The organism is Acinetobacter geminorum, from assembly GCF_013009345.1.
Taxonomy (GTDB): domain Bacteria; phylum Pseudomonadota; class Gammaproteobacteria; order Pseudomonadales; family Moraxellaceae; genus Acinetobacter; species Acinetobacter geminorum.
The window spans coordinates 1-230686 of record NZ_JABELE010000004.1 but is presented as its reverse complement, the minus strand read 5'-3'; the positions used below and the strand labels follow the sequence as shown (position 1 = coordinate 230686).

General features: G+C 37.6%; 209 protein-coding genes, 1 other RNA gene, 6 pseudogenes and 1 riboswitch (1 of these 217 cut by a window edge). Of the genes and pseudogenes, 83 read left to right on the top strand and 133 right to left on the bottom strand.

Annotation, left to right across the window (positions count from 1 at the left end; translation table 11 throughout):
* Both HJG58_RS05750 and HJG58_RS05745 read left to right on the top strand, forming a co-directional pair.
* Window positions 1–813, top strand: partial view of a sensor domain-containing protein gene (locus HJG58_RS05750; RefSeq protein ID WP_170248222.1) — the 3' portion only. Its footprint begins 1278 nt before the window's first position; 813 of the gene's 2091 nt are visible here — the last part of the coding sequence; its start codon lies off the left edge, out of view; its stop codon occupies window positions 811–813.
* Window positions 814–959: 146 nt separating this feature from the next.
* The gene (locus tag HJG58_RS05745) at window positions 960–1403 is read left to right on the top strand and encodes a universal stress protein (protein WP_170248221.1); all 444 of its coding nucleotides are present in this window, start codon (window positions 960–962) and stop codon (window positions 1401–1403) included.
* Window positions 1404–1458: 55 nt separating this feature from the next.
* On the opposite strand, the gene HJG58_RS05740 is transcribed toward HJG58_RS05745, so the two are convergent.
* Window positions 1459–2898 carry a glucose/sorbosone family PQQ-dependent dehydrogenase gene (locus tag HJG58_RS05740; RefSeq protein WP_170248220.1) on the bottom strand — a complete coding sequence of 480 codons (1440 nt, stop codon included), beginning with the start codon at window positions 2896–2898 and terminating at the stop codon, window positions 1459–1461.
* A 409-nt stretch (window positions 2899–3307) separates the two neighbouring features.
* Between HJG58_RS05740 and HJG58_RS05735 the strand changes: the two genes are divergently transcribed.
* A complete protein-coding gene (locus HJG58_RS05735; protein ID WP_170248219.1) occupies window positions 3308–4762 on the top strand; it encodes a SulP family inorganic anion transporter in 1455 nt (484 codons plus the stop codon).
* Window positions 4763–4803: 41 nt separating this feature from the next.
* On the opposite strand, the pseudogene HJG58_RS05730 reads toward HJG58_RS05735, so the two are convergent.
* The 5 genes and pseudogenes from HJG58_RS05730 to kynU form a co-directional block, all read right to left on the bottom strand.
* Window positions 4804–5262, bottom strand: a pseudogene (locus HJG58_RS05730) (S8 family serine peptidase); the annotation flags it as partial.
* A 229-nt stretch (window positions 5263–5491) separates the two neighbouring features.
* Window positions 5492–5773 (bottom strand): ubiquitination-like system serine protease family protein, encoded by a 282-nt coding sequence (locus tag HJG58_RS05725; RefSeq protein WP_170248218.1) that lies wholly within the window; start codon window positions 5771–5773, stop codon window positions 5492–5494.
* Between the two features lie 601 nt (window positions 5774–6374).
* Entirely contained in the window at window positions 6375–7121 is a 747-nt protein-coding gene (locus HJG58_RS05720) for an alpha/beta hydrolase (RefSeq protein ID WP_170248217.1), read from the bottom strand.
* Window positions 7122–7128: 7 nt separating this feature from the next.
* A complete protein-coding gene (locus HJG58_RS05715) occupies window positions 7129–8535 on the bottom strand; it encodes an amino acid permease (protein ID WP_170248216.1) in 1407 nt (468 codons plus the stop codon).
* Between the two features lie 39 nt (window positions 8536–8574).
* Entirely contained in the window at window positions 8575–9825 is a 1251-nt protein-coding gene (gene kynU, locus HJG58_RS05710) for a kynureninase (RefSeq protein WP_170248215.1), read from the bottom strand.
* Window positions 9826–9972: 147 nt separating this feature from the next.
* Here kynU and gigD point away from each other — a divergent pair, with 147 nt between their 5' ends.
* Window positions 9973–10422 (top strand): Lrp/AsnC family transcriptional regulator GigD, encoded by a 450-nt coding sequence (gene gigD / locus HJG58_RS05705; RefSeq protein WP_004791887.1) that lies wholly within the window; start codon window positions 9973–9975, stop codon window positions 10420–10422.
* A 29-nt stretch (window positions 10423–10451) separates the two neighbouring features.
* Window positions 10452–11006 carry a GNAT family N-acetyltransferase gene (locus HJG58_RS05700; protein ID WP_170248214.1) on the top strand — a complete coding sequence of 185 codons (555 nt, stop codon included), beginning with the start codon at window positions 10452–10454 and terminating at the stop codon, window positions 11004–11006.
* 19 nt (window positions 11007–11025) lie between these two features.
* On the opposite strand, the gene HJG58_RS05695 is transcribed toward HJG58_RS05700, so the two are convergent.
* Entirely contained in the window at window positions 11026–11319 is a 294-nt protein-coding gene (locus HJG58_RS05695; RefSeq protein WP_023187860.1) for a hypothetical protein, read from the bottom strand.
* Between the two features lie 423 nt (window positions 11320–11742).
* On the opposite strand from HJG58_RS05695, the gene HJG58_RS05690 reads away from it, so the two are divergent.
* From HJG58_RS05690 to HJG58_RS05675, 4 genes are all read left to right on the top strand, one after another.
* Entirely contained in the window at window positions 11743–12429 is a 687-nt protein-coding gene (locus HJG58_RS05690) for an HAD-IA family hydrolase (RefSeq protein WP_216076520.1), read from the top strand.
* Window positions 12413–12841, top strand: coding sequence for an RNA-binding S4 domain-containing protein (locus HJG58_RS05685; protein WP_005068915.1), 429 nt, complete (start codon window positions 12413–12415; stop codon window positions 12839–12841). The genes HJG58_RS05690 and HJG58_RS05685 overlap by 17 nt, the downstream gene beginning before the upstream one ends.
* A gap of 145 nt (window positions 12842–12986) precedes the next feature.
* The gene (gene recA / locus HJG58_RS05680) at window positions 12987–14033 is read left to right on the top strand and encodes a recombinase RecA (RefSeq protein ID WP_002115680.1); all 1047 of its coding nucleotides are present in this window, start codon (window positions 12987–12989) and stop codon (window positions 14031–14033) included.
* A 59-nt stretch (window positions 14034–14092) separates the two neighbouring features.
* Window positions 14093–14575, top strand: a complete 483-nt coding sequence (locus HJG58_RS05675; RefSeq protein ID WP_170248213.1) for a regulatory protein RecX — start codon at window positions 14093–14095, stop codon at window positions 14573–14575.
* A 13-nt stretch (window positions 14576–14588) separates the two neighbouring features.
* Here the strand turns inward: HJG58_RS05675 and ffs are convergent.
* Window positions 14589–14685, bottom strand: an RNA gene (gene ffs / locus HJG58_RS05670) — signal recognition particle sRNA small type.
* A gap of 314 nt (window positions 14686–14999) precedes the next feature.
* Between ffs and HJG58_RS05665 the strand changes: the two genes are divergently transcribed.
* Window positions 15000–15872: a YbgF trimerization domain-containing protein gene (locus HJG58_RS05665; protein ID WP_170248212.1), complete on the top strand. Its 873-nt coding sequence runs from the start codon at window positions 15000–15002 to the stop codon at window positions 15870–15872.
* A 58-nt stretch (window positions 15873–15930) separates the two neighbouring features.
* On the opposite strand, the gene lpxA is transcribed toward HJG58_RS05665, so the two are convergent.
* The 12 genes from lpxA to rimO all read right to left on the bottom strand — a co-directional run bounded on the left by lpxA (window position 15931) and on the right by rimO (window position 28286).
* Complete coding sequence (gene lpxA, locus HJG58_RS05660; protein ID WP_170248211.1) at window positions 15931–16719, bottom strand: acyl-ACP--UDP-N-acetylglucosamine O-acyltransferase; 789 nt, start codon at window positions 16717–16719, stop codon at window positions 15931–15933.
* Window positions 16716–17201, bottom strand: coding sequence for a 3-hydroxyacyl-ACP dehydratase FabZ (fabZ, locus tag HJG58_RS05655; protein ID WP_002115603.1), 486 nt, complete (start codon window positions 17199–17201; stop codon window positions 16716–16718). Before fabZ ends, lpxA begins: the two co-directional genes overlap by 4 nt.
* A gap of 6 nt (window positions 17202–17207) precedes the next feature.
* Complete coding sequence (lpxD, locus tag HJG58_RS05650; protein ID WP_170248210.1) at window positions 17208–18278, bottom strand: UDP-3-O-(3-hydroxymyristoyl)glucosamine N-acyltransferase; 1071 nt, start codon at window positions 18276–18278, stop codon at window positions 17208–17210.
* A gap of 4 nt (window positions 18279–18282) precedes the next feature.
* Complete coding sequence (locus HJG58_RS05645) at window positions 18283–18783, bottom strand: OmpH/Skp family outer membrane protein (RefSeq protein WP_014206985.1); 501 nt, start codon at window positions 18781–18783, stop codon at window positions 18283–18285.
* A gap of 41 nt (window positions 18784–18824) precedes the next feature.
* Complete coding sequence (gene bamA / locus HJG58_RS05640) at window positions 18825–21350, bottom strand: outer membrane protein assembly factor BamA (RefSeq protein ID WP_216076519.1); 2526 nt, start codon at window positions 21348–21350, stop codon at window positions 18825–18827.
* A gap of 36 nt (window positions 21351–21386) precedes the next feature.
* Window positions 21387–22742, bottom strand: coding sequence for an RIP metalloprotease RseP (rseP, locus tag HJG58_RS05635; protein ID WP_170248209.1), 1356 nt, complete (start codon window positions 22740–22742; stop codon window positions 21387–21389).
* 2 nt (window positions 22743–22744) lie between these two features.
* Complete coding sequence (gene ispC, locus HJG58_RS05630; protein ID WP_170248208.1) at window positions 22745–23941, bottom strand: 1-deoxy-D-xylulose-5-phosphate reductoisomerase; 1197 nt, start codon at window positions 23939–23941, stop codon at window positions 22745–22747.
* Window positions 23942–24766 carry a phosphatidate cytidylyltransferase gene (locus HJG58_RS05625; RefSeq protein ID WP_017385994.1) on the bottom strand — a complete coding sequence of 275 codons (825 nt, stop codon included), beginning with the start codon at window positions 24764–24766 and terminating at the stop codon, window positions 23942–23944.
* Entirely contained in the window at window positions 24766–25518 is a 753-nt protein-coding gene (gene uppS / locus HJG58_RS05620) for a polyprenyl diphosphate synthase (protein WP_068563093.1), read from the bottom strand. Before uppS ends, HJG58_RS05625 begins: the two co-directional genes overlap by 1 nt.
* Before the next feature lie 5 nt (window positions 25519–25523).
* Window positions 25524–26078, bottom strand: coding sequence for a ribosome recycling factor (frr, locus tag HJG58_RS05615; RefSeq protein WP_002115638.1), 555 nt, complete (start codon window positions 26076–26078; stop codon window positions 25524–25526).
* A gap of 84 nt (window positions 26079–26162) precedes the next feature.
* Complete coding sequence (gene pyrH / locus HJG58_RS05610; protein WP_000852257.1) at window positions 26163–26891, bottom strand: UMP kinase; 729 nt, start codon at window positions 26889–26891, stop codon at window positions 26163–26165.
* A 51-nt stretch (window positions 26892–26942) separates the two neighbouring features.
* Window positions 26943–28286, bottom strand: coding sequence for a 30S ribosomal protein S12 methylthiotransferase RimO (gene rimO, locus HJG58_RS05605; RefSeq protein WP_032003820.1), 1344 nt, complete (start codon window positions 28284–28286; stop codon window positions 26943–26945).
* 342 nt (window positions 28287–28628) lie between these two features.
* Between rimO and glnL the strand changes: the two genes are divergently transcribed.
* The 5 genes from glnL (at window position 28629) to HJG58_RS05575 (ending at window position 33883) form a co-directional block, all read left to right on the top strand.
* Entirely contained in the window at window positions 28629–29738 is a 1110-nt protein-coding gene (glnL, locus tag HJG58_RS05595) for a nitrogen regulation protein NR(II) (protein ID WP_170248207.1), read from the top strand.
* Entirely contained in the window at window positions 29725–31218 is a 1494-nt protein-coding gene (glnG, locus tag HJG58_RS05590; protein ID WP_033847310.1) for a nitrogen regulation protein NR(I), read from the top strand. Before glnL ends, glnG begins: the two co-directional genes overlap by 14 nt.
* A 264-nt stretch (window positions 31219–31482) precedes the next feature.
* The gene (gene adeN / locus HJG58_RS05585) at window positions 31483–32163 is read left to right on the top strand and encodes a multidrug efflux transcriptional repressor AdeN (protein ID WP_170248206.1); all 681 of its coding nucleotides are present in this window, start codon (window positions 31483–31485) and stop codon (window positions 32161–32163) included.
* An 85-nt stretch (window positions 32164–32248) separates the two neighbouring features.
* Entirely contained in the window at window positions 32249–33166 is a 918-nt protein-coding gene (argF, locus tag HJG58_RS05580; protein ID WP_033847312.1) for an ornithine carbamoyltransferase, read from the top strand.
* A gap of 192 nt (window positions 33167–33358) precedes the next feature.
* A complete protein-coding gene (locus HJG58_RS05575) occupies window positions 33359–33883 on the top strand; it encodes a protein tyrosine phosphatase family protein (RefSeq protein ID WP_086265613.1) in 525 nt (174 codons plus the stop codon).
* Here the strand turns inward: HJG58_RS05575 and ispF are convergent.
* The gene (gene ispF, locus HJG58_RS05570) at window positions 33871–34362 is read right to left on the bottom strand and encodes a 2-C-methyl-D-erythritol 2,4-cyclodiphosphate synthase (RefSeq protein ID WP_068530955.1); all 492 of its coding nucleotides are present in this window, start codon (window positions 34360–34362) and stop codon (window positions 33871–33873) included. The two genes, HJG58_RS05575 and ispF, sit on opposite strands and share 13 nt — an antisense overlap.
* Window positions 34363–34462: 100 nt before the next feature.
* On the opposite strand from ispF, the gene HJG58_RS05565 reads away from it, so the two are divergent.
* Window positions 34463–35107: an A1S_1983 family putative colistin resistance protein gene (locus HJG58_RS05565; protein ID WP_216076518.1), complete on the top strand. Its 645-nt coding sequence runs from the start codon at window positions 34463–34465 to the stop codon at window positions 35105–35107.
* Between the two features lie 44 nt (window positions 35108–35151).
* On the opposite strand, the gene HJG58_RS05560 is transcribed toward HJG58_RS05565, so the two are convergent.
* From HJG58_RS05560 to HJG58_RS05550, 3 genes are all read right to left on the bottom strand, one after another.
* On the bottom strand, window positions 35152–36396 hold the full coding sequence (locus HJG58_RS05560) for a D-amino acid dehydrogenase (RefSeq protein WP_170248205.1): 1245 nt from the start codon (window positions 36394–36396) through the stop codon (window positions 35152–35154).
* Between the two features lie 175 nt (window positions 36397–36571).
* Window positions 36572–36660, bottom strand: a riboswitch (glycine riboswitch).
* A 149-nt stretch (window positions 36661–36809) separates the two neighbouring features.
* A complete protein-coding gene (locus tag HJG58_RS05555; protein WP_170248204.1) occupies window positions 36810–37301 on the bottom strand; it encodes a hypothetical protein in 492 nt (163 codons plus the stop codon).
* A gap of 242 nt (window positions 37302–37543) precedes the next feature.
* A complete protein-coding gene (locus tag HJG58_RS05550) occupies window positions 37544–37987 on the bottom strand; it encodes a BLUF domain-containing protein (RefSeq protein ID WP_005073889.1) in 444 nt (147 codons plus the stop codon).
* A gap of 228 nt (window positions 37988–38215) precedes the next feature.
* On the opposite strand from HJG58_RS05550, the gene HJG58_RS05545 reads away from it, so the two are divergent.
* Window positions 38216–38479: a hypothetical protein gene (locus HJG58_RS05545; RefSeq protein ID WP_002115584.1), complete on the top strand. Its 264-nt coding sequence runs from the start codon at window positions 38216–38218 to the stop codon at window positions 38477–38479.
* On the opposite strand, the pseudogene HJG58_RS05540 reads toward HJG58_RS05545, so the two are convergent.
* Window positions 38474–39175: pseudogene (locus tag HJG58_RS05540) on the bottom strand (alpha/beta fold hydrolase). The gene HJG58_RS05545 and the pseudogene HJG58_RS05540 sit on opposite strands and share 6 nt — an antisense overlap.
* A gap of 173 nt (window positions 39176–39348) precedes the next feature.
* Between HJG58_RS05540 and HJG58_RS05535 the strand changes: the two are divergent.
* A complete protein-coding gene (locus HJG58_RS05535; protein ID WP_086265618.1) occupies window positions 39349–39642 on the top strand; it encodes a hypothetical protein in 294 nt (97 codons plus the stop codon).
* 97 nt (window positions 39643–39739) lie between these two features.
* Here the strand turns inward: HJG58_RS05535 and fumC are convergent, their stop codons facing one another.
* Window positions 39740–41134, bottom strand: coding sequence for a class II fumarate hydratase (fumC, locus tag HJG58_RS05530; RefSeq protein WP_170248203.1), 1395 nt, complete (start codon window positions 41132–41134; stop codon window positions 39740–39742).
* A 116-nt stretch (window positions 41135–41250) separates the two neighbouring features.
* Window positions 41251–42258, bottom strand: coding sequence for an NAD-dependent epimerase/dehydratase family protein (locus HJG58_RS05525; protein ID WP_063099004.1), 1008 nt, complete (start codon window positions 42256–42258; stop codon window positions 41251–41253).
* Between the two features lie 65 nt (window positions 42259–42323).
* Here HJG58_RS05525 and tusD point away from each other — a divergent pair, with 65 nt between their 5' ends.
* Genes tusD through HJG58_RS05505 form a run of 4 tightly spaced genes read left to right on the top strand, consistent with a single transcriptional unit; the run spans window position 42324 to window position 43718 of the window.
* Window positions 42324–42692, top strand: a complete 369-nt coding sequence (tusD, locus tag HJG58_RS05520; RefSeq protein ID WP_002115623.1) for a sulfurtransferase complex subunit TusD — start codon at window positions 42324–42326, stop codon at window positions 42690–42692.
* Between the two features lie 44 nt (window positions 42693–42736).
* Window positions 42737–43087, top strand: coding sequence for a hypothetical protein (locus HJG58_RS05515; protein ID WP_046812288.1), 351 nt, complete (start codon window positions 42737–42739; stop codon window positions 43085–43087).
* Window positions 43088–43104: 17 nt separating this feature from the next.
* Entirely contained in the window at window positions 43105–43389 is a 285-nt protein-coding gene (locus HJG58_RS05510; protein ID WP_170248202.1) for a DsrH like protein, read from the top strand.
* Between the two features lie 17 nt (window positions 43390–43406).
* Window positions 43407–43718: a TusE/DsrC/DsvC family sulfur relay protein gene (locus tag HJG58_RS05505; protein WP_170248201.1), complete on the top strand. Its 312-nt coding sequence runs from the start codon at window positions 43407–43409 to the stop codon at window positions 43716–43718.
* 2 nt (window positions 43719–43720) lie between these two features.
* Here HJG58_RS05505 and HJG58_RS05500 read toward each other — a convergent pair whose 3' ends face one another.
* Window positions 43721–44584 (bottom strand): DMT family transporter, encoded by an 864-nt coding sequence (locus tag HJG58_RS05500; RefSeq protein ID WP_216076517.1) that lies wholly within the window; start codon window positions 44582–44584, stop codon window positions 43721–43723.
* 123 nt (window positions 44585–44707) lie between these two features.
* Here HJG58_RS05500 and HJG58_RS05495 point away from each other — a divergent pair, with 123 nt between their 5' ends.
* The gene (locus tag HJG58_RS05495; RefSeq protein WP_170248200.1) at window positions 44708–46099 is read left to right on the top strand and encodes an aminotransferase-like domain-containing protein; all 1392 of its coding nucleotides are present in this window, start codon (window positions 44708–44710) and stop codon (window positions 46097–46099) included.
* Window positions 46100–46115: 16 nt separating this feature from the next.
* Here HJG58_RS05495 and HJG58_RS05490 read toward each other — a convergent pair whose 3' ends face one another.
* The 16 genes from HJG58_RS05490 to HJG58_RS05415 form a co-directional block, all read right to left on the bottom strand.
* Window positions 46116–46598, bottom strand: a complete 483-nt coding sequence (locus HJG58_RS05490) for a winged helix-turn-helix transcriptional regulator (RefSeq protein WP_032053986.1) — start codon at window positions 46596–46598, stop codon at window positions 46116–46118.
* Between the two features lie 218 nt (window positions 46599–46816).
* The gene (locus HJG58_RS05485) at window positions 46817–48052 is read right to left on the bottom strand and encodes a molybdopterin molybdotransferase MoeA (protein ID WP_170248199.1); all 1236 of its coding nucleotides are present in this window, start codon (window positions 48050–48052) and stop codon (window positions 46817–46819) included.
* On the bottom strand, window positions 48052–48975 hold the full coding sequence (gene moaCB, locus HJG58_RS05480; protein WP_000799987.1) for a bifunctional molybdenum cofactor biosynthesis protein MoaC/MoaB: 924 nt from the start codon (window positions 48973–48975) through the stop codon (window positions 48052–48054). The genes HJG58_RS05485 and moaCB overlap by 1 nt, the downstream gene beginning before the upstream one ends.
* 23 nt (window positions 48976–48998) lie before the next feature.
* Window positions 48999–49484, bottom strand: a complete 486-nt coding sequence (locus HJG58_RS05475; protein WP_170248198.1) for a molybdenum cofactor biosynthesis protein MoaE — start codon at window positions 49482–49484, stop codon at window positions 48999–49001.
* A gap of 3 nt (window positions 49485–49487) precedes the next feature.
* Window positions 49488–49742 (bottom strand): MoaD/ThiS family protein, encoded by a 255-nt coding sequence (locus tag HJG58_RS05470; RefSeq protein ID WP_170248197.1) that lies wholly within the window; start codon window positions 49740–49742, stop codon window positions 49488–49490.
* A complete protein-coding gene (gene moaA, locus HJG58_RS05465; RefSeq protein ID WP_170248196.1) occupies window positions 49743–50783 on the bottom strand; it encodes a GTP 3',8-cyclase MoaA in 1041 nt (346 codons plus the stop codon). It abuts the gene before it with no gap.
* 226 nt (window positions 50784–51009) lie between these two features.
* Complete coding sequence (locus HJG58_RS05460; RefSeq protein ID WP_170248195.1) at window positions 51010–53283, bottom strand: molybdopterin-dependent oxidoreductase; 2274 nt, start codon at window positions 53281–53283, stop codon at window positions 51010–51012.
* Between the two features lie 383 nt (window positions 53284–53666).
* A complete protein-coding gene (locus tag HJG58_RS05455; RefSeq protein WP_170248194.1) occupies window positions 53667–54455 on the bottom strand; it encodes a hypothetical protein in 789 nt (262 codons plus the stop codon).
* Between the two features lie 242 nt (window positions 54456–54697).
* Window positions 54698–55081, bottom strand: coding sequence for a hypothetical protein (locus tag HJG58_RS05450; protein WP_170248193.1), 384 nt, complete (start codon window positions 55079–55081; stop codon window positions 54698–54700).
* 379 nt (window positions 55082–55460) lie between these two features.
* Window positions 55461–56246 carry a hypothetical protein gene (locus HJG58_RS18990; protein WP_235944466.1) on the bottom strand — a complete coding sequence of 262 codons (786 nt, stop codon included), beginning with the start codon at window positions 56244–56246 and terminating at the stop codon, window positions 55461–55463.
* Window positions 56247–56292: 46 nt separating this feature from the next.
* Window positions 56293–57069, bottom strand: a complete 777-nt coding sequence (locus HJG58_RS18985; RefSeq protein ID WP_309171089.1) for a hypothetical protein — start codon at window positions 57067–57069, stop codon at window positions 56293–56295.
* A gap of 119 nt (window positions 57070–57188) precedes the next feature.
* Window positions 57189–57818 carry a molybdenum cofactor guanylyltransferase gene (mobA, locus tag HJG58_RS05435; protein ID WP_057086238.1) on the bottom strand — a complete coding sequence of 210 codons (630 nt, stop codon included), beginning with the start codon at window positions 57816–57818 and terminating at the stop codon, window positions 57189–57191.
* Window positions 57815–60595 carry a nitrate reductase gene (locus tag HJG58_RS05430; RefSeq protein ID WP_170248192.1) on the bottom strand — a complete coding sequence of 927 codons (2781 nt, stop codon included), beginning with the start codon at window positions 60593–60595 and terminating at the stop codon, window positions 57815–57817. Before HJG58_RS05430 ends, mobA begins: the two co-directional genes overlap by 4 nt.
* Before the next feature lie 18 nt (window positions 60596–60613).
* Window positions 60614–62236, bottom strand: a complete 1623-nt coding sequence (gene nirD / locus HJG58_RS05425; RefSeq protein ID WP_170248191.1) for a nitrite reductase small subunit NirD — start codon at window positions 62234–62236, stop codon at window positions 60614–60616.
* 12 nt (window positions 62237–62248) lie between these two features.
* Window positions 62249–64795 carry a nitrite reductase large subunit NirB gene (gene nirB / locus HJG58_RS05420; protein WP_216076516.1) on the bottom strand — a complete coding sequence of 849 codons (2547 nt, stop codon included), beginning with the start codon at window positions 64793–64795 and terminating at the stop codon, window positions 62249–62251.
* Window positions 64796–64806: 11 nt separating this feature from the next.
* Window positions 64807–65148, bottom strand: a complete 342-nt coding sequence (locus HJG58_RS05415) for a hypothetical protein (RefSeq protein WP_170248190.1) — start codon at window positions 65146–65148, stop codon at window positions 64807–64809.
* 383 nt (window positions 65149–65531) lie between these two features.
* On the opposite strand from HJG58_RS05415, the gene HJG58_RS05410 reads away from it, so the two are divergent.
* From HJG58_RS05410 to accC, 13 genes are all read left to right on the top strand, one after another.
* Window positions 65532–66122 carry an ANTAR domain-containing response regulator gene (locus HJG58_RS05410; protein ID WP_001125253.1) on the top strand — a complete coding sequence of 197 codons (591 nt, stop codon included), beginning with the start codon at window positions 65532–65534 and terminating at the stop codon, window positions 66120–66122.
* Window positions 66123–67133 carry an ABC transporter substrate-binding protein gene (locus tag HJG58_RS05405; RefSeq protein WP_170248189.1) on the top strand — a complete coding sequence of 337 codons (1011 nt, stop codon included), beginning with the start codon at window positions 66123–66125 and terminating at the stop codon, window positions 67131–67133.
* Window positions 67134–67758: 625 nt separating this feature from the next.
* Window positions 67759–68763, top strand: a complete 1005-nt coding sequence (sbnA, locus tag HJG58_RS05400; protein WP_170248188.1) for a 2,3-diaminopropionate biosynthesis protein SbnA — start codon at window positions 67759–67761, stop codon at window positions 68761–68763.
* 21 nt (window positions 68764–68784) lie between these two features.
* Window positions 68785–69798 (top strand): 2,3-diaminopropionate biosynthesis protein SbnB, encoded by a 1014-nt coding sequence (gene sbnB, locus HJG58_RS05395; RefSeq protein WP_170248187.1) that lies wholly within the window; start codon window positions 68785–68787, stop codon window positions 69796–69798.
* Window positions 69799–69869: 71 nt separating this feature from the next.
* Window positions 69870–71510: an IucA/IucC family protein gene (locus HJG58_RS05390; RefSeq protein WP_170248232.1), complete on the top strand. Its 1641-nt coding sequence runs from the start codon at window positions 69870–69872 to the stop codon at window positions 71508–71510.
* 3 nt (window positions 71511–71513) lie between these two features.
* Entirely contained in the window at window positions 71514–72719 is a 1206-nt protein-coding gene (locus tag HJG58_RS05385) for an MFS transporter (protein ID WP_170248186.1), read from the top strand.
* The gene (locus tag HJG58_RS05380; protein WP_170248185.1) at window positions 72716–76243 is read left to right on the top strand and encodes an IucA/IucC family protein; all 3528 of its coding nucleotides are present in this window, start codon (window positions 72716–72718) and stop codon (window positions 76241–76243) included. Before HJG58_RS05385 ends, HJG58_RS05380 begins: the two co-directional genes overlap by 4 nt.
* Window positions 76236–77006, top strand: a complete 771-nt coding sequence (locus tag HJG58_RS05375; protein WP_170248184.1) for an HpcH/HpaI aldolase family protein — start codon at window positions 76236–76238, stop codon at window positions 77004–77006. Before HJG58_RS05380 ends, HJG58_RS05375 begins: the two co-directional genes overlap by 8 nt.
* A 158-nt stretch (window positions 77007–77164) precedes the next feature.
* On the top strand, window positions 77165–79399 hold the full coding sequence (locus tag HJG58_RS05370) for a TonB-dependent receptor (protein WP_170248183.1): 2235 nt from the start codon (window positions 77165–77167) through the stop codon (window positions 79397–79399).
* A 270-nt stretch (window positions 79400–79669) separates the two neighbouring features.
* The gene (locus tag HJG58_RS05365; protein ID WP_170248182.1) at window positions 79670–80995 is read left to right on the top strand and encodes a Y-family DNA polymerase; all 1326 of its coding nucleotides are present in this window, start codon (window positions 79670–79672) and stop codon (window positions 80993–80995) included.
* Window positions 80996–81230: 235 nt separating this feature from the next.
* The gene (gene aroQ / locus HJG58_RS05360) at window positions 81231–81686 is read left to right on the top strand and encodes a type II 3-dehydroquinate dehydratase (RefSeq protein WP_005068810.1); all 456 of its coding nucleotides are present in this window, start codon (window positions 81231–81233) and stop codon (window positions 81684–81686) included.
* A 17-nt stretch (window positions 81687–81703) separates the two neighbouring features.
* Window positions 81704–82123, top strand: a complete 420-nt coding sequence (gene accB, locus HJG58_RS05355) for an acetyl-CoA carboxylase biotin carboxyl carrier protein (protein WP_000354611.1) — start codon at window positions 81704–81706, stop codon at window positions 82121–82123.
* Between the two features lie 17 nt (window positions 82124–82140).
* Window positions 82141–83508 carry an acetyl-CoA carboxylase biotin carboxylase subunit gene (gene accC, locus HJG58_RS05350; protein WP_002115704.1) on the top strand — a complete coding sequence of 456 codons (1368 nt, stop codon included), beginning with the start codon at window positions 82141–82143 and terminating at the stop codon, window positions 83506–83508.
* Between the two features lie 45 nt (window positions 83509–83553).
* Here the strand turns inward: accC and HJG58_RS05345 are convergent, their stop codons facing one another.
* The 6 genes from HJG58_RS05345 to HJG58_RS05320 all read right to left on the bottom strand — a co-directional run bounded on the left by HJG58_RS05345 (window position 83554) and on the right by HJG58_RS05320 (window position 90740).
* Window positions 83554–84057: a hypothetical protein gene (locus HJG58_RS05345; protein ID WP_170248181.1), complete on the bottom strand. Its 504-nt coding sequence runs from the start codon at window positions 84055–84057 to the stop codon at window positions 83554–83556.
* Window positions 84058–84212: 155 nt separating this feature from the next.
* Window positions 84213–85379, bottom strand: a complete 1167-nt coding sequence (locus HJG58_RS05340) for an MFS transporter (protein ID WP_171545230.1) — start codon at window positions 85377–85379, stop codon at window positions 84213–84215.
* A 571-nt stretch (window positions 85380–85950) separates the two neighbouring features.
* A complete protein-coding gene (locus HJG58_RS05335) occupies window positions 85951–86979 on the bottom strand; it encodes a Csu type fimbrial protein (RefSeq protein WP_170248180.1) in 1029 nt (342 codons plus the stop codon).
* The gene (locus tag HJG58_RS05330; protein WP_170248179.1) at window positions 86970–89408 is read right to left on the bottom strand and encodes a fimbria/pilus outer membrane usher protein; all 2439 of its coding nucleotides are present in this window, start codon (window positions 89406–89408) and stop codon (window positions 86970–86972) included. The genes HJG58_RS05335 and HJG58_RS05330 overlap by 10 nt, the downstream gene beginning before the upstream one ends.
* Window positions 89409–89418: 10 nt before the next feature.
* A complete protein-coding gene (locus HJG58_RS05325) occupies window positions 89419–90126 on the bottom strand; it encodes a fimbrial biogenesis chaperone (RefSeq protein WP_170248178.1) in 708 nt (235 codons plus the stop codon).
* Between the two features lie 83 nt (window positions 90127–90209).
* A complete protein-coding gene (locus tag HJG58_RS05320) occupies window positions 90210–90740 on the bottom strand; it encodes a Csu type fimbrial protein (RefSeq protein ID WP_216076515.1) in 531 nt (176 codons plus the stop codon).
* 683 nt (window positions 90741–91423) lie between these two features.
* Between HJG58_RS05320 and HJG58_RS05315 the strand changes: the two genes are divergently transcribed.
* The 3 genes from HJG58_RS05315 to HJG58_RS05305 all read left to right on the top strand — a co-directional run bounded on the left by HJG58_RS05315 (window position 91424) and on the right by HJG58_RS05305 (window position 94928).
* Entirely contained in the window at window positions 91424–93097 is a 1674-nt protein-coding gene (locus HJG58_RS05315; RefSeq protein WP_216076514.1) for an FMN-binding glutamate synthase family protein, read from the top strand.
* A 210-nt stretch (window positions 93098–93307) separates the two neighbouring features.
* Window positions 93308–94363: a linear amide C-N hydrolase gene (locus tag HJG58_RS05310; RefSeq protein WP_170248177.1), complete on the top strand. Its 1056-nt coding sequence runs from the start codon at window positions 93308–93310 to the stop codon at window positions 94361–94363.
* A 61-nt stretch (window positions 94364–94424) separates the two neighbouring features.
* Entirely contained in the window at window positions 94425–94928 is a 504-nt protein-coding gene (locus HJG58_RS05305; RefSeq protein ID WP_170248176.1) for a hypothetical protein, read from the top strand.
* Between the two features lie 56 nt (window positions 94929–94984).
* On the opposite strand, the gene HJG58_RS05300 is transcribed toward HJG58_RS05305, so the two are convergent.
* The 5 genes from HJG58_RS05300 to HJG58_RS05280 form a co-directional block, all read right to left on the bottom strand.
* Window positions 94985–96013 (bottom strand): alpha/beta hydrolase, encoded by a 1029-nt coding sequence (locus tag HJG58_RS05300; protein ID WP_005039886.1) that lies wholly within the window; start codon window positions 96011–96013, stop codon window positions 94985–94987.
* Window positions 96013–97137 (bottom strand): YdcF family protein, encoded by a 1125-nt coding sequence (locus HJG58_RS05295; RefSeq protein WP_170248175.1) that lies wholly within the window; start codon window positions 97135–97137, stop codon window positions 96013–96015. Before HJG58_RS05295 ends, HJG58_RS05300 begins: the two co-directional genes overlap by 1 nt.
* 4 nt (window positions 97138–97141) lie before the next feature.
* Complete coding sequence (gene murB, locus HJG58_RS05290) at window positions 97142–98176, bottom strand: UDP-N-acetylmuramate dehydrogenase (protein ID WP_170248174.1); 1035 nt, start codon at window positions 98174–98176, stop codon at window positions 97142–97144.
* A gap of 19 nt (window positions 98177–98195) precedes the next feature.
* Window positions 98196–98699 (bottom strand): low molecular weight protein-tyrosine-phosphatase, encoded by a 504-nt coding sequence (locus tag HJG58_RS05285; RefSeq protein WP_170248173.1) that lies wholly within the window; start codon window positions 98697–98699, stop codon window positions 98196–98198.
* 332 nt (window positions 98700–99031) lie between these two features.
* Entirely contained in the window at window positions 99032–99259 is a 228-nt protein-coding gene (locus HJG58_RS05280) for a tautomerase family protein (protein WP_170248172.1), read from the bottom strand.
* 62 nt (window positions 99260–99321) lie between these two features.
* Here HJG58_RS05280 and HJG58_RS05275 point away from each other — a divergent pair, with 62 nt between their 5' ends.
* Complete coding sequence (locus tag HJG58_RS05275) at window positions 99322–99789, top strand: winged helix-turn-helix transcriptional regulator (RefSeq protein WP_170248171.1); 468 nt, start codon at window positions 99322–99324, stop codon at window positions 99787–99789.
* Window positions 99790–99970: 181 nt separating this feature from the next.
* Here HJG58_RS05275 and HJG58_RS18865 read toward each other — a convergent pair whose 3' ends face one another.
* Together HJG58_RS18865 and HJG58_RS05265 are read right to left on the bottom strand one after the other, a co-directional pair.
* Window positions 99971–100201: a hypothetical protein gene (locus HJG58_RS18865; RefSeq protein WP_005068773.1), complete on the bottom strand. Its 231-nt coding sequence runs from the start codon at window positions 100199–100201 to the stop codon at window positions 99971–99973.
* A gap of 288 nt (window positions 100202–100489) precedes the next feature.
* Window positions 100490–100819, bottom strand: coding sequence for a YcgJ family protein (locus tag HJG58_RS05265; RefSeq protein WP_029767006.1), 330 nt, complete (start codon window positions 100817–100819; stop codon window positions 100490–100492).
* Window positions 100820–101160: 341 nt separating this feature from the next.
* On the opposite strand from HJG58_RS05265, the gene HJG58_RS05260 reads away from it, so the two are divergent.
* Both HJG58_RS05260 and HJG58_RS05255 read left to right on the top strand, forming a co-directional pair.
* A complete protein-coding gene (locus tag HJG58_RS05260) occupies window positions 101161–102318 on the top strand; it encodes an iron-containing alcohol dehydrogenase (protein ID WP_170248170.1) in 1158 nt (385 codons plus the stop codon).
* Window positions 102318–102752, top strand: coding sequence for an acyl-CoA thioesterase (locus tag HJG58_RS05255; protein WP_170248169.1), 435 nt, complete (start codon window positions 102318–102320; stop codon window positions 102750–102752). Before HJG58_RS05260 ends, HJG58_RS05255 begins: the two co-directional genes overlap by 1 nt.
* 48 nt (window positions 102753–102800) lie before the next feature.
* Here HJG58_RS05255 and HJG58_RS05250 read toward each other — a convergent pair whose 3' ends face one another.
* From HJG58_RS05250 to amvA, 5 genes are all read right to left on the bottom strand, one after another.
* Window positions 102801–105029 (bottom strand): phosphocholine-specific phospholipase C, encoded by a 2229-nt coding sequence (locus HJG58_RS05250; RefSeq protein ID WP_170248168.1) that lies wholly within the window; start codon window positions 105027–105029, stop codon window positions 102801–102803.
* 323 nt (window positions 105030–105352) lie between these two features.
* Window positions 105353–107452, bottom strand: a complete 2100-nt coding sequence (locus tag HJG58_RS05245) for a DNA polymerase III subunit gamma/tau (protein WP_170248167.1) — start codon at window positions 107450–107452, stop codon at window positions 105353–105355.
* A 123-nt stretch (window positions 107453–107575) separates the two neighbouring features.
* Entirely contained in the window at window positions 107576–108208 is a 633-nt protein-coding gene (gene cpaB / locus HJG58_RS05240; RefSeq protein ID WP_086266342.1) for a metalloprotease secretion chaperone CpaB, read from the bottom strand.
* Window positions 108209–108230: 22 nt separating this feature from the next.
* A complete protein-coding gene (cpaA, locus tag HJG58_RS05235; protein WP_170248166.1) occupies window positions 108231–110012 on the bottom strand; it encodes a metalloendopeptidase CpaA in 1782 nt (593 codons plus the stop codon).
* A gap of 258 nt (window positions 110013–110270) precedes the next feature.
* Window positions 110271–111749, bottom strand: a complete 1479-nt coding sequence (gene amvA / locus HJG58_RS05230; RefSeq protein ID WP_170248165.1) for a multidrug efflux MFS transporter AmvA — start codon at window positions 111747–111749, stop codon at window positions 110271–110273.
* Between the two features lie 124 nt (window positions 111750–111873).
* On the opposite strand from amvA, the gene HJG58_RS05225 reads away from it, so the two are divergent.
* Window positions 111874–112452 carry a TetR family transcriptional regulator gene (locus HJG58_RS05225; protein ID WP_170248164.1) on the top strand — a complete coding sequence of 193 codons (579 nt, stop codon included), beginning with the start codon at window positions 111874–111876 and terminating at the stop codon, window positions 112450–112452.
* A 47-nt stretch (window positions 112453–112499) separates the two neighbouring features.
* On the opposite strand, the gene HJG58_RS05220 is transcribed toward HJG58_RS05225, so the two are convergent.
* From HJG58_RS05220 to HJG58_RS05210, 3 genes are all read right to left on the bottom strand, one after another.
* Complete coding sequence (locus HJG58_RS05220) at window positions 112500–113759, bottom strand: serine hydrolase domain-containing protein (protein WP_170248163.1); 1260 nt, start codon at window positions 113757–113759, stop codon at window positions 112500–112502.
* A 71-nt stretch (window positions 113760–113830) separates the two neighbouring features.
* The gene (locus HJG58_RS05215; protein ID WP_170248162.1) at window positions 113831–114685 is read right to left on the bottom strand and encodes a MaoC family dehydratase; all 855 of its coding nucleotides are present in this window, start codon (window positions 114683–114685) and stop codon (window positions 113831–113833) included.
* Between the two features lie 74 nt (window positions 114686–114759).
* Window positions 114760–116151, bottom strand: coding sequence for a 3-oxoacyl-ACP reductase (locus HJG58_RS05210; RefSeq protein WP_170248161.1), 1392 nt, complete (start codon window positions 116149–116151; stop codon window positions 114760–114762).
* A 235-nt stretch (window positions 116152–116386) separates the two neighbouring features.
* Between HJG58_RS05210 and HJG58_RS05205 the strand changes: the two genes are divergently transcribed.
* Window positions 116387–117955, top strand: coding sequence for an acetyl-CoA C-acetyltransferase (locus HJG58_RS05205; protein WP_170248160.1), 1569 nt, complete (start codon window positions 116387–116389; stop codon window positions 117953–117955).
* A gap of 64 nt (window positions 117956–118019) precedes the next feature.
* Here HJG58_RS05205 and aceI read toward each other — a convergent pair whose 3' ends face one another.
* Window positions 118020–118454, bottom strand: a complete 435-nt coding sequence (gene aceI / locus HJG58_RS05200; RefSeq protein ID WP_170248159.1) for a chlorhexidine efflux PACE transporter AceI — start codon at window positions 118452–118454, stop codon at window positions 118020–118022.
* 90 nt (window positions 118455–118544) lie between these two features.
* Between aceI and aceR the strand changes: the two genes are divergently transcribed.
* The 3 genes from aceR to leuE all read left to right on the top strand — a co-directional run bounded on the left by aceR (window position 118545) and on the right by leuE (window position 121283).
* Window positions 118545–119438: an HTH-type transcriptional regulator AceR gene (aceR, locus tag HJG58_RS05195; RefSeq protein WP_170248158.1), complete on the top strand. Its 894-nt coding sequence runs from the start codon at window positions 118545–118547 to the stop codon at window positions 119436–119438.
* Between the two features lie 131 nt (window positions 119439–119569).
* Complete coding sequence (tal, locus tag HJG58_RS05190; RefSeq protein ID WP_170248157.1) at window positions 119570–120559, top strand: transaldolase; 990 nt, start codon at window positions 119570–119572, stop codon at window positions 120557–120559.
* Window positions 120560–120632: 73 nt separating this feature from the next.
* Window positions 120633–121283: a leucine efflux protein LeuE gene (gene leuE / locus HJG58_RS05185; protein ID WP_170248156.1), complete on the top strand. Its 651-nt coding sequence runs from the start codon at window positions 120633–120635 to the stop codon at window positions 121281–121283.
* A 53-nt stretch (window positions 121284–121336) separates the two neighbouring features.
* On the opposite strand, the gene HJG58_RS05180 is transcribed toward leuE, so the two are convergent.
* A complete protein-coding gene (locus HJG58_RS05180; RefSeq protein ID WP_046813037.1) occupies window positions 121337–121810 on the bottom strand; it encodes an Lrp/AsnC family transcriptional regulator in 474 nt (157 codons plus the stop codon).
* 186 nt (window positions 121811–121996) lie between these two features.
* Between HJG58_RS05180 and HJG58_RS05175 the strand changes: the two genes are divergently transcribed.
* Window positions 121997–123175, top strand: coding sequence for a benzoate/H(+) symporter BenE family transporter (locus HJG58_RS05175; RefSeq protein ID WP_170248155.1), 1179 nt, complete (start codon window positions 121997–121999; stop codon window positions 123173–123175).
* Window positions 123176–123229: 54 nt separating this feature from the next.
* On the opposite strand, the gene HJG58_RS05170 is transcribed toward HJG58_RS05175, so the two are convergent.
* From HJG58_RS05170 to HJG58_RS05160, 3 genes are all read right to left on the bottom strand, one after another.
* On the bottom strand, window positions 123230–123673 hold the full coding sequence (locus tag HJG58_RS05170; RefSeq protein WP_005073782.1) for an RDD family protein: 444 nt from the start codon (window positions 123671–123673) through the stop codon (window positions 123230–123232).
* 266 nt (window positions 123674–123939) lie between these two features.
* Window positions 123940–124113, bottom strand: a complete 174-nt coding sequence (locus HJG58_RS05165; protein ID WP_075384142.1) for a hypothetical protein — start codon at window positions 124111–124113, stop codon at window positions 123940–123942.
* Between the two features lie 175 nt (window positions 124114–124288).
* Window positions 124289–124516, bottom strand: a complete 228-nt coding sequence (locus tag HJG58_RS05160; RefSeq protein WP_017480910.1) for a hypothetical protein — start codon at window positions 124514–124516, stop codon at window positions 124289–124291.
* Between the two features lie 289 nt (window positions 124517–124805).
* Between HJG58_RS05160 and HJG58_RS05155 the strand changes: the two genes are divergently transcribed.
* Together HJG58_RS05155 and HJG58_RS05150 are read left to right on the top strand one after the other, a co-directional pair.
* Complete coding sequence (locus HJG58_RS05155; RefSeq protein ID WP_002115225.1) at window positions 124806–125249, top strand: universal stress protein; 444 nt, start codon at window positions 124806–124808, stop codon at window positions 125247–125249.
* A gap of 259 nt (window positions 125250–125508) precedes the next feature.
* Entirely contained in the window at window positions 125509–127095 is a 1587-nt protein-coding gene (locus tag HJG58_RS05150; protein ID WP_216076513.1) for an ATP-binding cassette domain-containing protein, read from the top strand.
* A 65-nt stretch (window positions 127096–127160) separates the two neighbouring features.
* Here HJG58_RS05150 and HJG58_RS05145 read toward each other — a convergent pair whose 3' ends face one another.
* Window positions 127161–127589: a DNA breaking-rejoining protein gene (locus HJG58_RS05145; RefSeq protein ID WP_170248154.1), complete on the bottom strand. Its 429-nt coding sequence runs from the start codon at window positions 127587–127589 to the stop codon at window positions 127161–127163.
* A 36-nt stretch (window positions 127590–127625) separates the two neighbouring features.
* A pseudogene (locus HJG58_RS05140) lies at window positions 127626–127746 on the bottom strand (hypothetical protein).
* A 54-nt stretch (window positions 127747–127800) separates the two neighbouring features.
* On the opposite strand from HJG58_RS05140, the gene HJG58_RS05135 reads away from it, so the two are divergent.
* On the top strand, window positions 127801–128307 hold the full coding sequence (locus tag HJG58_RS05135) for a GNAT family N-acetyltransferase (RefSeq protein WP_170248153.1): 507 nt from the start codon (window positions 127801–127803) through the stop codon (window positions 128305–128307).
* A gap of 91 nt (window positions 128308–128398) precedes the next feature.
* Here the strand turns inward: HJG58_RS05135 and HJG58_RS05130 are convergent, their stop codons facing one another.
* The 4 genes from HJG58_RS05130 to HJG58_RS05115 form a co-directional block, all read right to left on the bottom strand.
* Complete coding sequence (locus tag HJG58_RS05130; protein WP_170248152.1) at window positions 128399–128761, bottom strand: NirD/YgiW/YdeI family stress tolerance protein; 363 nt, start codon at window positions 128759–128761, stop codon at window positions 128399–128401.
* A 248-nt stretch (window positions 128762–129009) separates the two neighbouring features.
* Complete coding sequence (locus tag HJG58_RS05125; protein WP_086266356.1) at window positions 129010–129297, bottom strand: hypothetical protein; 288 nt, start codon at window positions 129295–129297, stop codon at window positions 129010–129012.
* Between the two features lie 274 nt (window positions 129298–129571).
* Window positions 129572–129703: a hypothetical protein gene (locus HJG58_RS05120; RefSeq protein ID WP_170248151.1), complete on the bottom strand. Its 132-nt coding sequence runs from the start codon at window positions 129701–129703 to the stop codon at window positions 129572–129574.
* Window positions 129704–129886: 183 nt separating this feature from the next.
* Window positions 129887–130756, bottom strand: a complete 870-nt coding sequence (locus HJG58_RS05115) for a LysR family transcriptional regulator (protein WP_170248150.1) — start codon at window positions 130754–130756, stop codon at window positions 129887–129889.
* A 225-nt stretch (window positions 130757–130981) separates the two neighbouring features.
* Between HJG58_RS05115 and HJG58_RS05110 the strand changes: the two genes are divergently transcribed.
* A complete protein-coding gene (locus HJG58_RS05110) occupies window positions 130982–131836 on the top strand; it encodes a DMT family transporter (protein WP_170248149.1) in 855 nt (284 codons plus the stop codon).
* Window positions 131837–131889: 53 nt separating this feature from the next.
* On the opposite strand, the gene HJG58_RS05105 is transcribed toward HJG58_RS05110, so the two are convergent.
* From HJG58_RS05105 to HJG58_RS18860, 8 genes are all read right to left on the bottom strand, one after another.
* Window positions 131890–132153: a hypothetical protein gene (locus HJG58_RS05105; RefSeq protein ID WP_170248148.1), complete on the bottom strand. Its 264-nt coding sequence runs from the start codon at window positions 132151–132153 to the stop codon at window positions 131890–131892.
* 178 nt (window positions 132154–132331) lie between these two features.
* The gene (locus tag HJG58_RS05100; protein ID WP_170248147.1) at window positions 132332–132574 is read right to left on the bottom strand and encodes a hypothetical protein; all 243 of its coding nucleotides are present in this window, start codon (window positions 132572–132574) and stop codon (window positions 132332–132334) included.
* 577 nt (window positions 132575–133151) lie between these two features.
* Window positions 133152–133724 carry a lysozyme gene (locus tag HJG58_RS05095; protein ID WP_170248146.1) on the bottom strand — a complete coding sequence of 191 codons (573 nt, stop codon included), beginning with the start codon at window positions 133722–133724 and terminating at the stop codon, window positions 133152–133154.
* Window positions 133725–133888: 164 nt separating this feature from the next.
* Entirely contained in the window at window positions 133889–134089 is a 201-nt protein-coding gene (locus tag HJG58_RS05090) for a hypothetical protein (RefSeq protein ID WP_170248145.1), read from the bottom strand.
* Window positions 134090–134286: 197 nt separating this feature from the next.
* A complete protein-coding gene (locus HJG58_RS05085; protein ID WP_170248144.1) occupies window positions 134287–134745 on the bottom strand; it encodes a hypothetical protein in 459 nt (152 codons plus the stop codon).
* Between the two features lie 287 nt (window positions 134746–135032).
* Window positions 135033–135302, bottom strand: a complete 270-nt coding sequence (locus HJG58_RS05080) for a hypothetical protein (protein WP_170248143.1) — start codon at window positions 135300–135302, stop codon at window positions 135033–135035.
* Window positions 135303–135604: 302 nt separating this feature from the next.
* Window positions 135605–135979 (bottom strand): TonB C-terminal domain-containing protein, encoded by a 375-nt coding sequence (locus HJG58_RS05075; protein ID WP_170248142.1) that lies wholly within the window; start codon window positions 135977–135979, stop codon window positions 135605–135607.
* Between the two features lie 148 nt (window positions 135980–136127).
* Window positions 136128–136358: a hypothetical protein gene (locus HJG58_RS18860; protein ID WP_216076512.1), complete on the bottom strand. Its 231-nt coding sequence runs from the start codon at window positions 136356–136358 to the stop codon at window positions 136128–136130.
* 86 nt (window positions 136359–136444) lie between these two features.
* Here HJG58_RS18860 and HJG58_RS05070 point away from each other — a divergent pair.
* The 3 genes and pseudogenes from HJG58_RS05070 to HJG58_RS05060 all read left to right on the top strand — a co-directional run.
* Window positions 136445–136588 (top strand): annotated as a pseudogene (locus HJG58_RS05070) (glutamine amidotransferase); the annotation flags it as partial.
* A 121-nt stretch (window positions 136589–136709) separates the two neighbouring features.
* Window positions 136710–137218: pseudogene (locus tag HJG58_RS05065) on the top strand (hypothetical protein); the annotation flags it as partial.
* Window positions 137219–137370: 152 nt separating this feature from the next.
* Window positions 137371–139584, top strand: coding sequence for a TonB-dependent receptor family protein (locus tag HJG58_RS05060; protein WP_170248140.1), 2214 nt, complete (start codon window positions 137371–137373; stop codon window positions 139582–139584).
* 73 nt (window positions 139585–139657) lie between these two features.
* On the opposite strand, the gene HJG58_RS05055 is transcribed toward HJG58_RS05060, so the two are convergent.
* From HJG58_RS05055 to pepN, 10 genes are all read right to left on the bottom strand, one after another.
* On the bottom strand, window positions 139658–140209 hold the full coding sequence (locus HJG58_RS05055; RefSeq protein WP_170248139.1) for a TetR/AcrR family transcriptional regulator: 552 nt from the start codon (window positions 140207–140209) through the stop codon (window positions 139658–139660).
* 573 nt (window positions 140210–140782) lie between these two features.
* Complete coding sequence (locus HJG58_RS05050; RefSeq protein WP_171545229.1) at window positions 140783–141340, bottom strand: chorismate mutase; 558 nt, start codon at window positions 141338–141340, stop codon at window positions 140783–140785.
* A gap of 77 nt (window positions 141341–141417) precedes the next feature.
* Window positions 141418–142101, bottom strand: coding sequence for an SDR family NAD(P)-dependent oxidoreductase (locus HJG58_RS05045; RefSeq protein ID WP_170248138.1), 684 nt, complete (start codon window positions 142099–142101; stop codon window positions 141418–141420).
* Window positions 142102–142110: 9 nt separating this feature from the next.
* Window positions 142111–142872: an SDR family NAD(P)-dependent oxidoreductase gene (locus tag HJG58_RS05040; protein ID WP_170248137.1), complete on the bottom strand. Its 762-nt coding sequence runs from the start codon at window positions 142870–142872 to the stop codon at window positions 142111–142113.
* A gap of 7 nt (window positions 142873–142879) precedes the next feature.
* A complete protein-coding gene (locus HJG58_RS05035; protein ID WP_170248136.1) occupies window positions 142880–143566 on the bottom strand; it encodes a glutathione S-transferase family protein in 687 nt (228 codons plus the stop codon).
* 229 nt (window positions 143567–143795) lie between these two features.
* Complete coding sequence (locus HJG58_RS05030; RefSeq protein ID WP_170248135.1) at window positions 143796–144815, bottom strand: Csu type fimbrial protein; 1020 nt, start codon at window positions 144813–144815, stop codon at window positions 143796–143798.
* Window positions 144806–147265, bottom strand: coding sequence for a fimbria/pilus outer membrane usher protein (locus tag HJG58_RS05025; protein WP_170248134.1), 2460 nt, complete (start codon window positions 147263–147265; stop codon window positions 144806–144808). The genes HJG58_RS05030 and HJG58_RS05025 overlap by 10 nt, the downstream gene beginning before the upstream one ends.
* Window positions 147266–147274: 9 nt before the next feature.
* A complete protein-coding gene (locus HJG58_RS05020; RefSeq protein ID WP_170248133.1) occupies window positions 147275–147970 on the bottom strand; it encodes a fimbrial biogenesis chaperone in 696 nt (231 codons plus the stop codon).
* 72 nt (window positions 147971–148042) lie between these two features.
* Window positions 148043–148573 carry a Csu type fimbrial protein gene (locus HJG58_RS05015; protein WP_170248132.1) on the bottom strand — a complete coding sequence of 177 codons (531 nt, stop codon included), beginning with the start codon at window positions 148571–148573 and terminating at the stop codon, window positions 148043–148045.
* A 583-nt stretch (window positions 148574–149156) separates the two neighbouring features.
* On the bottom strand, window positions 149157–151763 hold the full coding sequence (gene pepN, locus HJG58_RS05010) for an aminopeptidase N (RefSeq protein ID WP_170248131.1): 2607 nt from the start codon (window positions 151761–151763) through the stop codon (window positions 149157–149159).
* A gap of 318 nt (window positions 151764–152081) precedes the next feature.
* Here pepN and HJG58_RS05005 point away from each other — a divergent pair, with 318 nt between their 5' ends.
* From HJG58_RS05005 to thiM, 3 genes are all read left to right on the top strand, one after another.
* Window positions 152082–152339, top strand: a complete 258-nt coding sequence (locus tag HJG58_RS05005; RefSeq protein ID WP_005068647.1) for a hypothetical protein — start codon at window positions 152082–152084, stop codon at window positions 152337–152339.
* Window positions 152340–152490: 151 nt separating this feature from the next.
* On the top strand, window positions 152491–153648 hold the full coding sequence (locus HJG58_RS05000; protein WP_068562747.1) for a hypothetical protein: 1158 nt from the start codon (window positions 152491–152493) through the stop codon (window positions 153646–153648).
* A 35-nt stretch (window positions 153649–153683) separates the two neighbouring features.
* Window positions 153684–154511, top strand: a complete 828-nt coding sequence (gene thiM / locus HJG58_RS04995) for a hydroxyethylthiazole kinase (protein WP_170248130.1) — start codon at window positions 153684–153686, stop codon at window positions 154509–154511.
* A gap of 122 nt (window positions 154512–154633) precedes the next feature.
* On the opposite strand, the gene HJG58_RS04990 is transcribed toward thiM, so the two are convergent.
* Both HJG58_RS04990 and HJG58_RS04985 read right to left on the bottom strand, forming a co-directional pair.
* Entirely contained in the window at window positions 154634–154993 is a 360-nt protein-coding gene (locus tag HJG58_RS04990) for a 5-carboxymethyl-2-hydroxymuconate Delta-isomerase (protein WP_171545228.1), read from the bottom strand.
* A gap of 43 nt (window positions 154994–155036) precedes the next feature.
* The gene (locus HJG58_RS04985; protein ID WP_086265958.1) at window positions 155037–156749 is read right to left on the bottom strand and encodes an AAA family ATPase; all 1713 of its coding nucleotides are present in this window, start codon (window positions 156747–156749) and stop codon (window positions 155037–155039) included.
* 230 nt (window positions 156750–156979) lie between these two features.
* Between HJG58_RS04985 and mdh the strand changes: the two genes are divergently transcribed.
* Both mdh and HJG58_RS04975 read left to right on the top strand, forming a co-directional pair.
* A complete protein-coding gene (gene mdh, locus HJG58_RS04980) occupies window positions 156980–158152 on the top strand; it encodes an iron-dependent methanol dehydrogenase (protein ID WP_017398424.1) in 1173 nt (390 codons plus the stop codon).
* A gap of 194 nt (window positions 158153–158346) precedes the next feature.
* Window positions 158347–159315, top strand: coding sequence for an alpha/beta hydrolase (locus HJG58_RS04975; protein ID WP_170248128.1), 969 nt, complete (start codon window positions 158347–158349; stop codon window positions 159313–159315).
* Here HJG58_RS04975 and HJG58_RS04970 read toward each other — a convergent pair.
* The gene (locus HJG58_RS04970) at window positions 159312–160502 is read right to left on the bottom strand and encodes a helix-turn-helix domain-containing protein (RefSeq protein ID WP_170248127.1); all 1191 of its coding nucleotides are present in this window, start codon (window positions 160500–160502) and stop codon (window positions 159312–159314) included. The two genes, HJG58_RS04975 and HJG58_RS04970, sit on opposite strands and share 4 nt — an antisense overlap.
* 142 nt (window positions 160503–160644) lie before the next feature.
* On the opposite strand from HJG58_RS04970, the gene exaC reads away from it, so the two are divergent.
* From exaC to HJG58_RS04945, 5 genes are all read left to right on the top strand, one after another.
* A complete protein-coding gene (exaC, locus tag HJG58_RS04965) occupies window positions 160645–162156 on the top strand; it encodes an acetaldehyde dehydrogenase ExaC (protein WP_002119354.1) in 1512 nt (503 codons plus the stop codon).
* Between the two features lie 220 nt (window positions 162157–162376).
* A complete protein-coding gene (eat, locus tag HJG58_RS04960; protein ID WP_170248126.1) occupies window positions 162377–163813 on the top strand; it encodes an ethanolamine permease in 1437 nt (478 codons plus the stop codon).
* Window positions 163814–163826: 13 nt separating this feature from the next.
* On the top strand, window positions 163827–165212 hold the full coding sequence (locus tag HJG58_RS04955; protein ID WP_170248125.1) for an ethanolamine ammonia-lyase subunit EutB: 1386 nt from the start codon (window positions 163827–163829) through the stop codon (window positions 165210–165212).
* A gap of 10 nt (window positions 165213–165222) precedes the next feature.
* Entirely contained in the window at window positions 165223–166038 is an 816-nt protein-coding gene (gene eutC / locus HJG58_RS04950; protein WP_170248124.1) for an ethanolamine ammonia-lyase subunit EutC, read from the top strand.
* Between the two features lie 166 nt (window positions 166039–166204).
* Window positions 166205–166927 carry a glutamine amidotransferase gene (locus tag HJG58_RS04945; RefSeq protein WP_170248123.1) on the top strand — a complete coding sequence of 241 codons (723 nt, stop codon included), beginning with the start codon at window positions 166205–166207 and terminating at the stop codon, window positions 166925–166927.
* A gap of 394 nt (window positions 166928–167321) precedes the next feature.
* Here HJG58_RS04945 and HJG58_RS04940 read toward each other — a convergent pair whose 3' ends face one another.
* The gene (locus HJG58_RS04940; RefSeq protein WP_170248122.1) at window positions 167322–169049 is read right to left on the bottom strand and encodes a glutamine--tRNA ligase/YqeY domain fusion protein; all 1728 of its coding nucleotides are present in this window, start codon (window positions 169047–169049) and stop codon (window positions 167322–167324) included.
* 167 nt (window positions 169050–169216) lie between these two features.
* Here HJG58_RS04940 and HJG58_RS04935 point away from each other — a divergent pair, with 167 nt between their 5' ends.
* The 3 genes from HJG58_RS04935 (at window position 169217) to nfsB (ending at window position 171269) form a co-directional block, all read left to right on the top strand.
* Window positions 169217–169726 carry a peptidylprolyl isomerase gene (locus tag HJG58_RS04935; protein ID WP_002122280.1) on the top strand — a complete coding sequence of 170 codons (510 nt, stop codon included), beginning with the start codon at window positions 169217–169219 and terminating at the stop codon, window positions 169724–169726.
* Between the two features lie 15 nt (window positions 169727–169741).
* A complete protein-coding gene (locus HJG58_RS04930) occupies window positions 169742–170461 on the top strand; it encodes a UDP-2,3-diacylglucosamine diphosphatase (RefSeq protein ID WP_170248121.1) in 720 nt (239 codons plus the stop codon).
* A 154-nt stretch (window positions 170462–170615) separates the two neighbouring features.
* Entirely contained in the window at window positions 170616–171269 is a 654-nt protein-coding gene (nfsB, locus tag HJG58_RS04925; protein WP_170248120.1) for an oxygen-insensitive NAD(P)H nitroreductase, read from the top strand.
* Window positions 171270–171310: 41 nt separating this feature from the next.
* Here the strand turns inward: nfsB and HJG58_RS04920 are convergent, their stop codons facing one another.
* The 5 genes from HJG58_RS04920 to tsaE form a co-directional block, all read right to left on the bottom strand.
* Window positions 171311–172168, bottom strand: a complete 858-nt coding sequence (locus HJG58_RS04920; RefSeq protein ID WP_170248119.1) for a DMT family transporter — start codon at window positions 172166–172168, stop codon at window positions 171311–171313.
* 141 nt (window positions 172169–172309) lie between these two features.
* Window positions 172310–172822 (bottom strand): RNA chaperone Hfq, encoded by a 513-nt coding sequence (gene hfq, locus HJG58_RS04915; protein WP_068557462.1) that lies wholly within the window; start codon window positions 172820–172822, stop codon window positions 172310–172312.
* Between the two features lie 93 nt (window positions 172823–172915).
* Complete coding sequence (miaA, locus tag HJG58_RS04910) at window positions 172916–173860, bottom strand: tRNA (adenosine(37)-N6)-dimethylallyltransferase MiaA (RefSeq protein ID WP_170248118.1); 945 nt, start codon at window positions 173858–173860, stop codon at window positions 172916–172918.
* A gap of 6 nt (window positions 173861–173866) precedes the next feature.
* On the bottom strand, window positions 173867–175816 hold the full coding sequence (gene mutL, locus HJG58_RS04905; RefSeq protein ID WP_170248117.1) for a DNA mismatch repair endonuclease MutL: 1950 nt from the start codon (window positions 175814–175816) through the stop codon (window positions 173867–173869).
* The gene (tsaE, locus tag HJG58_RS04900; RefSeq protein WP_130172423.1) at window positions 175809–176282 is read right to left on the bottom strand and encodes a tRNA (adenosine(37)-N6)-threonylcarbamoyltransferase complex ATPase subunit type 1 TsaE; all 474 of its coding nucleotides are present in this window, start codon (window positions 176280–176282) and stop codon (window positions 175809–175811) included. The genes mutL and tsaE overlap by 8 nt, the downstream gene beginning before the upstream one ends.
* 120 nt (window positions 176283–176402) lie before the next feature.
* Here tsaE and HJG58_RS04895 point away from each other — a divergent pair, with 120 nt between their 5' ends.
* The 3 genes from HJG58_RS04895 (at window position 176403) to HJG58_RS04885 (ending at window position 178273) form a co-directional block, all read left to right on the top strand.
* Window positions 176403–177311, top strand: a complete 909-nt coding sequence (locus HJG58_RS04895; protein WP_216076510.1) for a pseudouridine synthase — start codon at window positions 176403–176405, stop codon at window positions 177309–177311.
* Between the two features lie 111 nt (window positions 177312–177422).
* Window positions 177423–177731, top strand: a complete 309-nt coding sequence (locus HJG58_RS04890; RefSeq protein ID WP_002122138.1) for a type II toxin-antitoxin system RelB/DinJ family antitoxin — start codon at window positions 177423–177425, stop codon at window positions 177729–177731.
* Window positions 177732–177829: 98 nt separating this feature from the next.
* A complete protein-coding gene (locus HJG58_RS04885; RefSeq protein ID WP_086265941.1) occupies window positions 177830–178273 on the top strand; it encodes a GNAT family N-acetyltransferase in 444 nt (147 codons plus the stop codon).
* Here HJG58_RS04885 and HJG58_RS04880 read toward each other — a convergent pair.
* Both HJG58_RS04880 and HJG58_RS04875 read right to left on the bottom strand, forming a co-directional pair.
* On the bottom strand, window positions 178266–178970 hold the full coding sequence (locus HJG58_RS04880) for a pseudouridine synthase (protein WP_170248116.1): 705 nt from the start codon (window positions 178968–178970) through the stop codon (window positions 178266–178268). The genes HJG58_RS04885 and HJG58_RS04880 overlap by 8 nt on opposite strands.
* 102 nt (window positions 178971–179072) lie before the next feature.
* Complete coding sequence (locus tag HJG58_RS04875; protein WP_002122273.1) at window positions 179073–179291, bottom strand: hypothetical protein; 219 nt, start codon at window positions 179289–179291, stop codon at window positions 179073–179075.
* Between the two features lie 248 nt (window positions 179292–179539).
* On the opposite strand from HJG58_RS04875, the gene HJG58_RS04870 reads away from it, so the two are divergent.
* Window positions 179540–179992 (top strand): DUF441 domain-containing protein, encoded by a 453-nt coding sequence (locus HJG58_RS04870; RefSeq protein WP_002122149.1) that lies wholly within the window; start codon window positions 179540–179542, stop codon window positions 179990–179992.
* Between the two features lie 60 nt (window positions 179993–180052).
* Here HJG58_RS04870 and HJG58_RS04865 read toward each other — a convergent pair whose 3' ends face one another.
* Window positions 180053–180973, bottom strand: coding sequence for a LysR family transcriptional regulator (locus HJG58_RS04865; RefSeq protein WP_002122195.1), 921 nt, complete (start codon window positions 180971–180973; stop codon window positions 180053–180055).
* Window positions 180974–181244: 271 nt separating this feature from the next.
* Complete coding sequence (locus HJG58_RS04860; RefSeq protein ID WP_216076509.1) at window positions 181245–182039, bottom strand: DUF4198 domain-containing protein; 795 nt, start codon at window positions 182037–182039, stop codon at window positions 181245–181247.
* 213 nt (window positions 182040–182252) lie between these two features.
* Here HJG58_RS04860 and HJG58_RS04855 point away from each other — a divergent pair, with 213 nt between their 5' ends.
* The gene (locus HJG58_RS04855; protein WP_170248115.1) at window positions 182253–183452 is read left to right on the top strand and encodes an MFS transporter; all 1200 of its coding nucleotides are present in this window, start codon (window positions 182253–182255) and stop codon (window positions 183450–183452) included.
* A 25-nt stretch (window positions 183453–183477) separates the two neighbouring features.
* Here HJG58_RS04855 and HJG58_RS04850 read toward each other — a convergent pair whose 3' ends face one another.
* From HJG58_RS04850 to HJG58_RS04820, 7 genes and pseudogenes are all read right to left on the bottom strand, one after another.
* Complete coding sequence (locus HJG58_RS04850; protein ID WP_170248114.1) at window positions 183478–184461, bottom strand: ion transporter; 984 nt, start codon at window positions 184459–184461, stop codon at window positions 183478–183480.
* Between the two features lie 122 nt (window positions 184462–184583).
* Window positions 184584–185012 (bottom strand): hypothetical protein, encoded by a 429-nt coding sequence (locus HJG58_RS04845; RefSeq protein WP_170248113.1) that lies wholly within the window; start codon window positions 185010–185012, stop codon window positions 184584–184586.
* 229 nt (window positions 185013–185241) lie between these two features.
* A complete protein-coding gene (locus HJG58_RS04840; protein WP_033848021.1) occupies window positions 185242–187881 on the bottom strand; it encodes a bifunctional aconitate hydratase 2/2-methylisocitrate dehydratase in 2640 nt (879 codons plus the stop codon).
* A 253-nt stretch (window positions 187882–188134) separates the two neighbouring features.
* Window positions 188135–188497, bottom strand: coding sequence for a hypothetical protein (locus HJG58_RS04835; RefSeq protein WP_081309626.1), 363 nt, complete (start codon window positions 188495–188497; stop codon window positions 188135–188137).
* Between the two features lie 134 nt (window positions 188498–188631).
* Window positions 188632–189867: a lactonase family protein gene (locus tag HJG58_RS04830; RefSeq protein WP_086265935.1), complete on the bottom strand. Its 1236-nt coding sequence runs from the start codon at window positions 189865–189867 to the stop codon at window positions 188632–188634.
* 270 nt (window positions 189868–190137) lie between these two features.
* Complete coding sequence (locus HJG58_RS04825; protein WP_170248112.1) at window positions 190138–194646, bottom strand: translocation/assembly module TamB domain-containing protein; 4509 nt, start codon at window positions 194644–194646, stop codon at window positions 190138–190140.
* A gap of 26 nt (window positions 194647–194672) precedes the next feature.
* Window positions 194673–197177: pseudogene (locus HJG58_RS04820) on the bottom strand (autotransporter assembly complex protein TamA); the annotation flags it as partial.
* A 397-nt stretch (window positions 197178–197574) separates the two neighbouring features.
* Between HJG58_RS04820 and HJG58_RS04815 the strand changes: the two are divergent.
* Window positions 197575–198897 carry an MFS transporter gene (locus HJG58_RS04815; protein WP_170248111.1) on the top strand — a complete coding sequence of 441 codons (1323 nt, stop codon included), beginning with the start codon at window positions 197575–197577 and terminating at the stop codon, window positions 198895–198897.
* Window positions 198898–198900: 3 nt separating this feature from the next.
* A complete protein-coding gene (coq7, locus tag HJG58_RS04810; protein ID WP_170248110.1) occupies window positions 198901–199536 on the top strand; it encodes a 2-polyprenyl-3-methyl-6-methoxy-1,4-benzoquinone monooxygenase in 636 nt (211 codons plus the stop codon).
* Between the two features lie 45 nt (window positions 199537–199581).
* On the opposite strand, the gene HJG58_RS04805 is transcribed toward coq7, so the two are convergent.
* The gene (locus tag HJG58_RS04805) at window positions 199582–200130 is read right to left on the bottom strand and encodes a DUF2799 domain-containing protein (RefSeq protein ID WP_170248109.1); all 549 of its coding nucleotides are present in this window, start codon (window positions 200128–200130) and stop codon (window positions 199582–199584) included.
* Between the two features lie 407 nt (window positions 200131–200537).
* On the opposite strand from HJG58_RS04805, the gene HJG58_RS04800 reads away from it, so the two are divergent.
* Entirely contained in the window at window positions 200538–201962 is a 1425-nt protein-coding gene (locus tag HJG58_RS04800) for a glutamine synthetase family protein (protein WP_170248108.1), read from the top strand.
* 77 nt (window positions 201963–202039) lie between these two features.
* Here HJG58_RS04800 and HJG58_RS04795 read toward each other — a convergent pair whose 3' ends face one another.
* From HJG58_RS04795 to HJG58_RS04755, 9 genes are all read right to left on the bottom strand, one after another.
* Window positions 202040–202756 (bottom strand): response regulator, encoded by a 717-nt coding sequence (locus HJG58_RS04795; RefSeq protein WP_000625746.1) that lies wholly within the window; start codon window positions 202754–202756, stop codon window positions 202040–202042.
* 11 nt (window positions 202757–202767) lie between these two features.
* Window positions 202768–205422, bottom strand: coding sequence for a sensor histidine kinase (locus HJG58_RS04790; protein ID WP_170248107.1), 2655 nt, complete (start codon window positions 205420–205422; stop codon window positions 202768–202770).
* A 38-nt stretch (window positions 205423–205460) separates the two neighbouring features.
* Window positions 205461–206063, bottom strand: a complete 603-nt coding sequence (kdpC, locus tag HJG58_RS04785; protein WP_170248106.1) for a potassium-transporting ATPase subunit KdpC — start codon at window positions 206061–206063, stop codon at window positions 205461–205463.
* Between the two features lie 13 nt (window positions 206064–206076).
* Window positions 206077–208116, bottom strand: a complete 2040-nt coding sequence (gene kdpB, locus HJG58_RS04780) for a potassium-transporting ATPase subunit KdpB (RefSeq protein ID WP_170248105.1) — start codon at window positions 208114–208116, stop codon at window positions 206077–206079.
* 8 nt (window positions 208117–208124) lie between these two features.
* Window positions 208125–209834, bottom strand: a complete 1710-nt coding sequence (gene kdpA / locus HJG58_RS04775; RefSeq protein WP_170248104.1) for a potassium-transporting ATPase subunit KdpA — start codon at window positions 209832–209834, stop codon at window positions 208125–208127.
* Window positions 209835–210092: 258 nt separating this feature from the next.
* Entirely contained in the window at window positions 210093–210530 is a 438-nt protein-coding gene (locus HJG58_RS04770) for a 2-amino-4-hydroxy-6-hydroxymethyldihydropteridine diphosphokinase (protein ID WP_170248103.1), read from the bottom strand.
* Window positions 210487–210867 (bottom strand): dihydroneopterin aldolase, encoded by a 381-nt coding sequence (gene folB, locus HJG58_RS04765; protein WP_170248102.1) that lies wholly within the window; start codon window positions 210865–210867, stop codon window positions 210487–210489. The genes HJG58_RS04770 and folB overlap by 44 nt, the downstream gene beginning before the upstream one ends.
* 15 nt (window positions 210868–210882) lie before the next feature.
* Entirely contained in the window at window positions 210883–212181 is a 1299-nt protein-coding gene (locus HJG58_RS04760; protein ID WP_002119658.1) for an ABC1 kinase family protein, read from the bottom strand.
* 58 nt (window positions 212182–212239) lie between these two features.
* On the bottom strand, window positions 212240–213016 hold the full coding sequence (locus HJG58_RS04755) for a HesA/MoeB/ThiF family protein (protein ID WP_170248101.1): 777 nt from the start codon (window positions 213014–213016) through the stop codon (window positions 212240–212242).
* Between the two features lie 170 nt (window positions 213017–213186).
* On the opposite strand from HJG58_RS04755, the gene HJG58_RS04750 reads away from it, so the two are divergent.
* The gene (locus HJG58_RS04750) at window positions 213187–213765 is read left to right on the top strand and encodes a flavin reductase family protein (RefSeq protein WP_170248100.1); all 579 of its coding nucleotides are present in this window, start codon (window positions 213187–213189) and stop codon (window positions 213763–213765) included.
* Window positions 213766–213855: 90 nt separating this feature from the next.
* On the opposite strand, the gene HJG58_RS04745 is transcribed toward HJG58_RS04750, so the two are convergent.
* Window positions 213856–214992 carry an acyl-CoA dehydrogenase family protein gene (locus tag HJG58_RS04745; RefSeq protein ID WP_170248099.1) on the bottom strand — a complete coding sequence of 379 codons (1137 nt, stop codon included), beginning with the start codon at window positions 214990–214992 and terminating at the stop codon, window positions 213856–213858.
* A gap of 19 nt (window positions 214993–215011) precedes the next feature.
* A complete protein-coding gene (locus HJG58_RS04740) occupies window positions 215012–215782 on the bottom strand; it encodes a 3-hydroxyacyl-CoA dehydrogenase (protein ID WP_170248098.1) in 771 nt (256 codons plus the stop codon).
* Window positions 215783–215951: 169 nt separating this feature from the next.
* Between HJG58_RS04740 and HJG58_RS04735 the strand changes: the two genes are divergently transcribed.
* Entirely contained in the window at window positions 215952–216980 is a 1029-nt protein-coding gene (locus tag HJG58_RS04735) for an AraC family transcriptional regulator (protein ID WP_170248097.1), read from the top strand.
* Window positions 216981–216987: 7 nt separating this feature from the next.
* Here HJG58_RS04735 and prmC read toward each other — a convergent pair whose 3' ends face one another.
* The 3 genes from prmC to HJG58_RS04720 form a co-directional block, all read right to left on the bottom strand.
* Window positions 216988–217809 carry a peptide chain release factor N(5)-glutamine methyltransferase gene (gene prmC / locus HJG58_RS04730; RefSeq protein ID WP_170248096.1) on the bottom strand — a complete coding sequence of 274 codons (822 nt, stop codon included), beginning with the start codon at window positions 217807–217809 and terminating at the stop codon, window positions 216988–216990.
* Complete coding sequence (prfA, locus tag HJG58_RS04725; RefSeq protein ID WP_170248095.1) at window positions 217809–218897, bottom strand: peptide chain release factor 1; 1089 nt, start codon at window positions 218895–218897, stop codon at window positions 217809–217811. Before prfA ends, prmC begins: the two co-directional genes overlap by 1 nt.
* Window positions 218898–219188: 291 nt before the next feature.
* The gene (locus HJG58_RS04720; RefSeq protein ID WP_216076507.1) at window positions 219189–220028 is read right to left on the bottom strand and encodes a type 1 glutamine amidotransferase domain-containing protein; all 840 of its coding nucleotides are present in this window, start codon (window positions 220026–220028) and stop codon (window positions 219189–219191) included.
* 119 nt (window positions 220029–220147) lie between these two features.
* Between HJG58_RS04720 and HJG58_RS04715 the strand changes: the two genes are divergently transcribed.
* The 5 genes from HJG58_RS04715 (at window position 220148) to HJG58_RS04695 (ending at window position 224259) form a co-directional block, all read left to right on the top strand.
* Window positions 220148–221053, top strand: a complete 906-nt coding sequence (locus HJG58_RS04715) for a LysR family transcriptional regulator (protein ID WP_170248094.1) — start codon at window positions 220148–220150, stop codon at window positions 221051–221053.
* Between the two features lie 194 nt (window positions 221054–221247).
* Window positions 221248–221667, top strand: a complete 420-nt coding sequence (locus HJG58_RS04710) for a glycine zipper domain-containing protein (protein ID WP_017398518.1) — start codon at window positions 221248–221250, stop codon at window positions 221665–221667.
* 235 nt (window positions 221668–221902) lie between these two features.
* Window positions 221903–222409, top strand: a complete 507-nt coding sequence (locus HJG58_RS04705) for a hypothetical protein (RefSeq protein ID WP_170248093.1) — start codon at window positions 221903–221905, stop codon at window positions 222407–222409.
* Between the two features lie 133 nt (window positions 222410–222542).
* Window positions 222543–223547: an LLM class flavin-dependent oxidoreductase gene (locus HJG58_RS04700; protein ID WP_170248092.1), complete on the top strand. Its 1005-nt coding sequence runs from the start codon at window positions 222543–222545 to the stop codon at window positions 223545–223547.
* 148 nt (window positions 223548–223695) lie between these two features.
* Window positions 223696–224259 carry an NAD(P)/FAD-dependent oxidoreductase gene (locus HJG58_RS04695; RefSeq protein ID WP_170248091.1) on the top strand — a complete coding sequence of 188 codons (564 nt, stop codon included), beginning with the start codon at window positions 223696–223698 and terminating at the stop codon, window positions 224257–224259.
* A gap of 38 nt (window positions 224260–224297) precedes the next feature.
* Here HJG58_RS04695 and pgaD read toward each other — a convergent pair whose 3' ends face one another.
* Genes pgaD through pgaA form a run of 4 tightly spaced genes read right to left on the bottom strand, consistent with a single transcriptional unit; the run spans window position 224298 to window position 230264 of the window.
* Window positions 224298–224756 (bottom strand): poly-beta-1,6-N-acetyl-D-glucosamine biosynthesis protein PgaD, encoded by a 459-nt coding sequence (pgaD, locus tag HJG58_RS04690; RefSeq protein ID WP_170248090.1) that lies wholly within the window; start codon window positions 224754–224756, stop codon window positions 224298–224300.
* Window positions 224753–226000 carry a poly-beta-1,6-N-acetyl-D-glucosamine synthase gene (pgaC, locus tag HJG58_RS04685; RefSeq protein ID WP_170248089.1) on the bottom strand — a complete coding sequence of 416 codons (1248 nt, stop codon included), beginning with the start codon at window positions 225998–226000 and terminating at the stop codon, window positions 224753–224755. The genes pgaD and pgaC overlap by 4 nt, the downstream gene beginning before the upstream one ends.
* Complete coding sequence (gene pgaB, locus HJG58_RS04680; protein WP_170248088.1) at window positions 226000–227826, bottom strand: poly-beta-1,6-N-acetyl-D-glucosamine N-deacetylase PgaB; 1827 nt, start codon at window positions 227824–227826, stop codon at window positions 226000–226002. Before pgaB ends, pgaC begins: the two co-directional genes overlap by 1 nt.
* Window positions 227826–230264 carry a poly-beta-1,6 N-acetyl-D-glucosamine export porin PgaA gene (gene pgaA / locus HJG58_RS04675; protein ID WP_170248087.1) on the bottom strand — a complete coding sequence of 813 codons (2439 nt, stop codon included), beginning with the start codon at window positions 230262–230264 and terminating at the stop codon, window positions 227826–227828. The genes pgaB and pgaA overlap by 1 nt, the downstream gene beginning before the upstream one ends.
* Window positions 230265–230686: the final 422 nt, after the last annotated feature.

The following is a 230686-nucleotide window of genomic DNA, read 5'->3' as shown; positions in this document are numbered from 1 at the left end:
CAAATGACTGAAACTGTCGCTTCTCAGCTTAATTTAGCTCGCCAGTTGATTCGTCATCATACAATCCAGCCATACTATCAACCTAAAGTAGACCTAAATACCCATCGTGTAGTGGGGTTTGAAGCTTTATTGCGCTGGCATACAACCTCAGCACAAAGAGGTTATCCCGCACAAATTGCTGAAGCTTTTAAAGATTATAATTTAGCGAGTAAAATTGGTGAAACAATGCAACACCAAGTTTTACGTGACATAGCCAAATGGATAAATCTTGGTATTAAGCCGCTCCCTGTTTCATTAAATGCGGCTCCAGTTGAATTCTTGAGAGACACCTATGCTGAAAGGCTTTTGAAAAAGATTAATCAATTTCAAATACCGACTCATTATATTGAAGTTGAGGTCACCGAACACATGCTAGGTGATCGTGGTTCAGAATATGTAATCCGTGCACTTAATAAATTAAAGCAACATGGTGTACGTATTGCACTCGACGACTTTGGTACTGGTTTTTCATCATTAACACATATTCGCGACTACCCAATTGACAGTTTAAAAGTAGATTGTAGTTTTATACAAAAGATGCAACACGACCCATCAATTTACGCGATTGTTCAGGCAATTGGTTTACTCGCTCCAAATTTATCACTTGGACTCATCGCAGAAGGAATTGAAACTCCAGAACAAGAAGAGTTACTTCGTCAATTTGGATATAGCATTGGTCAAGGCTTCTTATTTGAATCGGCTATAGATGCCAATCAAGTCATTTCAATACTTAAACAGAATCAACCTTACTTAGTAAGCCATTACAATCCCTGAAGATAAAACATTTAATAAACTTTCTGGCTTTTATTCATACTAAAAATAAACAATATTACTTTTAAAATTGTTCATAATATAAGCACAAAGATAATAATTCGGTGTTTCCACACCATACATTGTCAAAGGACAATAAGGAGCAATATATGAGTTATCACCATATCTTGGTTCCAGTCGATGGCTCTCCTACTTCACTCATTGCTGTTAATCACGCAACAGCAATTGCTAAAGCCTTTGGTAGTAAAGTGACTCTAGTATATGCGCTGACCATAGATCCTTTCATTTCTGTAGAATTTATTGATAGTACAGAATTAGCACAGGATTATTTTAATAAAGCTAAAGCATCTATTCAGAGTATTCTAGACGAGGCTAAAGAACAATTTAGCAAACATGGAATTTCTGTTGATACAAAAATTGTTGAAGGTCAAACAATTCATACAGAAATTATTAAAGCAGCTACTGAGTTAAAAGCAGACTTGTTAGTCATTGGTTCTCATGGTCGAAAAGGCTTTAAAAAATTCTTCTTAGGAAGTGTCACTCAAGCCCTTTTAGGAGAAATTCATTTACCAGTATTAGTCGTAACAGAATAGTTTTACTGAAGCTAAAAAAACCGATCTTTATAGATCGGTTTTTTAATGGACTGTATTACTTAGCCTTATATGTAAACTTAATGAGAGATCCTGGATTCTCTAATGTATTTGTTACGGAGCCATCATCTTTTTGAACATTCCCAGCTGTATCCGTCAACACGTATAAAACATTCCCGTCTGGACTCGCAATCACATCACGATAGCGGTTATTGCTTTTAAACATCGGCACCGCATCATCATAAGTAGTACTGTAAGTTGGATCTAGCTTAATACGGAAAATAACACCGCGTTTTAGAGATGGAACCAATAATGTATTTTCCCAACCAGAAATTGCTTTTTTGCCGCCTTTATAGACATAGGCAGATGACGGCGCAACTGTTGGCCAACAAATATAGGTCATCTCTCCACAAGTTGGATCGTTATAGTTGTAGGTGTCTTGAACGGTATATAAAGTTTTTAATGGTGGGACAAAGTTTTTACCAGTCCATTCAGATTCTTTCGTCACAGGAACCCCTGCGGCTACTTTTACTCCGTTCTGAGCTAAATCCTTAATTGACTTATTGGCTGCTGTTGAATAATTTGCATAAGCATAGCCGCTATCGTCTTTATAACCAGCTACGTTCGGCCAACCATAGTTGCCACCTTTGACAATGAGATTAATTTCATCGTCAGAGTTTGGACCTTGTTCAGACTGCAACAATTTACCATTTGGAGTGAATGCTAAGCCCTGCGGATTACGATGCCCGAGTGTATAGATATGGCTAACCACTCCATTAAAACTTGGATTATCTTTTGGAATACTTCCATCAAGATTTAAGCGTAGTACTTTACCCATGTAGGTGTGATAGTCCTTGCCATTCAGCTCTTGTTGAGTCGGCGTATGTTGTGCTTGATTTGGCAAGAACAAATAAGCAAGCTGGTTACGCCCTTGGTCACCAATCGTATAATAAATCTTTTGATCTGGACCAATGACAAGACGACCAGACTGATGGTCTTTCGATGATGGTAATCCTGCCAATAAATCTACTGGCTTCTCAAGCGTATCTGTTGACTTATTATAGGTATATCGACGAATAATAGTTTGATTCGGTAGCTCTTTATCTGTAGATTTCGGATTTTTAAATGTACCTGAAATGTAGATATAAGGATTATTTTTAAAATCCGGATGGAAAGCAAAGCCTAATAAACCATTTTGTCCATCAGCATCATTGACAATCTCTGGCACCTGAAAAACTGTCTTTACACTGCCCGACTCAGGATTAACTCTTAAAATCTTGCCTGTTGCCCGCTCAGTTAACCAAATTTGATTATCAGGCCCCCATAACAAAGCATGTGGCTTATTTAAATTAGATAGAATAACTTTCTTGTCAAAGTTTTCTGTTTTCGCCTTAGCGAATTGAGATGGAGTAAGAGGAACATCAGCAAATGCTGAATTGAGAGTAACTAACTGAGCGGCGCTTAATAAAGCAATTTTTGCCAGTAAATGTTTATTCATGAGTCCACCTTATAAAATTGTCAAAATTTTCCGAGAATTTTTAAACCTTTACGGATTGGTTTATACAAGTTCTCTATATGATTTGTATTATGATGAATAGCAGAACTATTAAAATCCAAATTTATGAAAGGCTCTGTTGCATAAAAGTAGCTATGCAATTTGTGTAACTAGCATTTTTAAATATCTTTAAGCTTAGTAGAATTAGGTTAGTCAACCTTAAAAACTTATGTTATTCTTCGGGCACTTTTAAATGCCTCAAATCTCTATACCTATGACACTTACGCCACCTTAAGTTTATTTACTCGTCTCATCCGTAAATAACTCATCACTGTTTAGTGATGTGGTGTAGTCGCTTGTGTTGGTATATCACATCACTAGCCTTTTAAATTTAGAACTTAGGCTATTTCTCATGTTATCCAATGTCCGAGAACAATGGTTCTCTAATGTCCGTTCAGATATTCTTTCTGGTCTTGTTGTTGGTCTTGCTTTAATTCCAGAAGCAATTGCATTTTCAATTATTGCGGGTGTAGATCCAAAAGTCGGTTTATATGCCTCTTTTTGTATTGCCGTTATTATCTCTTTCGTAGGCGGTCGTCCGGCTATGATTTCGGCAGCTACGGGTGCCATGGCGTTGGTTATGACAACGCTCGTAAAGGACCACGGGCTTCAATACTTATTTGCAGCGACAGTATTAACTGGCGTCATACAGATTTTGGCCGGATATTTCAAACTTGCCAAACTCATGCGCTTTGTTTCCAAATCAGTGGTCATTGGATTTGTTAATGCACTCGCTATTCTCATTTTTATGGCCCAATTACCGGAATTAATAAGCGTTACATGGCATGTCTACTTACTAGTAGCAATTGGTTTAGGAATTATTTATCTTTTCCCCTATATTCCAAAAATTGGAAAGTTCTTTCCCTCACCCCTTATTTGTATTGTAGTAGTCACATTACTCGCTATTTTTTTAGGGTTTGATGTTCGAACGGTTGGTGATATGGGTTCATTACCAGACACTTTGCCAATATTTCTGATTCCTAATATTCCTTTTAATTTAGAAACTCTTATTATTATTCTTCCATATTCTTTAGCGCTGGCTGCAGTTGGCCTACTTGAATCCATGATGACTGCAACAATTGTTGATGAAATGACAGATACTTCTAGCGATAAATTTCAAGAATGTAAAGGTCAAGGTATTGCTAATATCGCTTCAGGTTTCATGGGGGGTATGGCTGGTTGTGCCATGATTGGTCAATCAATGATTAATGTAAAATCTGGTGGCCGTACACGTTTATCCACTTTTTGCGCAGGAATATTCTTACTTATTCTAGTTGTGTTTTTAAGTGACTGGTTAAAGGTTATTCCTATGGCTGCTTTGGTTGCGGTCATGATTATGGTATCGATCAGTACTTTTGAGTGGAGCTCTCTAGCACAATTTAAAAATAATCCTAAAAGTAGTAATGTCGTTATGATCACTACCGTTATTGTAGTGGTTGCGACCCACAACTTAGCGTTAGGCGTATTAACTGGCGTATTACTTTCAGCACTTTTCTTAGCAAATAAACTGGAAAATGATATTCGTATAGAAACTTCATTTGAAGATCAAGCTCGTCTATACGAATTAAGAGGCCAAATATTTTTTAGTTCTTCTGAAAAATTTATGCAAAGTTTTAACTTTAACGAAGATGCTAAAGAAGTCATTATTGATCTTACCCACTCACATATTTGGGATGTGACTTCAGTTGCGATGCTAGATTCAGTAGTGAATAAATTTCAAAAAAACGGTATTAAGGTAACGGTTCGCGGTTTAAATGAAGCCAGCTCAATCATGATTGATAAATACGGTACTCATGCAAAAATCTAAAAAAGGTCCTTCGGGACCTTTTCTAATTTAAATAACTGCTTTTACTGAGGAGATTTATATAACAACCGATTTGGGCTACCAGAAGGATTTTTTACAACATTACTACTTGCTTGATTTAAAAGATTGGTCGAGATTGTCTGAGGCGTTGCAGTGGGCGTACTTTGCAACATTTCAGCTACGACACCGACAACATGTGGAGCTGCCATTGAAGTTCCATTCAAAACTTTAGTTGCTGTATTACTCCCAATCCAAGAAGAGTTAATCTGGCTTCCAGGCGAAAAAATATCAACACAACTTCCATAATTAGAATAACTAGCTCGAGTATCTGTACTATCTGTAGCAGCAACAGTAATTGCCTTACTTACTCTGGCTGGTGAAGTACTACAAGCATCTGTATTCGAGTTTCCTGCAGCCACAACCATTACGTAACCATTATTAAATAAATTTTCTACTGCACTATCTAAAGATGTGTTTGCTTCACCACCTAAAGACATATTCACTTGTATTAAAGCTTCTTAAAAACTTCAAGATATCCATAAATAAAATATAAACAGTGAATTATAAAAATTCTTGCAAATTTCAATACTAGCTTCAACTAAAATAAATTTACCATTTCTTTAACTATATGTATTCAGTATCAAATATGTAAAGATATATTGCAAAAATATGTGATAATCAAGGAAATGTACAGTCTTTTAAATAGCCATAATTAATAAATACCAAAATCAATTATATTCTATATTTTTTTAATTTTAGTTCTGGCAGCTCAACCTTACACCCAGCTAAATGATGCCTACAATTAATGCTATATTCGATAAAGCCATCTTTAATAAAGTAATTACAACATTCATTTATACTTATGATGGGATCAAATGTCGGTTTTTCCAAGTGACCATTAAAAAACCATTGGTTGCCGTTAGAGAAAGGATAATGTACAGGAATATAATGAAGATATCCGCAAACAGGACACATATGTTTATACATGCCTCCTTCGAAATACTGTACTTTCATCAACACTCCTTTAAAAATAAAAAAGACAACTCACAAGAGCCGACTAAACCAATTATTTGCAGATGATATATATTATTAAACTATACGCCATAGCCTTCTCTTTTTATTTTTCTGTGTTTAATTTATCTAACCTATATGACAAATTCATGAAGTTCTGAGCGTAATCTCACACTCTGTCAGTTTGGTAAAATATATTTTATATAATCCATTAATTAAATGATAATTCCAGTTAAATAATGAAAAGTAAATACTATTTTTTTATTTAACAGAGGGCTATGTGATTAATTTATTTGAATAATTAAATAGATATTACCGCCATATCCAAGAATAAAATTCGCTTTATATTATTGTTTTTAAAAGTCAAATAAAAAAGTCCGTATCTTGGGAAGCTACGGACTTGAAACTCAACTAAACAACAGCTAAACATTTTGCCGCTTAGTGAGAAAGCACTATCTTTTCAATCTAATTAAGTTCTATAGTCAGGTCAATAAGAACACTTAATTTTTATAAAAATCAGGTTGAGTTGTGATTGATCTCACATTTTATCTTCTAATAAGTTTAATCTGTTTTTCTTTACTCAATTACATTCTATTTCAAACAATTAAATTAAAATATTATTAAAGTAATGATTTAAAATAGAATAATGGTTAACTCCAGAAATAAGCTTGAAAGAAACAAAATCCTGATCTTGCCTTTTCTTCATTTCAAAATAATTTTGGCTTTGCCATTTCAACTCATCAAGTTCGAGTTCACCACAGAAAATTGAACATGGAGTAGTAACTCGTTTTGACTGGTGAACAGGGCTATATTTTAAGATATCTTCGCTTGAAAGCGTGAGAGCATGATTTAAATGGGTACTTTGTATAGGTTCCAGATCATAAATTCCACTTAACAAAACCATCTCAGATATCAGTGGATGACCTAAGAACAAGGCTGCTAGATGTGCTCCTGCCGAATGCCCAACTAAAACTACCTCATCAGTTTTCCAGTCTTGCTCTCGAATAAAATCGAGAGCTTGATTAACTTGAGAAGCAATATCTGAAATTTTACTTTGTGGTGCCAAATCATATTCTAAAAGAACACACTGGGCTCCTTTTGCTAGAACATACAGTACGATGAATCCAAAATCTGATTTATCACACCATTGCCAATATCCACCATGAATAAAAATAACAGTCTTTTTGGCTTGTTCTAATGGGAATAAATCTAAAGTTGACCTTGGGTGCGTCCCATATTGAATATCTGCGATATGGGTAAATTTTTGATAGCTCAACAAGCTTGTTCTTTTAAATTCTGCCAATATTTCATGTTCATTCGCTACGGTTCTAGAATTATCATATGGTCGCATAGGTCTCTCACTTCAAAGATTCTTCATGACTATTTAAAGCAAGCTTGGCTGATGAACGTTTGAAATAATAGAAAAATGTAAGAACAACAACTAATGGGACTCCAAACTGTAAAGTTGACTTAAATTCATTGGTAAACCACGTTGTGATAGTAATACTCAAAATTGCGATTAATCCCAACAGTGAAATTAACTGGCTCGCTGGAACCTTAAATTTTAACTGTTCTCCTTTTCGTGCCATATTCCTTCTAAAAAACATATGGGTAACAAAAATACTGCCCCATGTGAACAACGCACCAAACATAGATAAAGCAATCATGATCGGGAAAGCAGAAGCTGGGTTAATCGTATAAACAATACTCGCGACTCCAATACCTACTGCTGACAATAACAATGCATTAATTGGTACACCATTATGACTAATACGGCCAAATAGTTTTGGTGCATCACCAGCTCGTGACAAGCTAAATAGCATACGTGTTGAGATATACAACATACTATTCATGGCTGATAAGGCCGCGACAATTACAATAAAATTTAAAATACTGTCCGCATATGGAATGCCTACAATTTTCATCACCATCACAAAAGGGCTGGTCGCGTCGGCTCCAATTAAAGTTGACCAAGGAACAAGTGCCACAATAAGAAATAAAGACAGTAAATAAAATAGAATTAAGCGAATCGCAGTACTTTTAAAAGCTTTCTTAACAGCTCTTTCCGGATCTTTAGCCTCACCTGCCGCAACAGCGATCATTTCAATACTTAAATAACTAAATATTGAAATGATTACCCCAATCCAGACTCCACTAAAACCATGAGGGAAAAATCCTCCATGCTCGGTTAAATTAGAAAGAACCTGATCTGTGCCCCCATGACTTTGGGTCAAAATACCAATTGCTAAAAGAATAAATACAATAATTGCAAAGACTTTTATGGTCGAAAACCAATATTCAACTAATCCAAAAGCTTTAACACTATAGGCATTAACAACGAGTAAAGTTAGCGAGAAAAAGGCAATCCAGACCCAAGAACCTACATGTGGAAACCATAATTTCATATAGTCAGCAACTGCTGTAATTTCTGTACCGACCGCTAATACAATACACGCCCAATAACAATAACGGACTAAAAAACCCGCAAGAGGACTTACATAATGCTCAGCATATGCTCCAAATGAGCCTGATGTAGGATGCTGAACCGTCATCTCAGCCAAACAAGCCATAATAGCAAATGCGATTAAGCCTCCAATGGCATAACTCACAATGACGGCTGGGCCAGCAAAGCTAATTGCAAACTTGCTTCCCATGAACAGCCCTGTACCAATCGCTCCACCAATTGCAATCATTCCCATCTGTTTTGCGGATAATTTTTTATGTAAACCCGCTTCTCGATTTTGTATTTCATCAAAACTGCTCATAGGCCCTCCTAGCCATTTTCTAATGTTGATCTTTAACGATCAGGTCACTTCACTACGCACCAGATAACGCTCATTTTTCCATTCACTATTCAGCATGATTTGCTTAAGTTGTTGTACGGCATTCCAAATATCTTCAAACCCTAAATATAAAGGTGTAATTCCAAAACGTAATACCTCCGGCTCTCGATAATCCCCAATCACACCACGAGCAATCAGCGCTTGAATAATTTCATAACCGAACTCATGTCTATAACTGACATGACTACCACGATATTTATGATTTAAAGGTGTAATCAGTTCAAAACCAAACTGGGCACACTCTTGTTGAACAAGTTGAATAAACAAATCAGTTAATTTGAGCGATTTCTCGCGTATTTGTTGCATATCAGCTTGTAAGAAAATATCGACACCACATTCGATTAGACTCATAGAAATAATGGGTTGAGTTCCGCACAAGTAACGGCGAATACTGTTAGCTGGTTCATAATGCTGAGCCATATCAAATGGTTTTTTGTGGCTCCACCAGCCTGAGAGAGGTTGCCAGAACTGATCACGATGCTTTCGATTTACCCATAACAACGCTGGAGAACCTGGGCCACCATTTAAATATTTATAAGTACAACCGATGGCAAAATCACTATTGCTCTGATTAAGATCCATAGACACCGCACCAACTGAGTGACATAAATCCCAAATAATCAAAGCATCTTTAACGTGAATTTGTTGATTCATAGATTCCATATCATAGAAATATCCAGTCCGATAATTCACATGAGAAAGAACAACTACTGCTACATCTTTTTCTAAAACACGAGATAAATCATCTGCACCATCAATTAACTCAACTTGATAGCCCTGATGAATCAAATCTATAAAACCTTCAATAATATAAATATCGGTTGGGAAAGCATCTTTTTCTGCAACAATAATTTTACGGTCTGGAAATTTTTCAGCTTGAATTTTTACCGCTGCTGATAAAACTTTGAATAAATTTAATGTTGTGGAATCTGAAATAACGACTTCCCCTTTTTCAGCACCGATAAGCTGCGCGACTTTATCTCCGAGTCTAGTCGGTAAGCCCCACCAATCTGCTTTATTCCAACTATTAATAAGATCCTCACCCCACTCTTTGGCAATAATATGCTGAGCAACCTCTAATGATTTTTTTGGTCTTGCACCCAAAGAATTACCATCTAAATAAATGACATTTTCTGGTAGTGCAAATTCATCTTTAAACTTTTTGAGTTCATCTTCCTGATCCCAATAGAGGCATTGTTCATGAGTAATCATTTGTTATTTCACCTATTTTCAACATTTCCTTTGTATTTGAATTTTATCATGCCAATTCTTTCGATTTATTCGATAATATTTGATTAAAATTTGCTATTTTCGTATAAAATTCGAATTAAAATTAAAAAACATGGATGAAATTCGAAAATGAATGTAGATGCAATTGATCTTAAAATTTTGAAGTACTTACAAGATAATGCTCGGTTAAGTAACCAAGAACTGGCCGATCTCGTTAACCTTTCGGCTTCAGCTTGTCATCGGCGAGTTAAAATTTTAGAAAGCAATGGTGTAATTGAAAAATATCAAGCGAAAGTTAACTATGAAAAACTAGGTATAAAAATTGAGGCAATAGTCGAAATAAAGCTTGCCCAACTCACAGAAAATGATCACAACTTCTTTTTAAGCCAGATCAAAAATTTTGATGAAGTCATTAATGCATATATTATTACTGGTGAATCTAATTATGTTTTACACGTTGCGACCAAAGATTTGAGTTCTTTTTCTCATTTCGTCATTAATACCTTAAATAAAATAAAAGGTGTAGTGAGTATCAATTCCAAGATCATTTTACAAAAGATTGTGCAAAAACCACTTTGATCCCTTATTTTTAATTAAAGAGACATCTCATGATCGAAACAAAGCGTTTAATTTTAAGACAGTGGAAAGAAAGTGATGTTGAGCCTTTTATAACAATGGGCTTAGATCAAGATGTTATGCAATTTTTCCCAAATCTATTAACACCCCAAGAAAGCCATAATTTAATTCAAAAAATTTCATCTCTCATTAATGAAAATGGTTGGGGTTTCTGGGCAGTAGAATTAAAAGAAACTCATCAATTTATCGGGTTTATTGGCTTACATAGTCAACCTGAACAATTTGACTTCTCTCCATGTGTGGAAATTGGGTGGCGACTTGCAAAAGAATTCTGGAAACAAGGTTATGCAACTGAAGGAGCAAAAGCAGTTTTAGACTATGGTTTTAATGTACTGAAGTTAGATAAGATCGTTTCATTTACCGCTAATATAAATACACCCTCTCAAGCTGTCATGGAAAGACTTGGAATGCACAAAGTTAAAAACTTTGATCATCCCAAGGTTCCTTTCCATCACCACCTAAAAGCACATGTGTTATATGAAATTACGAGCTCTTCATTTAATTTTTGCTTAAAGTTAAAATTTTAAATTATTAATAAAAATTTTCTTAATCATCGAAATCATAGCCAACAGATGTAGAGCACTCCCAATACTCATGGATTTTACTCGCGATATCATCTTTTCCCATTGTAGTGAGTACATAAAAGAGTTTAGCCTCTTTATTTTTTCTTAGTATTAAGAGGTTGTAGTAATCATACTCAGGCCCATTAAGACCTAATGTTGGCTGTGCTTCACAGTGCTTTTCTGCTTTGTAATGCCATTCAAGCTTATAAGTATCAAGACCATCAGCAGCATTGATTACAATACCGTCATTGGCTCCGCCAATAAATCCAATTTTCATTGCTTTCTCTAAATTCTTATTAAGGTTAATTTTAAATATAACTTTAAACAAGTATCCTTCAATTTATAAAATGTATGTCAATACATATCCTATGTAAGCAAAATTAACCATAAATATAGATGACTTTTAAGATTTCTTAATTGCAAAACTTTGGCTGCCTATTTTTACTTTAAACACAGGAAAAGTTTTCTATTAAAAAGCATTTATTATTGTTTTTTGTTTGCAAAATTACACGCTATAATTTTCAAATCATTTATCCTCCCTACCCATCACATTAATCAAAACACCTTTTGAAAGAATTAATGGGTGGAGTTTTAAATTAATTTTATATCTCGAAGTTTCTTTAATTAATGATTTTAAAAAGGATATATGGTAGATGTGTCTTAAAAAATTTGCTTTAAATGATTTTGGAGATATTTAGATATGTCTAAAATCGTAATGTTTGACATGGATGGTACGCTATTAGATCTCGCTTTTGATGATTTCATTTGGAATGAATGTCTTCCCAAGCGACATGCAGAGATACATCAACTTCCACTCGACCATAGCCAAAAAACACTATATCAGTTTTATCAATCACATAGACATACGCTTGTTTGGTATTCATCAGCTTATTGGACCAAAACTGTAGGCGTTGATGTACTCAAATTACAGCAAGAATTTCAGACAAAAATTCAAGCTCGCTCAGGTTGTATTCAGCTTCTGCAGGAACTGAAAGAACAAGGATATAGTTGTTGGTTAGTTACAAATGCTGACCGTGCAAGCTTGCGCCTAAAGCTCGATAATATTGCAATTGAACACTTCTTTGACGTAATTGTATCGAGTGAACAAATTGGTTATGCAAAAGAAGATATTCATTTTTGGCAAGATCTCCAAAAATTACAACCTTTCGATCCAGACGCAACCATTTTTATTGACGATACAACTCCTGTACTCAAAACAGCAGAAAAATTTGGTATCAAACACTTGTTTACTATCTTGCAGCCCTCAAGTCTAAAGAATGCAAGAAAGCATGAAGATTTAGAATATAAAGCACTAGATCGACTTACAGAATTGCTGTCTATTTTGAATCAAATTGATAGAAAGGATAATGATGTCAAAATCGCTTGAAAACGATGCTGTAGAGACCATGCGTATCGACAAATGGTTATGGGCTGCTCGTTTTTTTAAAACTCGTTCAATTGCTAAAGCAGCAATCGAAGGAGGTAAAGTACATCACAATAATGAGCGTGTAAAAGTTTCCAAAGAAATTCGTGTTGGAATGGAACTGATTATTCAACAAGGTTTTGATAAAAAAACCGTTGTCGTAAAAGCGCTTTCGAACACACGTGGTCCAGCACCAGTTGCCCAGCAACTTTATGAAGAAACAGAAGTAAGCATTGCTAGACGGGAGTTGATTGCATCCCAACGAAAATTGCATAATCTTGCTCGACCTGATCATAGACCGAGTAAAAAGGATCGTAGACAGATTAATCGGTTTAAACAGGACAATGATCAGCACTGGTCGTATGGTGATGAATAAAAACGTCGAGTTGTGTCGCACACACACAGACAACACATAGAAGCTATAGAAAAAATCTGTCACTATTAGCCCTGTGAAACAAGTTGAGATTCAATGCATCCACTTGGGTTAAACGTGATGAACTTAGAGTATTGAGGTTTTTGAGATGGATGAGAATAAAAGCAAAGCATTACAAGCCGCGCTAAGTCAAATTGAGAAACAATTTGGCAAAAATACGGTGATGCGTCTCGGTGACAACACTGTTCAAGCAGTTGAAGCTGTATCTACAGGTTCTTTGACTTTAGATATTGCATTGGGGATTGGCGGTTTACCGAAAGGTCGTATCGTTGAGATTTATGGTCCAGAATCTTCTGGTAAAACCACAATGACTCTCCAAGCGATTGCACAATGTCAAAAAGCTGGTGGTACTTGTGCATTTATCGATGCAGAACATGCATTAGATCCACAATATGCACGTAAGCTGGGCGTGGACATTGATAATCTACTTGTATCGCAACCTGATAACGGTGAACAGGCTCTCGAGATTGCAGACATGCTAGTTCGCTCTGGTGCAATTGATTTAATCGTTGTCGACTCAGTTGCTGCTCTTACTCCTAAAGCAGAAATTGAAGGCGAAATGGGTGACTCTCACATGGGCTTACAAGCTCGCCTAATGAGTCAGGCACTACGTAAAATTACGGGTAACGCTAAACGCTCGAACTGTATGGTTATTTTCATTAACCAGATCCGTATGAAAATTGGTGTAATGTTTGGTAGCCCTGAGACTACGACTGGTGGTAACGCATTGAAGTTCTATGCTTCTGTACGTTTAGATATCCGCCGTATTGGTCAAGTCAAAGAAGGTGATGAAATCATCGGCTCTGAAACTCGAGTTAAAGTTGTTAAAAATAAAATGGCTCCTCCATTTAAAGAAGCTATTTTTCAAATCTTGTACGGTAAAGGTACAAACCAGCTTGGCGAACTTGTAGATTTAGCTGTACAACAAGATATCGTGCAAAAAGCAGGTGCTTGGTATTCGTATCAAGGCAATAAAATTGGTCAGGGTAAAAACAACGTTATTCGCCACTTTGAAGAAAATCCTCAAATGGCTGGAGAAATTGAAAAAATTATCCGTGAACAACTGCTAACTACGGGTACTAATGGTGCTGTACAGGTGGAAGATGAAGAAGAAGATCTTCTATTAGAGTCTTAATTATCGCTTATAAGTCTTAAAACGCCCTTCGGGGCGTTTTTTACAAGGAAATATTAAATATGTTCAAAAGAACAGAAGAACAGTCCCAACAACGCGCTTTGCTTACAGGTCAACGTTTGCGCTCATATGCTTTTGCTTTATTGACTCGTCGAGACTATTCGAAAGCAGAACTTATCGAGAAATTGAATCGTTATGCACAAAACCCTGAAGAGGTTAAGCAACTTGTTGAAGAGTTATCTGAGCAAAACTATCAAAGTGACCAACGCGTTGCAGAACTAACATTGGCTAGCCAAATTCGCAAAGGTAAAGGCCCAAAACATATTAAACAAGCTTTAAAAACAAAACAAATCGAAAATGATTTAATTGCAGATGAAATTCATAACATTGATTGGGTAGAACAGGCTTATCAGCTTAAAGTTAAAAAATTTGGTGAAGAAGTAGAAAAAGATCCTAAACTTAAAGCAAAACAGATGAGATTTTTACAGTATAGAGGATTTGATTTAGATGTAATTATGAAGGCAATCCAACGAAGATCGGATTAGAAGATGGTGGCAACCCCACTAGCAAAACTTCGGCACATCATAGATCTGCTACCGTTGCTACCTTCCGGTCCTGGCGGGGTTCACAGAGTACAATTGCGAAGCCACCAGCGGGGCTACCATTGCAAAACAGAGTATAGAGATTTTTAAAAGAGTTGCAAGCCTTCTTCTCAATTTTAAGCAAGTTTATGTTTCAATTGATTAATTCATCGTCAAAAACATATAAATTCCTAGAATCTCTTATCTTATATTCTTTCTTGATACTTATTTTGAATAAAATATGCTTGAAGATTGTAAACTATTCTTGCATTTATATTGTTAGCTGTTTTAATTGCAGTGATCAATTAAAACCTTAGATAGCTAATGTGAATAGTTTACATATTCCCTTGTCAAGTTAGCTTTTACATAAAATTATGGACCTATACTCATGCGATTGATGAAGCATTCTTTATTATTTATTGCCTTAATGAGCACTACTTCTCTCTATGCCAATATTCCAATTGAATCGCGCGGTTTAAGTCAAAGTGGTGGTAGCTCAACTAACACTTCATCGAATAACGCTTCAGTCCCTAGTAATCTAAATTGGGAATTGATGCAAAAAAACCAACAATTAGAAAATGATATACGCACCTTGCGCGGTCAGTTAGAAGAACAATCGAATGATATTGAACAATTGAAAAAAGAGTTATCTAATCGCTATACTGATTTAGACCAGCGTTTGGAATTACTTAATCAAAAAGTAGATCCTGAAAGTGCAACACCAGACAATACAAATAATAGTGATGCTACAGCTACTGGAAGCTCAGAAGCTCCACCTACCGACAATAAAGCAACAAGTACTACAACTTCTGCAAGTCAAGTTACTTCCCCCTCACAAACGCAAGTAACACAACCAGCTTCACCGCCTGCTACACAAAATCAATCGAACCCTGTAGAACTTGAAAAAGCAGCTTATACTGTTGCTTTAGATGCCTATAAACAAGGTGGAGCAAAAAAAGCGATTGCTCCAATGCAAAACTTTATCAAAAATCATCCTAATAGCGTTTATACAGGGAATGCCTATTTTTGGTTAGCCGAGTTTAATTTAGCAACTGATCCTGTAAATTATAATGAAGCTAAAAAGAACTATAATGTAGTCGCTACGCAATATCCAAATTCTAGTAAAGCTCCCCGTGCGCTTTATCAACTCTACAGTATTGCCAATGATGTCGATAAAAACACTGTATCAGCAAACCAATATAAAGCTAAAATCTTAAGTCAGTATCCAAAATCGGAAGAAGCCAAATTTTTTAATAAATAAAAGTTTTTAAGAAAAAAAGACACCGCAGATTGCGGTGTCTTTTTTTGAATATCTAGGCTTAACGCACAATACCACGTTCTGATTGCTCAACAGAGTCAATTAATAATTGAGCTTCTGGAACATTCGGCAGAATATCATTTTTAATCTGCTCAACAGCTTGAACAGAAGTCAGGCCTGATTTAAAAATCAATTTATAAGCTTCTCTAAGACCTTGAATTGTATCCTTAGACCAACCCTTTCGGCGCATACCTTCAATATTGATACCAAACGCATGTGCTGGATTACCAGATGCCATAACATAAGCTGGCACATCTTTTAAAATTAAAGATGCTCCACCAACCATACTGTAAGAATCGATTTTACAGAATTGATGAATTCCTGAATTACCACCAATAATGACATGATCACCAATATGGACGTGTCCAGCAACACCTACATTATTTGCGAAAATATTATGATCACCAACAATACAGTCATGCGCAATATGCGTATTAACCATCAATAAGTTATGACTACCTATTTTAGTTAAAGCATGATCTTGTACAGTTCCTCTATGTAAACTGCAATGCTCACGAATTAAATTATGATCTCCAATCTCTAACCAAGTTTCTTCACCTTGATATTTCAAGTCTTGGCAAACCTCACCAACACTTGCAAACTGGAAAATCTCATTATTTTGACCAATTTTGGTAAAACCACCAATTACAACATGTGAATGTAATTTAGTACCAGCTCCAATCGTCACATTTGGACCAATAATACAATAAGGTCCTATCTGGACATCCGGGGCAATCACTGCAGATGGATCAATAATGGCCGTAGAATGAATTAAATCGTGATTGCTCATGCCTGCTCTGTTTTTTGGTGTGAAATCATAATTTCAGCGGTTGTTGCTACAATACCGTCAACGGTAGCCGTACAGTTATATTTGTAGATACCGCGTTTTTGCATTACTAATTCAGATTTTAATACAAGTTGGTCGCCAGCAACTACTTGTTTTTTAAATCTAACCTTTTCTGCACCAGCAAAGAGGAATAAAGAACCCGGTTTTGGTGTCTCGTTATTCATAATAAAACCCAGAACGCCTGAAACTTGAGCCAATGCTTCTACAATTAAGACACCTGGCATAATTGGGTATTCTGGGAAATGCCCTTGCAAGAACTCCTCATTAATGGAAACATTTTTATAACCAACAATACTATTGTCAGTAACTTCAGTCACACGATCAACCAATAAGAATGGATAACGATGCGGCAAATATTGACGAATCGTTTGAATCTGCATTGGTAATTCAGGGATGGCAAATTTAGGTGTAGTTGACTCGGTCATAATATTCTATTTACGCAAATTAAAAGTTGATTCAAGAGACTCTATTTGAGCTTGTATATGATCAAGTCGTTTAGTGATTTGGGTCAATGGCACATCTGCTAATTGTCGCAAGCGTACAATCGTCTTTTTCCAATGACTATTTTCAAACAATCCAATTCCTGAAGAATAAGTACCAGCTTCAGAAATATTTTTTGTGACCATTGACATTCCAGTTAAAGTCACATTATCAGCGATTGAAAGGTGACCAGACACACCGCAGGCTCCTGCAAGAATACAGTTTTTGCCAATTTTAGTGCTTCCAGCAATTCCACATTTAGCAGCAATAGCTGTATTGGAACCAATATGAACGTTATGTGCGATTTGCACAAGATTATCAATAATTACCCCATCTTCCAAAATCGTATTATCTAGTGCCCCTCGATCAATACTACAATTTGATCCGATGCGGACATCATTACCAATGATCACTGAACCTAATTGTGCGATACGATGCCATTTCCCTTGATATGGTGCAAATCCAAAGCCTTCACTACCAATTACAGTACTTGCATGAACTCGAACACGATCAAGTAATTTAGCTCCACCCGTAATAGTGACATGAGAATCGATAAAACAATCCTTGCCAATTTCTACATTATCATCCAGACGAGTATGAGACTGAATAATCGTGTTCTCACCTACTACACAATTCTCACCAATTACAACGTAATGGCCAATATATGCTTTTTCAGAAATAATTGCAGAAGTATGAATTTGAGCAGTACTTTCAATACCTATTGATGTGATCTTTTTATCAAAAGCATGGGTAAGGATGGCAAAAGCCAAATATGGATTATCAACAATAATAAAATTTTGTTTATCAGTAAGCTGTTCTTTAATAGAGCTTGTAACAATGTACGCACCCGCACGGCTAGTCTTTGCTTGATCGATATACTTTTCGCCATTTACGAAAGTAATATGAGAAGGTTCAGCATTTTCTAAACTTGCTAAGTTTATAAATTGAAGACTACCCGCACCGACTAACTCACCATTCACTAGGTGAGCTAGTTCATCTAAACGATAATGTTGCACTTTCATTAATTTATTTCATTGAATTAACCTTTTGTATCATTTTATCAGTTAAATCATATTTAGCGTCATAGGCAACAGTCGAATTTTTATTCAAAATAAAGTCAAGATTATTTTCTTTTCGTAATTGTTCAGCTGCTTGCTTCACACGACTCTCGAAAGTTGAGTTCATTCCTTGCAAGCTAGTTTGAACTTTAGACTGCAAACCTTGTTGAGTTGAGTTAAATTCATTTAATTTCGACTGATATTGAGTCTGAAGCTTTTTAATATCATCTTCTTTCATTTTTTGCCCTTGGGTTTGGGCTTGACGTTGAAGACCTTCTAACTCTTTACCCAACTGCTCAAGACGAGTTGTTGTTGGTTTAACAGATTGATTTAAACTTGCATTTTGTTGTTTTAAATAAGTACTACTTTCAACAACTTTAGCAAGATCAATAACGCCATAACCAGCTGCATTAGTCATAGCAGAAACTGTAAGGCCTAATCCCAACATTAATATATTTAATTTTTTCATCTTAATTTGTTTCCTTATTTCATTGCTTAGTCAAGTCGTACTTAGAAAGTACGACCGATTTCAAACTGAATCTCTTTAGTTTCATCACCAGGCTTATCATTTAATGGGAAGGCATAGCTAAGAGATAATGGCCCAATCATGGTAATCCATGTAAATCCTACACCTACGCTATAACGCATATTGCCTAAATCAAAACCGTAATTGTCTTCACAGTATTTTTTAGCATCTGCGATTTGCTGACCATTCATAATCATAGAATAAGAACCAACGTCACATTTAGTATCAAATACTTGACCACCTTCAGCAAATAACACTGGACGTACTTGGCGAGTCCAATCTCCTTTAAAAGGTAATGGTAAAGCTAATTCAGTACCAAATTGTACAAGAGCGTTACCACCTACTTCTTCTGGAGAACCGTCATTTTGCTTGGTTTCTTGTAAATTTACACTTGCATACTTAGGACCCAAGGTACTGTTATCATAACCGCGTACAGAACCATAACCACCTGCATAGAAGTTTTTATAGAATGGTAAATCATTACCATAACCAAGTTTACCGTAACCACGCAGCACGAAACCTGTGTCTTTAATTGGCCAGAATGCCTGTGCATCATAAGTTGCTTTTTGATAATCAACATCACTACCTGGCAAACCAATTTCCAGACCTACACGATGTGACATACCTGAAGTAGGGAAAATTGGTCTATTTAAGGTGTTATATGACCAACCTAAATTTAAGTTATATGTAAAGAACTCACCTTCAAATGCATTATTATATGGAATTGGTGTAACAAGGCATTTACCAGTATATGTAACCGCTCCTGTAACTGGATCTGTAGTTGTTTCCAACTGATCTGATGGGCAGTAAGTATCTTGACCTGTCGCCTTACCCCCATTCGCTAATAAATAATCACGAACATAGGTAGACACATAAGGACCCGTCGTTACTTTAGTATTATCAATACCAACCGAAGCACTCAGGCTTTGGTTTTCATCAATAGGATAACCAAAACTTAAACTACCACCAAAACTATCGGTAACATAGTTATTAACGTTATAGTCATCATTTAGCTTTGTTTTACGATAGTAAACGTTATAACCGCGGCTTACCCCATCAATCGTGAAGTAAGGGTCAGTAACACTTAAGTTATAGTAGTCTTGAGTTTCAGAACGAGATAAATCGATCGAAACACGATTACCCGTTCCCATAAAGTTAGTTTGACTCAAACCTGCTTGGAAGGTGATACCACCACTTTGCGAGTAACCTACCGCTAATGTCGTAGTTCCCGAATGCTGTTCTTCAACATTTACGTTTAAATCCACCTGATCTGGTGAGTTTGGAATACGAGCTGGTTTAATATCAACTGTTTTGAAGAATCCTGTACGCTCTAGACGAACCTTAGACAAATCAATTTTTTCATTACTTGCTAAAGCGCCTTCCATTTGACGCATTTCACGACGTAGTACTTCATCAGCAGTTTTACTATTACCTGTAAAGTTAATACGACGTACGGTTACTTGCTGGCCTGGGTTTACATAATAGTTTAAGTCAACAACACCCGTTTCATTATTAATCTGCGGAACAACGTTCACATCTGCAAAGTAATAACCAGCATTACCATATTTACGCAATAACAACTGCTTAACAGCATTTACTTTTTCTTGAGAATAAGTATCGCCATCTTTATAGATTTTTAAAGCTTGCAGTTCTTCAGGTTTATAAAGTGCATCACCTAAAAACTTGGTTTGACCAAATTTGAACTGACTACCTTCCTCTACAGCAACTTCAATAAAGATGTTCTTTTTATCTTCACTAATATTAAGCTGTGAGTTATTGATATGAAAATTGATATAACCTTTATTCAGATACATCGCACGCAAAGCTTCAAGGCTCGCTGCCATTTTCTCTCTAGCATAACGGTCATTACGGGTTACAACTGAAGCCCAACCGCTTTCTTTAACTGCGAAAGCTTGCTTAATTTCACTGTCTTTAAAAACTGTATTACCAATAATATTGATATTAAAAACTTTAGCCGCCGTACCTTCATTAAAATTTAATTTAAGTTCAACACGGTTATTTGGACGAGCTATCGTATCAACAGTTACATCAGCATCATAACGGCCTTGCTGAGTATATTGCTGCTCTAATTCGGTTTCAATTGTTTGTAAAGCTGACTTCTTAAAAACTTCGCCTTCAGCAATACCCATTTTTTTGAGGCCTTGCTCTAACGCCTCTTTAGGAATAAGTTTGTTACCCTTAAATTCAAGTTTTGAAATAATTGGGCGCTCTACAACATTAAAAACTAAAGTATCGTTATCTCTTGATGCTTTAATATCGTCAAAAAGTCCAGTGGCATACAATGTTCGAATTGCTTCTGCGATCATCGGTTCATTAACGCGATCGCCACTGTTGATTGGCAACATGGTAGAAACATTTGCAGGAGTTAGACGGACCAAACCATCTATACGAATATCTCGAACAACGAAATCATCAGCTGCATATGCTTGTTGTACCGCTGCCATAGCGCTAACAAGTGCCAAAGGCATTAAAAAATGTGTGTGCCGCATGCCAGTTTTTCCAGTAAGTTATAAATCCATATACGTTTACAAACGCATAAAATCGTTAAATAAAGCTAAAAGCATCATACTACCGAGCAGTACCATACCAATTTTTAGACCAAACATTTGTATTTGTTCAGAAACAGGCTTCCCACGAATAGCTTCAATAATGTAATAAACGAGATGTCCACCATCTAGCATTGGAATTGGCAATAAATTTAAAATTCCAAGACTTACACTCATTAAAGCCATAAATGAGATAAAAGTCTGCCATCCCATTTCTGCACTTTGTCCCGCTACTTTCGCGATTGTAATTGGGCCAGAAAGATTCTCTAGACCAATCAATCCCTTAACCATTTTTACTATTGAACTCAATATCATGCTAGAGATTTGGCTAGTCTTATCTAACGACATCTGGAAAGCTTGTATTGGAGTATATTGAATTGTTTGCTTATATTCGTCAGGAATTGTAATTTTTCCTGCATCGCTTTTTACGCCTAAAACCCCACTCACTTGCCCCATGTTGTCACGCTTTCCTTGAGGCATGACTTGCAAATGAACGAGTTGACCATTACGCAACACATCAATATTAAGTAACTTTTCTGGTGAATGTTGTACGACTTCCACAACATCAAACCAATCCTTCATTACTTGACCATTAATTGAAACAATACGATCACCAACCTTCATTCCTTGACGAATTGCTGCCCCATCTGCAGTCAACTCAGTTACAACAGCAGGAATAACTGGACGATAGGGTGAAAAACCCAATACATCTAAAGCTGATTCATTTTGGTTTTTTAAAAAATCTTTAATCGGTAAAACAATATTTTTCTCAGTGCCTGCACGATCTACATCGATATTCAAGCTACCAGTTTCACCTACACGATCAATCAAAGCAAAGTTAAGTTTTTCCCAAGTTTGCGTTTCTTTTCCGTCAACAGCAATAATCTTATCACCTACTTGTAGTTGAGCAGTTGCTGCTGGCGAGTTAGGTATAACTTTACCCACTCTAGTGTTTAGTTGTTCTTGCGCTGGTAAAAATAAAATCCAGAAAAGTAAAACAGCAAAAATCAAGTTAATTAAAGGTCCAGCCGCAACAATTGCTATACGCTTCCATGGTTTTTGACGGTTAAATGCATAAGGTAAATCTTGCTCTGCAACATTACCTTCGCGCTCATCGAGCATTTTTACATACCCGCCTAAAGGCAAAGCTGAAAGTTGGTACTTAATTCCAGATTTTTTTGATGTCCATTTAAGTAATGTTGGACCGAAACCGATGGAATAGACTAAAACCTTAACACCGAGTTTTCGCGCTACCCAATAGTGACCAAACTCATGAATTGCAATTAATGGACCGAGCAAGAGAGCTGCTGCTGCAATCATAAATAATGCGCTCATTTTCAGCCTCCTATACTTGATATATACTGCTGTGCTACATGTCGTGCTACTTCATCTTTATTTAAAATAGACTCGATATTATCAGCAACTGAGTTTTCCAATTTTTGCAAAGTATGCTCTACCACTTGTGGGATATCTGTAAATCCAATCTGTTCCTTTAAAAATGCAGCAACAGCAACCTCATTTGCAGCATTTAAAATAGTAGGTGCTAGCCCTCCTGCACGCATTGCCTGACGAGCTAAATCCAGTGCTGGAAATTTCTGGATATCCGGTGCTTGAAAATTAAGCTGAGAATACTCAAATAAATCTAAAGCAGGAACACTAGTCTGTAAACGTTCTGGCCATGCTAATGCATGAGCAATCGGTGTACACATGTCTGGATTACCCATTTGAGCCAATGTTGAACCGTCAACATATTGCACCATAGAATGAATAATACTTTGTGGATGAACAACAACTGTAACAAAATGTTCAGATATTGAAAACAAATGGCATGCCTCAATTAACTCCAACCCTTTATTCATAAGAGTAGCTGAGTCAACTGAGATTTTCTGCCCCATAGACCAGTTGGGATGCTTACAAGCCTGTGCGGGAGTAACTTTTTCTAATTGTTCTAACGAATGGTTTAAAAATGGTCCACCTGAAGCGGTCAATAAGATTCTTGATACACCCTGTTGCGGTTGTCCATTTCTTTCAGCTTCTAAATAGTTATGAGGTAATGATTGAAAAATAGCGTTGTGTTCTGAATCTACCGGTAATAATAATGCCTGATGATCACGTGCTGCTTGCATCATGATTTCACCAGACATGACCAAAGCTTCTTTGTTAGCTAGCAAAACGCGTTTACCAGCTTTTACAGCCGCCAATGTTGGCAATAAACCTGCAGCTCCAACAATTGCAGCCATAACTACATCAACATCTGGATGAGATGCGATACTTACCAGCCCTTCCTGATCAGTCAAAATTGCAATATTTTGTAATTCTTTTTTTGCAAATAAAGCTACTAATTCGTCAACTTTTTGCTTTGGAACAACTACGACTTTTGGTTGGAATTGTTTACAGATATCAACCAATTCAGGAATTCGACTATGAGCTGAAACTGCAAATACTGAATACTTATCAGGATGTTGATTTAAAATTTTTAAGGTACTTTGCCCTATGGAACCGGTTACGCCCAATATGCAAACAGATTGTGTCATTTATAAATCTACACCAATAAGTTTTAATATATACATTCCCGTTGCAAAGATCGGGGCTGCAGCAAGTAAAGAGTCAATACGATCTAAAACACCACCATGGCCAGGTAGCACACGTCCAGAATCTTTAATACCAGCACGACGCTTAATCATTGACTCAAACAAATCACCTAGAACTGAACCAAATACTGTAATCAGTGACAAGATAAGAAACAGGATTTGCTGTATTAAAGTTAAATTTAGATATTGGTATTGCACAACCAACATTACCAGTATGGTCGTGATAATACCACCATACAAACCTTCTACTGATTTGTTTGGACTTACAGTTGGTGCTAATTTTCTTTTACCAAATTTACGACCAACAAAGTAAGCACCACTATCTGCACCCCACACGAGTAAGAACAGATACATTAACCACCATGGCGAACTTTGCCAGACAACAAAAATTGAAGTTACCGCCGCACAAACTAAAATAATGCCAATTACATATAGAGTAGCGTTATACCACCCATCAAATTCAGGAAAAGATTTGACCCAATAAACGCTTACAAGCCAAGTCAAAATTGAAGCTGACCACAACAGTAATGCAATATCATGGAAAAATAGAGCAACGCCTGAAACGAATGCAACAAGCAGACCGTAGCACCAAGCTTTTGGCTTTACAGCATTTACAGTTTCATGGGGCATTAATTTATACCATTCATACCCCGCAACCCCTGCTGCTACAATCATAAGAACCAACATTGGATAATGTGATTGCGTAGCAAACATACAGCCTAAAACAACTGCGACAAGTACCAATGCGGTAACAATCCGCTCTAACATTATAAGTTCTCTATTTTCTCTTGCTGAATTTGTTCAGATGTTTTGCCAAAACGACGTTCACGCCCTGAAAAAACATTCAATGCATGATCGAATTCTTGTACTGTAAATTCTGGCCATAAAGTATCAGTAAAATACAGCTCAGCATATGCTGCTTGCCATAACAAGAAATTAGATATGCGATAATCTCCACCTGTACGGATTAATAAGTCCACAGCTGGCAGATCGTTTAGACTGACATATTTTTCGAACAAATCAACATTTATTTGATCAGCACCAAATTCACCACGGGAAACCGCTTCAGCAACTTGTTTTGCTGCATTTGCAATATCCCACATCCCACCATAGCTCACAGCAATAGTTAAGGTCATTGTGTTATGGTGTGCTGTCTGTTGCTCTGCATCTTCCATTAAGGCAACTAGGTGTGACGGTAATCTGGAACGATCGCCTATGAAACGCAAAGCAATATTAAATTTCTTCATGCGAGGTATTTGCTCATGAATAGTTTCTTCAAGAAGCTTCATAAGCAGATCGACTTCAAATTGTGGTCGATTCCAGTTTTCACTTGAAAATGCAAAAACCGTTAAAGCATGAATACCTGTTTTTTTACAATGTTCAACGATAGGATCAAGAACATTTTTACCCTCTCGATGTCCATCACCTTTTTGCATTTGATTTTTTTTTGCAAAGCGGTTGTTGCCATCCATGATGATGGCAACATGCTTAGGAAGATGATACTCTTCTGAATCGGTCATAAAATTTAGACCTTCATCAATTCTGCTTCTTTCGCTGCAAGACGCTTGTCTACTTCTGCAACATATTTGTCAGTGATTTTCTGGATATCATCACCTGCACGGCGCTCATCATCTTCAGAGATTTCTTTCTCTTTTAATAATGCTTTGATATCACCTAACACATCACGACGAATATTACGAATTGCAACTTTTGCATTTTCAGCTTCGCTACGCGCAATTTTTTGCATATCACGGCGTGTTTCTTCAGTTAATGCAGGTAAAGGTACACGAATTGCATCCGCTGTAATCGGGTTTAAACCAAGATCACTCTCACGAATTGCCTTATCAATAGCTGAAACCATGGTACGTTCAAATGGCTGAACAAGAAGTGTACGAGAATCTTCAACACCAACGTTTGCCACTTGATTTAAAGGCACATCAGAACCGTAGTAAGGAACCATTACCCCATTTAAGATTGATGGGTGTGCACGGCCGGTACGAACTTTAGCAAACCCTAGTTCCAAAGACTCAAGAGTTTTTAACATACGCTGTTCGCTGTCTTTTTTCAGATCGTTAATCATATGATCTACCTTACTTATTTATTCAAGGATGTTTTAACAAATTTAATTTAGCGCTAGTATAAAGAGCTTTCGTCAACACGTACATTATTTAGTAACGCGCGTACCTTCTTTTTCGCCCATGACTACTGACAATAGCGCGCCTGATTTATTCATATCAAAAACTTGTAATGGCACATTATGGTCACGACATAAACAAATAGCGGTCAAATCCATAACACCAAGTTTTTCGTCCAATACCTGATCAAAGGTTAAATGATCATATTTAACTGCATCCTCGTATTTACTTGGATCTTTATTATATACGCCATCAACTTTGGTCGCTTTTAGAATTAAATTTGCTTCAATTTCAATTCCACGTAAGCAAGCTGCTGTATCAGTTGTAAAGAATGGATTTCCTGTACCAGCAACAAAAACACAAACTTCACCCTGACTCAAGTGACGAATAGCATCACGACTTGAATAAGACTCAACTACTGTACCAATTGGTAATGCAGACATAAGGCGAGTTCTGATATTACGGCGAACCAATGCATCACGCATAGCCAAGCCATTCATTACAGTTGCAAGCATACCCATTTGATCGCCTGTTACACGACCAACCAAGCCATCTTTTTGCAACTGACTACCACGATACAAGTTACCGCCACCAACAACGATACCCACTTGCACACCTAAGCCAACTAAGTGAGCAATTGAAAGGGACATTTGATCAAGAACTTGGGCATCAATACCCATATCTTTGTTACCTGATAATGCTTCACCAGATAGTTTTAATAAAATGCGTGAATAACGGGGGCTAATTGTTTCCGCCATGAGTTTGCTCCAAAACCTCTTAAACTGAATGCTTTTTTGAATCGTTATCGATTAAACCGACTTAATTTTAATTAACTTTGCAAATAAGTCGTATTCATCCGCATCGGTGATTTCGACTTCCAACATATCGCCTGGTTGAATAGTGCTCTTATCGATATCTTCTACAAAGACATTACCGTCAATTTCCGGAGCATCGGCATAAGAACGTGCAACAGCAACAGGATATTCATCTTCCAAACTATCGACTAATACAGTCATCGTTTGACCAATACGTTTTTGCAACTTAGCAGCAGAAATTTGTTGCTGCACTTGCATAAAGCGCTCGTAACGCTCTTGCTTAATTTCTTCAGGCACATGATCGGGTAAATCATTTGCCGTAGCGCCTTCTACTGGTGAGTAGGTAAAGCAGCCAACACGATCAAGTTCAGCTTCAACTAACCAATCGAGCAATATTTGAAAATCTTCTTCAGTTTCGCCTGGGAAACCCACAACAAATGTAGAACGAATTACAAGTTCCGGGCATTTTTCACGCCACAATTTAATTTTTTCGAGTGTATTTTCACTGTGAGCCGGACGCTTCATTAACTTAAGAATACGCGGGCTTGCATGTTGGAATGGAATATCAAGATATGGCAGAATTTTACCTTGTGCCATTAAGTCAATAACCGCATCAACATGTGGGTATGGATAAACATAATGTAAGCGCACCCAGATACCAAGTTGGCCTAGTGCTTCACACATATCAAAGAATTTTGTTTTAACAGGCTGGCCATTCCAGAAATCAAGTTTGTACTTGGTATCTACACCATAAGCTGATGTATCTTGCGAAATAACCAAAATTTCTTTAACACCTGCTCTTTTAAGCGCAGCAGCTTCTTCCAGTACACTTCCAACTGGACGCGATACTAGATCGCCACGCATACTTGGGATAATACAGAAGGTACAACGATGGTTACATCCTTCAGATATTTTTAAATAGGCATAATGTTTTGGTGTTAAGCGAATTCCTTGTTCAGGAACCAAATCAACAAACGGGTTGTGTTTAGGAGGTGCCGGTACATATTCATGCACAGCTTCCATTACATCTTGATAAGCTGCTGCACCAGTAACCTTTAAAACGTTTGGATGCATTTGACGAATTTTGTCTTCGTCTTTACCTAAGCATCCAGTAACGATTACTCGACCATTTTCACTCATGGCCTCGCCAATTGCATCTAGCGACTCTTGTACCGCAGATTCGATAAAACCACAGGTATTAACAACAACTAAATCAGCACCATCATAATCTGATGCAACTTGATAACCTTCAGTCTTTAACTGAGTTAAAATTCGTTCAGAATCTACCAATGCCTTAGGACAACCTAAAGAAACAAAACCGACTTTGGGGGTCTTCATGAATCTGCGCTCCACTTGAATGCGCGTATTGTATGTCTTTTCTTGTCTCAAGCATAGGTGGAAAGCCTACTCTTTGTGTAATGCACCAAAATACGACCAACATTTGCACCAAAACTCACCTTTGCACCAAGTTGGATCATGTTATTATCTATATTCAAGCCATCAGTTTTGATCAACCGATATAAAGACCGATTTCAGCGCGTTTTTAAATACTTTAAAACTTTAAAATAACCCATAAACAAAGTTGGCGTATATTTTGCATCGTTCATGTTCTATAACGGTGAAAATCCGATAACCAATGAAGATGCCATTGCGCTATTTTAAGACAGGAACGATTCGCTAATGGATCAACACAACCCTATCGACTATCGCCTATTGGTAGACAATTTAACTACTGCGATTTTATTGATCGATGGTAACTTGAATATTTTTTACTTAAATTCTGCCTGCGAAGCACTATTTGACATTAGTTTGCTTCGAGCTTCAGGACAGCCGGTTTTGAACTTACTTCATGCACCAGATGATACTTTTAATACACATGAAGCTTTATTAAACACCATAAAAACGGGTCAACCTTATACTCGTCGAGAAGCGGTTATTAATGTCAACTTTAAAGACCTTCATGTTGATTACACAGTGTCTCAATTAAATGCAGGTAAAAGTTATCACCCATTACTCTTGCTTGAGCTCAACCCGATTGATCGCATGTTAAAGATTTCTAAAGAAGAAAATCTGGTACAACAACATCAGGTGGCTAGGCAGCTTGTACGTGGCGTGGCTCACGAAATTAAGAACCCACTGGCAGGTATTCGTGGTGCAACTCAATTACTCGCTCGCAGTTTAAACGATAAGAGTTATGCTGAATTTACAGATGTCATTATTAATGAAGTAGATCGTTTAACTAACTTGGCAGATACTATGTTGGGTTCTAGACAACTCCCAAGTTATGAAAATGTTAACGTACACGAGCCTTTGGAGCGAGTGCGTTCACTTATCGCCAACCAGACAAAGAAGAAAATTAAAATTATACGGGATTATGATTTGTCTTTACCCGATGTTAATGCCGATCGTGATCAATTAATACAAGTCATGCTCAACATTAGTGTAAATGCAATTCAAGCCATAACAGAAAACAAAGCATTTTTTATAGATCACGAACCGGAGTTAATTCTACGTACACGCATACAACGTCTTGTCACGATTAACGGTGTACTAAATCGATCTACAGTGCGAGTCGATATAGAGGACAATGGACCAGGCATTCCTGAAAGTATTTTGGAGTCAGTATTCTATCCATTGGTTACTGGACGAGCAAAAGGTACTGGGCTTGGCCTGAGTATTGCACAGAATATTATGCATCAACATAACGGAATGATTGAATGCCAATCTGTTCCTGGAAAAACAATTTTTAGCTTATATTTACCTTGGGAGTCAGACCGTGTCGCGAAATAAAATATGGGTTATTGATGATGATCGCGCCATGCGATGGGTATTGGAAAAGACCTTTAAAGAGGAAGGTTTTGATGTTACCAATTTTGAAGAAGCTCAAACTGCGCTGGAACGTTTGCACCATGATGCTCCCGATGTCATCTTAACTGACATCCGCATGCCTGGAATTGATGGTTTAACTTTTTTGTCTAAAGTCAAAAACACCCATCCAGATTTACCTGTCATTATTATGACAGCACATTCTGACTTAGAGTCTGCTGTATCAAGCTATCAAACGGGTGCATTTGAGTATTTACCAAAACCTTTTGATATTGATGAAGCTTTAGCTTTAGTCAATCGCGCGATCCTGCACATTAATAAACTACAACAGCAAGAAGCTACAAAAACAGCCTCACCTCTTCAATCAACAGAAATTATTGGTGAATCTCCGGCAATGCAGGAGGTTTTCCGCGCCATCGGTCGTTTATCTCAATCTCATATTACTGTTTTAATTAATGGTGAATCAGGTACAGGTAAAGAACTAGTTGCGCATGCTTTACACAAGCACTCCCCACGCCGTGCTAAGCCTTTTATTGCTTTAAATATGGCTGCAATTCCAAAAGACTTGATTGAAACCGAGTTATTTGGTCATGAAAAAGGCGCTTTTACAGGAGCAAACACTCAGCATCAGGGCCGCTTTGAACAGGCAAATGGTGGAACATTGTTCCTTGATGAAATTGGTGATATGCCATTTGAAACTCAGACTCGATTGCTTCGCGTACTCGCTGACGGGGAGTTCTATCGTGTAGGTGGACATATTCCCGTTAAAGTAGATGTTCGAATTGTAGCGGCTACACATCAGGATTTAGAAAAGCTGGTAAATGAAGGTCGCTTCCGTGAAGACCTATATCACCGCTTAAATGTTATTCGTATTCACATTCCTAAACTTGCTCACCGTAGCGAAGATATCCCGATGCTTGCGCAGCATTTTCTTGCTCGTGCAGGCAAAGAGCTTGGTGTAAGTCCAAAAATCTTACGCACTGAAACAACGGACTACATGCAACAGTTACCATGGCCCGGTAATGTTCGCCAACTAGAAAACACATGCCGCTGGTTAACTGTAATGATCACTGGTCGTGAAGTTTATCCAGAAGATTTACCATCAGAGCTTAAACAAGTTCCATTGCAAAAGAATAGTGATTCTGGACAACCTGCACCTTCATTTGAGCGTATCTCCTTACACCATTGGGATGAGCTACTAAATCAATGGGCCATTCAAAAGCTTAAGAATGGTGAAATGAAGATTTTGGATATTGCCACACCGATGTTTGAACGCACATTGATTAACGCAGCTCTACAACAAACACGTGGACGCAAACGTCACGCAGCGGAATTATTAGGTTGGGGTCGCAATACCTTAACACGCAAATTAAAAGAACTTGGAATGGATTCTGCAGATGATGATGAAGAAGATGAGCACAAGGTTACTCAAACTGAGGCCTAAAACACTTATGCGTTAACTTCAGAGCGGTTAAGTCATTCTTAGCCGCTTTTTTTAAGATCGGATTTCCATTAAATTTTAAAATAAACACGAGGTTACATCATTTAATCATTTCAAAAACAAACTAACCCCATATTTTTTATTATTTTATTTGCTTTAATTAGTTAATTACTGTTCAGCATATGATCTAAAAAAATAGCAATCAGCATCCTTAAAGATAGTTTTGCTATACTAAATAAGCAAAGTTAGTCGTAATTATTAAATTTTATGCATGATTCAGTCATGGATTCACATCATCTTGTATGTGAAAAACCTCAAACACGCCGCGGTATTGAACGTCGTTTAGCCCTATTGTTAAGCGCGACCGAGCTGTTTCTAGAGAAAGGATATGATGCAGTATCTCTTGATGATATTGTCAATCATGCAGGCGGTTCTAAGGCGTCAATTTATAAGTATTTTGGCAATAAAGATGGTTTATTTACAGCAATTTGCGATTACCGCCGCGAAATGTTCTTTAAAGATATTTGTGTACCATTTCAGCCTTCACAAAGCTCTCTACGCGATTATTTAGTTCAAACTCTGATCCGCTTTTATACTCATATTATTCAACCTGAACACATCGCTTTTTTACGTCTAGTTATAGAGCAAACACAATGCAATGCAACTTTGAGTCAATATCTATATGAAAAGTGCGCTCTAGACGTACAAAACACAATTGCTCAAGCACTTCTCTTCTCTCACCAAGCAGAAGAAATTTTTTGCGCATCTCCAGATTATTCCTCTTTAATGTATTTTGGAATTTTACGTGATATCGAATGGCGTATGATTATGGGAATGCCACTTCCACCTAATGAGAAAGAAGCTATTGATTATATTAATTATTGCGTAGATATTTTCTTAAAAGGCCATCATAAAGTCTATTTCTTTTGCATTTTAAAATGCTTATAGTATAGTAGACTTCTTTTTTCCCACATCCACCCAGCCAACAACAGATAATTGTTATATTTCAAAACAATTATTATGGAGTAGCTACATGGCTCTAAGACATTTCCTGACTTTACGTGATCTATCCACTCTAGAACTTAATCGCATTTTGGAACGCGCAAGCGAGCTTAAAAAAATGCAACATGACAATAAGGTCTACCAACCTTTTGTCGGTAAAGTATTGGGAATGATTTTTGAGAAATCAAGCACACGTACACGTATCTCTTTTGAAGCAGGTATTAACCAATTTGGCGGTAGTGCGATTTTTTTATCGCCTCGTGACACACAATTAGGCCGTGGCGAACCAATCGAAGATTCAGCACGTGTAATTTCAAGTATGCTTGATATTGTGATGATTCGTACCTTTGGTCATGACATTGTTGAACGTTTTGCTTCTTATTCAAAAGTGCCTGTAATTAACGGCTTAACTGATGACCACCACCCTTGCCAGTTATTAGCAGATTTACAAACATATATTGAACATCGCGGCAGCATCGAAGGCAAAACCGTTGCTTGGATTGGCGATGGTAATAATATGTGTAATTCATACATTGAAGCTGCACACATGATGGGTTTCAAACTCAAGATTGCATCGCCAAAAGGATATGAACCTAAACCTGAATTTTTAGCGGAGTTTGGTCATTGCGTTGAGCTTTATGATAATGCGGAAGATGCAGCAGTAAATGCCGATCTCATTGTGACTGATGTATGGGCAAGTATGGGCCAAGAAGAAGAACAAAAACTTCGTGAAAAAGCCTTTGCTGATTTTCAGGTTAACGAAAAATTAATGGGTCTTGCTCACCCAGACTGTTTATTTATGCACTGCTTACCTGCTCATCGTGGCGAAGAGATTTCGGAAACCATGCTCGATCATAAAAATGCAGTGGTATGGGATGAGGCAGAAAACCGTCTTCATGCTCAAAAAGCTTTAGTCGAATTTTTATTGAATGAAAATCTAAAAGCTTAAGTATTTAGAAAAAAACAGCATCTTTATGATGCTGTTTTTTTATTTTTATAAGACTTGTAGTTCTCTAGTTAATTATTTTTAAAATTTTGATAACGTTGTCGAATATATAAACACTCTATATTTCAACTCTGATCTAGAATCGTGTATAACATTCTACACAATAAGCTAAGCCTACTCTTGTAGAGTGCGATCATGACAACCGTTGAACAATCATTATCCCAAATTCCCACATTTTCAATTATTCATGAACATTTATTTAGTTCAGCCCAACCTTCTGTCGAACAACTAAAATTGATTAAAGAGTATGGGTGTAGTACAGTCATTAACCTTGCTTTAACTAATGCTTCAAATCATCTTGAAAATGAAGATCGTATTTGTTTAGACCTTGGTTTAAATTACATTCATATTCCAATTGATTGGGAGATTCCTTCTGCTGAGCAGTGCTTATTAGTTTTAGATTTGATTGATCATTTAGTGCAAAATGAAATTGTTTGGATACATTGTGCCAAAAATAAACGTGTAAGTTGCCTTATGTATGTCTATAGACAGTTTTATATGAATATGGATATGCCTACGTCTCAAGATTTATTGCACGAAATTTGGGAACCAAACGAAACTTGGACTGGACTCATTCATAGTATTACCTTACAGCTACAAGGCCGTAAGGCAACTCTAGAACTTCAGCAATCTTTGCAACAGGCCGATCATTTAGTGTGATGAGAGACTAAAACAGTCGCTGTTGCCAAAATGCCTTCTTGACGACCGGTAAACCCTAGTTTTTCGGTTGTCGTTGCTTTAATGCTAATTTGATTAATATCTACATTTAGAACGTCAGCAATGCTTTGGCGCATTTCTAAATTATGCTTAGCTAGTTTTGGACGCTCACAAGCCACCGTAATATCGGCATTATTTAACTGATATCCGCGGTCTAAAATTAATTGATAAACATGCTTTAACAATACTCGACTATCTGCGCCTTTGTATTCTGGATCAGTATCAGGAAAATGCTGTCCAATATCTCCAAGCGCTAAAGCGCCTAATAAAGCATCACATAGCGCATGAAGTACGACGTCACCATCCGAGTGTGCTTTCAAACCATGTGTATGTGGAATTTGAATACCCGCCAATGTAACGAAGTTCCCCTCTTCAAAGGCATGTACATCTATTCCTTGTCCAATACGAATCTGAGCAACCATATAAATTATTACCTTCCATAAAAACTTAAGAAATCTTGTATTCAGCCTTTCTGTTTCGCTATAGTACACCTAGCAAAGTAGACTGAAAGTATAAGCGATCATGCTGTCTAATACTGATATGAATCAATTGAAAAGATTAAGTTTTGTCGTGACACTGAGTTGTTTATGTTCACCTCTTGTCTTTGCAGAATCAATAGACTGTTCCAATACTGGAACTAAGCTTAAAATCTGCTCAAAAACATTTAGTGAATCAAGAAAGCAACTCAATAATAAATATCTTTCTGCATATTTAGTTACTGATGCCCCCTTACAGCTTTTACAGGATACACAAAAGTTATGGTCTAAACATACTCAGCAATGCAAGAGCAATACATGTATTCAACAACAGTTTGATTTACGTACTGATGACTTAAATTTTTATGCGTCGCTTAAGCAAACGCTTACCCAACATTATCTTAAGTTTGAGAATGGACATATAGCAAATCAGCCTGTACACATTCAAGTCCATCAACTTGCGAAAGACAAAATCAAGATTGAAGGGATAGCATACCGCAGCCCAAATAATCGCAAAGAAACTCAAACGATTTCATTGATGGCGTATAGTTCGCCTGAGCAAAAAAGTGAAATTTTAGACAATGAGCACAACTGTAAATATCAGTTTAATTTTCAAAAAGCTTTACTGAAGGTAAAAACTCAGCAAAAAGGCTGTGAACGTTTCAGTGGAATCTACCGCTTATATGATTAACGCTTAAAATAAAAGCCAGTGCTTAAACACTGGCTTTTTAGTTCCTACACTGGATATTTTTGTGCAATATCCTGACCCACTAGAACTGCGGTCGCCGCAGACAAAGTCCAACCTAAGTGCCCATGCCCTGTATTATAAAAGACACGAGGTTGTTTAGATTGTTTTACTACTGGCAGCATATTTGGCATCATAGGCCTTAACCCAGCCCAAGGCACCACATGCTCTGTGGAAATATCAAAATTACGGTTTACCCAATTCACTAATGGTTGAATACGATCAGCCCGTATGTCGCGGTTATAGCCATTAAACTCAGCAGTCCCTGCCACACGCAGTCGATCTTTACCTAAACGAGAGGTCACAATTTTTGCACTTTCATCTAACAAGCTCACCCAAGGAGCATTCTTCACACTGTGCTCATCTTTTAATTGCACTGTAATTGAATAACCTTTTACTGGATACACATTTACTCGCTCACCAATCATGTCGGCAAGTTGATAACTCCCTACACCACCACAAACCACAAGTACATCACCTTCTAGCTGAATGTTGTCGGACTCAACCAGATAGGGATGCTCAGCACTTGGCTGACAAGTTACGACTACTTTGTCTGCGCTGCACTTAATATCCATAACTTCTAGGCCGAACTTATATTCAACGCCATATTGTTTAGTCTTCTCGGCCAAAGAGGTTGAATATTTATGAATATCACCCGTCGCATCACTTGGTGTGTAATAACCACCGAAATAGTCACCCGTCAAAGATGGTTCTATTATTTTCATTTCATCAGGTGAAACCGAATAGCGCTCCAATGTACCTTTGTTCAATACATTATTAACTTGTTTAGCAATCTCGTAGTCAGCCTTACTGTGATACATATGGAGAATTCCACGTTTCTCTAAATCAAACTCAAGTTGCTCTTTTTCAGCTACTTCAAATAAACGCTTACGAGCGAGTAATGCCAAACGAACTGTCTCAATCGTATTCGCTTCATAGTTTTTAATATGTGATAGAAATTCAACTAGCCAACTATACTTATGCAAACTAAATGAAGGGTTCAACAATAGAGGAGCATCTTTTTGTCTCATCCATTTAAAGCCTTTAATCACGGTAGCTTTTTGGTTCCATACTTCGGCGTTACAAGCCGATAATTGCCCTCCATTGGCAAATGATGTTTCCATTGCAGGATATAAATGTCGATCAATCACTGTGACTTGATAACCCAGTTGAGATAACTCATAAGCAGAGGTAACCCCTGTGATTCCCGCACCTATCACAATAACATGTGGCATAACAGACTCCTCAGAAATGCAAAACATTTCATCAGTACAGCCCATCTGTCATTGGTACCTGAGAGTTTCGACCCCAACGTTACCTTTTAACGTTTAGATCTTCCCCTTCGGTGAGTTTATAATTTATAAGTTATTGTTTTCCATTCTTATAAATCTAAGCTTCTCTCCAGATTTTTTAATTATTACAGTCCTTTTGCCTGAGAGTTTCCGGGCTTGTTGCTCCTTCGGCGGGTTCTTAATGAACCTCTCTCCCGCAATAATTTTGTATTTATATAAGCAATGTATCTGCCACATTAGAAAAAACGCATTCTTTTCTTGTAAACTTTTGTATAAGCAATTTTAAAAATATAAGTTATTGATTTAATTAGCAATAAAAAAGGTGAATTTTTATAAATTCACCTTTTGCACTTAAATTAGAGTTTTCCGTTGAGCACTTGGTCTGAAACCGTACCCTTCCATTGCTCACGCAAAGTTGGTAAATAGAATTTTTCACCAATAGTGACCAGCTCAGCATCAATCAATGCATGAACTTCGTGCATAAAAATATAATCCAAAGCAACTAAAGAAAGCTGATGATTTTTTTGCGCTGTTTTCTTACGTTTTACCTGTGCTTGTTTCACTAGCTCATTTGCAAAGTTTTTATCTTTATAAGCAGTAATTGCATTTAAACGAAGCTCTATCACACCCCATCCCGCTAATAGCTTTTTAAAGACTTCAAAATCTTTTGAGGTTGATTCCCACGTTACGTTTTCTAAAGCATTATTTTCAGGTAAAACTGGTAATAATAAATCCGCTGTACTTGGGAAAATCTTTTTAAGATTTAACAGAAACTTAACCGGCTGATCACTAGGATAATCATTAAATTGCACGTGTTGTTGGGTATCTGTCAAATAAATAGAGAGCATTCAAAAATCCTTAACTAAGCAGCTGTTTTTAATAATTTTATCTCTAACTTTGCGAAATAAATGCAAAACAAAAAACAATATAAAAACAGGACAAGGTGGGCATTTTAACAATTATGACGGCTTATTCAACGCCAATTCGCCATTAATTAGTGAAAGTTTCAACCTTCGTGATAAAAAGCTCTCCGAAGAGAGCTTAATTTTACATAGGATAATTAAAAATCTACTGCAATTCCTGATTTTGATTAACCTTGATATTGATCAACTTTATGGTTTGGTTGATCTACAAGCAATTCAATAAAAGAGGGAATAGATGTAGTGTTAAGCAGATACGGATTAAACTCATCAACATGATGATGATGAAAGAACTCTTTTATTTTCGTGTTAATGGGAGCAAATTTCATACTCCAATGTTTAAATAACCGTTGTTCGGATGGTTCTGAAAAGATGATTTCACAGTTCTGATGTCTCGAATCTTTCAAAATTAATTTATAAAATAGCGATTCGACCTGTTCTTTCTCACCTTCTAAATACTGCAAGAAGTATCCATTACCATAGTAAAGTACTCCTGTAATATCATTATGTGAGTTGAATTTGACTGCTTCAGTGAGAATATCAATTAAATCTTGTTTTATTTGACTATGTTCACTATTGGTTTTACTTGCATACATAAAGCCTATTAAACTCATAGCGATACTCGAAGATAGATTTCATTGTACATTCTGACATTTGCACACATTTCTTACAATGTAACCTAATTAAAACCTTGTATTTCAAAAGTAAAGATTATTTTCTTTTTGAAAATGACAAACTTTAACAACCCGAAATCTTTTGTAAATTAATACCAACTTAACAAGTTAATGAGACACTATTAATTTTAGTACAATTGAAAATTGTTTTTAATGTGTGGATGTCTAATGGAGAATCATGAAGTTATTCTTCAAGATGAACATCATAAACAGTTTAAAATTGTCAAAGTTCAAGATGTTCGTTTTGATAAGAATACCCTTAACAATAGCTATCAATGGTTATGGATATTTGATCATAGTTCGGAGTTTTTCCCATTTGAGTTATGGGATGAGCTTGATCATGCAACTGTTCATCAAAAAATCAAACTTGGTAATCAAGTTTTCAAGATTATCAAGATTCTGACGAAGAAAACGAAAGTTAGGCCCTCATGAAAGATAACTACTTAACCAAGTTAAAACCACTGAAACCAATGCTTTCGGCTGTTCAATCGGAATCATATGGCCCGTATTTTAAATTATCTCAAGCTTTGCATGTGGCAATTGATCTAATAATTCTATGGCTTCTTCCTTGGAGCGGAGCTGGTCCTCAGCACCAGAAATAATTAAAGTTGGACATGCGATCTTACTCATATCATAAGAGCTTCTATCTAACATCGATTGTTTTACGAACTCTTCATAACCCAAAGTTTTTCCCATTTCTTGGATTCTTTTTACAAGAGCACGATTCTGCACATTTGATGGATGAAATGTTTTTTCAATTGATATTGAGCTTAGCCCATGGAAAGTTTTCTCAGAATTAAGTTTAATTGCGGTTAACTTTTGATTTTTCTGCTCTTCTGTATCTGAACGTAATGAAGAGGCTATTAAAACAAGCGCCTTAACCTTTTCAGGAAATTGCTCCACTATAGATCTAGCGATATATCCTCCAAGTGAGAATCCAATCAATACAAAGCTCTCAGGCGCATTTTTAACAATATTCTGAGCAATCTCTTTTATTGTTTGCCCTTCTTTTAAAGTAGCTCGAGATATATTCCACTCTTTAGGCACCTCATTTATGACTTCATTCCACAGAGATTCGTCAAGCATATAACCAGGAATTAAAACAACTGAAAGTGGCTTTTGATTCATAAGTTTTTTAATACCTTACTTGTAAATTATAGCTAACAGCATTTTATGCTAATAAAAAATCGATAATTAGAATATTGAAGTAAAAAATAAAATCACTATATAAATTAAACAGTATTAACTCTACAAGCACGCCAGACTAAAACATTCCCTTTTTACGCTTGAAGGAGGTACACATGAAAGTTAGAGCATCACGTACGTATTCCGCTTCAGCAAATAATTATTTTATTTCCAAGGAATATGATTGTACTGTTATTCCTGTAAAAGGAATGTGTTTTATAGATTCTGGTTTAACTGAGAGTGGAGTGATTGAACCAGTAGAGATTATTGAAGTGACTATAGAACCAGAAACTAACTCGTATCATGTTCTTTTAGCACGCGATATACATGACTACGAAAAAGAAGAGCTAAAAAAGAAGTTTGAAGCTATGAAATCTCATGGCTGGGAATATATAGAAGGCTTACTTTGATATTTTCCTATCTCAAGCTATAAGTTAGTCTCTACCTATAAAAGCCCTCAGATGAGGGCTTTTATATAAATATTAACGCTTACATTGTTTTTAGTAATTACTTACTATTTGGCGAAACCATTTTTTCAGGTTTAACTACTTCGTCAAATTGTTCTGCTGTAACTAAACCAAGCTCAACAGCTACCTGCTTCAAAGTTTTATTTTCTTTATAAGCAGTCTTTGCAACTTTTGCAGAATTTTCATAGCCGATTACCGGATTTAGAGCTGTAACCAGCATCAGAGAATTATGCAAGAAGTGATCAATCTTGTCGCGATTAGGCTCAATTCCTACTGCACAATGGTCATTAAAGCTATTACACGCATCACCAAGCAATTGAATAGACTGCAATAAGTTATAAGCAATCACAGGCATAAATACGTTTAATTCAAAGTTACCTGAAGCACCTGCTACATTAATGGTCGTATCATTTCCAAGCACTTGCGCAACAACCATGGTCATTGCTTCACTTTGTGTGGGGTTTACTTTCCCCGGCATAATGCTTGAACCAGGCTCATTTTCTGGAATACGGATTTCACCAAAACCACAACGCGGTCCACTTGCCAGCCAACGAATATCATTCGCGATTTTGTTTAAGCTTACAGCCAAAGTTTTTAATGCACCTGATGCAAAAACAGCTGCATCACGACCTGCAAGTGCTTCAAATTTGTTAGGCGCAGTTACAAATGGCAAGCCAGTCAGCAAAGCAAGTTGAGCAGCTGCTTTTACGGCATAGTCAGGATGTGCATTTAACCCAGTCCCTACCGCTGTGCCACCTAATGGCAACTCATATAAACCAGTTAAAGCTTGCTGTAATCGAACTAATCCATGCTCAAGCTGAGATACATAGCCACTAAATTCTTGGCCTAAGGTTAATGGAGTAGCATCTTGCAAATGAGTACGGCCAATTTTGACAATATCTTGAAATTCATCTGACTTTCTTTGCAAAGTCGCTTTAAGTTGCTCTACAGCAGGGATGAGTAATTCGTTAATTTGTAAACTTGCTGCCACGTGAATGGCGGTTGGAAATGAGTCGTTTGTTGATTGAGCACGATTGACATGGTCATTTGGATGTACAGGTTTTTGGGCACCTAACACTTGACCTAATTTTTGGTTTGCAATATTTGCAATCACTTCATTGCAGTTCATATTACTTTGCGTACCAGAACCGGTCTGCCAAACGACTAAAGGAAACTGTGAATCCCATTTACCATCAATTACTTCTTGAGCCGCGCCCACAATATATTGACTCAAATCTTGTGGTAATTGCTCAAGTTCAGCGTTAGTTATTGCAGCAGCTTTTTTTACCAAACCCATTGCTCGAATCATGGCACGGGGTAATCGTTCTTGCCCGATTTTAAAGTTCTGCAAGCTGCGTTGAGTCTGTGCTCCCCACAATGCTTCATTTGGAACTTCAATCTCACCCATAGTGTCATGTTCAATTCGTGTTTGCATAGAAACCTCGGTTATCTCAATAAAGAACTCACGGGCTGAAGCAAGTGTTTGCTCTGGCTAGTTAATTTTGAATATCGTACTCAAGCATACTAGCATTGTAAATAAGAATCATTATCCTATCTCCCATTTAGAGTATTTTGATAAAAGCGCCATTCATCTTCGATCATTTGTTTTAACGGGCGTTTTGGTGACCATTGCAATAATGTTTTCGCTTTTTCAATATTAGCCCCAACTTGATCTAACTCAACATGTTTATAAATTGCTGGTTGTGTTGAAATCTCAGCTTGAGTGACCTGTGAAATTTCATCGAGTAATTGACGAATTGAATGAACTTGGTCATGGGCAATATTAAATGCTTCGCAACAATGCGTTTGTTCACGCAGCCAATGTAAACTCGCACTAACCGCCTCACATAAATCTAAGACATGTAGAAAACTGCGTTCAGTCGTATGATCTGACGTTTCAGCTTGATCTTGTAATTCAATCAAATCACGTTGCATTGCAGCGACTTGCATGGCAAGTGGTACGATATTTTTAGGCAGCTGAGCGACATACTCTCCAAGCACTCCATGCTCAAATGCACCCACGATATTAGATAATCGTAAAATCGCAATTTTCCACTCATGATCAATTTTATAAGTATCACGGATAATTTCTTCAATCATCTGTTGAGACTTAATATAAGGATTAGGATAAGCATAATTAAATTCTTCTGTTTCGCTCAATTGCAAACCAGATTTCCCATAAGCTGCAAGGCTAGACAGATGAATGAAGTGACGAACACCCGTACGTTGCATGGCACGCAGTAAACTCATGATGCAGCTAACATTATCATTATAATATTCAAGAGGTTTAAGGTTAGACTCTTCAATTGATTTAAATCCGGCAGTATGAATAACTGCATCAATTGAATATTGCTCAAACACCTTATTTAGCGCTGGTGTATTACGTACATCAAGTTTGACAAATGGAACATACATACCAGAAATAAACTCTAGTCGCTCCAAAGTTTGCAAGGTTGAATTAGCCAAATTATCGACGATTACCACCTCTTGCCCTTGAGCCATTAGACTCAACGCAATGTGTGAACCGATAAAGCCTAAACCACCTGTCACTAAAATCATTGTATACTTACCTTTCTCTTAATGTATCTACGCCCATTTAGACGTATGACCATAGTGAATTCTCAATGAGTACATTACTACTAATTACCTCTGCTCCTACTTCCATTCATGCTTGGCATGCGTTAGGACTTGCTCAGGCACTCAAAAGTAAAAATGAAGACTTCCGTGTATTCTTTTACCAAGATGGCGTGCAGGTTGCTAATGATTTTCAATGGGTTCCTGACGACCAGCGTAATTTAACGCATGAATGGCAAAAGCTTGCGATTCGTCTTCCTGTTTGTGTGAGTGCTGCCCTCGCTCGTGGTATTACAGATGCAGAAAATGCCAGTCGCCATCACCTTACTCATCACAACCTTGCCAAAGACTTTGAACTTGTCGGGTTAGGTGAACTTGCTGATGCAGTACAGTCAGCATCTCGTCTTATTCAATTTTAAGTTACTTTGTTTGCTTAGATTGTTGCTTTTAAAAGGTATATTGTGTGAAATCTGTACTCGTCATTTTAAGCCAAGCCAATTTAACCAGTCTTCAAATCAATGAAAGCCTTTCTGCTACTATGGTTTTAGCAACCTTTGGCTCACCAGTCAAAGTATTATTGAAAGATGCAGCTCTTAGTCTTCTGCAAAATGATTTGAGTTTTGATCAGTTTTGTCAGGCTTTCAAAGTGGCCTCAAATATGGTCGAAAGTTTTGAGTTCTACGACTTGAGCCCTATTCTGATTGAAAGTAAAAATCAGCAGCATCCTCTTGTACAAAAAACCGAACAAGAGATTGAATTCGTTCAGTTGAATGCTGAGTTCATTCAATCTTTTGATCATGTTCTATATTGGTAGATAAAGGTGTAAGTTTAATGAATCCGTCAACGCTTTATCTTGTGCAATCTTCTTACCATTCTACGCCGAAGATTATTGATGAATTAAGTTATCTTTTTCAGATAGGTGATCAAGTTGTTTTTATGGGTGATTCAGTTGCACACCTTTCTGCTGAAATGATTCAACCATTTGAATCTGTTTCATGCTTAAGCATCGAAAAAGACTTACTTGATACAGATACTTTATCTCAGGTGAAGGTATTAGATTATGATCAATTTGCTGATCTGGTTTTAACGTTTAATCGCTGTATTTCTCTTAAATAATTATTTAGGCTAGTTTCATGAATTTAGAATTAGACCAAGATGGTCATTTGGTTGATTACACAATCTGGAATCCTGAAGTTGCCCAAGAACTTGCCAAATCGCTTGATCTTGAACTCACCGATTGGCATTTTGAAGTTTTAGCGGCTGTACGTCAGTTTTATCAACAGTTTGGACATTCTCCAGCAACTCGCCCGCTGATTAAATTCTTAATAAAAACCGTCAGTCCAGATATTAATAATGCTGTTTTACAGCAAAAATTTAATACTGGTTTAGTGGCGCGTCACTTAAGTCGTTTAGCAGGGATTCCTAAACCAGCAAATTGTTTATAAAATTAAGTAAATTTCTTGGCAGCAGCGACGCATAAAATTGTTGCTGCTGTAACCACCAACATTGACCAACTTACTTGTTCGTGTAACAAGACCGCAGCAATACCTAATCCCATTAAAGGTTGCAAGAGTTGTAGTTGGCTAATCGCAGCAATTCCTCCTTGCGCAAGCCCTTTGTACCAAAAGAAGAAACCAATCAGCATACTAAATAAAGACACATAAATAAGACCTACTAAAGCTGATGTAGATATGTTCTGAAATGAAGCTGGCATATAGAAAATAGTCAAAAATAGCATAAAAGGTAGTGACAAAATAAGCGCCCAACAAATGACCTGCCATCCACCAATTTTTTTTGAAAGTACACCGCCTTCTGCATAGCCAAAGCCACAAAAAATGATCGCCATCAACATATAAAAGTCTCCTATCCCAAGTGAGGTATCACCAGAAATCAAAAACATATAAGTGAAGACAACCGCACTCCCTAAGACTGCAAATATCCAGAAAAATTGATTCGGTTTTTCACCGCCTCTTAACACAGCAAATATTGCAGTTGCGAGAGGTAAAAGGCTAATAAAAACGATTGAATGAACTGCATTCATGTATTGCAGAGCAAGCGCTGTAAATAGAGGAAAACCTATCACCACACCTAAAGAAACGATGGCAAGAGGCCACCAATCTTGCTTGGCTGGTTTTTTTTGTTTTAAAACCAAAATAAGAATAAGGCCTAAAATACCTGCAATTGCCGCACGTGCCGCAGTTAGAAAACCAGGATCGAAACCCATTACGGCTACGCGTGTTGCTGGTAGTGATCCCGCAAAAATAGCCACGCCAATAAAACCATTCACCCAGCCATTCATAAACCTATTCATAATTTTCTCCGTCACTATACGAAGAATTTAAGCTGTGCTAAGGTGAATAAACCAGATACAAAGCAGTACAATTTTAAAGAACTGTAATGTATTAATAACCAGTACAGTTCGGATTGTAAGTCAGTGAACCAGAACAAAACCAAAATTGAAATTGTCATTTCAGAGATTGAGCAACAAATAAAAAATCGATCTTTAATGCCTGGAGCACGCTTGCCTTCTGTTCGTAAGTTAGCAAATAATCTTGGCTTTTCTGTATCAACGGTTGTAGAAGCCTATGAAAGATTAATTGCTCTAGGCAAAATCGAATCAAGAAGTGGGTCTGGATTCTATATTGTTGGTCCGCTTGCCCCTCTTTCTTTAAGCGAATTAGGTCCTAAATTAGATCGTTCAGTCGATCCATTATGGATTTCACGCCAATCTTTGGAGGCGAAAGCAGATGTTTTTAAACCCGGTTGCGGTTGGTTACCTGATGAATGGATGCCATTAGACAGTATTCGTAAAGCATTAAGGTCGGCTGCAAGGAGCCCAGATGATTGTTTGATGGGTTATTCAACGCCATTAGGACTACCAGCTCTACGTGATTTACTGGCAAGACGCGCTCAAGCAAAAGGTATCAATGCAAATCTTAATCAAGTACTTTTAACAGACTCAGGAACTCAAGCGATTGATTTAGTATGCCGATTTTTACTAAAGCCCGATGATGTCGTTCTCATTGATGATCCTTGTTATTTTAACTTTCATGCATTACTTAAAGTTCATCAAGTTAAGGTTATTGGTATTCCCTACACACCAACAGGTCCTGACTTAGAAGCATTTAAAGAAGCAATTGCAACTTATAATCCACGTCTTTATATCACCAACTCAGGAATTCATAATCCAACTGGTGCAGTACTTTCTCTTTCTACGGCGCATCAATTATTAAAACTCATTGAACAATCAAATTTGATTGTTGTTGAAGATGATATTTTCTCAGACTTTGAATATAGCCCTGCTCCTCGACTTGCTGCTTTGGATAATCTTTCACGTGTAATCTTTATTGGAAGTTTTTCTAAAACGTTATCAGCATCTATTCGCTGTGGTTATATCATTGCAAAACTAGAATGGATTGATCAGCTCACAGACCTGAAAATTGCCACAAGCTTTTCTCACAATGGCGTGTCAGCTGAAGTTTTATTAAGTGCTTTAACAGATGGCTCGTACCGTAAACATATAGAATTACTAAAGGTTCGTTTAGCAAAAGCGATGCACGATACTATTACTAAACTTGAACCATTGGGTATAAAGCCATGGATTAAGCCACAAGCGGGAATTTTTGTTTGGTGTCATTTGCCAAAGGGAGTTGAAGCTTCAGAAATTGCAAAATACTGTATTAACCATCAGGTTATTCTTGCGCCAGGAAACGCGTTTAGCCAAGCTTCTAATGCTGGTCAATTCATCCGCTTTAATGTAACCCAGTCAAATCATGACCACATCTATAAGACTCTAGCTGATGCGATTCAACAAGAGTCTTCATGACTGGTAATAAGAGAAATTAAGCTTGTTTCTGCTTTTGCTGTATATATGCAAAATAACCCGGCCCAGCTGAAACTTGAACTTGTTTTGCATGTAAAGGTTCACGGCAAACCGAACATACCATGACTGGTTCAAACTTATGACCACAAGTTTTATGACGATATTCTAAAGGTTTGCCTAAGCCTTGATCCATCCATTTATCTGCCCAATTCGCCATAGACAAAATAATTGGATAAAGTTCAAAACCTTTATCAGTCAATTTATATTCAAAGCGTTCCTGACGATCAAAATAAGGAGCTTTGACTAAAATTTCATATTCAACCAACCGCTTTAAACGATCCGAAAGGACATGACGAGTGACACCTAATGACTTTTGAAAATCGTCAAAACGGCGTATTCCCATAAAAGCATTACGTAATATTAGCATCGTCCATCGATCGCCAATCACTGATAGCATACGAGCAACCGAACAAGGTTGATCACCGATGTCATCCCATTTCATCTTTATGCGTTCCTCGATATTTCCTAGCCTAATGGCCCTATTGTTTATACCCTAAACCACTTACCACGAATTATGCAAGATTCATTATAAAAATAACTTCTTATCAACTTTATAAAAGAATTTTTTATTATAAAAAAATAGTAAGCTATTATATGAATTCACTTAACAAATATAACTCACCCAATTGTATAGTGAGTTATATCTATTATTATTCATCATTAATTTGAGATGAATACGCCCTTCAAAATATGACCTGCTTCTAGTTTCACACTTGCTGGAATTCGTACCAGACAATTGGCCTGTATTAGATTACTGAGCATGTGTGATTGCTGTTTTGCCAGACTTTTAACTTTAAGTTGTCCATTGTCAAAATAAGCATGCATCCGTAGAAAACGTTCACGCGCATCATCTTTTAAATCATGATCTAAAATTGCACTAAACCACTCTGGTCCAGCTAAGTTTCCCTGCAAAATGTCAAGTAATGCTTTACCGTAAATCTGCATAGACACATAGACCGCAGCTGGATTACCCGGTAATCCCAGCAAATAACAACGGTGATCTTTTTCCGTGTGAGAATATTCAGCAAAAAAGAGTGGCTTGCCCGGCTTTTGTTTTACTTTCCAAAAGATCTGTTCAAAGCCAGTCTCAAAAGCGCATGGTCGAACAAAGTCATAATCACCTACTGATACTCCGCCTGTGGTTATGATGACATCATGACTGTCTTTTAACTCATTAAAGTAATGCGTGACTTGCGCCGCTTCATCTGTCACATGAATGAGTTCAACCTGCAAGCCATAATCTTCAAACCAAGCTTTTAGTAATGGGCCATTTGCATCAAATATTTTACCTTCAGCTAGATCTTCTGCTGTTTCGGCAACTTCATCACCCGTGATCAAAACAGCGACTTTCGGCGCACGATAGACCTCAACGGTTTGCACACCTGCCATACTTAAAGCAGCCAAACTTCCAATATTCAAAAATTGTCCAACTTGTGCAAGTAACTGCCCTTGCTGGATTTCTTCGCCAGTAAAACGAATATCAGCTTGAGGTCGTATATGCTCCGTTAAACAAATCTCTTGAGGCGAAACAACCGATACGATTTCTTGCCTCGCAACATGCGTTGTACCTTTAGGAATTTTACCGCCCGTAAATATACGAATTGCCTGACCTTCACTCAGAATGTCATGACTTTCGCTTCCAGCACGAATCTCGCCAATAACCCGAAACTTTTGATTGTTTAAATCTTCGGCATGACAACAAAGTGCATAACCATCTACAGCACTCTGAGAAAAGCTTGGTAGATTAATTTCTGAATAAATTTCCTTAGCAAGATACCTATTCAGGCTATTTTGAAGAGGTTGCTGAATCGAACCTAATTTTTTTGGTCGGTTACTAATCAGCTCAAGTGCTTCATTTATGCTAATCAAACCACGTTCTGCACCACAACCTGACATTATTCATAGCCTCCTGGATGTGGTAAGTCACGGCAAACATCAAAAATATGAACTAAGGCAGGTAAAATAGCAGCCATTGATTCGCTCGCTCCACCACGACTTCCCGGTAAAGTCACCACTAAAGAACGATCAATAAAACCAGCCACTCCACGTGACATTGCAGCATATGGCGTGCGTTTTTGTCCAAATGAACGAGCAGCTTCCATTAAGCCATCTAGCTTACGCTCTAAAAGTGGCTCTAGCGTATCAACTGTAATGTCACGCTTACCAATTCCTGTTCCACCAACCGTCATAATGCAAGCATATGATTTGCTCAACTCAAGCACTAAGTTTTTTAAAGTATCCGCTTCATCTGGCAAAATTTGGTAATGAATTGGGTCGAATCCTGCTTCGGTTAAAGTTTCAACCACAGATTTTCCAGCAGTATCGGGCTTTCTACCCGCTGCCACGGTATCGGATAAGACAATAACAGCAGCAGAAACAGGCTGACGAAGAACGCGCTTAAAGTGTGATTTTCCACCTTTTTTCTTAAGCAATTTACATTGATCCATCCAAAGCTCTTCTGGTTCACAATGTGGCTTTAACATGTCGTAAATAGTTAACCCTGCAAGACTTGCAGCCGTTAAGGCCTCCATCTCTACGCCAGTTGGACCAATGGTTTCAACTACAGCAACGATCTTTACAAAATCATGTTCTAGTTCATATTCAACATCTGCCCGATAAATAGGCAGTGGATGACACAAAGGAATCAGCTCATCGGTACGTTTTGCTGCCAAAATTCCTGCCACACGTGCGGTTTTTAATGCATCACCTTTTTCCGTATTCCCTTGTCTTAATAATTCAATACAGTGCGGTGGTGCATATAAAATTGCTTGTGCTTCAGCAACACGATAACTTTCCGGCTTCATTCCTACATTTTTCATTATTTATCCTAGTCGTACTTATTTCAGTGTGAGTGTTCATGGCCGGCATGATGGTGATGCTTGTGTTCGTGCGGTGCATCCTTACGAATACAGCAGCCCTCTACATAATGACTCGTGCCATCTGTAAAGAACTCTTCTTTAAACACAGGAACTTCATGTTTTACCCGCTCAACCGCTTCTTCGCATGCTTGAAAAGCTTCACGGCGGTGGGCTGCATAAGCAATGGCAATGATTGCTGTTTCGCCAACATCTAAATATCCAATCCGATGAACTACTCGCACATAAGATACCTGATACTTTTTCTCAATTTCCAGTTCAATTTCACGTATCATTTTTTCAGAAAGCGGTTTATACGAGGTATATTTCAGCGCTTTAACAGCTTTACCTTCATGATGGTTACGAACCGTTCCCATAAAAATATCGATTCCACCACATTCAGGAAATGTTTCAATAGGATCAAAAATATCTAGGCTTAAAGCCTGCTCTTGTATACGGGCAAAATCTCGCATAGCTTAGCCTCCTGCAACTGGTGATAATAAAACCAAAGTACACGGCTCACTTAAGGCCGATTGTCTTGTTATGACATTATCGCCAACAGCACATGCACATTTTTCCATCGCCTGTGTACATGACGGGTGTAATGAAACAATTTCATCTAATACATCTTTAACTAAAATATGGCTTGGACAAACTAACGAAAGATCTTGAGGTAGCAATTTTTCAATTGCACCAAATGATTCGATTTTAATTTGAATAGATTGCTGCATTTATCCCCCAAGCATATGCATGCTGATTTTACGGGTTTGTTGATGTTGTAAGGCATGGAAACCTTTGGCTTTATGCCAGATATAAGGATGAACCAAATTCTTTAATTTTTGGATATACATACCATATTCTGGAGTATGTTGTTTGCTTACCAGCGTTTGAAGCTGAGGCTTAATATTTAAGCCTTGCGGCGCAAATAAACAGTTATATAGTTCGCCTTTTGCGGTAAGCCGTATACGGTCACATTGGTGGCAAAATGAATGCGTAATTGTGGAAATAATTCCTAAATGGTAGCTACCGTTAATTAGATATTGACGCGCTGGCTCATGTTGCTGCTCGATGACTTGTACCGAATAATACGGTTGCAATACCTGTAAAATTTCAGCCTCACTTACCACATCTTTATTTGACCAAAGTGCATCACCATCAAGCGGCATAAACTCGATAAAACGCAAAGGAATATGATGAGCAATTGACCATTTCACCATAGGTAAGATTTGATCATCATTTCTATCTTTCATTAACACGCAGTTAATTTTAAAAGGTAATCCTACTTCTTTTGCAGCTTGAATACCCTCAAGAACTGGTTCTAACTTTTTCTTAGTGAGTTCTTTAAATTGAATCGGATCTAGGCTATCTAGACTAATATTTAAATCATCTAGGCCAGCGTCTTTTAATTGCTGAGCGTACTTTGCAAGGTAATGACCATTGGTAGTCATCGATATACGTTTTAAACCTAAACTTTTTAAAGACTGTAGATCTCGAATGAAATGAACAACTCCTTGACGCATTAATGGTTCACCACCCGTAATGCGAATACTTTCGATACCTTGCTGCACCATAAAACTGCAAAACTGAAAGAGCGCTTCGAAACTAAGCAAATTCTGTTTATTTAACCATTCAGGATGCTCAGGCATGCAATATACACACTTAAAATTACAGCGATCAGTTACAGAAATTCGTAACTTACGCTTGATGCGTCCATATTGATCTTGCAGAAGACTTGGCGCAGTTTCAGAGTGATATTGTTTCATCATTTGCACTCATATCGAGAACAGTTCAAATATTGCGAGCACCGATTATGAACAATCAAATACAAAAAATTGCGCCTAAATAGTGCTTTGTTTTTTATGCAAAATTTGTTCCAGCTCTACTTATCTTCCATAATATTTAACTTTTTATAGGTTTTTAACCGTACCTTCTCAAGAACAATTTAAAAATAAATCTCGAGATAGCGCGGTAAAATCTATGTTTTACTTGATTCTATTTCTAACACTTTTCTAGACGGATGGGTACATATTTATGGTACGGCGTTTTAGATAATGGATCACAATGTTCAGCAGAAATAAGTAAGTTTAATTGTGGCCCAATTGGTTCACCATTTTGAAATCGCATGCCATAACCATGTGGAAGTGATACAACACCTCTTCTCATCCCATCATCCAACTCAATAGCTACCTGAATTTCTCCATGTTTTGAAATACATTTAAGCTGACCACCTGCATCTACATTAAGCTGCCTCGCATCTTCAGGATGAATTCGTAAAGCACCTTCAGCATCTACTTTTCGCCAAGCAGGGTCACGGTAAATTTGATTAGCGTTATAACTACGTCGCTCACCCGACAAAAGGATGAAAGGAAATTCTTCAACATTCACCTCATGGCTTTTCAAGGTTGTGAGTTCGCTTAACATTTCGGGAATCGCAAGACGTACTTTCTTATCTTTATAAGCAACCAATTTCCAGACTTCATCATATTCATGTTGTGATAAAACCATACCTGAACGTTGCTTTAATATCTGCTCAAATAATTTGACACCTTGTGTTAATGGATTACCTTTATAACCTGCACGACGTACCGCGTTGGTGTGTAACACAGCATATTGAATAGACAGTGGCAATAAAAAAGCAACTGAAGCAGCCGAGTTTTCTAACTGCTTACCTAAAGTACGATAGATAATTGAAGCAGCAAAAGGAATATATTTTTTATGCCGTGCAAAAGTGAGTCCTAATGCTGACAAATACGGTAAATAAGCTGTTTTTTTAGAATCGACTGAAGCTATTTTTTCTAAAAGTGGAAAGCGTTTTGGAATCACCTGCATGGCTTCGAGTAATCGTGTATAAATTTCGGGTTCCGGCAAAGTATTCGCTTGAGCATTCAATACTGGATGTCTTAGGTGAAAGCCATTCTTAGGAAACTCAAGATTAAATCCCGTAAATTCCCATTTTTCAAACTGAGTGTGAGCCGGCAAAATGTAGTCTGCAATTCTCGCTGTTTCTGTCATAGCAACATCCACCACAACCAATAAATCTAATGCTTTAAAGGCTTCCTCAAAAGCTGGTGTATCAGGATAGGTTAATAGTGGATTACAACTATCTACAAACACAGCACGAATTCGCTTTTCCCCTGCTTTTAAGATTTCATCGGGTAAAATATTAGGCGGGAAAAATCCGGAAATCGGAAACATTTTATGGTAAACACTACGACGATATTTCGGCTTTCTTTCATCTGTATCGCTTAAGATTGGAATAAACATGGTATGCAAATTATTGGTACCTTGTTTTCCAAAGTTTCCAGTCAGTAAGTACAGTAGTTTTTCTAAATATCCGTTTAAGGTAGTATTTAAAGTATGTTGAATACCTAAATCAATACGTACACAGCCTCTTTTTGCCTTTGCAAAATCTCGAACGACTTGGTAAATCAAATCGACTGGAACATCAGCTTTGGCAATATAGTCTTCAATTGGAAATCGAATAAATGCTGTTTTTACATCGTCAAATCCTTGCGTATGTTGCTCAATAAATACTTCGTCATAAAGCTTTTCTTTAATAATGATCGCAATCATAGCCGACATTAAAAAAGCATCAGTCCCTGGTTTTAGCTGCACATGAATGTCTGCTTGTTTGGCCGTTTCGGTAACACGCGGGTCAAACACGACCATGGTTCGATTCGGATCTTTCTTAATATGTTTTAGGGTATCTCTTGCGTTAGGAATGCCATGGGCCTGAAAAGGATTTGTCCCAATGAAAAGTACATAATCTGCGTGTTCAACATCTTCTGTGGTATGGCAAGCCTGACTACCGAATAGGCGGCCATTGAGCCAGAAATCACCTGTTTTTTCTTGAGCAAGTGAGTTGTAGGCATAATAACTTTTCATGGCCAACAAAAGTTGTCGACCATACGCTGCGCCGAGGTGGTTGCCCTGACCACCGCCCCCAACAGAAGCAAAAGCAGTGCCGCCAAAAGTATCTCTAATCTGTACTAAACGATCAGCAATTTCTTGTATGGCTATATCCCAACTCACTTCTTGAAATGATCCATCAGGTTGACGTTTTAAAGGTGTAGTCAAACGGTCTGCATGTTGCTGGTAATGCTGTAATCTGGCAGCTTTTTGGCAAATGTAACCTTGAGAAAAAGGATGTTCGGGATCACCTTTAATTTTGACAAACTGGTTATCTTTAATTTCGACACTTAAACCGCAGTTTCTAGAACATAAGATACATGCGGTCACATCTGTTTTACTTTGCTGAGCTGCGTCCATCATTTTCTGGCTCCATTTATTTTTATACATCTGGCTAGAATGAAAATAACAAGTTCCAAAATAGAACTTAAACAATAAATAGTCAACCTCATAAAGATTAAAAATGTGGTTCACTCGGCCAATCGTTAAATGACAATTGATGTGAGATTTTTGACACATATTTCAGAATTTTAAAAAGAATTTATATATCAATCACAAATTTCAAATGAACTTAGGTATTACAATAATGAAAACAAACATGGAGATGATGCTGTTGCATTAATTCTAGCTTGGTTCACTAGTTTACATTTAGTTTGTAAGATTGAGTTTACCCCTATCCCATCTAAGGATGAGATAGAGTTAAAATTTGATAATTATGATGACTGGTTTAGTTCGGCTGGCTGGATTTAATATGAGCGCTCAGTTCGATCAACTCTAGAATATTGAGTTTCTGTTTCTGTCTTTTTTCGAGCTATAACTTCAAAATTTTGATATTGGGGGTTGTCTAAAGCATCAAGATAAATAATAGCGTATTTTAATTTCAGCTCATTATTAACATCAAAACAATCAGGGTAAGGTAAGCGGATACTAACGTTCTGTGGTTTAGATAATTTTTCAAATGTTTGATATTTAAATTGCTGGACAACCTCATCAGATTTTAAAACAGAAACTGAAACCTCTCTAGCAATAGCTCTACTATTATCTAAGCTAGCAGAAATAATAATATTTTTAAAACTTGAATCAGCTATCTTCGTACCGAACACATTATCTGGTCTTTCTTTAAAAACTCTTGGAACTGAAAAATGCCAAAATGGTTGAGCTTCGATAAGTTCTTTTCTTCTTTGAGTTTGGATTTGTTCCTTCGTTATATTTAAGTCATCAATTGTTGCCTCAGCTAACAATCTTTGTTGTTCAACACTATTTTGTAATTCTTGAGCCTGAAGGTTTAAAGCATGTGTATTTTGTTGTAACTCTCGACCTTGTTGCTTATATCCTAAATACAAAAATAAGAATGCTAAGGGTGCAAAAACACCAGCTAGAAAATCCCCCAATTCATTTGATGTAAGAAGAACTTTCTTTTCTGGATCAATAAAAATAAAAGCTAAGTTATAGCCTAAAATAAGTAAACCATAAATTAATGCCCCAAATATCCATGATTTAGAGAACGGTGTTTTTTGTGGTGTTGGATTCTGCATGGAATCATTTCTGCCTTATCATTAAGTTTAAAAAATCCACTAATTTAAAATGAGGTAATGAAACTGTTGGAACACTCCCCTTTGGTATCCGATTACCATAAGATTAGCCTCGTTATTATATAAAGTTATTGCAGGCTCACAAAATTGAATGCAGTTAGCCCGTATGACTAGTTTCACTCCGATCCCATCAACAGATAAGATAGAGCGAAATTTAGATGGCTATGATGATTGGTTTAGTCTTGTTATATGTTGGTAGTTTCTTCAGATTTCTCCCAGAAAATATGTGGAAAATTTTCAGGGATATGCGGAACTTCAATTGCAGTCACTCTAGGAAGGTTATGAATCCCGAAACTATAAATAAAATGAATATTTTCTTGAGAACCTAGCTTTGGAGGCTGCCAAAGTTTATAACTATCAACTTGTTGACTCAAAAAACACAACCTTAATTCTTCAGGCTTATATTCTAATTTTTCAGCTTTAAAATATTCAATCAATGAACTATTTACAAGCTCATATATATAAACCAATTCATCAACAAATCCTTCAGAAGCAATAGGCCTCAAATATGCAAGAACTCTTGGATTTCCATTTACACTGATACGAAAAATTGGAATTTCCCACCCCATCATATTTCTCCTAAATAGCTGGAATTTTTCAGCTTTAGTAATAAAAATTTAATAATTCAAAAATGAGATATAGCAACTCTTGTTTGAACAATAATTACCCTCTTGGATAATGGATTACCTGGGCTAATTCTTGTTACTGTACCCACTGTTATGCAGGCTATCAGAAATAAAAAAATTTTGCAGTAGACGAAAGAATGAAAACCAAGCCAATATTAATTGGATTAGTTATAAGCAATACCTCGTGTCATAACTAATTGAAAAAGGAGCTTATAAAATTGGGATACCCCTATCACATCTAAGGATGAGATAGAGTTAAATTTTGATGATTATGAGTGGTATCAAGAAAAAGGGGGTATTTGATTAATTTTTTGAGAAGAAACTATTTATAATCTCTTTTCACTATTCTGACGTTTACTTGGGCATCTTCATGCCCATCATATTCAAAAAATTTGACAACTAAAAGGTCTCTATATTTACTTCCGTATATATCGGAATATTTAACAACGAGATAAAACTCAACTGCACGTTGTTCAATTAATTCCTCAACATAATCAACATCTACGTAACAAACAATAGTTACAGTACCATCTTTCTTAATTTCATAAGTAGAATCTAACTGAATCATTTTATTACTGTCAGTAACAGTTATATGTTTTGCAACTTCACCCAAATTCTTAATTTCAAATATTAATCTAAGTACTTCTTCTGGTTCTTGAAATTCTGGAACACCATCAATCAGAATAGTATTACCTCCTTCTACCTCAAAGCTATATCGAACGTGATTAATTTCTAGAAAAGGTTTTGCTGCAAAATATTTAGCTTGAATTTCTTGCTGTTGAAAACTTACTAATTTAGATTGCTGTTCCACACTATTTTTAAGTTCTTCACATTGCTTATTAAAAGCTTCATTACTAATTTTTAGTTCTTTACCTTGTTGTAAATATCCTAAATAAAGGAAAAGGAAAGCTAATGGAGCAAATACACCAGCTAAAAAATCCCCTAGTTCATTCGAATTAAGAAGACGATTTTCTCCTTTACTGAATATTAAACATACGGTATGTATAACAACCAAACTTAGATAAATAACAACTACCCAAAAAGTCCATTTTTTGTAAAATACCCAAGTTTTATAGAATGGCTGTTTAGGTGGTACTGGGTTTTCCATGGAATTCATTACTCGTTAATTGATTAAAAATAGATCACTTATGTAATTAATAATAATTAGGATCATCTGTAAAGTTTTTATTATGCAACCATGAAATTGCATAAGGAACATTTAATTGAGGTAGTATTTGATTATGATCTATAGTGATTTTTAAAATTTGAATTCTTATTACATCAATTGCATCAGTATAAAAAAATTTTAAGTAAAGAACTGATATATCTTCCCTTTCATCAATGACATAGCGGGAATGAATGTTAAAATTAATATTTATTCCTTTTTCTAAATCAGTTGGTAAAAAATCAGCCCCTTCCCATACGAGTTGATTATTTACATAATCTTTTGAATACATTGTAAAAAGACTTCTGCATAGATTTCGACTATTTTTTAAATTAAATGAGAAAATAAAACATAGAGCACCATGAGTCTGTAATTGTTTAATTTCAAAATCTTTTACATGGAAATAGGGCTGAGCATTAATGATTTCTAATTCTGTTTGCCTCTTTTCTCTATCTATTAATAAATCTAATTCTTGTTGAGCCGTAATTGCTAAGCTTTTCTGTTGCGCCACACTATTAGATAATTCTTCTATTTGTAGACTTAATTCTTTGCCTTGTTGGTGATAACCATAAATTAGCCACATAAATACTAAAGGTGCAAAGAAGCCAGCTAAAAAATCTCCCCACTCATTTGGTCTTAAAGTTCTCATCCCCTTCACATCTAAAAGGCAATATAAAATAACCATTGCTAAGTACACTATCGTGAATATAAGCATATATGGGAATTTTGACTTTTCTTTAGTTTCTTCAATTTTATTGGTATCCACTACAATATTTTCCCGTAATGTAAAAAATGTAAATTAACAGAAATAAATATACTTATAAATAATGATTAATCTGATTAAATAAAATGCACCTTACTTTGTAAATTGATAGAATATAATGTCTAACTTGCTGTAAATATCTCTTTAAAAGCATTGATTTGTTTATATTGTTGGAGCTCATCCAAAGAGTTAATGCTATGAAAAAATAAGTTTTGTTTTTGAAATACGGCGACTTGTGCATGTAAAAGTTTAAAGCACTCTTTCAAACTTAATCGTTGTTTGTCAATTTGCTCTCGTATCGTAATCAGGCTTTCACGCTTTAATAAGCAAAATGGATATAAAGCATCTCCATTAATTGAAACATAGGCTGCCTGAGCTTGTTTATTTTTGCGTAGTGCGCTGTGTAATTTCGCAACGACTTGCGTAGGTATATACGTCACATCACAAGGAATAAACAAAACATAATCTGCTTTTACATGTGACCATGCGCTTTTCATGCCCATAAGTGGACCGAAAAAACCGGAAGCATCATCTTGAAAACACTTAATATCAGGCACAATACTTTGATAAATCGAATAATCACGATGACTATTTACCCAAATTTCAGATACAGATGACTTTAGTTTTTGATGAATTTTGAGTAGTTGCGTATCGCCATCAAATTGCTGTAACAGCTTATTTAAACCATTCATACGGCGGGCTTGTCCACCCGCCAAAATGACCAGATCAGTTACGGGATATCCCTTATTCACACTTCCACCTCTTGTTGGCAAACTTTAATCAAGCCACGAATCTCAGGTAAACATGAACCACAGTTCCCACCTGCTTTTAAACATGCAGTAACCTGTTTTTCATGGGTAATGTTTTGTGTTTTTATCACGTCGATAATTTTATTCTTACCTACTTTAAAACAACTACACACCAAAGGCCCATCATTATTAGTAGCCGACATTGGCATACCCGCAAGTAAAGCTTTTCGGTGCAAGGCGCTCAAACGTTCTCGTTTAAACAGACTCGCAACCCAATCACGATCTGGCAATAAATCTGGCGGTGCAATATATAAGCTTGCAATTACAATGCCATCTTTCAAAATAACACTATGGCTCAGTTGTGAAGAGATATCTTCAATACTTAACCATTCAAAAGTTTCATCGGCAAATGGTAAGAAATTTTTCAGGTTCTTTTGAGTATCATGAAAAGTTTGGCGGTCTGCAAGTTCATAACGGTTGGTTTTAACCATTTTGACCTTAGTCCACCATGCACAGTGATGTAGCGATTGTTGGATATGCGAATCATATCCTTCCCGAACATAGAGCACACCTTGCCAAGTGGTATAGAACGGCTGAATGGTGACAGGCGTATGTTTAAACTCAGGCTCGCCTGAAATTGCATCAACTTCTGGGTTAACCACTTTACCAATACGAGCGTCGGAGGCAACTTGTTCAGTCCAGTGAATCGGTGCAAAAATTTGCCCACGACGTACACCCGATGAGAATGTCACACGTAATACACAACTGCCCCACTTTGAACGAACTTCAACCAAACCTTGATCACGCACACCAAACTTTAACGCATCGCTCGGATGAATCTCACAGAATGGTTCTGCACGGTGACTGGTTAAGTTTGCTGACAAGCCAGTACGGGTCATAGTATGCCACTGATCACGAATACGGCCAGTGTTCAAAATGAGTGGATAGTCTTCTGAAACTGCATGAATCGGATCAATTGCGACCGTTGGAATCAGTTTTGCCTTCGCATTTTTATAGCTAAATTGGCCCTTGCCAAACAGTTGCTGAACGGCTTTAGCATCTTGGGTTTTATCCCACACTGGCCATTGTATAGGTTGCAAAGCATCGTACTCAGCAGTATTTAAGTTCATCAAACCTTTAAGGTTGAAATAACGAAAAATACTACTTTCTTCACGCGCATCTATATCTACATTATCTTGTGCAGATAGTGCGGCATGCTCATTAAAGATGTCACTAGGCCCAGCAAAGTCAAAACCATTAAAGCCTAATTTTTTCGCAACTTGGCTCACTAACCACCAGTCTGCTTTTGCTTCACCTGGAGCAGGTAGGAAAGCACGCTGACGAGAGATACGGCGTTCGGAGTTAGTTACAGTACCGTCTTTTTCTCCCCAACCTAAAGCAGGAAGTAAAATATCAGCATATGCTGTCGTATCTGTATCTGCACAAATATCTGACACCACGACCAGCTCGCATTTTTCTAATGCACGTTTGACTTGGTCTGCATCTGGCAAACTCACAACTGGATTAGTTGCCATAATCCAGATGGCTTTAATTTTTCCTGATTCAACAGCACGGAACAAATCAACTGCTTTTAAACCTGCTTGATTAGCAATAAATGGGCTATCCCAAAAGGTTTGCACGACTTTTTGATGCAGTGGGTTATCTAAGTCCATGTGAGCTGCTAGCATATTTGCCAAGCCACCCACTTCACGGCCGCCCATCGCATTGGGTTGGCCTGTCATTGAAAATGGTGCAGCACCAAGCTTTCCAATTTTGCCTGTTAGTAAATGGCAATTAATAATACTGTTGGCTTTATTTACGCCCTGACTTGATTGATTCACACCCATTGAAAATAGTGTTACCACTTTTTCAGTTTGAGCAAATTTCTCAAAGAACTGTTGCAGCTTATCGAGTGCAATTCCCGTACGCTTTGCTACATATTCAATATCGGCTTCTGGCTGACTGCTTGCCAAAACTCCTTGCAAACCTTCGGTATAAGCATCAACAAAAGCCTGATCGGCATGACCATTTTGATATAAGTATTGAAATAAGCCATTAAACAATGCGACATCTTGGCCCGGTAAAATCGGTAAATGTAAATCCGCTTGTTCACAGGTACTAGTAAAACGTGGGTCAATTACCACCACAAACATATCTGGATTTTGGCTTTTAGCCTGCATAATCCGCTGATATAGCACAGGATGGCACCATGCGGTATTAGAACCGACCAATACCACCATATCTGCATGTTCAAAATCTTCATAACTTGCAGGGACAATATCTTCACCGAAACTACGTTTGTGACCTGCCACCGCAGATGACATACAAAGTCGTGAATTGGTGTCGATATTTGCAGTGCCCAAATAGCCTTTTACAAACTTGTTCACCACATAATAGTCTTCAGTCAAAAGCTGACCTGAAACATAAAATGCAATGCTGTCACGACCATATTGGTCGATACAAGATTGGAATTTATCAGCGATCTTGTTAATTGCCGCATCCCATGTGGTTACAGTCCGATGTGGCTTACGACCAAACATCGGTTGAAGTAGACGTGTTTCTAACCCCAAAGTATCCGCAAGTCGGCTACCTTTAATACATAAGCGTCCAAAGTTGGAAGGATGCTCAGCATCCCCCTCAACTTGCACCACAGGTCCTTGAGGTTTTTGTTGGACGTTTACGCTAACACCACAGCCCACCCCACAATATGGACATGTTGTTTTGATTGTTTTTGCAACATGATCGGAGCTATCGATTTCAACGCTTGGAATACTATTCATAACTGCTCCTTTCCCTATTTAGCCTGCATTTTTTAATGCAAAATCTCGACCAAATAGCAGTTTATTTCTGAATGAAGAAACAGGTGTTTGGTCTGCAATTAACTCTGCATACCACATGCCATCTTCGGTATCACCAAACAATACTGCACCGATTACTCGATCGCTTTGAATGATAATACGCTTATAAATCTGGCGTTTTTCATCGTTCAGGATAATGTCTTCATAATCATCTTTCGGCTCAAAGTTACCCGCCGAGAATACATCGACTCCACTCACCTTTAACTGAGTCGGTACGGTCGGAGCTTTAAAAGTTAAGCTGCCGTGTTCTGCCAAATGGGTCGCGCAAATAAAAGCTTGGCCCCATAGTGGCTCAACCAAACCAAAAGTTTGACCACGATGTTCAATACACTCACCCACTGCATAAATACTTGGGTCAAATGTTTGCATGGTGTCATTTACCAATACACCACGATTGCAACGTAATCCTGCACTTTGTGCCAAAGCAATATTCGGACGGATACCCACAGCGAACACCACAAGGTCAGTATCTAACACTATGCCATCTTTCAAACGGATTTGCTTCACATGACCGTTTTCATCACCAATTAACGCTTCTGTATTTGCTTCGGTAATAATATGAATACCTTTTTGCTCAATACTATGACGAAGTAAATGACTTGCACGCCCATCAAGTTGACGCTCCATGATGCGATCCATCAAATGCAACACAGTCACATTCATACCGCGTTGTTTTAAACCGTACGCCGCTTCTAAACCGAGTAAACCGCCACCAATCACGACTGCATTAGTTTTTGAACCACAGTATTCAATCATCGTGTTAACGTCATAAATATCGCGGAAAGTTAAAACACCTTTTAGGTCAACACCTTGAACTGGTGGAATAAATGGGGCCGAGCCTGTTGCCAGAATCAAACGGTCATAATCAACTGTCTGGCCTTTTTCGGTGTAAACCACTTTACGCGGACGATCAATTTTTACGGCTTTATCACCGGCAATAAATTTAATGCCTTTATCGTCATACCACTTTGGTGGGTGCAGCATAATATCTTCAATGGTTTTTTCACCCGATAAAACTGGAGACAACATAATACGGTTATAGTTACCCCATGGTTCTTCACCAATCACCGTAACTTCATAACGATCTGGCGCCATATCAAGTAAATCTTCCAGACAACGCATCCCAGCCAAACCATTCCCGATCAGCACCAGTTTAAGTTTGTCTTGTGATACACCTGTATTGGTAATATAAGTTTTTTGCGGCACCGCATTGACCCAAACACGACCATCAACAATTTTGCTCGGATAGACCGCCAATTTTTGGTCTTTATCTTCTAAACAACGACCCGTTGCCAAACTAAAATGTTGTTTATAGATTGGCGATGCAATGACACGCTCACCTTGTAAATCTCCGATAATCCCACGGCTCATCACATTCGCTTGGCTAAACGGATCTTTATTGCTCAGCACGTAAACACGTTTTTCATGTCCTACACGGAAAATCGCAACAGCCTGTCCAGCCACGAGCGCACCCGCGCCAGTGTTTGGGGTTAAATCATCGAGCGCACACACATCAATCCATTGATCATCAGGAAGCATATTTTTGTCTTGTACAATATTCATAGAAACTCTCCTTTATGCTTCAACCATTGGAATACGGTCTTCTGAACGTTCAGCTTCAGTTAATGGGCGGATTTGACCACGTTCAGTTGTAAATTGAATGTGCGGATCAGCCTGTTCATTTGCACCTGCGTTGATATACGTTTGGAAGCGTTTGCGAACTTCAGGATTTTCCACCGCAGTACGCCATTCGTCTTGATATGTACCAATAATATGTTCCATACGGCGCTCAAGCTCGGCAGCCAAACCAAGTGAATCATCCACAACTACAGATTTAAGGTAATCTAAGCCACCTTCCATGTTGTCGCGCCATACACTCGTACGTTGTAAACGGTCTGCTGTTTGGATGTAGAACATATAGAAACGGTCGATGTAACGGATGAGTGTTGCTTTATCAAGGTCAGATGCAAGTAACTCTGCATGACGTGGTTTCATACCACCATTACCACATACATAAAGGTTCCAACCTTTTTCGGTCGCGATAATACCAACGTCTTTACCTTGTGCTTCCGCACACTCACGAGTACAGCCAGACACGGCCATTTTTAATTTATGCGGTGAACGTAAACCTTTGTAGCGGTTTTCAAGTTCAATCGCCAAACCAACCGAGTTATCTACCCCGTAACGGCACCAAGTGCTACCTACACAAGATTTCACTGTACGCAACGACTTACCATAGGCATGACCAGACTCAAAGCCCGCAGCATTTAACTCTTCCCAAATAAATGGAAGCTCATGAACTTGCGCGCCAAACATATCAACACGTTGACCACCAGTAATTTTGGTGTACAAGTTATATTTCTTCGCAATTTGACCAATCGCAATTAAGCCATCCGGAGTGACTTCCCCGCCTGCCATACGCGGTACAATTGAGTAAGAGCCATCTTTTTGAATGTTACCTAGGTAGTAGTCGTTACTGTCTTGCAGACCTGCATGACTTGGCTTAAGTACGAAATCATTCCAGCAAGATGCCAAAATATTTGCTGCCGCTGGTTTACAAATATCACAACCTAAACCATGACCATGTTGATCAATCAAATCATCAAATGTCTTGATTTCATTGACACGAACCAAGTGATACAACTCTTGACGCGAGTACGGAAAGTGTTCGCAAATGTGATTATTAACAGTCACACCTTGACGTTGTAACTCTGACTTCAATACTTGAGTCACTAATGGTGCACAACCACCACATGCTGTTGCTGCTTTGGTGCATTTCTTTAATGCACCTAAAGAGGTCGAACCATCACTAATTGCTTGGCAGATGTCCGCTTTTGATACGTTATTACATGAGCAGATTGTTGCGCTGTCTGGCAGTAAATCCACACCGCTACCACTAGACTTACCTGCTGATTGCTCAAAACCCGGCATGATTAAACTTTCAGGCACTTCCGGTAAAGCCAGACCATTCAACATCATTTGTAAAAGGTCGTTGTATTCTTTGGCATCACCCACTAAAACCGCGCCAAGCAATTTGGTTTTGTTGGCATTTACAACAATCTTTTTATAAACCAGTGCATGTTCATCTGCATAGAAATAGCTTAATGCACCTGGGGTCATAGCATGTGCATCACCAACAGAAGCAACATCAACGCCCATCAACTTCAACTTGGTGCTCATGTCTGCGCCAGCGAAGCAATGACACTCTTCATCTAAAATGTGTTTTGCTGCAATACGCGCCATGTCATAGCCCGGTGCAACCAAGCCATAAATTTTATTTTGCCAAAGCGCACATTCACCAATGGCATAAATGTTTTGATCTGATGTTTGGCAATAATCATTAATTACAATACCGCCACGCTCACCAATCGCAAGCCCACTGTTGCGCGCAAGCTCATCACGTGGGCGGATCCCCGCAGAGAATAAAATCACATCAGTTTCGAGTTCACTACCGTCGGCAAACTTCATCACATGAGTGGTATTTACCCCAGACTCAATAGACTGAGTCGCTTTTTGTGTATGGACTTTTACACCTAAATCTTCAATTTTACGGCGTAAAACCTTGCCTCCTAAATCATCAATTTGAACTGCCATCAAACGTGGTGCAAACTCAACAACGTGTGTTTCTAAATCTAAATCACGTAATGCTTTGGCTGCCTCAAGTCCAAGTAAACCACCGCCAATTACTACGCCTGTTTTAGCCTTTAAACTTGCTGCACGAATGGCATCTAGATCTTCAATGGTACGGTAAACAAAGCAGTTCTCGCGGTCATTACCCGGAATTGGCGGAACAAATGCATATGAACCAGTCGCCAGCACCAACTTGTCATAGCTAATCACATCACCATGATTGGTTGTTACGGTTTGTGCAGTCATATCAATCGCCACTGCTTTAGTATTTAAACGCAGGTCAATGCCATACGCATCGGCAAAATCAAAACGTGCTAAAGATAAATCTTTTGCCGATTTCCCAGAGAAATATTCTGTCAAATGTACGCGGTCATATGCGATACGAGGTTCTTCTGCAAGAATCGTGATTTCCAATTCATCATCTGCTTTTTCTAAAATGGCTTCGATGAATTTGTGGCCCACCATACCATGACCAATCATTACCAATTTCATAGTGTTTCTCCTCAAATCACGTTGCTTTTAAGCTGCGTTCTTGCGTTCTCAAATAGACATTGTTGTTTTGCCTTGTGCTCTATCGAGAAACGTATCAACATCACAAAGCGTATAGCTGCTTGGAACCCATTTTTTCCACTCGTTGACGACACCCAATGCATAGCAAAGTCATAAAAACAAATAAAAAAAGCGAGCCCCCTCATAGAGAAGGCTCGCATCGCTGGAACTGAAAAATTAAATAATTCAGATGTAACTTTTTTATGCAATAAAAATAAAGACATGGCCTTCACTCCGACTGAACGTAAATTCTTCGTGTGTACAGTTGCACTCACAAATTCGATCAGAACGGACATCGTTGGCCGTCTTTAAAACTTATGGTCGTCTTCGACCTGTAATTAAGTAAGCATTTTGCATGCCAATTGTTTTAAGATTCGAAATTCATAATTTTTATATTTATTTTCATATAGATATAATTTTCCTGCTTCTCATATAAAAATAATGTCTTATTCAATTTGCACCAAAGCTCTACATTTAAATGGTTTAAATAGAAATACGTCTTGCCACAAAATGAATCGTCTTATTGCACCAATATTGATCATATCGATTTTTTGACTTCTTAAATTGCCAATAAATCCTGATTTTTAGTTTAGTTTTGGATGGCACTAATCTTGCTTAAAAATTGATAACAAAAAACGCGTCGAATTGGCGCATTTTCTTAGCCTGATTTTCTGACCTTATGCCAAAACTCAAAATAGCTCTTATTGATGATGATCATGCGCGGGCCGACTATATAAAAAACAGTCTGCTTGAAAATGACTTTGAAGTGGTTGCCTGCCTTACTTTGGACCACTTGAATATTTTTCGTCTTGAAGATTTACAAGCCGATGTGATCTTGCTCGATATGGATCATCCTCATCGTGACATTATTGAAAGTTGTGTGAGTAGTTATGACCTGCCAACCGTTCTATTCACTAAAAATTCAGATAAAGACACCATCAAACAAGCCATAGATGCGGGAGTAACTGCTTATATTGTAGATGGCATAGACCCTGCCCGCTTACATACCATTTTAGAAATCTCGATTGAGCAATATAAAAAGCATAAAAAGCTTGAAGGTGACTTAAAAGAAGCTCAAACCAAATTGGCAGATCGTAAAGATGTTGAAAAGGCCAAAGTATTACTCATGCAACTGCATGGCTTACCTGAAGATACAGCCTTTCAATTACTCAGGAAAAATGCCATGAGCCATCGTATAACCATTGGGGAAATGGCGAGGCGTTTACTTGATGCCCAAAAATTACTAAATGATCAACTAAAGGATGAATAAATGAGCACATTAGAAAAGACTCAATTGCAACTCGGCTATATTCCTTTACTTGATTGTCTTGCATTGCTTTGGGCAAAACAGCAAGGTTTCTTCGAAGAAGTCGGTTTAGATGTTACTTTAGTTAAAGAAGCATCATGGGCAAGTCTACGCGACCGTTTGGCTTTTGGCTTATTGGATGCCGCACATTGTTTATCTGCCATGCTTCCTGCCGCAGCAGTGGGTGCCGACCAAATTGGTATTGCACTGCAAACTCCTCTCATTTTAAGTAAAAACCGTGCTTTTATTAGCTTAAGCCAAAAATTAATTCATCAACTGGCTATTAAAGAAAATGAGGATGCTCAAGCAACAGCTCTAAAAGTAACTCAATACATTCAAGCAGATCATCCTTTGTCCTTAGCCCATGTATTTAAACATTCAATTCATCATTATTGTTTAAGAGAATGGCTCGCTTTGGCAGACTCTAAAATAGCTCAAACGCTCAAGCTCAAAGCACTTCCACCACCATATATGGTCGAAGCTTTAGATAACCATGTGATTGATGGTTTTTGTGTAGGAGAGCCTTGGAATACACAAGGCGAACTTTTAGGTCTAAGTAAAATCGTATGCTCAAGTCAGGACATTATTCCCAATGTGGCAGATAAAGTTCTCGCGGTAACTCAAGAGTGGGCTGAACAGTATCCTCAAACTTTAATTGCACTCACAACAGCAATTATGAAAGCTCAAAAAGAATTAAGTGACTTAAAAGATTTTGTACCTGTCTTAAAGTTGTTAGTCGAGTTTGGAATTGTCCGATTTCATTGTTCTGAAGAAGTGCATGTCGATAAATATTATATGATTCAAAATATTGTAAAGCACTTGGTTAAAGAAAATGCTGCTCCTCAACCTGAAGACTTTCATTGGCTATTTGAACAAATGCAAAAATGGGAAAAACTTCAATTAACCCCTGCTCAAATCATAGAACTAAGTAACCAATGCATCAATCTTGATTGCTACAATCAAGCTAAGCACTAAGAAATACTAAAACTCAATCATCATAAAAAAAGCTGTCTTTTTAACAAAGACAGCTTGAAAGACCCATAAGACAAATGCGTTATACGCATTACTATATTTAAAGGACTCAACCCATCTATTAAATATAGTTCTTATGGTTTCGATCATAACCAACTAAAACTTATCATTTTCAGACATTTCCATATCAATAACTGCCACTTAATCAATTTCAGCTCATTATTCAAAGCATCTTAAGTCAGTCTTTAAATACTTTTCTCTTTTTTAAGCCTTAAATCTATCTATGATCTCTACAAAATAGTGATGTACAAAGGATGTGGATCAAGTCATAAATTTCATTTTATTTCTTCAAAATAATTTCTCGCATCTGTCTTAATTAAATTAATTTTTTTAGCCCTAAAGTAATTTATTGCCTATGTCGTTATATTTAAAAAGATTTATTTATTAATCCTTTTGTAAAACTTAAATATTACGATTCAAATAATTACACAAAAAAAATTAGTGAAAAATCCTCTAAGTCCCTCCCTTTTTGAGTTACAAACCGCAACAATCATGGCACAAATGGTAATAATAATTTAATTAATAATCATTATCATTCACATCACATAAAAACCTGAGAAGGTCTACCATGATCCATGAAAATATTCTCGAATGCATAGGTGAAACGCCACTATTACAACTATCAAGGCTGTTCACGCATCAATCAGTCTCAGTGATTGCGAAAATGGAATTGTTAAACCCAGGAGGAAGTATTAAAGACCGTCCAGCATTATTCATGCTACAGGAAGGCCTAAAATCTGGAGTCATTAATAAAGATAGTCATATTGTTGAAAGCTCATCAGGCAACTTAGCGATTGCGCTTGCAATGGCTTGCAAAATATATGGATTAAAATTTACTGCCGTTATTGACCCCAAAATTGCCTCAGCAAACTTACAAATGTTGAAGCTTTATAAAGCCAATATCGAGATGGTCTCTGAAAAAGATCAAAACGGCGGTTATTTAAAAACCAGAATTGACACTGTAAAGCGACTCTGCCAACAGCTTCCAAATGCTGTTTGGATTAATCAGTATGCAAACCCAAATAACTGGAAAAGCCATTATTTTGGAGAAGCAGAAGAAATCCTAAATCAAATTGATCGCAAGATTGATTACCTCGTGATTGGAGCAAGTACCTCCGGCACGATTATGGGCGTATCTCGTCGCCTTAAAGAAAAGTTCCCGGAATTAAAAGTCATCGCAGTCGATATTGTCGGCTCTGTCTTGTTCGGTGGCACATCTGGTCCACGCGAAATTCCCGGTATTGGTGCAAGTACAGTCCCACCGCTGCTCTCCCCCGATGAAATTGATGATGTCATTTATGTAGATGACTATGAATCGGCACTCGGTTGCCGAGAACTCCTTGAGCATGAAGGAATTTTTGCAGGTGGTTCAAGCGGCTCATCTATTTCAGCCATCAAAAAACTGATTCCAACCATTCCTGATGGATCATGCATCTTAACGCTGTTGCCCGATCGCGGCGATCGTTACCTCGATCTGGTTTATGAAGATGAATGGTTCGAAATGATCAAGAAGCGTCACTTCAATCGAAACGTACGACGCCAAGAAAACCTTACTTTACAAAATGTTGTTTAACCTTCTCCTTAGGAAATATTCATGAGCAATTTGGCTACCCTTCGCTATTTAAGTCAATCAGATTTATTAAATCTTGGCGCAAATCATAGTAATTCATTTATTGAAGCGATTACTGAAGGCTTAACCTTGCATGCAAATAAGCAGTTTGTACAACCCTTAAAACCTTATCTTCGCTGGCAAGGTGCAGACCATATTGCCGACCGTATTATCGCAATGCCTTGTTATTTAGGCGGCAACGACCCGATTGCCGGAATCAAATGGATTGGTTCAAGACAACATAACCCTAAAAAATTCAATATTCCGCGTGCCAGCGCACTGATTGTTTTAAATGACTCAGAAACAAATTATCCAGTTGCAGTGATGGAAGGCAGCCTCATCAGTGCAATGCGAACTGCTGCAATTACCGGTGTTTCGATTAAGTATCTAGCGAAAAAAGACTTTACAGACATTACCGTGATTGGCTGCGGACCAATTGCACAAATGCAGATTAAGACTGTGCTTGAACAATATGCTCAAGTGAAAAAAGTACATTTATTTGATGTAAACCCTGAAGCAGCTGAAAAACTCAAAGCACTGTTCTTATCGGAATATCCACATCTAGAAATTGAAATTCATAACAGCGCAAAGTCTGCGATTCAGCAAGCCGATGTCCTCATTACCTGTACCGTTTCAGATAAGCCTTACATTCCTTTTGAGTGGCTAAAAAAAGGCTGCTTTGTTTCAAACATTTCAATTATGGATATCGAGCCCGAAGTCTTCTTAAAAGTGGACAAAGTCATTGTGGATGACTGGGACCAATCAAACCGAGAAAAGAAAGTCATCAACGTGCTGGTTGAGGATGGCTTATTCAGCCGTGAAAAACTACATGCTGAACTTGGCGACATCATTATTGGTCATAAAAACGGCCGCGAACACGAAGATGAAATCATTTTGCTCAACCCAATGGGCATGGCGATTGATGACATTGTTTGCGCTAAATGGTTCTTCAATGCCGCACAAGAACAAAACGTTGGCACGGTTCTACCACTTTTATAAGAATAGGAATAACTAAAATGTTAGATCGGATTTACACAGCACAACTACAAAAAACAATAGATGCCCTCTACATGGAGAATTATGGAGATTTTAAAGATCATATTTCCTATAAAAAGCCTTATCTGGCAATTACTCTAAATGATGAGTTGGAACTCTATTTCAGCTGTTTAAAAGTAGATGGTGTAAATCCTTTCTATGTTACTCAACCGGAAGTTTTACTTCATAACGTCTTGAGTAATACAACTTCTAAAATTTCTATTTCTGAAGTATTTACCTATTTAACAAAAGCCTCTTGGTGGCCTTCACCGCATCATCAAAAAGCGATTGATTATTGGCTCGACAACTTAGTAACGGCTGAAAAAATCCCTCAGATTTTGCAGTTAGCACTTTCATTTTCTTCGCCTTTAATCAAAAGCGAGTTGCTATCGCTGGTAGCTGATCGTCCATTTCATCCATTCGCTCACTCAAAAGGTGAACTTGCACCACTCACAACTCAAAAAGAAATTAAGGTGTATTGGTGGGCATTTAAGAAAGATGACGTGATCAATAATATGGAATCGATTCCTCATAAAGAGCTTCTGTTAACAGAAGTTGAGGAAAGTCTTATTGCTGAAAAAATGGCCGAGCTTTCAGATGAATACTTAGCACTTCCTTTATTAGAGACTCAACATCGCTATTTAAAATTTGAAGAAAATAAGTATGACGGTATTGACCTGAACCATGTCACGACAATTGGTTTACCGACTTCATCTTTAAGAACTCTCATTCATAACGCAAACCCTAATCTGCATTTAAAACTATCAACAAATGCCAAAACATTAGGTGCGATCCGTTCTATGCCTGGACGTTATTTAATGAATGGGCATACGGCTTACGATTTTTTAAATGAAGTCATTAATGAAACGCCTTTATTAAAAAACCGACTCTTTCTGAGTAACGAAACTCACTGGTGGGTACTGGGTAAACAAGAACACATTGTAAAAAATTTAGGTGTAATCGGTTGCCAAGTCAGACATCTACCCGACTTTTGCCAAGATAAAAACGTCACACCAATTACCATGTCGGCTTTAAGCTGCATCTATGTTGACCCTTGGGAAACTTTAGGCGTTGAAGGTGATAAATGGTCATTATTAAAAGACCTCAGTGTCCATTTTATTCAAACATTCTTAACGCTTTGGTCGAAAGGAATCATGCCTGAATGCCATGGGCAAAACACTATGGTGTGTTATGAAAATAATAAGTTCAAATGCTTTATTTTGCGTGACCACGATACCTTAAGAATATGTACACCAGCCATTGAAGAAAGTGGGTTTACTCCTCCAACCTATACCATCGACACGAGCACGCCAAACAATCTTATCTTTAGTAAGAATGAAGACTTATTTAACTACTTCATCACATTAGGGATTCAAATTAACCTCTACCCAATTGCTTTAGCTACCTTGAAATATACAGATCGTTCAGAAAGCGATTTCTGGGAAATGATTCAAGACATTATTCAGAGTTTTGTAGAAACCCAACCGATTTCAGAACAGACAAAATCCCAGATTCAAACCTATCTTTTTGACAATAAGACTTGGCCGTTCAAACAGCTACTTACACCTTTACTCGCTCAAGAAAGCGACTCAACAGGAATGCCAAGCAAAATCGGAACCACGTCAAACCCTTATCACAGCTTATCTGTTTCTAGCTATGAGACCATGGATATCTAAATCATGCGCTCATCTCGCCTAGATCATTTCATTATTTTGCTCTGTCAGTTTTTTTCCACTTTCGGGCTCATGGTGCTTATTCCGATCATGCCGCTTTATATGGAAAAACTAACGGCGCATATGAGTGCTCCCACAATCTGGGCAGGTTTGGCACTCGCGGCTCCAGCCATTGGTAGTTTATTTACCGCACCAATTGTGGGGCACCTATCCGACACATTCGGCCATAAAAAAGCCTTGTTACTTTCTCTGGCTGGCTTCTGTATTTCAATACTGCTCATGGCGAGCGCCCAGCATTTATACCTATTTATTTTTGCGCGGATTTTGCTCGGTTTTTGCGGTCTTTCCGTCATTTTGAATGCCTATGTTTCATATCTTTCGAATGAACAACAACGAGGTGCCGCTTTTGGACAACTACAAAGTAGTGTTGCGCTAGCTTGCCTATGTGGTCCCGTGCTCGGCGGTATATTTATGGACCACTGGCGGGTTGAAATATTACTTAATGCAACTGCATTTATTGTAGTTATATTAATTGTGATCGCATCCTTTTTATTAGCCAATCCAGTTAAAACTGAGGCTGTAAAAACCAAAGAAAAATCTAAAATTCCAGACTTTTTTGATAGAACAATTTTTTCTTGGTTGAGTGCCGGCATCTTGGTGCAAGCCGGTGGTTTTGGTTTAGTGTCTTGCTTCGTTTTATACATTAGTGAAATAAGCCAAAACATTCACTCATCGTTATCTGCTGCAAGCTTAACAGGCACAATCCATGCACTTTCATGGGGAGCTGCTTTTATTGCGGCAACCTATTGGGGAAAAAGAAATGATGACAAAGGAGATTCTTTTAATAATTTTATCTATGCCTCTTTAATTTGTGGCATCACGATTTTCGCATTGATATGGGTTTCGAATCTCTGGCTCATTCTCGTATTACGACTCATACAAGGTTTTTGCTTTGCAGCGCTTATTCCTTCGATCTTACACACGATTTCTCTAAAAGCTGGCACTCAAAGCCAAGGAAAAGTGATCGGCATTTCTAACAGTGCCTTTGTCTTAGGCCAACTTTTTGGTCCGATCACCATCACGCTTACCTACTCATTTTTCAATATTACAGCCGCATTAATCTGCACTTCTTTATTTTTTATTGGTGCGGGATTAGTGGTGATTTTGAACAGATTCTTAATGGATACAATTTTAGAAGAGGCACAAGAATGAACTCAATTATTACAACCGATGCATGGTCTTATAAACTTTTCGAACAGTACCTGAATACTTTCTTTCGTGAACTTAAAGTAGATCTTGAAAAGCACATTATCCCAGCTCAAGACTCTCCTTTATTTACACAAGATGCGGAACAGCCGAACTCGATCTATTTTTCTTACACGTTTAATGCGTCTAATACGATTGTTTATGGAGCAGTTCAACACTTCTCAACCACTGGCTATCATCGATATCAACGTAGCTTTGCTCTGCAAAACTTAAGCGAAAATACATTTGACTCTCTAACTGATCCTAAAAAGTTAGTGAAGCTCATTACCGATGAGTTAAATAGCTTATTTAAAGACAAAAACCAGAACAAGAACCTTTATTCCGATATTGCCAATAGTATCGAGAACACAAAATTCTTTTTAGAAAATAGACCATCTCAAACAACATCTAATGCAGTAAGTGGTTTTCAGGCTACTGAACAAGGCATGTTATATGGCCACCCTTTTCATGTCACCTCTAAAGCCAACTTAGGCTTTTCTAAAGAAGACATGAAAAAGTATAGCCCTGAGTTAGACGCAAGTTTCCAGCTACACTACTTCGCGATTCATTCTTCTTTAATCGAAAAGCTAGTCAGCGAGACCGAACCTTCTCACCGTATTGAAGATGAAGTTTTAGAAACTGCGAAAGAGCGTTTGCAAGAAAACTTAGCAAATTATGAGCTTATGCCGACCCACCCTTGGCAAGCCAACTTCTTAGTTCAACATCCATCTTTAAAGAAATATTTAGACAGTCAAGAGATCATACATCTGGGTGCATTAGGCCAAACCGTATGGCCAACCTCATCAGTTCGCACAGTCTGGCTGCCTCAATCGAACCTATTTTTAAAACTCTCAATTGACGTGCGTATTACCAGTTTCATTCGTAATAACCCAATGGATGAAATGGAAAGAGCTATTGATGCAAGCAAAATTATTATCAATCACAAGATTAATGAACAATATCCTGACCTTGTGATTCTGCCGGAACTAGAAGCAAGAACAGTCAAAATTCCAGAGCTTGAAAGTTCATTTGGCATTATTTATAGAGCTGGACTCACACCTGATGTATTAGAAAATACCAGAATGCTCGGTGGCCTAGTTGAAGAAAATGAGCACCATGAAACTCCTCTACTAAGCTTTATTCAACAAGCTGCACCCAACCAAAATTTACAAGCACCTGATGCAAAAGACTTCATTACTTTTTGGTGGAAACAGTACGTTAAAGTTTCACTCATTCCATTAATTGAATTGTTTGCAAACAAAGGCATTAGTGTAGAGGCGCATATGCAAAACAGTTTAATGGAATTTAAAAATGGCTATCCACATCGCCTCATTCTTAGAGATATGGAAGGCATTAGTATTGTTCCAGAAATGATAGAAGATGACTCATCTATTTCTGAAGATAGTACCGTTTGGTTCTCTCAAAAAGATGCATGGACCTTTTTAAAATATTACCTCGTCATCAACCATATTGCGCATCTCATCAGCGCAATTTCACGAGTTACGGTTATTGAAGAAAGCGTGCTATGGCAAGCCACTCGCCTTACGCTCACTAAAGAAAGCTTTACCGATAAAGGTCAGCACTACCGCGATTTATTAATTAATTCACTCACACTACCAATCAAGGCAAATATGTTAAATACGCTCTACCACAGTGGTGGCAATCCAATCTGGATTGAAGTTGAAAATCCTATTTATAAATATCGCGGTGCAGAGGCCCTTTGCTCTCTTCAACCGACACAGCAAGCCAACTATAAGACTCTTGCAGAAAATCGAGTGATGGGCCAATTATTAGAAGCGCTTATTTTTGAAAATACGTTTAAATATGAACTTTCTAAAGGTCAGATCAAGTTTTATATTTCCGATACAGTTTTCTATACATGCGCAGCTAAACGACATTTCAGCTTTAAACGAATTAAGCTAGATCCTTCAAGCTTAGTCCGTTCTGATATTACTTTAGGCGCTGAAACTCGTCCTAACTTAAAAATGCTACTTGCCGATCTAAAAAATATTATTGAAGCTGACCCAGTTAAATGGCAAAACTTTAATGATGAACTCAATTTAACTTACGTTAAACATGCGCAGACTTTGAGCCAAGCACCTGCCCAACCTTTAAGAACTTTGCCTTATTTAGAACAAGAAGCAAGGATTACAAATGCGCATTTATACCATCCAAGCTTTAAGTCTCGTATCGGCTTCGATTTAAAAGAAAATCAAAAATATGCACCTGAGCTTTCTGAAGGTTTTACGGTTAAATGGGCAGCGACTCATAACAGTTTATGCAAACTGGTTTTAAGTGAAACCATTAACTTAGAGCAGCTTTATAAGCAGCATTTTTCAGAAAAAGATCTACAAACTATTAATGATCAATTGAAAGAGCAAAATGTAGATTTTAAAGATTATATCCTGACCCCAATTCATCCATGGCAGTGGGATAAAATTATTGAATTATATTATCAAGATGCAATCAGCAACCAACTGATCATTCCGTTAGATATTGAAGGTCCGACTTACTTACCGCAACAGTCAATTCGAACCTTATCGAATATTAGTGATATCTCGGCGCTTTCTCTCAAGTTGGCAATGAACTTAGTCAATACTTCTACCTCTCGTGTATTGGCACCACATACCGTTCAAAATGCGGCAAAAATGAGTGATTGGCTTTATAACATTGTTGAACAAGACCCTATTTTAGAAAAACAGCGCAAGCCTGTTATTTTAAGAGAGATTGGCGGCCTTTCAGTGAACCAGCAAATTGCGCTACCTGTTCAATACGGCGCACTCGCCTGCATTTGGCGCGAAAGTATTTACAGCTACTTAAAAGAAGGCGAATCGGCAACGCCAGTAACAGGACTAATGCAAGTTGATACGGACCAAAAACCGCTAATCGATGAGTGGATTCAAGAGTACGGTATCGAGTTCTGGTTAGAAAAATTACTCACCAATGCTTATTTACCAATCATGCATATTTTATGGTGCCACGGCCTCGCTTTAGAGTCACATGCACAAAACATGGTACTGATTCATAAAAATGGCTTACCCGTTAAAGCTGCATTGAAAGATTTCCACGATGGAATTCGTTTTAGTCGTCATCTTTTACGTGAGCCCGAGCTTTTACCTAACTTACAAGATGCACCAAAAGAACATGCCAAGATTAACCCGAACTCGTTCTTGGAAACCCATTCTCCAAATGAGTTAAGAGATTTTACCCAAGATGCGCTTTGGTTTGTAAATTTGGCAGAGTTAGCGATTTTCTTAAATGAACATTATGACTTCGATGAAATCAAATTCTGGACCATGTTAAGAACCATCATCAATCAACATAAAGAAGCTCACCCAGAGTTTGCAGAGCGATATGAATTGTTTAAATTTACAGATGACACCATCGATATTGAACAGCTTGCAAGCCGCCGTTTCCTTCCGGAAATTCGCTTAAGAGTACAAACCACGCCGAACCCGCTCAGCCTCATTAAGGAAATTGAATATGAATAAGCATTCGATTTCTTTTAAGAAACGAATAGCAAATGGAGAGATGCTTTACGGAATATTTTGTTCCGTAGCTTCTCCGATTAATGTCGAGCAACTAGCACTTGCGGGCTATGACTTTATTATTATCGACTTGGAACACACTTTATTCAGTACATCCCAAGTCGAGATCATGATTTTAGCCGCTAGAGCCATGAATCTTGATGTTTTTGTCAGAGTTCCTCTAAGCGCTAACCATCTAGTACTACCTCTGCTCGATGCAGGGGTAACGGGTATTGTTTTCCCGCGTATTGAAAATGCCCAGCAGGCACGAGAAGCTGTGAATTATTGCCACTATATGCCGCTTGGTCAAAGAGGACTGAATTCGACAAGGTTGAATCGATACGGCATGGATGATTTAGCTAGTTTTGTTCAACACGCAGCAAGCGAAACGGTTGTCATTGCTATGATTGAAAGCTTGGAAGGATTAGGACAGCTTGATGAAATTTTAAAAGTTGAAGGTATTGATATTATTCTGGAAGGTGCTGCCGACCTTTCTCAATCTATGGGAATGCCTTGGCAAACCAGCCATCCAAAAGTGAAAAAAAAAGTTCAAGAGATGTATGCAAAGACTAAAAACAGCCAAAAGCATTTCTGCGCAATTCCCCGAAAACCTGAAGATATTGCTGCTTGGAAACAACAATCTGTTCAGCTTTTTGTACTTGGAGATGACCGAAGCATTATTCGCCGTGCTCATCAAAACCACCTCAATACTTTTAAGAACACCTAATCACTGTTCAAACCCTTTTAGGGGAATAAATACCTATTCCCCTAAAAGGGTTTGAATAAATTTCAAATATATTATTTTAAAGCAATTAATAATATTGTTAATTACAATGATTCTCATTTATAATCCTGACAATTTAAAATCACTCTCAGGGCGAGACAATGGGAAATAAGAAGAGTAATAAGCTTTTTACGAGGAAGTCTGAAGTAAAAAATATCATTCCAGTCCTTTCACTTGGTGGGGCCATCTTTCTCTCAAACTCGGCCTTTGCAGCCTCAGCCTCTGAGACAACAGATGTTGAAAAAAAGCCTGAAGCTCTCCCGACAATTACAATTACTGCTTCACGCGCAGATGAACTCTCTACCTCTGCCAAACAAGTCACCAAGCTAGATGAGAAACAAATTGAACTTTTAAGAAATGGTTCATCTGGAAGTATTGCGACTGTTTTAGCAAAAGCCGTACCGGGTTTGTCCGATTCAAGCCGCACCATTACCGATTACGGTCAAACCTTACGTGGTCGTAATGCCCTCATCTTAGTCGATGGCGTGCCGATGAACCTTACACGTGACACATCACGCGGACTTTCAGCAATTGATCCTGAAAGTATTGCAAATATTGAAGTGATTCGCGGCAGTAACGCAATTTATGGTGGCGGTGCTGCGGGCGGTATTATTTCAATTACTACAAAAGCTGCGGGCGGTGAACCTACAGCTAAAACCGTGGTTGGGCTTCAAACACCTTTAACAAATTTCCGTTCTAATGCTTTAAGTGGCGATATTCACCAATATTTCACAGGTAGCTTTAATGCCTTTGATTACGCGTTCGACTTTGGTTATCAACGTATTGGTAGCCCGTACGATGCAAGTGGTGACCGTGTTGCACCAGAACCAAGTCAGGGTGATTTATATGACTCCGATGGCTACAGCGTAGGCGGTAAGCTTGGTTACCATATTGATGACAACCAATATCTACAATTCGCTGCAAATTACTATAATGCTGAGCAAGATTCAGACTATGCATCTGATCCAAGTGTTAAGAATGCCGCTGCTGGAACTGTACCAGCAAAAGCAATTAAAGGCTTAAAGCTCAAAGACCAAAATAAAAATGAAAACCAGATATACAATTTGACTTACAACCATAAAGATTTTTTTGGCAATAAGGTTGATGCTCAAATTTATTACCGCGACTTCTTTACACGTTTTTCACCGTTTGATGCGCGTGGAAATGCGAATCGTGGTAAGCAAGTCGATCAGATTTATCAAGAAAATAACGTACTCGGTAGCCGTTTAACTGTGACCACACCACTTGAGTTCTTAGGTGATACATCATTGGTTTGGGGTGGTGACTTTAGCCGCGAAAAAAGCGAAATGCCTTTAGATATTTTCGATCCTGACATTTATGATCAATCTGGTGGCTTAGAGTTTGTAAAAATTGGCAAACTTACTTATTTACCTGAACTCACCACGCAAAGTATGGGTGGTTTTATACAGTTAAAACACCGCTTTAATGACCAATGGTCAGCAGAAGCTGGTACGCGTTATGAAGACAGCTATGCCCAAATTGATAGCTTTGTTCCTTTATCACAATTAGGTAAGCCCAACCCTTACACCGTCGAGGGCGGAAAAGTGAAAGCTGATGCATGGTTGTACAATGCTAACGTGACTTTCTCTCCAAATGACAAACACTCGATTTATGCATCTTTTAACCAAGGTTTCCAATTACCTGATGTTGGTTTGATTATTCGTAATGCTGGTGAAGGTTTTAACCTTGGTTCGTCATTCTTAGAACCCGTAAAAGTAGATAACTACGAGTTAGGCTGGAAAGGGAACTTCAATAACTTCTCTTCAAGTTTAGCGGTCTTCCACTCCACTTCCGACCTAGGTGCTGTGCAATCGTTCAACAATGGTTTAGTACTCGCTAGAACCAAAGAAAAAGTCACTGGTATTGAAGCAACTTTTGATTATCTTGATGATGCCAATGTTTGGGGAACTGGTGGTAGTGTTACGTGGATGAAAGGCCGTGAAAAACCTCAAAACGGTGCTGAACAAGACATGACAGGTTTCCGTATTCCACCATTAAAACTCACAGGTTATATTTCTTATAGTCCAACGGAAACTTGGACGAATCGTCTACAAGCCACTTACTTTGGTTCAGAAGATTACCGCTTAAATGGCAAAAATAGTTTTGGTCGCTATGATGTAAAAACTTATACAACAGCAGATTTAATCAGTAGCTTTGCGCTTAACAAAAAAGACACTGTGACGATTGGTTTAGAGAACATGTTTAACCGCAAGTATTATCCTCTCTATAGCCAATTATTACGAACTAGCGATAACACTAGCCATTTAGTGGCAAATGGTGCAACGCTTAAAGTAACTTATAGTCATAAGTGGTAATCAAAAACTGACGTTGAATGTGTCATAAAAAAAAAGGAGATCGATGCGATCTCCTTTTTTTTTAAAAATATTAAAACCTTATCTATTTTTTCCATGGTTAACCTAAGTTAAACCCACAGAACCACCCTAGCATTCTGCTAAAAATTTTGTTAACTTGATTTTGTTACATATTCAAAATCCAACTTTTCATTTCACACTCCACATCGCTGTGTTTATGAAAACCCATACAAATATGTAGCTTTACCAATATTTTTAATGGGGCGAATCATAATGGAAATCTCACACCGCGAAATTTATGCGCTTGTAGACATTAATAACTGTTATGTCAGTTGTGAGCGACTATTTAACCCAAAACTTATTGGCGTGCCTGTCGTAGTACTTTCTAATAACGATGGATGTGTTGTATCACGCAGTGAAGAAGCAAAAAATATGGGTATCAAAATGGGTATCCCATGGTATCAAATCGAACAAGAAGCTCTTCAAGCAGGTGTACACGTCTATTCAAGCAACTACACTTTATATGCTGAAATGTCACGTCGCTTTTTTTCAATTCTTGGTGAGTTTTTCTCGCCCGATGATTTAGAAGCTTATTCTATTGATGAATGTTTTATTCGTCTTACCCCTTACCTTCAATCTCTAGATATCCATTCTTACTGTGTCAAAGTCGTAGAAACCTTAGAAGAATGGCTAAGCTTACCTTGTTGTATTGGCATCGGATATTCAAAAACTCAAGCAAAATTAGCCAATCACTATGCTAAAAAAATTAGAAGCTTTAATAGAATCTGTAATTTCACCACTTTAGATCCTTTGCTTCTTGAAGACCTCATGCAACACACTTCAGTCAAAGAAGTCTGGGGAATTGGCTATCAATTAGTCAAACAATTACGAAGTTATGAGATTTACTCATGCTTAGACTTAACTTTTGCCAATGAGCATCATCTAGCAAAAGCTTTTTCTGTGGTTATGGCACGTACCATTCGTGAGCTAAAAGGCCAATCCTGTATTCAACTTGACGATCCTGCTATCATCACAAAACGAATTTTGGCATCACGTAGTTTCGCTCAAGCTTTATCCAGCATTGAGATTATTAAACAAGCGCTTATTTTTCATCTTAACCGAGCTCATCGCCGCTTAATGAAACAAGAACAGCTGTGCGCCTGCGTTCAAGTCATGCTTTATGAAAAAACAGATAAACCACCTTATAAAAAAGCATCTTCTCAGGCGATAGGCCTAAATTATGCAACAGATGATTTATGCATATTAACAAAAGCAGCTATGCAACAAATTGATGTTTTATATAAAGAAAATAAAAAATACATTAAAATTGGAGTCTTATTTTGTGGTTTGCATCCCCGTCAACATCACATTGATGATTTATGGCAACCTCTTGAGTTGATTCAGCAAAGACAACAATTAATGCAAACGCTCAGCACAGTTCGTAATCGATTCGGTAGTCACTATTTACAAGTCGGTTATCATTCCCGTAGTCCATCTTGGCATATGAAACAATGCCACCGTTCAAAAAATTATCTAACTCGATGGAATGAGCTATTAGTGATTGGAGAGAACTCTATAGCCGTTACACAAAATACATGAACTGTTTTTGTCAATTCAGTTTAAAATAAGATCCATAAAATTACTTGAAATTTTGTCATTTTTTAACATTGCTAAATCATCGCAAAATTTACAATATATAAGCCGAATTTGGTGTACCCTTTCTGCGACAATAAAAACAAATTATAAAAAAATTGTAGAAACATATGCCATAATAAGCAAACTTTGCAGACATCTTGCAAAGAATATTTGCAACTTTAGAGCTGGAGCAATCTGAATGAGTTCGACCATTTTGGTGATTCATGGACCGAATTTGAATTTGCTGGGAAAACGCGAACCAGAGGTATATGGTCATCTTACCTTAGATGATATTAACCAACAACTTATTAGCCAAGCTCAACAAGCTTCAATCACATTAGATACTTTTCAAAGCAACTGGGAAGGTGCCATTGTTGATCGTATTCATCAAGCACAAACTGAAGGCGTAGAACTTATTATTATCAACCCTGCAGCCCTCACCCATACATCTGTTGCTCTACGCGATGCCCTACTTGGCGTTGCGATTCCATTCATCGAAGTACATTTGTCGAATGTCCATGCAAGAGAGGCATTCAGACATCATTCTTATTTATCTGATAAAGCAATTGGCGTGATTTGTGGTTTAGGTGCAAAAGGCTATCGTTTTGCACTCGATTACGCTATTGAAAAAATTCAACCATCTAACCCAAACTAGTTTAGGAATAGTCGCCCATGGATATCCGCAAAATTAAGAAACTCATCGATTTAATGATTGAGTCTGACTTGCAAGCGATCGAAGTTAAAGAAGGTGATCAATCAATCGCTTTAACTCGTCGCAATCCTGTCGTTGCTGCGGCTGGTGTAGCACTTCCGGCTGCTCCTGTTGCAGAAGCACCAGTTGCAAAAACACCACGTGGAGCAGTTGAAACTTCTCCAATGGTTGGCGTGTTCTACGCTGCTCCAAGCCCAGGTGAAGCACCATTTGTTAAAGTAGGTCAAACAGTATCTGCTGGTGAAACTTTGGGTATTATTGAAGCAATGAAAATCATGAACCCAATTGAGGCAACTCAAAGTGGTGTGATCGAAGAAATTTTAGTGAAAAATGGTGAAGTTATCCAATTCGGTCAACCTTTATTCCGTTATCGCGCGTAATTACCCCGGGGACGTCTATGTTGCAAAAAGTTTTAATTGCAAACCGTGGTGAAATCGCTTTACGTATTACCCGGGCTTGTAAAACATTAGGAATCAAGACTGTTGGTATCTATTCAGATGCCGATAAGGATTTGATGCATTTACGTTTTGTTGATGAAGCAGTATGTATTGGTCCGGGCGCAAGTAGTGATAGCTATTTAAATATCCCGGCAATTATTACTGCTGCAGAAATTACCGGTGCTGATGCTATTCACCCGGGTTATGGTTTCCTTTCAGAAAATGCTGAGTTTGCTGAAATTGTAGAAAGCTCAGGCTTTACTTTTATTGGCCCACGTCCAGAACATATCCGCCTTATGGGGAATAAAGTTTCTGCGATTGTTGCCATGAAAAAAGCTGGCGTACCTACTGTACCAGGTTGTGACCACGCAGTAACCATCCACAATGCCTTGGCAGAAGCGAAAGAAATCGGCTTCCCGCTTATTGTTAAAGCGGCTTCTGGTGGTGGTGGACGTGGTATGCGTATTGTTGAGCGTGTAGATACACTCCTTGAATCAGTTCAAGCAGCGCAGCGCGATGCAGAAATGTGGTTCGGTGATGATACCGTTTACATGGAACGCTTCTTACAAAAACCTCGCCATGTCGAAGTTCAAGTTCTTGGTGATGGTAATGGTCATGCAATTCATTTATATGACCGCGACTGTTCATTACAACGCCGCCATCAAAAAGTACTAGAAGAAGCACCTGCACCAAACCTACCAGAGCAAGCTCGAGCTGATATCTTAGAAGCTTGTGTTCATGCATGTCAGTTGATGCAGTATCGTGGTGCGGGTACGTTTGAATTCTTATTTGAAGATGGTGAATTCTTCTTTATTGAAATGAATACTCGTGTTCAAGTAGAGCACCCTGTAACTGAAATGGTTACTGGTGTTGATATTATTGAACAACAGTTACGTATTGCAGGCGGTCTAGGACTAGAGCTTCAACAAGAAGATATCAAAGTTCAAGGACATGCAATTGAATGCCGTATCAATGCAGAAGATCCAACAACGTTCTTACCGTCACCAGGTAAAATCGAAAGCTTCTATGCGCCAGGCGGTGCTGGTATTCGTTTAGATTCTCATATCTACCCAGAATACAGCATTCCACCTTACTATGACTCTATGATTGCTAAATTGATTTCTCATGGTAAAGACCGTGAAACTTCAATTGCTCGTATGCGTCAAGCATTAGATGAAATGATCCTTACAGGAATTAAAACAAATATTCCTCTGCATAAAGATCTTATTTTGCAAGATAAAAGCTTCTGCTCTCAAGCAATGGATATCCATTACCTTGAAAAACACTTGTTAAAGCAAGTTGAAGAAAAGAAAGCTGAAACTGCATAATAAAAAAGCCTCTTATTTTTAAGAGGCTTTTTTATATCTATAATTTTATGGTAACACTCTACGCAAAGTCGCAAAGCACTGCTCACCTTTAGCTGTCGAGCAAAAATTGATTGTATGGTCGTTTTTCCATTGTACAAAATATTGTGATACATCACCTGTTTGGTCTTGTTTCTGACCAGAACAATCTACTTTATTATTATCAAATTTAATTTGCATCACTAAAGCAGCTAGCTGTTCTTTAGGATCATCAGATGGTTGGTATTCATAGATACCATAAGACCATTCCTGACCACTTTTAATCACTACATCATTACTACTACGAAAGTTATAATATTCTACACATTTTTTATTATTTGGAATTTCCATTCCCCATAATCCCATAATTTCAGGTCGCGTAACAATACGTATAGCATTAGGATTACTTGCAGTCCGAACTGGTTGTTCGACTGGCTTCTCTGTTACTGTTTCTGCCACAGCTAAACCAGAACAAACCCACAATAATCCAATAATATAAATATTTTTCATAGATTTATTAATCATTAAACGCATGGAGTTAAGTTAGCATATTTTTTTAGAAAATCATTGCTCCATAACCATATAAAAACAATATTTTTCAACCGTAACATGTGACTATATCTCATCAAACAATTTTATGTTTACTTGCTTTTTTCAATATAAATTCTGTGTTTTGCATGATCTCAAGCTTAGGTGGTTGAAGAATCGACCTGTTTCGGAAGCCACTTTACAAAGCACAAACCTAAGAGCACAACCACACTGGCACACATAAAGATGAGTTCACCAGAAAAAGTTTTCCAGAAATGCCCAGCCAGAACACTACCAAAAGCTACACCTAACCCCCACATGGTGCTATAAAGTGCTTGTCCACGCCCTTGCTGTCCAGCAGAGAAGTTTTGAAAAATAACTCTCATTGCAATCAAGTGAAATAAACCAAAACTAAAGGCATGTAAACACTGCGCAAAAAGTTGACCAATAAAATAATGTGAAAATACTGCAACTAGCATCCAACGTATACTCGTCACCAGCAGACACACAACGACTAAACTGCACCACGAAAAGCGTTGAAAAATCTTTGAGGCAATTGAAAACATAAAAATTTCAGCAAAAACGCCCATGGCCCATAAAAATCCAATTTCAGTCGTACTGAAATTCAAAGATTTCAGAAAATTACTATAAAAACTATAAAAAGGCGCATGTGAAAAAAGTAGAATAAATTCAATTGCAAAAAATGCAGCCACTGTTGGGCGCTTAAGAACAGGAAGTAAAGGTTCTAAATATTTTTGGGAAGTAGGCGCGCTATCAGGTTCGCGGATTGTGAAAGACCAAATAAACGCTAGTGACGCGATAATTAATAGTAAAATTGGAAGCATTGAAATATGCACTATTTCTAAAATAGCCCCAATAGTGAATACCCCAACAATAAACCCAACCGATCCCCACTTACGAATTTTGCCGTAAAGTTTAGCTTTTTGATCACCCAACCAAAATAAAGTCACTCCCTCAAATTGAGCTAAAATCGCATTTTGAAAGAAACTAAAAATAAGCATAAGCAAAGCAACTGATTGAAAAGTATTTGGCACTATAAAAATAGCTAACCATATACAAGATTCCATCCAAGTTGCTATCCGAACAAGTAACATCCGCTTACCAGATTTATCAGCAATCCAACCCCAAACTAAAGGCGCAAAAAAACGCGTTACAATCGCAATTGATGATAAAACACCAATTTCTTGATAATTAAATCCCTGATCTTGGAGATATAAATTCCAATACGGCATGAATGTGCCAACAATGGAATAGTAGAAAAAGTAAAATCCACCGAGTCGAGTTTGGATAGTAAGTGGTTGAAACAATTTACAAACCTTTGTATTTTCATGAGGTTAAAATTCGGGATAGCTGTCACACATATAGACATTTGTCTTTAGTACTACTAAGCATCCACAAATTTCAATTCGTAGATTCACCGAATAAAATACAATTAAACATATCAGAGCATCTCAGCCTTTCAATTTTAACACTTTGTTTTCCAATACAAATAATTAAATGATTGATAAGACAAAATAAAGAAAGAAAAGAGAACTGTAATTTAATTTGTACAATCTGTTAACTTGTGTAAAAATACATTTAATATTCACAAGGTATATATTTATCAGATGTTTTTTCTTATTTTTTTAATTTGTCTTTTTCTGTTTTTACTCATCCTGAAACAACATTATCGCTAACCACTTATCATCCCTACTTTTTTAAACTTATCTGCTTCTTTTAAATTAGAACAATTAAACATCAAATTTTATAAACAAAGCCCTTTTTAAACTACACCTTTAAGTCAAGCCTAGCTTAAATATCAATTTTAAAAACTAATTATTATTCATCTCCGCCAATCAAAACATTGGCAAAATATCCAATCTTAGAATCAAAAAATTCTTAATAAGTTACTGTAACAACGATCGTATCTGAGTAATTACCCGGAGCTGTTGCAATAGTAGTACCTTGCGGAATTTTTCCATAGACATTTGTACCCTGAGAACTGCCCGAACCTGTTTTAGAAACACCTCCAGAACCTCCAACTGCGCTTACACCACCAGTAGTATCCCATACCGTAATATAATTCGAGTTCTGATATAACTGATACTGAATGTACTGACCACTACCATTTGCCATTTGCCTAAAGCCACCGGCAATACGGTTATTTCCATCCCCCAAATAAATACTATATGGCAGTCCATTATTACAGGTCGTATTCACCACTCCTTGAGCTGTATAATCACGAGTAGTCTTACCAATATCATTAATATTTCCAAAATCGACATTTGATGTTGAATCTATTTGACACAAACTTGGCACAACATAATTAGCAGTTATAGTGGTATTACCCGAGTCCCAACCTCCACCACTATCCCCCTCACACACAGTGCTAGAGCTTGCTTGCATGTCCCAAAATAGCTGAACCGTACCCGTATAGGTTCCTTTAGGATATGCCATGAGCGAACCCGTACGAGCTGGTACTTTTATATTTACTGAGTAACTTATAACCTTCTTTGAAGAGACTGTTCTCACTGGCCCATACCACACATTGGAGGTTTGATTCGTGGTAGAAGAGCCTGCTCCACCTACACTTGCAGTTACCGTATAGGGTAATGAAACATTATTATTACTACTCGTGGTTCCAGTAAAAACGGTTTTCATACACATATAACCTGAAATTTCTGGTGTTGAACGTGCTCCATAACAACGTATTGTCCCAGTGTATGTCAGTACTGCATCACTGTTAATTGTTGCAGCAGTGTATGTATATGTGCCAGAATTTGGCGCTGTAGCTGTGCAATCTGCATGGGCGGAATTAAAAAATGTAAAGATCAGGCATAGCAAACCCGTTCCCAAAAAATATTTCAGGATAAATGAAAGTGCTCTAAATGTTGTCGGTTGGTTAAAGCTAGCAATATTTATCGACATACATAAGGCCCCAATTTTTTAGCACTGTATTGCTTATTTTCATACGCAAAAACAACTTGGCATGAACCATGATCCAGAAGATCAACTTCAAGTTTGTTTTGCTTTAACAGGTTTGGAATAAATACTTCACCGTCGTAGCCAACCACCCCATCTTGCTGACTATTAATTTGAACGGCATAACCCGGCATTAACGGTGAATTGCTTTGATCAACAAGTTTCACTAACCCTGAAATGACCTGATGAGCACCGAAGTCAACCAAGGTTCCTTGGCGGTAACCTACAAACGCTGTCTGATTCGTAGAGCTAACTTCCCACTCTAAAGGTAAATATGATGGGTCTAGGTAGATATGATGAGACATGTAGGGTCTTAAATTCGCAATTAAGAATCGGCCAGACTTATCGGTCGCACCTAAATTAACACCACCATTTATAATTTGGCTTTGTGGTCCTGCATTAATCACAACTGCGTAGCCGTCTCCAATTTCATTAGCCGCAAAGATACGTCCCGCCGCAGCAACCAATGAACCTGTCGCTGAAAGTGCAACCTGATCGTTATCTCCAAATCGGTTATAACGTCCCGTCAGGTAAGCCGCTCGTGCTCGGTAAGACGCATAGACCGATGCATTGTTTTCTTTTGCATCCTGATCTCGCTCAACATAGCCACCCCAGCCAAATGAACCAATTTGGGGTTCTGACAAACCGAATATTTCTTGGCGGTACCGTAGGCTACCGCTGTCACTAGATACACTCGTGATCGCATTCACTTTACTGGACGGGGTATATCGCAGCGCAAAGTAAACTCCATAGTCCTTGTGGTTTTCATAATCTTTATACGCTGATGCATAAAAACCCCAGTTCTTGTCCAGACTTCCACTTAAATTGGTAGACAGTAATTTATAGGAGTTATCGCTATATTTGATCTGGTTATAACCCAGATAAACCCCGTAACCTGCATAAAAGTTATAGTTAATCCCTGCCCTAAAAATCTCATCTGCCAGTGCGCTGTAGTTCAGATAGTTCTGTGACTCGGCATTGATCTGGTTATCTTTTAAATATCTCACTTGAGACACACGGGCAAGGTCAAAGTAGTTATCGAATACTTTGCGGTAACTGGTGTTAAAGGAAATATTCTTGCTAATACGCCCTTCTAAACCGACTAAAGCAGAATAACCGTTTTCATCTTTATACTGGCTCGCTGCAATGTCGGCATTGATCACACCAATACCCAAAACATTTTTGGCAAATCCTGTGCCGAGATTCGACAGGCCATCTGTTGAAGCTTCTGCCCCACCGCTTAAGGTCAGTGAGTTGCTGTAGCCGTATCGGATCGCACCTGAGGCAAAGGTGGCATCGTCATAATCATTTGAATAGAGTCCATAGTTGTAGCGTGGAATACCAACATCTACTGAAAACTCATTTATGCCTTTTGCCAGAATCTTAGATGAAAAATAGTAAGGCTTTTTGGTAATGCTCTGCTTTCCGGTTGCATCGGTAGTCACAAGGGTGACTTCATTTCCTGAAATAAATGGGAGCTGTTTAATATCAAATGGGCCTGAAGGCACTAACCCTGAATAAATCTTTTGTTGATTGACATATAAATCTAAGGTCGAAGGCAATGCTGCCGAGCCGGAAAATTGTGGGAGTGCCGAGGTGACAATATCACCGCGTTGGCTATAAGCACTCGACCACTGGAAACCGGCCAGACGGATACTGCTCCCCCAATCCGGGCTATTGGAAATAAAATCCCCTAGGGTATATATCCTGATCTTTTCAGGGTCTACATACTGCCACTTACTTTCCAGTCGTACCCATTTTTCATGACTATAACTATTTTGATTACTACCGTTATATAAAACCCCTGATGAAAAGTTACCAATTGCACTGTTAAAGATCCCCTCAGCCGTACCTGAGAAAACGTTCTCGTCATTGGTTATGGTGTTATACAGACTGTAATTCAGAATGGCTGCGTTTAAGGGTTTCATCTTTAGCAAATGTGGGCTAGTGACCTGCTGGCCACTTAAGTCGACTGAGTAACCCGTTAACATGTTCGATGGAACTTTTAAGTTTAAAGACTGCTCATTTTCCAGATATTTAAACTGAATTCCGTTTAAATCATTAATACACACCCATTGGTTATCTGGGATATCTTCATCCATTTTTAGTCTTAAAGTTCTTAAGTCACGAAAGCGGATATATAATTTTCTATCTTGATCCTGCCGTACCGATATTAAATCTTTAGAAATATTTGAGTTAACAGAAATATTTAAAAATAGCTGTATATATCCTTTATCAGAACCAAATGCATGATAAGAAGAGTCCGTGATTTCTGGAATACTTGGTAAAACAGCATTGGTACTATCTTGTAAAGATTCAGCAAAAGCATGAGTCGGCAAGTATGTAAGACATAAGGCACTTACGAGATATTTCATGTGTGCCTCTTTAAAGAGATGCTTGCTTACCGTTAATATTCAATGAAATATTATATTTATGATCTGCTTGAAATTTAAAATCAGGACTAATATTAAAGTTTCTCGATTTCCCAGCAAGAATATAACCATTCACAGTATTTACTTTAATCGGATAACTTTTTTTCGCAGTTGTATCAACAAGCATTAAATTATTTAAAAGCGCATGTCGATTACCAATGTTACTAATCGTCAGATAAGCATTATTTTGCTCTTGTTGTATTGACCAACTCAGTTTAGTAATCGCATCTTTATTGACTACAAATACAGGTAATGATGAGCGTAGAAGTACGTTTACTCCTTGAGATGCTTTACGACTATCAACAGGTTTTGGTAACTCATCAATAATAATACGATAAGTTTTTTCACCAGAAATAGGTTCTGGATTAATCCTAACTACACGCAAGTTATAAGAATCATTAGGTTGTAGTTTTAAAAATGGTGGACTAATGACAATCTCATCCGTAGGGACTAATTGATCTTGTCCAGCATTTTGCCTCCACTCAAATACACGCACCTGCAAATCAGCACTTTCATTTGACTGGTTATATAAACTAATTGAGGTTGCGCTTTGATCATTTAACATCTCAACACTTACAGGTGAAAGGCGAATTGATGCAGCATTTAGCATACTAGGCAAAAACAACAATAAACTTGTAGCAACAAAGATATTTTTTTTCATGATTTGCCCAACAATACTTTTCTCAAATTGAGCTAGCTCTATTAAACAAGAGCTAGCAATGACACAATAAAACTTATTAAAAATTAGTAAGTCACTGTTACTGTCACAGTATCAAGATAGCTGCCTGCACTTGGCAAAGTAGTGCCAGCAGGAATACGGCCATAAACGTTCACTGTCTGTACATTACCAGTTCCTGTTCCACTATAAGCAGTTGTTGAAATACCAATTGCGGTGGCACGCCCTGTGTCAGAAAAAAGGTTGTAAGGAATATATTCGTTGCTTGTTGCCCCACCAATCATACGGCGTTGTGTCGATTGCGCATTTTTCCCAGCATCGAAGGCTAAAGTCCATGGCACAGTGTTATTACATAAAACTTTAATTGCCGTACCACCTGTTGTTGTGGTGTCTGCATCGACATTGCTAGCAAGAGAACTCAATGTCCCAAAATCCAGAACTGCATTAGCTGTTGTGCCTGTAGCTGACGTATTAAGTACGCAACTATTTGTGATTGTTGCTTTAACAGTTAATGTGCCGGTAGCTGTAGCTGCATTTGCAGCATTCATCGACATTAACCCCATAGCAACTGCTGATAAATAAATGAGAGACTTATTCATGGTTAAAAAAACCTTTTACATTACGCCAATAAAATTAATAGATGTAAAAACTAGCCTTCCCCAATCCAATCACTAGCTTTTTTGACTGTTTTTTCAAAGCGTTATTTTTTCACTCTACTAGTCGCACATAATACAAAAAAACAACAAAAATACTAATATTGATTTCATTCTAAATATCAATTAATAATTCAAGTTCTGATGAATTTCTCAATTATATAAATTTTTATGATTTTCCTCCTTGTTAAATGTTTTTTTGATAATTTCTTTTCCATTTTTATTAGTTTTTCTAAAAAAATAATATTTTTTCATTAATTAAAATTTACCATAGACTCTCATAATTTATATTTTTTTAATATTTGGTCAAAAAAGTAAGTATAAAAAAGTAAGCTATCAATTGCTCTATATATTTTAAATAAATAAGAAAATAATATTTTATGAATAAGAAATCTAAGCTCTCTATCAAACTTTGCTTTTTTCTTAGAAATTTCAGTGATTAGAGACGAATCTTTATAAATAACACCATGTATCTCTAGCTCAACTATTTCTAAAAATTAAATGAAAAATCAAACCCAATAATCTTTGGATTTTGTTATACCGTCCTTAAGCTAACAATTCCATACTTGTGGTTTTAGTTCCTTCTTGGCAATGTATGTACCAGTAAAACATTAGGAATTTGTTCCAATATGGCGAGTCCAGCACAAATCATTCGACATAAATTTCTCAATACATTCTTTTCACGCCATTCTCTCTGGTTCTTATGTATTTTTACTGCACTCAGCATTACATGGTTTCGCACCGTATATACCCCTCATAGTATCTATTATTTTATTTCAGATACTCTACTTAACGGTTTATGGGTACTCACGGGTGCACTAAGCTTATTAGGCCTTTATGATGTTTTGCAGAATAAACATTCAATTTTAAGAAACTACCCAATTATGGGGCATTTCCGTTTTTTGTTTGAAGATATACGCCCAGAAATTCGTCAATACTTTATTGAAGCGGATCAAGATGCTCTACCTTTTTCGCGTATGCAAAGAAGTCTAGTTTATCAACGTGCTAAAAATGAAAATGCAGATAAACCCTTTGGTTCAATTATTGACGTTTATCAAGAAAACTATCGCTTTATTGTCCACTCAATAAGCCCTTGCCCACCAGCAGATCCAAAGAGTTTCCGTATTCAGGTGGGTAATGCTCAATGCCTTCAACCCTATAGCGCTTCCATTATGAATATCTCTGCCATGAGCTTTGGTAGTTTAAGTGCCAATGCAATTCGTGCACTCAATAAAGGAGCACAATTAGGTGGGTTTTATCACGATACTGGTGAAGGTAGTTTAAGCCCTTATCATCTCGAAAATGGTGGAGATATTGTTTGGCAAATTGCCAGTGGTTATTTTGGTTGTCGTACCCTAGATGGAAAATTTGACGAGCAAAAATTTGCTAAACAATCTCAATTGCCACAGATCAAAATGATCGAATTAAAGCTTTCACAAGGTGCAAAACCGGGTCATGGCGGTATCTTACCTAAGCATAAAATTACCGAAGAGATTGCCCAAATCCGTGGCGTTTCACGCGATCATGATTGTATTTCCCCTGCTAAGCATTCTAGTTTTTCTAACCCAATTGAAATGATGCATTTCTTACAGAAGTTGCGAACATTATCTGGCGGCAAGCCAGTTGGTTTTAAACTGTGTATTGGTCAACCTTGGCAATTTATGAGTATTGTTAAAGCAATGCTTGAAACAAAAATTGTTCCCGACTTTATTGTTGTAGATGGTTCTGAAGGTGGTACTGGTGCGGCACCAATTGAGTTTAGCGATAATATTGGTACGCCATTACGCGAAGGCTTACGCTTTGTGCATAACACTCTTATGGGGGCAGGACTAAGAGATCAAGTTAAAATTGGTGCGAGTGGTAAAATCATTAGTGCTTTTGATATTGCTAGTACTTTTGCACTAGGTGCAGATTGGGTTAACTCAGCACGTGGTTTCATGTTTGCTGTTGGGTGTATTCAGGCACAAAGCTGTCACACTAACCAATGCCCTGTAGGTGTTGCAACCCAAGATAAAGACCGTCAAAAAGCAATTGATGTACCGACCAAATCAGAACGGGTATTTAATTTTCATAAAAATACATTGCATGCTTTGTCAGAAATGATTGCTGCGGCTGGTTTACGCCATCCTTCAGATATTAAAGCCCATCATTTGGCTCAGCGAGTAAACGATCGTGAAATTAAGAACTATGCTCAATTGCATTTTTTCTTAAAAGAAGGTGAACTTTTACAATCTGAACTTAATAACGACGATGATAATTTTTATTATCGAATGTGGAATATGGCTGATGCCGATCATTTTTGATTTATATTGATTCTCTAACTTGAGCATTACATTTATAGTGTGATGCTCTTCCATATTTAAAAATAATATGTGATTTTTGATTAAATTCCACTCTCTTTTTAATTTGTATTTAATCGATTTTTCACCTAATATAAAAGTATAAATAACGTACACACTTTAATTTTATTTCATAAAAATTTTTTAATGCTTATAACAAGAAGGTACCTCATCATGTTAAAAAAAACATTCATCTTTTCTTTTGTCGCACTGGCAGTAGGTTTAAGTAGCTATGCTGTTGCTTGTACACGTGCCGTATATTTAGGCAATAACCAACATATTATTACTGCTCGCTCAATGGACTGGAAAGTTGATACAGGTACAAATTTATGGATTATGCCAAGTGGAGTAGCTCGTGATGGAAGCGCAGGCCCCAATTCAATAAAATGGACATCTAAATATGGAAGTGTGATTGCCACAGGTTATGAAGTTTCTACAGCAGATGGAATGAACGAAGTCGGCTTAGTTGCCAATATTTTATGGTTAGTGGAATCTCAATACCCAGATGTAAAAAAAACAGATAAACCGTTACTTAGTATCGCAGCTTGGGCGCAATATGTGCTCGATAATTTTGCAACTGTAGATGAAGCCGTTAAAGCCCTAGAAAAAGAACCATTCACTATCGTTAGTGATAATGTTCCAGGTGAATCAAGATTAAGTACACTACATTTATCTATTTCTGACAAAACAGGTGACAGTGCAATTATTGAATATATTGACGGAAAGCAAGTGATTCACCATAGCCGAAGTTATCAGGTTATGACCAATTCACCGACTTTTGATAAACAACTCGCACTTGCTGAATATTGGAAACAAATCGGTGGAACCATCATGCTTCCAGGCACTAACCGTGCATCAGATCGTTTTGCCCGCGCATCATTTTATATTAATGCAATTCCTAAAAACGATGATGTAAAACGCGCTCAAGCCTCTGTATTTAGTGTAATTCGTAATATTTCGGTTCCTTATGGTTTAAATACTCAAGAAGAGCCAAATATTTCTTCAACTCGCTGGCGAACTGTTGCTGATCATAAACAGATGCTCTATTTCTTTGAGTCAGCCTTATCACCGAATGTATTTTGGGTAGATTTAAAAAAAATAAATTTTAAAGATGGTAAAACACGTAAACTTGACTTAGGACCAGAGCAAAGCCATACCTATGCAGGCGATGCAACCTCTGCTTTTAAAGTTGCAAAGCCATTTTTATTTTTAAATCCAACTATTCGTTAATTTATGTCAAAATTATTGGCCTTAACATAAATAATATTAAACATACTATCTTGGAATTTATATGATGAAGCCATCTCTACTCTTATTGGGTTCTTGTCTACTTACAACGGCTTGCAGCATCACACAATTTGGTACAGATAAAGCAACAGCTCCTACAGTAGTAAAGACAGCTGGTCAGCTCAACTGTTTACCAACTGAATTATGTCCTAGCTTGCTCGTTAAATGGAACGAGAATCAAAAAGATCAGCTGCGCGTAGATGTTCATTTAAGTAGTAGTTATAACTTTTATGATATTAACGAGTTAATATTTGATATTGATGGGAAGCGATTTACTTATCAGCCCGCTCAAGCGACTGAAAAAACGAATGTAAGTCGATTAGTGCCTAAACATTCAACAACTTTCTTTATTATTCCAAGCCAATTCTTAAAAGAGTTTAAAAATGCTCAAAATGTAAACGTTTTGATAAAAACGGATAAAGGAACGATTGAACGCAATATGTATAGTCCACAAAAACAATCATCAGTTTATAAAAACTTTATGCAGCTTTATCAAAATTCAAAATAAAGCAGATAGATTGAGTCATGCATCTATCCAAAATTATTGGATAGATGCATTATTTTTTAATAATAAAAATGTTTGGGCTTTGCATGCAAAAAGGCCGGAATCAATCCTGTCAAAGCCGCACGTATATCTGCACGTTCATTAATTAATTGATGTGAACCTTCTTCAAGCATTAATAGTGTTTGAAGCCTAAATTTACGACGAATAAATTCAATGTTGTAACGCCAGTCAACCGTTTGATCGAGAGCACCTTGTGCAAGCCAAACAGGAATACGGCAAGCGGGCCGCTCTTCCATTTCTTGCATCCATTTTGACATTGCCAAAATCCAGTCCATCCCCATCATCCGAGGCTGCAACGGATCTTTTAAGCGAATAAACCGCAAAAATTCAGGGTTATGATTATTACGTCTAAAGTGTCTTGGTACTTGGCGTTTAATACGGCGAATAATGCCTAACCCGACCGGATTATGCCACCATGCGGTTTTTGCAGGGCGAATCAAAGGAGAAAGTAATAAGACTCTATCTACAATCGGATCTTGGCGTTTTTCAGCATATTCTAATAAATGATGCATCCAAATTGCCCCGCCCGTGCTTTGCCCAATTCCAACCCAAGGTTTAGGCAACTGATCTGCATGTTTCACATATTGATAAACAGCCATCAAAACTTGTTGGTAGTGGTCAAAATTTTGAATACTTGCTGGTGAACCGTTACTTAAACCATGCCCTGGTAAGTCGTAGGTAATAACACTAAAGCCTTGTTCAAGAATTTCACGAATGATGGGCTGATAAATACCGCTATGCTCAAGATAGCCATGTAACAAGCAAACGGTACCTTGTATTTTGTCTATTTTAGGTTTGAAAACTTGCACATGCAAACGGAATAATGGCATTTGAACATAGCCTTGCCAATGGTCACATTCAAGTAAATGTAAACCATACAATTTGCGATAGGCTAGCAAATCACGAGAAGGTTCTTCTAATGTATTTAAATTAAGTGGGCTCAAAACCTGCGGCGTAAGATCACGATTAGGAACCGGTAAATCTAATTGTTTTAATACGGCAGGATTGAGAAATGGAATATCTGACATTAAGGAACCTCTCGACAATCACTTGAGCCAAACAACATGTCACGAATTGTCGCAAGTAATTCATAATTTGCACGGCGGCTATGATCGTAATTTTGTACACTTGGTTGCCAACGTGTCAGTGGAGTTGGCATTGGAGCTACAACAGGAATAGTTTCTATACCATTTAAAGCAAACAGTCGGCGTGTACGTGGCATGTGATATTCATCTGTAACCAACATGACCGTAGGTGCACCGCCTTTTTTCTGAAGCAATAAAGAGCTAAAACGAGTATTTTCACATGTATTCATACTACGCTTTTCTAATAGCTTTGCATCAACACCGCGCTCTTTTAACCAAGCTTGCATATAAGGTGCTTCTACACCGCTAAGCACAATAGGCAGATGATTTTGTTTTTCAACTTCTAAAGTTTTTTCTAATCGCAAACGCGTATAGCCATTAACTACAATATCCTTACCATTTTTATCTAAGGTTAATCCGCCCCCCAACACAACAATTGCATAAGGTTCTGATAACTTTTTAGGTTGTGCAGGCAATGGATTTTTACGCACATACTCGACTTTTTGTTCAGGTTCACTGACAGCTTCTTGATGCTCTGGCACCACAGGTTTTCTGGCTAAAAACTCGGTATATTGTTCAGTAAGCGCTTTATTTTCAGAACTACTAATAAAGAGTGCCTCGTCAACCGGACTACTCGCTTCGTCTGCAGCATCAATTTCTGAGTTTTTAGCGACTAAAGGAACTGTTACAGAGGCTGCTTGTTCTTCTGAATTCTGTTCCTTTTCTTCTAAAAGAATAATTTGCTGTAAGGCTTTATAATTCTCTTGAATATAGGTCAGATCAGATGTCTTTTTTTCACGTAACGCTTGCTCTGTCAGTTTTAAATAGGCCTGACGAGCAATCCATAAATTCGAACCCGGCTCTAAATTATCATGCTCACTTAATGCGGCTTGTCTCTGGCTTTCAGCTGCGACTTGATTAACATCAACAGGTACAAAATAGTTAAGCCCAGCTACAATAAGTTTTGAATAAAATGGTGAATATAAAAAAACCACGAAACAGCCTAATAGTACAAATAGTACGGTGACTACTTGTACTAAACGTACCATTAAGTGTACTTTTGGCATAAAATTATTCCGTATGATTTTCAATTAAACCTAAACTGTTATAAAGCACAGGCTCTGGTTCTAACATAATATGGAAACGCTGATCAACATCATGTTGAACAGCTTGATAAGTTTTCCTTACATCAGCTAGAGATGCATTGGCATAATTCACCAGAACTAATGCCTGTTTATGGAACATCCCTACCATATCGAGTTGCTTCCCTTTCCAACCCGCCTGATCAATTAACCATCCTGCTGCAATTTTAACGTTTCCGTTAGCTTGAGGATAATGTGGAATTGTTGAGAATTGTGTGATTAAACGTTCAAACTCTTGAGGTTTAACAATCGGATTTTTAAAGAAACTCCCGACATTTGGATATTCTTTTGGATCAGGGAGTTTACTTTGACGGATATGGATGACCTGATTTTGTAAATTTTCGGCAGTCTGATTGTCTCCAACTGCTTGTTTCAAATCGCCGTAGTTTAGTTTTAAATGCGGCTGTTTAAGCAATTTAAAAGTGACATGCGTGATAATGTAACGGTTCGGATCATCTTTAAAAATACTATGGCGGTATGCAAAATGGCAGTCAGCCGCTAAAATTGTCTGAATTTGCTTCAATTTACGGTCATACACTTGTACCGACTCAATAAACTCGCCTACCTCTACCCCATACGCCCCAATGTTTTGTACGGGTGAAGCACCGACTAAGCCTGGAATAAGGGCTAAATTTTGCAAACCAAACCAGTTCTGTTCAGTGCTGTATAAAACAAAATCATGCCAGACTTGACCTGCGCCTACTTTAACTCGCACAAAATCTTGATCGTTTGATAAAACTTCAATTCCATGAATATCAAGATGAATCACTAAAGCATTGATCTGCTGCGGCAATAACATATTACTACCGCCCGATAGTACAAGTACATTTAACTGATGCTGCTCAGCAAACTCTAAAGCTGCTTCAATATCTTGAATATTGCCAACTTTAGTATAGTGAGAAACAGTTGCATCTAAACTTAAAGTATTGAATGGCTTAAGCTGTACTTGATTCTGAATTTGCATTGTATTGAAAAACCTATTCTTAAACATTCAATTGTTTTTTTAAAATATTAACCCACGCCAAACTACTGGACTCACATTGATTGAGTACACGTTCAAAACCATCAGCACCGCCATAATAAGGATCAGGCAACGCTTGTTGTGGATATTCAGGATCATGCTCACTCATTAAAGCTACTTTTGCACGAATTTGGTGTGCGCCATATTGAGAAACGGCTCTTTGCAACACGTCATGAATATCTTCAAAATTTTGATGATCCATTGCCAAAATCAAATCAAACTCTAAAAAGTCTTGGGTTGAAAGTTGTCTTGCACGTAAAGATGATAGGTCATAGCCCCTTTTCTGAGCATGCAACTGACTACGCTGATCTGGTGCTTTATTTGGATGATAATTACTCGTTCCAGCTGAATCGACAATGACATTGAGTTGATGTGCGTCACAATAATGTCTGAAAACCACCTCAGCCGTGGGAGAACGGCAAATATTTCCTAAACAGACACATAACACCTTATATTGTGTTTCCATTAGAAATGACTTCCAAACATTTGAATTACATAAAAATAAACAGGATCATGCACAATCTTAACAGACTATAAGTTTGTGAGAACCGAATTGACCATTGTGACTTGTTGCATTTTGTCAAAACTCACTTGGGTTGAAAAGGAAAATAATGTTTATCAATAGATTAAAAGTTGATAAATCAGGCGATAAATTAGCTAATTTTGTATTTTTTGTAGTAATTAAATAAAGCTATCTAAACAGTGTTCTTTTGATTGCAACCTAAAGTTCATTAGACTGGATAAATTAAACAAATGTCTGTTAAATAAAAATGAAGCCCTAATTTATAGGGCTTTACATCACTTAGATGCGGTGATTAATTCTATCATTTCCTTCGTAGGCCTTAAGCTACCTAGTTGCCAACGCTCAGGAGGATGTTCGTCAATTCTGATCCATACATGTTCTCGAAAAGCAGGATTTCCCTTTCCTTCAATTTCTACAAATAAATCTGTTATTCGCTTAAAAAGCTCAGCCTTACTATCTTTATCTAGTAAACCTTCTATAGTTTGTATATTTATAAATGGCATAATGCTACCTGAATTAATGCTAGGTCTAAATTATAGACTCATACTAATTGGAGCTTTCTCTGATGTCAAATCAAATTATTCCGGATCATAAATTTCCAGTAGATGTATGCGGGATCTTTAAAATTACAGAAATATTGAATGACAGATGGACGATCCTCTTGTTAAGAGAAGCCTTCTATGGGGTAACAAAATTTAATGATTTTCTAGAAAATACAGGCATATCAAAGCAAATTTTATCTAATCGTCTAAAGCATCTTATCCAATTAGAAATATTTGAACTGTCAATTTATAAAGAAGTTGGTGTGAGAGAGCGTAAAGAATACTTACTTACTAAAAAAGGCAAAAGTCTAAATATTGTTTTACTCGCCATGCTTGAATCTGGCGGTAATTTCATTGAAGCTGGTAAAGATGCGTTGAAAGTTTTTAATAAGAGTACTAATGATGAACTTAAATTAAAACTTGTTGATTCTTCTAATCAAGTTATAGATTTTAAGAATTTGGAACTTAAGCTCATTCATTGCAAAAAATAAATTTTTATAACTTAGCTACACTGATCATAAAGTCCTCAGCATACTTTTATAAAGAAATAAAAAAAGCCTACTCTTTCAAGTAGGCTTTCCCCTTATGACTTTTGCGCTGATCATTAAGGTTTATTGTTGTTTAAAGCAACGGAAGGATATTACAGAAATACTTAATAATAAAAAAGCTTATTTACTTAACTGAATGTAAGTACTCATAGGCTCCTTTTTCATTACTTTCCAGCTTAATGACTGCATCTGTTTCATCATTTAGTGTCAGGTTAAATACTTTTTCACCATCATATGAAATTTGATGCCCCATACGAAACTCTGAATCAAGTGACTCAAGAATAATAAAATTTCCTTCGTTGTTAGAAGCAATATAGTAAGTGTTGTTCCGATGAACATATCTAATTGTGTACATCACTATTTAAATTCCACCTAAAATTATGTTTTTTCTTAATAATAAAAAGATCTTTGTTCCCTTCCCAATCAGAAAAGATCCTACCGAAAACTAAACCCTCCCTTATTAATTATTACCCCTGATCATTTAGTATTTTTTCACCCTATACTATTAAATTGATATTACAGAAATACTTAATAATAAAAAACCCCGCCATTAGTCGATAGTTAGCGGGGTCTTTTGCGATTTAATTTTACTTTAATAGACTCATCTATCAGAGATATTTACCTCATTTCTGAAATAGAAAAATTATTTATTTTTAAAAAGCTTATCTGTCATTTTTCTATCGATTTTACTGCGATGCCCATTCTCAAAGTATCGATCGACATGGCATAGTTTTGTTTTAGTATCACAGAACACACCGTTTGAGAGCGTAAACGCTGAAGTATCAAAATCACCTTGAGAGAAGGCTTTATTCGCTTTATAAGTGCCTAAATATTTAGCTGTAAGCTTTTTAGAAACACCTTTTTTGTCAGCACAAATATATTTGTCACAAATTACACCTTTTGTAGGCGAATATACACTAGAGCTGGTTTTCGCGATTGCTGCCGAGCTAAGCATCAAACACGTACATCCCATAATACTAAGAAAAGTTTTAGAAATTTTCACTTTTTAGAACCGATAAAATTATAAATTGTTAAGGCATTATATAAATTAGAAGCTTGCCAGAAAATCTACAGAACCCTATAAATAACAAAAAGCCCACTTTTCGACGAGGGTTTAAATATTTTGGTAATCCTCACTTACATATCGGACCCAACATTGCAAAAAAGTATTTATCTATGGGTGGCACAAGGCTTAAGAAAAGTATAGTCACGTCAGAACTACTTTATTTTAAAGTTTCTTATGCTAACTTATTTGGAGATTGAATCTTATAGAACCATTCAACAATAATGTTCAAAAATAAGGAAATAATGTATATGAGCCATTTTCAATTTCAAACCGTTCCAAATATCATCTCTGGCTTAGGCTCTATACAAGAATTACAAAATGTTTTGTCATCAAAAGCTTACCGTAAGTTATTACTAGTCACCGATGCAGGCATGGTTAAAAATCAATTACACCGTCCCATTCTTCAAATTTTAGATAACCTCAATATTGAATATGTCATCTATGCCAATGTGCAAGCTGATCCGCCTGAACAAGTAGTACTAGATGCAGCCAATTATGCAAAACAGCAAAATGTTGATGCCATTATTGGTTTTGGTGGTGGTAGTTCTCTAGATGTTGCAAAAGTTATTGCTTTACTCGCCCACCCTAACCAGACTCAAAGTTTGCAAGAGATGTACGGCGTAAACCAAGTCACCACAGCTCGTCTTCCGCTTATTTTGATTCCTACTACAGCCGGTACAGGCTCAGAAGTAACGCCAATCTCAATTGTCACTACAGGTGAGACGACAAAGATGGGGATTGTCTCTCCAGTACTCTACGCCGACACTGCGATTCTTGATGCTACTTTTACTCAAAACCTTCCAGCACATATTACCGCTGCAACAGGTATTGATGCGATGGTACATGCTATTGAGGCATATACCTCTAAACATAAAAAAAATATTTATACGGATATTTTAGCCAAGCATGCTTTGAAGTTGTTAAATCATAACTTACCAAAAGTTCTTAAAGATGGTAATGATTTAGAAGCACGTCAAAACATGCTGTTCGGTTCAATGCTCGCAGGTCAAGCGTTTGCAAACTCGCCTGTTGCCGCTGTACATGCTTTAGCTTACCCATTGGGCGGTCATTTTCATTTGTCGCATGGACATACCAATGCCTTAGTGCTGGTTGAAGTATTAAAATTTAATGCACCAAATGCAAAAAAATACTATGCAGAACTTATGCAATGGCTTGATCCATATAGTAATGGCAGCACCGATGGTTTATGCGATCTGTTCATTGACCATATGCAGAACCATTTAGACCGTAGTGGTTTGACTTTAAGACTTAGTGATTTGGGTATTGAAGAGTCTAGCTTACCAAGGCTTGCTCAAGATGCCATGTTGCAAACCCGTTTACTACAAAATAACCCACGAGACATGACAGAAGCCGCTGCTTTGGCAATTTATCAGGCGATTCATTAATGACTAAACCAGTTTTAAAAACCCGTGATCAATTTAAGTTCTTTTTAGACATCCAAACTCGCTGGGCAGATAACGATATTTATGGTCATGTGAATAATGTGACTTACTATAGCTACTTCGATACAGCCGCCAATGCTTTGCTTATTCAAAAAGCAGGTTTTGATATTCATGAAGCAAAATCAATTGGCTTAGTGGTCGATTCTGCTTGTAGTTTTCTTCAGGAATTATCATTTCCAGAAATTATTCAGGTAGGTGTTGCGATTGGTAAAATTGGTACTACTTCATTGCGCTATGAATTGGCAATCTTCAAACAAGGTCAGGACCAAGCCTCAGCTCAAGGACATTTTGTACATGTTTTTGTTGATCGCGAAACGCGTAAGACTGTGCCAATTTCCGAGACAGTTCGTGAGGTTTTAGAGAGTTATTTATTATAAAAAATGAGGCAAAAAGAAAATACACAGCTCTTTTTGCCTCGTCTTAGCTTACATCATTGCAGGATCACTAAAGGAATCTTTACCTGTTTCGACTCGGCCAGCAAAACGTCGGTAATAATATGGATCACTCTGACTGGTGATTTCAAAATCATACCAATGCCCAACATCAGCCAAAGCCCAATGTTGCTTAACAATCTGTCCCGCTTTTACGGTAATTTGTAATGGCGCATCTTGTCGATAGGCACAAGGTTTTACTGTCAATATTGCATCCTTCGTTCCTTCATTCATGAGTTCGACATAAACATCACCGTTCGCAATGTCATAGCACACTCGAATTTCAGGTTTAATACCATTATCGATAATACGTTGAGTATCCCCTTTAAAATGGCGGTGGTAGCCATTTGGACCAAGTACCCATAGGTCATAACGGCCTAAGTTATCGTTTAAAGCATCCCATTCATCATCTAAAGTTTTATTCGGCTCGACAATATAACGCTTTGGAATACGGTCTAAATTGAGCTTGTCATAAACATGAAAAACCGCTGCTTGCTGACCTGTATTAGAGAAAATCAATTGTACTTTGCCGTCGGCTTTACAGCGTGCACTGGTATGCAACTCGTAAGGTAGCGCACGCGAAAGACGTATACCACTTTGCTGGATCGGTAACTTTACATCCGTGGGTACAGAAACAGCTGGCAGAGCTTCTTGATTTTCTCTTAGTGTATCTGCCTGCACACGTGTTTGTTTACCATTCAGATGAGGTAAAACATCTGCATTTGGTGTTTTAAAGTTAAATGCACTGGTTAAATCGCCACATACTGCGCGGCGGTATGGACTAATATTCGGCTCTTTCACACCGAAACGTTTTTCTAAAAACATGAGTACGGAAGTATGGTCAAAAACTTGCGAGTTCACCCAACCACCACGACTCCATGGAGAAATCACATATAACGGAACACGAGGACCCGGACCATAAACGCGTCCATCAGGTGTAGGCTGAGAATGGCTTCCTTCAGGTGCAGCATGATCGAAATATTCGTCCTGCATATCGGCACTACTTAATGTCGATTTACCTGCGTACTGGCCGTTTTTAAGTCGAGATGGCGCTGACGGTGATGGTACATGGTCAAAGTAACCATCATTTTCATCGAAATTGATAATAAGTGCTGTTTTACTCCAAACCTCTGGCACAGCAGTTAAAGCATCAATAATTTCTTGAATAAACCATGCCCCTTGAACGGGGCTTGAAGGGTCTGGATGTTCGCAATAAATCGATGGCGCGTTAATCCAAGAGACTTGAGGTAACTTCCCTTCACGAATGTCGCGTTTAAAAGCGTCGAGATACTCTTCTGGTTTATTGCCCGGTAGCGTATTTGCAATGCCCTTATATAATGGATTTTTGGCATTATCCGTTTCAGCATCATAGGCTTTATACGGTAGTTTTTGACCCGTATTCGCATACGGTTTATTCGGTTCACCGCCACTTGCAACCGGATAGCCAGACGCAATGTTCGCCTTTCTAAATGAACGAAATGCCCCAAGCATGTTATCGCCCCATTCATCCGGCATATTTTGATAACAAATCCAACTTACTCCTGCATCTTCTAAGCGCTCAGCGTAAGTCTTCCATGTATAACCGCGATCTGCCGTCGCTGGGTTACCATCAATCCAGTCCCACTCATTGTTTACAAATGAACGTTTGGTCGGTGTTGCACCATTTGTCCCCGTTAAATGATAGGACCGGTTTGCATCTGTTCCAGTGTGCATAGAGCAATGGTAGGCATCACAAATCGTAAAAGCATTCGCAAGTGCAAACTGATATGGAATTTCTTTTTCTTTAAAATAACCCATAGATATATCAGTTTTATGGGCTGGCCAGTTCGCCATACGCCCATTGTCCCAAGCCAGCTGACTGTCATCCCATGTGTGAGGCGTACCCTCTGCACGCTGTGCATTATTGGCTGTACCATCTAAGTGAAAAGGCGTTAAGACTTGCCCATTACTTCTAAGCTGCTCCCAAACACGGCGGCCACTTGGCAAAGGAATCGTAAAACGATCAGCAAACCCTCGAACACCTTTTAACGTTCCAAAGTAATGATCAAAAGATCGGTTTTCCTGCATTAAAATAATAACGTGTTCAACATCCTGAATGGTTCCAGTTTTATTATTTGCAGGAATTGCTAAAGCTTTTTGAATACTAGATGGGAACGCTGCCAATGCCGCAGCACCAAAACCCATATTTAAAGAGTAATTTAAAAATTTACGACGTGTAATCATGATTAGGTTCTTTTTATTATTTAAGTTTATGGAGCACAGCGCATTACAGGTTTTTTCCCTGTATCTGGTGTATTTGAATTATCATTTGCCGAGTCGTTACAACCACTCAGCAGAATCGCGCCGATTAATAAAAAATATGAATATTTAAAGGAAGTTATTCCTGAGCATTGCCTTTTCATTGCTATGTACAATCCATTTAAAATCTAAAATGGCTAACATAGAAAAGTACAATGACAGTGACATGACCCCAATATTTCAATCCAGTGAAAAATATGAAAAGTCTATTATTTTCATATTCTGCACCAGATCAAAATCAGATGAATCTAAGGCTTTAATTGAATATTTTGTAGCTCGCCATCAAAAGTTTCTATCAGACTCTTAATAACTGGCTGTTGATGCAATAGCTCAGCTGCTCGGTGAAAAGCTTTTTCTTTACGCGCACTTTGAATGGTATACGGTGTAGATGTATTTAAAGCACCATATTCAACTGTAAATTGAGTATTCGGCCATTGCTCATTTAATGCATCAATAAGGCCTTGTTGTAATTGGGTCAGCATATTTTCATATTCTTGAGGAATATGGAAAATAGTATTGCCACCAATTTCACCAGTCATCACACCATGTTGAGCAAGTTCTTGAACAGCTGGAGAAAGCTGACTATTTCTAAACCAATATTCCCACTTTTCGAGTGTCCATTCACCTTCTAAAACTTGAGGAGAAAGCTTCAAGATATCTTGAGGCATCAATTGACCGTGATCAGTTGCACTAGACTCTTTTACAACGGGAACTGTTTCAACAACAACTTCAGCCTGCACCAATGACTGCTGCTCAATAACAGGTTCAGAAGACAAATCAGGAGTTATAGGCGCATCTTGATCAAGAGAAAATTCAGCGCTAGATGTCTCAAACAAACCTTGAGGCTCAGTAGCAAAAGCTGGTTCTGGTTCAATTTGTTTTGCTTGGGTTTCTGCCTGAGCTTGTACTAAATTTTGTTCGGGTACCGGAATGAAATCTTCTTCCAGAACACTAACAGTCTTTTGAACAACTGCTGACTCAAGCCCAATCAACTCATGATGATTTGGGTCAAATACCATTAAATCCTGATTAGACTGAGGTTCAGGTTCAGGTTCAGGTTCAGGTTCAGGTTCAGGTTCAGGTTCAGGTTCAGGTTCAGGTTCAGGTTCAGGTTCAACCATAGCGGGCTGGTTAATAACTTCAACAGGTTGAACCGCATTTACTGGAGTAATCTCTTGGACCGTTGGCTGAGCTTGTGAATTTAGACCTACTTCTGCTTGTCCATTTTGTTGAACAGGCTCTGACACCACAATTTCATTTGGTGCTAAAGGACGGAATGCCAACAAACGTAAAACACACATTTCAAAACCTTGCTCTTGCGTCACGGCAAGTTGCAAGTCTGAACGACCTTTACATGCGATTTGGTAATATAGCTGTAAATCTTGAGCAGAAATCAGCTTAGACAGTTGCATGATCTTGCGATTGATTTCATCGCTATATTTCAAACTCAAATCAGGTAGATATTGCAAAATTGCCAATTCATGCAATGTCGAAATGAGCTGATCAAGCACGAGTGAAACATCTAGCGCTTGGTGTCTAAATTGTAATAAAAGCTGACTAACTTTCTCACGTTGGTTTTGATGAATCGCCAAAATCAAATCATAAATGATCGTACGGTCGATTAGACCAAGCATTTCTTTAACATCTTGGTGATGTACAGAACCCTGCCCGTAAGCAATGGCTTGATCAGTTAAAGATAATGCATCACGCAGTGAACCTTGGGCAGATTCAGCAATTTGCCAAATTGCATCTTGATCAGCATTAATTTGCTCTTTTTCAAGAATAGCGCCAAGATGCTTGGTAATTTCATCAACGGCTAAAGGTCGTAGAGTAAATTGCAAACAACGTGAAATGACTGTAATCGGTAGCTTTTGTGGATCAGTCGTAGCAAACAGAAACTTAACGTGTTCCGGTGGTTCTTCTAGTGTTTTTAATAACGCATTAAAAGAATGCGTCGATAGCATATGTACTTCGTCAATCAGATAAACTTTAAAACGACCTTGCGTTGGCGCATAAGGAACGTTGTCTAAAAGTTCACGCGTATCTTCTACTTTGGTTCTTGAAGCAGCATCGATTTCGATCAGGTCAATAAAACGGCCTTCATTTACCGCTTTACATGTTGCACAGACTTCACATGGTGTGGAAGTCACACCCGTTTCGCAGTTCAAACACTTGGCTAAAATACGTGCAATTGTAGTTTTACCTACACCACGCGTTCCTGTAAATAAATAAGCATGGTGAAGACGACCACGTTCCAATGCACTACTTAATGCACGAGAAACATGGTTTTGCCCCACTAACTCATTGAAATTACGTGGACGGTATTTTCTAGCAAGTACTTGATACATGTATGCTCCTTGTTACAGGCATAAGCATACTTTGTTTTTAAAAGAGTGTGAACGCATAAAGCTCATATCCGTACAGATAAACTGCGAACTGGCTTCTTTTCTCTACCAGAACCGTTTATTTGTCTAAGGATGATCATGGTGTAACTCCTGATCTGTAACACCTTCATCCATCGTTTGCACGAGCCCCACGCCATCCTTAATTTCAGCCGAATAATTCCCCTTCTCGGTAAAAATTTGCATGATTGTATAGTGGTCTTTTTGACTTTGAGTAATGGTAAAGAAATTTTGATTCGGATCGCCCTGATCAAATTTACCGGTCCACCGAACAATATCTTGGTCAACGGGTTCGATCTCTACAATTTTGCCTGTACGATTAATGCCATATTCCAACATTTGAAACTTAACAGTGTCGCCCACTTTTTTAAGTTCAATCACATTTGGATCATATTTAATGACCATACCTTCTGCATTTTTAATTAGTGGAAAATTAACATTAGAAGGTAGTTGATCCTTTTCTATTTCATTAAAAATAATCTGTTGCTGAGACAATCTTTCTTTTTCGGACGGACTCAAATTCAGTATATTTTGACGAGCAAATTCATTCTGATTATCTGCCAGTTTTTGCCCAGTCCCTTGCCCATTTTCTGAAGACGATGTTAAAGCAGAAGAGCTTTGCTGTGAAAAGGCAAACCAGATTAAAACTGCTAACGCCACGCAAGCGATAGCAGTTCCTATTAACAATTTATTTTTCTTCATTATTTACAGCTAAAAATAGAAATTAGTTATATAGAGAAATTTTCAGTGCATTCAGGTTAATAACACTGACCGCATCAATTTTTCCTTCTACACCTAAACGTACGCCATATTTCGGGTTGTATAGATATGGACTCGAATAGAAATTAATATTATTGCCACCCATTGCAGTACTTCCTAACGGATGGGCAAAACCTGAGCCAATATTAGTTGAACCATTATGGTACAGACCAAGATTGTGCCCGACTTCATGACGCATGGCCGCGAAAGAACAACCTGCAATATCATTTGCGCCAATCATGTTATATGCAGAAGCATTAATCCAAGCCCAACCACAACCGCCATCACCTGGTTCATTACCTTGATAATAAACACCGTCTGCCAATACACGTTTACGCTCATTTTGTACAGTCGTGTCATCTCGTCCAGTAGAGATTGCTTCTTTTAAAGTGGCAGCAGGAATTTTGTAAGTTAGGTAACCTACATCTCTTAAGTAAAAACGTGCATTCGAATTTTCAGCAGTTAAATTCGTTAAATTTACGCCTTCAATCATTCTAAGTTTTGCAGCGCTTTCTCCTAAAATTGAATTTACCTCTGGGCTAGAAACCAACAACATATCAATTGTATAACTATCTACTGTCCAGCCTTGAGCGGTGTAAATAAAACGGCGATTTTCACCATTTTTAATTGCAGTAGACAAGCCATTAGCGGCATTAATATAGGTGTCTGCCGATGCATTAGACACAATAACAACTTTATCGCCGACTTGAGCTTTAGCAGGTAGTTGTAAGGTTGGTTGCCAATTTGATGTAGACAGTTTCACCTTTAAAGTAGGCTGAGTCATATTCGGTAAAGTTGCAGGGATTGTTGCTGTAGAATCAATCAGCTTTGTTGGTGAAGAGATCAACTGCCAATATCCTTTGTCACTTACATACATAAACTCATATTGATCGCCTGTTTTAAGCGTTAAAGTCGCTTGGCTATTAATATTGGTATTATTAATTTTTGCAGACCAAGTCGCTGTAGACTTGATAATAATTCTATCCCTATCACTTGCAGTGGTCGGCAAAGTGAAATTGGAAACCCAATTTCCATCTCCAAATGAAACTTCGGTAAGTGGACTATTTACTGCTGCTAAAGATGTTCCGATTTGCTGAACATTTCGCTTCTGTGGTTTTATATATTCTGGAACCCATTTTCCTAAAGCAGAATAATATTTAAACCAATATTCAGATCCATTTTTTAATATAAAACTGCTCGGGAATAGTAAGTTTGTTTTATCAATCTCCGAACTTGTACTTGCTGTAGAAACAACTTGTACGGTTGTTCCGTCACGTACGTCACTCGGTAAAGCAATGGTTTGTGCCCATTTGTCATTTTGAATGATTACTTTTTGCATAGATGCAGTTGTTAATGGAACGACTTCATAGGTTGCACCATTAGTAGGACTCACAGTCGCTAACTGAGCGATCCATTTATTTTGACTGCTATTAAAGATGAATTGATAAACATCTCCACTATTTATTTTTAAAACCTCTAACGGAATATTGGTATTAGAAGTATCTAAATAACTACTATAAGCAGCACTAGAACGAATTGTAATTTTGTCCAAATTATTAGCGCTTGTTGGTAAAGTAAGGTTTTTGACCCAATTCCCATTTGCTAGATTAAATTCTAAATCTGAATAACCGGATGGAATTGATCCACTATTATTATTCTGATTTGGTGAAAGTACAGTTGCGGCATATACAAGTGAAGATGCAACAATTGCTCCAATAATGAGTGATGTTTTTAATTTAAAATTCACAGCAGCCTCTTTTATTTGTTTTTAGATTTTTCGAATAGCAGGTTAGCAAACCATTTTTACGCAGTCAATTTCACAACAATTAATTTTTTATTAAATTTCAATTGCATGACTACTGAATCATTTTGAAATAAAAATATGAACCTTTTTAAAGAATAGTTTGTTTATGAGAATTAAATAACCAATTTTTAATATGTAGAAAATATTAAAAAGATATTTAAGGATAAAAAGAAAGGTAGTCTCTCTTTTTATCCTTTAGTTTTAATTTACTTTCTTTGGAAAGCTAAACCAGACAAATACAGTTAAAAGGAAGAAACAAATAGCTGAGACAGTAAGCACCCAGCTATGCGCATAGCTAAAAGCTTGCTGCGCAACTGCAATTAATTGCCCTCCTAAAGGATTTTCAAGGTTAGAGGCTAATTGCATGGTTTCACCAATTGAAATACTCGATTTTTCAATTAAGTCTGACGGAAGCTCGGCTGGCAAAACAATTGAGCGGCTATAAAACCAAGATAACATTAACCCAAATATAGCAACGCCCAAACCAGCCCCAAGCTCGTAAGCCATCCCTTCAATGGCACCTGCTGCACTCGCCTTTTGCGGAGGTACAGATGACATAATCGCAGCAGTTGAAGCAAGTAAGGCAATCTCAATGCTAAATCCTAAAAAGACCATACATGTCCATGCTAAAAAGTGGTCAGTTGAAAAGTTGAGCTGGGCAAGTCCCCATAGACTAAATCCACTTATTAAAATACCAACAGTAGATACAAGTCTAAGTCCCCATTTATTTAAACAAATTCCGGCTAATGGACCACCTAAACTAATCGCTATCATGAATGGAATAATAAAGATGGCTGCCTGCAATGGTGAAAACCCTTGGACAAACTGCAACTCTTGAGACAAAAGTAATTCAAAGCCAACCAAAGCAATCATGGAAACAACGGCCATAACAATACTGGTAGAAATCACTGGATGTTTAAACAATTCCAGATCAATCATTGGCGTCGTAGCTCTTTTTTGGCTTCGAATGAAGTGGATTAAAGTACTTATGCCTACCACAAACATCACGACTGTAAGTACCGAGAAGTTATACATCGCCGATTTGATTGAATAGATCAAGCTTAAAATGGCTACAACCAAGATTAAAGCTTGTCCTAAATTAATTGGCTGATCAGTCTTCTCTTGTTGTTTAGGAATGATGATTACAATCATAACCAGAACCACTAAAATAATCGGGATATTGATAAGGAATACAGCTCCCCAATGGAAGTGTTCCAACACAAATCCACCCACTAATGGACCAAAAGCTGCTCCGCCACCACCCACTGTAGACCAAAGACCAAGTGCAAAATTTCTCTGCTTTTCTTCGGTAAAGGCATTACGGATGCCGGATAAAGTGGCAGGAATAAGCATCGCTGCCCCTAGCCCTAAGACAGCACGGGAAGCAATTAAGGCATAGGCAGTTGGAGAAAAAGCCGCAGCTAACGAACCAACACCAAAAACTGCTGTTCCAATAAATAATAATTTTTTAAAGCCAATACGATCACCGAGTGCACCCATCGGTAAAATCAAACCCGCCATAATCAGTGAATAAATATCAATGACCCATAAAAGCTGATTGGCAGTTAAATTCAATGCTGCACTTAAAGATGGTGTTGCAACATGCATCACCGTTGCATCAATCGTAACCGGTAAATAAATAAGGACGATAATTGTCAGGATTAACCATTTTTTTTGCATAACGCTCTTCAATATCCAAAACTTGGACATGTGTTCAAATTGTGGTTATTATATACACAATTGGACACTTGTCCAAGTTTTAGTTTTAATGTAATTTGTGTCGAATTCAGTCAGGTGAAAAAACATGGCCTATCTTAATCGCGATCAACGCAGAGAAATGATTCTGCAAGCTGCCATGCAAGTTGCTTTGGCTGAAGGTTTTACAGCCATGACGGTACGTAGAATCGCAACAGAAGCACAAACCTCTACCGGACAAGTTCATCATCATTTTTCTTCGGCATCTCATTTAAAAGCTGAAGCTTTTTTAAAGCTGATGGAACAGCTCGATGAAATTGAACAAACTCTCCAAACAACCAGCCAATTTCAAAGACTTTTCATCTTATTAGGTGCAGAAAATATCGACAGACTTCAGCCCTACTTACGTTTATGGAATGAAGCTGAACTCTTGATTGAGCAAGATATTGAAATACAAAAGGCTTATAACCTTGCCATGCAAAGTTGGCATGAAACAATTGTGCAAGCGATTGAGTGTGGCCAAAAAGAAGGCGAATTTAATAACAGATCAAATTCCACAGACATTGCATGGCGACTCATTGCCTTTGTATGCGGATTAGAAGGGATTTATAAACTTGGTTTACATGGTTTAGCTGAAGAAGACTTCAAGCGCCATACCGAAGCGATTATTCGCCTAGAATTATTATAAATATAGAAGCTGGCATTGATTAGAATGCCAGCTTTAAAATACTAAAATTAGAACCAGCCTTTACGACCTTTTAAAATTTGGTCGCTGCAACGTAAGGCTTCTTGAGTCAGTCCCCACAAACGATAATCGCCTGTGATTGAACCAATCTGGAAGTTATGGGTATAAGCAAAGCTGAGGTCACGCTCAGGATCGCACCATGCACCTGAACCATTGTAGCCAATATGCCCAAATCCATTTTTAGCGCGTTTACCCATGGTAATAATGCGGTGATATCCTAAGCGCCAATTCATCGGAATTGGCATAACACGATCACGTGCATAACTTTGGATGGTGCTGAGCTCTTTAAATACTTCTGGGCGAATAATTTGCTGTCCGTCCCATTCACCTTGATTTGCCAGCATCGCATAAATTTTAGCAAGACTATTTGCAGTAAAAGTGCCGTTCGCCGCTGGAATAACTGCTTGCAATCCCTCGTCACTAAAGAAACTAAGATGTTTCATTCCTTTTGGAATCATGGCATCTTGAAAGTCTTGAGGGTCTTGTCCAGTCCACGTAATCATTTTTTCAGAGAGTGAGCTCTTGCGCGTCTGTGGCTTTTTAGGTTTTTCAACTTGAGTAGACGCTGGTTTTTCTGGTTTTGGTTGAATAATTAAACGTGCTACACGATCCAACTCATTTTCAGGCGTCCCAAAATATGCCCCATCTAACTTTAATGGTTCAACAAGATAATTTTGCATGAGCTGATCTAAAGATTGGCCAGTTGCTTTTTCAAGTACACCACCCACAAGCCAACCAAATGTTAAAGCTTGATAAGCATTACCCTCTCCTGCAAAAAATCTTGGCTTAGTCGCTGCAACCACATCTAACATATGTGACCAGTCGAGCATTTCTCTCGCACTTTCGATGATATTACGAACATCAAACATGCCACTTTGATGGCTGAGCACATGACGCAAAGTCATTTGCTCTTTTCCATTTTGAGCAAACTCAGGCCAATAAGTCGCAATCGGTTTGTCGTATTCTAAAAAACATTCACTTACTAAAATATGCGCTAAAGTTGCAAGTATGCCCTTACCTGTAGAATAGCAAACTGCCAATGTGTCAGGTTGCCAAGCTTCAGTTTGTGATTTTAGACCGGTGTAGATATCTACAACTTTCTGACCTCTAAAATAAACCGCTAAAGCAGCTCCACCTTGTCCTGTTCTAGCATCTTGAAGACGGCTAAACTGGTGAGCTAAATCAATAAAACGTTCATCTAAAATACCGTGATAGTTATGGGTATCGGCCAGTAAAATCTCTTTAATCACATGAAGTTCCTTGCATTTTTTGTTATTTTGCTCAAAAGCAGCCCAAACCTCTGTTCAGGCTGCTGATATTTTTATAATGCTTTTACTGTTCCTGCAACATGCGGTTTTTGGGATTTCGTATTACGAATCAAGAAATCAGTCTTTTTATCTGTATTGGCAGTTAAAAACTCAACTTTTGATGGCAAGAACATTGGCAGCTTAAACCACACATCTGCTTCATAAGCATTTGGTAATTCAAGGTTTGCTAATGCTTTAGCTTTGCTCCACATACCATGCGCAATGGCTTGCTTAAAGCCAAATGCTTTTGCAGTAATGGCATGAATGTGAATTAAATTAAAATCACCAGACACTTTCGCATAACGGCGACCTGTGTTTTCTAAAATATTCCACTCTGCCTTTGGAACATAAACTGGTGCTTGTTCTTCTTTGGCTTTCTCACCTACTCTTTTCTCGACTTTTTGGCGAGATAAATAAGTCGTTAAACCTTCCATCACCACTTCATTGCCAACTTTTGCCGTGGTAATAAAGTCAAACTGAACACCTTTATCATGCGGTTTTAGTTCCCCAAACTTACATGACAGAGTGAGTTTTTCAGTTACACCAATTGGTCTGGTTTGTTTAATCTGGTTACGGATATGCACTAAACCTAAAATTGGAAATGGAAAGGCTTCTGCTGTCATCATGTGCATTTGCAAACTTTGAGAAAGCACCGCCAAATAAATTGCGGGTACAAAGCCATTATTTTGAAAGCCACATACTTCGTTATAAGCTTTGAGGTGATTCTGATCAATTTCTAAAGTATCTACCACATATTCAACTTGCGGTAATATTTTTGGACCTTTCGGCTTTTTAAAAATTAAACCTTGCACAACTTTTGGATAAGCCAATGCCGCTTTTGGTAGCTGGCTAAAATGACGAGTATTCATACCTAACCTTTTATAATTTATAGATTCTTGAATAAAAAAGTGATGCACAAGCACCCCTATTTAGCTAAAAGTGCTTAAGCGCCCAACAAGCTTTGACCACATACACGCACAACGTTGCCATTTACCCCTGTAGAAGCAGTTGATGCAAACCATGCAATCGTTTCTGCTACATCAACAGGTAAACCACCTTGTTGCATTGAGTTCATACGGCGACCAGCTTCGCGAATTGCAAATGGAATCGCAGCAGTCATTTGAGTCTCGATAAAACCAGGTGCTACTGCGTTAATGGTAATACCATTTTTTAAGATAGGCGCAGTAAATTTCACTAGACCAATCACACCAGCTTTTGACGCAGCATAGTTCGTTTGACCAAGGTTACCAGCAATACCACTAATTGATGATACACAAACAATACGGCCATTTGCATTTAGACCATCGTTTTCTAACAAGTAGTCATTTACACGTTCAGCAGCAGACAAGTTAATGTTAATTACCAAGTCCCAAAGCTCTGGCTTCATGTTTGCCAAAGTTTTGTCACGTGTAATACCCGCGTTATGAACAATAATATCTAAACCGCCTTGTTTTGCTGCAGCAGCTTTAATTTTTTCACCTGCATCGGTAGCTGTAATGTCAATTGCCAATGTAGAACCGCCAATGTCAGCAGCTACACGGTCAAGGTCAGCTTGTTGTTGTGGTACGTCTAAACAAATAACATGCGCACCGTCACGCGCCAACACATGTGCAATTGCCTCACCAATACCTCGGCTTGCACCAGTTACTAACGCAGTTTTACCAGCAAGCGGTTTTGCCCAATCAATATCAACTACATCTGCTTTAGATACACGAATCACTTGACCAGATACATAAGCCGAACGTGGAGAAAGCAAGAAACGTAGAGTTGATTCAAGGTTTGCAGCAGCACCTTCATCTACATAAACAACTTGAGCGGTAATACCCTTTTTAAATTCTTTACCTACAGATTTAATAAAGCCTTCAAGTGCGCGCTGAGCAATCGCTTGTTTTACAGTTTTTGCAGTTTCAGGAGTTGTACCAATCACAATCACTCGACCAGAAGTCGCAACTTGACGTGCAATCGGGTTAAAGAATTTATAAAGTTCATTTAACTGTTCTGAGTTTTGAATACCAGATGCATCAAATACAACTGCTTTGAATTTTGATTCTTTATCGCCTGCATTGAATGGACGTAAATTTAAACCAACTTTTGCAGCTTCTTGTTGCAAAGCAACGTTATTGCCTACATAGCTATCTGCATGAACATTGCTAAGTACTTGTGCAATCGCACCAGACAATACACTTGACGGCGCTGCGCCAACCAATACTGCACCATTCACTACTGGCTGAGCACTTTCAAAACGCTCTAATACAACTGGCAATGGTAAACCCAGATTTTTGACAACGAATTTACCAATAGGAGATTGTGTAAATGCTTGGTATTGATCAGTCATGATTATTATCTCTCAAAGAAATGAATTTTCTACGACAGGCTTCATTATGTTATGAGATGGATAGAAACAATATGAAAGCAGTCGTTCATTAGAGTTACTCCAAATCATACTTGACTTCATCTTTGGATGTCTTGACCTGAATGCTATCTACAATGTCATTCTAGTCAATACAGGTCTATTTGAATTGTGTTAAGGTAGCTTACAAGAATATCGTTATTATGCTTGGAAAAGCCTTATGAGCAAAACAACTCAAGAAAATCCAGCAGTCGAGAATTCTGCTCAGGAAAAAGTGTCAAATACATCAAAGTCGGCTTCTAACACGGCTAAGCGTAACAGCACTACTTCTAAAGCAGCAACTAATACATCAAAAACGACACGTACTCGTTCAACGACTGCACCTGCACGTAGCCCTCGTACCAAGAGCGCTGCTTCAGAAACCTCGTCTACATCTTCAAATGTAGCTGCAGCACCAAAAGCAACAAAAACCAAAACTTCTGTTCAACAGGATAAAACCATGAGCCAAAACACTGTTCGCCGCGTTGCAATTATTGGTGGCAACCGTATTCCATTTGCACGTTCAAATACTGCTTATTTCAAAGCGTCAAATTCTGACATGCTGACAGCAGCATTGAATGGTTTGGTTGAACGCTTTAACTTACAGGGTAAGCGTATTGGTGAAGTCGTTGCTGGTGCTGTTTTAAAACACAGCCGTGACTTTAATATGACTCGCGAAGTTGTATTGAGCACAGATCTTGCTCCTGAAACTCCTGCTTATGACATTCAAATTGCTTGTGGTACAGGTTTACAAGCAGCGTTTGTAGTTGCAAACAAAATTGCGCTTGGTCAAATCGACGTAGGTATTGCAGGTGGTGTAGACACAACTTCTGATGCACCAATCGCTGTAGGTGATGGTTTACGTAAAGTTTTACTTGAGCTCAATGTAGCTAAAACAGGTAAAGACCGCCTTAAAGCTTTAACAAAAATTGATTTTAAAAAGCTTCTTGATGCACCAAGCAACGGTGAACCGCGTACTGGCCTTTCAATGGGTGAGCACCAAGCAATCACTGCTTTAGAATGGGGTATCACTCGCGAAGCACAAGACGAGCTAGCTGCAAGCAGCCATCAAAAACTTGCTGCTGCTTATGAGCGTGGTTTCTTTGATGACTTAATGACTCCATTCTTAGGTCTAAACCGTGACAACAACTTACGTGCAGACAGTACAGTTGAAAAACTTGCTAAATTGAAACCAGTTTTCGGTAAAGGCGAAACTGCAACAATGACAGCAGGTAACTCAACTCCGTTAACTGACGGTGCTTCTGTTGTATTGCTTGCTTCTGAAGAATGGGCAAAAGAAAACGGTCATGAAGTTTTAGCTTACCTTTCTTTCTCTGAAACAGCAGCTGTTGATTTCATTGGTAAAAACGGCCCTAAAGAAGGCTTATTGATGGCTCCTGCTTATGCAGTACCTCGTATGCTTAAGCGTGCAAACCTTAAACTTCAAGACTTCGATTTCTACGAAATCCATGAAGCATTCGCATCCCAAGTGTTGTCTACTTTGAAAGCTTGGGAAGATGAAAAATTCTGTAAAGAACGTCTTGGTTTAGAAGCACCTTTAGGTTCAATTGACCGTTCTAAACTGAACGTAAATGGTTCATCTTTAGGTGCAGGCCATCCATTTGCTGCAACTGGTGGTCGTATCTTAGCAACTGCTGCTAAATTGATTAATCAAAAAGGTTCAGGCCGCGCTTTAATCTCGATCTGTACAGCAGGTGGTGAAGGTGTGGTTGCGATTGTAGAAAAATAATTTCTATAACGCCCTAACAAAATAAGCACCCATTTGGGTGCTTATTTCATTTCAATATATTAGCTTAATGAAGTGATGCAGCTTTTGCATCTGGGAAAAATTTATCTTCAATATGGTCATAGCACCACTGGAAAATAAAGGTATAAACCAAAATACATAAGGTTAAGCCAATATCTAAAATAAATGCATCAATAACACTCATCTGGAGTATATAGGCAATCATCGGTACTGTTGCAAGCAACAACCCACCTTCAAAACCAATCGCATGTAAAATCCGTACAGGGATCGTTCTTTCCCAATTATATTTATGCTCTACTTTTTCAAAATAGTTGTTAAAAATCATGTTCCAGAAAACTGAAACCACTGCCATAAACACACCGAGTGTTCCTGTTACTTCCATCGGCATATCAAAAATAAAACTTAATGCAATCGCAATGATGACCAATAAAATTCCTTCATAACTGATTGCATGAATGAGTCTTCTCTTGGAAATCAACATTTTTAAATACTCAATAATAACTTGGATAATGTGCATTTTATTTTTATAATATTGATTAATCCAATCAGGTTCTTTCAGTTTTTTTGACAGATGAACATTAATCAAGAACAACTACTCATGTTTCAAGCCGTGATTGAGACCGGCTCTTTTTCTGCAGCAGCCCGTAAACTTGGCAAAGTTCCTTCGGCTGTCAGCATGTCTATTGCCAACTTAGAAATTGATCTGAACCTGACTTTATTTGACCGTAAAGGCCGTGAACCCATCCCTACTGACGAGGCTCGGGTCTTATACGAAAAGACATCTCAGCTTTTGATTGAGATGAATCAATGGAAACAGCATGCTCACGCCTTAAGTACAGGGTTAGAAGCTAATTTAACTATTGTGATTGTGTCTGAACTTTTACACACCAATTGGACCGACTATATTTGTCTTTTAGAGAATCGTTTCCCTGACCTACAAATCAATATTGTGTCTGCCCCCCAAGAAGATGCTCTGCAAATGTTATTAGATGGGTCTGCACAACTTGCACTGATGTTTGAACGTGAGAATCTAGATAACAGAGAACAATTTGTAGAGCTTAAACGTGAGGCTTTAATTCCAGTTATTTCAAATAACCATCCTCTAGCAAGCCAAAATCAGGTTACTTATGAACAAATCCTTACTACACGACAAATTGTAGTTGCAAGCCGAGATGAGACTTTAAAACCTGAATTGCTATTTTCAAAACACTATTGGCGCACCGATAACCACCACTCTGCTTGTTTAATGATCTTGCGCAATTTGGGTTGGGGTGTACTTCCTCAAGAAATGTTTAAAGAAAATCCTGAATTAAAAAATAAACTTAAGGTATTGGATTTATTAGATTTCACTCCCCGATTTGAATATTATGTCGACTTGGTATGGAGCCGAGAAAGTGAACTCGGTGCCGCTGCTAGATTTTTGATTGAACATATCCGTAAGCAACGAATGCAACCACTACCTTAAAAATATTTCAAATTAGATGCAGAACCTAAACGTTTTTCTTTGAAATATAACAATTGATATATCGACAGCATGAATAGACTTTGTGCTATAAAAGAAAACATAAGATTTATTACCGAAGATGTTGAATATCAATGACTCATACAGCACTTGACCAATTAAAAACATTAACGACCGTTGTTGCCGACAGTAGTGACCTTGATGCAATTCGTAAATTCCGTCCATTAGACGCAACGACTAATCCTTCATTGATTACGGCAGCAGCAGAACAACCAGAAAGTAAAGAGCTCATTGAAGATGCTTATTATCAAGCCAAAGAAGAAGGCTATAGCAACGATGAGTTAATCGAAAGAACCATTGATATTTTAACCGTAAAATTTGGTGTAGAAATTTTAAAACTGATTGAAGGCCGTGTTTCAACGGAAGTTGATGCTGCTCTTTCATATGACACTGACGCAACCATTCAAAAAGCCCATGAATTATGTGAACTTTACAAAGGTTATGGTATTGATCAGTCTCGCATTCTGATTAAAATCGCATCGACTTGGGAAGGTATTCAAGCTGCCAAAGTGCTCGAAGCTGAAGGAATTGCTTGTAACCTCACTCTCCTTTTCGGTTTGCATCAAGCCCAAGCGTGTGCAGATGCAAAAGTGACTTTAATCTCACCATTCGTAGGCCGTATCCTAGACTGGTACAAAAAAGCTGAAGGTGTAGACGCTTATCCAATCGAAAAAGACCCAGGTGTCGTTTCAGTTAAGAAAATCTACACTTACTACAAGCAGCAAAATATTCCAACTCAAGTGATGGGTGCGAGCTTCCGTAGTATAGATCAAGTGCTTGGTCTAGCTGGATGTGATTTGCTAACCATCTCGCCAAGCTTACTTACCCAACTTGAACAAGATAGCCGTAAAGTCGAGACGGCACTTGATGCATCTCAAGCAAAACAAGCAGAAGCGATTGTTAGACCAGCTCAAGATGAACAAAGTTTTAAAGATGAGCTTAACCATGACTTAATGGCATTCCAGCTTTTACAAGGTGGTGTTGATGGATTCATTAAAGCACGTGACCAATTAAGCCTTTTGTTACGTCAGTCTTTTGGAATTGATGCGGAAATAAAATCTTAAAAAACTGCACTTTTCATACAAAATTGCCGATTTTTGTTATCATGATAAAAATCGGTTTTTTATTGGGTTTCTCGTGTTCGGCATAACAGATTTAACAACATATATTATTGGTACATTCCTAATTGTGTTATTGCCGGGACCCAATTCTCTTTATGTGATGTCAATTGCTTCACGCTACGGGGTTAAAACAGGATATATGGGTGCATTCGGTATTTTCACCGGTGACCTTATTTTAATGCTATGTACAGTACTCGGAGCTGCGTCTCTACTCAAGGCATTCCCATGGGTATTTGTCATTCTTAAATTAACAGGTGCACTTTATTTATCTTATTTAGGTTTTAAACTGTTGCAAGGCAGTATTCAACGCTGGAAACAACGTAATCAAACTCAACCAGAAATGGCTGATTTACCTGCTTTAGATAAAGTTCATCCTTATAAAACAGCACTCAGTATTAGTTTACTCAACCCTAAAGCGATTTTATTTTTCCTCTCTTTCTTTGTTCAATTTGTTGAACCAGATTATGCTTATCCTGCTCTGAGCTTTTTAATTTTAGCAATTATTTTACAGATCATTAGCTTTAGTTATTTAACTGCATTAATCTTCTCTGGAATTAAACTCTCGGCATTTTTTAAAGAGAACCATAAAATTGCAGCAAGCGGTATCTTTTTAGTAGGAATTCTATTTTTTGGATTTGGTTTAAAACTAGCAACCTCAACGATTTAATTATTTTTACTCTAATAAGTTTTTGCATTGGAAAGTTAAAACATCATGAACTGCTAAAAGTCCAGCATGCCATCTGTTTTAACTTCATTAAGTACAAAAAAAGTTCTGACTTGTCTTACTCCAGGTAAGGCAATAATCTTTTCACTATGAAATCGGTTAAAAGCAGCTAAATCTTTAACACGAATTTTTAGAAAATAATCGACTTCTCCCGCCACCAGATAACACTCTAAAACATTTTCCAAATCACCCGATGCTTGTTCAAATGCTTGAAAGCTGTCAGGGGTTGAACGGTCCAAAACTACACCAACTAACACCACAGTACCACGTTGAACCGTATTAGGATTGATCCGAGCACGGACATCTAAGATTGCTCCAATCTTAAAAAGACGCTGAGTATGATTCCAACAAGATGATGTACTAATACCTACAAGTTTTGCCAATTCAGCATTACTTAAACGCCCATTTTCTTGTAAGGCGCGCATAATTTTCAGTTCTAATGGTGTTAAATTTTCGGCTTTCTCTTCCATAAAATAATATTCTTGATTCATTGTTATTTATGAAATAAATAATAGCATTATTTTATAATTTTAAAATATTATTTATTTTTTAATCTAAAAATAGAAAGCACCTTCTTAAAAAAAATTGTTAAATTCACCCCAACTGGAAGCAATGGCAGAAGCCTATTAATTTTTCTTGGATTTAGAACACGTATCATGCAAAAAATTCTTCAAGATTTTTCAATTCCAGCAGTGTTTGCTGGTTTTATTACCTTTCTCATTGGTATTAGTGTTTCGGCCGTTTTAGTGATTCAGGCGGCTCAAGCTTTAGGTGCTTCACCTGAACAAATCACTTCATGGTTTTGGGCTTTGGGTTTGGGTATTGGCTTATCAGGACTCATCCTTTCTTGGAAATTTAAATATCCTGTAGCGACGGCGTGGTCAACCGCTGGTCTTGCTTTAATTATGGCAACAGGTAGTGGATATAGTTTAAATGAAGCGATTGGTGCTTTTTTAGTTGGTGGTTTACTAACAGCTATTTTAGGCTTTTCAGGTATTTTTCAAAAAGCGCTGTCATACATTCCTCAAAGTTTAACTAGTGCCATGCTGGCAGGCGTCCTACTCAAATTTGGTATTTCACTTTTCGCAAGTTTACAAAATGATTGGGCATTTGTTTTGTCCTTACTTTGCATTTATGTCATTACAAAAAGATTATGGCCGCGTTATAGCATTGTATTTACCGTAATTGCAGGTATTACCCTGTGCCCTATCTTTTTAGAATTTCATATGCCTACAGTTCAGTGGTCTTTAGCAAAACCTGTTTGGATTAGTCCTGACTTTAGCTGGTCAGCACTTTTGGGCTTAGCATTGCCACTGTTTGTGATTAGTATGGCTTCTCAATATTTACCGGGTATTGCCATGATCAAAAGTTATGGCTACAAACCACACGTAAATCAACTCATTGGCTGGACAGGTTTAACCCAAGTTGTGCTTGCACCGTTTGGCTGTTATAGCGTCAATATTGCTGCGATTAGTGCTGCCGTAAGCTTAGACGACCAAGTCCATCCTGACCCAAGCAAACGCTATATTGCAGGTATAAGCTGTGGTTTTTTCTACATCTTAATGGGTTTGTTTGCTGCAACACTCACAAGTTTATTGATGTCTTTTCCTCATATTTTTATTGTAGTTTTGGCTGGTATTGCATTACTTGGTACAATCAGCCACAACATTGCGATTGCTTTTGCTCAAATTGAAGAACGTGAAGCAGCATTATTTACCTTTTTATGTAGTGCTTCGGGTATTCAATTCTTCGGGATCGGCTCAGCATTTTGGGGATTGGTTGTCGGAATTATTGTATTTGTTGTGCTCAAATTTAAAGCCCAAAAAAGCGAATAAAAAAAGCGTTCATAGCTCCCTATTTTCAATGCTATGAACACTTTTTATGATTTCTTATAATTCTCTTACTACGACTGTTTTTGCCATTTTGTCGTGCCAGCCTTGTTTTTTAGCGTCAAATGCCACCCAAAAAAGACCAATACCAAATACTAAAATTGATGGAATATAGCCAATATATCGAATAATGCTCTGCATGACTGTGAGCTTATTACCTGTTTTTTCATCTAAAACTTTTAATCGCATCAAACGTTTGCCGGGTGTACCTGCAAAATACAACCAACATAAAACTGAATATAAAAAAGGAAATGCGTAGTTCACAATCAGGTCAAACCAATAGTTTTGTGGCTGACTACTTAAGCCAGTAGCAAATACTAAGTCGTAATCTCCCCGATAAAAAATCCATGCGGCTGGAATAATTGCTAAACAAAGAATAAGACTATCAATAATCATTGCGCCAAATCTTAACCAGAACCCTGCATACTCATACTTATAAGTCATGCCTACCTCACTTTGTTATTGTTTAATAGCTAAAATGGTCTTACTACTTTACTTTTATCCTAAATGAAACTTTTTTATTTTTAAATACTTAAATGAAATTAAAACATTCTAATCAGATATTTTTTTGTAATTATTTTGATCAAATAATGGCTATTAAATATTCTATTAGGATAAAAAATAATTTAACTTTTAAAACTGACATTTTTTTATGTCAGTTATATTCAAATAATTTTATAAATAGATTAAATTACAAATAAACATTATATTTATTTCCAAAATAAAACATCTATTTTAAACTCTTTTTTTAATAAAAGTGCTGCAAATAACAGACCTAATCCAATAATAATTAAAAAAACACTTAAACTGATTACTCCACCAATAATAGCTAGTGTGCCTAATATAGCTAAAATATAAAATATAATTACACTGAATGTTGGCATTTCAATTTATTCCACCACTTAAAATAAAAGCAATTTATTCTATCGAGTTTATAAACGATTGCTGTTTTCAAATGTTGATTACACTATTAATTTGTATCTTCATACAATAATCATGTTATTAAACTTATTTAATGTTACTTTAGTTTAGTAAACAGTGATGGAATTCACATAACTTTTATTTGATTTCAAAGTAATGCTTTTCAGTCACAAGTTTAATTTTTAGGTTTTTATATAAGCGTTCTTTTGAATCTTCTAGTGAAGGTACAACTTTTTCTGCAAATTTATCTTCAGTCATCAGTCTAGCATACGTTTTGTAACCAATAATTAATTTTTGGGGTTCGTTACCTGTTTGACGGAATTCTTCAATGAGTTTATTGACTTTTTTTGCTGTTAAATCTGCCATCTTCCTTAGTCCCCCTTAATTTACTATTTTGTTATACGGCTTCTCTGTGACAGAAATATGAACCGTAATTTTTTGTAATTTTCATGTAAATATTAACAATTATAGGTTTATAGCTTACCTACCAGTTCAAAACTAGCAAAGTAATCAACTCAATTATTTGATTTATAATTATTTTATTTAATTTCAATAACTTTTAATTGAAGAGATGTCTCCAAAGAATGAAATATGTTAATCTTTAATTAATAAAAGCTTCATACATATAACAACTGTAAATAAGAGGAATAAGATCATGAATTACCAACATATTATTGTACCAGTAGATGGTTCTGAGATTTCTTTAGCAGCAGCTCGACAAGCAGCTCACATTGCAAAAGCATTTGGTAGTAAATTGACCGCCATTAGCTTGGTTGCGGTAGATCCTTTTAGTGGCGTAGATTTTTATTACATCTCACCTGTTGTAAAAGATTATTTTGTTGAAGCACGTGCCAACGCAGAAAAAACACTCGCAAAAGTTAAAGCTTTATGTGCTGAAGAAGGTATTGATGCAGAGACTCAAATCATTCAAGGTGAAATTTCTTCAGATGGTATTTTGAAAGCCGTAGAAGACTTAGGTTCTGATTTGATTGTGATTGGTTCGCATGGCCGTAAAGGTTTCCAAAAACTAATTTTGGGAAGCTTTGCTCAAGATGTTTTAAATAGCACCAAGATTCAAGTTTTAGTCGTAAAAGAGTAAAATTCTTGAAAGATAAAAGCCCAATCTAATGTTTGGGCTTTTTAATAAAATAGCTTCTAGAAATTTTACACCCACTAAAAACTCTATAGAATAGTTCACTATTCCATCAATTTCGTGAGTCACGCCAATGAAGTAAGTCTTTTTTCTCATCAATTTTTTCTTTTTTTGATGTGCAAAATAGACTATTTTTGTGATTTACCGTCTCTATTAAAAATTATCATTCTCCTATTTTGTACATCCTGTATTTATGAGGTTTTTTATGACTCAGCAGGCATGTGTAATATCGCAACTTACCTTAGAGTTCCCTTCAAAGGTAATGTTTAAGCATCTAAATTTTAGTCTTGAATCGAATCAGGTATCTGCCCTAATTGGTCGTAATGGCCAAGGCAAATCTTTGCTTATGCAACTGTTAAATCAAACGTTTACATCAGATTCAGTTGTTACATCAGGGCAAATATCTTGGCATGTAAAACATGCTTATTTACCACAATTGCATCGTTTGACAGCACTGACGATTGCTGAAGCCTTAGATATCTTAGATATTTACGACGCTTTTAAAAGAGTTGAACAAGGTAATGCCAACTTCGATGATTACGATTTATTGGAAGGTAAATGGGACCTACCCGCTTTATGGAACAACCTCTTAGAATCTGCTGGTCTACCAACAGATTTAGATTTCCCAGTTAAAAATTTAAGTGAAGGTCAAAAAACCAAGTTGGCTTTAAGCTGTTTATTTTTAAAATCAGACCACTATCTATTACTTGACGAGCCTAGTAATCATCTAGATCAGCAGTCTAGACAATGGTTAATTGATCATTTAAAAAAACACCCAGCAGGTAGTCTTCTCAGTAGCCATGATCGGGCTTTATTAAATGAAGTTGACCATATTTATCATTTAAATGAACATGGCCTCCATCACACTACCGGAAGCTATGAAAAATTTTATGGGCAGTATCAAGCAAATATTGCAGCTCTAGAACAATCTATTCAACAGAATCAACGTGAAGTTAAACACATGAAGCAAAAGCAACATGATGTATTAATGAAAGCTCAAAAACGTGAGCGTGCTGGCAATAAATTAAGAGAATCAAATTCTCAAGCCAAAGTTTTGCTCGACTTTAAAAAGGAACAAGCAGGCCAAAGCATTGCTACTATACAGTCTCAACATCAACGTCAAATTTCGAACAGTCAAAATGATTTAAAAGATAAGAAATTGCTTCTCGAAACGGTTAAACCTCAACAGTTTTTCTTCCCTTCTTTTCATAAGAAATCTGGTGAAATTCTGCGGATTAAAAAATTGAAACTGAAACATGGTACTCAAAACCCCATCGATCTAGCTGTACAAGCAGCTCAAAAAATTCACATAAAAGGACAAAATGGTATTGGAAAATCTACTTTACTTAAGGCAATTCATGTACAGAACAATCAACCCTGTGACAGTATTCACCTATCTGTAGAGTGTTTCTATCTAGACCAGAACTTTAGCTTTTTATGCGATGAAATGAGTGTTATTGAAAATTTATCTCATATGAATAATGAACTTTCAGAACTCGAATGGAGAAATTTGCTAGGTCAACTTCGAATCCGCGGTGATAAAGGTACTCAACTATTGTCTCAGTTAAGTGGTGGTGAAAAATTAAAAGTAGCTTTATTGGCCCTTAGCCAAATAAAACCTACACCAGAACTTCTGTTATTAGATGAACCCGAAAATCATTTGGATATTGAATCTAGAGAGTTACTTGCTAATGCTCTTCAAAGTTATGAAGGTGCGATATTGCTCGTTTCACACGATCAACTGTTTGTTGAAAGCTCGGGCATTAATGAGTCATTTTCCTTAACGAAATAGTTAGTAATATACCAGTTTTCAAATTTACTAGTTCTCATTTGAGAGCTAGTAAATTTCATCAGTTATTATTTTTTTACGTTATTTAATAATTCGAGATCTAAATTATATTTGACAGTTTTATTTTTACGAGCACTATTACGCATTTGATAAACCTGAATAATATAATCACCATCGGTTGGTAAAATAAGTTCTCCTTTAAAACCTACGGTTGAGCCAATCAGTAATGCGTTATCTTTACCAGGCTTTGTACCCGGTGCAAAAATATTAATGTATGCTAAATTACCAAGGCTATTAATATTAAATTTTAATATTTGGCCCTTTTTTGCATAAATTCTATACCGCACATCATTGTAGCCCTGAAATTGTCCAGTTAAAGTGGTATGCGGTGAACCTTGTAAAAAATTAACTTTTTGCTCAATATTTTTTGCATAGATAGTAAATGAAGTAGCTGAAATGAGCGTGGATAGTAATAATGTTTTAATGATTTCTCTCAATTTTTTGACCCTCAAAATTATTTTTAAATAATTATATTAAAAATAATTTTCATAAAATTTTACTTTATGTATGAGTTTGATGAGTAATAGTTGCTTTTTATAACCAGTAACAAATAAAGTATGTTGAAAAATCTAAATTACCTTTCTCTTTTAGAATAAGAATTTAAAAGTTAAAGCGTATGGTTAATCCATAAATCTGGAAGAATTTTTAATGGATATTATTATTCGTGATGAGCAAATTGAAGATATAGAAGCCATCGAAAAGCTAACTAAAGCAGCTTTCCAAAATGCTGAGCACACAAGTCATACAGAACATTTTATTGTTAATAGTTTAAGAAACCACGGACAACTCACCATTTCTCTAGTGGCAGTTGAAGATAGCTCTATTATTGGACATATTGCTATTTCTCCAGTTGAAATTAGCTCAGGTGAAACAGGTTGGTATGGTTTAGGCCCTATTTCAGTTCACCCAGATAAACAAGGATATGGTATTGGTTCCCTTCTGATGAAGGAATCACTAGAAAAGTTAAAGCAATTCGGAGCACAAGGATGCGTTCTTTTAGGTGATCCACGCTATTACAGCCGATTTGGTTTTAAAAATTATCCTGAGCTGATTTTGCCTGATATACCGAGTGAGTATTTTCAGGCTCTAACTTTCTCGGGCAATATTCCAAAAGCGAATGTCAAATACCATGAGGCTTTTAATGCGACGCAATAATAAAAACTTACTATCTTCAAAAGAAAACTCCTAAAAATAGGAGTTTTCTTTTTCATTGGTTTTGAATAATATTTACTTAAAATATCAGCTTTTATTTAACACGCTCAATTTGAAAAACTTCGATATCGGTAGGTTTAACTCTATGCTTGTCTACCTCTCCTAAAATGCGTACTTTATCTCCTGCTTTTAGTTCGAGAGGCTTCCATAAGTCATCATCAATATCAATTACGATTGAGCCTGTTGCATCTTTAAACTCAAAATGATCCCCAGCAATATGCTTTACGATTTTACCCGTCAAAGTTACTCCAGATTCATCATCTAAAGTTTTTGCTTTAGACACTGTGACTACATTTTTTGTCGCTTCTTTTATTAATGTAGCATCGGCTTTAGCCATCACGGCACCACTACCTAATAAAGCAAATCCAGTGAATGCTACAAAGAATATTTTTTTCATTACTGTGACCTAATTTCATGTTCAATGTTCTTAGTTATATAAACAAATTCTTTTAAAGTTATAGATTTAGCTTTTGTGGTTTTTTGTATCTTATTAGAGTCTTTGTTTAATGAAAATTAGTGAGATATCAAATAATTTGTAGTTCTCTTTTCCAATAACTATGTTATTGTCTTTATTTTTCGTGAATTTACTTAAGAAAGCTTTTTTCTTAAGTAAATTAAACTCAGCATTAAAATAACACGTAATTGTTAAGCAACGAGTTGTCCTAAATTCAATAAAATATTTATGGCTTCCGCCTCATCTGTTGTTTGCGTAACAATCATTCTGTCATATGAAATTCCACCAATCTGAATATAGATTTTCGGATGTGGAAGCTGTGGGATATAGACTTTTAGCGGCTGATAAAGAGCAAGAAGATAACCAAATGAATCATATGGATAATGATCATCTTTTAATGTCTTCTTTATGACGACATAATTGTTCAATATATTTAAAATAAAACCATATTCATTTTCAGAATGAAATTTAGCATCCATACCTACCTCCTTGATTAATTAATATTTTTATAATCAAATTTAAAGGTTAAATTTCTGATCTGACGATATTTGAACCAATTCACTTTAAATATAGGGTTCTATTTAAAATAATTAGTGTCGAATTTTAATATATTTAAAACCTAGTGTATTAGTCAACATATTTTGAACAGTTCCATTAAAAATAAATATTTCGAGTTACAAATCACACTTTAAGATTAAAATAAAAAGATATAAAAAAAGCCCATCTTACGACGGGCTTTAGCATTCATCTAGATTATGAGTCTTTATCCATTGAATGAGGAGTTGTGGTTTGATCTTGCTGCTTTGTGTCGTTTTCACCTTGGCAAGCACTCACACCTAAAGAAATAAAGGCGGCTAAACCCAAGGTCACTATAATTTTTGTCATGTTTCACCTCATGAATTGTTCAGATTGATGAGTTAATAAATACTTATTATTAGTTTTACGATCAGCATAAGTTTCTAGGCTTTTTTGTAGATTTAGCGCAAGAATGTAAAGCTATTTATTTTTACATTTAAATATTAGCTCACATCTAACTCGCAAATATCAAATTTTCCTATATCAAGTAAATTAAACATTAACTGAATGTCTGAGCGTTTTAATGAGTAAATCATATAAGTGATCTACAGCTTTAGATTCTAATGATACCCTACTCCGATATACAGCAGTCTCCATTGGTTCTAAAGGTCCAAGACCATGATCAGCACCTAAAATAGTTAAATGCTCAGGTGCACTGCACTGCGTGAACACTGCAATTGCTAAACCACTTTCCACTGCTGCAATTTGACCCGCTAAACTTGAACTGTTGTATACCACACGATAACGGCGTCCTTGTAATGCTAAAGAATGGATAGCACTTTTTTTGGCTTGGCTGGTACTTTCATAAACTGCAATTGGGAGTGGATCTTCTCGCCAGAGTTCAAACTGTGGAGAACCTACCCATACCATTGGCTCATGGAATAAAAGTGTTCCTTGACGAGCGTTATCTCTCGAAATTAATGCCAGGTCTATATCCCCACTTTCTACGCGTGGTATTAACGAAGTAGACTGCTCACAGATTAATTCAATTTCAACACCTCCATAACGTGGAGCAAATCGCTTAAGCACAGGTGTTAAATATTTGGCAGCATAATCATCAGGTACTCCGAGACGTATACGCCCCTTCAGTTCATCTCCATGAAATGCCATTTGCGCCTCTGCATGCAAGTCAAGAATACGGCGTGCGTAGCCTAAAAGTAGTTGCCCTTGAGACGTTAATTCAATTTGCCGATGAGTTCGTATTAAAAGTTGGCAATGTAGCGCTTCTTCTAGTTTTTTTAATTGCATGCTAACAGCAGATTGTGAACGGTATAGCTCAGGTGCTGCGTTTGATAGCGAGCCTGTATCTACTACTGTGACAAAACACTTTAACCAGTCAATCTGTAGGTTTTTTAAATTCATTAGGATTTATCTATTCGATTTTCAAATAGTATATAAAAGAATTATGCGCTTTTCTTTATTTATTGTCTCTCTCATACTGAAAATAGAAGAAGTTAAAACAATTCATTTTTCTAAAAGAAGTTATCCGTGAATTGATTAATGTCTGAATAACACGTTAATAGCAATACTTACTAACAATTTCACCACTTCGTATTTCTTAGGTATTACGCACTAGGAGGAGGTTTTATGCGCCTAAATAAACAGATGCTTGCATCACAAAGTGCGACGTCCATTTTCGTTTTACTTTGGGGAAGTGCTGCAATTTTTACTCGATGGGGACTCGATAATGCATCACCCATAGCATTATTGATGCTGCGCTTTGCCATAGCTTTGTTTGTTTTATTGTTAATTGCTATTTTTAGAAAAAGACTCTTACCTAAGCATGGAACTCGAAAGCAAGTTTTATTAGCTGGACTCCTCATTATTGCAGGTTATTCAATCTGTTATTTTAAAGCCATGGCTTACGGAGTCACCCCTGGTTTAATGGCCACAATCATGGGAATACAGCCAATCTTGACGCTTTGTCTTTTAGAAAAGAATTTACAAAAAGAAAAGCTATTTGGTTTACTCATTGCTTTAGCCGGACTCATACTTTTAGTGTGGAAAAGTCTGACCATGTCTTTTATCGCTCCAATCGGTATATTCTTTGCCTTGACTGCCCTAATCTGTATAACCTTCGGGGCCATAATGCAAAAGAACATTCAACAGGCCCCGACAGATGTCTTGCCATTACAATATATAGTCAGTCTTGTGGTCTGCTTGTTTATAGTTCCCTTTGAACATTTTGAAATAACATGGAATTCACAACTGATTATTTCGGTCTTATTTCTTGGAATTTTAATTTCTGTAGTTGCACAGCTTTTACTTTATCGGCTTTTAAATCAGGGTAATCTTGTAAATGTGACAAGCCTATTCTATTTAGTGCCTGTCGTTACTGCACTTTTAGATTTTCTAATTTTGAAAAACAAGTTGCCGCTAGCAGGCTTAATAGGAATGATTGCAATTTTAATAGGCTTATTGCTTGTATTTAAAAAGAAATAACTCATAGAAATAATATAGAACCCTCAAATGAGGGTTTTATATTGAGTAAAAATTTAATCTAAATTTTTCCATTCTGTACCAATTTGAGCTAATGCTGGAAGCTCATCGCTATTAAAAACATTAGAATTACGATCAATAGCAAATCGATAGACGGGCATAGAATCAGCTTCAGTTTTCTTAAAGAAACTGAAGTTTTCATTAAGATGATAATTACCACCCTCTGTAGATTTTGTTGCTGTTCCTGAAGGTATATGAATATAACTTTCACACTCCACTTCAACATTATTTCCGGCAAGATCTTGGTAGGAAAATTTCATGTTTTAATCCTTTCTAAATTTTTATGATTGAGAAAAACTTAGCATGCTATCCGGATAGCTTATGGAGTTTTTTTCAACTAATTGTTTAAGTGTGTATATTTAGTTAACACTAGAAAAATTTATAAAATAAAGCTGATTTCTGAAATGGATATATTTACAAATTTGCCTTACATCTAAACTAAATTGGATCTTTTATGCTGAGTAAAACAGCATTACTCGGAATACTTTTAAGTATTTTCTTTTGTTCTTTACGCCATTCTTTATAAAATTTTTTATCAGATTGTTCTGAAAAACTATCTCTCTGCTTGTGAGAGCAAGCATCGTCTGTATTTGCTAATTGAACACATGGCCAATTATTTAATTCAGGTGTCAAAACAGCATTACTCATCAATGAAAGTTCTTTTAATCTAATCAAATTCATATCTACTTCCTTGCTTACATTCAGCACCAGACTCTTCAATATGTTCGTTCAAAACTTTATCTTGAATAATTTAGAGGCGGCTATTGTTCTATTTTCAAAGCCAATCCAATCAGGCCTACACACAAATACCACATACTTAAGAATGCAAAGTGCAAGTTTTGTGTCTTGATTTACCAATGATGTAACTTACTACATGCTTGAATAAATTAAGTTTAGGTAGAATAAGAAAGGTATTTCTACCCTTTCCTTCTCTGCTGCTCCAATTTCAGATATAATGACCTGAGTATGAGATGAGCCTTATATAGTTCATTGGTAGATCAATGAATGACTAAGCCCTTCGCTTTCGAGCAAGGGCTTTTTTAATACGTATGATTTGGAAAAATTACTTTTATCTGACTTAGCAATTCAACCCTCGGTTTGCCTTTACTGAGCAGGTCTGTTAGATTGGTCTTGTTCACCAACTCCTATTGTTGATGAATACTGAAGCCTGATTCGTAGCATCAGGCTTTTTTATGCCTAGATTTTATTAAAGATCGGAATGGCTTTTCTGATAAAACCCTATAAAGAATTAAAAAAACTACGAAGCTAAAAACAATTTCTTTTCAGTTGCTCGACGTCTAACCAACCCAGGCAGACGATTACCCCCTGCGTTTATCCATACATCAAACTGGTTCGCAGCCCCTTTATAATCTCCTGAATTTAACATTTTTAGTAAAGTCGAGTTTTTAAAAGCACTAACCCCTATATTATAAGTCAGAGAAACCAAGGCATCGAATTGATTCTGTTTTAAAGGAACTTTTACAGCGCTGTTGACTGCACGCTCAAATATTTTCAAATCATGTTGCATATATGCCTGTGCCTGCTCAAGAGTACATGTATCGCCTTTTTGAACCCTCGACCCATTTGGGTATCTGGTTGTACCATAACCAATACTCCAGACACCTACGCCATCATCATAAGCACTGAGCCTTAAACCTTCAAAATTACAGATTTGATTTAAGCCAACTTGACTGAGAGACAACTCATCAATTGCAAAACCAATTTCCTCATCGCTATTGTCTATTGCTGTAGCAATCGAGCTATTTGTCGCAACAGTTGACCTAGATTTGGCACTAAAAATCTTGCGGAGATAATCCAATATTTTTTGCATTTAATGCCCTACTATTTTATTTTTTTCGGTAATCCAAAGCGTATATCCTCTTGAAATAGGGAGTGTACATCCGCTCTATAGACAGCATAATTTACACTCATACCGTTAGGTAACTATTTAAGATACTAAAGAATAAAATGCCCAATATAAAATTGGGCTATGAATTATTCTTCAATTTCTATGGGATCACCATCCTCAGGGCGAATGTGTCGCTCACCATCATCGGCAGGATCTACACTGGAACCATCTTTGGTAATGCTGTTATATAACTCATCCTCTTTTCTATCATCGATAAATTCTTCATCTGAAAAATCAAGAGGCTCTTCATCATCGTCAAAATTTAAGGGTTTTTCTTCATCTATCATGAGATTCATCCTTTATTTATTAACTTGTGTTATTCCATGCTCAGATAATTGGCTGATACATTCAACATGAAACAATCATCATTTATGTAACAGACATTTTAAGTTACATATCACTAAAAAAACCGCCTTTATAAGGCGGTTTTTTATTTCTAACCAGTTAGAAATAAAAGTACAGTGAACTTATAACTGTTTATATTTTAAGAAAGTAATTTATTATTTTTAATGTAGTCATCTGATTTAAAATAATTAACAATCATTTCTGCATTTTCTTCTTTTGCGGATAAAGGATTTACTGGAATGCTTTCAATCCCCATACTAAAACCTTGAGGAATCAACTGAGAAATGGGAGGAAGATGAGCTTTACCTCCATCAGTGATTCTTTCAATAAATCCAGCAAGCCACAAAATAAACTCACCTTCATTTTCAAACTTAGGCATAAGGCTAAAATCAATTTTGACCGATGATTGCTCAAGGGGTTTGGTTAAACAATCTTCAAAATTGATAAAATTATACTTTAATTTAAATTCAGTACCTTTTATCGCATTACGAATAAGACCAACTAAACAATTTAAATTTTCTATCACATCATCAGAAAACAAGTTGTCATTTTTAATTTTTTTATAAACCTTATCTGCTATAGCTAGATATTTTGGCATCTTAACCTCCTATCTTCTCATGCGTATATTTATATACTTCTTTAAAATATTCTTTTTTTACGTAAGATAGAGTAAAACTCATAAACTAAATGTAAGAAGTACAAGGTTTTTGAAATTACATAATGAAGCACATCACACTTAGCCAAATAAATGCCAATCAATTATCTTTATTTTACAAAATAGAAAGAGTTATTGAAAAATTTACTTTCAATTTTTATGCCATTTAAAAATATTTTAAATAAAATCTGAGCACTACTTAATATAGATACTGATTTTGTTAAAAAATTTTATCTTTTATTATTTTCAAGATGGTACAAAATACTACTAATTTTTAAAAGTAAATAACCGAACAGTAGGCCATTAAATATAATAAAAAGCCCTATTATTACCATTTGTGTAGACCAAACTTGAATAATGTCTAAATTATCATTTCTTGTTTCGACTTGCCCAAACGATAAAATAAAGGCTATTCCCAAAACAATTCCAAATAAAATTACACACCACGCTACAACCTTTGTAGCTTTACTTTCATTATGAGGTTTCTTTGATTCACTCATATTTTTCCTAAAACTCTTATTGAATTATTTATTTTCTATAATAACTTCATAGTCTGTTAAAGTTTTATTTATGTTACCTTTTGATATTAATGTAACAAACTTTTATTCTTTTAATTTATAAATAAAATGTCATACTCTATTTCTAGACAGAAATGTTGCCTTTTTCGGAGGGAGGAAAAATTTTTCTTTTAAGCTTTCTAGCCCATACTAATCCACTATTTCAATATTAAAAAGCTTCTAAAGAGCAAATTTAATTTCCATTAAAATTATAAATTTGCTCTTAGCATTTAAAAAGAACTCATTTATTTTACCTGAAATTTCATATTAAATTTCCTTGCTTGTTTTCTTACTTCCGGATTAGATGGTAAAACAAATGGACTTGCACGCCATATTGCTTTTTCAATACTTGTTTTAAATTTTTGTTCTTCTTTATCTAAAAAGATGATTTGCTTAATTTCACCACGATCACTTAAAAATATTTTAACACTTGCACTCATCCCTGCAGAAGATGTTGGAATCTCCCATAGTTTATAAATTTTCTTTTGATATTGTTTTTTATACTTTTCGGCTTCTGAAGCAATTTTATTATCAGTCACTTGTACAGGAGTGATATGTTTGTGACTAGTAGTACATCCAACCAATAAAAATAAAGAAGCAATAATAGTGAAGTTTTTCATTTAAAATACCTTGTTTTCAATAATTAAAATTTAACAGTTTAAAATTTAAAAAACCACCCAAAAGGTTGTATTAATGATTGATTATTATGAGTTAGCAAAGATGTTAAGCCACCTTTGCTCCACCCATTGATAAATTAATGATTTATTTTCAAAAGGGAACTTCATAACGAAAATTCAGATTTGAATTTTCTGATATATTCATATTATATACATCTCGATCAGTAAAAATCCCGTGTTCAGGTGTTTTAAAACTATTAAAAGCTTTATTCTCTGGAACTATTGGAGGTTTATTCAAATAATTTTCTTGAGAATTATATGGAGATGAAGTACAGCCAATCAGCCCAAAACCCAATAAGGATATAACTAAAAATGTCTTCATAAATTTGTCTACTTTGATAAAAGCTACACAATTTAACAAATTGAACTGCTATTGTCACACCAGAATAATTTAGTTTAACTTAACAATCAGAAGTCGAGTTAAATGACGCTCACAATTATAAATTTGTGAATACTCGTGAAGAATTACGAAATCACGATTATCAAGAAATGAATCAAAACCTCTTTATTTTTCTGGATAAATTGAAAGAAGAATATTCAAAACAATATTAAAAAAACGAGTGTAAAAAGCCTTTTAAATTGGCTTTTACGCTCCGCTACAGATCTTATTATTTACCAGTTGATCAAACAGTTTTGAAGTCAAACCTTCAAAAAATAAATTTTAATTTTATAATACAGTGATTTACTCAATTTCAATTGGACTTCCAAAGAGAAATGAATAGATTTTTATTAACTTTTTTATTTTTAAATATTGGGCTTTCTTCTTCTTCCGCATTTGCTGAAACAAACACATTTCAAATGAAACAAGAATATAACCGTCCTAAATTTAATCAGCATAAAAGTATGCTTGAAGTAAATGCTAACACTCAGAACCATCAGCTGACTGAACAGCAAAATTCATTTAATTCTCCTCATTCTCAAAACGTAGATTTTTTTGAAATTGCAAAACAATATCAAGAAAATGAAGCAAAGCCTTCTTCGTTTACTGATGAAACAGTGAATATGAGTGATCATGAGCGTAGCCTTTACTACATTAGAAATCATGATAATGTGGGTATTCAAAGAGAAATTCGTGGCCAACAGTTTAGATCGCTAAAACAACAGCGAGATAAAGGTGTTATTTCTAATGATGTATATAAAGAAAAGGTCTACAAAATCTTAAATCAACCTACTTTTAAATAGATTTGAAGCCCTCTTCGGAGGGCTGTTCTGTGAAAATGATTAAATAAAAGCTATGTTTAGTTTTCCTAAAAAAATTAACTTACATTTATAAAATTTTGTTACTTTTTCGCTATAATGATTATAATTATCGTTTAGGATTTCGATACATAAACATGGACCGCTCAACCCCTCTTTCACTACCAAATTTTAAGTTCAAAGTTTCTACGCTTAGCTATGCAATCGGAATTGCTTGTACTTATCTCGCACTTCCTGCACATGCTGAAGATACAACGACTAGTGCATTACCGACTATTACTATTAAGGCACAAGGTAACTGGTTAGAAGAAGCAAACGCTGAAACTGTTCACAAACATCCTGGCGCTCGAACTATTATTGACCGTAATCGTTTAGATGAAACGGCGGCAACTTCACTGCGCGAAGCTCTAAAGCAAGTTCCTGGAGTTCAGGCTCAAGACAGTAGTGGCACAGGTGGTAGTGATGTTTCACTCAATATTGGGGTTCGTGGTTTAGCATCTCGCCTATCACCTCGCTCAACAGTTCTTGTTGATGGTGTTCCACTTTCATTTGCACCGTATGGTCAACCACAGTTATCTTTAGCACCTGTTTCAATTGGAAATATTGAATCAGTTGACGTTGTACGTGGTGCTGGGTCAGTTCGTTTTGGGCCTCAAAACGTAGGCGGAATTATTAACTTTGCTACTCGATCAATTCCTCAAGATTTTAGCGGAACTGTTAGCCTAACTTCAGAATATGCTTCTGGTACTGACCAAGTAAAACTGAGCCCTAATTTATTTGTGGGGGGAACTTTAGACAATGGATTAGGCCTTGCCCTCTTATATTCGGGGACCAAAGGAAACGGTTATCGAGAAGCAAACAACAAAATTGATATCGATGATGTAATGCTAAAGTCTGCTTATCAATTTAATGATAAAGACTCGGTTGCTTTAAATCTGCATCACTATGAAGGTCGCGGCGAAATGCCAGAGGGTTTAACTCAGGCGCAATATGCTGAAAACCCGTATCAATCTTCTGGTGAAAAAAACTATTTTGCAGGTCGACGTACAGATGTCTCTTTACGTTATAACCATAAAGATGAAAAAAATAACTTCGAAGTTTTGAGTTACTACATCGACTCTTTCCGTACAAGTAATCTTGAAAGTACAGTAGAGGGTGGACAAAAACGCCTCGACTCTTCTCCACGTGATTACAAGGTCTATGCGATTGAACCGCGTTACTCCCGTATTTATCAACTAGGTAATACGCAAAATGAAGTAACAGTAGGTTATCGCTACCTAAAAGAAGAAAGTTCTGAATTTGCCGGACGTACTGCATCTTATGCAGCAGGTTCATCCGTCCCAGATTTTGCTCCACGTACTATTAGTGATGGTGGTACCAAAGCACATGCGGTATATATCGATAACCGTATGGAAATCGGTGGTTGGACCATCACACCGGGTGTTCGTTTCGAATCAATTGAAACTCATAATAACTTTTCTGTTTATGACAAAAATGGTCTTGTTAATACCGTTCATCCAAAGATTGATTCTGATGAATTTTTACCAAGTTTGTCTGTGATGTACTCGGCAAATGAAAACTGGAATATATTTGCAAACGCAGGCGTATCTTTCGGTCCACAGCAATACAGTCAATTGGCACGTCTTGAAGAAGACAAAAAAAATAATAAAATATTTGCAGCTGCTACAACTGATGGTTTACATCCAGAAAAGTCGAATAACTATGAAATTGGAACAAAATATCTCGGTAATGGGTTAAATGCCGAATTTACGGTGTTCTACCTAGATTTTGATAAAGAGCTTTCATTGGTTCGTGATGCTGGTAATAACGGGATCTGGACAGACTTAGGGGCAACCAGTCACAAAGGTGTCGAAACAGGTATTAGCTACGATTTCGGTCAATTATCCGATGCACTGGAAGGCTTAAAAGTATATGGCAACTATACTTTCACCAAAGCAGTCGCTGAAGCTGGTCAATTTAAAGATAAGGATCTACCGTTTTACTCACGTCATGTCGGTAATGTTGGGTTAGGTTACACAGTAGACAAATGGTCTTTAAATGCTGATATGTTTGCGCAATCTAAACAGCATTCCCCAAACAATCCGTCCAATAAAAATATCTATCAAACAGAAGAAACTGCTGATGGTAAATATGGAGATATTCCGGGTTATACCACTTTTGCGCTACGTACCTCTTATGACTTAAGTTCACAAGTTAAAGGTTTAAAAATCGCTGGTGGAATTAAGAACGTCTTTGATAAGCAATATTTTACTCGCTCAACAGACTCTACAGGCGGTAAGTATGTAGGACTGCCACGTACGTTCTATCTACAAACCTCTTTTGATTTTTAAAGCTAAACCAAATTGAATAAAAAGCCCTCTTCGGAGGGCTTTTTATAAGTTAAACACTAGAATATTAATCAATCTAAGTAAGCGTCGACATAAAATATTCTAATAATTTATCTCTTTCATCGATTTTATTTGCATTTAAAAGTTGGGTCATTGCCCCATCAATCACAAACAAAAACATGTAGGCATCTTCAACTGTAGCGGTAACTTTTACGGTTAAAAGCAGCTTATAAATTTCATTTATGAACCACTTTCGATAGTCGCTGACGACCTTATAAGCTACTGGATAAAGCTTTTCAATTTCAAAAATGGCCTTAAATGGCAAACGATAAAAGCCTTCTAAGTTTGCATGTAAAAAGTAAATTTTCTTCAGCTTATCAAACATCATAAGTTCACGGTACGAATGAATAATTGAAAACACCTCATGTTTTAACGCATCTGTTTGAAAAGTTAAGCTCATCTGAATGAGCCTTTCTTTGGAATGAAAATAGTTATAAAAAGTGGCTTTGGGAATTTTGGCATCCGTAATAATTCGGTCAATCCCGATGTAAAACCCATGTTGAGTAAATAAATCTTTTGCCGCATGGAGCACGCGTAGTGCTCTAAATGATGCTTCTAAATTTGGCATTTTTATACCGTATAAAATAATTTTTTGTTGTAAGTAAAAGAGATAGAAATACCGTCACTCTTAAATTGAGCGCTAAAAACAGGCATGCAAAAGCGGCACAAAAAAGGTGTGCTCACCTATCTCAGGTTTATTGTTGCTATGATTTTTTAGTCGTAACGATTCTTAAGGTGCAAAAAACCTAGAGTCGATTAAACCATTTGAAAGACTGTTTAAATGGAATGAATAGAGAGATTTTGGCAGAGACCAATAAAGAAGAAATAGTACGCATAACGGTGGACTCCTTTTGATTTAGAAGAGTCTTACCAATTACTGTCAAATAATGGTGGCAAGACTAGAAGGGTTGACAGACTGGTACAAAAGGAAACCAGCGCACGCAAGCGTGCCCCTCCTAGCCTCACCATAAAGGCGTGACTTAGGAGAACGCACAAAACGAAATAATACGTTGTTGTGCGCCTTTTGTACCAGCTCTGTCAAAAGCTGACTGGCAATGTGGCCAGCAGGCAAAGGATAATCGGAGAGATTTTGGGTGTCAATGTAATATTGGCTAGAAAACAGTTAAATAATTATTGTTTTTCATTCTCTTAACTTGATTTTATTTAATGCCACACATAAAGCTTTTTTGTCAGCGTCTTTAAGTTGAGGATGCTGAACAGGCCACATATAACTACAGCCATGAGGCGCTTTGTTATGATTTCTCTTGAGTTCATCGGCGATATTTTTTAGAAGCTCAGTGTTTAGAGAACTAATTTTTAAACGTACTTCTGCTAAATCTTGTGGCTTCCAATTGCTTTCTGGACTCGACAACCAATCAGCCCGATAACGGTATTGAATGGCCTTGGCAACATTCATTTGCGTCACAATAAATGGCTTTACTGTTTCGCTGTTTAAGCCAAAAGATTCAGCTTCAGAAAGCGATTGATCCAAAACTTTCTTTTCTTGGATTAAATCTTCAATCGGCAAATGCTGCTCTGCTTTATAACCTGCTACATCTTTCATATAAGATAAACGCTCGTTAACTAAACGAGCAGTTTGATCATATTGATATGCTTGGGCGAGTGAAGAAATACACATAAAAGCTGCCAAGGTCGACACGATCTGAACAGTTCGCTGAAAACTCTTTATATTCACCATTTAAAAACTACCGAAATTATTGTTCTATGATCATTTCAGCTCAGTACTGTATTTCAAGAACATGCGAAAGTAAAACTTTAAGATAGGCTGAGTTCTTGGCTCCATGCAGAATCAGGTTGTTGATAAATGTGTTGGCATACTTGCTTGAGAGATGAGCTAAAGTGCTGGTCTTGCCCTTCCCATTTTTCAACCATGCAATAGGTAACATGGATGCCTTTAGGTTGAAACTCTCTCGCCAATGACTGCGCTAAAGCACGAATGCTTGCAAACATGCTTTGACTTAACACATCGTAATGGGGCGAGTTATTAAATGGAGCTCCAAGAAAAATAACTGTGCCTCGCTGTTGTTTAAGCATAGGCTTAATCACAGCTTGGGCGACACTCACGGCACTTAAACCTGTGGTCTGCCAACTGTGTTCAATCTCTTCTAAAGATAACGCTTCGATATTTGATGAAGATGAAAAACTCGGCTGAAATACACAAAGCTCAATGATATGTCCATGACTTGAAATATAACGCAACAAGCATTTTAAATGATCTACATTCACTAAATTTAAGTGAATTACTGTCACACCATCATTTAAAGAATGAACTTGCATTTTTTTTACAGCTGAATCATGTACAACTTGATAAAGATGTAAAGGGAAATGCCCGTTTTTATCTAAAATTACAAAATCACGCTCAATCAGTTGAAGGTCATGACCAGCAACGACAACACAGCCCTGCTTTTTTTGAAATCTTTGAAATATTTTTTTTAGCATTTTAGTCTCTCAAAATTTTTCTTGATAAGGGCGTAAATCCAGCTCATGTGTCCAGAGTTGTGGGGTTTGTTGGTAAAGCATCCAATAGTTTTCTGCTATTGCATCAATATTGAGTCCGCCGGTTCCACGAGTAAGACGGGCTAACCGCCCTAAACCGAACAATGCTTTATTCACTCTATCGCCATTGACCATTCCATCAATAATGACATGAGCAATATGTATGCTTTGTGTTTTATAGATTTGAGCTAGATTTAATGCATAGGTTCTTAAAGCAGATTTCCCCATCGTAAAAGCAGCGAAAAAAGGTTTACCACGTAGAGATGCACTTGCTCCAGTAAAAATAAGCGTACCGTGATTTTGATCTTTAAAGATTTTTAGACAGCTTTGAGAAACTAAATAGGCCGATAAAAAAGTGGATTGCCACATTTGAGTAAAAAACGACAGTGGACTGCGTAAAAATATCGAGGGAATATTTCCTCCCACGTTATGAATAACAACACTAATACGCTCATTTTGACTCGTGATTGTGTCAAATAAGGCCTGTACTTGATGTATATCTTCTGCATCTAAACGGAACGCGACAGCTTCCCCTGCATTTGCATGTATTTCGGTGGCGACTGCTTCAATTTTCTGGAATGTACGTCCAGCTACATAGACTTTTAAGCCTTCTTTTGCAAAAAGACGGCTCACGGCTGCACCAATACCTTGTGATGCCCCAACGCCAATAACAACTGCACAATCTCGCTTTTTATCTAATATTGCTGATGTCATAGACGTTTCATCCTGTTTGTTTTTTATACCATACTGCAATAAAGGGGCGATCCAAAATTTCTTTACCAAATTTTTTACTTGTGCGAATCACTTCACCGAGTTGGGCAACTACGGCAATATCTGCAATAGTTTGACTGTCTCCAATTAACCATTCACTTTTTGATAAAACTTCCTCAATACGGTCGAGGTGTCTTATAAACTCTTCTTCAACATTTTCAGCTTTAATTCGTCCTAAGCCTTGAAAGAAAAGCTGCGTTTTTAATTCAGCCAAAATAAAACCTTTTACCAATGGTTTTTCATACGCTGGACGACCAATACTACTAATGCGAATCGCTTCTTTTAAAGCTTCTGAGTCATTTACGCGTAAATAGACTTCATAAAAATAAAGAGATTCATCTGCCCAATCTTCCCACAGCTCTGCAAGTGCTCTTTGATTTGGATCTTCAGGGTAAAGCCGAGGTGTGTCTGGAAAAGCTTCATCTAGATAGCGTGCAATCCGAGTGCTGTCTTGAATTCGCTGACCATTATGATCAATGACAGGTACTTTACCCACTTTACTCAGTAAAGGAACTTTAGCCCCCAAAATGCCGTTATAGTTAACTGTTTCAAATGAAATTCCTTTAAATTTCAAAATTCTTGAAACTTTCTGACAAAATGGAGAAATTTCCCATTGATGCAAAATAATATTCGACATTTATTCACCTTTATTTTTAATTGCCTTTTATCTAGTTCTCTTTTAGAACTAATCAATAAATATACAGAATGTTTTTTTAAGTCAAACTATTTTTGATGACGAATAAGTTCCGAAAGCTAAGAATTATTTGATTTTTACTACTTATTTCAGAACATTTTTCAAGCGATATAATTTGAATTATAGGAAGCTCTGCCTTAAAAAAGAACTTCCTATATAATAGATTAGAAAATTAATAAGTCACTGTAACAACAACACTATCAGAATAGACGCCAGGTCTACTTGCGATGGCGGTACCTTGCGGAATCTTTCCATAAACTGTAGTCGTTTGAGCACTGCCTGAGCCTGTTTTTGAGACTCCTCCTGCCCCTCCAACATTGGTTACGCCTCCTGTAGCATCCCACACCGTACTATAGTTAGAATCTTTATATAACTGATAGGGAATAAATTCATTATTGCCATTGGTCATACGCCTAAATCCACCGCTTATACGGTTATTGCCATCCCCTAAATAAATGCTATATGGCGTTCCAAAATTACAGGTCGAATTTACAGCTCCTTGCGCTGTGTAATCCTGCTTAGTCGTACTAATATCATTAATATTGCCGAAATCTACAGTTGAGGTTGAGTTTAATTGGCACATACTTGGTACCACAAAGTTTGCTGTTAGTAATGTATCACCTGAATCCCAGCCACCAATTAAATCACCGCATGATAAACCCAAAAGATCCATATCCCAATACAACCGAACCGAAGCCGTATATGTTCCTTTAGGATATGCAATGAGTGACCCCGTTCGAGCTGGTACTTTTATATTTACCGAGTAACTCACAATATTATTTGATGCGACTGTTGCTACTGGGCCATACCACACATTGGAGGTTTGGTTTGTGGTAGAAGACCCAGCTCCACCTACAGTTGCAGTAACCGTATACGGTAATGAAACACTGTTAATTGCATTTGTGGTTCCCGTAAATACGGTTTTCATACACATGAAATTAGAAATCTGGGGAAGTCCTAAATTCGTACAAGTAATTGTTCCTGAAAGGTTTACGGTTGCATCACTATTAATATTTGCTGCGGTGTAGGTAAAAGTGTTATTTGTGGTCCCACTTACCGTACAAGCTGCATGTGCCGGACTAAAAAATGCATAAACGAGATAAAATAAGCAAATGCCTACAAAGTATTTTAAAGACAATCGAAAAAACTTATAGCTCTCTATTTGAGCCTTATTCATAATATTTAATGACATACATAAGGTCCCAATTTTTTAGTTGAGTACTGATTGCTGTTATAGGTGAAGTCAACTTGGCATGAACCATGATCTAGAAGATCGACTTCAAGCTTGTTTTGCTTCAATAGGTTTGGAATAAATACTTCACCGTCATACCCAACCATCCCATTTTTCTGACCATTAATTCGAACGGTATAACCCGGCATTAACGGTGAATTGCTTTGATCAACCAGTTTCACTAATCCCGAAATGACCTGATGAGCACCGAAGTCAACCAAAGTTCCTTGACGGTAACCCACGACTGTTTTTTGATCTGTAGATTTAACATTCCAATTCAGAGAAAGATACGATGGATCTAAATAAATATGGTTCACTTGATATGGCATGAGACTAGGAATCAGAAATCTTCCAGACTTGTCAGTTTCTCCCAAATTGACCCCACCATTTATAATTTGACTTTGTGGTCCGGCATTAGTTACAACCGCATAGCCCTCTCCTATTTCATTGGCCGCAAAGATACGTCCCGCCGCCGCAACCAATGATCCTGTCGCTGAAAGTGCAACCTGATCGCTGTCTCCAAATCGGTTATAGCGTCCTGTCAGGTAAGCTGCCCGAGCTCGGTAAGATGCATAGACCGATGCATTGTTTTCTTTTGCATCCTGATCGCGCTCAACATAACCACCCCAGCCAAATGAACCAATTTGGGGTGCTGATAATCCGAATATTTCTTGGCGATACCGTAGGCTACCGCTGTCACTAGATACACTCGTGATCGCATTCACTTTACTAGATGGTGTATATCGCAGTGCAAAGTAAACCCCATAGTCCTTATGGTTTTCATAATCTTTATACGCTGATGCATAAAAACCCCAGTTCTTATCCAGACTTCCACTTAAATTGGTAGACACTAACTTATAGGAGTTATCGCTATATTTGATCTGGTTATAGCCCAGATAAACCCCATAGCCTGCATAAAAGTTATAGTTAATCCCTGCCCTAAAAATCTCATCTGCCAGTGCACTGTAGTTCAGATAGTTCTGTGACTCGGCATTGATCTGGTTATCTCTTAAATATCTCACTTGAGACACACGGGCTAGGTCAAAATAGTTATCAAATACTTTGCGGTAACTGGTGTTAAATGAAATGTTCTTACTGATGCGCCCTTCTAAACCCAGCAAGGCGGAGTAACCGTTTTCATCTTTATACTGACTCGCTGCAATGTCAGAATTGATCACCCCAATACCAAAAATATTCTTGGCAAATCCTGTGCCGAGATTCGACAGGCCATCTGTTGAAGCTTCTGCACCACCGCTTAAGGTCAGTGAGTTGCTGTAGCCGTATCGGATCGCACCTGAGGCAAAAGTGGCATCATCATAATCATTTGAATAGAGTCCATAGTTGTAGCGTGGAATACCAACATCTACTGAAAACTCATTTATGCCTTTTGCCAGAATTTTGGATGAAAAATAGTAAGGCTTTTTGGTAATGCTCTGCTTTCCAGTTGCGTCGGTAGTCACAAGGGTGACTTCATTTCCTGAAATAAATGGGAGCTGTTTAATATCAAATGGGCCTGAAGGCACTAACCCTGAATAAATCTTTTGTTGATTGACATATAAATCTAAGGTCGAAGGCAATGCTGCCGAGCCGGAAAATTGTGGGAGTGCCGAGGTGACAATATCACCGCGTTGGCTATAAGCACTCGACCACTGGAAACCGGCAAGACGGACACTACTGCCCCAATCCGCGCTATTGGAAATAAAATCCCCTAGGGTATATATCCTGATCTTTTCAGGGTCTACGTACTGCCACTTACTTTCCAGTCGTACCCATTTTTCATGACTATAACTATTTTCATTACTACCGTTATATAAAACCCCTGATGAAAAGTTACCAATTGCACTGTTAAAGATCCCCTCAGCCGTACCTGAGAAAACGTTCTCGTCATTGGTTATGGTGTTATACAGACTGTAATTCAAAATAGCCGCGTTTAAGGGTTTCATCTTTAGCAAATGTGGGCTAGTGACCTGCTGGCCACTTAAGTCGACTGAGTAACCCGTTAACATGTTCGATGGAACTTTTAAGTTTAAAGACTGCTCATTTTCCAGATATTTAAACTGAATTCCGTTTAAATCATTAATACACACCCACTGGTTATCTGGGATATGTTCATCCATTTTTAGTCTTAAAGTTCTTAAGGCACTAGAACGAATATATAGTTTTCCATCCTTAGATTGCTTTACAGCAACCAAATCTTCAGAAGCATTTGAATTAATCGAAATATTTAAAAATAGATGAATGAAATTAAGATCTTGCTCCTGCTCATTCGTTCCTACGTGTCTATATTCACTATTGCTACCTACAGATTTAGGAACACTGGGAACTGCAGTATTCGTATGATCTAGTAACTGTTCGGCAAAAGAATATGCAGGAAAATACGCAACACATAAGACACCTATAATGTATTTCATATAAGCCTCTTAAAGTGTGGTTTTCTTACCATTAACTGTTAGAGATACGCTGTATTTATGATTTGGTTGGTAGGTAAAGTTACTAATCGAGTAGCTTTTCGACTTCTCCGCAAGAATATAACCATTCACAGTATTTACTTTAATCGGATAACTTTTTTTCGCAGTTGTATCAACAAGCGTTAGACTATTTAACAGCGCATGCCGGTTACCTATATTGCTAATATTTAAAGAAGGTGTGTTCTGGCTAACATCAATTTTCCAACTCAGTTTGGTAATTGCATCTTTATTCACTACAAATACAGGTAATGACGAGCGAAGTAATACATTTACTCCCTGAGCAGCTTTACGGCTATCAATCGGTTTTGGTAACTCATCAATAATAATACGATAAGTTTTTTCGCCAGAAATAGGTTCCGGGTTAATTCTAACTACACGAGAGTCACTAGGTTGTAGTTTTAAAAATGGTGGACTAATGACAATCTCATCCGTAGGGATTAACTGATCTTGCCCAGCATTTTGCCTCCACTCAAATACACGCACCTGCAAATCAGTACTTTCATTTGACTGGTTATATAAACTAATTGAAGCAGCATTTTGATTACTTAATATTTCTATATTTACAGGTGAAAGACGGATTGTTGCGGCGTTAATAGAGCTAGATAAAGATAAGAATAATCCCGTAATAATAAAAATATTTTTTTTCATGATTTGCTCAAATATAACTTTTTAATGTATTAGCCCTTTCAAAAGGGCTAACGTAATTCTAATTTATGCAAATTAATAAGTTACTGTGACAGTCACACTGTCAACATAGCTACCAGCACTTGGTAAAGTTGTTCCTGCAGGAATACGACCATACACATTTACAGTTTGAACATTACCCGTTCCGGTTCCACTGTAGGCGGTCGTTGCAATACCAATTGCTGTGGCACGTCCAGTGTCAGAGAAAAGGTTGTAAGGAATATATTCGTCGCTAGTCGCCCCACCGATCATACGACGTTGAGTTGATAAAACATTCTGACCACCATCAAATGACAAAGTCCATGGCACAGTATTATTACAAAGGACTTTAATTGAGGTTCCACCTGTCGTTGTGGTATCTGCATCGACATTGCTAGCCAGCGAACTTAAAGTACCAAAGTCTAAAACTGCATTTGTTGTCGTACCGGTTGCAGAGGTATTCAATACACAACTATTGGTTACTGTTGCTCGAACAGTTAATGTACCTGTTGCTGTAGCTGCATTTGCCGCATTGAGAGAAAATACTCCTGCAACAACTGCTGATAAATAAATACAAGTCTTTTTCATGGCCAAAACCTTTTAAACTAAACTATCGAATTAATAGATATAAAAAATTTAACCCTTATTCTTACAATCATTTTTATTTGACTGCTCTTTTAAAGCTTATTTTTTTACCCTACTTTCCAACATAATACATAAAAATAAATAAAATGCATGTTCACGTTATTATTTTAATTTCTAATCAATAAAACAAATTTACCTAAACTTATCTTACGGATACAAAAAAACAATAATTACAAAATTTAAGTTTTTGATTTAAATAACTTTAATAAAATTTAAAAAAAATTTATTTATTTAAATTTAAATAAATATGTCAAAAAATTATCAAACTTTATGAAATTAAATTCTATTTACATAAGTACTTAGTTATTTCCTGACTATACTTTTAATGGTAATTTTATATTATTACTTAAAAGTTTATCTCTAATAAAGTATTCAAGATTATAATTTATATAAAAATAAAATGATCAAACTTGATCTACAGATGAACTATAACAAGGATAGTTTTATTTATTTTAAATCTTGAAGAGCGATGAGATATAAAAAATAAAGGCCTCTTTAGAGACCTTTATTTAGTAAGTTTAAATAATTAAACGCTCAGCATGCTATTTAAGGTTTCAGAAACATTTTTCGATTTCACTTTAGGCTGCAATGCTTTTAAAGCTTGTTGAACTTGTGTTCGCTGAGGCTCTGCAAGCGTATACCAACGAGATAACACCTGTAACAGACGTGAACCTAAAATCGGGTTTTTCTCGTCAAGATATTCTGCAAGGTTAATAAAGTGAGCGACACCAAAGCCCCAAGTATTTTCAGGATTATTTGACAAGCCACCACTTACCGCACGAATACGGTTTGGAGTTGTTAAATCATAGTCGGGATGTTGAGTTAAGTACTCGATTGTTTCTGTTTTGGCATTTGGGTTTGCAGCCTGAATCATAAACCACTGGTCTAAAGATAAAGCTTCATCTTTAAAGCGGTCATAGAAATCAGCAAGTGCCTCTTGAGCTTGAGGTGCGTTTTGCCAAACCAATACACGTAGCGCACCTAAACGCTCAGACATATTGCCTGTGTTTTGGTATTGAACATGTGCTAATTCAAATGCACTTTGATCACCCTGACGAGCCATCATCATCAGCATGATATTTTTTAATGCGCGTACACCCATGGCTAAAGAGAATTCTTTTTGCAAGTCAGGGTCAAGTGTAAGGTAGGTATCTTTCCAAAACGAACCCAACTCTTGTGCTAAACGATTTAGTAAAGCTTCACGTTTTACATGAATATCAGCTGGTACATAGTTCTGATCAATACGACTACCCAAATAACCTTCACTTGGAACATCAAACAAACGTGATGCTAAAAGCGGGTCGCGGCCAACCAACTCAGGCAATGTGCATTGAATAGCTTGAATGTATGCATCTGCAGAATGGTCTTCTAACAAAATACGTTCAAGCAAGGTTTGTGTTGCTTGCCACTGGTTAAAACCATTTGTTTCGTGCTGAATTAAGAATGCTAATTCTTCATCACTGTAATCAAATACAAGATTTACAGGAGCCGAGAAATTACGCAGTAACGACACAACGGGTTGCTCAGTCACCCCTGTAAATTCAATAGTTACCTCATCTTGGTCAAACAAGTACACGCCATCTTTAACATCATTTACGAATAGACTGTTACTGTGCAATGTATATTGTTCACCTGTTTTAGCGTTAAAGAGCGCTAAAGCAACAGGAATCGGCACAGCTTTTAAATTTGGATATTTAGGGTGTGCTTTTAGGCTTTGTTTAAAGCTTAAACGGTATGTTTGTGCTGTTGCATCGTACTCACCTTTTGCTTCAAGCTTTGGTGTACCTGGTTGGTTGTACCAAGTTAAGAATGCAGATAAATCAACACCTGAACCTGCAGATAATGCAGCAACCCAGTCTTCTACTGTTACGGCTTGTCCATCATGACGGCGGAAATATTCATCGGTTCCTTGACGGTATTTTTCTTTACCGAGTAAGGTCGACATCATGCGGTTAATTTCCGCACCTTTTTCATAGACTGTAGCTGTGTAGAAGTTATTAATTTCTACAAAGTGATCTGGACGTGGTGGATGCGACAATGGACCAGCATCTTCTGGGAATTGATGCGATTTAAGTACAGCGACATCATCAATACGTTGAACTGCAGCAGATTGTAAATCTTCAGAGAAAGACTGGTCACGGAAAACCGTTAAACCTTCTTTTAAGCACAGCTGGAACCAGTCACGGCAAGTAATACGGTTCCCAGTCCAGTTATGGAAATATTCATGCGCAATCACAGACTGTACTCGCATAATCGCTGCGTCAGTTGTGTATTCTTCATCGGCAAGTACGCATGAGGTATTAAAGATGTTTAAACCTTTATTTTCCATGGCACCCATGTTGAACTGACTAACAGCAACAATCATATAGTTGTCGAGGTCATAAGCACGGCCGTAGTGTTCTTCATCCCAACGCATTGAATGCTTTAATGCTTCCATCGCGATATGGCATTTTGGAATGTCTTTCTCGATTGCATAGATTTCTAAAGCAACATCGCGCCCTTCCGAAGTCGTATAACGATCTTTAAGAACAGCTAAATCACCAATAACACAAGCAAACAAGTAGCTTGGTTTTTTAGTCGGGTCTTGCCAGATCGCAAAGTGACGGTTTTCACCTACCTCACCTGTTTCAAGCAAATTACCATTGGCAAGTAACACTGGATATTTTTTGTCTGCTTCTACACGTGTCGTAAAGACTGAAAGTACATCTGGACGGTCTGGATAGAACGTGATTTTACGGAAGCCTTCAGGTTCATTCTGGGTTACAAACAACTCATCTGCTTTATATAAACCTTCAAGCTGAGTGTTGGTTTCAGGATGAATAATCACTTGAGTTTGTAAAATGACTTCATCTGGTGCATCAGTGATCACCAGTTGTTCACTATCGAGTGAATATTGTGCAGGAGTAAGATCTTGACCATTGAGCTGAATAGATTGCAACTCAAGATCACGACCTAATAATACCAAGTCTCCAGCAGTTTGACGCTTCATGACTAATGTTGAATCAACAATTGTTTTATCGTCATATACTTGAATATCAAGATTAATAGATTCAACCAAGAATGAAGGTTTTTGATAATCTTTTAAATAAACTGTTTGATCTGCCTGAACTGGAGGCTGCGCCGCAATATTCATCTTTATTCCTTATATACTTTTCGGAAACCGTAGTACGAATTTTATGAACTTGATCATACACATTCATACATACCGTGTTTGTTTACCTTTATAAAATTAATGGGACTTCATTTATACATTTCAAATTAGAATCGTCTTTTATTAGCACAGATTAAACCAAATTTACGATAATCGTTGCTTATATAATCAATCTATACAATAAAAATAAAACAAATTCAGCTTTTAACATTTTTTAGAGTCAGCTTACATTTTGGGCATGGTTCTTGCCTTCACTAATACACCAATATAAATATTTCAATCAGAACAAGAGGTGTCGGTATGGAATTAAAAGCACATTTTCATCGTTTAGAAAATATTAAAGCAATTCATGATCTAGACGCAGCAGGACTCGATCACCATGTGATTGCGGTGTTTTTATCTGCGGAAGGTATTTCTATTACAGCTCAGGAGGTGACCTCTATCGTTAATACTTATGATGCTTTAGGTAAAGTAAAATTACCAAGTAAAAAAGTGCAGGCACTTATCAATGCCAAAAAGCTTGGACAGAATGATGAGAGCTTGCCGTGCCCTGTTTAATTTTAAATTTTAACCCCTTATGAAAACCTAAAGTTAAAACAAAGACTTTAGGTTTTCTATTTTTGCACCAAACAAAAAGACAATCTCAGCTATCGGCAATTTGGCTGTGTATAATAGCTCTATCCTGACTAATTTATGCATTCGGAGCGAAATGGCCTTACAAATTCTACAGAAACAGCTAGATGAAAGTAGCCATTGTCCTCTCTGCCAAGCTTCAATGTACTGGGTAGATGCCGAGCAATTTGAACAAGACATTCAGTTTCATGAATGCAGTCATTGTCAGCACCGTGTATTTAAAGATACGAAAATGACTTGTCATTGTGAAACATGCACAAAACAACGGAAAAAGCTTTTACAGCAAACACGCCTACAAGAACAACGCCAGTTCAAGTCAAAAGAGCAACCACAACGCAGTCTGGAACAGCTCAGTTTTTTACATAAACTTTTTTTACTCAGCCTACTTGATGACTATGCTCGTGATGATCTTGCACATGACGAATATATTCACTGGGACCAGATTAAATATCAGTCCATTACACCAAACTGGATTTTTCAAAACTATCTGATTAAGCAACTCCATAAAGATGGAATTTTAAACGCCCAAGATCAAGCTGATGAACCTCAGTGCTTTTATTTAAACATTCGCTTGGACGGTTATAGTGACCCAAGTTTATTTAGTGTTGCCCAGCAATTACGCTACTGGTTTTATGAAAATTTAAGTCTTGGTATTCCGTTTCGTAGTGCCGATGAAGTAAAAGACGTACTTTTTCAGGTGCTATATCAAGAGATTATTCAGTTTATGCAGTTCTATTGCCGAACTTGGGGCATTCAAATTGCAGGAAGCTCTAATTTCCAAACTTTTTGCTATCGTTTAATGGATTCATTAGCAATTGGTCAAATTTATTATTTAATTCAAACCGCGCTTGAGTACCTTTATAAACAGAAAGCCCTACAGCCGCGTAATGAAAAATTTATTAACACCAATTTGTTAAAGAAAACCTTAGAGCAATATCGCGAGAGAGCCTTAGCTGAAAAGTGGGAAACCTCAATGTTGCCTCGTCCTCACAATATTCCCTACAGTAAAATGAGTTATATTTTACTTAACCGCTTCTTAGGCTACGACGAACAGATCTTTGTACAACCTGTCTGGAAAGCATGGCGAAAAATTGAACCTCGATTAAACTTTTATTCAGTTAAACGCTGTATGCATTGTGGTTCAAATGATTTAAGTGTTGATTATGATGCGGCAGATTATGTTTCCTTAATTTGCCAAAGATGTAAGCATCAAGATCATTATTTTACTCACTAAATCTAAAATCACTTTGGCTTAATAAGGATAATAATATGACATCAGCATCGACTTTGATTGAGCAGATCATTGACGCTTGGCAAAACATGCAGGCAAAAACGCCTCTTGTGCAATGCATTACCAATAGCGTTGCAGCCAACTATACAGCCAATGTCTTACTTGCTTCTGGTGCTTCACCTGCCATGATTGATAATCCTTATGAAGCAGAAAGTTTTACCAAAATTTCATCGGCTTTAAGCATCAATTTAGGCACCCCGACTTCAGAGCAAATGCAGGCCATGCAAATCTCTGCAAAAACAGCACAGCTTAATAACATTCCGTGGGTGCTTGATCCAGTTGGCTATGGACCAATTTTAGCTTGGCGTAGTCAAATGACAGACGAGCTTTTACAGTTCAAGCCAAGCGTTATTCGTGGTAATGCTTCAGAAATCAGTACGCTTGCAGGCAACCAAGTTCAATCTAAAGGTGTCGATAGTACCCTAAGTAGTGCTCAAGCCTATCAACAGGCTTATACACTATTAGCACATGCGGACTGTATCGCTATTTCAGGTGAGTCAGATTATATTTTATCTAAAGAATTAGATGCTGTGATTCAAGTAAACGGCGGAAGCCGTTTACAGCCCAAAATCACAGCAACAGGCTGCGCTTTAGGTGCGTTAATCGCAGCATATAGCGCTGTGACGACGCCAACGATTGCTGCTCTTTCAGCTCATGTTCATTTTGCGATTGCGGGTAAACTTGCTGCAAATCAAGCACAAACTATGGGAAGTTTTAGCACTATCTTTATGGATTATATCCATATGCTAGATGACAACTTGATCGAACAATATGCAGATATTAGGCTTTTAGAAATACAGGCATAACCTAGATTATGCCTGTATCACGCTAGACTCACTTTAAAAGTAAGTAGATATCTGTAATAAGATCGGACTGCTTTTACACAGTGCTGATCTCTATTCTTGATCGAAATTGCGCTTTTTTAGGATTATATAACTTGCTTAAAGTAATCTTCTCTTGGCATATCGACAAGCTCAACGCACAATTGAATTTCTTTATTAAACTCTGGTTGTAGATATTTTTTGTTGCTGAGTGCCGCTAATAACTGCTCACCCATAAGTTGTTTTTGTTCAGCCGTTCTTCCTGACAAAATGTAGGCTTTTAAATGAATGTAGGCTTGATCGGCCCCTAAGCCAATGAGGAAAACGTCATCTTTACGCGCACGGCTTTTAATGTCTTCTGGACTAAATAGCTCTGTCTCAATCAGTGTGGTATTAATTTCTTCAAGTAATTGTTTTGCATTCAATCCAGTTAAGTTTTCTGAATAATCAACTACAACGTGCGGCATAGCCACCTCAATTTATATAATAAGTCATTAAGCCAATTAAACTTTACTCAATAAATAATAAAGCTAATCGAACCTGATCATATCCCATTCGAGGGCTGGTTGCTTCAACAATTGGTCTTAGTTTGATCGAACCATCATCAGAAAAATGATCTGGATTTTGACGTTTTTTTAGCTTCTTATAAATTTTACGAATTTCTTCGACCACTTCCTCACCCGGATGGGCAACCGAAATATCCAGCTTTTGTTCTTTATGAAGTCGAGCCAAATGATTAATGATGGTTGCTGGTGTCAGACCACGCTCATGCGCGATGTCTTCAATCTCGTAACCTTCTTCAAACAACGCACGTGTCTCATCTAAAGTTGCCGTAGCATAATTTTGCTTGCCACCTTTTGCGAGTTTCTTCTCATTACGAGAAATCTCGGTTTCATTTAAGGTGCCACCACAGTGACGAATAAAGGCTTTATGCTGAGCCGTTAAATCTACATCTGCAAAGTTGTCTTCGGCCTCTTTTGAAAGCTCTTGAAAACGACGATCCGCTTTTACAGCTAAACTATCTAACTCTAAAGCTTGCTCGTTAATCCCTAATAATTTTAGACCAGTTAAAGATTTTAAGCGCGACAATGCAACATAACCCTGACCTTTTTCAAAGGTGTTCATGAGGTTAATTTCAGCCGCTTCTAAAGTCATCCCTTGGCTTTTATGAATAGTAATCGCCCACGCTAAACGAAGCGGAATTTGCTGAAAACTTGCAATCACTTTGCCTGCTTCATTTTCAACGGACCATGTTTCAGGAGCAACCAGCAAAGTCGTGCCATCGGTCAATTTTACCTTTGGCAGTAAGCCATTTTCATCATCTTCTTCAAAGCCGATGACTTCACCCAAGCTTCCATTGATATAACCCATATCAAAGTTATTTTTTACAAACATGACTTTGGCATGTTTTTTAAGTGTGAGTTCTTCTGGCGCACGAACTGAAGATTTTAAAGTTTCTAATAACTTTTCATTACCATCTAAAACAGCATTGAATTGATGCCCTTCGTTATCAATTTCATTTAAATGCTGATAGTTGATGTTGTCGACATCCATATTATGCGTATAAAGACGAGTAAAGGTCTCACCAATATCATGCGAGCGTGATTGACGCAGTGCTTGCAAATGATCTGGTTGAATATTTTGCGCACGAATAGCGTTTAAAATCTGGTTCAGAATTTCATCGTCTTGACGGTGCTGTTCTGTTAAGTAACATACACGGAATTTGGCTTCGACCCATGCATCTGACATAAAACAGAACTTATCACGGTTGGCTTCACCATTACGCCCTACAGGCGGCAACTGGAAGAAATCTCCAGCCACAATAACTTGAATACCGCCGAATGCTTCATCACTTTCTTTAAAATATTTTAGAACCTGATTGACCAGATTAAGCTGTTTCGCATGTAGCATTGAGATTTCATCAATCACAAGAACTTGCGCATTTTCAAGATGTTCCTTGAGATATTTACGCTCTTTCATGCGTTTTAGATCGTCGTCAGTTAACAGATCTTTAATGCCAATGCCAGCCCATGTATGAATGGTCATACCGTTCATATGTGTTGCTGCAATACCTGTAGATGCCGTAATTGCCACAGGCACTTTACGTGCTTTGAGGTATTGGATGTACTGATTAAGTGTATAGGTTTTCCCTGCACCAGCCGAACCGGTTAAAAAGACATTTTCACCTGCTTTAAGCAGTTTAAGCGCAGTTTCCTGTTTCATAATCTCATATGTACATCTTTAACAGCCCATAGCTTAACGATTTTCCCGAAAAAATTAAATGAATGTGCCAAACTTTCTAAAAAGTAAATATAAATCAATAATTAAAAACAAAATAATATTTGGTAGGTTTTTGGTAGGTAGGAAAATAAACTTCACATCACAATACTAAGGCCATGGTGAGGCTCACCTGTAATAACAAACAATGGATTTATGGAAGAAGGAATCACTCCATGGCTTTTAAAAATATTGCAGATCAAACAAACGGTTTTTATATTCCATGTGTATCACTCTTTGGACCAGGATGTGCTAAAGAAATTGGTACAAAGGCACAAAACCTTGGCGCAAAAAAAGCATTAATTGTGACCGATGAAGGCTTATTTAAATTTGGTGTTGCAGATCTTATCGCAAACTATTTAACTGAAGCAGGTGTTGCAAGCCATATATTCCCAGGTGCAGAACCTAACCCAACCGATATTAATGTTCATAATGGCGTAAATGCCTATAACGAAAATGGATGTGACTTTATTGTCTCTCTAGGTGGCGGTTCATCTCACGACTGTGCAAAAGGGATTGGTTTAGTCACTGCGGGTGGTGGTCATATTCGTGATTACGAAGGTATTGATAAAAGCAAAGTTCCAATGACACCATTGATTGCAGTAAATACAACGGCTGGTACTGCATCTGAAATGACTCGTTTCTGTATTATTACCAATACCGATACTCACGTAAAAATGGCGATTGTTGACTGGCGTTGTACTCCACTTATTGCGATCGATGATCCGAAACTCATGATTGCAAAACCGGCTGGTTTAACCGCTGCAACAGGTATGGATGCGCTAACTCATGCAGTTGAAGCATATGTTTCTACGGCGGCAAACCCAATTACTGATGCGTGTGCAGAAAAAGCGATTACGATGATTAGCCAGTGGTTACAACCTGCTGTAGCAAATGGTGAAAACATCGAAGCACGTGATGCGATGAGCTATGCACAATATTTGGCTGGGATGGCATTTAACAACGCATCTTTAGGGTATGTTCACGCAATGGCGCACCAGTTAGGCGGTTTCTACAACCTACCTCACGGTGTATGTAACGCAATCTTGTTACCACACGTTTGTGAATTTAACTTAATTGCTTGCCCAGATCGTTACGCAAAAATCGCAGAGTTAATGGGTGTAAATACTCACGGACTCACCGTAACAGAAGCTGCCTATGCTGCAATTGATGCCATTCGTAAACTGTCTTCATCAATTGGTATTCCATCTGGTTTAACAGAGCTTGGTGTGAAAACTGAAGACCTTGCGGTGATGGCAGATAATGCTCAAAAAGATGCATGTATGCTCACCAACCCTCGTAAAGCAAATCATGCACAAGTTGTGGAGATTTTCAAAGCAGCACTTTAATACTGATGTAATGGCATATCCCTCTAGTAAGTCAAATCCCTCCGACCGTTGACTTACTTTTTTGGGAATACTTAGCTCCAGCGGTATTCCCTTTTTTTAGAACCTATACTCTAACCTTCTCTAAACCTGATTGACAATTCGCCCATTTCATTGAAGGATACTCTGCATGTCTTAATTACAATAGCTCGATAAAAATGAATACATCTTTAGCTAATCAAACTTATGTTCCAGATATTTTAGGCACGGGTTACGAACAGCTCACACTTAGTTTTCCTGATGATTATGAAGGGAAAGTTGTAGCCACCTTAGTCCGTAAAAAAGCTGCTCAATCTACTCAAAAAGCCGTACTATATATTCATGGTTTTTTAGATTATTTCTTTCAAACCGAAATGGCTGAGCAATTTAATGCTCATGGTTATGACTTCTATGCACTTGATTTAAGAAAATATGGCCGCTCAAAGCTGCCTCATCAAATTTTCTATAATGTGCTTGATTTAAATGAATACGACTCCGAAATTACTCAAGCATTACAGATTATTGGCGAAGAGCAACACACTCAGGTTTTACTCGCAGGCCATTCAACTGGTGGTTTGACAGCAACGCTTTATGCTGCCCATCATCCAAATCATCCTCTTATTAAAGCGCTATGGGCAAATAGTCCGTTTTACGACTTTAATTTAAGTCTAATCGAAAAGAAATTTGGTATTCCAATGCTCAGTCGAGTAGGAAAATATCTACCAAAAGTTAAATTCCCAAGCCAACTCAACAAATGGTATACCACCAGTCTTCACAAGCAGCTCAAAGGTGAATGGGAGTTTAACCTTGACTGGAAACCAACCTCTGCCCCTACAGTTCAACTCAGTTTTGTACATGCGATTCATACGGCACAAAAAGAGATTCATCGCGGGGTTAAACTAAACGTTCCCGCAATGATTATGCATTCGCATCAAACTAAAAACCCGCGCAAATGGGGTCCAGATGCAACTCAAAGTGACGTGATTTTAGATGTTAAAGACATTGAGAAACATGGTAAAAAAATTAAAGGTGATGTCTCTTTAGTCTCTATTCACAATGGATTGCATGACTTAGTCCTTTCGGCCCAGCCAGTACGAGAACAAGTCTATCAACAATTGTTCCAGTGGCTGGATCAAAAAATTACTTAACTAAGCTTAGGTGAGTCAAGGTATTTCACCAGCAGTTGATGCGCAGGATGCTCACTCGGTAAAAGCTCCATAAGGCGTTCTACCGCATCAATGGCTTCAGGGAAATGAGCTAGATGCTTTAACAGTAAATCTGTTTCTTGGGTTTTAAAAATTGCATCGCTTAAACGTGATTCAAGGCAGTCGCGCCATGCGCATAAAAATGGACTTTCAGTTTTTGCCAGAAACACGCCTGTGTAAAGCTGCAAAGCAGATGCGGCATATCCTGCATCGAGTGCCTGTTCAGCTTGTAAGAAATCAGCTTCAACGTGTACAAGTAACCGATACGGGCGTGAACCAAGTAAACCTCCCAAAATATCTCGTAGTTGAGACATTTCAGCTTTAAGTGTGCCCATGCTGACTTTACGTTCGCCATAGAGCGCCTGATAAAGATGCTCTAAAGTTAAACCATGCGGACATAAGGCCAAGATGGTTAAAATTTCAATTTGACGCGGCGTTAATAACAAGCTTTTACCGTTAAATTTAACTTGCGGCGTCGAAAATGCCCGGATGTGTAAATGGTGACGCTGCTGCTCTAGCAAAGCAGACTGAATAATGGATGCACAACGTTCAGCAGCCAGAATTCCTAAACTATTATGGTTCTTCCACGTGGTTGATAGATCAACAACACCTAGCGTTTGTTTTGAATATGGGTCGATAATCGGTGCGGCATAACACACCCAATCATGAATCGACTCCATGTAATGTTCATTAGAAAAAACACAACTTGATTGTTGAGTTTTTAAAGATAAAGCCAAGGCATTGGTGCCAACAAATTCTTCACGCCACTGACCACCTTGTACAAAATGTACACGCTCAGCAGCACTTTGCATTTGAGCACTTGGTGCCGTCCAGATAATCGTACTGCCAATATCACCGACAGCAATTACCATTGAAGATTGTTCTGCAATATGACGTAAGTCGTCGGCACATTGGCTTAAAGCCATATCTAAAGCATTTTGTGAAGCAGTTTTTTTCTCGACTAATGGAGCGGCAAAACGCTCCTTAGGAATTGCGGCAGAAGCCGATCGTTCCCACGAGCTTGCAATACTTTGGCCGAGTTTGGCAGCGTTCTGAGGAGAGAGACTATTTTGCGTGCGCAGTTGATCAATCAAGGTCCGTTGCTGCAATAAATCCTTTTTTGTGAACATTTGTAAATTCCTTATATATCCACATTTCTATTCCAACCTTTCTCCAACCTTCTTCTTTATATCCTAATTATACAAAGTACGAAAGTACCTACTGACAGGGTTCTTGTTAGTCTTTAGTCCTAAAAAGCAAAGGAATATTTATATGCGCTATATCGATCCAAATCAACCAGGCTCAAAAGTTCAATTTAAATCACAATATGAAAATTTTATTGGCGGTGAATGGGTGGCACCTATAAAAGGTGCATATTTTGACAATGTATCTCCTGTTGACGGAAAAGCTTTTACACGTATTCCACGCTCTAGTGCCGAAGATATTGAGCTCGCTCTAGATGCAGCACACAAGGCGAAAGCAACATGGAATAAAGCATCACCAACAGTACGCTCAAATATACTTTTAAAAATTGCCGATCGTTTAGAAGCAAATCTTGAAATGCTTGCTGTTGCCGAAACTTGGGATAATGGTAAAGCAGTCCGTGAAACTTTAGCAGCTGACCTTCCGCTCGCGATCGACCATTTCCGTTATTTCGCTGGATGTATTCGTGCTCAAGAAGGCGGCATCTCTGAAATTGATGAAGATACTATTGCTTACCATTTCCATGAACCACTAGGTGTAGTTGGTCAAATCATTCCGTGGAACTTTCCGATTTTGATGGCAGCATGGAAACTTGCACCTGCTTTAGCAGCAGGTAACTGTGTGGTAATTAAGCCAGCTGAACAAACGCCAGTGGGTATTTTGTTGGTCGCTGAACTGATCCAAGATATTTTACCGCCGGGTGTCCTCAATATTGTGAATGGTTTCGGTTCAGAAGTCGGCCGTCCTTTAGCAACAAATCCACGTATTGCAAAAATCGCGTTCACAGGATCAACTCAAACTGGACAAATGGTAATGCAATATGCGACCGAAAATATTATTCCAGTTACCTTAGAACTTGGCGGTAAGTCACCAAACCTTTTCTTTGAAGATATCATGGATAAAGAAGATGATTTCTTAGAAAAAACGCTTGAAGGTTTTGCCATGTTTGCCTTAAACCAAGGTGAAGTATGTACTTGCCCTTCTCGTGCTTTAGTACAAGAAAGCATTGCTGATCAGTTCTTAGAGATGGCTGTCGAACGTGTAAAACGTATTAAAACTGGTCATCCACTTGATACTGAAACGATGATTGGTGCTCAAGCATCTCTACAACAGCAAGAGAAAATCTTACGTTGTATTAACACTGGTCGTGAAGAAGGTGCAGAACTCTTACTTGGCGGTAGCGGCCGTAAAGAAGTAGGCGATGGTTACTATGTCGATCCGACTATTTTTAAAGGTCACAATGGCATGCAAGTTTTCCAAGAGGAAATTTTTGGACCTGTACTTGCTGTGACAACGTTCAAAGACTTTGACGATGCAATTAAAATTGCCAATGACACCATGTATGGTTTAGGTGCTGGCGTTTGGTCACGTTCAGCACATATTTCTTACCGAGCTGGTCGTGCTATTGAAGCGGGTCGTGTCTGGACAAACTGCTATAACATCTACCCTGCACATGCTGCATTTGGTGGTTACAAGAAGTCTGGTATTGGCCGTGAAAACCATAAGATGATGCTAGATCACTATCAACAAACTAAAAACTTGTTGGTGAGTTATTCAACTAAACCAATGGGCTTCTTCTAAGTTTCGCACCAAGTTGATACCAAGCTATCAACACTACAAAGAAATAAGATGCCTAATTATATAAGGAGCCAGTAATTTAGATTACTGGTTTCTTTATTCCCGATTGTTAAGATTGAATTTTTATCATTTAGAACAAAAAAGTTTCATCTACTCCCTGAGGTGCTTCATTTAGGCATTGCTTTTGCATTAATTCATACAAACCCACTCGCAGGAGTATTGTATGAATCAACCAGAAACAGCTTCCGTTATTTCCTCAAAGACAAAAGTCTCGTCAGCAGAATATTTTGCTCAGCGTCAACTCAAACAAGGTACTGTTGGTTGGTTACTCCTGATTGGTTTAGGCGTAGCTTATGTGATATCGGGTGATTTTGCTGGCTGGAACTTTGGTATTGCTCAAGGGGGTTGGGGTGGTATGTTTATTGCCACCGCCCTTGCTGCAATCATGTATCTGTGCCTGTGTCTTTCTATGTCAGAAATGTCCACCATGATGCCGACAGCAGGTGGCGGTTATAGTTTTGCACGTGCAGCTTTTGGTCCTTTTGGGGGCTATTTAACAGGAACAGCTATTTTAATTGAATACGCGATTGCGCCTGCTGCTATTGCCGTGTTTATTGGTGGTTATTGCGAATCTCTATTTGGTATTAATGGCTGGATGATTTACCTCGCCTGCTATGCCGTTTTTATGGGCATACATCTCAAAGGTGCCGGCGAAGCCTTAAAAATTATGTTTGCGATTACACTTGTCGCAGCTGTTGCTCTGGTTGTGTTTATTGCAGCAATGATTCCGCATTTTAATGCACAAAACCTGTTAGATATTCCAGTTGGTACAGGTGTTGGCGCAAGTCTTTTTTTACCTCATGGCTATTTGGGTATCTGGGCTGCAGTTCCTTTTGCTATCTGGTTTTTCCTAGCAGTTGAAGGTGTGCCATTAGCAGCCGAAGAAGCAAAAGATCCAGCCAAATCCCTGCCACGCGGTTTAATCGGAGCAATGCTCATCTTAACGGCCTTTGCCATGCTCATTTTACTCTTAGGTGCAGGTGCAGCGGGTGCAAGTACTTTACAGAACTCTGGCGCTCCCCTCGTCGATGCTCTGGTTAAAGTGTATGGCACCAACACTTGGCTTGCGACTTTCGTAAACTTTGTTGGTTTAGCAGGTTTAATCGCGAGTTTCTTTTCAATTATCTATGCCTATTCGCGTCAAATTTTTGCACTCTCTCGTGCTGGTTACTTACCTACTTCACTCTCTTTAACCAATAAAAATAAAGCCCCTTATCTCGCAATTATTATTCCGGGTATTATCGGGTTCTTGCTTTCACTCACCAAAGAAGGCGATTCATTGATTTTAATTGCCGTGTTCGGTGCAACTATTTCTTATGTGTTGATTCTTTTGTCCCACATCAAACTACGCCTATCTAAACCCGACATGCCTCGCCCTTATAAAACTCCAGGGGGAATCGTTACTTCAAGTATTGCCTTGATTCTAGCAGTCGCTGCTGTGGTCGCAGGCTTCGTTGTCAATCCGAAAGTTTGGTTTATTGCTGCCGCTATTTATGTCGTATTTATTGCTTACTTTTTATTCTATAGCCGTTATCATTTAGTGAAAGGTACACCAGAAGAAGAGTTTGCAAATATTAAAGCCGCAGAACAAGAACTATAAAAAGGATGCAACTATGAGTTATCGCAATATTGTCGCCAATCAACAGTATCACTTTGCTGACTTGAAAACCTTGATGGCAAAAGCAACGCCGTTACGTTCAGGAGATGAATTAGCAGGTGTAGCCGCCAGAGATGCAACCGAACATGTTGCAGCACAAATGACTTTGGCCGATGTACCGCTTAAAGCCTTTTTAAATGAAGTTGTAGTCGATTACGAAACCGATGAAATTACCCGTTTAATTATTGATGAACATGATCCGGCTGCCTTCGGCCCTATTTCACACTTTACAGTAGGCGATTTTCGAAATTGGTTACTTGGCGAAGAAGCCACTGCCGAAAGCTTAAAGGCATTAGCATCAGGTTTAACTCCAGAAATGGTGGCTGCTGTAAGCAAAATTATGCGCAATCAAGATTTGATTTATGTCGCCAGCAAATGTGAAGTAGTCACCCAATTTCGCAACACAATCGGTTTAAAAGGCCATCTTTCTACCCGTTTACAACCGAACCACCCTACCGATGATGTGCTCGGTATTTCAGCCAGTATTTTAGATGGGTTGATGTATGGCAATGGTGATGCCGTAATTGGCATTAACCCTGCCACGGATAACCTGCATAATTTGTCAGAGCTACTGAAATTGCTTGATCATGTCATTCAGGAATATCAAATTCCAACGCAATCTTGTGTACTTACGCATATCAGCTCAGGCATTCAACTGGCTGAAAAAAATGTACCGATTGATTTAATGTTCCAATCAATTGCCGGCACCCAACTGGCTAATGAAGGTTTTGGAATTTCACTTGATTTACTACAAGAAGGATATGAAGCCACCCTCTCACTCAAGCGCGGAACCATTGGACAAAACGTCATGTACTTTGAAACGGGTCAAGGCAGTGCCCTATCAAGCAATGCTCATCACGGCGTTGACCAACAAACATTAGAAACTCGTGCCTATGCAGTGGCCCGTAAATACAATCCGCTTTTAGTGAATACAGTCGTTGGTTTTATTGGCCCCGAATATCTCTTTAACGGTAAACAAATTATACGTGCGGGACTGGAAGATCACTTCTGCGGTAAGTTACTTGGCGTGCCAATGGGCTGCGACATTTGTTATACCAACCATGCTGATGCCGACCAAAATGATATGGATGTTCTCCTTACTCTATTTGGTGCCGCTGGCATTAACTTTATAATGGGGATTCCGGGTTCAGACGATGTCATGCTCAACTATCAAACAACATCATTCCATGATGCCCTCTATTTAAGACAACTCCTCGGTTTAAAACCCGCTCCTGAGTTTTCAGCTTGGCTTGAACAGCAAGGTATTTTTAAACAACAAAACTCTCAAATCTGTTGGGCAGACCACATGCCCGACCAATTCTCTCGTCTGCTCATGAATTAGTGAGAACACCATGAAACTTAATCGTGATATTCAATATCCATCAAGTCCCCATCAAGATCAGTGGGAAAAACTTAAACAATTTACTGATGCTCGCATTGCATTAGGACGCGCTGGTTGTAGTATCCCAACACGCGCTTTACTTGAGTTCCAGTTGTCTCATGCACAAGCAAAAGATGCGGTTTATCAAGATATGGATGTTTCATATTTATCTGAGCAATTAGCGCAAAGACAGCTGCAAAGTCTTCATGTCCAAAGCAAAGCCCCTAATAAGGAAATCTATCTTAAACGACCAGATTTAGGTCGTCAGCTTTCAGATCAATCAAAAGATGTCTTAATTAAGAAGTATGCAGAAGCCCCTCAACAATACGATGTTTGTATTGTGGTCGGTGATGGACTCTCAGCAAGAGCGATTGAAGCAAATGCCATCCCATTCATTACAGCGCTAAGTGAACAAATTCAGCAAGAAAAATGGAGCCTTGCACCAATTGCAATTGCAACAGGCAGTCGTGTTGCTTTAGGCGATGAAGTTGCAGAAATCTTTAAAGCATCCATGCTTGTGATGCTAATCGGTGAGCGTCCTGGTTTAAGCTCTCCTGATAGTATGGGAATTTACTACACATGGAATGCATATTCAGGCTGCCTCGATGCCAAACGTAATTGTATTTCTAATGTTCGCTCAGCAGGTTTAAGTATTCCAGTTGCAGTACAACGCTTAATCGCTTTAATGAAAAAATCCAAACAACTTGGTTTCTCAGGAGTTAATTTAAAAGATGAGCATCAACTTTCAAATATAGGCTTGGCAGAAACTCAAAAGCTATTATTTTAAGCAATGGAATATGCAAAGAGATTTATTTAAAAATAGACAATCCTTTGCATAACAATATTATCTTAACGAAAAATATCAATTTTCAGGTATTGACGATTTATACAGATATTTTCTTCTTTATATTTATCGCTATACTCCACCTATTGATCTTCTATGAATCATTTGTATGAACACAACAAACGCCTTCCCTAAAACTATTTATGCCATTCAGCATCTTGCTTTCGAAGACTTAGGTTCATTAGAAGATGTCTTTTATCAACTCGGATTTCGCGTTCGTTATTTTGAAGCAGGTGTAGATGATTTAACTGCTGCTTTTGCACACGATGGATTAACTATTATTTTAGGTGGTCCAATCGGGGTTTATGAAACTGACGATTATCCTTTCTTAAAAGATGAAATTGCTTTACTTAAACAACGTCTAGCAGCAGATAAACCTACACTTGGTATTTGTTTGGGTGCACAGCTTATTGCTCATGCGCTTGGTGCAAAAGTATATGCAGGACATCAAAAAGAAATTGGCTGGGGTCCACTCAGCTTAAGTTTACGCCCTAATCAGGTATTATCTGCTTTGCTTAATAATGTCCATGTTCTACATTGGCATGGTGACACTTTCGACCTTCCTGAAAATGCGGCGCTCTTAGCAAGTTCAGAGATTTATACCAATCAGGCATTTGAAGTCGGAAATAATATTCTTGCCTTACAGTTCCACATTGAAACGACTGAAGAAAATTTTGAGAAATGGTTAATTGGTCATACATGTGAACTTCGTAATGCCAAAGTTTCAATTCCGAAACTTCGAGAAGAAAACTTACAATATGCTCAAGCACTTGAACATGCTGCATTTGAGGTTATTCAAAGATTCTTAAAAAGAATTGGTTATAGTGGATAAACTATAAAGACTCGAATGTGCGCGAATATTAAATTTTACCATTTGGTATTAATTGTTTATTTTTCAAGCAAAGGAAAGTTTATATTCTATCTTTGGAAACATTTCTTAAAATTTTCAGTGTATTATTAATTTGTAACATAAAATATACGCTGAATTACTATGGATATCTGGAAATTTATTAAAAGCTTTAATACGGTCAATACTTATTTATTGCTTTCATGCGTTCTCCTCATCACCTTAGTTCTTTATTTTTATGTGATTAACCCGGCCTAAGCTACTTTGCCAAGGACGTTAATCATAAAGAAAAAGAAAATATGAGAAGACACCTAAATAAAAAGCCCAACTGAGTTGGGCTTTTTTATATCTGTTGTTTACTCACAACATGTTGTTCGTCTTACTTTTTCTCAGGCTTGAAGCTATCTTTCAAATCAAGAATACGGTTGAAAACCGGTTTTTCTGGTGAATGATCATATTGATCTGCAACGAAATAACCTTCACGCTCAAATTGGAAACGGTCTTCTGGATTCGCTTGTGCCAAAGCTGGCTCAATGACAGCTTGTACCACTTTCAATGATTCAGGATTAAGATTTGCCAAGAAGTCATCATCTGCATCAGGTGCGGCTTCAGTAAACAAACGGTCGTAAATACGCACTTCAGCAGGAATACCTTTAGTTGCAGATACCCAGTGAATCACCCCTTTTACTTTACGGCCTTCCGGATTCTTTCCTAAAGTTTCAGGGTCAATTGAACATTTCAATTCAATCACTTCACCATTTGCATCTTTAATGACTTCATCACATTTAATCACGTAAGCATGGCGTAAACGCACTTCACCATCAGGAATTAACCGTTTAAAGCCTTTTGGCGGTACTTCTTCAAAGTCTTTACGGTCTATATAGATTTCCTTGGTTAAAGGAATCACACGATCACCCATATCTACATTAGGATGGCGAGCATGCGTAAGATCCATATCGTCAGGTAAGTTAGTTAAAGTCACTTTAAGTGGGCTTAAAACAGCCATACCACGTGCAGCAGTATTTTCTAAAGATTGGCGAATACAGAACTCAAGCATTGCAACATCAACAATACCATCAGTTTTTGATACGCCTACACGCTTACAAAAATCACGTAAGCCTTCTGGTGTAAAACCACGACGGCGCATACCAACTACGGTTGGCATACGTGGATCATCCCAACCATTTACGTAAGCACCTTCCACCAATTTACGTAATTTACGTTTCGATGTGATGGTGTAATCCACGTTTAAACGTGAAGATTCGTATTGATGTGGAACCGCTTTAGATTTTACTTTTTCAACAATCCAGTCATAAAACGGACGGTGATCTTGGAATTCTAATGTACAAAGCGAATGGGTAATTCCTTCAATGGCATCAGACAATGGATGAGCATAGTCATACATTGGGTAGATTTTCCATTTATCGCCAGTTTGGTGATGCTCTGAATGCAATACGCGATATAAAATCGGATCACGCATATGTACATTTGTACTTGCCATATCAATCTTGGCACGTAAAACTGCTTCACCCTCTTTAAACTCACCGCTACGCATTTTTTCAAAGCGAGCAAGATTCTCTTCAATAGATGCATCACGGTATGGAGAGTTTTTACCTGGCTCAACAAAGCTACCGCGGTTTAACTTAATTTCTTCTGGAGATTGTAAATCTACATATGCATCGCCTTGTTCAATAAGTTGAACTGCCCATGCATATAATTGATCAAAATAACCCGATGCATAGCGTGGTTCACCATTCCAGTTAAAACCAAGCCATTTCACATCATTCGCAATACCATCAACATACTCTTGTTCTTCAGCATCAGGGTTTGTATCGTCAAAACGCAAATTACACAAACCATTAAACTCTTCAGCCACACCAAAGTTCAAGCAAATCGCTTTTACATGGCCAATATGTAAATAACCATTTGGTTCTGGTGGAAAACGCGTTACGATCTGCTTTGCACGTCCCGTAGCCAAATCATCTGTAATGACTTGGCGAACAAAATCTAAGCCAGCCTGTTGTTCTTGCTGCGCAGAATCGACAGAGGCATGAGTATTCGGTGTCGGGTTATTTGGCAGGTTCGAGACAACATCATTAGGCTTCATAGTGTATCAATCACTTCTTTGTAGATAAATTTCGAAAAATTTAAACGCTATCTTCATTTTTCACAAAGATTTTAACGTTTTTTACTTGCCTTGTAGTTTACAGTTTGCTTATGCTTCTCTCAACCAAAAACCCATGGTCATAAGCCCATGTTTAGGAGATTAATGTAATGAGTTTTCCTCAAGTCGAATTAAACACCAATAAAGGTCGTATTGTTCTTGAACTAAATACTGAAAAAGCACCAAAAACAGTAGCAAACTTTTTAGAATATGTACGTGACGGTTTTTATGACGGCGTTATTTTCCACCGTGTCATTGATGGCTTCATGATCCAAGGTGGCGGGATGGATGAAAACTTCAAAGAAAAAGCAACTCGTGATTCTATCGAAAACGAAGCTGACAATGGTTTAAGCAATGACGTTGGTACGATTGCTATGGCACGTACTCAAGCACCTCACTCTGCTTCTGCACAGTTCTTCATTAACGTAAAAAACAACTCTTTCTTAAACCATACCTCTAAAACTGCTCAAGGTTGGGGTTACGCTGTATTTGGTAAAGTTGTTGAAGGTATGGATGTTGTTGAAGCGATCAAAGGCGTTCGCACTGGCAACCGTGGTTACCACGCTGACGTTCCTTTAGAAAACGTGGTAATCGAATCCGCTAAAATTATTTCTGAATAATTTTAGGAATAAGCTGTGACTTATCTGTTTATCTCTGATTTACACTTGTCACCTGAACACCCTCGACTTGTTCGAGGGTTTTTAGATTTATTAGTGCATTATCAAAATAAACAAACACAGCTTTATATTTTAGGTGACTGGTTTAATGCTTGGATTGGCGATGATTACTCGGCACCATGGCTCGATGAAATTATTGAAGCATTAAAAGACTTTAACAAAAAAGGAAATCGGGTTTACTTCCAAGTAGGTAACCGTGATTTTGCTTTAAATCAAATTTTCCTCAATAAGTTTAATGGTGTATTACTACCCGATATTTATTATCTCACTATTGCTGGACATCAGTACCGCCTAGAACATGGTGATGCACTATGTACAGATGATATTTCCTATCAAAGATTTAAAAAAATTATTAGAAATCCGCTCTTAGTCGCTTTTTTACGCCGTACACCACTGAGTTTTCGCACCAAACTGGTTAATGGCTTTCGAAAAAGAAGCTCCGCAGATAAACAGCAAAAAAGCTATGAAATTATGGATGTAAATGAGCAAGCTGTACTTTCTGCTTTAACAGATGTAGATATACTTATTCATGGCCATACCCATCGACCTTCAATTCATAAGGTAGAAGCTAAACAACGAATTGTTCTTGGCGATTGGCGTGAAGATCAAGCTTATATTTTGGAAATTGATCCTACTGACAATGCTCCACAGCTAAAGTTAATTGACTGGACATACTAATTTAGAAATATATATTTATAAAAAATTATTTAATTTCTATATTACTGCAATACATTTTTTATCAAATTAAAGATCAAATATCTTTGAATAAAATAGCGTATGATGCCAAAGATTAAAGTCTCTCAATTGCAATAAGATTGATATGGAGTAAAGTATGGATTTATTAAATACGGTTAAAAGTCGCTACACAACAAAAGCATATGATCCTGAAAAGAAAATTCCTCAAGAAAAAATTAATAAATTATTAGAAATTTTACGTTTCACCCCTTCTTCAGTAAATATTCAGCCTTGGCACTTTGTAGTTGCAGACAATCTTGCAGCTAAAGAACGAATCGCAAAAGCATTAACAGGAAAGTATGCTTACAATGCTCCTAAAGTGCTTGAGTCATCACATACACTTGTATTCTGTACAAAAACGGATATTACATCTGAGTACTTAAATCAACTACTTGAGCAAGATGATTTAAGTGGCCGTTTTAAAGATGAAAAAGCAAAATTAGGTCAAAAAGATACTCGCCATGGCTACGTCGAGTTCTACCGAAATGAACAGAAAAATTTATTTGGGTGGATGGAAAATCAAACATTCATTGCTTTAGGACAGCTACTCTTTGCTGCCGGCTTAGAGGGCATTGATGCGACTCCAATGGGTGGGTTTGATGAAGAAATTCTAAATACCGAGCTAGGTTTAACTGAAAAAGGTTTACGAAGCTCTGTAATCGTTTCTTTAGGCTATCGCAGTGAAAATGACTTTAATGCCAAACTTCCTAAATCACGACTGCCAGATGAAGTAATTTTTACCTATTTATAATAAAACCTCTATAGTTCAAGAGATTCTATTCTCTTGAACTATCAAGCCATTGCGCTAGCTAAACACATTACTCCGCTTATTCCTAAAAGAATCCCCAAAATAGTAGGCCATTTTAATTTTTCTTTATATAAAACCACTCCACTCGCAATTCCTAATAGCACCACAAGAATATTCATGCTTGCAAAAACAATTGCAGGTGAATCTTTTAAAAGAATATGAGCTTTTACATATAAAGCAATATTTGAAAAATTGAGTATGCCTAATATTAATCCAGCTATCGTACTTTTAAACTGCCACTTTTGAGTCTTCTGTAGCAATAAATATGAAATCGACAATATAAAAGCTGTAATAAAAATAAGATTTAAAGTAAGTGTAAACTGAAGGCCTAAACTACTTGTATATTTTAAAAGAATATCTACTGCCGCATAACCACACCAAACACTTAATAAAGCAAGAATTGCTTTTCTAGATTGATGATTGGAAAAAGAGTTCATTTGTCCAAATAAAACAAGTAAAACTGCAAGAATTCCTAAACCTATTCCCCATAGTTTTAATGCATTAAATTGCTCATGAAAAAAGAAATATGCTGCGAGCAAAGAAAGAACAACTGAAAGGCGCTGTGCAAGTTCAGTTTTAACAATTCCTGCATATTCTAGTGATTTAGCAAGACATAAAAAAATACTAGGTAAAATTACCCCCAAGGCAAGGATTAACCACCATGGAGTATGCACTATTGAAACATGTTGGATATCGGGCTGAAACCACAAAAAGCAAAGAAGACTAGCACTTGCATAGTTCCATGCAATCATCTGTAATGGCTGATAACCTTTTTTCTTTAAATTTTTTAATAGGATAGACACCAAGACACTGCTCAAAGCAGCAGCTAATATTAATATCATTAATTAAAGCCCTATCTATTTAAATATATTAGTCATCATGGCCAAATCGCTATCCATGACCGTTTAAATGCTTTGGATTAACTTTTAAATACACATAAAAAAACCAGTCATTATCTGACTGGCTTCTTTTTTAGATTTCAATTAACGATTATTTTCGTCGTCTTGACCATCTTCAAATTTAGAATCGTTGTCAAAACCACCTTGATGACCGCCGAAGCCGCCTTGGCCGCCAAAGCCACCTTGACCACCGAAGCCACCTTGACCACCGAAGCCACCGCCTTGACCACCGAAGCCACCTTGACCGCCGAAGCCACCTTGAGCGCCACCGAAGCCGCCTTGAGCGCCACCGAAGCCACCTTGTGCGCCGCCAAAGCCGCTACCTTGACCACCAAAACCGCCTTGAGTGCCGCCTTGTGCTGGGAAGCCTGTACCTTGTGCGCCTGCTGGACGTGGATTACGTGCTGGAACAACAGTTGAAATCGCGTGCTTGTAAACCATTTGACTTACAGTATTTTTTAATAAAACAACATATTGGTCAAAAGATTCAATATGACCCTGCAATTTAATACCGTTCACAAGGAAAATAGAAACAGGGATACGTTCTTTACGGAGAGAATTTAAGAACGGATCTTGTAAAGTTTGACCTTTAGACATTTTTAACTCCAAAAAAAAATTTTAAATCAGCGCAAAAAAACTATCTTTATTTTTCAACTAAAAATTATAAAAAGACAGTGTGCAAATTTTGCTTTATCCATAAGAGTTTCGCAAGTCTTCTTTCGCCTGCTTTATCGTCAAGTAAGTTTTAAAATCGTGTATTTCTTGCAAAGAACGTAACCACGTATATTGACGTTTGGCAAGTTGTCGTGTTGCAAATAAAGCTTTATCCTCCATTTCACATTTACTTTTGAGACTTAAGTCACTTTTTAATAGAAATTCTAGTGCTTGTCGATAACCCACCGAACGCATTGAGGGTAAATTTTCATCTAAATCGTATTTTTCAATTAGATCTTCAACTTCACTCAAAAAACCGATATCCCACATTTTGCTTAATCTTTGCTCAATGCGTTGATGTAATTCTACCCGATCTGGAAGTAAAGCGTAGTTATGAAATATGTATCGATATGGTACGTTTTTTGGTTGTTCTGCCTGCAATTTAGTGATTGGTTCACCCGTAATTTTATAAACTTCCAGAGCCCGAATAATTCGTTGCTTATCAGTTACATTAAACTTTATAGCGGCAGCAGGATCTACAGAAACCAGTTCATCATAAACCGCTTGCCATCCTTCGTTTAACGCTTTTTGTTCAATTGCTGCCCGAACTTCAGCATCAGCACTTGGTAAATTACCAGATAATCCTTCTAACAATGCCTTGAAATATAACATTGTCCCTCCTACTAAAATAGGAGTTTTCCCACGTGAATGCATGTCATCAATTAATTTGCAGGCATCCTCAACAAACTGAGCAGCTGAGTAAACTTCAAGAGGAGTAATAATATCAATAAGATGATGAGGATAGAGTTCTTGCTCTTCACGAGTTGGTTTAGCCGTGCCAATATCCATATCTTTATAGACAAGAGCGGAATCAACAGAAATTAGTTCAAAATTTCCACGCTCGTATAATTCACATGCCAAAGCGGTTTTCCCGCTCGCAGTTGGTCCCATTAAATTGATGACGGGCAATTGATTTGACATGTAGAACTACTCTCCTCGAGCAAATAATTTATCTAGTTGAGATAATGGAAATGCACGCCAAGTTGGCCGCCCATGGTTACATTGGCTCGCAAATTCGGTTTGTTCCATTTGACGAAGTAAAGCATTCATTTCTGAAAGGCTGAGTTGTCGATGTGCGCGCACTGCCCCATGACATGCCATTCCCGCTAACAACTCATCTCTTTTTTGAAGTAATCCTTGTGCTTCATCATTTGGATCTAAATCATTTAAAAGTTCTGGAATAAGATTTTCAAAATCAGCTTTTTGTAATATGGCTGGCACACCGCGAACAATAACTTGCTCATCACCATATAAATCAATTTCCAAGCCTAAACGCTCAAGCTGAGATTTTAGTTCTTCGACCCTAACAGCTTGCATACGGCTAATAGAAATCACCTTAGGTATAAGCAGTTGCTGAGATGTCCAAAATTCAGGTTTATCCCAAGCATTTTTCATTTGCTGTAATAAAATACGTTCATGTGCCGCATGCATATCAACAATAATAAGCCCTTCTGTATTCTGAGCTAAAATATAAATCCCATGCAGTTGAGCAATTGCGATACCTAATGGAAATTCATCTACTTTAGCAACTGGCTCAACATCCTCATTTACCGAAAAACTAGCAGGTTGGTCGCGAAGTGGAGCTAAATAAGTTTTTAAAGCATTATTTAATTGAGCAGAACCATTATATTTTGGTGTTTGATCTGCATAGTGAATAGCTTGCGGACGACTAGCGTTAAAATCAGTTAATAATTCTGTCGGTGCATGCTGGGTTCGTGCTTCACTGTCTGAATTTAAAGTTTCATTTGCGCGGTGCAATGAAAATTGTTCTTGATATTTAGGCTGAGGTTGTACTGAATAATCTGAGTTTTCATCCGCTTTCATCGCTTGAGCTAGATCAGCACTCGCTGTCTGAAATTGTGCGAGAGTTTCTTTTGCGTAATGCCTTACAAACTCATGCACTTCTCTTTGATTTAAAAATCGAATCTCATGTTTGGTCGGATGAACATTGACATCAATATTTTCAGGATCAACTTCTAAAAAAAGTAAATAAGATGAATGCTGGTGGCCATGTAAAATACCATCATAGGCCATGCGTAGCGCATGCGAAATCGTTTTATCTTTGACAATACGACCATTTACATAGACATATTGCATATCCGCTTGTGCACGTGCATCTGAGGGATGGCCTAGCCAACCCGATAAACGCATGCTAATACTTTCGGCATCAATCCAATATGCATTTTGTACGAATTGCGACCCTAATATTTGTTGAACTCGCTGAAAACGTAGTTCCCCACTATCTGCTATCGGTAAATTAATTCTAATATTATCATTATGCTCAAGCACAAACCGTATATCGAAATGTGTTAGAGCCAGACGACGCACAATCTCTTCAATATGACCAAATTCTGTAGTTGGTTTTTTTAAGAATTTACGGCGTGCAGGAACATTAAAAAATAAATCCTGAACACGAATATGGGTGCCCTTTTGAGCAGCAACAGCTTGTACTTCTTGATGATCAAATGCTGTACCATTTACTTCAACTTGATGACCAATACCACTTTCATCTTGGCTGCTAGTCAAAGTCAATCTTGAGACAGCAGCAATTGAAGCAAGAGCTTCCCCACGGAATCCCAAACTCACAATAGCATGTAAATCCTCAGCGGTTTTAATCTTACTTGTAGCATGACGCATGACAGCAAGTGCTAAATCATCCGGGTGAATACCATGCCCATTATCAATGATTTCGATTAAAGTCGAACCGCCTTGAGCAATCCTTACAATCAGTTCAGTTGCGCCAGCATCGATAGAGTTTTCTAATAATTCTTTGACCACAGAAGAAGGTCGTTCAATTACCTCACCCGCTGCAATCTGGTTCGCTAACGCTGCGTCTAATGTATGAATACGACGTTGTGTTAGCTTTTCATCAGTCATGAAGCTGTTCCTGCAAAGTCTGATACAAATTTTCTGTTGGTAAAGTTAACGTTACCAAACGGCTCAACTCATCATCTGACTTTTGAATGTCAATGATGATATCTGCTTGTGGAATTTCATCGCCACCTTTAGATGGCCATTCAAATAGAAATAATGCATCTGTGATATCTAAATAATCACGAATTCCCATTAATTCAAGTTCATACGGGTCATTTAAACGATATAAGTCAAAATGAAAAATTTCTTTATCATTAATTTTATATGGTTCAACAAGCGTATAAGTTGGGCTTTTAACAGAACCTTTATGGCCCAAAGCTTGCAAGAAATAACGCGTAAGTGTGGTTTTACCCGCACCTAAGTCCCCAATTAAATAAATTACACCCGACTGAACATGCTGCGCCAAAGCTTGAGCTAGACGCTCAGTATCTTCTTCATGATTTAAGACCAATTTCAATGAATACGACATAGCACACATAACATGATTCGAAATAATCGATATGATAACATTGCCCTGCCTTAAAAGCCTACTTAAGCCCTAGAAGTTGGCTTTTTTTATATCAATTTTCTTAAATATTCACACTTTTTTATGTCTAGTCCGAACGAATTTCTCCCCCCCATGATTGATGGAGTAAGTGCGAGTAAAGTCTATCTTCCTCTGCAAACACAGACTCAAACTATTTATGAGTATCTCTGTAGTCACTTTGCACACATTAAAACTGAAGAATGGAAGCAAAGATTTGAAGACGGTCTTATATATGCGGCAAATGGGGATAAATTAACTTTAATCAGTCCGTATGTCGGCAACACCCATATTTTTTATTATCGCTTTCTGGCATATGAACCTCATGTGCCTTTTGAGCATCAAATTTTATTTGAAAATGATGATTTATTAGTAGTCGATAAACCACATTTTTTAACAATTAGCCCGACAGGACAATATGTTCAAGAAACTCTTTTAGTGCGACTAAAAAAACAAACAGGCAATGAATTTTTAACACCTATTCATCGTTTAGACCGTGAAACTGCTGGTGTCGTTCTATTTTGCAAACGGGTTGAATCGCGTGGCATATACCAACAATTATTTGCAGAGCGCCAAGTCAATAAAATTTATCACGCTGTTGCACCTTATAAAAAAGATTTAAATTTTCCTCAAACCTTACATTTGCATTTAGATAAAGGTCATCCTTTTTATACGATGCAGGTTATAGAAAATAAGAAAGCCAATACCCAGACTTATATTGAGCTTATAGAGCACAACCAGATTTGGGCAAAATATCGTTTAACTCCTACAACGGGGAAACAGCACCAACTTCGCGTGCATCTTAATTATTTAGAAATCCCGATTAAAAATGATCCATTTTATCCCGTAGTTCAGCACAAAGCTGAAGATGATTTTTCAGAACCATTACAGCTTCTGGCTAAGCATATTTCATTTACAGATCCCCTCACAAAAGAGGGAATGTCTTTCAATTCTGAGTTTGAATTGACATTGTAATGTAACCGTAATGACAAAAAGATTATTTTTTATGCCAAAAAACATTGAAATTACATTGCGATGGTTTAAAATGAATTCCTAAAAATTAAAAATCATTTGGTTTTGTTATTCATGCGAAAAACAGAAGTTTATCAGGTTCGACTTGACTCCCAAGAGAAAAAACAGGCTTTTGCTGTTTTTAAGCAATTGGGAATTACCCCTGCCCAAGCGGTACGACTTTTTTTTAAACAGGTCGTATTAACTAAATCTATTCCATTTGCTATCGAAAATCAGAATATTAATATGGAACAATTATTAAAACTGAGAAAAGCAAAAGCATCGTCATTAAACCAAAATTCATCGACTTTAGCTGAAGATGATGACCATGAAGATTTATTTGAAGAATTGAATGCACTTCTTGGTGAAAGCGACAAAACTTAACCCTGTTGCATTTATAAACAAGTTTTAACGTCAAAAAGCTCTTTTTTCCGTTATGCTCTCTTTGTAAAAACATAATGATAAGTTACAAGGAGTGCCAAATGATCGTTAGACGAGCGACTTTTGAAGATTTAGAGCAACTCGCCGTTTTATTTGATGAATACCGCCAATTTTATGGGGCCTCTTCTAATTTTAATGAATCACTTCACTTCCTTAAACAACGTTTTGAGAATAGAGAAAGTGTGTTCTTCATTCATATTAAAGACGATAAAATTACGGGTTTTATTTTACTCTATTTAGGTTTTTCTTCAGTTGCATGTTCAACATACTATATCTTAGATGATGTCTATGTTACGCCTATTTTCCGTCGTCAAGGTTCTGCTAAACAGCTAATCGATACAGCAATCCTATTTGCAAAACAAGAGAATGCTTTACGGATTAGTTTGGAAACTCAAAGCAACAACCATGAATCTCATCGTTTATATGAACAAATGGGATTTATTCGAGATAGCGAGTTCCAAACCTTCCATTGTTTTCTCAAATGATATTTTGAGCGAGCTGTTTTTGTTGTTCAGATAAATAAACCCATTCTCCATCTTCAAGTTCAGGTAAAACCAATTGCCCTACTTGATGGCGATGTAATGCTTCCACCTTATTTCCCACAGCTGCAATCATTCTTTTTACTTGATGATAAACACCTTGATGGATCGTCATGGTTAATTGATGCGTTTCTAATATCGCTACATTCGTTGCAGCGAAAACACCTTTTTCTTGATGTAGGCTCACACCTTGGCTCAGCATTTCAATTTGCTCAGGTGTAACTGGATCTATAGTCGTAACATGATAAACCTTTGGCACATGTTTACGGGGATGAGTTAAAGCTTGAAGGTATTTACCATCATCGGTAAGTAAAAGTAAGCCCGTTGTATCTTGATCTAAACGACCAATAGCTTGCACACCACGTTGAATCATGATTTCTGGTAGAAGGCTAAATACGCTTTGATGATGATGAGGTTGGTGTGAACATTCAAAACCTTTTGGTTTTTTTAGAGCAAGGTAAACTTTTTCTCGATATTGATAAGTTTCCCCAAAAAGAGAAAATTCTAAATTTTCTTGAGAGAATTGCTTTTTAAGGTCACTTACAACCTCTCCATCAATACTTACAGATCCATTTTTTATTAACTGCTGACAATATTTACGAGAACCAAACCCTTGTGATTGTAAGATTTTTTCCAGCAGCATGAAGTTTTCTCATTAGAACTAAGCTGTTATTTTAACGTAGTTTCCATTTTTTACTAAACACTACTCGCTACTGTTTTCATCTACTTGAACTAGTTAGCACCCTTACTCCTCAACGACTCGATAAATATTTTCGTTCTGTTCACTTTCAAATAATAATTCGGTAGTAGGCAAAATAATTTCATTATCAACAATAATATGCTCAATACGCTGGCTTAGTTTTAAAGATTCATTTTCATGTTCCACTAAATTTTTCTTTAGTTGTGCTTTTGCATCATGAATCTTATCAAACTGATCTTTGATCTTGATATCTATAATGTCCATAAAAATATCCTGTACTCATGAGTAATGATTATTTTTATATCACAATTTTTAAACACTATAATTTTTAACTTGTTAATTTATATAACATTGTTTTCAAGCGTAACCAAAAATTAAAACTCCTTATCATTGAGGGATATACAGTCAATTTTTATTAAAAAAACATCGATCAACTGTATCTTTTAAAGCTTTAACATTAGGACTATTAAATATTATACAATTCCATTTATTTATAACTCCCCCCGCTCGCCATGCTTGCCCAATTTGATGTTAATTTAGTTGTTCTACTCGTTCTGCTTGTCTGCGGCTTATTAAGTCAAAATGCAGCTGTAACTATTGCAGCAGGTGTGTTGATTGTCGTTAAAATCACGCCATTAAATGAGTTTTTTCCTTATATTCAAGCTCACGGTCTTAATTTAGGAATTCTTATTTTAACCATTGGTGTACTCACTCCAATTGCCAGTGGGAAACTCAGTGGTGAGAGTATTTTAAAATCGTTTATTAGTGTTAAATCTCTTATGGCTATCGCAATTGGCCTATTAGTCGCCTGGCTAGGTGGTCGCGGAGTAAAACTAATGTCGAGCCAACCTGACGTGGTTGCAGGTTTACTCATTGGTACAGTTGCTGGTGTCGCCTTACTCCGTGGTGTACCAGTCGGTCCTCTAATTGCGGCAGGCTTACTCTCTTTATTTATTGGCAAATAAGAAATCGACATGAAAAAGGTGCAATAAAGCACCTTTTTAACACTTAGGCTAAATTATTTTTTAGCCAGAATAATAAGCGTTCCGTTTTAAAGAGAACTTTTCCAACTGCTTTAAGAAGCCTTCAAAATAACTTTTCTCTTTTTCTTCAGTTCGATAGCCCGCATATAAAGTTCGTCTTAAACCTGTTGGTGAAACACAATCTAAACGACGACTAGTAACCCATCCCTTCTGTTCATACTCATTCACTACCCAATCAGGTAAAGCTGCAATACCTCGTCCACTTGCAACGAGTTGAATAAGCATTTGGGTTAAATCAGTTGTCCGTATTTGTTTAGGCTGAATATTCGCAGGGATGAAAAGTTTAGACATAATATCTAAACGGTGCTTATCAACCGGATAAGTAATTAAAACTTCTTCGGCCAACTCTTGAACTGTAATATTTTCAGCTCGTACCAAAGGATGCGTATTTGATAAGACTAACCGTGATTCGTATTCAAAAATCGGAAAATACTCAATTCCTTTTAATGCAATTGGGTCAGCTGTAATTAGTAAATCAAATTCTGCATTTTGTAAGAGTTCATGCGGATTGGCTTCAAAACCTGAAGCGAAGTCTAAATCTACATCTGGGTATTGCTGGCGATACTGATTTAATAAAGGCATTAACCAGTCAAAACAACTATGGCATTCCGATGAAAAAATAATTCTGCCTGTCTGTCCATGCACAATACGCGTGATATCACTGTGGGTAATCTGGATTTGTGGCAAAACATCATCAGCTAACTTTAATAAGCGCTGTCCAACATTAGAAAAACTAACTGGTCTACTTCGACGATTAACAACTTCTACCCCATACCAATGATCTAATTCTTTTAATTGATGGGAAATAGCAGATGGCGTTAAACAAAGGTCATTAGCTGCTGAAACTAATGAACCATGCTCACGTAAAGCAACTAAAGTTTTAAGGTGGCGTATTTCTAACATGGGCCCATGCCTAAAAAACAGATTTATCTATAAATGGAAAAAGCTCATATTTGCTTTTCCATAAAACTTTCGATAAATCTTTATTGATGAATTTTATTCACTTTAACATAAAATTAGTTAGTTTGTCTCAACATGAATTTTATTTCACTATTTTTATTTGCGATGAATTTTTTTTCCTCAGAACTAAAGAGAAATTAAACTTTTTAATGAGTGAGAAGATTAAAACTAAAAATAGACCTAATAAAGGTCTATTTTTTTAAAACTCTAAAAACTATTGTGCTACATTTAAACTAATAATCGTATAGCTCTGATCTTTAGGTTTTAATTTCAAATTTAGAGGAGCTGTTACTTCTACTAAGTACTCTCCAGCTTTTGGAAATCTAAGCTCAACTTGACCGTAGCTTCCTGCCTTAAACTGCTGCGCTTGCTTGTCAGTTGCACCCTTTTCTCTTAAATTCACTTCAGCATAAGCTAAAGGTTGTCCTTTTTCAGTTATGGTTAATTTTACAGGTTGAGCAGCTTTAATCTGGTTAGGATGTACAGAGAAACTAACTTTAATCGGTGTATTCGGGAGCTGGATATCTGAAACTTTTCCCTTAGAAAGATAACTTTGTAATGTCCACTCTCGTGTTACTTGCTCTGTTTTAATTGTTTTTGTTTTAAGGTCAGTCGGAATCAAATATTCACGCTCTGCTTTTGGTGGAGCGTTATCAGCTGGCATATCAAAAAATAAATGCCATGCTTTTTGATCATATACATATTTTAAAGGGTAACTCGCCTGAGTTTGAACAATATATGTGCCTTCTTCAGGTAATTCTACATCAAAAAGAGTTGCAGACTTATGCAGAGCTTCTGAGTTGACAGTTTTAAACTCATTTTTAGGTGTAATTAGAGTAAGCTTAGCATCTTTTAAAGCATATTCACTATTTAATGCTTCTTCAGCATAACCAGCAATTACAGGTACTTGAGTCTGTTCAGTCTTATAAGCTACAGGAGCTACATAAGGTTCGTGAGCAAAGCCTGTTGTACATATCAATGTAAGTGACGCCATTAGAAATCTATTCATTATTACAAAATCCTGTTATACGCAAAGTTAAAAATTTCAGACAAAATATAAGCGGATACAGTATACACAAATAAAAATAATTCTTATTATCATTAATAAATTTAATTTTACTAAAAAAAGAAATCCGTAATCTTTCTCTCAATATTTTAGTTTTTTATTATTCTTTTCTCTTTTCCCTTATACTTCTCTTTTTGTATTTTCCCTTAACTTATTATGGCGTCCCCGCAATCTCCTCTCTCCACACCTCAACATTACTCTCTCTTTTTAGCAATTTTCTCACTCGCTGTAGGGGGGTTTTGTATTGGAACCACTGAATTCGTCGCAATGGGACTAATTCAGGAAATTGCAAATAATTTAAATATTACAGTACCTGAAGCTGGTCACTTTATTAGTGCCTATGCATTGGGTGTAGTTATTGGTGCTCCTATCATCGCTATTCTTGGAGCTAAAGTACCTAGGAAAACTTTATTGCTCGGCTTAATGCTTTTTTATGGTGTTGCGAATGCCTGTACTGCTTTAGCTCATACACCTGAAACTGTTTTAGTCTCACGTTTCATTGCAGGTCTACCACACGGAGCATATTTTGGAGTCGGTGCGTTAGTTGCAGCCGAACTAGCGGGTCCGTCAAGAAGAGCTTCTGCAGTTGCCCAAATGATGATGGGCCTAACAGTGGCAACTGTGATTGGTGTTCCTCTCGCAACGTGGTTAGGCCAAAATTTTGGTTGGAGAGCAGGATTTGAGTTTTCAGCAACTATTGCTTTCGTTACTTTAATTGCTGTTGGCTTCTTTGTACCCAATATTCCAGTCCAAGCTACTGCGAGTATAAAAACTGAGTTAGCTGGCCTTAAAAATATCAACATGTGGTTAACACTAGCAGTGGGTGCAATCGGTTTTGGAGGCATGTTTTCTGTTTATAGCTATGTCTCACCAATTTTGACTGAATATACACAAGTTAATATCCAAATCGTTCCTATCGCTTTAGCGATTTGGGGTATTGGTATGGTTATCGGAGGTTTAGTAGCAGGATGGCTTGCAGATAAGAACCTCAACAAAACTATAGTGGGTGTATTAATTAGCTCAGCTATCGCTTTTGTTGTCGCTAGTTTTTTAATGAGTAATATCTATACTGCCATCGCATCTTTATTCTTAATTGGTCTCACGGTAATGGGGTTAGGCGGGGCATTACAAACTCGTCTATTGGATGTTGCAGGTGATGCCCAAACATTAGCTGCCTCACTCAACCACTCTGCCTTTAATATGGCCAATGCATTAGGTGCATTTTTAGGGGGCTGGGTACTCAGTCACCAAATGGGTTGGATCGCACCAATCTGGGTAGGTTTTGTCTTAAGCCTTGGCGGTCTGATTATTTTACTTATCGCATTTGCAGTAGAAAAAGCCAGCAAAAAAGCTTAATTAAAGAAAGGCTAACTTATTACTTCTAATCAGTTAGCTTTCCACCACAGTGTGGACAATAACATTTTTTCTCTCGGCTCGACTCTTCTTCCTCTAATACTTTTTCACGCATAATTTGAATAATCAGGTTATGCGCTTGCTCTTTTGGCAATCCTACTTTTTGACGGACCCGCTCTATTTCAATTTCATCATGTAAAATATCAATACCTCGTGCTTGAAGTAACTCACGAAACTCTTGCTCTAGTCTCTGATTCCGTTGATTAAGCTCATTTGCAAGTCCAGATGCCAAAATACCAGCTGGCAATGCTGCAATACCTACACCTAAAATAGTAATAAGCGCCCCTAATAACTTTCCAAGGCTAGTTACAGGAGTGACATCGCCATACCCCACTGTAGTTAAGGTAACTACAGCCCACCACATAGATTTAGGTATTGAACTAAAAGCTTCTGGCTGAGCCTTGTTTTCAACCACATAAATTCCAGAAGCAGTCATAATAATCATGATAATTAAAATAAAAATAACCGCTTGAAAAGATCCCTTCTCACGTTTAATCACACATAACAATATCTGTAGTGAGATGAAATAGCGCGTTAATTTTAATAAACGAAGTAAACGTAAAATCCGAAGCATACGAAGGTCGATTCGTACAAAGAAATTCAGGTAAGCTGGCAAAATTGCCATCAAATCAATGATTGCTTCCCCACTTTTCATCCAATTCAAACGGGTTTTCCATGCGGATTGTGTCGTATCTCGATCTGCAACACTCCACACTCTTAATAAATACTCAATACTAAAAATTGCGATTGAAATATTCTCAAAGTAATCAAACCAAATACGATAACTTAAGTACAAATCATTTACTGTTTCCAATAAAACAGCAGCAACATTACCAATAATTAAAATAACTAAAAAATAGTTAATGCATTTACTTACCGCCGTTTCATAGTCATGGTTGTGAAGATTATTATAAAAAAATTTACGCAATCCCTTCCAAGCTGAATTATGCATATTGATCTGACCACTTAATATTGTAGATATAGTAAGCTCATCGCCTCTATTCACCAATATTGTCTCTAACAATTTTTTGTTTCACTTACTTCAATATTTAAAAGTTAGACTTCACAATTTTTTCAATTCGCTGCTACACATCGGAATTCATTTTCTTCCCACCACATCACATCATAGATGCCCGGATGCGATTTTAAGATAATATTTATATAATTTTGCAGCACCATAATATGATGAGTAATATCAAGCTTTCTAAATAAGAATCTTCTTAAAATCGGAGTATTGGGAGAAATAAAAATTGCGAATCCATTGCTATATTCTTCATAAACACTGATTCCAAGGTACATTGTTATTTCAGGCAGTGGAATCTCAATTTCCCACCCCCAACTTTCACTATATAACTCTACATTTAAATGATATCTATTCTTTAATATACTAAAAATATATTGAGCAATATCTTCAGTTTTTTGAACTAAAATACCATCTGCATATGTTTTTTGGTCATATAATTGATAATCATCAAATTTAAATTCAACAATTGTCTTTAGCATTCTTAAGTTCCCTATATAAAAAACTCGTATTTTTTTTAATTATTATTAAGTTCATGCAAATATTTTAAAGCAAAAAACGTTTTAATATCTAGAGTAATATTTATTTTTACACTTTCATTAAATAAAATTTGATCTATTTATTATTTTTTAAGTCTTATTAAGTATAAAGTCTCATTTAAATAAAAAAGGAGCTAAATAATCAGCTCCTTTTTTGTACTAAATTGACGTATTAAGTCAATTGAGCAGCTTGGATTTTCTTAGTATCAACTTGATCAGCTTCTTTAGTATATTCGCTCATCTTGTCGAAATTTAAGTATTTGTAGATGTCAGCAGAAGCGCTGTCGATTTGCGACGCGTACTGTTGATATTCTTCTGGGCTTGGTAATTTACCAAGAACCGCAGCTACAGATGCAAGCTCAGCAGACGCTAAGTAAACGTTTGCACCTTGACCTAAACGGTTCGGGAAGTTACGAGTAGAAGTCGATACACAAGTTGTGTTCGGAGCTACACGCGCTTGGTTACCCATACATAATGAACAGCCAGGCATCTCTGTACGTGCACCAGCACGGCCATAGATGTTATACAAGCCTTCTTCCATTAATTGGTGCTCGTCCATACGAGTTGGTGGAGCCAACCATAAACGAGTAGATAATGAACCACCAGGTACTTTGTCAAGTAACTGACCAGCTGCACGGAAGTGACCAATGTTAGTCATACAAGAACCAATGAATACTTCATCAATCTTGTCACCTTGAACGTCAGAAAGAAGTTTTGCGTCATCTGGATCGTTCGGGCAGCAAAGAATTGGTTCTTTGATGTCAGCTAGATCGATTTCGTAAACTTTTAAGTATTCAGCATCAGCATCAGCTTTTAACAAGCTTGGGTTATCTAACCACTTCTGCATGTTTTCAGCACGACGAGCAAGTGTACGTGCATCGCCATAACCTTCTGCGATCATCCACTTCAACATCGTGATGTTAGAACGTAGGTATTCAGCAACTTTCTCTTCAGAAAGTGTGATTGAACAGCCAGCAGCAGAACGTTCAGCAGAAGCATCAGAAAGTTCAAATGCTTGCTCAACAGTCAAGTCATTTTCCATTTCTGATAAATCGATCTCAAGGATACGACCAGAGAAGATGTTTTTCTTACCTTTCTTCTCTACAGTTAAATCACCCGCTTGAATTGCGTAGTAAGGAATTGCATGTACAAGGTCACGTAAAGTGATACCAGGTTGCATTTTACCTTTGAACTTAACAAGTACAGACTCAGGCATATCAAGTGGCATAACACCAGTTGCTGCTGCGAACGCAACAAGACCAGAACCCGCTGGGAATGAAATACCGATTGGGAAACGAGTATGTGAGTCACCACCAGTACCTACTGTATCTGGAAGTAACATACGGTTTAACCAAGAGTGGATAATACCGTCACCTGGACGTAAAGATACACCACCACGGTTCATGATGAAGTCAGGTAATGTATGGTGAGTTGTTACGTCAACTGGTTTTGGATACGCAGCAGTGTGACAGAAAGACTGCATTACTAAGTCAGATGAGAAGCCCAAGCATGCTAAGTCTTTTAACTCGTCACGAGTCATTGGACCTGTTGTATCTTGAGAACCAACAGTTGTCATCTTAGGTTCACAGTAAGTTCCTGGACGGATACCTTGACCTTCTGGTAAACCACATGCGCGACCAACCATTTTCTGAGCTTGCGTAAAACCTTTGCCAGTGTCAGCAGGTTGTACTGGAGTACGGAATAATGTAGAAGGTGCAAGACCTAATTCTTCACGTGCTTTAGCAGTTAAACCACGACCAATGATTAAGTTAATACGACCACCCGCACGTACTTCGTCTAAAAGTACTGGAGTTTTAAGGTCAGCTTCTGCGATTTGAGCACCATCTTTAAAAGCAGTTACTTTTGCAGCAGCATGGTCAATTTTCAATACTACTTCGTCGCCCATGTTCATGTTAGCAACGTCGATTTCTACAGGTAATGCACCTGCATCTTCCATTGTATTGAAGAAAATTGGAGCAATCTTAGAACCTAAGCACACACCACCGTCTTTTTTGTTAGGAATGTGTGGAAGTTCATCACCAAAGAACCAAAGTACAGAGTTAGTTGCAGACTTACGGCTTGAACCTGTACCAACAACGTCACCAACGTAAGCAACTTGATTGCCTTTCGCGATAAGTTCTTTAATTTGGCTTAATGGACCAACTTCACCTGGTTTTTCAGGGTTGATACCATCACGCTCGTTTTTCAACATTGCGTTTGCATGTAATGGAATGTCTGGACGGCTCCAAGCATCTTGAGCTGGAGACAAGTCATCAGTGTTTGTTTCACCAGTTACTTTGAACACAGTGATTTTGATTTCTTCTGGAACGTCAGGACGGCTGGTGAACCATTCTGCTTCAGCCCAAGATTGTAAAACAGCTTTAGCGGCTTCATTACCAGCTTTTGCTTTATCTGCTACGTCATGGAATGCATCAAATACAAGAAGTGTTTTCTTTAATGCTTCAGCAGCTAAACCTGCAAGTTCGGCATTATCAAGAAGTTCAACAAGTGGTGCTACGTTATAACCACCCAGCATAGTGCCAAGTAAGTAAACTGCACGTTCTTTAGAAACGAGTGGTGAAGTTGCTTCGCCTTTTGCAATCGCTGCCAAGAATGCTGCCTTTACGTAAGCTGCTTGGTCAACACCTGCAGGAACACGGTTTTCAAGCAAATCTACCAAGAACGCTTCTTCGCCTGCTGGTGGATTTTTTAATAGTTCAACAAGCTGAGCTGTTTGAGCGTCATCAAGTGGCTTCGGTGGGACTCCGAGTGCGGCACGTTCTTCAACGTGTTGGCGGTAAGCTTCTAGCACGGTGTTCATTCCTCTTTTTTTGAAAAATTACTTGCAAATTCCAGCTTTCTTAAAAGCTTCACAAGTAATATGGACTACAAAAGTTTACTAGAGTTCAAGGTAAAAGTTAATGAGCGCGGGGTGTTTCTCCGTGATGCCCATTATTTTGTATCTAAATACCTGTGTCTAAATAATGAGCATACTGGGCTAAATTGAGCTTTTTTTGAACAAAAAGAGCTTCTGCTAGATGAAAATTCAATAATCGCAACCGCAATTAGAACGATTTATATTTTGGCATTTTGTCATGAGGTGTTGCCAAACATTCATCCGTCATTTGCTTTCTAACTTTTTCTTGAATTGCTTGAGGATCTTTTGTCAGTTCTTCTTTTGGAATCGCATAAACTTTTTCAATAATATTAAGAATGAATTTTTTAGTTATCTCATCTTCAATTTTATTTGCATGCTCAACTGCCTGTGTTTTTTCAATTGCTTGCTGACGATCAAAAACAATACTTCTTGCAGCATTTCCTACGCTAGTACAAAAGCCATGCCACTGCTCTTCTGGTGTTAATGGTTTCTTTTCTGAACAACCAACAAAGAGCAAACTCATTGCAATCAATAAAATCTTTTTCATCATTTCACTACACTAATTATTGCTGTCCATATCATACGGAAAATCATCGTTTTTGCCAAAACTGCTATAAAAAACCGAGATAACAAAATCTCGGTCTTTTATATTAAGCATTAGAAATGCCAGTTTCATGATTTGGATTAATTAAAGAATTTGATATCCGTAGGTGTTGATATTTTTGCTGCATCACCAGCTGGTTTTAAGGTCCCATTTTTTTCATCAAAACGGAATAAACTTATATTATTACTATAAACATTGGTTACATATAGATATTTACCAGATGCATCGAATGAGAAAGCACGTGGTTCAATACCATTCGCTTTATAAACAACTGGCTTACCTAGCAATCCATTCTGTTTGATTTTAAATACTAAGAGTTTGTTGTCTGCGCCTCGATTGGCAGCAATCACATATTTACCATTTGGGCTAAGGATAATTCCACTCGCACTCTTAAACTCAGGTGTTTTGTCCTCATGGATCAGTTTTAGCTCAGCCACTTTTTTCAAATGACCATCTTGCACGTTAAATGTCACAATTTCACTTCGCATTTCTGCGGTAACATACGCATGTTTGCCATTTGGTGAAAAGACCATATGACGCGGGCCAGAACCATGAGTAAAAGTCACATCGCGCTTGGTATCCGCTTCGAGTGGCTGAGCCTTGTTCGGGTTATAACGAAATGCATAGATTTTGTCATTACCGAGATCGCTGGCATATAAATACTTACCATCTGGACTAAAAGTTGTGGAATGAGCATGTCCACTTTCTTGGCGGCCCTTGACGTGACCAGAACCTTCCTCAAAAACAATATTTTGTACTTTTTCACCTAAATGACCGTTTGACAAAATTGGTAAAACAGCCACACCACCTCGCCCTTTATCGAACGCTGAATAGTTCGACACAAACAGGAATTTACCATCTAAACTGATTGTTGCATGTGTTGGATGTCCACCATGACTATCTACTGTGTTCAACACTTCCACCTTTCCGTTTTGAATAGATAATGCAGTCACCGCACCTTCGTTTTCTTCATTTGTGGTATATGCAAAACGGCTATCTTTCGATTTCACAATCCAAGAAGGACTTTTCATTTTCAACACTTTAACAGGAGTTAAAGTTCCATCTTTATTCACTTGAAGCTGGTATAAGCCTTCACTAGCTTGTTTTGGTTTTTGCACAAGCGGTGCATTAGGAATTGATGTCCATGTTCCTACTAAAGCAATTTGTTGTTGTGCAGCATTTACGGTGGAGCACCATCCAAATGACAAAAGCGTCAATGACAATGTTGCTGTTAATTTTTGAATTAGGCCACGATATTTAACATTTATATCGTTTTCCTTGCCATTTTTAATTTCAACATAAGTATCTATATTCACTAGTATATCCTTGAAAAAATCCACCTTATTTGCACTTATCAACAAGGTATATCAATCTAATTTCATTTAATGTTTCTGAAAACTAATTTATAAAACAGCAATTTTCAAGTGAATTTTCTTTAATCAATACCTATCCAAGGTTTTTTTACATTTAAGATAAACGATACTTTAGATGATAAATACTCAACTTTTTAAATGTTATGAAGGTATTATTAAATTAAAAGCCCACTATAGTGGGCTTTTAATTTATTCATTATTGGTTTCAACCAACTAAAAGCGCCAGTTGTAGAAAAGATCGATTGCTCTTTCTAAAGATTGACTTGCTTCTAAGTATAAACGTCGATTCATTTGATAACGTAAAGTGAGTTTATTTACAGGAGTAAACACCCCAACACCATAACGAATAAACAGATCTGGTGTGATATAACCCGTCAAACTCACTTGCGTGTCATCACCTGTACCTTGTGCATCTAAAGCTAAACCGCTCAAACCAAACGTACGTCCAATCTGGTTAGTTAAAGCACGTGTACCACCCAAGCCCATACTAATCCCTGCGGCAGCAATGGTGTTATTTACATCGGACTTAAATCCTTCTGCATTACTTAAACCACTTGAACCTTCATTAATACGACCAGTAACAAGCGCATTCAATGCTTCTTGCTCAGATAGACCCGCATCATTATAAACCTGAATGTTTGGTGATGTCGCAGTACCTGTAACACGCACCCCAACCATACTTCCCTGAACATTTTTATTCGCATCTATATCTAAAGTCGGGTTAGCCAATGGTCCATTAAAACGGGCAATTGCTCTGTTCAAATCTAGACTTTGTCCATAGGCTTCGATTTTCACTTTTTGGCTGACACCAATCGCCCCGTTAGCTCTCATTGCCGTCTCATAGCCACGTTGGCTTAAGTTGAGACGACCAACTAACGGAATATTACTATTAAAGCCTTGGAAGATGACTTGTTTTCCAATATTAACAGCAATGTCAGCTCGAATATCCCAAGGTTTAGCTGCCCGTAAAATTGCAAGTGGGTCTTGACCTTGGCGTACGATACGGACATCTGATGACGTATTAATGATAGGAGCAGTTGTTTCTGGCATTGATATACGTGCACGAGGAACATCTACTGATCCTTTTAAGCTTAAACGCTTATCAAAAGGATACATATCAAGTGTCAGATTTGGATTGGCAATTGCAGTAATTAATGGCGCTTGGCGTACTAGTAAATTATCACCTTTAAGATTTAATTGAAGGCGCGGCGCATCTTTCCATTCAAAACTACCTTTAAGCAAGCCTACACCTTGCCCACTGTTAAATGCCCCATCAATTGTTGCCATATCCTGACGAATTGATGAATACACTTGAACATTAGTTAAATTTACTGGCAGAGAAATCATGCTGATCGCACCATTTTTCAAACGCATTTCACCAGTAAACTGAGGTTGAGTTAATGTACCGTTGACTTTACCAGCCAAAGCTAACGTCCCACTCATTGAGCGAACATCTTGAATAAATGGTTTCAAGACTTTTAATTGGACATCATTAAAGGCCACTTCACCATGCATTGGCATTGAAGACTCAAATGGGTTGATAATAACGTTCGCATAACCCGTACCAATATCTGGGGCTTTAACATCAACACGGAATAGCAGACCCTCTGATACACTTTTTGCAACCACCCCTAACTCATCATAAGCCAGAGTAGTTGCAGGATCTTGTGGATCTTCAGCAGCTAAACCGATTTCACCTTTACGTGTAATTAAACGTGCATCAAGTTTTGGATTACCACCATTTACCCACGATGCCTTAGCGTAACCATTTAATTGTCCAGTCATCGCTAAGCCTTCTGGCATAAATGCCGCGAAGTCGCTTAAATCCATGTTCTGAGTTACAAAGGAAACATTACCTCGTGCTTTACTCACTCTTACAGGCTGATCAAAACAGAGCTGACTATTAGTACTTTGCCAGCAATGTTGACCCACATATAGCTCAGATTTCGCCGAAGAAAAAATTACCGGAGCATTTTGATTTTGTGCCAGACGGATTCGTCGTGAATCAAAACTTCCTTTCTGGATTTGTCCTAACCAATCATTATTTTGGTTAAACCCACCTGCCAACTGAACATAGAACTTGGAAATATTATTATTGCCGAGCACTTTCAATAAATGGGCTTTTCTTGTTCCTGTCAAATTCACTTCAGCAGATTGAATTTGTCTATTTCCACTACGCAAATTATTTAATTTTGCGGTTAATTGAGTCGGTGTTGTTTCCGATGTTGGAAGCTCACCCTGAATACTCAATCTCTTCACACTTACAAGTGTATTAAAAGCAAAATCATCTACGGCAATATTGGCTGTTGCTTTTAAACGTGGTTGTGATTGAACATTCAAATCACCATAAGCTCGACCACGCAGCCCTGGATATAATTCATAGAGTGCTGGCGCATTCAGCTTAATTTTTAGATTTTGTGCGTTGCCAGTAGCTTGTAGCTGGTTCTGTCCATACACTAAAAATAAGTTATTCGCTTCAAATTGCTGAGGTAAAAAGCCATTTTGATTAGAGTCCATCAATAGAGATAGATTACCTTTACCTCGAACAGGTTTATTATTTAGAAACCCTGCAAGATTCAATTGCTGAATATTAATTCGCTTCAAGTGATCAGACCAAACGCCTTGAGTTTTCAGGTTTCCTGAAATTTCACCTTTAATAGTTGAAGCAAAATATTGAGGCTTAAAGCGTACTAATGAACTATTAATATCCCATGCAATGCGGTCTTTTAAATTTACAGAACCTGTAGCATAGATTTTTCCAGCCACACCATCGTGTTGTAATTGGCTAATTCGAATAAAATCTGGCGTGCCCGCTATAGATAACTTCAATAAACCATTTGCCTGTTTTAAGGCTTTTAAAGATCCGTCATAATTAACCGCAAAGCCTTTAAAACCGCCACCAGCTTTAACATCATGAAATAATAGTGCTGCTGTACTTTTTCCGCCTAAACTTACAGTTTCTTGACCTGCTTGAGCCAATCGACCCGTTAAATCAATTTTCTCAAACTGAATAATTTGCTGGTTTGGTTTAGCAAAACCATTTGCCTTAATCGAACCGTTTAACAGATTAACTGGTGCTGCTGCTTGAATACTTTGCGGATTAAAATCTTTTGCATTTAATAAAGCATTCCAAGCGAGCTGACGTTTTTCAGTAGGTAATAAAACTTTAGCCTGACCTGTTAAGCTACCTTTTTCAGCAGCAAAACTAAAATTAGGAACATTTAAGATATTATCTTTAATATCCAGGTTGGCTAGATATTGTCCTGCTGGCAATAAAGTTTTTTCATGCTGATATACTTTTGTAGCAACCTTAATATCTTGTTGACCATCACGTAATGTTAAATCGACTTGACCATTTTCACTACTTAACCATCCAATATAAGGCATTGCACGGTCTATATTCGCCCACGCCACATTCATAAGCATTGGCTGAGGTTTATTATTTTTTTCAGGTGCCTGATTAAGCTTGAGCTTCCACGACTCATAACGGTCAAAGTCAACATTAGCAAATACTTCTGTACCTTTTTCTAAAGAACCAGTTGAAGCAATAGCAGCATCTAAACTTGGCGGTAAAAAGTCTTGCACCACCTGAGGAATTGCTTTGTCCTTAGGATTAATGCGATCTAAACGACCTTTGATGTCCCAAGTAACATGATCTTTCCAATTTACCAAACCTTTAAGATTAACGGCACCTTTCATAACTTGGCCGTTGAAATCTGTAATATTAAGCTGATGAACTAAATCAGTACTCATTAAAGCGTTGTACTGGCCTTCAGGTAAGTTTTCACCCTTTAAATCTGTATCAAGTGCTAAATTAAGTTGTTTAATATCACCTTGAAACTTGATCACACCATTTTTTGCAAAGAGTTTTTGTTCTTGTAGCAAAGGTAAATGATAGTTTTTTAATAATAATTCACCTTGCATTGGAACTTCATCACGAACAGGATGTAAGATTACCCAACCTGTTAATAAATCAGGAGTAGTTGTTGCAACCCCAGCTTTTAAAGTATCTAAACTTCCGCGAGCAGCAACTTTAATATTTTGAATATTTAAACTTTTTAAAGATGGGATTCTTAAATCTGCCGTGGCATCTAGTGGATATTTACCACTGAAATCCATTTTACCAGTTGCGTTGTGAACTGAAAGATAGCCCATATCCATACTGGATTTTTCAAATTCTAGTTTTGTCTCCGACCAGAGCGCATCTTGCAAATGGACATTATAGAAACTTACATCTGAACTCGACAATTTAAGCTCTAAATGATCAACATCCGCTTCATCTATACGTAAAACGAATGGCAATTTGATTGGTTTAAATTCAAACGGTTTACCAGAAGGCGGAGTTTTATTAATAATGCGCAAGTTGCGTACATCTGCATGGCTTAAATGTACTTCTTTTTCTAATAATAAAGAGCGCCACCCTAAGCCTACATCAGCTCGATCTAATGCAACATCAACGTCTTTTAATTGCACCAACACATTTTTGAGAATAATGCCTCGCAATAAGTTGCCGCCTTCGTATTCATATTTAATTATTTTCTGAGCTTCTAAAACCCGATCTAATAAAAAACGGCTTCCGCGATCCGTTGACATCATGATGACTAACGAAGAAGCCAATAATAACAATATGATTAATATCGTCAGCAAGAAGCTACGCAAAATGCGACGCTTCTTCTTAGGAGAGCTTGGTGCCGAAGTGGGCTGCTGTTCTACTTCCGCCATAAAATAAACCTAATGAAATTTTATTTTTAAAGTTGTGGGCCTATAAAGAAATGTAAACGAATCGGATGGTTTTCATCTGAAATACCCGAAGCGACATCTAAACGAATTGGTCCAATTGGAGACTTCCAGCGAATTCCGACCCCAACGCTATAAGCTGCTGGATTACTGAAATCTTTATCGTAAGCATTACCAAAGTCAGAGAAAACAGCTGCTCGCCATCCGTCTTTGAACTGATAGTTATATTCTAAAGAGCCTACAGCTAAAGCCTGGCCCCCAATTTTATATCCATCTACTTCTGGAGAAAGACTTTTATAGTCAAATCCACGAATCGTTTGGTCACCACCTGTAAAGAATCTAAGATTGTATGGAACTTTGTCAAAGTCATCTGTAAAGATATAACTAAGGTCAGATCTTCCAACGAATTGGTGATCATCATTTTTACCTAGAGAATAAATAAATCTCCAGCCTGCACTCGCAATTGCCATATTGGCATCAGACAATAAACTCTCGCTACCTAATTCTAATTTATAAGTTTGTTTAAAAGCTTTTGTTGGGTTTAAACGTGTATTACTTGAGGTTTTAGATGTTTCATAACTAAACAATAATGCTTCTTGCTCAGATGCAGCTGTTTTAAAAGCATCTGGTAATTCAGAAATATCAACATTACCTTTTTGGGTCAAACGATCTAAACGATAACGAACACCAATCGTATGTTGCCAATTTCCTAAGGGACGTTTGATTACACGTTCACCACCAACAACTGCTGATTCAGTTAACAAACTTACATCCGGTCCGATATCATCCCGTGTTTCACGCTCATAACCGCCGACGATATTGAAATAGTCATTTAACGGATGTTTATAGGGAATACTATACCGTCCATCAATCGATTGACGAATTTCCGAAACCTCTAAGTTGGCATCAAAAGAATGACCATATTTATTTACAATAGCGCGGCGATACTGACTACGTAAACGTGCGCCAGTATCAGTTCCATAACCGATACCAGTTTCCAAACTATTTAGCTTGTCAGCATTTAAAGTCACAATAACCGGAATTCTTTTTGTTTCACGTGCTTGGGCTTGTAAACGATCCTGCTCTGTTTCTTGTTCATCTTGTTGAACTGAGGCACGTTGTAACATCGCTGTTTGAGGCTCTGTCTCTTTTGAATTTTGTGTTCCCGCAAACTGTTTTTCATCGACTACGTTTTGCGTAACTTCTTGATTGGATGTCGCTAATTGTCGTGCCTTCGCAAGTTGTCGTTGCTCTGGTGAAAGTAAATTAGACTCATCAACATCAATATTTTGCTCATCGACCAAAGCTTGTAAATCTGGCGGTAGCTCAAGTTGCTTTTCAATTGGATCTGGTTTGATGCTGTCAACCAAAGTGTAATTAAAATAACGTGAGTTAGTTAGATTATTTGCTAGTAGATTTACACGCCAGAAAGCATAGTCATCGCCTTCTTTCCAAGGTGCCATACTTTCTAAGATATTTTGATTTAATGGCAAAGGTTTCGAGGGATCGCTCATACGAAACTCGACCTTATCTAATTTATAACGCTCACCTGTCTCATAGCGCAAATTGATATCGGCCTGATTTTCAGGTTGACTTACTTTTACATCATGCAATCGCCAATAGGCATCAAAATAACCATTATTAGATGCTGCATCAACAATACGGGTTTTAGTAGTTTCATATAAACCGTGATTAAAGATATCGCCCACATCTTGATCGGGAACTAAACGAATAACCTGAAATTGCGGCTGCTTTTCGCCTGGACCTGTAAACTCAATATTTTGCTCATTAATTCGTACTGGCTCATTTGGTGTCACTCTGACACGAACACGACTCGGACTTAATTTTTCAAATCTGAACTCAGCATTATAATAACCAACCGCTTGAGCAGCCTGATTACTTAATGTTCTAAGTTGAGGTAAAGCAGCATTGAAATCTTCAAATGACTCTTGGGTAAATGTTGACAACTTACCTTTAATATTTTTAGCCAACACATCTGAAGCGCCTACTACCTCTGCACTAATACGTGGAACTTGTTCCATCGGAATTGCACGCGGCGGACGTACCTTATTTAAAATACGCTTAAAGAAACCAGCTTGCTCAGGTGGTTCTTCAACCTCTGGTGTCAATTCAGGCAGTGTTTTCCCAGTCTCATTGGCTTCGACTACAATCTTACTGTCAGACTTAATTTCTTGCATAAGCTGATCAATATTTACAGGTGCCTGATTAATTTGATTTAATTCAGATTGAGTTGCATCGCTTACAGTCACTTCAGGGAGTTTCTGAGTCCCATTTTGAAAGTTCTGTGCTTCATTCTTTGCTTCTTCCGCTACCCTATAAATTTCATTTGCCATGTTTTGATCAACAGGCATATCGGGTAAATCTTCAAGGTTATCAAGAGTAATTGGCTTAAATTCATCAATTTGATTTGGAAATTGTTCTTGTTGTTGCAATATAGTCAAGCTATTTTGTTGCTGCTGAGCTTGGGTTACAAGTGTAGCGATATCTGTAACTGGAGCAGTATATTGCTCATTAACCTGAGCTGACTGTTCAGTTGACTCCTCAGATACTGTCTGGTTTAAAGTAGTTGACGAACTGTTCTCAACAGAAGTTTGAGCAAAACTTGGCGTTACACAAACGCTTAACAACAAGCTGCTACAAATAAGTTTAGGAATGCCCTGCATTTTTAAAATTAAATGCATAGAATGTGAGAGAGTTGACTGTTTAAACTTAATTTTAGAAGGCATAGAAAACTCTAGACTTATTTTTTAATAAAACGCACCAATGTGAGTGTAAAACTCACTCAAAACCATTGATTTTTCATTTAATCAAGCGTTAAAAATATCATACATGGTTTTCAATGCAAATTAACACTCGGTCACATTTTTTTATAAAACACAATGAAGTTTGCACATGATGAAACAAGATGAGCACCTGATGACCTCACGTCGGTTTGTACCGATGTTTTTTACCCAGTTTTTTGGCGCATTAAATGATAATGTTTTTAAGCAAGCTTTATTATTAGTGATTACTTATGGATGGATTCAGCAACAATCTGCTCCTGTAAGCACTCTTAATAATTTGGCAGCTCTCTTATTTATTCTGCCATATTTCTTTTTTTCAGCCACAGCTGGACAAATCGCTGACAAATACGAACGATCTCAACTCGTCCGTGGTATTAAAATTTTAGAAATCATCATTATGCTCATCGGTACTGCGGGTTTCCTGTTAGGAAACTTATGGCTACTTCTTTTTGCTTTATTTTTAATGGGTACGCATTCGACGTTCTTCGGCCCGATTAAATACGCAATTTTGCCTGAAATCTTAAAACCGAACGAATTAATGTCGGGTAATGCGCTATTTCAATCTGGTACATCCATGGCGATCTTATTCGGAATGATCTTAGGTGGTGCCGTAATTGCCTCATCAGATGGAAATTTATTGTGGATTAGTATTACCGTAGTGGCTATTGCTTGCATAGGCTATTTATTTAGTCGCTTCATTTTGCCACAAAAAGTTGCTGCACCTGACTTAAAGATTGACTGGAATTTTATCCGTACAAGTTTCCAGACCATTAAATATGCTAAAAGCTTACCGTTAGTATTCACAATTTTGCTAGGCAACTCATGGTACTGGTTTTATGGCGCGACTTATTTAACTCAAATTCCGCAGCTTACCCAGCAAAACCTTCATGCATCAGAAAATGTTGTTAGCTTGTTACTGACTTTCTTTTCAGTCGGTATTGGTGTGGGTTCTCTTCTTTGCCGTAAAATTGGTGGTTCGGAAATCAACATTAAAATGGTGCCGATTGGTGCAGTTGGCCTTACTGTTTTTGCGCTCTACCTTGCTGCCAGTTTAGCTTTTGTACCAGAAAGAACCGGTGCATTACTTACCTTAAAAGACATTTTCACCCAAGGCTGGGTTTACTATCATGTCATGATTGCTGTGACTTTATTGGGGATTAGTGGCGGTTTTTATATTGTTCCCCTATATGCCATGATGCAGGCTTATTCACCACGTTCACATCGTGCACGTGTTGTTGCAGCGAATAACATCCTAAATGCCGTTTTTATGGTTTCTTCTGCATTTTTTTCAATCTTGATCTTAAGTGTTTTAAAAATTGATATTAAAATACTATTTATTATTACAGCTGTACTTAGTGCAATCTTTAGTATCTGGCTTCTCGCTAGACTAAAACCAATGCTTGCCACAGCCCACCTTTCTTTAGAGGACTAATTTATGCGCCACTATACTGGAATTGATCAACTTATTAACTCATTTGATCAGGCATTGCGTAGTCTTGTTCCGGGTGCAACAGCAGCACAGCGTCAAAATCCAGCTGAAACAGTAGAAACAAAACTTGGTGTGGAAGATGCTCGCCATGTCGCAGGTTTAATGCGTGTTAACCACAGTGGTGAAGTATGTGCACAAGCCCTTTATCATGGACAAGCATTAACAGCGAAATTGCCAAATGTACGCAAAGAAATGCAACAAGCAGCAATTGAAGAACAAGATCATTTAGCGTGGTGTGAAGTTCGTTTAAAAGAGCTAAATAGTCATACCAGTTTATTAAACCCAATTTGGTATGGGCTTTCGTATGGCATGGGCGCACTTGCGGGTATTGCAGGTGACAAATATAGTTTAGGTTTTGTGGCCGAAACGGAGCGTCAAGTCAGCCTTCATTTACAAGACCATTTAAAACAGTTACCAGCACAAGATGAACGCTCGCGCAAAATTCTAGAGCAAATGAATGAAGATGAATTGCATCACCGTCATACTGCACTTGAAGCAGGCGGTGTTGAATTACCATATGCAGTAAAAATTACGATGACTGCTATTTCAAAGTTAATGACAAAAACCAGTTATTATCTTTAAAAAAACAAAGGATTGATCACATTCGGATCAATCCTGTTTTAAATATTATTTTAACCCATGATCATATTTGAAACGTTCGATATCGCGAATTGAGTTCCAATAGTTTCTGTTAATGCGGTCACGATCAATTTGTAATTCTCTTAAAAGCTTACGATAACGTTCACGCTCTTCTGGCTTTAATTTTTCGTTATAAGCACTGTCAGAATATTGCTTAAACTTCTCTTCATAACGATCATATTCAGCTTTTGCATTGTAGTAATCGGAAGCTGCTCGATAATAAGGTCTTAAACGATTACGCTGCTCAACTGGGCATACATTAATATTGCCGTTACCCTCTAAAGCGTTATAAAAAATATTTGATGGCTGGCAATAATACCCTAAGCCCTCTTTATACCCACGTTCATATGACTTTTGATCTGGAACAATATTGGCTTTTCCACACGCTTTGTAATATTGATCTAAACGTGGCGAAGACCCCTTTGAACCATCTTTCTCACCCACTAATGACCAATTCGCAGTCTTACATTCTTCTACGCTCATTGCAGCGCAACCTGAAAGGCTGATTGCTAAAATGGCTAAACCGATATTTTTCATATTAAGAGAACTCAAAAATAAAATTTAAAAAAACGCAAAAAATAAAATTCCAGTACATGTGCTATATAAGCCTTGCTCAATTCAAGATTTATAAATAAATGTTTAACTGGATAAGCATTTAAGTTTAAAGCAGTTTGACCATCTCACCAAATGAGAAGCTTAAATTTTTAGCTTTGTTTAATTTAAAAAAGAGAAATCCATAGAATTTTGTAATGCACTGACTGCTCTTATACGCTAATTTTACTTTAAAAATTGATTATAAAAATTAGACTCAAGGCATTGATTGTTAATAAATAAAAATAATAAACCCCATGAAAAAACCTTTCATCATTTTACTCTTTTTTTACGAGATTAACTTCAAAGGCTACGTTAGCATTTTAGCTAAATAACCACCAAGGTTTTTTATAATGAGTACACTTATTTACCCAAATTTAAACTTAAAAGATCCTCACTTTAAGGCATTTAAAATATCAGATAATTTTATTCCTCCGACACAATCTGGTACTTTCCAATCAGATCTTTTTTTAAAAGAAGTTGATGAATATTTAAGTTTATATCCACACACTCAGCACATTGATATTTGTCTACATGACTTAAACGGGCATATTCGTGGCAAACGTATTGACGTTAAGAGTCTGAAAAATCTATCGAATGGATGCTATTTTCCTCTTTCTGTTTATGCCATGAGCCTTGATGGAAAAGTGATTGAAGAAACAGGCTTGGGAAAATATATTGGTGAACCAGATAGACTTTGTCTGCCCATTTTAGGGAGCTTGCAACCCAGTGCCTTATCCCCAGAATTAAATGCTCAACTTTACCTATCAATGCAAGAAGAAGATGGTTCAGACTGTCGCTATGAACCACGTAATATATTAAAAAAATTATTAAATCAGTTACATGCTAATAATTATTTCCCTGTAATGGCTGCCGAGCTAGAGTTTTATCTTTTCTCACCTCAACATCAGTCTGAAACATGTATAGAAAACCAATGTTTTGATATAGATGCGCCAAATAATTATCAACAAGTCCTAGATGAAGTTGAAAAAGCTGCCCTACTACAATCTATTGAAATTACAGCTATTGTTGCAGAGTCATCCCCTGGACAATATGAACTAAATCTGCGACACAGCCATGACATTTTGAAGCTATGCGATCAAATTAATGCTTTAAAAAGAATTGTAAAACAAGTCGCAAGAAAGCATGACTTAACTGCTTGTTTCATGGCGAAACCGAACTTATCAAAGGCTGGTAGTGGTATGCATTTTCATATGAGCATGCTTAATCAATACCATGAAAATATATTTAGTTCAAAAGTAGAAAAAGATGAGCTTTCAGTCAAATTATTGAGCGCGATTAGTGGCCTAATTGAGTTAATGCCTGCATCTATGGCGATTTTAGCGCCTAATATTAATTCTTATAGACGTTTTAAAATTGGTCATCACGTGCCATTAGAAGCCAATTGGGATACTAACAACCGAAATGTTGCAATCCGAATTCCATGCTCAGATGTACAAAATCAACGCTTAGAATATCGTGTTGCTGGAGCGGACTGTAATCCCTATCTGGTTACAGCGACTATTTTAGCGGGCGTATCTTATGGCTTATCTCATAAATTACCGCTGCCAAAACCTGCACATCTTTTAAAGTTTCCAGACGAGCACATTTTATTAGCCAACAATCAGCCGGAAGCCTTAAAAATATTTAAAGGAAGTCTTATTTTAAAAGGGTATTTAGGGGCAGACTTCGTCGAACATTGGTACACGGTTAAACAGGCTGAATATCAAAGTATTTATAGTCAAATGACTGAAGCAGAACAACATTGGGATATATAAATAAAAAGAGCAAAAAAACTATAAACCACTTTGCAAAACCTTAGGGAGAAATACCCTAAGGTTTTTTTTATATCTAATTAATGATTTTTCTGTTTAGCTAAAAAACGTAACCCAACACCTGGTTCAGTAGCAATATAACGTGGCTGAATTGCGTTATCCCCCAGTTTACTGCGTAACTTGCCCACTAAAATACGTAAATAGTGCGTATCTTCCTGATGGGTGGGTCCCCATAGCTCTTTTAAAAGCTGAGGCTGTGTTAAAAGCTGCCCTTGATAGCGCATTAATAACGTCAAAAGTTGAAACTCTTTTCGAGTTAAAGTAATTGGCTGTTGCTCGATCCAAACTAATCGTTGCATGACATCAACCTTGAGATAACCATCGTCATATACATGGGCTTCTTGCTGAATAGGTTGATTTCTTAAAATGACACGTATGCGCGCCAAAAGCTCTTGCACACTAAAAGGTTTGGTCATGTAGTCATTTGCACCTGCGTCTAGCAAGGCAACTTTTTCATATTCATCAGCACGTACAGATAACACAATAACGGGAACATTCGACCAGCTACGTAATTCTTGAAGCACTTCTTTTCCGTCTAAATCGGGTAAACCTAAATCTAAAATAACCAAATCAGCCCCTTGGGTTGCCAATGCCTCTAGGCCTTTGTAACCCGTTTCACAGAGCGTGGTTTTGTATTTTTGAGTTCTTAAAGCAATGTCTAAAAATTTACGGATTTGAGGCTCATCATCAATAATCACAATACGTGTTTCTACAGGTGATGTTTCTGAACTTATCATGAATTTACAACTTATTCTTTTACTGGATGAATGGGTAATTTGATTTGAATTAAAGTACCTTTATTTTGGCGCCCTGAAAATGCTTCTATTGTACCCATATGAGCACCAATAATCGCTTTTACAATTGTTAGCCCTAAACCTGTACCGAATTTTCCACGGTCTCCACGCTCCATAGTATAAAACATATCGAAAATGCGGTGTCTTTCGTCTTCAGGGATTCCCGCACCTCTATCTTCAATTTCAATTTTTACTTCATCTTCTGACAAAAGTTGAGCACGAATCATGACTGGCTCATCGGGAGGTGAAAAGTTTGCAGCATTTTCTAAAACATTAAAAATAGCTTGTTCTACCAGTGCTGGGTGGACATACAAACTAATCTGTTGCTCAGGTAACTGAATTACCACTTGCGTATCTGGTTTATAACGCTTTAACCGGCGGGTTGCCGAACCAATTAATTCATCTACACCAATCCAATCTCTTTTTAAAGTTAGACCTTCGTGACCTAAGCGTGTCATATCAAGCAAGTTTTGAATATAACGGTCTAAGCGCTCACCTTCTAAATGAATTGTTTCAAGTAAATCTTGCTGGTCTTGTTCGGACATATCAGCTTTAAAATTCGCAAGTGTGTCTGCTGCCCCAATAATAGAAGCGAGTGGCGAGCGCAAATCATGCGATACCGAAGATAATAAAGCAGAACGTAAGCGCTCTGTTTCACTGGTTACTTTTGCTTGTTCAAGTTCATTGACCAATTGGGTTCGAAGTACAGCCTGTGCAATGTACTCAATTACACTTTCAGTCAATTTCTTTTGCTCAAAATTTAAGGAAACCACTTCATCATTAAAGTAAATTCCTACAATACCTAGGCTATTTTTTTGTTCTAAAAGTGGTAAAAACCACCAGTTGGATTGACTCAGAGTATCGGTAAAACGTCCGCACGGTTGTTGATGTTTTAAGCACCAATCTGCCGCGACTTTTTCTTTATCGTTTAACTCTATATCAGATGAAATGACTCTATCTTGAATAGAAATCCACACCTTAGTTTGAAGTTGGGTTTCTAAAGTCATTCGTCCTGTTTGCATAACTTCTTCAAGATTTACTGCACTAGAAAGTTTACGTGCTAAGTCTTGCATTACCATAGTGTAAGCATTTGCAGCTTTTAAGGATAAAACCTGCTGACGTAATTGAGAGGCCAACCGTCCAGCAATTAAAGCAGCCGCAAAAAAAGCAACAACAGTGACCACGCCTTGGTGTGCTGAAATTTGTAAGGTAAAACGTGGTGCAATAAAGAAAAAATTATAGGCTAAGAAACAGATTAAAGCTGCGACTACAGCAGCGAGCATTCTAGTTTTCGTCGCTACAATTAAAACTGAAATAATGAAAATGACAGAAAAGTCTTCAATACCTAAGAGAACTTCGGCAAAGTGAGCTATAAAAATGCTGGCACATGTTACCGCTAAAACAAAAACACTTTCTTTTAATGATAAAAATGAAGGCTTTTCAAGTTGAGTTATCTTTTTAGTGCCCTGTTCTGGGTGCAAAATCGTTAAAGCAATCGAGTTTTCTTGATTTAATAATTGCTGGGCTAAATTTTTCTTAAATAACTTTAACCACCACGGCGAAATACTTTTGCCAATAACCAGATTTGATATTCCTCGATCAAGCGCAGCATCCATTAACACCGAAGCAACTCGTGGCCCATATAAAACTTCGGTCCGACCGCCAAGTTGTCGAGCCAACTCAAATGCACGGTCGATTTCAATATATTCTTTTTTATATGAATTTCCTGAACTCTGTCCAAAGTCCAAACTTTTAGCAACATTCACTACAGTCCATGTAGCACCATTACGTTCTGCTAAACGACAGCCTGCTCGCACTAAATATTCAGAAGAGCCTTGCCCATCTATCGCAATCATCAATTCATTTCGCAACGATATAGATTTCAAACCCTTTGAGGCATAACTCTCTTTTAAGTCTGAATCGACATGCTCAGCAACGCATTGCATTGCCAGTTCACGTAATGCCGTTAAATTTGAAATACTAAAAAAGCCTTGTAATGCCAGATTTGCTTGCTCTGGCACATAGACTTTTCCTTGATGGAGCCTTTCAATAAGCTCACTGACGGGTAAATCTATTAAGCGAATGTCTCGAATACGATCAAATACCCGATCTGGTACTGTTTCATTTACTCGAATGCCTGTAATTTGATAGACCACATCATTTAAGCTTTCTAAATGTTGAATATTTATAGTGGTGAATACATCAATACCTGCGTCTAGCAACTCATTAACATCTTGCCACCGTCGTTCATGACGACTATTCGGTACGTTACGATGAGCCAACTCATCGACCAAAACGATTTGCGGATGCCTAAGTAAAATAGCATCCAAGTCCATTTCTTCTAAAATATGCCCCTGATATTGCATTTCCTTTCTAGCAATTTGAGGCAAGCCTTCCAAAATTTTTAGAGTTTCTATTCTTCCATGGGTTTCAACAATACCCACAACAACATCTGTGCCCTGTTGAAATAACTCTTTGGCGCGGGCAAGCATGGCATAGGTTTTTCCGACACCAGGTGCCGCACCTAAAAAGACCGTTAGTCGACCGGCTTGATATCTGTTGACATGATTTAATAAGGCTTCAGCCTGATTTTCGCGATTGCTTTGCACTTGATATCATCCGGTAAACTAACAACTTTATTTTTAAGTTAATGTGTAGATTGTAATTGATCTAAAGCAATATTGAGCTCTAATACATTAACACGAGCTTGTCCTAATACACCAAACTGCATCGGTTCAATATGCTTTTGCAATAGCCCTTCCACAATCTTAGGGTCTAAATGGCGCGCTTGAGCCACTCGAGCCACCTGTAACTGAGCGGCTTCGGGACTAATATGTGGATCGATACCACTACCAGATTTAGTCACCAAATCACTTGGAATAGGTGTATTGCCCGTGTGATCTTGTTTTTTCACAGCAAGAATCTGAGCATCAATTTGTTGCTGCAGTTCAGGATTAGTACGAGCTAAATTTGTACCTGCCATAGCCATCGGGTCATAAGCGACTGCTGAAGGACGTGGATGAAAATAAGCCTCTCCAACAAATGGCTGAGCGACTAATTTTGACCCTAAAACTTTATGATCTATTTCAATCAAACTACCATTGGCCTGATTATTGAATAAAACCTGTCCAGCGCCAGTAGCGATAGCACTATAAGCACCACAACCAACTAAGGTAAAAATTAGAAGTCCGAAAGATGCTCTTAAGGTCTGCCCCCAATTTGCTTCTGAATTTTGTATATAAGTTTTCATTTCAAACTCCAGATTACAAACCAAATAATTGAACAATCACAACATCAATCGCTTTAATGGCAATGAATGGTAGAACCACACCCCCCACCCCATAAATCAACATATTCCGACGTAGTAACTGAGTTGCAGTCGAAGGTTTAAATTTCACACCTCGAAGAGCAATTGGAATTAATAACGGGATAATGATCGCGTTAAAAATTAATGCAGATAAAATCGCGCTGCTTGGACTTGCTAAGTGCATCACATTCAATACTTGCATTTGTGGAATCGCAGCAGCGAACAATGCAGGCAAAATGGCAAAGTATTTAGAGACATCGTTTGCTAAAGAAAACGTTGTTAAAGCACCACGGGTAATCAACTGTTGTTTACCAATTTCAACCACAGCAAGTAGTTTGGTTGGGTCAGAGTCTAAATCAACCATATTGCCAGCTTCTTTTGCAGCTTGTGTGCCCGAATTCATGGCTAAACCAATATCTGCTTGCGCTAATGCCGGTGCATCATTGGTTCCATCACCAACCATAGCCACTAAACGGCCTTGTTGTTGTTCAGTACGAATACAGGCCAGTTTATCTTCCGGTTTTGCTTCAGCAATATAGTCATCTACACCAGCTTCAGCAGCAATCGCGGCAGCAGTTAATGGGTTATCACCTGTAACCATGACGGTTTTGATGCCCATTTCTCTTAAACGGGCAAAACGCTCTTTAATGCCGTGTTTAATCACATCTGAAAGTTCAATCACACCCAACACATGATGTTGATTAGCGACGACTAAAGGTGTTGCACCTTTTTTAGCAACTTGTTCAACACGCGCTTTTAACTCTAAATCTTGAGAATAATCTTCATCTACAAACTTCAAGATTGCATCTAAAGCACCTTTACGAATTTGGTCACCACTCGGTAAATTCACACCAGAAATTCGAGTCGAAGCACTAAAAGAGATAAATTCGGCTTGCTCAGGTTCTTGCTGTTTTAGACCTTGCTCTTTTGCTAACTTAACAATCGATTTCCCTTCTGGTGTTGGATCCGCAAGTGAACTTACCCAAGCAGCAGCTCTCAACTCAGACTCGGTTACCGAAGTTAAAGGATAAAAAGAAGTCGCTTGACGGTCACCATAGGTAATGGTTCCTGTTTTATCGAGTAAAAGCACATCAATGTCACCCGCAACTTCTACCGCTTTACCTGATTTTGCCAAAACATTGGCTTTGAGTGCACGGTTCATCCCCGCAATACCAATCGCAGGTAACAAGCCACCAATGGTTGTTGGAATTAGGCAGACCAATAACGCTACGAGCACCACCGGATCAAGTTCAACATGCAAATAATTAGCAATAAATGGCAAGCTAATCACGACAATTAAAAACGTGAGTGTCATCACCATTAACAAAAAGCCAAGTGCAATCTCGTTCGGAGTTTTCTGGCGATTTGAACCTTCAACCAAAGCAATCATACGGTCTAAGAAACTTTGACCAGATTCCGCAGTCACTTGCACAACAATACGATCTGTAAGAACTTTAGTCCCGCCAATAACACCTGAACGGTCAGTTCCAGCTTCACGTAATACGGGTGCCGATTCACCTGTAACAGCCGATTCATTAATGGTGGCAAAACCTTCTACAATTTCACCATCGGCTGGAACAAGCTCACCTGCATGAACTTCAATAAAATCATTTAAATGAAGTTCGGTCGCTGCAACTTGAGTCGCTTGACGGTCGGTCAAAGAATTGAGTCTTCGAGCAGTTAAGTTTTCTCTTGCTGCACGCAATGAAGATGCCTGACCACGACCTCTAGCCTCTGCAACAGCTTCAGCATAATTAGCAAATAAAATGGTAATGAACAGGATAGCTGTTACTGCCAAACCAAATAAAAGTGTGGTATAACCCAAAATGGTACTGATTCCAGTAACCACTGTCCCAAGCCATACAATTGCCATCACAGGGTTTTTAATTGCATGTTGTGGTAGCAATTTCACAAATGCATTTTTCCAAACTTCAAAATTTGGTACTGCCATTGTTTTTTTATGGCTATTTACATGAGTTTGTATATTCATTTTCACTCGCCTCCTTAGCCTTTAACCAACAAAAGTTGATCGGCAATAGGCCCAAGGACAAGAACTGGCATAAATTGTAATAAGGTAAGCAACACAACGATCGTAATCAGCGTTAAAGCAAAGGTTGGCGTTTCAACTTGAAGACTACCTGCTGTTTCGGGTGCTTTTCTTTTTGCTGCTAAACGTGTCGCAATCATTAATGGCAAAATTAAGGTCGGAAAACGTCCTAACAGTAGAGCGATACTACAAGTGACATTCCACCATACAGTGTTGTCTCCAAGACCTTCAAAACCTGAACCATTGTTGGCAAATGCAGAAACATATTCGTAGAACACTTGGCTAATACCATGTGGTCCTGGATTGCTGATGCCTGATAGACTCGGAATGCTGAGGGTTAATGCAGTAAAGGCAAGAATAACCAGCGGTTGAATCAAGATAATAATCGCGAGTAACTTAATTTCTGCGGCTTCAATCTTGCGCCCAAACAACTCAGGGGTACGACCTGTCATTAAACCAGCAATAAATACTGCGAGTAACAGATAAATCATGAACTGTTGCAGACCACAGCCCACACCACCCCAAATCGCATTAATCAGCATGTTGATGAGTTCGACTAAACCAGTAAGCGGCGCAGAAGAATCATGCATCATATTGACCGAGCCGTTATTCACCTGTGTAGTAAGCGCTGCCCAAACTGCTGATGCTGCTGGTCCAAATCGTTGTTCTTTACCTTCCATTACGGCAAGCTGAGATGCTGTCGATGACATACTCTCAGACCAGACAGCAGCTGCACCTGAAATAATCGACATGAAAAGCATGCTGCCAAACACAAAGTAGGCAAATTTTTTACGCTGAGTAAAATGCCCTACCATAAAAATGACTGTGATTGGAATAAGTAAAATCGCAATCATTTCTAGTAAATTAGAAAGTGGTGTTGGATTTTCTAAAGGCACAGAACTATTTGGACCATACCAACCGCCACCATTACTACCCAATTGCTTAATCGCTACCATTGGCGCAACTGGCCCTAAAGGAATTTTTTGAGTTTCAACGCTATTGGCTTTATCAATAAGTTGTACTTCTGGCCCACCTTGGAAAGTTGCTGGCACGCCTTGGCTGTTAAGCAACAATGACCAGACAAAACAGAGTGGAAGCAAAAAGCGAACTGTAGGACGAATTACATCTGCCCAATAGTTCCCAATTAAAATTTGATCTGGCTGCTCGGCAACATCGGCCGTAATATGGCTTGGACGCTGATAAAAGAAAGCTCTTAATGTTGCAACAACCAAAGCCAGCCCCATCATTGGAGTAATGACTTGCAAACCTACAATACCTGTCATTTGCGACAAATAAGATAATTGAGCTTGACCAGAATAATGCTGTTGGTTGGTATTAGTTAAAAATGAAATAACCGTGTGTAACGCTAAATCCCAACTCATATTTGGTGCATGGTTAGGGTTTAATGGTAGCCATGCTTGCGTCATAAAAATAGTAAGAATAGCCACTGCAAGAAAAATACAGCTCACAACAAATGATAGAGAATATTGTTTCCAGTTCATTTGTTGCTGTGGAGAGACACCTAATAAGCGGTATACAGGATTTTCAATCCAACGAAATAATCCATCACCCCACATCGGCTCATTCGCCATCACTTTGGATAGATATTTACTGAGGCACCATGCTAGAAAAATAGCAATAAATAAAACAAGTATAAGTTCTAACATGGCTATTCTCCTCTATACCCCTTGGCTTGATTTGCCAAACTGGAAATAAGGAGAGATAGAGAAATATCATTTGTTTTAAGTCCGCATAAGACAATGCCAGACTGATGCAAGATGCGCATTTGAGAATTTATAAGCATCTTTATTGTCCTGAAATAACACTAATTTAGTGAATTTCAGTATCGATAAAATGCCCGTAAATTCTCTATTGAGGAAGTCAAAGACCGCGTAAAGTTTGCGTAAAATCTAGTTTGAAAGGCATTAAACTTTAAAATTAACGACTGGATAAAGTGTGCTATCAGCCTTTAAGGTCTCACAAGGCCAAAGTTCATATAAAGGAATTTTTACATCGAGTGCCAAAGGTAGCTTTTTAAAATTAAATTGCATATGGTCCAGATCACTTCCCCATGCAATCAAATCTACATCTAAAGAAATATGATGCGACGGACGAACACGCCCCGAATCTGTCTCAAGTTTCTTTAGAAAAGATTCAATTTGGTCACACGATAAAGTGCTTTTTAATAGACATGCTGAATTCCAATAATCATCTCCAATACCATCTCGGCATGGAATTTGATAAACAGATGAAAACTGCACTTTCCCCAATGTTGCCAATTGCGTATAAGCAAAAGTAAAGTGCTGATCTGCGTCTAAATTACTCGCTAGGGCGAGCGCAAAAATTGTTTCTGGTGCGTTCAAGACGAATTCCTACAGCATTTGCTTCTGCAATGATGGCTGGCTTACGGATGGTTATGGTAATTTTTTCAATTGATGGAAAGGTTTCAAACAAACATTGTAAAACCAGATGTGCTGCATGCTCGATTAATTCAGGTTTAGCTTGTTGAATGTTTTGAGCCGATAACTCACAAATCTGCGCATAGTTGAGAGTGTCCTCAAGCTTGTCAGACTCTGCTGCTCGGCTCAAATCATTATGGATGGTTAAATCCAACATTAAAGGTTGAATGATTTGTCTTTCCCAGTTGAAACAGCCAATCACTGTCTCAACTTTCAAGCCTTCAATAATAATGGCATCCATAAATTTAAACTGACCTTAGTGCTTTAATAACGAAGCAGGTTCCATATTTTGAACCATTTTCAAACGTTGGTCTGCATAAATATCAGTATATGGTGCGAGTACGCGCATAAAACGATCGAAATAAAGCATTTGCTTAAATAATAAGGCAAAATCACGTGGGAATTTAATCCCGTGGCGCTCGCCTACACCTACCATATCCATCATAATGTCATTTAAATCGGCTGGATTTGAAGACAAGATCTGTTGCGGATCGGCCATTAATACGCCATTAAACAAACGCTCTAGATCTTGAGCCAACACCTGAACGTCAATTTTGTTATGTGTCATGCCCATTTTCAGCATATTTTCAGCCATTGCCTGATAATCAGTTTTTTGTAAGGCATCCATAAATGCAATACATGCAGTCCAAACTTCAGGTTTTAACTGTCCCACGATACCAAAATCGATAAAACCAATACGCCCATCTTCAAGCAACATTAAGTTCCCAGCATGTAAGTCAGCATGGAAACTCTTACACAACATGAGACTACCAAACCATGTATTCATAGCAGTAATCAGTACTTGCGATGGATCTTTAGCATATTGTTTTACGACACTAAAATCTGTCAAAGACACACCGTATAAACGCTGCATAGTTAAGACACGGCGCGTAGAAAACTGATGATAAACTTTAGGCGCTGTCGCTGCTTTATTTTGTGAAATATTAAGATATTCCACAAAATCATCTAGGTTTTGTGCTTCTTCAATGAAATCGACTTCACGGACCATACGGCTTTTAATTTCATCTACAATTTCTGAAAGAGCTGCGAATTTGATCTTTGGTACTGCGCGTTCAAGCAGCTTGGCAGCCCAATGCACCACACTTAAGTCCGTATATAAAATGGTTTCAACGCCAGGCTTTTGTACTTTAATAACCACATCTTCACCTGTAGTCAGCTTAGCTGCATGAACCTGAGCAATTGAAGCAGAAGCTAATGGCTTTTCATCGATGTAGCTAAAAATCTGGCTTAAATCACGTCCTTCAAACTCAGATGCAAGCACACCTTGAATATAACTAAATGGTAGTGTTGGTGTCTGGTCTAAACAACCTTGAAATTCTTCTACATATTCACGTGGGAAAAGCGATGGCGTACTCGCAATAAACTGACCAAGCTTAATATAAGTTGAACCAAGGGACTCAAAAGTCTCTCGCATGAGTTTGGCATTACTTGGTTTTTCAGTTGCGTATTTAATTCCAGCTTTGGCGGCAACCACTGCTGTTTCACCAATGCGGGCGACTGAACGTAGCCCATCAAACAAAATATTTTTTTTCATATTTCTTCAAAACCAAATCATTCAGGTTGAGTGTAGCAAATTTTGTTTAATTTACTGATTAGCTTGCCTGACAAAGTGGGCAATTTACATCTTTATCAAAACTAACAATACGTTGTGTCATATTTAAACCATCCCACAATAATAGTTTCTGCTTTAAAGGTACACGATTTAAACCTAAATACAGCAAAGTGTGATGTGATTGTAATGACGCTATCATTACAGGGGTGGTTGCAAGTACCCCTGACTCTGCACAGCGCAGCCCTTCATTGCTATGCTGTTCTTTCGGAAAAAGGCATTCATAACAAGCTGAATCACCTTCAACCATAAACATTTGCGCCTGAAAACCAATTGCTGAAGCGCTAATTAATGCGACCTGATGTTTCTTACAAGCTGCATTTACCAGATAACGGGTTGTAAAATTATCGCAGCCATCTAAAACCACATCTTGGTGTTCAATAAGTCTATCAATGTTATGTTCGTCTAAACGTTCGTTGTAGTATTCAACACAGATATAAGGGTTAATTTTCTGTAACCGTTTAGCCAAAATCTCTGCCTTGTAGCGACCAATATCTTCATGACCAAATGCGATTTGTCGTTGTAAATTACTTATCTCGATCGTATCTGCATCAATCAATGTAATTTTCCCAACTCCTGCTCGCGCTAGTAATTCCGCACTGGTACAGCCTATTCCACCGGCACCGACAATCAGTACATTAGCAAGTTTGAGTTTTTCCTGAGCTTCAATATCCCATCCATCAAGTAAAATCTGACGGCTATAGAGATGCATTTCTTCATCACTTAACTCTACAAAATCGATATCTTGAAGCTCGGTCACGCGTTAATCCTTTCACTTAGAAGCCAAGTGATTTTATGATTAAGTTCGTTATTATGAAAGCTATAAAATGGAAACAACTTTTTTTATTCGGTTAATACCCTATCACATTACTTCTCTCACACTTTCTGCAACAATAACGCTATCTATTTTCTGTATTACTTAGGCTAAATATGTCCCAATCATATATTGCACCTGTAGAGTTAGAAAAAGCTTATCGTTTGTTAAATCATGGTCCAACTGTCCTTGTTTCCGCACAACATGGTGACGACCGTAATGTAATGGCCGCCGCATGGGCATGTGCCTTAGAATTCAAGCCAGCCAAAGTATCCGTTGTTCTCGACAAAAGCACTAAAACACGACAGCTCGTTGAGCAAAGTGGCTATTTCACACTACAAGTTCCTTGCTATGCACAGCTCGATCTAACTCATCAACTTGGTACCATTAGTAAGTTGGATGATCCAGAAAAACTTGAGCATTGCGGTGTTGAGCTATTCTATCAAGAAGGCCTTACCAGCCCACTTGTATCAGGTTGCGTCGCATGGCTTGTATGTAAACTTATTTCTGAACCGCATAATCAATCAGCTCATGATTTATTTATTGGTTCTGTTGTAGGTGCATGGGCAGATAGCCGTGTCTTTAGAGATGGGCACTGGCATTTTCAAGATGCACCGAAAGAACTTCGAAGTCTGCACTATATTGCTGGAGGAACCTTTTATTTAATTGGTGAGGAAGTCAAAGCTCAAATTTAATCATTAAAAAGTGAGTTTCATTTAATTGCAAAAAACCGCATAACAATTGCGGTTTTTTGCAGCCAGTGACTCTTTTTTAAAATCTAATATTTAAACTTGAGCCACTTCGCGAGCAATCACCAAGCGTTGAATATCCGAAGCACCTTCATAAATCTGGCTTACACGAACATCACGATAAATTCTCTCTACAGGGAAATCACTCACGTAGCCATAACCACCATGAATCTGGATCGCATCCGAACATACTCGCTCAGCCATAGTTGATGCAAATAGCTTTGCCATTGAGGCTTCTTTTAAACAAGGCAGCCCAGCATCTTTTAAAGTTGCAGCATGCAAAACCAACTGATGCGCAGCTTCAATCTGGGTCGCCATATCGGCTAACCGGAAACCAACCGCCTGATGCTGAACTAATTCGACTCCAAAAGCTTTACGCTCATTTGCATATTGCACAGCTGCATCAAAAGCCGCTCTTGCCATACCCACCGATTGAGCGCCAATACCAATACGTCCAGCCGCCAAATTAGAAAGTGCAATTTTATAACCTTCACCTTCTTGACCCACCAAATTTTCTAAAGGAATCCGGCAGTTTTCGAGAGTAATGGTTGCGGTGTCCGAAGCATGTTGACCCATTTTGTCTTCAATACGAGTCACTAAATAACCTTGTGTATTGGTCGGTACAAGAAAGCACGAAATGCCTTTTTTGCCAGCCTGTTTATCTGTAACCGCAAGTACCAAAGCCACTTGGGCATTTTTGCCACTGGTAATAAATTGCTTTACGCCATTGAGTACCCAATGGTCGCCATCTCGCTCGGCTTTACATAGAATTGCGCTCGCATCGGAACCGACATGAGGCTCAGTTAAACAAAAACATCCTAGCCATTCACCAGATGCAAATTTTGGCAAATAGGTTTGTTTTTGCTGATCCGAACCATACGCCAGTGTAATACCGCAAATCAATGAATTTTGAACACTTACGATAGTCGAAATAGCACCATCACCTGCGGCAATTTCTTCAATTGCAAGCACCAAAGATACATAGTCCATTCCAGCACCGCCCCATTCATTTGGAACGGTCATGCCCATAGCACCTAGTGCCCCTAAATCTTTTAATTCCTGAGCAGGAAACTCATGGGTTTTATCGCGATGTCCGGCTGTTGGTTTTAACTGATTCTGCGCATAGTTACGCATCATCTCCTGAACCATACTTTGCTCAGCATTTAAGATCATTTCCGCATCCTTATTTTTATTATTTTGCTGCCATACGAATTGCACCATCTAGACGGATGACTTCACCATTTAAGTAAGAGTTTTCAGCAATATGTGCCACCAAACGGGCGAATTCTGCTGGTTTTCCTAAACGAGATGGATATGGCACCATTTGTCCCAAAGCATCTTGCACATTTTGTGGCATGCCCTTAAGCATTGGGGTTTCCATAATTCCTGGCGCAATGGTCATAATACGAATAGCATGTCGCGCTAGCTCACGAGCAATCGGCAAAGTCATCGCCACAATAGCGCCTTTAGAAGCTGAATAAGCTGCCTGACCAATTTGGCCGTCAAATGCCGCCACAGACGCAGTGTTTACAATCACACCACGGTCTTCTTCACCTTCTTCAACCGTGTTTTTACTCATTACATCTGCTGCAAAACGCAGCATGTTAAATGTACCTGTAACATTAATATTTAAAGTCCTTGAAAATAATGCCAAATCATGTACGCCTTCACGACCAACCACTTTTGCAGAAGGGCCAATACCCGCACAGTTAACCAAACCATGCAAATGACCATGTTTGACCAACATATCTTTAAAGAACTGTTCAGCAGCAGCTTCATCGGTTACATCAAGTCTTACAAAGTCAGCTTTTGGCCCCAACTGTTTCGCTTGTTGCTCGCCTGCTTCTATATTCATGTCTACCAAGGTAACCGAAGCACCTTGCTGGACTAAATACTCAGCTGTTGCAGCACCCAAACCTGAGCCACCACCTGTAATGACGAAATGTTTCCCTTGAATTTTCATTATGTAATGTCCTATAGAAATGTTCTTTAAACTTAGTAGTGAGAGTAAAAGTTGTTGTTTTCCGATACAATTTCAAAAAGCCTCAAAATGTTTGCAGCTTTTGATCAATCCAAATTTTAAATATGTAGTATTTCACTTGAAATATATGAAGAAAATATGAGTCTTTGACATGGTTGTCCAATCTTCTTTAAGTAAAGGCACAATTTCGATTGCACTAGTACATGAAGCACTGAGTGCGGCTTATGCCAAAGGTCTAAATACACAAATAATTCTAAATAAAGCAGGCATCCCCGCTGAATTACTGATGTCTCCAAAGGCACGTGTGCCTGTTACAACATATGCCCAATTGTGGATAGAGCTTGCAAATGCCATGAACGATGAGTTTTTTGGGATGGATAGCCACCCTATGCGTCGTGGAAGCTATAAATTACTGACTAAACTCGTCAGTACGGCTGAAACTTTAGAAAAAGCACTTTACGATATTTTGAAGTTTTTTAACTTTGTTTTAGATGATATGCACGGAGAACTCATTCGAGAACAAGAAAAAGCTTATTTAGTGATTCATGATCGTGAACAACCTAAACGTATGTTTACCTATGCAACCTTTTTAATATTAGTACACGGACTGATGTGCTGGTTGGTAGACCAGCGAATTGGTTTAAATACTATTATGGTACGTTGTCCTAAACCTCAGGATATTCAGGATTATCTTGTACGTTTTGGTGAAGACATTCAATTTAATGCTGAGGCAAATCGAGTTGAGTTCGATGCCCACTATTTAGATATTAAAATTAAAAAAGATAAAAAAGCGCTTTATGATTTTTTAGAGCAAACTCCGCAAAATCTTTTAGTTCGCTTTAAAAATGAAAATGCCTTGAGTGTACTTATTCGTCGCCATTTATTGAAACTCCACCCTGCACAATGGCCTGAACTCAAAGATGTAGCTCACCAACTCAATATTTCAGAAGCCACCGTTCAACGTAGACTGAAACATGAAGGTGTAAGCTATCAACAAATTAAAAATGAAATCCGCTGTGATATTGCTGTTGAACGCTTAAGTAAAACGAATGACTCAATTCAAGATATTAGTGAAGATTTAAGCTTCCATGACCCAAGTGCATTTCACCGTGCTTTTAAAAAATGGACAGGTGTCAGCCCAGGTGCATATCGAGAAGCTACCTTGAATTCTACAGTTTAAGTTATTCTTATTTTGTTAGTAATGATGCTAATGTGACTCGATCATTTTGGCCATAGTCTTGAATAGTTTTAATTTCACTAAAACCATGCTCAGCAAATATTTTTCGAACAGCTTGCCCCTGATCATAGCCATGCTCTAGTGCAATCCAGCCTTGTAGTTCTAACCAGTTTTTCCCTTGAGCAATAATAATTTCAATATCAGCTAGTCCCTGATGATCTGCAACCAATGCACGGCGCGGTTCTGTTGCTAAAGCTTGCATGTGCTCATCTTCAGGGTCGATATACGGCGGATTAGAAACAATTAAATCAAATTGTTGTGGTTCGAGTGCTTCAAACCAAGCACCGCAGGCAAATTTCACTTGTTGTAATCCATGCGTTTGCGCATTTTCTTTTGCAACTTCTAAAGTAGGTGCATAAATATCAGTTGCTGTTACTTGCCAATCTGGGCGTTCACTCGCTAATGCAAGTGCAATCGCACCTGTGCCCGTTCCCAAATCAACAATATTCGCATTCTTTGGCAAATTTAAATTTAAAACGGTTTCAACCAAAACTTCAGTATCTGGTCGTGGCACTAAAGTATCGGAAGTCACTTTTAAATCGAGCGTCCAAAATGGCTGTGAACCTGTTACATAAGCTAAAGGTTCACCATTTTGAATACGCTCAAGCCCAGCCAAGTAGTCTTGCTCTTGTTGAACTGTTAACTCTTGCTCAAGTTTAAACTTTAATTCAAGCGAATTGATTTTTAGAAAATGCTCAAGTAACCAAGCATTTTCCTGACGTTCATAACTGTCAGGCTCACCACGAATTGCAAGCGCTTGAGCAATGTTCATTAGCCGCCATTTTCCTGAGCAAGCATTGCAAGCTGATCTGCTTGATATTCACGATGTAAGCTATCAAGTAATTCAGTTAAATCACCTTCCATAATGGCATCTAACTTATATAAAGTTAGGTTAATACGATGGTCCGTCATACGTCCTTGCGGATAGTTATAAGTACGGATACGTTCAGAACGGTCACCAGAACCAACCAAATCACGGCGCATTTCAGAAGTTGCTGCATCGGCTGCTGCACGTTTAGCATTTTCAAGACGTGATACTAACAATGCCATCGCCTTAGCTTTATTTTTATGCTGTGAACGTTCTTCTTGACACTCAACCACTGTACCTGTTGGTATGTGAGTAATACGCACTGCCGAATCGGTTTTGTTAATGTGCTGACCACCCGCACCTGACGCACGGTAAGTATCAATACGCAAATCTGCCGGATTAATTTCAACGTTAGTATCAACGTCAATTTCAGGCAAGATTGCTACTGTACATGCTGACGTATGCACACGACCTTGTGATTCAGTTGCTGGAACACGTTGTACACGATGCGCGCCACTTTCAAACTTTAAGCGGCCATACACGCCATCACCATCTACACGGCAAATGACTTCTTTAAAACCGCCATGCTCGCCTTCATTTTCAGAAAGGACTTCAATACGCCAACCTTGCGATTCGGCATATTTACTATACATGCGGAACAAATCACCAGAGAAAATCGCAGCTTCATCACCGCCTGTCCCGGCACGAATTTCTAAATACGCAGCATTAGAGTCATTTGGATCTTTTGGAATCATCAAAATGTTGAGTTGGCTTTCTAATTCTTCAAGCAATGTTTTATTTGCTTGAATTTCTTCTTCTGCCATATCTTTAAAGTCTGGGTCCGACTTCATCATTTCAGCAGTTTCAATATCTTCTTCTGCTTGACGGTATTTGCCCCAAACTTCGGTAATTTCAGATAAATCACTATGTTCACGAGACAATTTACGGAAACGTTTGTTATCGGAGATCACTTCAGCATCTGCAAGCAATGCAGTAAGTTCTTCATGTCGATCACAGAGTTGATCAAGTCGTAAACGGAGTGACGCTTTCATAAGAGGAAATATCTCAAAAGTCCAAAAAGCTTATCGAACGCTATGTAAGTATAGAAGATAAGCAAAATCGTAAAAATAGCGCATAGTTTACAGATTATGCTGCTTAAATGACATATATAATCAGCCAATTCATCAACTTTCCCAATAACTAGAGGCGTATAAATATAATGATTTCGAATAAGATTTATTTACTTGCCTATAATTTGACTGTTCTGTAGGAAATAATAAGTCATCTTTTTTCTCTATATGACAATAGAGGCTTTGTTGATAAAACCTCTTTGCCCAACCTACTTATTTTAATTTTTCTAATAAGGTTTTACCCACCAAAACAGCCGACGCCGGATTTTGCCCTGTAATAAGTTCACGGTCCACTACTACGTTTGGAGTCCATGCAGTGGTATTACTTTGATACTTACCGCCAAGTGACTGTAAAGCCGTTTGTGGATAAAACTTCATTTCTCCACCTTTTAATAAAGCTTTAGCCTGCTCTTCTTCCTGATTGCTAATTACAGTCATCCGATAATTTTTATAAATCCATTCGCCAGTTTTCACTGTTTTACCTTGTTCTAGTTGACCAACTACTTCCGAGGCATTAGGTAAAGTAGACATCAACGCAATAGGGCCATGACAGACCAACGCAGTAGGTTTACCAGCTTTATGGAAAGCTGTAAGTACTTTTCCAAGTTGTTTATCTTTTAAGAGATCTTGCATAGGTGCATGTCCACCTGGAATATAAATAGCATCAAACTGACCCACGCCAATTTGCTCAATACGAGATAGGCTCACAACCGGAGAATCTTGAGCAGATGTTAATTTTAGATCATGCAATAAACCTAAATATTGCTTTAATGCTTTTTCATCTTGGTTAAAATACATCGCATTATTTGATGATTCATCTAATGTTGGAGCTTTACCTTTTGGAGTAGCAAAAGTTACTGTATGGCCTGCATCTAAAAGCATTTTTGTAGGCTGCATCAATTCATTTAAATAAAAGCCCGTTTTAAAAATTTGACCATTTTTTAGCTCTAGCTGTCCTTCATCAGACAATACAACCAATACATGAGCAGCATTTGCACTTAATGCTGCTGAAGCGGTAACTATTGCAAGCATTATTTTATTTAGAGATTTCATAATTCGACCTTCATTTCAACCATTTGCTGGATTTATAACTGGGATGGATATATTCTATTTTTGCCAATAAGGTAAAAAAACAACCATATACACAAAACTTTTTTGCGTTTGAGAACAAAATGTCTCGTCAATTTGACCATCTTGCAGATGTAGAAGTGTTTTTAATTGTGGCTGAGAAACTTTCTATTAGTGCGGCTGCAGTCTATTTATCCACGACTCCTTCAGTCATTAGTAGAACAATTACGCGACTGGAAAAAAAGTTAGGTATCCAGTTTTTTAGAAGAACAACTCGCCATTTGAGTCTCACTGAAGCAGGTCAGCTTTATTATGAGAAAATGCAGTACGCCTTTCAGTTAATTGACCATGCAGAGCGTGATATTCAGGGTGAACAACTGCAAATTTCTGGCAAAATTAAATTAAGTGTACCTACCACCTATGGGCATTATCGCCTCCCACCCTTATTACAGCAATTTCTTTTGCAATATCCCAGCATTCAAATTGAAGTTAGTATTTCTAATCGAAACGTTGATTTAATTGCTGAAGGATTTGATTTAGCTATTCGTCAAGGTCAGCTTCCTAATAGCACACTTATTGCCAGACCTCTGGAACTTGCACCTCTTCAACTTGTTGCCTCACCCGAATATTTAAAACGTATGGGTGTTCCTCAAACCTTGGAAGAATTAAATCATCACCAATGTATTGCTTTTGAATTACCGAGCAGTGGTAAGGTCATTCCATGGTTCTTTAAGAATGTAGATCAAGAAATTCAGTGGACACCAACAAATAGGATTTTGATAAAAGAAGATATTTTAGGAGTAGTATCACTTGCCGAAAGTGGATTAGGAATATGTCAAAGTTACAGCTTTATTGTTGATGAAAAAATTCAACAAGGAAAACTACATCCTTTACTTGAAGGTTATGCAGGTCATACACGCCCCTTTTCTTTACTTTACGCACAACATAAACATATGTCTTCTGCCACAAGAGCTTTTATAGATTTCTTATGCTCAACTGAGAATAGATGAACTTGGGGCCAGTTAAATTAGAATCACTTTTTTCTACATGGGCATTAAATATTCTATTTTAATAGAAAGCATACAAACCAGACACTAAACTCCAATAATCGAATCAAGGTTCTCCACATTTAAGGAGAAGTCTTTTGTTACATTTGCTCTAACAAAAGATATAGGGTCCTGCAACTGGGGACACGGAGTCAAAAATGAAATTAAATGCTTGGTTATGTAGCGCTGTTCTAGCAACTTCAATGGTTACTGTGGCACATGCTGACAATACAACACATGTAGCAGCTGCGTCTGCTTTGGGTAGTGTAGCTGGTACTGCAATTGGTAAAAGTATGGGCGGTACATCTGGCGCAACAATCGGTGCTGCTTTAGGCGGTGCTGGTGGTGCAGCTGTTGCGAGCGACCGTCGTAACCGTACTGAATCTGCGATTGGCGGTGCTTTAGGTGGTGGTGCCGGTTACACCGTTGGTAAAAGCATGGGTGGTACAAACGGTGGTTATGTCGGTGCTGCTTTAGGTGCTGCGGGTGGTTCTGCTTTAGGTAATAAAATTTCTAAAGACCGCTATACAACTAAATCTTCTAAACACTGGAAGAAAAAACACCGTCGTCATCACTAATCAAATTTGACGAACAGATATTTAAGCACCTTCGGGTGCTTTTTTATTGTGATGAAGCTATACGCTCATATTCCGTATGCTCATGGTTTATCCATAAATTAATATAAACACTACAAACAGACACAAAACTATCGTAACGCCTTTTGGGTTCTCCATAATTATTACGAAATTTTTTATTACATTTACCTCAAGATAAAAATACTGTCCTTTCAGTAAAAGGACATGGAGTTCCAAGATGAAAATGAATATTTGGTTAGCTAGTGCATTAATTGCAACATCTTCAATTGTTACAGTTGCACATGCAGACAATGGCACACGTGTTGCTGCAACCTCTGCTTTAGGTAGTGTAGTGGGTACTGCAATCGGTAAAAGTATTGGTGGTACATCTGGTGCAACAATCGGTGCTGCTTTAGGTGGTGCTGGTGGCGCAGCAGCAGCAAGTGATCGTCGTAATCGTACAGAAGCTGCAATTGGTGGTGCTTTAGGTGGTGGTGCTGGTTATACAGTCGGCAAAAATATGGGCGGTACCAACGGTGGATACATCGGTGCAGCAGTAGGTGCCGCTGGTGGTTCTGCATTAGGTCGTAAAGTTGCTGAAGATCGTAACTACGATGACCGTTATGACCGCGGACGTTACGATCGTGATGACCGTAAATATTACGATGGTGACCGTCGTTATTATAAAGGCGGTAGCCGTCGCCATGACAATGGCTTACACCGTGGTTGGTACAAAAACCGCTAATTCACAGAGTAATCAAAAGAGCACCTTCGGGTGCTTTTTTATTGATAGATAAAATTTAATATCGAAAAAAAACGATATACATCACACCCCATATATCGTATTATTTCGATATATCCTTATTCGAGAATATCGCATGCGATCACTTCAAGATACCAAGTTCTCTATCTTAGAACTTGCTCCTATTCGTAATGATAAAACCATCGAATTCTCATTACGTCACGCATTAGAATTGGCACAACATGCAGAAAAACTAGGCTATGAACGTTTCTGGCTTGCTGAACATCACAACATGGATGGTATCGCAAGTTCAGCTACCGCTGTCTTACTTGGTTTTATTGCAGCACATACACAGCATATTCGCTTAGGTTCAGGCGGGATTATGCTTCCTAACCATGCCCCTTTAGTTGTCGCCGAACAATTTGGAACACTTGCTACTTTATATCCAAATCGTATTGAACTTGGTTTAGGTCGTGCTCCTGGTACAGATCAACTCACTATGCGAGCTTTACGTCGTGGCCATCAAGAAACCGAAGATCAATTTCCTAGAGATGTTGTCGAAATCTTAAAATATTTCGATGTACCTCAAGCTGGACAAAAAATTATTGCAACACCGGGACAAAGCACACATGTTCCTGTTTGGTTACTTGGATCTAGCCTATTTAGTGCACAACTCGCGGCAAAACTTGGACTTCCCTACTCGTTTGCCTCTCATTTCGCACCACGTATGCTAGGTCAAGCCATTCAACTTTATCGAGAGAACTTTGAACCTTCTGCTTATTTAGATAAACCTTACGTTTCTATGGGTGTACCTGTTGTTGTAGCAGAGACTGATGAAGAAGCACAGTTTTTAGCAACAAGTGCATACCAACGTGTATTAGGCTTAATTCGTGGCGAAAGCTTAAAACTTAAACCACCAGTTGAATCAATGCAGGGATTGTGGAATACAGCAGAACAACTTTCTGTCGAAAACTTCTATGCAATGGCACAAATTGGGTCTGTAGATACGGTTCGTGCTGGCTTACAAAAGTTATTAGCTACATACGATGTTGATGAATTTATTTTTACATGTGATGTATACGATACAGTTAAACGTTTAGAAAGCTTCACACAACTCATGAATGTAAAAACAGAACATTAAACTCTACTTCAAGTTCCCATACTTGAATTGATTTCGAGTATGGGATGACCATCTATCTGAAAAGACTTTACCCCAACTTCCTGCTTGGTTATTTATATTAAAACGATAAAAACATCATGATTTAAAAAACCAAAAGGACTTTTGGAAAATGAGTATTAATATTAAAAATAACACTTCAAAATCAGTGATTTTTCAGAATATCTCTCAAGATTTCGAAGATTTTACTGGTCAAGTGATTTCATCAACATCAATTAAAGAGTTTGACTTTTCACATTCATCTGTCGCGATTATTGGTACAAATCAAGATAGCGTGACTCATCTTGAAAAAGTCTGTCAGCAAGCAAAATTTGTGACTGTCTTCCAAATCACCCCTCATTTTATTTTGCCCCATAGTCAGGTGGGTACACATAAGTTAATTACCCACCCACTTATTATCAAAAACCGCAGGTTATTTAACAATCGTGTTAAAAGCATTCTGGCATTACGTTTTCTAGAAACTCAAGTAAACGAACCATGGCTTAAGCGTCTTTTGACTCCCAATACTGCAACCACGAAAAAAGTATTTTTTAAATCCGACAGTTATTATGCAGCACTTCAGAAACCCAACTGTAAATTGCAAACATGGCCAATTGTTAAAATTACCAATAGATCTATTCACAGCATGGATGGTATAGAACAACCCGTTGATATTATTATCAGAGCAATCCCATAAAAGTAAAAAAGCATGGTTTTAAGCCATGCTTTTTTACTTTACTCATATTTTTGCAAATTACCATGATCATCGTAATGCAAAATGATTCGCTGTTTTTCTTGCAACTCAGTTAACATTTCGGGAGTAACCAAGAATTGGGCAGCTAATAATTCAACAGAACTATTAGGCGCTTTAGCTCGTCGATCCTCACCACTAAACCTAATCCAGTTATAACTTGCCCACAAAATTAAAATGAGCGCGCTAATTCCGATCAGTAGGGCTAAATGTAGTAAAGTCTTAACTTCTGATAGATGATCAACCCAGACATAATCATAAATTAAGTGCCCTTCAAAAACCCATAAAAACAGTGAAACCAATGGAAAAAGCAACCACATCAAACAAATCCACCCAATAGTTTGCAATGTATAGTTTGCTGTTTTATTTTTCACATATTCAGGTTGATCAATATATTCGGGGATATCTAAAGTCTCTATATCCTTGTTTTCCTCAGGTTTCATGGGTTATCTCCACGGAAGCCGCGGTCTGGGCTCACCCAACGGGCACGTTTTTTAGTGTTAAATAAAGTCTTTGGTACCGCCACAACACTTGTAAATAAAGTAAGCAGCCAGAAAAATAATGGGTACCAGATTACCCAAAAATAGTTTCTAAAGAAGCGGCTGCGGTCATAGCGCTGATCAATCCACAAGCTAACCAAAAACTGAATCAGACATGTTCCACCTAGTATCACACCGTACCACTGTGGCATAAGCGTTTTAATCTGCCATTGCTGAGGTAGTTCAACAAATAATCCAACAAAAAATAGCGTGAAGATCATAATCATCACATAAGACCAGATAATACTGACTAGCGCCTCAATCATGACTGGCCACATTCTACGAACACGCAATTTAAACATCTGTGGAATATATTCTATAAGAACCTCCACCCCTCCTTGCGCCCAACGAAGACGCTGTTTCCACAGCCCCTTGAATGTCTCTGGCATATAGATATAACAAAGCGCTTGTGGAATATACTGAATATCCCAATGGTCGAGTTGTAACTTCCATGAAATATCAATATCTTCGGTAATTTTATCGTCAGACCAAAAACCGACTCGAACGAGTGCAGTTTTACGGAATGCAGCAATCACACCAGACACAGTAAAAATACGACCATATGTACGTTGTGCACGTTTAATTAAACCAATAATCGAAGAAAACTCACCAACCTGTAATTTTCCTAAAATACTAGATCGATTTAAAATTCGTGGATTACCCGTTACAGCACCAATTCGCGGGAAGTTAATAAATGGCTGCATTAACCAAAGTACCGCATGCGGATGTAACAACGCATCTCCATCAATACACACAAGATATTCGTATTTACTAACCAGTACTCCCGATCTTAAAGCTACGGCCTTACCCTGATTTTCTGCTAAGTGTACAACCCGAAGTCGTGAATCTTGCGCTGACAATTCATCGAGAATTTCGGCGGTCCTGTCACTACTTCCATCATTGACGGCGATCACTTCAAAATTTGGATATTTGGTTTGTAGCGCATAACGAATTGTTTGCCGCACTTGGGCTTCTTCGTTAAAACACGGAATAATAATACTGCATCCTTCACTAGTCGGTTCGGGAAGTGCTTGTTCACGGTATTCTCTTTTAAAGAAAAACCAAAGTCCCCCTACCATCCATGTCCAAGCCATCAGTAAGGGATATAAAAAAGCAAAAGCAAATAGAATATCGAGTAATACCCTCATTACTTTTTCCCCTCTACCAATCCAGCAAAAGGCTGATACATCACAGGGCTAGCATTCAGACTAATCGGATTATATAAATATTGATGAACATCTTTTGATTTTTCAAAGTCATAGCCATCAATACCGAATTTCTGGATTCCTATTCGCTGAATAGAAAAGAGCCCTTGCTGAACCTCTTCCCAAGCATTTTTTTGCGAGTTTTCTGGTAATACTAAAGTCAGCATTATTCTTTGCTTATCATTTTCATTAAGTGTATTTAAGAGCGTTAACAACTGATTAAATTGTTTTTTCTTACCAATCACATCAAACTTCAAATTGACTAAATCATGTTTTAACAAAAGTGCTTTTATAAGCTCAGGTAGATTTTCGATATGGTCTAAATCAGGTGTAAGTAATAAACTAAACTGTGCCTGATTACTCATATTTAAATAAGGTTTGACCGCTTTTTTAGTCAATTGACTCAGTTGTTCGAGTTGTTTTGATTGTTCAATGCAACTGCTTTCTTGCACTGTTACTTTTTGCATTGCGCAATTTAAAGATGATCCTGCATTAAGCTGAATACCACTTAAATTACTGTTAAAGCGTGCAATATCTTTAGCCAAATCTGAAGCTAAAAATGGTTTATCCTTTTGCGGATAAGCAGGCAATTCTAATATTACAGATTGGCCTGCACGGGTTTGAGCCTGCCATAAGCTACGATTTAAAATATCTTGTTGAACAGACATTTTATTTGTAGGGAAATAGGCAACATCATATTGCCCATCTTCATCTTTATCTTCCAAAGGCTTTAAGATTAAAGCGTTGTTTTTCAAGCTATACAGTTTTGATAGCAACTGCCCTAATTTTTCATCAGTCTGAGAGTTTTGTTGCGCTGCTAAGTGCTTTAAATCCATACTCACAAAATGACGTGGCTGCTTAAATAAATCTGCCTCTTCGAAGTTCAGGATATTTAACATACCCTCTGTCAGTTGTTCAGCTGTTGGGTTATCAATGACTAAGCTACGTTTAAAAGTTGAGTCACTTACGCGATTCATTCCATCACGTCCCAAACTGAATGAAAACTGGAAACCCGCCTGTTGTGCTAACTTTTCTAATTGCTCATTCACGGCACCATATGGCCAAATAATTGCTTTAGGATTAACCCCTACTTCTTTTTTCAAAACCGCATAAGATTTCTTTAAATCCTGCAAAATGCGTTGTTGATATTCTGCATCGGTTTCATAACGTGATTGCGATTTTAAATATGCATAAGAAGTCGCAGCCGGTTGCTCATTACCTTGAGGATTGGCCAACACACCATGATGTAAATCATCGCTATGGCTTGCAAACTCGGCTAAGCCAGATGCTTGCATTTCACGAACTTGAGCCCAATTCACCAAGTTACCTTGACCATAGGCTTCATAACCCGCTTTTGTATTACCATTTAACCAACTGGTTGGAAGTGCAAAAACTGCTGGAATCTGATATTGCTTAAGTAAAGGAAATACTCGGCTATAACTACTCAAAGCACCATCATCAAAGGTGAGTAGAATAGAGTTATGAGGTAATTCCTTACCTTGCTTACGCGCCTCTTCAATGTCTTTTAGACGAATCGATTTCCAGTCCGACTGACTAAGCCAATCGAGAAACTGCGCCAGATTATTGGTCTGAATCGCATAAATATCACGATCACCTTCCTTTAGCACATCATCTCGTACATCATGAAAAGTTAAAGAAACCGTATGATTTTTTGGTAATTCAGTATCAATGCGGGCATAGGAAAATTGTACGGGTAATAATGTTGAAGCAAACACACAGCTCAACATTTTTGACTTCATATTATTCATTAAAAACGCCCTTCAAATCCAAAAATACCGTAGGTATGTTGTTCATCATGACCATCGTATGGATGGTATTGCCAACCAACTCCATAATTAAGTTGCCAAGTCCGTGAGAGCTGCCATTGATGTTGATATTGCAAAGAATATGTTGGTCGAGCTGAGTAATCTGCTTGTTTATAAAGCCCGACTCCAGCTTCAAAATGCTGTTTAAATGAGCGTTCGTATTCTCGCCAAGTGACCCAGTCATGGCTTAAATTCAACTCAGCACTGTAGTGATTGCTTGGGCTAAAGTAAGCGGTCTCATCTTGGCTATTGCTGCCATAAAATCCACGTACCGTTCCGTAGGTAATATGATGAGGCGCATCAAATAGTCGTTCACGCCAAAAGGTCGAAAATTCTTGTTGTTTATTACCGTCGCTTATATCGGTTAAGCCATAACTTGCCCCAATTTGGCGTGACTCATCTTTTTGCCATGTCAAAGCGGCGCGGTAAGCTTGTCCATCCTCACCAGCATCAATTGCTTGTAATGGAATATTAGCCTGACTGTCATATTGCAATTGATATTGCCAGTGGTCGTTTAGCCATTGTGACCAATCAAGACGAACGCCTGCTTGTCCACCATCTGTACTTTGCGACAAGATTGCCGACAATGCCTTACGGTTTGCTTGCCACTCAGCACCAACACCATAACGTTGATCATGCACATCACCAAAACGGTATTCTCCGTAGCGATCTTGATGCCAAGCAAATAGGCGATAATTATCTTTAATCCAAGGGCTATTAATACGTGTTTCCATTTCTCGGTCTTTCAAACCATTTTGCCCACTCACAGAATCACTGTTCTCTGCTTTACTTTGACCCCAAGTTGTTGAATGTGAGATGGTTGCTCTATCACGATCATCTAATTCTTTTCGACTTTTAACTACACCACTATCTTCAGGATAATATTGCAAAAGACTTTCTGTGCTTTTGCGCCACTCAGGAATATTCCCTAAAGCCTGGGCATTTTGCATTTGGTTAATACGCGTATCTTTAGCAACTGGCGTTAAGCCATTTAAACGATCAATTGTTTGCTTCGCCTGTAATGGCTTATCTCTCCAGCGCTCAACACGAGCAAGGTTATTAATTAAACCTTCATTAGCAGGTGCAAGATCTACTTGTTTCTGAAAATGCTTTTCTGATTTATCCAAATGATTTGCATAAGCTAAATGCATGCCTTGTAAAGCGATATAATCATCACGATCAGGATGACTTGATTTATCCACCCCTTTGGCTTGACTGTATTTATACGTAGGGATCAACCGATCAACATCATTCAAAAGTTGCTCAGCTTGTTTATATTTTTCTTGTTCAATATAAGAATAATAAAGCCCCGTATATACCGTCATATCTGAATAGTTTTTTTCGGTAAGTAAGGTTTTAAAAGCGAGTTCAGCCTGCTGCGGTTGTCTTTCTGCTAAATAACTATCCGCAATCGCATGACGTACATAAGCAGGTAGCTTTTCTAACGATACATTTAATTTAGTAAATTCATCTAATACCGTACGGCTACGCCCACGAAAGTCCAAAGCATATAAATAGTCATAATGAAATCTTAAATAATTGGAGTCTGACGGTTGAATCAAAGGCTGTATTTGCTCACCTTGTTTCAACACAGCATCAAGCTCAGCAAAGCCTTCACTATCCGACATCCCTTCTCGATTGAGATATTTATAGCGAGTAATTGCATTATTTACACGTTGAGAAAACTCACTGACTTTTAGCCAGTGCTGTAGCGCTTCTGTTTGTGCATTTTTATCGCTGGCAAGCAATAACTGCTGAGCTTTTTTATATGAACCTACAGCCGCTAAGTCATAACTATATTCTTGTAAAACCGCAAAAGAGTTTGGTTGCTGTTGATAAGCTTGCTCAATTACAGATAAAGCATCTACTGGTGAATTAATGAGTCGATATGCATAAGCAATTTGAACAAATTGCTCAGCTGTAAGATTTTTACTCTTAATACTTGTTAAATGTACCTTAGCATTTACAGGATCTTGGGCTTCAGCATATAAAACTGCTAATAAAATCTGCCCATCAGATGTCTTGTGAATATTAAATTTGTTCGACCACTCAATTGCATCTTTAAAGTGTTTAAAATCACGCAAATTACGTATTAATGGTAATTGGCCATATTCTGGAAAAGTCACATAATTAATATTTGCTAAATGCTGAGAAAAAGTCAGTAGATCTTTTTTTTCACTTGACATTACAACTAAATAATCAGCTAGCAATTTTTGGTCATGTGGGTATTTATTTAGCAATTGATCTAATTTCAATATTGCTTGTTGAGTTTGTCCAGTTTTGTAAGTCTGAATAGCTTGCTCTCGCAATTCATCCACTTGAGCGGCATATAAATTAAGTGGCAAGATATATACCAATGAAAAAACACATTTTTTTAGCATTTTGATAATCAGATAGTCCCATATCGAGGTGGGAAAGTATAATTAAAATAAAAAATCAATCACACAACACCAAAAAAGTGTGAACCATTTAACATTTTATAAATTATGGATTTTTTATGGATGATTTTCTAAAATATTTAGAAAAATTAAATAATTACTATTTTTTAGCACAATAAAAAATATACACTTCTTTTCAATAGTGTTATTTAAATTTACAAATGAGTTTCAAAATATCCACGGGTTTATAACCAATAAAAACCTTTTAATAACATTTTGTTTTATATTTAAAACTTTTATTTTTCACTAAGATATATGTATAAAAAAACCATTCAACTTATCTATAACTAACCCGAATCCCGCTTAAGCCGATATTTCCATAACCCGAATTATCGGCTTATTTTGGTGACATATTTGATAAGCAC

Excerpts from the sequence above, each read along its gene's own strand:
- nirB (WP_216076516.1), bottom strand. The coding sequence starts at position 64,795 with ATGAAATTGGTAATGATTGGTCATGGTATGGTGGGCCACAAATTCATC.
- HJG58_RS05170 (WP_005073782.1), bottom strand. The coding sequence starts at position 123,673 with ATGACTTATAAGTATGAGTATGCAGGGTTCTGGTTAAGATTTGGCGCA.
- miaA (WP_170248118.1), bottom strand. The coding sequence starts at position 173,860 with ATGTCAAATCAATTGCCCGTCATCAATTTAATGGGACCAACTGCGAGC.
- HJG58_RS05085 (WP_170248144.1), bottom strand. The coding sequence starts at position 134,745 with ATGCCAAAATATCTAGCTATAGCAGATAAGGTTTATAAAAAAATTAAA.
- nirD (WP_170248191.1), bottom strand. The coding sequence starts at position 62,236 with ATGAATATTGTACAAGACAAAAATATGCTTCCTGATGATCAATGGATT.
- HJG58_RS04825 (WP_170248112.1), bottom strand. The coding sequence starts at position 194,646 with ATGGCGGAAGTAGAACAGCAGCCCACTTCGGCACCAAGCTCTCCTAAG.
- eat (WP_170248126.1), top strand. The coding sequence starts at position 162,377 with ATGAATCAACCAGAAACAGCTTCCGTTATTTCCTCAAAGACAAAAGTC.
- HJG58_RS04935 (WP_002122280.1), top strand. The coding sequence starts at position 169,217 with ATGAGTTTTCCTCAAGTCGAATTAAACACCAATAAAGGTCGTATTGTT.
- HJG58_RS05565 (WP_216076518.1), top strand. The coding sequence starts at position 34,463 with ATGCTGTCTAATACTGATATGAATCAATTGAAAAGATTAAGTTTTGTC.
- HJG58_RS05575 (WP_086265613.1), top strand. The coding sequence starts at position 33,359 with ATGACAACCGTTGAACAATCATTATCCCAAATTCCCACATTTTCAATT.
- HJG58_RS04940 (WP_170248122.1), bottom strand. The coding sequence starts at position 169,049 with ATGAAGCCTAATGATGTTGTCTCGAACCTGCCAAATAACCCGACACCG.
- HJG58_RS05285 (WP_170248173.1), bottom strand. The coding sequence starts at position 98,699 with ATGGAAACACAATATAAGGTGTTATGTGTCTGTTTAGGAAATATTTGC.
- HJG58_RS05535 (WP_086265618.1), top strand. The coding sequence starts at position 39,349 with ATGAAAGTTAGAGCATCACGTACGTATTCCGCTTCAGCAAATAATTAT.
- HJG58_RS05415 (WP_170248190.1), bottom strand. The coding sequence starts at position 65,148 with ATGTCCGTTCTGATCGAATTTGTGAGTGCAACTGTACACACGAAGAAT.
- sbnB (WP_170248187.1), top strand. The coding sequence starts at position 68,785 with ATGAGCAATTTGGCTACCCTTCGCTATTTAAGTCAATCAGATTTATTA.
- HJG58_RS04850 (WP_170248114.1), bottom strand. The coding sequence starts at position 184,461 with ATGCATAATTCAGCTTGGAAGGGATTGCGTAAATTTTTTTATAATAAT.
- HJG58_RS05665 (WP_170248212.1), top strand. The coding sequence starts at position 15,000 with ATGCGATTGATGAAGCATTCTTTATTATTTATTGCCTTAATGAGCACT.
- HJG58_RS05715 (WP_170248216.1), bottom strand. The coding sequence starts at position 8,535 with ATGAGCAGTTTTGATGAAATACAAAATCGAGAAGCGGGTTTACATAAA.
- HJG58_RS05310 (WP_170248177.1), top strand. The coding sequence starts at position 93,308 with ATGTTAAAAAAAACATTCATCTTTTCTTTTGTCGCACTGGCAGTAGGT.
- HJG58_RS04700 (WP_170248092.1), top strand. The coding sequence starts at position 222,543 with ATGCGATCACTTCAAGATACCAAGTTCTCTATCTTAGAACTTGCTCCT.
- HJG58_RS05345 (WP_170248181.1), bottom strand. The coding sequence starts at position 84,057 with ATGCGTTTAATGATTAATAAATCTATGAAAAATATTTATATTATTGGA.
- HJG58_RS05255 (WP_170248169.1), top strand. The coding sequence starts at position 102,318 with ATGACTAAACCAGTTTTAAAAACCCGTGATCAATTTAAGTTCTTTTTA.
- HJG58_RS04720 (WP_216076507.1), bottom strand. The coding sequence starts at position 220,028 with ATGAAATCTCTAAATAAAATAATGCTTGCAATAGTTACCGCTTCAGCA.
- HJG58_RS05505 (WP_170248201.1), top strand. The coding sequence starts at position 43,407 with ATGAATTTAGAATTAGACCAAGATGGTCATTTGGTTGATTACACAATC.
- HJG58_RS05560 (WP_170248205.1), bottom strand. The coding sequence starts at position 36,396 with ATGCCACATGTTATTGTGATAGGTGCGGGAATCACAGGGGTTACCTCT.
- HJG58_RS05180 (WP_046813037.1), bottom strand. The coding sequence starts at position 121,810 with ATGGAAGAGAAAGCCGAAAATTTAACACCATTAGAACTGAAAATTATG.
- coq7 (WP_170248110.1), top strand. The coding sequence starts at position 198,901 with ATGCGCCACTATACTGGAATTGATCAACTTATTAACTCATTTGATCAG.
- HJG58_RS05300 (WP_005039886.1), bottom strand. The coding sequence starts at position 96,013 with ATGTCAGATATTCCATTTCTCAATCCTGCCGTATTAAAACAATTAGAT.
- HJG58_RS05315 (WP_216076514.1), top strand. The coding sequence starts at position 91,424 with ATGGCGAGTCCAGCACAAATCATTCGACATAAATTTCTCAATACATTC.
- HJG58_RS04735 (WP_170248097.1), top strand. The coding sequence starts at position 215,952 with ATGGTTGTCCAATCTTCTTTAAGTAAAGGCACAATTTCGATTGCACTA.
- HJG58_RS05735 (WP_170248219.1), top strand. The coding sequence starts at position 3,308 with ATGTTATCCAATGTCCGAGAACAATGGTTCTCTAATGTCCGTTCAGAT.
- HJG58_RS04855 (WP_170248115.1), top strand. The coding sequence starts at position 182,253 with ATGGCGTCCCCGCAATCTCCTCTCTCCACACCTCAACATTACTCTCTC.
- lpxA (WP_170248211.1), bottom strand. The coding sequence starts at position 16,719 with ATGAGCAATCACGATTTAATTCATTCTACGGCCATTATTGATCCATCT.
- fumC (WP_170248203.1), bottom strand. The coding sequence starts at position 41,134 with ATGCAAACACGAATTGAACATGACACTATGGGTGAGATTGAAGTTCCA.
- HJG58_RS05525 (WP_063099004.1), bottom strand. The coding sequence starts at position 42,258 with ATGATTTTAGTGACAGGTGGTTTAGGCTTTATCGGTTCACACATTGCG.
- HJG58_RS05155 (WP_002115225.1), top strand. The coding sequence starts at position 124,806 with ATGAATTACCAACATATTATTGTACCAGTAGATGGTTCTGAGATTTCT.
- HJG58_RS05040 (WP_170248137.1), bottom strand. The coding sequence starts at position 142,872 with ATGACATCAGCAATATTAGATAAAAAGCGAGATTGTGCAGTTGTTATT.
- HJG58_RS05365 (WP_170248182.1), top strand. The coding sequence starts at position 79,670 with ATGGAAATCTCACACCGCGAAATTTATGCGCTTGTAGACATTAATAAC.
- lpxD (WP_170248210.1), bottom strand. The coding sequence starts at position 18,278 with ATGAAAGTGCAACATTATCGTTTAGATGAACTAGCTCACCTAGTGAAT.
- tsaE (WP_130172423.1), bottom strand. The coding sequence starts at position 176,282 with ATGTCGTATTCATTGAAATTGGTCTTAAATCATGAAGAAGATACTGAG.
- HJG58_RS05020 (WP_170248133.1), bottom strand. The coding sequence starts at position 147,970 with ATGAAAAAAAATATTTTTATTATTACGGGATTATTCTTATCTTTATCT.
- HJG58_RS05295 (WP_170248175.1), bottom strand. The coding sequence starts at position 97,137 with ATGCCAAAAGTACACTTAATGGTACGTTTAGTACAAGTAGTCACCGTA.
- HJG58_RS05210 (WP_170248161.1), bottom strand. The coding sequence starts at position 116,151 with ATGACTGATCAATACCAAGCATTTACACAATCTCCTATTGGTAAATTC.
- HJG58_RS05110 (WP_170248149.1), top strand. The coding sequence starts at position 130,982 with ATGCGCCTAAATAAACAGATGCTTGCATCACAAAGTGCGACGTCCATT.
- folB (WP_170248102.1), bottom strand. The coding sequence starts at position 210,867 with ATGGATGCCATTATTATTGAAGGCTTGAAAGTTGAGACAGTGATTGGC.
- HJG58_RS05470 (WP_170248197.1), bottom strand. The coding sequence starts at position 49,742 with ATGCAGCAATCTATTCAAATTAAAATCGAATCATTTGGTGCAATTGAA.
- HJG58_RS05045 (WP_170248138.1), bottom strand. The coding sequence starts at position 142,101 with ATGCTAAAAAAAATATTTCAAAGATTTCAAAAAAAGCAGGGCTGTGTT.
- aceR (WP_170248158.1), top strand. The coding sequence starts at position 118,545 with ATGAACATTAATCAAGAACAACTACTCATGTTTCAAGCCGTGATTGAG.
- pepN (WP_170248131.1), bottom strand. The coding sequence starts at position 151,763 with ATGAATATTGCGGCGCAGCCTCCAGTTCAGGCAGATCAAACAGTTTAT.
- argF (WP_033847312.1), top strand. The coding sequence starts at position 32,249 with ATGGCTCTAAGACATTTCCTGACTTTACGTGATCTATCCACTCTAGAA.
- HJG58_RS05720 (WP_170248217.1), bottom strand. The coding sequence starts at position 7,121 with ATGCGACCATATGATAATTCTAGAACCGTAGCGAATGAACATGAAATA.
- HJG58_RS05205 (WP_170248160.1), top strand. The coding sequence starts at position 116,387 with ATGAGCAAAACAACTCAAGAAAATCCAGCAGTCGAGAATTCTGCTCAG.
- HJG58_RS04800 (WP_170248108.1), top strand. The coding sequence starts at position 200,538 with ATGAGTACACTTATTTACCCAAATTTAAACTTAAAAGATCCTCACTTT.
- sbnA (WP_170248188.1), top strand. The coding sequence starts at position 67,759 with ATGATCCATGAAAATATTCTCGAATGCATAGGTGAAACGCCACTATTA.
- HJG58_RS05700 (WP_170248214.1), top strand. The coding sequence starts at position 10,452 with ATGATCGAAACAAAGCGTTTAATTTTAAGACAGTGGAAAGAAAGTGAT.
- accC (WP_002115704.1), top strand. The coding sequence starts at position 82,141 with ATGTTGCAAAAAGTTTTAATTGCAAACCGTGGTGAAATCGCTTTACGT.
- HJG58_RS05330 (WP_170248179.1), bottom strand. The coding sequence starts at position 89,408 with ATGAAATATCTCGTAAGTGCCTTATGTCTTACATACTTGCCGACTCAT.
- HJG58_RS05015 (WP_170248132.1), bottom strand. The coding sequence starts at position 148,573 with ATGAAAAAGACTTGTATTTATTTATCAGCAGTTGTTGCAGGAGTATTT.
- HJG58_RS05130 (WP_170248152.1), bottom strand. The coding sequence starts at position 128,761 with ATGAAAAAAATATTCTTTGTAGCATTCACTGGATTTGCTTTATTAGGT.
- exaC (WP_002119354.1), top strand. The coding sequence starts at position 160,645 with ATGCGCTATATCGATCCAAATCAACCAGGCTCAAAAGTTCAATTTAAA.
- tusD (WP_002115623.1), top strand. The coding sequence starts at position 42,324 with ATGAGTACATTACTACTAATTACCTCTGCTCCTACTTCCATTCATGCT.
- HJG58_RS04750 (WP_170248100.1), top strand. The coding sequence starts at position 213,187 with ATGTCCCAATCATATATTGCACCTGTAGAGTTAGAAAAAGCTTATCGT.
- amvA (WP_170248165.1), bottom strand. The coding sequence starts at position 111,749 with ATGCAAAAAAAATGGTTAATCCTGACAATTATCGTCCTTATTTATTTA.
- recA (WP_002115680.1), top strand. The coding sequence starts at position 12,987 with ATGGATGAGAATAAAAGCAAAGCATTACAAGCCGCGCTAAGTCAAATT.
- HJG58_RS04885 (WP_086265941.1), top strand. The coding sequence starts at position 177,830 with ATGATCGTTAGACGAGCGACTTTTGAAGATTTAGAGCAACTCGCCGTT.
- ispF (WP_068530955.1), bottom strand. The coding sequence starts at position 34,362 with ATGGTTGCTCAGATTCGTATTGGACAAGGAATAGATGTACATGCCTTT.
- HJG58_RS05430 (WP_170248192.1), bottom strand. The coding sequence starts at position 60,595 with ATGAATAGTATTCCAAGCGTTGAAATCGATAGCTCCGATCATGTTGCA.
- HJG58_RS05245 (WP_170248167.1), bottom strand. The coding sequence starts at position 107,452 with ATGTATCAAGTACTTGCTAGAAAATACCGTCCACGTAATTTCAATGAG.
- HJG58_RS05035 (WP_170248136.1), bottom strand. The coding sequence starts at position 143,566 with ATGTCGAATATTATTTTGCATCAATGGGAAATTTCTCCATTTTGTCAG.
- HJG58_RS05460 (WP_170248195.1), bottom strand. The coding sequence starts at position 53,283 with ATGATGGACGCAGCTCAGCAAAGTAAAACAGATGTGACCGCATGTATC.
- HJG58_RS05645 (WP_014206985.1), bottom strand. The coding sequence starts at position 18,783 with ATGAAAAAATTAAATATATTAATGTTGGGATTAGGCCTTACAGTTTCT.
- HJG58_RS05550 (WP_005073889.1), bottom strand. The coding sequence starts at position 37,987 with ATGAGTTTAATAGGCTTTATGTATGCAAGTAAAACCAATAGTGAACAT.
- HJG58_RS04865 (WP_002122195.1), bottom strand. The coding sequence starts at position 180,973 with ATGTTAGAAATACGCCACCTTAAAACTTTAGTTGCTTTACGTGAGCAT.
- HJG58_RS18990 (WP_235944466.1), bottom strand. The coding sequence starts at position 56,246 with ATGGAAAACCCAGTACCACCTAAACAGCCATTCTATAAAACTTGGGTA.
- HJG58_RS04985 (WP_086265958.1), bottom strand. The coding sequence starts at position 156,749 with ATGAAACAGGAAACTGCGCTTAAACTGCTTAAAGCAGGTGAAAATGTC.
- HJG58_RS05305 (WP_170248176.1), top strand. The coding sequence starts at position 94,425 with ATGATGAAGCCATCTCTACTCTTATTGGGTTCTTGTCTACTTACAACG.
- HJG58_RS04975 (WP_170248128.1), top strand. The coding sequence starts at position 158,347 with ATGAATACATCTTTAGCTAATCAAACTTATGTTCCAGATATTTTAGGC.
- HJG58_RS05410 (WP_001125253.1), top strand. The coding sequence starts at position 65,532 with ATGCCAAAACTCAAAATAGCTCTTATTGATGATGATCATGCGCGGGCC.
- HJG58_RS05725 (WP_170248218.1), bottom strand. The coding sequence starts at position 5,773 with ATGAAAGTACAGTATTTCGAAGGAGGCATGTATAAACATATGTGTCCT.
- murB (WP_170248174.1), bottom strand. The coding sequence starts at position 98,176 with ATGCAAATTCAGAATCAAGTACAGCTTAAGCCATTCAATACTTTAAGT.
- fabZ (WP_002115603.1), bottom strand. The coding sequence starts at position 17,201 with ATGACCGAGTCAACTACACCTAAATTTGCCATCCCTGAATTACCAATG.
- HJG58_RS04860 (WP_216076509.1), bottom strand. The coding sequence starts at position 182,039 with ATGAATAGATTTCTAATGGCGTCACTTACATTGATATGTACAACAGGC.
- HJG58_RS05125 (WP_086266356.1), bottom strand. The coding sequence starts at position 129,297 with ATGGATGCTAAATTTCATTCTGAAAATGAATATGGTTTTATTTTAAAT.
- HJG58_RS04715 (WP_170248094.1), top strand. The coding sequence starts at position 220,148 with ATGTCTCGTCAATTTGACCATCTTGCAGATGTAGAAGTGTTTTTAATT.
- glnL (WP_170248207.1), top strand. The coding sequence starts at position 28,629 with ATGGATCAACACAACCCTATCGACTATCGCCTATTGGTAGACAATTTA.
- aroQ (WP_005068810.1), top strand. The coding sequence starts at position 81,231 with ATGAGTTCGACCATTTTGGTGATTCATGGACCGAATTTGAATTTGCTG.
- HJG58_RS04890 (WP_002122138.1), top strand. The coding sequence starts at position 177,423 with ATGCGAAAAACAGAAGTTTATCAGGTTCGACTTGACTCCCAAGAGAAA.
- HJG58_RS05080 (WP_170248143.1), bottom strand. The coding sequence starts at position 135,302 with ATGAGTGAATCAAAGAAACCTCATAATGAAAGTAAAGCTACAAAGGTT.
- adeN (WP_170248206.1), top strand. The coding sequence starts at position 31,483 with ATGCATGATTCAGTCATGGATTCACATCATCTTGTATGTGAAAAACCT.
- pgaA (WP_170248087.1), bottom strand. The coding sequence starts at position 230,264 with ATGCTAAAAAAATGTGTTTTTTCATTGGTATATATCTTGCCACTTAAT.
- accB (WP_000354611.1), top strand. The coding sequence starts at position 81,704 with ATGGATATCCGCAAAATTAAGAAACTCATCGATTTAATGATTGAGTCT.
- HJG58_RS05000 (WP_068562747.1), top strand. The coding sequence starts at position 152,491 with ATGGCCTTACAAATTCTACAGAAACAGCTAGATGAAAGTAGCCATTGT.
- HJG58_RS05160 (WP_017480910.1), bottom strand. The coding sequence starts at position 124,516 with ATGGCAGATTTAACAGCAAAAAAAGTCAATAAACTCATTGAAGAATTC.
- nfsB (WP_170248120.1), top strand. The coding sequence starts at position 170,616 with ATGGATTTATTAAATACGGTTAAAAGTCGCTACACAACAAAAGCATAT.
- HJG58_RS05165 (WP_075384142.1), bottom strand. The coding sequence starts at position 124,113 with ATGCCAACATTCAGTGTAATTATATTTTATATTTTAGCTATATTAGGC.
- HJG58_RS04895 (WP_216076510.1), top strand. The coding sequence starts at position 176,403 with ATGTCTAGTCCGAACGAATTTCTCCCCCCCATGATTGATGGAGTAAGT.
- HJG58_RS05115 (WP_170248150.1), bottom strand. The coding sequence starts at position 130,756 with ATGAATTTAAAAAACCTACAGATTGACTGGTTAAAGTGTTTTGTCACA.
- pgaB (WP_170248088.1), bottom strand. The coding sequence starts at position 227,826 with ATGAATAATATGAAGTCAAAAATGTTGAGCTGTGTGTTTGCTTCAACA.
- HJG58_RS04705 (WP_170248093.1), top strand. The coding sequence starts at position 221,903 with ATGAAAATGAATATTTGGTTAGCTAGTGCATTAATTGCAACATCTTCA.
- HJG58_RS05405 (WP_170248189.1), top strand. The coding sequence starts at position 66,123 with ATGAGCACATTAGAAAAGACTCAATTGCAACTCGGCTATATTCCTTTA.
- HJG58_RS04740 (WP_170248098.1), bottom strand. The coding sequence starts at position 215,782 with ATGAAAATTCAAGGGAAACATTTCGTCATTACAGGTGGTGGCTCAGGT.
- HJG58_RS05695 (WP_023187860.1), bottom strand. The coding sequence starts at position 11,319 with ATGAAAATTGGATTTATTGGCGGAGCCAATGACGGTATTGTAATCAAT.
- HJG58_RS05625 (WP_017385994.1), bottom strand. The coding sequence starts at position 24,766 with ATGTTAGAGCGGATTGTTACCGCATTGGTACTTGTCGCAGTTGTTTTA.
- HJG58_RS04945 (WP_170248123.1), top strand. The coding sequence starts at position 166,205 with ATGAACACAACAAACGCCTTCCCTAAAACTATTTATGCCATTCAGCAT.
- HJG58_RS04990 (WP_171545228.1), bottom strand. The coding sequence starts at position 154,993 with ATGCCGCACGTTGTAGTTGATTATTCAGAAAACTTAACTGGATTGAAT.
- HJG58_RS05135 (WP_170248153.1), top strand. The coding sequence starts at position 127,801 with ATGGATATTATTATTCGTGATGAGCAAATTGAAGATATAGAAGCCATC.
- HJG58_RS05325 (WP_170248178.1), bottom strand. The coding sequence starts at position 90,126 with ATGAAAAAAAATATCTTTGTTGCTACAAGTTTATTGTTGTTTTTGCCT.
- HJG58_RS05120 (WP_170248151.1), bottom strand. The coding sequence starts at position 129,703 with ATGACAAAAATTATAGTGACCTTGGGTTTAGCCGCCTTTATTTCTTTA.
- HJG58_RS05075 (WP_170248142.1), bottom strand. The coding sequence starts at position 135,979 with ATGAAAAACTTCACTATTATTGCTTCTTTATTTTTATTGGTTGGATGT.
- thiM (WP_170248130.1), top strand. The coding sequence starts at position 153,684 with ATGACATCAGCATCGACTTTGATTGAGCAGATCATTGACGCTTGGCAA.
- prfA (WP_170248095.1), bottom strand. The coding sequence starts at position 218,897 with ATGAAAGCGTCACTCCGTTTACGACTTGATCAACTCTGTGATCGACAT.
- HJG58_RS05280 (WP_170248172.1), bottom strand. The coding sequence starts at position 99,259 with ATGCCATTTATAAATATACAAACTATAGAAGGTTTACTAGATAAAGAT.
- HJG58_RS04835 (WP_081309626.1), bottom strand. The coding sequence starts at position 188,497 with ATGATGAAAAAGATTTTATTGATTGCAATGAGTTTGCTCTTTGTTGGT.
- HJG58_RS05175 (WP_170248155.1), top strand. The coding sequence starts at position 121,997 with ATGCAAAAAATTCTTCAAGATTTTTCAATTCCAGCAGTGTTTGCTGGT.
- HJG58_RS05390 (WP_170248232.1), top strand. The coding sequence starts at position 69,870 with ATGGAGAATTATGGAGATTTTAAAGATCATATTTCCTATAAAAAGCCT.
- rseP (WP_170248209.1), bottom strand. The coding sequence starts at position 22,742 with ATGAGCGCATTATTTATGATTGCAGCAGCAGCTCTCTTGCTCGGTCCA.
- HJG58_RS04745 (WP_170248099.1), bottom strand. The coding sequence starts at position 214,992 with ATGATCTTAAATGCTGAGCAAAGTATGGTTCAGGAGATGATGCGTAAC.
- HJG58_RS04920 (WP_170248119.1), bottom strand. The coding sequence starts at position 172,168 with ATGATATTAATATTAGCTGCTGCTTTGAGCAGTGTCTTGGTGTCTATC.
- pgaC (WP_170248089.1), bottom strand. The coding sequence starts at position 226,000 with ATGAGGGTATTACTCGATATTCTATTTGCTTTTGCTTTTTTATATCCC.
- HJG58_RS05260 (WP_170248170.1), top strand. The coding sequence starts at position 101,161 with ATGAGCCATTTTCAATTTCAAACCGTTCCAAATATCATCTCTGGCTTA.
- HJG58_RS04845 (WP_170248113.1), bottom strand. The coding sequence starts at position 185,012 with ATGCTAAAGACAATTGTTGAATTTAAATTTGATGATTATCAATTATAT.
- HJG58_RS05275 (WP_170248171.1), top strand. The coding sequence starts at position 99,322 with ATGTCAAATCAAATTATTCCGGATCATAAATTTCCAGTAGATGTATGC.
- HJG58_RS05475 (WP_170248198.1), bottom strand. The coding sequence starts at position 49,484 with ATGCGAGATTTTGCCCGTATACAAGAGCAGGCTTTAAGCCTAGATATT.
- HJG58_RS05450 (WP_170248193.1), bottom strand. The coding sequence starts at position 55,081 with ATGGGGTGGGAAATTCCAATTTTTCGTATCAGTGTAAATGGAAATCCA.
- HJG58_RS05555 (WP_170248204.1), bottom strand. The coding sequence starts at position 37,301 with ATGCTCTCTATTTATTTGACAGATACCCAACAACACGTGCAATTTAAT.
- bamA (WP_216076519.1), bottom strand. The coding sequence starts at position 21,350 with ATGCGGCACACACATTTTTTAATGCCTTTGGCACTTGTTAGCGCTATG.
- HJG58_RS05545 (WP_002115584.1), top strand. The coding sequence starts at position 38,216 with ATGGAGAATCATGAAGTTATTCTTCAAGATGAACATCATAAACAGTTT.
- gigD (WP_004791887.1), top strand. The coding sequence starts at position 9,973 with ATGAATGTAGATGCAATTGATCTTAAAATTTTGAAGTACTTACAAGAT.
- HJG58_RS05370 (WP_170248183.1), top strand. The coding sequence starts at position 77,165 with ATGGGAAATAAGAAGAGTAATAAGCTTTTTACGAGGAAGTCTGAAGTA.
- HJG58_RS05375 (WP_170248184.1), top strand. The coding sequence starts at position 76,236 with ATGAATAAGCATTCGATTTCTTTTAAGAAACGAATAGCAAATGGAGAG.
- HJG58_RS04710 (WP_017398518.1), top strand. The coding sequence starts at position 221,248 with ATGAAATTAAATGCTTGGTTATGTAGCGCTGTTCTAGCAACTTCAATG.
- HJG58_RS05250 (WP_170248168.1), bottom strand. The coding sequence starts at position 105,029 with ATGATTACACGTCGTAAATTTTTAAATTACTCTTTAAATATGGGTTTT.
- cpaB (WP_086266342.1), bottom strand. The coding sequence starts at position 108,208 with ATGAAGAAAAATAAATTGTTAATAGGAACTGCTATCGCTTGCGTGGCG.
- HJG58_RS05025 (WP_170248134.1), bottom strand. The coding sequence starts at position 147,265 with ATGAAATACATTATAGGTGTCTTATGTGTTGCGTATTTTCCTGCATAT.
- HJG58_RS05215 (WP_170248162.1), bottom strand. The coding sequence starts at position 114,685 with ATGAATACTCGTCATTTTAGCCAGCTACCAAAAGCGGCATTGGCTTAT.
- HJG58_RS05060 (WP_170248140.1), top strand. The coding sequence starts at position 137,371 with ATGGACCGCTCAACCCCTCTTTCACTACCAAATTTTAAGTTCAAAGTT.
- HJG58_RS05105 (WP_170248148.1), bottom strand. The coding sequence starts at position 132,153 with ATGAAATTTTCCTACCAAGATCTTGCCGGAAATAATGTTGAAGTGGAG.
- HJG58_RS05090 (WP_170248145.1), bottom strand. The coding sequence starts at position 134,089 with ATGATAGATGAAGAAAAACCCTTAAATTTTGACGATGATGAAGAGCCT.
- prmC (WP_170248096.1), bottom strand. The coding sequence starts at position 217,809 with ATGAACATTGCTCAAGCGCTTGCAATTCGTGGTGAGCCTGACAGTTAT.
- HJG58_RS04815 (WP_170248111.1), top strand. The coding sequence starts at position 197,575 with ATGATGAAACAAGATGAGCACCTGATGACCTCACGTCGGTTTGTACCG.
- HJG58_RS05675 (WP_170248213.1), top strand. The coding sequence starts at position 14,093 with ATGTTCAAAAGAACAGAAGAACAGTCCCAACAACGCGCTTTGCTTACA.
- HJG58_RS05225 (WP_170248164.1), top strand. The coding sequence starts at position 111,874 with ATGGCCTATCTTAATCGCGATCAACGCAGAGAAATGATTCTGCAAGCT.
- HJG58_RS05490 (WP_032053986.1), bottom strand. The coding sequence starts at position 46,598 with ATGAAATGGGATGACATCGGTGATCAACCTTGTTCGGTTGCTCGTATG.
- hfq (WP_068557462.1), bottom strand. The coding sequence starts at position 172,822 with ATGTCTAAAGGTCAAACTTTACAAGATCCGTTCTTAAATTCTCTCCGT.
- HJG58_RS04805 (WP_170248109.1), bottom strand. The coding sequence starts at position 200,130 with ATGAAAAATATCGGTTTAGCCATTTTAGCAATCAGCCTTTCAGGTTGC.
- HJG58_RS05320 (WP_216076515.1), bottom strand. The coding sequence starts at position 90,740 with ATGAATAAGTCTCTCATTTATTTATCAGCAGTTGCTATGGGGTTAATG.
- HJG58_RS04760 (WP_002119658.1), bottom strand. The coding sequence starts at position 212,181 with ATGAAAAAAAATATTTTGTTTGATGGGCTACGTTCAGTCGCCCGCATT.
- HJG58_RS05005 (WP_005068647.1), top strand. The coding sequence starts at position 152,082 with ATGGAATTAAAAGCACATTTTCATCGTTTAGAAAATATTAAAGCAATT.
- HJG58_RS05500 (WP_216076517.1), bottom strand. The coding sequence starts at position 44,584 with ATGAATAGGTTTATGAATGGCTGGGTGAATGGTTTTATTGGCGTGGCT.
- HJG58_RS05385 (WP_170248186.1), top strand. The coding sequence starts at position 71,514 with ATGCGCTCATCTCGCCTAGATCATTTCATTATTTTGCTCTGTCAGTTT.
- HJG58_RS05050 (WP_171545229.1), bottom strand. The coding sequence starts at position 141,340 with ATGGTGAATATAAAGAGTTTTCAGCGAACTGTTCAGATCGTGTCGACC.
- HJG58_RS05055 (WP_170248139.1), bottom strand. The coding sequence starts at position 140,209 with ATGCCAAATTTAGAAGCATCATTTAGAGCACTACGCGTGCTCCATGCG.
- tal (WP_170248157.1), top strand. The coding sequence starts at position 119,570 with ATGACTCATACAGCACTTGACCAATTAAAAACATTAACGACCGTTGTT.
- HJG58_RS05455 (WP_170248194.1), bottom strand. The coding sequence starts at position 54,455 with ATGCAGAATCCAACACCACAAAAAACACCGTTCTCTAAATCATGGATA.
- kdpA (WP_170248104.1), bottom strand. The coding sequence starts at position 209,834 with ATGTTAGAACTTATACTTGTTTTATTTATTGCTATTTTTCTAGCATGG.
- HJG58_RS04880 (WP_170248116.1), bottom strand. The coding sequence starts at position 178,970 with ATGCTGCTGGAAAAAATCTTACAATCACAAGGGTTTGGTTCTCGTAAA.
- pgaD (WP_170248090.1), bottom strand. The coding sequence starts at position 224,756 with ATGAAACCTGAGGAAAACAAGGATATAGAGACTTTAGATATCCCCGAA.
- HJG58_RS04795 (WP_000625746.1), bottom strand. The coding sequence starts at position 202,756 with ATGATAAGTTCAGAAACATCACCTGTAGAAACACGTATTGTGATTATT.
- HJG58_RS18860 (WP_216076512.1), bottom strand. The coding sequence starts at position 136,358 with ATGAAGACATTTTTAGTTATATCCTTATTGGGTTTTGGGCTGATTGGC.
- HJG58_RS18865 (WP_005068773.1), bottom strand. The coding sequence starts at position 100,201 with ATGTACACAATTAGATATGTTCATCGGAACAACACTTACTATATTGCT.
- mutL (WP_170248117.1), bottom strand. The coding sequence starts at position 175,816 with ATGACTGATGAAAAGCTAACACAACGTCGTATTCATACATTAGACGCA.
- eutC (WP_170248124.1), top strand. The coding sequence starts at position 165,223 with ATGAAACTTAATCGTGATATTCAATATCCATCAAGTCCCCATCAAGAT.
- HJG58_RS04695 (WP_170248091.1), top strand. The coding sequence starts at position 223,696 with ATGAGTATTAATATTAAAAATAACACTTCAAAATCAGTGATTTTTCAG.
- HJG58_RS05685 (WP_005068915.1), top strand. The coding sequence starts at position 12,413 with ATGTCAAAATCGCTTGAAAACGATGCTGTAGAGACCATGCGTATCGAC.
- moaCB (WP_000799987.1), bottom strand. The coding sequence starts at position 48,975 with ATGAAAAATGTAGGAATGAAGCCGGAAAGTTATCGTGTTGCTGAAGCA.
- HJG58_RS05100 (WP_170248147.1), bottom strand. The coding sequence starts at position 132,574 with ATGAATTTGATTAGATTAAAAGAACTTTCATTGATGAGTAATGCTGTT.
- kynU (WP_170248215.1), bottom strand. The coding sequence starts at position 9,825 with ATGATTACTCATGAACAATGCCTCTATTGGGATCAGGAAGATGAACTC.
- HJG58_RS05745 (WP_170248221.1), top strand. The coding sequence starts at position 960 with ATGAGTTATCACCATATCTTGGTTCCAGTCGATGGCTCTCCTACTTCA.
- HJG58_RS05690 (WP_216076520.1), top strand. The coding sequence starts at position 11,743 with ATGTCTAAAATCGTAATGTTTGACATGGATGGTACGCTATTAGATCTC.
- HJG58_RS05335 (WP_170248180.1), bottom strand. The coding sequence starts at position 86,979 with ATGTCGATAAATATTGCTAGCTTTAACCAACCGACAACATTTAGAGCA.
- HJG58_RS05485 (WP_170248199.1), bottom strand. The coding sequence starts at position 48,052 with ATGTCAGGTTGTGGTGCAGAACGTGGTTTGATTAGCATAAATGAAGCA.
- HJG58_RS04870 (WP_002122149.1), top strand. The coding sequence starts at position 179,540 with ATGCTTGCCCAATTTGATGTTAATTTAGTTGTTCTACTCGTTCTGCTT.
- HJG58_RS05150 (WP_216076513.1), top strand. The coding sequence starts at position 125,509 with ATGACTCAGCAGGCATGTGTAATATCGCAACTTACCTTAGAGTTCCCT.
- pyrH (WP_000852257.1), bottom strand. The coding sequence starts at position 26,891 with ATGGCGGAAACAATTAGCCCCCGTTATTCACGCATTTTATTAAAACTA.
- HJG58_RS05265 (WP_029767006.1), bottom strand. The coding sequence starts at position 100,819 with ATGGGATGTACGTGTTTGATGCTTAGCTCGGCAGCAATCGCGAAAACC.
- kdpC (WP_170248106.1), bottom strand. The coding sequence starts at position 206,063 with ATGAAAACTTATATACAAAATTCAGAAGCAAATTGGGGGCAGACCTTA.
- HJG58_RS05510 (WP_170248202.1), top strand. The coding sequence starts at position 43,105 with ATGAATCCGTCAACGCTTTATCTTGTGCAATCTTCTTACCATTCTACG.
- uppS (WP_068563093.1), bottom strand. The coding sequence starts at position 25,518 with ATGACCGATTCAGAAGAGTATCATCTTCCTAAGCATGTTGCCATCATC.
- HJG58_RS05030 (WP_170248135.1), bottom strand. The coding sequence starts at position 144,815 with ATGTCATTAAATATTATGAATAAGGCTCAAATAGAGAGCTATAAGTTT.
- mdh (WP_017398424.1), top strand. The coding sequence starts at position 156,980 with ATGGCTTTTAAAAATATTGCAGATCAAACAAACGGTTTTTATATTCCA.
- frr (WP_002115638.1), bottom strand. The coding sequence starts at position 26,078 with ATGATTAACGATCTGAAAAAAGACAGCGAACAGCGTATGTTAAAAACT.
- HJG58_RS05740 (WP_170248220.1), bottom strand. The coding sequence starts at position 2,898 with ATGAATAAACATTTACTGGCAAAAATTGCTTTATTAAGCGCCGCTCAG.
- HJG58_RS04875 (WP_002122273.1), bottom strand. The coding sequence starts at position 179,291 with ATGGACATTATAGATATCAAGATCAAAGATCAGTTTGATAAGATTCAT.
- aceI (WP_170248159.1), bottom strand. The coding sequence starts at position 118,454 with ATGTTGATTTCCAAGAGAAGACTCATTCATGCAATCAGTTATGAAGGA.
- HJG58_RS04970 (WP_170248127.1), bottom strand. The coding sequence starts at position 160,502 with ATGTTCACAAAAAAGGATTTATTGCAGCAACGGACCTTGATTGATCAA.
- rimO (WP_032003820.1), bottom strand. The coding sequence starts at position 28,286 with ATGAAGACCCCCAAAGTCGGTTTTGTTTCTTTAGGTTGTCCTAAGGCA.
- ispC (WP_170248208.1), bottom strand. The coding sequence starts at position 23,941 with ATGACACAATCTGTTTGCATATTGGGCGTAACCGGTTCCATAGGGCAA.
- HJG58_RS05095 (WP_170248146.1), bottom strand. The coding sequence starts at position 133,724 with ATGCAAAAAATATTGGATTATCTCCGCAAGATTTTTAGTGCCAAATCT.
- HJG58_RS05380 (WP_170248185.1), top strand. The coding sequence starts at position 72,716 with ATGAACTCAATTATTACAACCGATGCATGGTCTTATAAACTTTTCGAA.
- HJG58_RS04955 (WP_170248125.1), top strand. The coding sequence starts at position 163,827 with ATGAGTTATCGCAATATTGTCGCCAATCAACAGTATCACTTTGCTGAC.